This window comes from Ascidiaceihabitans sp. (genome assembly GCF_039986515.1).
Taxonomy (GTDB): domain Bacteria; phylum Pseudomonadota; class Alphaproteobacteria; order Rhodobacterales; family Rhodobacteraceae; genus Ascidiaceihabitans.
In genome coordinates this window covers 57,672-281,436 of record NZ_JBDWQO010000014.1, presented here as the reverse complement: position 1 = coordinate 281,436, position 223,765 = coordinate 57,672, and the positions used below count along the sequence as shown (strand labels likewise).

At 55.3% G+C, this 223,765-nt stretch carries 237 protein-coding genes and 1 tRNA gene (2 of these 238 only partly in view); 137 read left to right on the top strand and 101 right to left on the bottom strand.

Going from position 1 to position 223,765, the window contains the following annotated elements:
• Together ABJL60_RS13785 and ABJL60_RS13780 are read right to left on the bottom strand one after the other, a co-directional pair.
• Positions 1-269 carry the 5' portion of a cysteine hydrolase family protein gene (locus tag ABJL60_RS13785; protein WP_348375956.1) on the bottom strand. Its footprint begins 274 nt before the window's first position, so only the first 269 of its 543 coding nucleotides appear in the window; the start codon lies at positions 267-269; the stop codon falls past the left edge of the window.
• Positions 270-279: 10 nt separating this feature from the next.
• On the bottom strand, positions 280-435 hold the full coding sequence (locus ABJL60_RS13780; RefSeq protein ID WP_348290732.1) for a hypothetical protein: 156 nt from the start codon (positions 433-435) through the stop codon (positions 280-282).
• A 99-nt stretch (positions 436-534) separates the two neighbouring features.
• Between ABJL60_RS13780 and ABJL60_RS13775 the strand changes: the two genes are divergently transcribed.
• The 5 genes from ABJL60_RS13775 to ccoS all read left to right on the top strand — a co-directional run bounded on the left by ABJL60_RS13775 (position 535) and on the right by ccoS (position 5,764).
• The gene (locus ABJL60_RS13775) at positions 535-1,434 is read left to right on the top strand and encodes a LysR family transcriptional regulator (protein ID WP_348290730.1); all 900 of its coding nucleotides are present in this window, start codon (positions 535-537) and stop codon (positions 1,432-1,434) included.
• 128 nt (positions 1,435-1,562) lie between these two features.
• Positions 1,563-2,996: a cytochrome c oxidase accessory protein CcoG gene (gene ccoG, locus ABJL60_RS13770; protein WP_348375955.1), complete on the top strand. Its 1,434-nt coding sequence runs from the start codon at positions 1,563-1,565 to the stop codon at positions 2,994-2,996.
• On the top strand, positions 2,993-3,451 hold the full coding sequence (locus ABJL60_RS13765; RefSeq protein ID WP_348375954.1) for a FixH family protein: 459 nt from the start codon (positions 2,993-2,995) through the stop codon (positions 3,449-3,451). The genes ccoG and ABJL60_RS13765 overlap by 4 nt, the downstream gene beginning before the upstream one ends.
• 4 nt (positions 3,452-3,455) lie before the next feature.
• Positions 3,456-5,609, top strand: a complete 2,154-nt coding sequence (locus tag ABJL60_RS13760) for a heavy metal translocating P-type ATPase (RefSeq protein ID WP_348375953.1) — start codon at positions 3,456-3,458, stop codon at positions 5,607-5,609.
• Positions 5,606-5,764, top strand: coding sequence for a cbb3-type cytochrome oxidase assembly protein CcoS (ccoS, locus tag ABJL60_RS13755; RefSeq protein ID WP_348290722.1), 159 nt, complete (start codon positions 5,606-5,608; stop codon positions 5,762-5,764). The genes ABJL60_RS13760 and ccoS overlap by 4 nt, the downstream gene beginning before the upstream one ends.
• Positions 5,765-5,783: 19 nt before the next feature.
• Here ccoS and ABJL60_RS13750 read toward each other — a convergent pair whose 3' ends face one another.
• Both ABJL60_RS13750 and ABJL60_RS13745 read right to left on the bottom strand, forming a co-directional pair.
• A complete protein-coding gene (locus tag ABJL60_RS13750; RefSeq protein ID WP_348375952.1) occupies positions 5,784-7,142 on the bottom strand; it encodes a D-alanyl-D-alanine carboxypeptidase family protein in 1,359 nt (452 codons plus the stop codon).
• A gap of 341 nt (positions 7,143-7,483) precedes the next feature.
• The gene (locus ABJL60_RS13745; protein ID WP_348290718.1) at positions 7,484-8,194 is read right to left on the bottom strand and encodes an HAD family hydrolase; all 711 of its coding nucleotides are present in this window, start codon (positions 8,192-8,194) and stop codon (positions 7,484-7,486) included.
• 98 nt (positions 8,195-8,292) lie between these two features.
• On the opposite strand from ABJL60_RS13745, the gene clpS reads away from it, so the two are divergent.
• From clpS to hemF, 4 genes are all read left to right on the top strand, one after another.
• A complete protein-coding gene (clpS, locus tag ABJL60_RS13740) occupies positions 8,293-8,634 on the top strand; it encodes an ATP-dependent Clp protease adapter ClpS (protein WP_108827216.1) in 342 nt (113 codons plus the stop codon).
• 4 nt (positions 8,635-8,638) lie between these two features.
• Positions 8,639-9,625, top strand: coding sequence for a methyltransferase (locus ABJL60_RS13735; RefSeq protein WP_348375951.1), 987 nt, complete (start codon positions 8,639-8,641; stop codon positions 9,623-9,625).
• Between the two features lie 36 nt (positions 9,626-9,661).
• Complete coding sequence (locus ABJL60_RS13730) at positions 9,662-10,462, top strand: SDR family oxidoreductase (protein ID WP_348290716.1); 801 nt, start codon at positions 9,662-9,664, stop codon at positions 10,460-10,462.
• Positions 10,463-10,542: 80 nt separating this feature from the next.
• Positions 10,543-11,436, top strand: a complete 894-nt coding sequence (gene hemF, locus ABJL60_RS13725) for an oxygen-dependent coproporphyrinogen oxidase (protein ID WP_348375950.1) — start codon at positions 10,543-10,545, stop codon at positions 11,434-11,436.
• A 65-nt stretch (positions 11,437-11,501) separates the two neighbouring features.
• Here hemF and ABJL60_RS13720 read toward each other — a convergent pair whose 3' ends face one another.
• From ABJL60_RS13720 to hemC, 3 genes are all read right to left on the bottom strand, one after another.
• Positions 11,502-11,942, bottom strand: a complete 441-nt coding sequence (locus ABJL60_RS13720) for a GNAT family N-acetyltransferase (protein WP_348375949.1) — start codon at positions 11,940-11,942, stop codon at positions 11,502-11,504.
• Positions 11,939-12,883, bottom strand: a complete 945-nt coding sequence (locus ABJL60_RS13715; protein ID WP_348290713.1) for a fatty acid desaturase family protein — start codon at positions 12,881-12,883, stop codon at positions 11,939-11,941. The genes ABJL60_RS13720 and ABJL60_RS13715 overlap by 4 nt, the downstream gene beginning before the upstream one ends.
• 83 nt (positions 12,884-12,966) lie before the next feature.
• The gene (gene hemC, locus ABJL60_RS13710) at positions 12,967-13,911 is read right to left on the bottom strand and encodes a hydroxymethylbilane synthase (protein WP_348375948.1); all 945 of its coding nucleotides are present in this window, start codon (positions 13,909-13,911) and stop codon (positions 12,967-12,969) included.
• 105 nt (positions 13,912-14,016) lie between these two features.
• On the opposite strand from hemC, the gene hemE reads away from it, so the two are divergent.
• The gene (hemE, locus tag ABJL60_RS13705; RefSeq protein ID WP_348375947.1) at positions 14,017-15,051 is read left to right on the top strand and encodes a uroporphyrinogen decarboxylase; all 1,035 of its coding nucleotides are present in this window, start codon (positions 14,017-14,019) and stop codon (positions 15,049-15,051) included.
• Positions 15,052-15,103: 52 nt separating this feature from the next.
• A tRNA-Met gene (locus ABJL60_RS13700) sits at positions 15,104-15,180 on the top strand.
• A 247-nt stretch (positions 15,181-15,427) separates the two neighbouring features.
• On the opposite strand, the gene ABJL60_RS13695 is transcribed toward ABJL60_RS13700, so the two are convergent.
• Complete coding sequence (locus tag ABJL60_RS13695) at positions 15,428-16,054, bottom strand: glutathione S-transferase N-terminal domain-containing protein (protein WP_348290707.1); 627 nt, start codon at positions 16,052-16,054, stop codon at positions 15,428-15,430.
• Between the two features lie 69 nt (positions 16,055-16,123).
• On the opposite strand from ABJL60_RS13695, the gene ABJL60_RS13690 reads away from it, so the two are divergent.
• The gene (locus ABJL60_RS13690) at positions 16,124-16,468 is read left to right on the top strand and encodes a RidA family protein (protein ID WP_348375946.1); all 345 of its coding nucleotides are present in this window, start codon (positions 16,124-16,126) and stop codon (positions 16,466-16,468) included.
• A 21-nt stretch (positions 16,469-16,489) separates the two neighbouring features.
• Here ABJL60_RS13690 and ABJL60_RS13685 read toward each other — a convergent pair whose 3' ends face one another.
• Together ABJL60_RS13685 and ABJL60_RS13680 are read right to left on the bottom strand one after the other, a co-directional pair.
• Positions 16,490-17,137, bottom strand: a complete 648-nt coding sequence (locus ABJL60_RS13685) for a hypothetical protein (RefSeq protein ID WP_348375945.1) — start codon at positions 17,135-17,137, stop codon at positions 16,490-16,492.
• Between the two features lie 349 nt (positions 17,138-17,486).
• Positions 17,487-19,973, bottom strand: coding sequence for a CheR family methyltransferase (locus tag ABJL60_RS13680; RefSeq protein WP_348375944.1), 2,487 nt, complete (start codon positions 19,971-19,973; stop codon positions 17,487-17,489).
• Positions 19,974-20,379: 406 nt separating this feature from the next.
• Here ABJL60_RS13680 and ABJL60_RS13675 point away from each other — a divergent pair, with 406 nt between their 5' ends.
• The 13 genes from ABJL60_RS13675 to ABJL60_RS13615 all read left to right on the top strand — a co-directional run bounded on the left by ABJL60_RS13675 (position 20,380) and on the right by ABJL60_RS13615 (position 34,439).
• Complete coding sequence (locus ABJL60_RS13675; protein ID WP_348290697.1) at positions 20,380-21,429, top strand: TRAP transporter substrate-binding protein; 1,050 nt, start codon at positions 20,380-20,382, stop codon at positions 21,427-21,429.
• A 69-nt stretch (positions 21,430-21,498) separates the two neighbouring features.
• Positions 21,499-22,068, top strand: coding sequence for a TRAP transporter small permease (locus tag ABJL60_RS13670; RefSeq protein ID WP_348375943.1), 570 nt, complete (start codon positions 21,499-21,501; stop codon positions 22,066-22,068).
• Between the two features lie 37 nt (positions 22,069-22,105).
• The gene (locus tag ABJL60_RS13665) at positions 22,106-23,422 is read left to right on the top strand and encodes a TRAP transporter large permease (RefSeq protein WP_348290760.1); all 1,317 of its coding nucleotides are present in this window, start codon (positions 22,106-22,108) and stop codon (positions 23,420-23,422) included.
• A gap of 105 nt (positions 23,423-23,527) precedes the next feature.
• Positions 23,528-25,057, top strand: coding sequence for a benzoate-CoA ligase family protein (locus ABJL60_RS13660; protein ID WP_348375942.1), 1,530 nt, complete (start codon positions 23,528-23,530; stop codon positions 25,055-25,057).
• Positions 25,054-25,878 carry an alpha/beta hydrolase gene (locus tag ABJL60_RS13655; protein ID WP_348375941.1) on the top strand — a complete coding sequence of 275 codons (825 nt, stop codon included), beginning with the start codon at positions 25,054-25,056 and terminating at the stop codon, positions 25,876-25,878. The genes ABJL60_RS13660 and ABJL60_RS13655 overlap by 4 nt, the downstream gene beginning before the upstream one ends.
• The gene (locus tag ABJL60_RS13650; protein WP_348375940.1) at positions 25,871-26,293 is read left to right on the top strand and encodes a DUF309 domain-containing protein; all 423 of its coding nucleotides are present in this window, start codon (positions 25,871-25,873) and stop codon (positions 26,291-26,293) included. The genes ABJL60_RS13655 and ABJL60_RS13650 overlap by 8 nt, the downstream gene beginning before the upstream one ends.
• A gap of 107 nt (positions 26,294-26,400) precedes the next feature.
• Positions 26,401-28,059, top strand: a complete 1,659-nt coding sequence (boxC, locus tag ABJL60_RS13645; protein ID WP_348375939.1) for a 2,3-epoxybenzoyl-CoA dihydrolase — start codon at positions 26,401-26,403, stop codon at positions 28,057-28,059.
• Between the two features lie 78 nt (positions 28,060-28,137).
• Positions 28,138-29,589, top strand: coding sequence for a benzoyl-CoA 2,3-epoxidase subunit BoxB (gene boxB, locus ABJL60_RS13640; protein ID WP_348375938.1), 1,452 nt, complete (start codon positions 28,138-28,140; stop codon positions 29,587-29,589).
• Positions 29,586-30,782, top strand: a complete 1,197-nt coding sequence (gene boxA, locus ABJL60_RS13635; protein ID WP_348290685.1) for a benzoyl-CoA 2,3-epoxidase subunit BoxA — start codon at positions 29,586-29,588, stop codon at positions 30,780-30,782. The genes boxB and boxA overlap by 4 nt, the downstream gene beginning before the upstream one ends.
• A 157-nt stretch (positions 30,783-30,939) precedes the next feature.
• Positions 30,940-31,854, top strand: a complete 915-nt coding sequence (locus ABJL60_RS13630; RefSeq protein ID WP_348290683.1) for a helix-turn-helix transcriptional regulator — start codon at positions 30,940-30,942, stop codon at positions 31,852-31,854.
• Positions 31,851-32,342, top strand: coding sequence for a 3-hydroxyacyl-CoA dehydrogenase family protein (locus ABJL60_RS13625; protein ID WP_348375937.1), 492 nt, complete (start codon positions 31,851-31,853; stop codon positions 32,340-32,342). The genes ABJL60_RS13630 and ABJL60_RS13625 overlap by 4 nt, the downstream gene beginning before the upstream one ends.
• A gap of 208 nt (positions 32,343-32,550) precedes the next feature.
• Positions 32,551-34,014, top strand: coding sequence for an ATP-binding protein (locus ABJL60_RS13620; protein WP_348290679.1), 1,464 nt, complete (start codon positions 32,551-32,553; stop codon positions 34,012-34,014).
• The gene (locus ABJL60_RS13615; protein WP_348375936.1) at positions 34,011-34,439 is read left to right on the top strand and encodes a response regulator; all 429 of its coding nucleotides are present in this window, start codon (positions 34,011-34,013) and stop codon (positions 34,437-34,439) included. The genes ABJL60_RS13620 and ABJL60_RS13615 overlap by 4 nt, the downstream gene beginning before the upstream one ends.
• A gap of 84 nt (positions 34,440-34,523) precedes the next feature.
• Here ABJL60_RS13615 and ABJL60_RS13610 read toward each other — a convergent pair whose 3' ends face one another.
• From ABJL60_RS13610 to rplS, 7 genes are all read right to left on the bottom strand, one after another.
• Complete coding sequence (locus ABJL60_RS13610) at positions 34,524-36,182, bottom strand: ABC transporter substrate-binding protein (protein WP_348290675.1); 1,659 nt, start codon at positions 36,180-36,182, stop codon at positions 34,524-34,526.
• Positions 36,183-36,534: 352 nt separating this feature from the next.
• Positions 36,535-37,752 (bottom strand): amidohydrolase family protein, encoded by a 1,218-nt coding sequence (locus ABJL60_RS13605; RefSeq protein WP_348375935.1) that lies wholly within the window; start codon positions 37,750-37,752, stop codon positions 36,535-36,537.
• 35 nt (positions 37,753-37,787) lie between these two features.
• Entirely contained in the window at positions 37,788-38,012 is a 225-nt protein-coding gene (locus tag ABJL60_RS13600) for a hypothetical protein (protein ID WP_348290671.1), read from the bottom strand.
• Between the two features lie 13 nt (positions 38,013-38,025).
• Positions 38,026-38,835, bottom strand: a complete 810-nt coding sequence (locus tag ABJL60_RS13595; RefSeq protein WP_348375934.1) for a division plane positioning ATPase MipZ — start codon at positions 38,833-38,835, stop codon at positions 38,026-38,028.
• A 129-nt stretch (positions 38,836-38,964) separates the two neighbouring features.
• Entirely contained in the window at positions 38,965-40,602 is a 1,638-nt protein-coding gene (locus ABJL60_RS13590; protein ID WP_348375933.1) for a sulfotransferase, read from the bottom strand.
• Positions 40,603-40,771: 169 nt separating this feature from the next.
• Complete coding sequence (gene rpmE / locus ABJL60_RS13585) at positions 40,772-40,993, bottom strand: 50S ribosomal protein L31 (protein WP_108827241.1); 222 nt, start codon at positions 40,991-40,993, stop codon at positions 40,772-40,774.
• An 11-nt stretch (positions 40,994-41,004) separates the two neighbouring features.
• Positions 41,005-41,379, bottom strand: coding sequence for a 50S ribosomal protein L19 (gene rplS, locus ABJL60_RS13580; RefSeq protein ID WP_108827242.1), 375 nt, complete (start codon positions 41,377-41,379; stop codon positions 41,005-41,007).
• Positions 41,380-41,779: 400 nt separating this feature from the next.
• On the opposite strand from rplS, the gene ABJL60_RS13575 reads away from it, so the two are divergent.
• On the top strand, positions 41,780-42,367 hold the full coding sequence (locus tag ABJL60_RS13575) for a LysE family transporter (RefSeq protein ID WP_348290663.1): 588 nt from the start codon (positions 41,780-41,782) through the stop codon (positions 42,365-42,367).
• A 13-nt stretch (positions 42,368-42,380) separates the two neighbouring features.
• Here the strand turns inward: ABJL60_RS13575 and ABJL60_RS13570 are convergent, their stop codons facing one another.
• The 11 genes from ABJL60_RS13570 to ABJL60_RS13520 form a co-directional block, all read right to left on the bottom strand.
• The gene (locus tag ABJL60_RS13570; RefSeq protein ID WP_348375932.1) at positions 42,381-43,925 is read right to left on the bottom strand and encodes a radical SAM protein; all 1,545 of its coding nucleotides are present in this window, start codon (positions 43,923-43,925) and stop codon (positions 42,381-42,383) included.
• A gap of 41 nt (positions 43,926-43,966) precedes the next feature.
• Positions 43,967-44,437 carry a TerB family tellurite resistance protein gene (locus ABJL60_RS13565; RefSeq protein WP_348375931.1) on the bottom strand — a complete coding sequence of 157 codons (471 nt, stop codon included), beginning with the start codon at positions 44,435-44,437 and terminating at the stop codon, positions 43,967-43,969.
• Positions 44,438-44,576: 139 nt separating this feature from the next.
• Positions 44,577-45,371 (bottom strand): tRNA (guanosine(37)-N1)-methyltransferase TrmD, encoded by a 795-nt coding sequence (gene trmD / locus ABJL60_RS13560; RefSeq protein WP_348375930.1) that lies wholly within the window; start codon positions 45,369-45,371, stop codon positions 44,577-44,579.
• 105 nt (positions 45,372-45,476) lie between these two features.
• A complete protein-coding gene (rimM, locus tag ABJL60_RS13555; protein WP_348375929.1) occupies positions 45,477-45,983 on the bottom strand; it encodes a ribosome maturation factor RimM in 507 nt (168 codons plus the stop codon).
• Positions 45,980-46,123 carry a hypothetical protein gene (locus ABJL60_RS13550; RefSeq protein WP_348290652.1) on the bottom strand — a complete coding sequence of 48 codons (144 nt, stop codon included), beginning with the start codon at positions 46,121-46,123 and terminating at the stop codon, positions 45,980-45,982. Before ABJL60_RS13550 ends, rimM begins: the two co-directional genes overlap by 4 nt.
• 3 nt (positions 46,124-46,126) lie before the next feature.
• Positions 46,127-46,756, bottom strand: a complete 630-nt coding sequence (bluB, locus tag ABJL60_RS13545; protein ID WP_348375928.1) for a 5,6-dimethylbenzimidazole synthase — start codon at positions 46,754-46,756, stop codon at positions 46,127-46,129.
• 17 nt (positions 46,757-46,773) lie between these two features.
• Entirely contained in the window at positions 46,774-47,172 is a 399-nt protein-coding gene (gene rpsP / locus ABJL60_RS13540) for a 30S ribosomal protein S16 (protein WP_108827248.1), read from the bottom strand.
• Positions 47,173-47,185: 13 nt separating this feature from the next.
• Positions 47,186-47,488 (bottom strand): chorismate mutase, encoded by a 303-nt coding sequence (locus ABJL60_RS13535; RefSeq protein ID WP_348290756.1) that lies wholly within the window; start codon positions 47,486-47,488, stop codon positions 47,186-47,188.
• Positions 47,481-48,014 (bottom strand): GNAT family N-acetyltransferase, encoded by a 534-nt coding sequence (locus ABJL60_RS13530; protein ID WP_348375927.1) that lies wholly within the window; start codon positions 48,012-48,014, stop codon positions 47,481-47,483. Before ABJL60_RS13530 ends, ABJL60_RS13535 begins: the two co-directional genes overlap by 8 nt.
• Positions 48,015-49,517: a signal recognition particle protein gene (ffh, locus tag ABJL60_RS13525; protein ID WP_348288225.1), complete on the bottom strand. Its 1,503-nt coding sequence runs from the start codon at positions 49,515-49,517 to the stop codon at positions 48,015-48,017.
• 177 nt (positions 49,518-49,694) lie between these two features.
• Positions 49,695-50,165, bottom strand: a complete 471-nt coding sequence (locus ABJL60_RS13520) for a hypothetical protein (RefSeq protein ID WP_348288223.1) — start codon at positions 50,163-50,165, stop codon at positions 49,695-49,697.
• 114 nt (positions 50,166-50,279) lie between these two features.
• Here ABJL60_RS13520 and ABJL60_RS13515 point away from each other — a divergent pair, with 114 nt between their 5' ends.
• Positions 50,280-51,158, top strand: coding sequence for a LysR family transcriptional regulator (locus tag ABJL60_RS13515; RefSeq protein ID WP_348375926.1), 879 nt, complete (start codon positions 50,280-50,282; stop codon positions 51,156-51,158).
• Positions 51,146-52,033 carry a DMT family transporter gene (locus ABJL60_RS13510; RefSeq protein ID WP_348375925.1) on the top strand — a complete coding sequence of 296 codons (888 nt, stop codon included), beginning with the start codon at positions 51,146-51,148 and terminating at the stop codon, positions 52,031-52,033. The genes ABJL60_RS13515 and ABJL60_RS13510 overlap by 13 nt, the downstream gene beginning before the upstream one ends.
• On the opposite strand, the gene ABJL60_RS13505 is transcribed toward ABJL60_RS13510, so the two are convergent.
• Entirely contained in the window at positions 51,987-52,346 is a 360-nt protein-coding gene (locus ABJL60_RS13505) for a metalloregulator ArsR/SmtB family transcription factor (protein ID WP_108827255.1), read from the bottom strand. The genes ABJL60_RS13510 and ABJL60_RS13505 overlap by 47 nt on opposite strands.
• A 352-nt stretch (positions 52,347-52,698) precedes the next feature.
• On the opposite strand from ABJL60_RS13505, the gene ABJL60_RS13500 reads away from it, so the two are divergent.
• From ABJL60_RS13500 to ABJL60_RS13475, 6 genes are all read left to right on the top strand, one after another.
• Positions 52,699-53,604, top strand: coding sequence for a LysR substrate-binding domain-containing protein (locus ABJL60_RS13500; RefSeq protein ID WP_348375924.1), 906 nt, complete (start codon positions 52,699-52,701; stop codon positions 53,602-53,604).
• A gap of 184 nt (positions 53,605-53,788) precedes the next feature.
• Positions 53,789-54,172 carry an AtpZ/AtpI family protein gene (locus tag ABJL60_RS13495; protein ID WP_108827257.1) on the top strand — a complete coding sequence of 128 codons (384 nt, stop codon included), beginning with the start codon at positions 53,789-53,791 and terminating at the stop codon, positions 54,170-54,172.
• A gap of 2 nt (positions 54,173-54,174) precedes the next feature.
• Positions 54,175-54,924, top strand: coding sequence for a F0F1 ATP synthase subunit A (locus ABJL60_RS13490; RefSeq protein ID WP_108827258.1), 750 nt, complete (start codon positions 54,175-54,177; stop codon positions 54,922-54,924).
• A gap of 67 nt (positions 54,925-54,991) precedes the next feature.
• Complete coding sequence (locus tag ABJL60_RS13485; RefSeq protein ID WP_108827259.1) at positions 54,992-55,216, top strand: F0F1 ATP synthase subunit C; 225 nt, start codon at positions 54,992-54,994, stop codon at positions 55,214-55,216.
• 126 nt (positions 55,217-55,342) lie between these two features.
• On the top strand, positions 55,343-55,876 hold the full coding sequence (locus ABJL60_RS13480; RefSeq protein ID WP_108827260.1) for a F0F1 ATP synthase subunit B': 534 nt from the start codon (positions 55,343-55,345) through the stop codon (positions 55,874-55,876).
• A 4-nt stretch (positions 55,877-55,880) separates the two neighbouring features.
• Positions 55,881-56,450: a F0F1 ATP synthase subunit B gene (locus ABJL60_RS13475; RefSeq protein ID WP_348288210.1), complete on the top strand. Its 570-nt coding sequence runs from the start codon at positions 55,881-55,883 to the stop codon at positions 56,448-56,450.
• A 107-nt stretch (positions 56,451-56,557) separates the two neighbouring features.
• Here ABJL60_RS13475 and ABJL60_RS13470 read toward each other — a convergent pair whose 3' ends face one another.
• On the bottom strand, positions 56,558-57,328 hold the full coding sequence (locus ABJL60_RS13470) for an FCD domain-containing protein (protein ID WP_348318695.1): 771 nt from the start codon (positions 57,326-57,328) through the stop codon (positions 56,558-56,560).
• A 155-nt stretch (positions 57,329-57,483) separates the two neighbouring features.
• Here ABJL60_RS13470 and ABJL60_RS13465 point away from each other — a divergent pair, with 155 nt between their 5' ends.
• Together ABJL60_RS13465 and smc are read left to right on the top strand one after the other, a co-directional pair.
• Complete coding sequence (locus ABJL60_RS13465; protein WP_348288206.1) at positions 57,484-57,882, top strand: hypothetical protein; 399 nt, start codon at positions 57,484-57,486, stop codon at positions 57,880-57,882.
• A gap of 136 nt (positions 57,883-58,018) precedes the next feature.
• The gene (smc, locus tag ABJL60_RS13460; RefSeq protein ID WP_348375923.1) at positions 58,019-61,474 is read left to right on the top strand and encodes a chromosome segregation protein SMC; all 3,456 of its coding nucleotides are present in this window, start codon (positions 58,019-58,021) and stop codon (positions 61,472-61,474) included.
• Here the strand turns inward: smc and ABJL60_RS13455 are convergent, their stop codons facing one another.
• The 3 genes from ABJL60_RS13455 to cobD are packed head-to-tail and all read right to left on the bottom strand — an operon-like array spanning position 61,475 to position 64,501.
• Entirely contained in the window at positions 61,475-62,635 is a 1,161-nt protein-coding gene (locus ABJL60_RS13455) for a lytic murein transglycosylase (protein ID WP_348375922.1), read from the bottom strand. It abuts the gene before it with no gap.
• Positions 62,636-62,645: 10 nt separating this feature from the next.
• The gene (gene cbiB, locus ABJL60_RS13450; protein ID WP_348375921.1) at positions 62,646-63,554 is read right to left on the bottom strand and encodes an adenosylcobinamide-phosphate synthase CbiB; all 909 of its coding nucleotides are present in this window, start codon (positions 63,552-63,554) and stop codon (positions 62,646-62,648) included.
• The gene (gene cobD, locus ABJL60_RS13445; protein WP_348375920.1) at positions 63,551-64,501 is read right to left on the bottom strand and encodes a threonine-phosphate decarboxylase CobD; all 951 of its coding nucleotides are present in this window, start codon (positions 64,499-64,501) and stop codon (positions 63,551-63,553) included. Before cobD ends, cbiB begins: the two co-directional genes overlap by 4 nt.
• 199 nt (positions 64,502-64,700) lie before the next feature.
• Here cobD and ABJL60_RS13440 point away from each other — a divergent pair, with 199 nt between their 5' ends.
• The 15 genes from ABJL60_RS13440 to ribD all read left to right on the top strand — a co-directional run bounded on the left by ABJL60_RS13440 (position 64,701) and on the right by ribD (position 78,814).
• A complete protein-coding gene (locus ABJL60_RS13440; protein ID WP_348288196.1) occupies positions 64,701-65,063 on the top strand; it encodes a response regulator in 363 nt (120 codons plus the stop codon).
• Positions 65,064-65,196: 133 nt separating this feature from the next.
• Complete coding sequence (locus ABJL60_RS13435; protein ID WP_348375919.1) at positions 65,197-66,450, top strand: sarcosine oxidase subunit beta family protein; 1,254 nt, start codon at positions 65,197-65,199, stop codon at positions 66,448-66,450.
• Between the two features lie 85 nt (positions 66,451-66,535).
• The gene (locus ABJL60_RS13430) at positions 66,536-66,802 is read left to right on the top strand and encodes a sarcosine oxidase subunit delta (protein ID WP_348375918.1); all 267 of its coding nucleotides are present in this window, start codon (positions 66,536-66,538) and stop codon (positions 66,800-66,802) included.
• Entirely contained in the window at positions 66,799-69,717 is a 2,919-nt protein-coding gene (locus ABJL60_RS13425) for a sarcosine oxidase subunit alpha family protein (protein ID WP_348375917.1), read from the top strand. Before ABJL60_RS13430 ends, ABJL60_RS13425 begins: the two co-directional genes overlap by 4 nt.
• Positions 69,710-70,255 carry a sarcosine oxidase subunit gamma family protein gene (locus ABJL60_RS13420; protein ID WP_348375916.1) on the top strand — a complete coding sequence of 182 codons (546 nt, stop codon included), beginning with the start codon at positions 69,710-69,712 and terminating at the stop codon, positions 70,253-70,255. Before ABJL60_RS13425 ends, ABJL60_RS13420 begins: the two co-directional genes overlap by 8 nt.
• Positions 70,256-70,295: 40 nt before the next feature.
• Complete coding sequence (locus ABJL60_RS13415) at positions 70,296-70,607, top strand: hypothetical protein (RefSeq protein WP_348288186.1); 312 nt, start codon at positions 70,296-70,298, stop codon at positions 70,605-70,607.
• Positions 70,608-70,657: 50 nt separating this feature from the next.
• Positions 70,658-72,664 carry a DNA primase gene (gene dnaG, locus ABJL60_RS13410; protein WP_348375915.1) on the top strand — a complete coding sequence of 669 codons (2,007 nt, stop codon included), beginning with the start codon at positions 70,658-70,660 and terminating at the stop codon, positions 72,662-72,664.
• Positions 72,665-72,802: 138 nt separating this feature from the next.
• Positions 72,803-74,788 carry an RNA polymerase sigma factor RpoD gene (rpoD, locus tag ABJL60_RS13405; protein ID WP_348288182.1) on the top strand — a complete coding sequence of 662 codons (1,986 nt, stop codon included), beginning with the start codon at positions 72,803-72,805 and terminating at the stop codon, positions 74,786-74,788.
• Between the two features lie 60 nt (positions 74,789-74,848).
• Entirely contained in the window at positions 74,849-75,316 is a 468-nt protein-coding gene (locus tag ABJL60_RS13400) for a DCC1-like thiol-disulfide oxidoreductase family protein (protein ID WP_348288180.1), read from the top strand.
• 70 nt (positions 75,317-75,386) lie between these two features.
• Entirely contained in the window at positions 75,387-75,791 is a 405-nt protein-coding gene (locus tag ABJL60_RS13395; RefSeq protein ID WP_348375914.1) for a hypothetical protein, read from the top strand.
• A 20-nt stretch (positions 75,792-75,811) separates the two neighbouring features.
• Positions 75,812-76,207 (top strand): hypothetical protein, encoded by a 396-nt coding sequence (locus tag ABJL60_RS13390; protein ID WP_348288177.1) that lies wholly within the window; start codon positions 75,812-75,814, stop codon positions 76,205-76,207.
• A 68-nt stretch (positions 76,208-76,275) separates the two neighbouring features.
• Positions 76,276-76,674, top strand: a complete 399-nt coding sequence (locus ABJL60_RS13385) for a hypothetical protein (protein WP_348375913.1) — start codon at positions 76,276-76,278, stop codon at positions 76,672-76,674.
• Between the two features lie 44 nt (positions 76,675-76,718).
• Positions 76,719-77,132: a secondary thiamine-phosphate synthase enzyme YjbQ gene (locus ABJL60_RS13380; RefSeq protein WP_348288228.1), complete on the top strand. Its 414-nt coding sequence runs from the start codon at positions 76,719-76,721 to the stop codon at positions 77,130-77,132.
• A 120-nt stretch (positions 77,133-77,252) separates the two neighbouring features.
• Positions 77,253-77,723: a transcriptional regulator NrdR gene (gene nrdR, locus ABJL60_RS13375; protein ID WP_108827280.1), complete on the top strand. Its 471-nt coding sequence runs from the start codon at positions 77,253-77,255 to the stop codon at positions 77,721-77,723.
• Complete coding sequence (gene ribD, locus ABJL60_RS13370; protein ID WP_348375912.1) at positions 77,720-78,814, top strand: bifunctional diaminohydroxyphosphoribosylaminopyrimidine deaminase/5-amino-6-(5-phosphoribosylamino)uracil reductase RibD; 1,095 nt, start codon at positions 77,720-77,722, stop codon at positions 78,812-78,814. The genes nrdR and ribD overlap by 4 nt, the downstream gene beginning before the upstream one ends.
• Before the next feature lie 5 nt (positions 78,815-78,819).
• Here the strand turns inward: ribD and ABJL60_RS13365 are convergent, their stop codons facing one another.
• From ABJL60_RS13365 to ABJL60_RS13355, 3 genes are all read right to left on the bottom strand, one after another.
• Complete coding sequence (locus ABJL60_RS13365; protein ID WP_348375911.1) at positions 78,820-80,844, bottom strand: capsular polysaccharide biosynthesis protein; 2,025 nt, start codon at positions 80,842-80,844, stop codon at positions 78,820-78,822.
• Between the two features lie 6 nt (positions 80,845-80,850).
• A complete protein-coding gene (locus ABJL60_RS13360; RefSeq protein ID WP_348291437.1) occupies positions 80,851-81,945 on the bottom strand; it encodes a polysaccharide biosynthesis/export family protein in 1,095 nt (364 codons plus the stop codon).
• Positions 81,946-82,115: 170 nt separating this feature from the next.
• Entirely contained in the window at positions 82,116-83,408 is a 1,293-nt protein-coding gene (locus tag ABJL60_RS13355; protein ID WP_348375910.1) for a capsular biosynthesis protein, read from the bottom strand.
• A 182-nt stretch (positions 83,409-83,590) separates the two neighbouring features.
• Here ABJL60_RS13355 and ABJL60_RS13350 point away from each other — a divergent pair, with 182 nt between their 5' ends.
• The 6 genes from ABJL60_RS13350 to ABJL60_RS13325 all read left to right on the top strand — a co-directional run bounded on the left by ABJL60_RS13350 (position 83,591) and on the right by ABJL60_RS13325 (position 87,755).
• Positions 83,591-84,178, top strand: coding sequence for a riboflavin synthase (locus tag ABJL60_RS13350; RefSeq protein ID WP_348375909.1), 588 nt, complete (start codon positions 83,591-83,593; stop codon positions 84,176-84,178).
• Positions 84,179-84,334: 156 nt separating this feature from the next.
• Entirely contained in the window at positions 84,335-85,456 is a 1,122-nt protein-coding gene (ribB, locus tag ABJL60_RS13345) for a 3,4-dihydroxy-2-butanone-4-phosphate synthase (RefSeq protein ID WP_348291356.1), read from the top strand.
• Complete coding sequence (locus tag ABJL60_RS13340) at positions 85,456-86,007, top strand: 6,7-dimethyl-8-ribityllumazine synthase (RefSeq protein WP_348291358.1); 552 nt, start codon at positions 85,456-85,458, stop codon at positions 86,005-86,007. Before ribB ends, ABJL60_RS13340 begins: the two co-directional genes overlap by 1 nt.
• A complete protein-coding gene (gene nusB / locus ABJL60_RS13335; protein ID WP_348291360.1) occupies positions 86,004-86,483 on the top strand; it encodes a transcription antitermination factor NusB in 480 nt (159 codons plus the stop codon). Before ABJL60_RS13340 ends, nusB begins: the two co-directional genes overlap by 4 nt.
• Before the next feature lie 31 nt (positions 86,484-86,514).
• Positions 86,515-86,763, top strand: a complete 249-nt coding sequence (locus ABJL60_RS13330) for a hypothetical protein (protein ID WP_348375908.1) — start codon at positions 86,515-86,517, stop codon at positions 86,761-86,763.
• Between the two features lie 23 nt (positions 86,764-86,786).
• Positions 86,787-87,755 (top strand): NADPH:quinone oxidoreductase family protein, encoded by a 969-nt coding sequence (locus ABJL60_RS13325; protein WP_348375907.1) that lies wholly within the window; start codon positions 86,787-86,789, stop codon positions 87,753-87,755.
• A gap of 54 nt (positions 87,756-87,809) precedes the next feature.
• Here the strand turns inward: ABJL60_RS13325 and ABJL60_RS13320 are convergent, their stop codons facing one another.
• On the bottom strand, positions 87,810-88,793 hold the full coding sequence (locus tag ABJL60_RS13320) for a DMT family transporter (protein ID WP_348375906.1): 984 nt from the start codon (positions 88,791-88,793) through the stop codon (positions 87,810-87,812).
• 92 nt (positions 88,794-88,885) lie between these two features.
• Here ABJL60_RS13320 and ABJL60_RS13315 point away from each other — a divergent pair, with 92 nt between their 5' ends.
• From ABJL60_RS13315 to ABJL60_RS13270, 10 genes are all read left to right on the top strand, one after another.
• On the top strand, positions 88,886-89,407 hold the full coding sequence (locus ABJL60_RS13315) for a carbon monoxide dehydrogenase subunit G (protein ID WP_348375905.1): 522 nt from the start codon (positions 88,886-88,888) through the stop codon (positions 89,405-89,407).
• 81 nt (positions 89,408-89,488) lie between these two features.
• On the top strand, positions 89,489-90,418 hold the full coding sequence (locus tag ABJL60_RS13310; protein WP_348375904.1) for an ABC transporter ATP-binding protein: 930 nt from the start codon (positions 89,489-89,491) through the stop codon (positions 90,416-90,418).
• Positions 90,415-91,176, top strand: a complete 762-nt coding sequence (locus tag ABJL60_RS13305) for an ABC transporter permease (protein ID WP_348375903.1) — start codon at positions 90,415-90,417, stop codon at positions 91,174-91,176. The genes ABJL60_RS13310 and ABJL60_RS13305 overlap by 4 nt, the downstream gene beginning before the upstream one ends.
• A gap of 91 nt (positions 91,177-91,267) precedes the next feature.
• Entirely contained in the window at positions 91,268-92,065 is a 798-nt protein-coding gene (locus ABJL60_RS13300; RefSeq protein WP_348291373.1) for a S49 family peptidase, read from the top strand.
• A 180-nt stretch (positions 92,066-92,245) separates the two neighbouring features.
• Positions 92,246-93,199, top strand: a complete 954-nt coding sequence (locus ABJL60_RS13295) for a calcium/sodium antiporter (RefSeq protein ID WP_348291439.1) — start codon at positions 92,246-92,248, stop codon at positions 93,197-93,199.
• Positions 93,200-93,216: 17 nt separating this feature from the next.
• Positions 93,217-94,008, top strand: a complete 792-nt coding sequence (locus ABJL60_RS13290; RefSeq protein ID WP_348375902.1) for an SDR family oxidoreductase — start codon at positions 93,217-93,219, stop codon at positions 94,006-94,008.
• Between the two features lie 290 nt (positions 94,009-94,298).
• Positions 94,299-96,173: an excinuclease ABC subunit UvrC gene (gene uvrC / locus ABJL60_RS13285; protein WP_348291378.1), complete on the top strand. Its 1,875-nt coding sequence runs from the start codon at positions 94,299-94,301 to the stop codon at positions 96,171-96,173.
• A 104-nt stretch (positions 96,174-96,277) separates the two neighbouring features.
• Positions 96,278-96,943, top strand: a complete 666-nt coding sequence (pgsA, locus tag ABJL60_RS13280) for a CDP-diacylglycerol--glycerol-3-phosphate 3-phosphatidyltransferase (RefSeq protein ID WP_348291380.1) — start codon at positions 96,278-96,280, stop codon at positions 96,941-96,943.
• Positions 96,943-97,188, top strand: coding sequence for a molybdopterin converting factor subunit 1 (gene moaD, locus ABJL60_RS13275; RefSeq protein WP_348291382.1), 246 nt, complete (start codon positions 96,943-96,945; stop codon positions 97,186-97,188). Before pgsA ends, moaD begins: the two co-directional genes overlap by 1 nt.
• Before the next feature lie 3 nt (positions 97,189-97,191).
• Positions 97,192-97,635 carry a molybdenum cofactor biosynthesis protein MoaE gene (locus ABJL60_RS13270; RefSeq protein WP_348375901.1) on the top strand — a complete coding sequence of 148 codons (444 nt, stop codon included), beginning with the start codon at positions 97,192-97,194 and terminating at the stop codon, positions 97,633-97,635.
• Between the two features lie 7 nt (positions 97,636-97,642).
• On the opposite strand, the gene ABJL60_RS13265 is transcribed toward ABJL60_RS13270, so the two are convergent.
• The 4 genes from ABJL60_RS13265 to ubiA all read right to left on the bottom strand — a co-directional run bounded on the left by ABJL60_RS13265 (position 97,643) and on the right by ubiA (position 102,388).
• Complete coding sequence (locus ABJL60_RS13265; RefSeq protein ID WP_348375900.1) at positions 97,643-99,070, bottom strand: GSCFA domain-containing protein; 1,428 nt, start codon at positions 99,068-99,070, stop codon at positions 97,643-97,645.
• 62 nt (positions 99,071-99,132) lie between these two features.
• Positions 99,133-99,462 carry a hypothetical protein gene (locus ABJL60_RS13260; protein WP_108827300.1) on the bottom strand — a complete coding sequence of 110 codons (330 nt, stop codon included), beginning with the start codon at positions 99,460-99,462 and terminating at the stop codon, positions 99,133-99,135.
• Entirely contained in the window at positions 99,449-101,350 is a 1,902-nt protein-coding gene (locus ABJL60_RS13255; protein ID WP_348375899.1) for an OmpA family protein, read from the bottom strand. Before ABJL60_RS13255 ends, ABJL60_RS13260 begins: the two co-directional genes overlap by 14 nt.
• A 75-nt stretch (positions 101,351-101,425) precedes the next feature.
• Entirely contained in the window at positions 101,426-102,388 is a 963-nt protein-coding gene (gene ubiA, locus ABJL60_RS13250) for a 4-hydroxybenzoate octaprenyltransferase (protein ID WP_348291390.1), read from the bottom strand.
• Positions 102,389-102,399: 11 nt separating this feature from the next.
• On the opposite strand from ubiA, the gene ABJL60_RS13245 reads away from it, so the two are divergent.
• The 3 genes from ABJL60_RS13245 (at position 102,400) to ABJL60_RS13235 (ending at position 105,234) form a co-directional block, all read left to right on the top strand.
• The gene (locus ABJL60_RS13245; protein ID WP_348375898.1) at positions 102,400-103,122 is read left to right on the top strand and encodes a 16S rRNA (uracil(1498)-N(3))-methyltransferase; all 723 of its coding nucleotides are present in this window, start codon (positions 102,400-102,402) and stop codon (positions 103,120-103,122) included.
• A 140-nt stretch (positions 103,123-103,262) separates the two neighbouring features.
• On the top strand, positions 103,263-103,802 hold the full coding sequence (locus ABJL60_RS13240) for a hypothetical protein (RefSeq protein ID WP_348291394.1): 540 nt from the start codon (positions 103,263-103,265) through the stop codon (positions 103,800-103,802).
• Between the two features lie 61 nt (positions 103,803-103,863).
• Positions 103,864-105,234: a glutamate--cysteine ligase gene (locus ABJL60_RS13235; protein ID WP_348375897.1), complete on the top strand. Its 1,371-nt coding sequence runs from the start codon at positions 103,864-103,866 to the stop codon at positions 105,232-105,234.
• Between the two features lie 20 nt (positions 105,235-105,254).
• Here ABJL60_RS13235 and ABJL60_RS13230 read toward each other — a convergent pair whose 3' ends face one another.
• The 5 genes from ABJL60_RS13230 to ABJL60_RS13210 all read right to left on the bottom strand — a co-directional run bounded on the left by ABJL60_RS13230 (position 105,255) and on the right by ABJL60_RS13210 (position 108,233).
• Positions 105,255-105,836, bottom strand: coding sequence for a DUF805 domain-containing protein (locus ABJL60_RS13230; protein ID WP_348375896.1), 582 nt, complete (start codon positions 105,834-105,836; stop codon positions 105,255-105,257).
• 115 nt (positions 105,837-105,951) lie between these two features.
• Positions 105,952-106,761: a fatty acid desaturase gene (locus ABJL60_RS13225; RefSeq protein WP_348375895.1), complete on the bottom strand. Its 810-nt coding sequence runs from the start codon at positions 106,759-106,761 to the stop codon at positions 105,952-105,954.
• Positions 106,762-106,789: 28 nt separating this feature from the next.
• Complete coding sequence (locus ABJL60_RS13220) at positions 106,790-107,146, bottom strand: hypothetical protein (protein WP_348375894.1); 357 nt, start codon at positions 107,144-107,146, stop codon at positions 106,790-106,792.
• A 15-nt stretch (positions 107,147-107,161) separates the two neighbouring features.
• Complete coding sequence (locus ABJL60_RS13215) at positions 107,162-107,665, bottom strand: hypothetical protein (RefSeq protein ID WP_348291404.1); 504 nt, start codon at positions 107,663-107,665, stop codon at positions 107,162-107,164.
• 31 nt (positions 107,666-107,696) lie between these two features.
• Positions 107,697-108,233: a MarR family transcriptional regulator gene (locus ABJL60_RS13210; RefSeq protein WP_181364400.1), complete on the bottom strand. Its 537-nt coding sequence runs from the start codon at positions 108,231-108,233 to the stop codon at positions 107,697-107,699.
• A 109-nt stretch (positions 108,234-108,342) separates the two neighbouring features.
• On the opposite strand from ABJL60_RS13210, the gene ABJL60_RS13205 reads away from it, so the two are divergent.
• Positions 108,343-108,840, top strand: coding sequence for a hypothetical protein (locus tag ABJL60_RS13205; RefSeq protein WP_348375892.1), 498 nt, complete (start codon positions 108,343-108,345; stop codon positions 108,838-108,840).
• A gap of 36 nt (positions 108,841-108,876) precedes the next feature.
• On the opposite strand, the gene ABJL60_RS13200 is transcribed toward ABJL60_RS13205, so the two are convergent.
• From ABJL60_RS13200 to ABJL60_RS13175, 6 genes are read right to left on the bottom strand one after another with little or no spacing between them, the layout of a single operon-like run.
• The gene (locus tag ABJL60_RS13200; protein ID WP_348375891.1) at positions 108,877-109,503 is read right to left on the bottom strand and encodes a LysE family transporter; all 627 of its coding nucleotides are present in this window, start codon (positions 109,501-109,503) and stop codon (positions 108,877-108,879) included.
• Positions 109,500-110,111: a glycerol-3-phosphate 1-O-acyltransferase PlsY gene (plsY, locus tag ABJL60_RS13195; RefSeq protein WP_348375890.1), complete on the bottom strand. Its 612-nt coding sequence runs from the start codon at positions 110,109-110,111 to the stop codon at positions 109,500-109,502. Before plsY ends, ABJL60_RS13200 begins: the two co-directional genes overlap by 4 nt.
• Positions 110,111-111,394: a dihydroorotase gene (gene pyrC, locus ABJL60_RS13190; protein ID WP_348375889.1), complete on the bottom strand. Its 1,284-nt coding sequence runs from the start codon at positions 111,392-111,394 to the stop codon at positions 110,111-110,113. Before pyrC ends, plsY begins: the two co-directional genes overlap by 1 nt.
• Positions 111,391-111,933 (bottom strand): hypothetical protein, encoded by a 543-nt coding sequence (locus ABJL60_RS13185; RefSeq protein ID WP_348375888.1) that lies wholly within the window; start codon positions 111,931-111,933, stop codon positions 111,391-111,393. Before ABJL60_RS13185 ends, pyrC begins: the two co-directional genes overlap by 4 nt.
• Complete coding sequence (locus tag ABJL60_RS13180; RefSeq protein ID WP_348375887.1) at positions 111,930-112,358, bottom strand: hypothetical protein; 429 nt, start codon at positions 112,356-112,358, stop codon at positions 111,930-111,932. The genes ABJL60_RS13185 and ABJL60_RS13180 overlap by 4 nt, the downstream gene beginning before the upstream one ends.
• The gene (locus ABJL60_RS13175; protein ID WP_348291418.1) at positions 112,355-113,293 is read right to left on the bottom strand and encodes an aspartate carbamoyltransferase catalytic subunit; all 939 of its coding nucleotides are present in this window, start codon (positions 113,291-113,293) and stop codon (positions 112,355-112,357) included. Before ABJL60_RS13175 ends, ABJL60_RS13180 begins: the two co-directional genes overlap by 4 nt.
• Positions 113,294-113,415: 122 nt before the next feature.
• On the opposite strand from ABJL60_RS13175, the gene ABJL60_RS13170 reads away from it, so the two are divergent.
• The 4 genes from ABJL60_RS13170 to ABJL60_RS13155 all read left to right on the top strand — a co-directional run bounded on the left by ABJL60_RS13170 (position 113,416) and on the right by ABJL60_RS13155 (position 119,967).
• Entirely contained in the window at positions 113,416-114,189 is a 774-nt protein-coding gene (locus tag ABJL60_RS13170; protein WP_348375886.1) for a uracil-DNA glycosylase, read from the top strand.
• The gene (gene moaB, locus ABJL60_RS13165) at positions 114,186-114,728 is read left to right on the top strand and encodes a molybdenum cofactor biosynthesis protein B (RefSeq protein WP_348291421.1); all 543 of its coding nucleotides are present in this window, start codon (positions 114,186-114,188) and stop codon (positions 114,726-114,728) included. The genes ABJL60_RS13170 and moaB overlap by 4 nt, the downstream gene beginning before the upstream one ends.
• Positions 114,729-114,823: 95 nt before the next feature.
• Positions 114,824-116,287: an HlyD family efflux transporter periplasmic adaptor subunit gene (locus tag ABJL60_RS13160; RefSeq protein WP_348375885.1), complete on the top strand. Its 1,464-nt coding sequence runs from the start codon at positions 114,824-114,826 to the stop codon at positions 116,285-116,287.
• Between the two features lie 2 nt (positions 116,288-116,289).
• Positions 116,290-119,967, top strand: a complete 3,678-nt coding sequence (locus ABJL60_RS13155) for an efflux RND transporter permease subunit (RefSeq protein ID WP_348375884.1) — start codon at positions 116,290-116,292, stop codon at positions 119,965-119,967.
• A 5-nt stretch (positions 119,968-119,972) separates the two neighbouring features.
• Here the strand turns inward: ABJL60_RS13155 and ABJL60_RS13150 are convergent, their stop codons facing one another.
• The gene (locus ABJL60_RS13150) at positions 119,973-120,788 is read right to left on the bottom strand and encodes a protein-disulfide reductase DsbD domain-containing protein (RefSeq protein ID WP_348375883.1); all 816 of its coding nucleotides are present in this window, start codon (positions 120,786-120,788) and stop codon (positions 119,973-119,975) included.
• Between the two features lie 197 nt (positions 120,789-120,985).
• Here ABJL60_RS13150 and ABJL60_RS13145 point away from each other — a divergent pair, with 197 nt between their 5' ends.
• Entirely contained in the window at positions 120,986-121,537 is a 552-nt protein-coding gene (locus tag ABJL60_RS13145) for a YqgE/AlgH family protein (protein WP_348318692.1), read from the top strand.
• Between the two features lie 85 nt (positions 121,538-121,622).
• Here ABJL60_RS13145 and ABJL60_RS13140 read toward each other — a convergent pair whose 3' ends face one another.
• Positions 121,623-122,558 (bottom strand): L-threonylcarbamoyladenylate synthase, encoded by a 936-nt coding sequence (locus tag ABJL60_RS13140; protein WP_348375882.1) that lies wholly within the window; start codon positions 122,556-122,558, stop codon positions 121,623-121,625.
• A 178-nt stretch (positions 122,559-122,736) separates the two neighbouring features.
• On the opposite strand from ABJL60_RS13140, the gene ABJL60_RS13135 reads away from it, so the two are divergent.
• The 5 genes from ABJL60_RS13135 to ABJL60_RS13115 all read left to right on the top strand — a co-directional run bounded on the left by ABJL60_RS13135 (position 122,737) and on the right by ABJL60_RS13115 (position 126,854).
• A complete protein-coding gene (locus tag ABJL60_RS13135) occupies positions 122,737-124,452 on the top strand; it encodes an acyl-CoA dehydrogenase (protein ID WP_348375881.1) in 1,716 nt (571 codons plus the stop codon).
• Positions 124,452-125,498: an MBL fold metallo-hydrolase gene (locus ABJL60_RS13130; RefSeq protein ID WP_348375880.1), complete on the top strand. Its 1,047-nt coding sequence runs from the start codon at positions 124,452-124,454 to the stop codon at positions 125,496-125,498. Before ABJL60_RS13135 ends, ABJL60_RS13130 begins: the two co-directional genes overlap by 1 nt.
• Before the next feature lie 18 nt (positions 125,499-125,516).
• On the top strand, positions 125,517-125,975 hold the full coding sequence (locus tag ABJL60_RS13125; protein WP_348291433.1) for a DUF6173 family protein: 459 nt from the start codon (positions 125,517-125,519) through the stop codon (positions 125,973-125,975).
• Between the two features lie 108 nt (positions 125,976-126,083).
• The gene (locus tag ABJL60_RS13120) at positions 126,084-126,218 is read left to right on the top strand and encodes an aa3-type cytochrome c oxidase subunit IV (RefSeq protein WP_108827327.1); all 135 of its coding nucleotides are present in this window, start codon (positions 126,084-126,086) and stop codon (positions 126,216-126,218) included.
• Between the two features lie 33 nt (positions 126,219-126,251).
• Positions 126,252-126,854: a hypothetical protein gene (locus ABJL60_RS13115; RefSeq protein ID WP_348291435.1), complete on the top strand. Its 603-nt coding sequence runs from the start codon at positions 126,252-126,254 to the stop codon at positions 126,852-126,854.
• A gap of 91 nt (positions 126,855-126,945) precedes the next feature.
• On the opposite strand, the gene ABJL60_RS13110 is transcribed toward ABJL60_RS13115, so the two are convergent.
• Entirely contained in the window at positions 126,946-127,272 is a 327-nt protein-coding gene (locus tag ABJL60_RS13110) for an AzlD domain-containing protein (protein WP_348375879.1), read from the bottom strand.
• Entirely contained in the window at positions 127,269-127,982 is a 714-nt protein-coding gene (locus ABJL60_RS13105) for an AzlC family ABC transporter permease (RefSeq protein ID WP_348375878.1), read from the bottom strand. The genes ABJL60_RS13110 and ABJL60_RS13105 overlap by 4 nt, the downstream gene beginning before the upstream one ends.
• A gap of 47 nt (positions 127,983-128,029) precedes the next feature.
• On the opposite strand from ABJL60_RS13105, the gene fdhD reads away from it, so the two are divergent.
• Genes fdhD through ABJL60_RS13080 form a run of 5 tightly spaced genes read left to right on the top strand, consistent with a single transcriptional unit; the run spans position 128,030 to position 132,636 of the window.
• On the top strand, positions 128,030-128,917 hold the full coding sequence (fdhD, locus tag ABJL60_RS13100; RefSeq protein WP_348375877.1) for a formate dehydrogenase accessory sulfurtransferase FdhD: 888 nt from the start codon (positions 128,030-128,032) through the stop codon (positions 128,915-128,917).
• On the top strand, positions 128,914-129,441 hold the full coding sequence (locus tag ABJL60_RS13095; protein ID WP_348289304.1) for a hypothetical protein: 528 nt from the start codon (positions 128,914-128,916) through the stop codon (positions 129,439-129,441). Before fdhD ends, ABJL60_RS13095 begins: the two co-directional genes overlap by 4 nt.
• Positions 129,438-130,040 (top strand): molybdenum cofactor guanylyltransferase MobA, encoded by a 603-nt coding sequence (mobA, locus tag ABJL60_RS13090; protein WP_348375876.1) that lies wholly within the window; start codon positions 129,438-129,440, stop codon positions 130,038-130,040. Before ABJL60_RS13095 ends, mobA begins: the two co-directional genes overlap by 4 nt.
• On the top strand, positions 130,037-130,528 hold the full coding sequence (mobB, locus tag ABJL60_RS13085) for a molybdopterin-guanine dinucleotide biosynthesis protein B (protein ID WP_348289301.1): 492 nt from the start codon (positions 130,037-130,039) through the stop codon (positions 130,526-130,528). The genes mobA and mobB overlap by 4 nt, the downstream gene beginning before the upstream one ends.
• Complete coding sequence (locus ABJL60_RS13080) at positions 130,525-132,636, top strand: molybdenum cofactor synthesis domain-containing protein (RefSeq protein ID WP_348375875.1); 2,112 nt, start codon at positions 130,525-130,527, stop codon at positions 132,634-132,636. Before mobB ends, ABJL60_RS13080 begins: the two co-directional genes overlap by 4 nt.
• On the opposite strand, the gene ABJL60_RS13075 is transcribed toward ABJL60_RS13080, so the two are convergent.
• Positions 132,606-133,121 carry an AAA family ATPase gene (locus ABJL60_RS13075; RefSeq protein ID WP_348289298.1) on the bottom strand — a complete coding sequence of 172 codons (516 nt, stop codon included), beginning with the start codon at positions 133,119-133,121 and terminating at the stop codon, positions 132,606-132,608. The genes ABJL60_RS13080 and ABJL60_RS13075 overlap by 31 nt on opposite strands.
• A 133-nt stretch (positions 133,122-133,254) precedes the next feature.
• Between ABJL60_RS13075 and ABJL60_RS13070 the strand changes: the two genes are divergently transcribed.
• The 3 genes from ABJL60_RS13070 to ABJL60_RS13060 all read left to right on the top strand — a co-directional run bounded on the left by ABJL60_RS13070 (position 133,255) and on the right by ABJL60_RS13060 (position 136,015).
• Positions 133,255-134,391 carry a serine/threonine protein kinase gene (locus ABJL60_RS13070; RefSeq protein ID WP_348289296.1) on the top strand — a complete coding sequence of 379 codons (1,137 nt, stop codon included), beginning with the start codon at positions 133,255-133,257 and terminating at the stop codon, positions 134,389-134,391.
• 77 nt (positions 134,392-134,468) lie between these two features.
• Positions 134,469-135,431, top strand: a complete 963-nt coding sequence (locus tag ABJL60_RS13065; RefSeq protein WP_348375874.1) for a cytochrome c family protein — start codon at positions 134,469-134,471, stop codon at positions 135,429-135,431.
• Positions 135,432-135,499: 68 nt separating this feature from the next.
• Positions 135,500-136,015, top strand: coding sequence for an aggregation factor core (locus tag ABJL60_RS13060; protein ID WP_348375873.1), 516 nt, complete (start codon positions 135,500-135,502; stop codon positions 136,013-136,015).
• A 12-nt stretch (positions 136,016-136,027) separates the two neighbouring features.
• Here the strand turns inward: ABJL60_RS13060 and ABJL60_RS13055 are convergent, their stop codons facing one another.
• The 3 genes from ABJL60_RS13055 to ABJL60_RS13045 form a co-directional block, all read right to left on the bottom strand.
• Positions 136,028-137,056: a hypothetical protein gene (locus ABJL60_RS13055; protein ID WP_348375872.1), complete on the bottom strand. Its 1,029-nt coding sequence runs from the start codon at positions 137,054-137,056 to the stop codon at positions 136,028-136,030.
• Positions 137,057-137,079: 23 nt separating this feature from the next.
• Entirely contained in the window at positions 137,080-137,550 is a 471-nt protein-coding gene (greA, locus tag ABJL60_RS13050; protein WP_108829990.1) for a transcription elongation factor GreA, read from the bottom strand.
• 113 nt (positions 137,551-137,663) lie between these two features.
• Positions 137,664-138,044, bottom strand: coding sequence for a VOC family protein (locus tag ABJL60_RS13045; RefSeq protein ID WP_348289291.1), 381 nt, complete (start codon positions 138,042-138,044; stop codon positions 137,664-137,666).
• 85 nt (positions 138,045-138,129) lie between these two features.
• Between ABJL60_RS13045 and soxR the strand changes: the two genes are divergently transcribed.
• The 6 genes from soxR (at position 138,130) to ABJL60_RS13015 (ending at position 146,723) form a co-directional block, all read left to right on the top strand.
• The gene (gene soxR / locus ABJL60_RS13040) at positions 138,130-138,582 is read left to right on the top strand and encodes a redox-sensitive transcriptional activator SoxR (RefSeq protein WP_348375871.1); all 453 of its coding nucleotides are present in this window, start codon (positions 138,130-138,132) and stop codon (positions 138,580-138,582) included.
• Positions 138,583-138,729: 147 nt separating this feature from the next.
• Positions 138,730-140,415, top strand: coding sequence for a hypothetical protein (locus ABJL60_RS13035; protein ID WP_348375870.1), 1,686 nt, complete (start codon positions 138,730-138,732; stop codon positions 140,413-140,415).
• A gap of 178 nt (positions 140,416-140,593) precedes the next feature.
• A complete protein-coding gene (locus ABJL60_RS13030) occupies positions 140,594-142,243 on the top strand; it encodes an electron transfer flavoprotein-ubiquinone oxidoreductase (protein ID WP_348375869.1) in 1,650 nt (549 codons plus the stop codon).
• A gap of 120 nt (positions 142,244-142,363) precedes the next feature.
• A complete protein-coding gene (locus ABJL60_RS13025; protein WP_348375868.1) occupies positions 142,364-144,130 on the top strand; it encodes a carboxyl transferase domain-containing protein in 1,767 nt (588 codons plus the stop codon).
• 93 nt (positions 144,131-144,223) lie between these two features.
• Positions 144,224-145,936: a tetratricopeptide repeat protein gene (locus ABJL60_RS13020; protein WP_348375867.1), complete on the top strand. Its 1,713-nt coding sequence runs from the start codon at positions 144,224-144,226 to the stop codon at positions 145,934-145,936.
• Positions 145,926-146,723: a 4-(cytidine 5'-diphospho)-2-C-methyl-D-erythritol kinase gene (locus ABJL60_RS13015; RefSeq protein WP_348375866.1), complete on the top strand. Its 798-nt coding sequence runs from the start codon at positions 145,926-145,928 to the stop codon at positions 146,721-146,723. The genes ABJL60_RS13020 and ABJL60_RS13015 overlap by 11 nt, the downstream gene beginning before the upstream one ends.
• Here the strand turns inward: ABJL60_RS13015 and ABJL60_RS13010 are convergent.
• Entirely contained in the window at positions 146,716-147,717 is a 1,002-nt protein-coding gene (locus ABJL60_RS13010; protein ID WP_348375865.1) for a polyprenyl synthetase family protein, read from the bottom strand. The genes ABJL60_RS13015 and ABJL60_RS13010 overlap by 8 nt on opposite strands.
• Before the next feature lie 56 nt (positions 147,718-147,773).
• Between ABJL60_RS13010 and ABJL60_RS13005 the strand changes: the two genes are divergently transcribed.
• The 3 genes from ABJL60_RS13005 to ABJL60_RS12995 all read left to right on the top strand — a co-directional run bounded on the left by ABJL60_RS13005 (position 147,774) and on the right by ABJL60_RS12995 (position 148,978).
• The gene (locus tag ABJL60_RS13005) at positions 147,774-147,989 is read left to right on the top strand and encodes a DUF2007 domain-containing protein (protein WP_108827347.1); all 216 of its coding nucleotides are present in this window, start codon (positions 147,774-147,776) and stop codon (positions 147,987-147,989) included.
• Positions 147,967-148,710 carry a methyltransferase gene (locus ABJL60_RS13000; RefSeq protein WP_348288475.1) on the top strand — a complete coding sequence of 248 codons (744 nt, stop codon included), beginning with the start codon at positions 147,967-147,969 and terminating at the stop codon, positions 148,708-148,710. Before ABJL60_RS13005 ends, ABJL60_RS13000 begins: the two co-directional genes overlap by 23 nt.
• A 103-nt stretch (positions 148,711-148,813) precedes the next feature.
• A complete protein-coding gene (locus ABJL60_RS12995) occupies positions 148,814-148,978 on the top strand; it encodes a YdcH family protein (protein ID WP_108827349.1) in 165 nt (54 codons plus the stop codon).
• Between the two features lie 5 nt (positions 148,979-148,983).
• Here ABJL60_RS12995 and ABJL60_RS12990 read toward each other — a convergent pair whose 3' ends face one another.
• The 4 genes from ABJL60_RS12990 to ABJL60_RS12975 form a co-directional block, all read right to left on the bottom strand.
• Positions 148,984-149,928, bottom strand: coding sequence for a transcriptional regulator GcvA (locus ABJL60_RS12990; protein WP_348288473.1), 945 nt, complete (start codon positions 149,926-149,928; stop codon positions 148,984-148,986).
• A gap of 324 nt (positions 149,929-150,252) precedes the next feature.
• Entirely contained in the window at positions 150,253-150,975 is a 723-nt protein-coding gene (gene phbB / locus ABJL60_RS12985) for an acetoacetyl-CoA reductase (protein WP_108827351.1), read from the bottom strand.
• Between the two features lie 158 nt (positions 150,976-151,133).
• The gene (locus ABJL60_RS12980; protein ID WP_348288471.1) at positions 151,134-152,309 is read right to left on the bottom strand and encodes an acetyl-CoA C-acetyltransferase; all 1,176 of its coding nucleotides are present in this window, start codon (positions 152,307-152,309) and stop codon (positions 151,134-151,136) included.
• Between the two features lie 187 nt (positions 152,310-152,496).
• Positions 152,497-153,324 (bottom strand): EAL domain-containing protein, encoded by an 828-nt coding sequence (locus ABJL60_RS12975; RefSeq protein WP_348288469.1) that lies wholly within the window; start codon positions 153,322-153,324, stop codon positions 152,497-152,499.
• A 113-nt stretch (positions 153,325-153,437) separates the two neighbouring features.
• On the opposite strand from ABJL60_RS12975, the gene ABJL60_RS12970 reads away from it, so the two are divergent.
• From ABJL60_RS12970 to ABJL60_RS12960, 3 genes are all read left to right on the top strand, one after another.
• Positions 153,438-154,013: a DNA-3-methyladenine glycosylase I gene (locus ABJL60_RS12970; RefSeq protein ID WP_348288467.1), complete on the top strand. Its 576-nt coding sequence runs from the start codon at positions 153,438-153,440 to the stop codon at positions 154,011-154,013.
• A 142-nt stretch (positions 154,014-154,155) separates the two neighbouring features.
• Positions 154,156-154,776, top strand: a complete 621-nt coding sequence (gene rpsD, locus ABJL60_RS12965; protein WP_108827354.1) for a 30S ribosomal protein S4 — start codon at positions 154,156-154,158, stop codon at positions 154,774-154,776.
• Between the two features lie 184 nt (positions 154,777-154,960).
• A complete protein-coding gene (locus ABJL60_RS12960; RefSeq protein ID WP_348288464.1) occupies positions 154,961-155,281 on the top strand; it encodes a hypothetical protein in 321 nt (106 codons plus the stop codon).
• Positions 155,282-155,373: 92 nt separating this feature from the next.
• Here ABJL60_RS12960 and ABJL60_RS12955 read toward each other — a convergent pair whose 3' ends face one another.
• The 3 genes from ABJL60_RS12955 to ABJL60_RS12945 all read right to left on the bottom strand — a co-directional run bounded on the left by ABJL60_RS12955 (position 155,374) and on the right by ABJL60_RS12945 (position 158,780).
• A complete protein-coding gene (locus ABJL60_RS12955) occupies positions 155,374-155,892 on the bottom strand; it encodes a GNAT family N-acetyltransferase (protein WP_348375864.1) in 519 nt (172 codons plus the stop codon).
• 437 nt (positions 155,893-156,329) lie between these two features.
• Entirely contained in the window at positions 156,330-157,976 is a 1,647-nt protein-coding gene (locus ABJL60_RS12950; RefSeq protein ID WP_348288460.1) for a flotillin domain-containing protein, read from the bottom strand.
• Between the two features lie 84 nt (positions 157,977-158,060).
• Entirely contained in the window at positions 158,061-158,780 is a 720-nt protein-coding gene (locus ABJL60_RS12945) for an OB-fold-containig protein (RefSeq protein WP_348375863.1), read from the bottom strand.
• A gap of 173 nt (positions 158,781-158,953) precedes the next feature.
• On the opposite strand from ABJL60_RS12945, the gene hisC reads away from it, so the two are divergent.
• Genes hisC through ABJL60_RS12930 form a run of 3 tightly spaced genes read left to right on the top strand, consistent with a single transcriptional unit; the run spans position 158,954 to position 161,786 of the window.
• Positions 158,954-160,039, top strand: coding sequence for a histidinol-phosphate transaminase (hisC, locus tag ABJL60_RS12940; RefSeq protein WP_348288456.1), 1,086 nt, complete (start codon positions 158,954-158,956; stop codon positions 160,037-160,039).
• Entirely contained in the window at positions 160,036-160,959 is a 924-nt protein-coding gene (locus ABJL60_RS12935; protein ID WP_348375862.1) for a prephenate/arogenate dehydrogenase family protein, read from the top strand. Before hisC ends, ABJL60_RS12935 begins: the two co-directional genes overlap by 4 nt.
• The gene (locus tag ABJL60_RS12930) at positions 160,956-161,786 is read left to right on the top strand and encodes an extensin family protein (RefSeq protein ID WP_348375861.1); all 831 of its coding nucleotides are present in this window, start codon (positions 160,956-160,958) and stop codon (positions 161,784-161,786) included. Before ABJL60_RS12935 ends, ABJL60_RS12930 begins: the two co-directional genes overlap by 4 nt.
• Here the strand turns inward: ABJL60_RS12930 and ABJL60_RS12925 are convergent, their stop codons facing one another.
• Complete coding sequence (locus tag ABJL60_RS12925) at positions 161,787-162,791, bottom strand: DUF2125 domain-containing protein (RefSeq protein WP_348375860.1); 1,005 nt, start codon at positions 162,789-162,791, stop codon at positions 161,787-161,789.
• A gap of 64 nt (positions 162,792-162,855) precedes the next feature.
• Here ABJL60_RS12925 and ABJL60_RS12920 point away from each other — a divergent pair, with 64 nt between their 5' ends.
• From ABJL60_RS12920 to ABJL60_RS12910, 3 genes are all read left to right on the top strand, one after another.
• Entirely contained in the window at positions 162,856-163,386 is a 531-nt protein-coding gene (locus ABJL60_RS12920; RefSeq protein ID WP_348375859.1) for a gamma-glutamylcyclotransferase, read from the top strand.
• Positions 163,387-163,462: 76 nt separating this feature from the next.
• Entirely contained in the window at positions 163,463-164,659 is a 1,197-nt protein-coding gene (locus ABJL60_RS12915; RefSeq protein WP_348375858.1) for a biopolymer transporter ExbB, read from the top strand.
• A 2-nt stretch (positions 164,660-164,661) separates the two neighbouring features.
• The gene (locus tag ABJL60_RS12910; RefSeq protein ID WP_348375857.1) at positions 164,662-166,629 is read left to right on the top strand and encodes a peptidoglycan -binding protein; all 1,968 of its coding nucleotides are present in this window, start codon (positions 164,662-164,664) and stop codon (positions 166,627-166,629) included.
• A 2-nt stretch (positions 166,630-166,631) separates the two neighbouring features.
• On the opposite strand, the gene ABJL60_RS12905 is transcribed toward ABJL60_RS12910, so the two are convergent.
• The 3 genes from ABJL60_RS12905 to gloB form a co-directional block, all read right to left on the bottom strand.
• Positions 166,632-167,603, bottom strand: coding sequence for a M23 family metallopeptidase (locus tag ABJL60_RS12905; protein ID WP_348375856.1), 972 nt, complete (start codon positions 167,601-167,603; stop codon positions 166,632-166,634).
• On the bottom strand, positions 167,600-169,921 hold the full coding sequence (gene clpA, locus ABJL60_RS12900; RefSeq protein ID WP_348288441.1) for an ATP-dependent Clp protease ATP-binding subunit ClpA: 2,322 nt from the start codon (positions 169,919-169,921) through the stop codon (positions 167,600-167,602). Before clpA ends, ABJL60_RS12905 begins: the two co-directional genes overlap by 4 nt.
• 174 nt (positions 169,922-170,095) lie before the next feature.
• Positions 170,096-170,863: a hydroxyacylglutathione hydrolase gene (gene gloB / locus ABJL60_RS12895; protein WP_348375855.1), complete on the bottom strand. Its 768-nt coding sequence runs from the start codon at positions 170,861-170,863 to the stop codon at positions 170,096-170,098.
• 61 nt (positions 170,864-170,924) lie between these two features.
• On the opposite strand from gloB, the gene ABJL60_RS12890 reads away from it, so the two are divergent.
• From ABJL60_RS12890 to ABJL60_RS12860, 7 genes are all read left to right on the top strand, one after another.
• Positions 170,925-171,677 (top strand): hypothetical protein, encoded by a 753-nt coding sequence (locus tag ABJL60_RS12890; protein ID WP_108827367.1) that lies wholly within the window; start codon positions 170,925-170,927, stop codon positions 171,675-171,677.
• Positions 171,678-172,135: 458 nt separating this feature from the next.
• Positions 172,136-172,696: a F0F1 ATP synthase subunit delta gene (locus ABJL60_RS12885; RefSeq protein WP_348288437.1), complete on the top strand. Its 561-nt coding sequence runs from the start codon at positions 172,136-172,138 to the stop codon at positions 172,694-172,696.
• Positions 172,696-174,234, top strand: coding sequence for a F0F1 ATP synthase subunit alpha (gene atpA, locus ABJL60_RS12880; RefSeq protein ID WP_348375854.1), 1,539 nt, complete (start codon positions 172,696-172,698; stop codon positions 174,232-174,234). The genes ABJL60_RS12885 and atpA overlap by 1 nt, the downstream gene beginning before the upstream one ends.
• Before the next feature lie 13 nt (positions 174,235-174,247).
• Entirely contained in the window at positions 174,248-175,123 is an 876-nt protein-coding gene (locus ABJL60_RS12875; protein ID WP_348375853.1) for a F0F1 ATP synthase subunit gamma, read from the top strand.
• Positions 175,124-175,144: 21 nt separating this feature from the next.
• On the top strand, positions 175,145-176,566 hold the full coding sequence (gene atpD, locus ABJL60_RS12870) for a F0F1 ATP synthase subunit beta (protein ID WP_348288431.1): 1,422 nt from the start codon (positions 175,145-175,147) through the stop codon (positions 176,564-176,566).
• Positions 176,567-176,591: 25 nt separating this feature from the next.
• Positions 176,592-177,017 carry a F0F1 ATP synthase subunit epsilon gene (locus ABJL60_RS12865; protein WP_108827371.1) on the top strand — a complete coding sequence of 142 codons (426 nt, stop codon included), beginning with the start codon at positions 176,592-176,594 and terminating at the stop codon, positions 177,015-177,017.
• Positions 177,018-177,130: 113 nt separating this feature from the next.
• The gene (locus tag ABJL60_RS12860) at positions 177,131-177,481 is read left to right on the top strand and encodes an H-type lectin domain-containing protein (RefSeq protein ID WP_348375852.1); all 351 of its coding nucleotides are present in this window, start codon (positions 177,131-177,133) and stop codon (positions 177,479-177,481) included.
• A gap of 745 nt (positions 177,482-178,226) precedes the next feature.
• On the opposite strand, the gene ABJL60_RS12855 is transcribed toward ABJL60_RS12860, so the two are convergent.
• The gene (locus tag ABJL60_RS12855; RefSeq protein WP_108829995.1) at positions 178,227-179,246 is read right to left on the bottom strand and encodes a ribose-phosphate pyrophosphokinase; all 1,020 of its coding nucleotides are present in this window, start codon (positions 179,244-179,246) and stop codon (positions 178,227-178,229) included.
• Between the two features lie 118 nt (positions 179,247-179,364).
• On the opposite strand from ABJL60_RS12855, the gene ABJL60_RS12850 reads away from it, so the two are divergent.
• Together ABJL60_RS12850 and ABJL60_RS12845 are read left to right on the top strand one after the other, a co-directional pair.
• Entirely contained in the window at positions 179,365-179,961 is a 597-nt protein-coding gene (locus tag ABJL60_RS12850; protein WP_348288427.1) for a 2-hydroxychromene-2-carboxylate isomerase, read from the top strand.
• A gap of 98 nt (positions 179,962-180,059) precedes the next feature.
• Positions 180,060-180,746, top strand: coding sequence for an alpha/beta hydrolase (locus ABJL60_RS12845; protein ID WP_348375851.1), 687 nt, complete (start codon positions 180,060-180,062; stop codon positions 180,744-180,746).
• A 40-nt stretch (positions 180,747-180,786) separates the two neighbouring features.
• On the opposite strand, the gene ABJL60_RS12840 is transcribed toward ABJL60_RS12845, so the two are convergent.
• The 8 genes from ABJL60_RS12840 to ABJL60_RS12805 all read right to left on the bottom strand — a co-directional run bounded on the left by ABJL60_RS12840 (position 180,787) and on the right by ABJL60_RS12805 (position 187,540).
• Positions 180,787-181,632 (bottom strand): MBL fold metallo-hydrolase, encoded by an 846-nt coding sequence (locus tag ABJL60_RS12840; RefSeq protein ID WP_348375850.1) that lies wholly within the window; start codon positions 181,630-181,632, stop codon positions 180,787-180,789.
• Between the two features lie 102 nt (positions 181,633-181,734).
• On the bottom strand, positions 181,735-182,772 hold the full coding sequence (locus ABJL60_RS12835) for a beta-eliminating lyase-related protein (RefSeq protein WP_348375849.1): 1,038 nt from the start codon (positions 182,770-182,772) through the stop codon (positions 181,735-181,737).
• Positions 182,772-183,242, bottom strand: a complete 471-nt coding sequence (locus ABJL60_RS12830) for a YcgN family cysteine cluster protein (protein ID WP_348288419.1) — start codon at positions 183,240-183,242, stop codon at positions 182,772-182,774. Before ABJL60_RS12830 ends, ABJL60_RS12835 begins: the two co-directional genes overlap by 1 nt.
• Positions 183,239-184,171 carry a bifunctional riboflavin kinase/FAD synthetase gene (locus tag ABJL60_RS12825; protein ID WP_348375848.1) on the bottom strand — a complete coding sequence of 311 codons (933 nt, stop codon included), beginning with the start codon at positions 184,169-184,171 and terminating at the stop codon, positions 183,239-183,241. The genes ABJL60_RS12830 and ABJL60_RS12825 overlap by 4 nt, the downstream gene beginning before the upstream one ends.
• A gap of 63 nt (positions 184,172-184,234) precedes the next feature.
• The gene (locus ABJL60_RS12820) at positions 184,235-184,966 is read right to left on the bottom strand and encodes a sterol desaturase family protein (RefSeq protein WP_348375847.1); all 732 of its coding nucleotides are present in this window, start codon (positions 184,964-184,966) and stop codon (positions 184,235-184,237) included.
• An 86-nt stretch (positions 184,967-185,052) separates the two neighbouring features.
• Positions 185,053-185,496 (bottom strand): MaoC family dehydratase, encoded by a 444-nt coding sequence (locus tag ABJL60_RS12815; RefSeq protein ID WP_108827381.1) that lies wholly within the window; start codon positions 185,494-185,496, stop codon positions 185,053-185,055.
• Between the two features lie 88 nt (positions 185,497-185,584).
• Entirely contained in the window at positions 185,585-186,460 is an 876-nt protein-coding gene (locus ABJL60_RS12810; RefSeq protein ID WP_348375846.1) for a TIGR01459 family HAD-type hydrolase, read from the bottom strand.
• Positions 186,461-186,619: 159 nt separating this feature from the next.
• Positions 186,620-187,540: a manganese-dependent inorganic pyrophosphatase gene (locus ABJL60_RS12805; protein ID WP_348375845.1), complete on the bottom strand. Its 921-nt coding sequence runs from the start codon at positions 187,538-187,540 to the stop codon at positions 186,620-186,622.
• Positions 187,541-187,802: 262 nt separating this feature from the next.
• Between ABJL60_RS12805 and ABJL60_RS12800 the strand changes: the two genes are divergently transcribed.
• The gene (locus ABJL60_RS12800) at positions 187,803-188,483 is read left to right on the top strand and encodes a DUF2161 domain-containing phosphodiesterase (RefSeq protein ID WP_348375844.1); all 681 of its coding nucleotides are present in this window, start codon (positions 187,803-187,805) and stop codon (positions 188,481-188,483) included.
• A 19-nt stretch (positions 188,484-188,502) separates the two neighbouring features.
• Here the strand turns inward: ABJL60_RS12800 and ABJL60_RS12795 are convergent, their stop codons facing one another.
• Together ABJL60_RS12795 and ABJL60_RS12790 are read right to left on the bottom strand one after the other, a co-directional pair.
• Positions 188,503-189,492, bottom strand: a complete 990-nt coding sequence (locus ABJL60_RS12795; RefSeq protein ID WP_348375843.1) for a TraB/GumN family protein — start codon at positions 189,490-189,492, stop codon at positions 188,503-188,505.
• 65 nt (positions 189,493-189,557) lie between these two features.
• Positions 189,558-190,055 carry a Hint domain-containing protein gene (locus ABJL60_RS12790; protein WP_348375842.1) on the bottom strand — a complete coding sequence of 166 codons (498 nt, stop codon included), beginning with the start codon at positions 190,053-190,055 and terminating at the stop codon, positions 189,558-189,560.
• 722 nt (positions 190,056-190,777) lie between these two features.
• Here ABJL60_RS12790 and ABJL60_RS12785 point away from each other — a divergent pair.
• The 5 genes from ABJL60_RS12785 (at position 190,778) to ABJL60_RS12765 (ending at position 195,773) form a co-directional block, all read left to right on the top strand.
• The gene (locus ABJL60_RS12785) at positions 190,778-191,065 is read left to right on the top strand and encodes a co-chaperone GroES (RefSeq protein ID WP_108827386.1); all 288 of its coding nucleotides are present in this window, start codon (positions 190,778-190,780) and stop codon (positions 191,063-191,065) included.
• A gap of 78 nt (positions 191,066-191,143) precedes the next feature.
• Complete coding sequence (groL, locus tag ABJL60_RS12780) at positions 191,144-192,784, top strand: chaperonin GroEL (RefSeq protein WP_108827387.1); 1,641 nt, start codon at positions 191,144-191,146, stop codon at positions 192,782-192,784.
• Between the two features lie 296 nt (positions 192,785-193,080).
• Positions 193,081-194,232, top strand: a complete 1,152-nt coding sequence (locus ABJL60_RS12775) for an ADP-ribosylglycohydrolase family protein (RefSeq protein WP_348375841.1) — start codon at positions 193,081-193,083, stop codon at positions 194,230-194,232.
• Positions 194,233-194,300: 68 nt separating this feature from the next.
• Positions 194,301-194,792, top strand: a complete 492-nt coding sequence (locus ABJL60_RS12770; RefSeq protein WP_348375840.1) for an N-acetyltransferase — start codon at positions 194,301-194,303, stop codon at positions 194,790-194,792.
• Positions 194,793-194,924: 132 nt separating this feature from the next.
• On the top strand, positions 194,925-195,773 hold the full coding sequence (locus tag ABJL60_RS12765) for a DMT family transporter (protein WP_348289119.1): 849 nt from the start codon (positions 194,925-194,927) through the stop codon (positions 195,771-195,773).
• Here the strand turns inward: ABJL60_RS12765 and ABJL60_RS12760 are convergent.
• Complete coding sequence (locus tag ABJL60_RS12760) at positions 195,739-196,203, bottom strand: NUDIX hydrolase (RefSeq protein ID WP_348375839.1); 465 nt, start codon at positions 196,201-196,203, stop codon at positions 195,739-195,741. The two genes, ABJL60_RS12765 and ABJL60_RS12760, sit on opposite strands and share 35 nt — an antisense overlap.
• Before the next feature lie 75 nt (positions 196,204-196,278).
• On the opposite strand from ABJL60_RS12760, the gene ABJL60_RS12755 reads away from it, so the two are divergent.
• Both ABJL60_RS12755 and ABJL60_RS12750 read left to right on the top strand, forming a co-directional pair.
• Entirely contained in the window at positions 196,279-197,049 is a 771-nt protein-coding gene (locus ABJL60_RS12755) for an alpha/beta fold hydrolase (protein WP_348289115.1), read from the top strand.
• Positions 197,036-198,181: an alpha-D-ribose 1-methylphosphonate 5-triphosphate diphosphatase gene (locus ABJL60_RS12750; protein WP_348375838.1), complete on the top strand. Its 1,146-nt coding sequence runs from the start codon at positions 197,036-197,038 to the stop codon at positions 198,179-198,181. The genes ABJL60_RS12755 and ABJL60_RS12750 overlap by 14 nt, the downstream gene beginning before the upstream one ends.
• A 33-nt stretch (positions 198,182-198,214) precedes the next feature.
• Here ABJL60_RS12750 and ABJL60_RS12745 read toward each other — a convergent pair whose 3' ends face one another.
• The 3 genes from ABJL60_RS12745 to ABJL60_RS12735 all read right to left on the bottom strand — a co-directional run bounded on the left by ABJL60_RS12745 (position 198,215) and on the right by ABJL60_RS12735 (position 200,136).
• Positions 198,215-199,285: a 5-(carboxyamino)imidazole ribonucleotide synthase gene (locus tag ABJL60_RS12745; RefSeq protein WP_348375837.1), complete on the bottom strand. Its 1,071-nt coding sequence runs from the start codon at positions 199,283-199,285 to the stop codon at positions 198,215-198,217.
• Positions 199,278-199,772, bottom strand: coding sequence for a 5-(carboxyamino)imidazole ribonucleotide mutase (purE, locus tag ABJL60_RS12740; RefSeq protein WP_348289109.1), 495 nt, complete (start codon positions 199,770-199,772; stop codon positions 199,278-199,280). Before purE ends, ABJL60_RS12745 begins: the two co-directional genes overlap by 8 nt.
• A 139-nt stretch (positions 199,773-199,911) precedes the next feature.
• On the bottom strand, positions 199,912-200,136 hold the full coding sequence (locus ABJL60_RS12735; RefSeq protein ID WP_108827396.1) for a DUF465 domain-containing protein: 225 nt from the start codon (positions 200,134-200,136) through the stop codon (positions 199,912-199,914).
• Between the two features lie 159 nt (positions 200,137-200,295).
• On the opposite strand from ABJL60_RS12735, the gene ABJL60_RS12730 reads away from it, so the two are divergent.
• From ABJL60_RS12730 to ABJL60_RS12710, 5 genes are all read left to right on the top strand, one after another.
• Entirely contained in the window at positions 200,296-200,709 is a 414-nt protein-coding gene (locus tag ABJL60_RS12730; RefSeq protein WP_348289107.1) for an Hsp20 family protein, read from the top strand.
• 3 nt (positions 200,710-200,712) lie between these two features.
• Complete coding sequence (locus ABJL60_RS12725; protein WP_108827398.1) at positions 200,713-200,937, top strand: DUF1150 family protein; 225 nt, start codon at positions 200,713-200,715, stop codon at positions 200,935-200,937.
• Between the two features lie 3 nt (positions 200,938-200,940).
• Entirely contained in the window at positions 200,941-201,828 is an 888-nt protein-coding gene (locus ABJL60_RS12720; RefSeq protein WP_348375836.1) for a hypothetical protein, read from the top strand.
• Entirely contained in the window at positions 201,825-202,694 is an 870-nt protein-coding gene (locus tag ABJL60_RS12715) for a PhzF family phenazine biosynthesis protein (protein ID WP_348375835.1), read from the top strand. The genes ABJL60_RS12720 and ABJL60_RS12715 overlap by 4 nt, the downstream gene beginning before the upstream one ends.
• A 72-nt stretch (positions 202,695-202,766) precedes the next feature.
• On the top strand, positions 202,767-203,624 hold the full coding sequence (locus ABJL60_RS12710) for a glycosyltransferase family 10 (protein ID WP_348375834.1): 858 nt from the start codon (positions 202,767-202,769) through the stop codon (positions 203,622-203,624).
• Positions 203,625-203,710: 86 nt separating this feature from the next.
• On the opposite strand, the gene ABJL60_RS12705 is transcribed toward ABJL60_RS12710, so the two are convergent.
• The 3 genes from ABJL60_RS12705 to trxB all read right to left on the bottom strand — a co-directional run bounded on the left by ABJL60_RS12705 (position 203,711) and on the right by trxB (position 208,373).
• A complete protein-coding gene (locus ABJL60_RS12705) occupies positions 203,711-205,429 on the bottom strand; it encodes a bifunctional sulfate adenylyltransferase/adenylylsulfate kinase (protein WP_108827402.1) in 1,719 nt (572 codons plus the stop codon).
• Positions 205,430-205,583: 154 nt separating this feature from the next.
• Positions 205,584-207,269, bottom strand: coding sequence for an adenylate/guanylate cyclase domain-containing protein (locus ABJL60_RS12700; RefSeq protein ID WP_348289103.1), 1,686 nt, complete (start codon positions 207,267-207,269; stop codon positions 205,584-205,586).
• 162 nt (positions 207,270-207,431) lie between these two features.
• Positions 207,432-208,373: a thioredoxin-disulfide reductase gene (gene trxB, locus ABJL60_RS12695; RefSeq protein ID WP_108827404.1), complete on the bottom strand. Its 942-nt coding sequence runs from the start codon at positions 208,371-208,373 to the stop codon at positions 207,432-207,434.
• 200 nt (positions 208,374-208,573) lie between these two features.
• On the opposite strand from trxB, the gene ABJL60_RS12690 reads away from it, so the two are divergent.
• Positions 208,574-209,074: an Lrp/AsnC family transcriptional regulator gene (locus ABJL60_RS12690; RefSeq protein ID WP_108827405.1), complete on the top strand. Its 501-nt coding sequence runs from the start codon at positions 208,574-208,576 to the stop codon at positions 209,072-209,074.
• Positions 209,075-209,091: 17 nt separating this feature from the next.
• Here ABJL60_RS12690 and ABJL60_RS12685 read toward each other — a convergent pair whose 3' ends face one another.
• The 5 genes from ABJL60_RS12685 to lgt all read right to left on the bottom strand — a co-directional run bounded on the left by ABJL60_RS12685 (position 209,092) and on the right by lgt (position 213,270).
• Entirely contained in the window at positions 209,092-209,760 is a 669-nt protein-coding gene (locus tag ABJL60_RS12685) for a Hint domain-containing protein (RefSeq protein WP_348320098.1), read from the bottom strand.
• Between the two features lie 393 nt (positions 209,761-210,153).
• On the bottom strand, positions 210,154-210,294 hold the full coding sequence (locus tag ABJL60_RS12680; RefSeq protein ID WP_348289098.1) for a hypothetical protein: 141 nt from the start codon (positions 210,292-210,294) through the stop codon (positions 210,154-210,156).
• A gap of 281 nt (positions 210,295-210,575) precedes the next feature.
• On the bottom strand, positions 210,576-211,331 hold the full coding sequence (gene pgeF / locus ABJL60_RS12675; protein WP_348289097.1) for a peptidoglycan editing factor PgeF: 756 nt from the start codon (positions 211,329-211,331) through the stop codon (positions 210,576-210,578).
• On the bottom strand, positions 211,328-212,383 hold the full coding sequence (locus tag ABJL60_RS12670; protein WP_348375833.1) for an SAM-dependent methyltransferase: 1,056 nt from the start codon (positions 212,381-212,383) through the stop codon (positions 211,328-211,330). Before ABJL60_RS12670 ends, pgeF begins: the two co-directional genes overlap by 4 nt.
• A complete protein-coding gene (lgt, locus tag ABJL60_RS12665; RefSeq protein ID WP_348375832.1) occupies positions 212,380-213,270 on the bottom strand; it encodes a prolipoprotein diacylglyceryl transferase in 891 nt (296 codons plus the stop codon). Before lgt ends, ABJL60_RS12670 begins: the two co-directional genes overlap by 4 nt.
• Positions 213,271-213,366: 96 nt before the next feature.
• Between lgt and ABJL60_RS12660 the strand changes: the two genes are divergently transcribed.
• The 5 genes from ABJL60_RS12660 to ABJL60_RS12640 all read left to right on the top strand — a co-directional run bounded on the left by ABJL60_RS12660 (position 213,367) and on the right by ABJL60_RS12640 (position 216,567).
• Positions 213,367-213,606 carry an accessory factor UbiK family protein gene (locus tag ABJL60_RS12660; RefSeq protein WP_108827408.1) on the top strand — a complete coding sequence of 80 codons (240 nt, stop codon included), beginning with the start codon at positions 213,367-213,369 and terminating at the stop codon, positions 213,604-213,606.
• A 327-nt stretch (positions 213,607-213,933) separates the two neighbouring features.
• Positions 213,934-214,434, top strand: coding sequence for a YbjN domain-containing protein (locus ABJL60_RS12655; protein WP_108827409.1), 501 nt, complete (start codon positions 213,934-213,936; stop codon positions 214,432-214,434).
• Positions 214,435-214,467: 33 nt separating this feature from the next.
• Positions 214,468-215,283, top strand: a complete 816-nt coding sequence (proC, locus tag ABJL60_RS12650) for a pyrroline-5-carboxylate reductase (RefSeq protein WP_348375831.1) — start codon at positions 214,468-214,470, stop codon at positions 215,281-215,283.
• A complete protein-coding gene (locus tag ABJL60_RS12645; RefSeq protein ID WP_348375830.1) occupies positions 215,276-215,614 on the top strand; it encodes a tRNA-binding protein in 339 nt (112 codons plus the stop codon). The genes proC and ABJL60_RS12645 overlap by 8 nt, the downstream gene beginning before the upstream one ends.
• Positions 215,611-216,567, top strand: a complete 957-nt coding sequence (locus ABJL60_RS12640; RefSeq protein ID WP_348376061.1) for a D-glycerate dehydrogenase — start codon at positions 215,611-215,613, stop codon at positions 216,565-216,567. Before ABJL60_RS12645 ends, ABJL60_RS12640 begins: the two co-directional genes overlap by 4 nt.
• Before the next feature lie 22 nt (positions 216,568-216,589).
• Here the strand turns inward: ABJL60_RS12640 and ABJL60_RS12635 are convergent, their stop codons facing one another.
• A complete protein-coding gene (locus tag ABJL60_RS12635) occupies positions 216,590-217,168 on the bottom strand; it encodes a thymidine kinase (RefSeq protein WP_108827412.1) in 579 nt (192 codons plus the stop codon).
• A 359-nt stretch (positions 217,169-217,527) separates the two neighbouring features.
• On the opposite strand from ABJL60_RS12635, the gene ABJL60_RS12630 reads away from it, so the two are divergent.
• Complete coding sequence (locus ABJL60_RS12630; protein ID WP_108830000.1) at positions 217,528-217,986, top strand: hypothetical protein; 459 nt, start codon at positions 217,528-217,530, stop codon at positions 217,984-217,986.
• The gene (gene arsH, locus ABJL60_RS12625; protein ID WP_348375829.1) at positions 217,973-218,692 is read left to right on the top strand and encodes an arsenical resistance protein ArsH; all 720 of its coding nucleotides are present in this window, start codon (positions 217,973-217,975) and stop codon (positions 218,690-218,692) included. The genes ABJL60_RS12630 and arsH overlap by 14 nt, the downstream gene beginning before the upstream one ends.
• On the opposite strand, the gene ABJL60_RS12620 is transcribed toward arsH, so the two are convergent.
• From ABJL60_RS12620 to carB, 5 genes are all read right to left on the bottom strand, one after another.
• Positions 218,689-219,813, bottom strand: coding sequence for a beta-ketoacyl-ACP synthase III (locus ABJL60_RS12620; RefSeq protein WP_348375828.1), 1,125 nt, complete (start codon positions 219,811-219,813; stop codon positions 218,689-218,691). The two genes, arsH and ABJL60_RS12620, sit on opposite strands and share 4 nt — an antisense overlap.
• Positions 219,814-219,974: 161 nt before the next feature.
• Complete coding sequence (locus ABJL60_RS12615; RefSeq protein ID WP_348289078.1) at positions 219,975-221,486, bottom strand: tripartite tricarboxylate transporter permease; 1,512 nt, start codon at positions 221,484-221,486, stop codon at positions 219,975-219,977.
• A 1-nt stretch (position 221,487) separates the two neighbouring features.
• Positions 221,488-221,970 carry a tripartite tricarboxylate transporter TctB family protein gene (locus ABJL60_RS12610; protein ID WP_348289076.1) on the bottom strand — a complete coding sequence of 161 codons (483 nt, stop codon included), beginning with the start codon at positions 221,968-221,970 and terminating at the stop codon, positions 221,488-221,490.
• Positions 221,971-222,242: 272 nt separating this feature from the next.
• A complete protein-coding gene (locus ABJL60_RS12605; RefSeq protein ID WP_348375827.1) occupies positions 222,243-223,229 on the bottom strand; it encodes a tripartite tricarboxylate transporter substrate-binding protein in 987 nt (328 codons plus the stop codon).
• A 146-nt stretch (positions 223,230-223,375) separates the two neighbouring features.
• Positions 223,376-223,765, bottom strand: partial view of a carbamoyl-phosphate synthase large subunit gene (gene carB / locus ABJL60_RS12600; protein ID WP_348289070.1) — the 3' end only. Its footprint extends 2,958 nt past the window's final position; 390 of the gene's 3,348 nt are visible here — the last part of the coding sequence; its start codon lies beyond the right edge, outside the window; the stop codon is at positions 223,376-223,378.

Genomic DNA, 223,765 nt, shown 5'->3' with positions numbered 1-223,765 from the left:
CTGTTGGGGCGGTGTTTTAGCACGACAGTCTCACCTGAAACAGGTGCCACGCTGTCATGGATTTTTGCGCCTTGTGTGCCGGGGCGAAAAAAGGGCGCATCTGATGCGCCCTCATGGAGAACATGGATCACCTGGCGGCCGGTTTTACGGGCTTTGGCCAAGATGGCAGCAGCAGTGTGGGTCACACGGTCCATCTGATGCAGCGGCCAAAGCCCGCCTTCGAAATAGTCGTTCTGGATGTCTACAAGCAGCAAGGCCGTCCGTGTCATGTGGCAATCCTTACAGCTTGGTGACGTCGATGTCGCGGGTGGGTGATAAGAACCAGTGGCCGCTTGGGAGCCAGCGCTTATGGGCTGTTTCGGGTTTGACATCGCGGACCCGCACAATGTTTGAACGCGTGGCTGTTGTGAAAGATTTCGCTAGGATATTTAGCATCTGTTTTCTCCTGTGAGGTTTATATGTTCTTGCTATATTGGGCAATGCGGCACAGAATGCGATTCAATCGAAATTCAAAAATGTAAGTTTATCTAACATATGAAATGGCGTGACCTTCCCCCTTTGGCTGGAATCCGGGCTTTTGCCGCTTTTGTCCAAACCGGCGGGGTGGCGGAAGCCGGTGCCGCGCTGGGCGTGAGCCATGCAGCGGTTAGCCAACAATTAAAGGCGCTGGAAAAGCACCTTGGGGTGGCGCTTTTGGACAGATCTGGCCGCGCATTGTCTTTGACCGATGAAGGCCGGCATCTGGCTGATGCCGCATTGGAAGGCTTTGCCAAAATGGCCGATGCGACCGCGCACATCACGGGGGCCAACGACGCGCGGCCTTTGCACTTGTCGGTTACACCATCGTTTGCGGCGTCATGGTTGATGCCGCGCTTGCCTGATTTCCGCGCACAGCATCCCGAAATCAATATTCTTGTGGACCCAAGCGCTGACTTGGTCCCGGTGTCACCGGATGGCGTGGATGTGGCGATCCGCTATGGCACAGGGCCGTGGCCGGGACTGTATAACGAGATATGGATGGAATGCCCGATGGTCATTGTGGCTTCGCCTGATTTGATAAAAGGGCACACCATCAGGCAACCCTCTGATTTGAAAGAAGCCCCGTGGTTGGAAGAATTCGGGCGCTCTGAAGGGACAACCTGGTTGAAAAAGCACGGGGTTGCCAGCGGGATCACCGGCAGTTTCATCCAAGTACCGGGCAACTTGATGCTGGATGGTGCGCGTGACGGTCAAGGCGTGATCGTGACCGTCGAATGTTTTGTTGAACGTGATCTGCAAGCGGGGCGTCTTGTGAAGCTGTTTGAAGAGGACCGCGACGGGGCAGGGTATCATATCGTGACCCATTCCGGTGTGCCGCGCCCGCCTTTGAAGGCTTTTGTCCATTGGTTGCGGCGCACGTTGCGCAAAGAAACCGACGCCTTAAGCAAAAGGTGACTGGCACGCGGTATCAACCCTTGTGACGGCATTGCTGTGAACGGATCGCTACGGTTTGACCCATGTCAAAGTCGGAGTGCGCTTGCGATGTCATACACAACACAAACATGCGCATTAGGAGCAAAGCCTTGAGCAGCACGGACCCGGCCCCGAGCCTTTATGTGGCGCGCGAACCGATTTTTCCAAAGCGGGTATCGGGCAAATTCCGCACGCTCAAATGGTACATTATGGGCGTCACTTTGGGCATCTACTACCTGCTGCCGTGGATTCGCTGGGACCGCGGCGCGGATTTGCCCGATCAGGCCGTTTTGCTGGATCTGGCGGGGCGTCGTTTCTACTTTTTCTGGATCCAGATTTGGCCACATGAGTTCTATTTTGTCGCGGGATTGCTGATCATGGCGGGGTTGGGGTTGTTCTTGTTCACCTCTGCCTTAGGGCGCGTTTGGTGTGGATATGCTTGCCCGCAAACCGTCTGGACCGACCTTTTTATCCTGGTCGAAAGATGGGTTGAGGGCGACCGCAACGCACGGCTGCGCCTGCACCGCCAAAAGAAATGGGATTTGCGCAAAGCGCGACTGAACCTGACAAAATGGTTTTTGTGGCTGTTGATTGGATTGGCCACCGGGGGGGCGTGGGTTTTCTATTTTGCCGACGCGCCGACGCTGGCCCGTGATCTTGTGACATTTTCTGCGCATCCCGCCGCCTATTCCACAATTGCTATTTTGACGGCGACGACCTTCGTTTTTGGCGGCTTTGCGCGCGAACAAATTTGCAACTACGCATGCCCGTGGCCGCGCATCCAAGCTGCTATGATGGATCCGGACACGTTGGTTGTGGGCTATCGCAAATGGCGGGGAGAGCCGCGCAAGCACTCAGAGCCTGCAAAGACCGAACCGCAAGGGGACTGCATTGATTGTATGGCTTGCGTGAACGTTTGCCCTGCTGGCATCGACATCCGCGATGGCCAACAGCTTGAATGTATCACATGTGCGCTGTGTATCGATGCCTGCGACGACATCATGGACAAGATCGGCAAACCACGCGGATTGATTGATTACATGGCGTTGACGGACGAAGAGGCAGAACGCAACGGCGCGACACCGCGCTCTGTTATCAAACACGTCTTGCGCCCTCGGGTGTTGATGTATTCCGGCATGTGGGCCGCCGTGGGTTTCGCCCTTGTGTCTGCATTGTTCATTCGGTCCGATGTTGAACTGACCGTTGCCCCTGTACGCAGCCCGACCTTTATCACCTTGTCGGATGGTTCAATCCGCAACACCTACGATGTGCGTTTGCGCAACAAGGATTTGCAGCCTCAGACGTTCCGGATCAGCGTAAAGGGACACCCCAAGTTCCGCGTCCAGATTGAAGGCACACCCTACGAATCTGTGGATGTTCCCGCCGATTCAACCGTACTGAAAAGGGTGTATATCATCGCGCCCAAAGGGTCTGATCCCGTCGCGGCCCGCAGCACGAATGTGCGGATGTGGGTCGAAGCCTTGGGTGGGGGCGAACGGGCGTACAAAGACACCTCATTCACCGGCAAAGGAAATGGATCATGAGCGCACGCAAACTGACAGGATGGCACGTGTTTACCATGTTCGCCGTTGGCTTCGGCATCATCATCACGGTCAATCTGACGTTGGCCTATAATGCAGTCAGCAGTTTTCCGGGGGTTGAGGTTAAAAATTCTTACGTTGCCTCCCAAAGCTTTGACGTGCGCCGCGATGCCCAGGTGTCACTGGGCTGGCAGGTCACAGCACGCGCACAGAACGGTGAAGTGCGATTGATCATTTCCGACGCAGACGGGCAGCCTGTCAAAGCGCAACGCCTGTCCGCGACCCTTGGGCGTGCCACCCATGTTCAAAGTGACATGGTGCCGGATTTTCGATTTGATGGGAAAGGATACACAGCGCAAGCCGATCTTGCGCCGGGCAATTGGAACATTCGAATGGTGGCGCAGGCAGCTGATGGTACGGCCTTTGAACAGCGCGTCATCTTGCATGTGAAAGGGTAAACCGATGGCTGAGGCAGTCAGGCCGATGGCGTGTCCGGGATGCGTGGCGGTGCCTGCGCAGATGCCTGTCGTTCGCTCCAAAGCCGGGGACATCTTGTTGTCCTTGCCTGCGATCCATTGCATGCGCTGTATCCGGTCAGCGGAAAGCGCTTTGAATGCGCATCCCGATGTGGAAATCGCACGTGTGAACCTGACTTTGAAGCGCGCCACGATCACGCCCAAGACGGATGTAGGGGCCTCTGCCTTGGTGGATGCCTTGGACGCCGCAGGGATCGAGGCGCATGAACTGGATCCAGGCGCAGTTGCATCGACTGCAATGGACAAGGCAGGGCGCGAGCTGTTGATGTGTTTGGCCGTGGCAGGATTTGCGGCCATGAACGTCATGTTGTTGTCGGTTGCTGTGTGGTCAGGTGCGTCGGATGCGACACGGGATCTGTTTCACTGGATTTCTGCGGCCATTACCTTGCCTGCGGTGCTGTTCGCGGGACAGCCATTTTACGCAAGCGCTTTCAGGGCGTTGCGGGCGCGGCGCCTGAACATGGATGTGCCTATTTCCTTAGCGATCCTGTTGGCGGTCGGGACATCTTTGTATGAAACGGCTTTGTCGGGGGAACATGCCTATTTCGATGCGGCATTGACGTTGTGTTTTTTCCTGTTGGCCGGTCGTTATCTTGAATTTCGCACCCGTGCGGCAGCACGGTCAGCGGCGCAAGAGTTGACAGCCTTGGAAGTGCCGCGTGCTGTGTTGATGGTGGATGGCACACCGGTAGAAACGGATTTGGTGCAGATCAAGGTGGGCGATCTTGTTCTGGTGCGTCCGGGGGGCAGACTGCCTGTGGACGGTGTTGTGGTCGAAGGGCAATCTGAGCTGGACCGGCACTTGGTCACAGGAGAAACGAACCCGGTTGTCGTGGCCGTTGGGGCCACGGTGCAAGCCGCCGAGATCAATATGACGGGTCCCCTGACGGTTCGGGCGACTGCCGTTGGTCAGGACACATCGCTGCACCAGATGGCAGAGCTTGTGGCCATCGCGGAAAGCGGGCGTTCACGGTATACGGCGTTGGCGGACAAGGCGGCCGGGCTTTATGCACCGGGTGTTCATATCCTGTCGGCATTGGCATTTGCAGGTTGGTGGTTGGGGACAGGGGATTTGCGGCTTGCGCTGAATATTGCAGCGGCGGTTCTGATCATCACCTGCCCATGCGCGTTGGGGTTGGCTGTCCCCGCGGTCACAACCGCAGCGGCTGGGCGCTTGTTTCGTAAAGGGCTTTTGGTGAAAAGCCCAACGGCCATGGAACGCTTGGCGACGGTAGACACAGTTGTTTTCGACAAGACCGGCACATTGACCACAGGCCAACCACGCCTTGTGGGGTGGGACGCGGTGCCGCAAGGCATCCAAGCTGTTGCGTTGCGGTTGGCGGATGTCTCAGCCCACCCATTGTCGAAAGCCATTTCGGCGCAAAGCGGCGCACGGGCGGATGTTACAGATATTGTTGAGCGGTCGGGCGAAGGCATTTCTGGCCGCTGGAATGGGGAAAGCGTTCGGCTGGGGCGCGGTGACGTTTCATCGGACACGGCGCACACGACCGCGATGTTGCAAGCGGGTGGGCTGAATTATCAATTGGCTTTCGAAGATGATTTGCGGGCCGGTGCCAAGGATCTTATTGCAGCTTTGCAGCAATCTGGTCTGGATGTGATTTTGCTGTCCGGGGATGCGCAAGGTCCGGTTGATGATGTGTCTGCGCGTCTTGGTATCACCCAGGCCCACGCGCGCATGCGTCCCGAGCAAAAGTTCGACATGATCCGTGATCTGCAAGGGCAGGGTGCCCGTGTTCTGATGGTGGGGGACGGTTTGAACGACACCGTGGCTTTGACTGCGGCTGATGTGTCCATTTCGCCTGCAAGCGCTTTGGATGCGGCACGGTCCGCGTCGGATTTGGTGTTGTTGGGGCAAAACCTTGCACCTTTGGCCGAGGCCATCACAACGGCAAAAAGCGCAACTAAACGTATCAAAGAAAATTTCCAGATCGCAACGATCTACAACATTTTGGCGGTGCCATTGGCCGCTGCAGGATTTGCCACGCCATTGATTGCGGCGCTGGCGATGTCCAGCTCGTCGATCACGGTGTCCTTGAACGCACTTCGGGTGCGGTCATGACGATCCTGACGTATCTTATCCCGATTTCGCTGATCTTGGGGGGGCTTGGATTGGCAGGGTTTGTTTATACCCTGCGCAGCCGGCAATACGATGATCCGGAAGGTGACAGCCAACGCATTCTGGATGATCAGTGGGATGATCACCCAAAGCCCTGACGCTTAAGTGGTAGAACCGTTAGGACGGTCCAACCATAAAGCAGGTGGTGTTGCGCGATTTGAGACGTCGGCAGGCCAGATCGGCCTGTTCGCGTGACATGCCCAGAAAGTTTGCGTCAAAGCCCTGAGGGCGACGCACGACCTTGCGCAACGTACCGTCCAAGGTCGACATCTCTGCCAGGGCGGTTTTCAGCAGGATTTTTTCGGCTTTGTAGCGGCTTGTGTAGCGACCGACATTGATACCCCAGTGACGTCCCCCCGATGTGGACAGGCGCGTGACGACTTCGGGTTCGGGAACGGCACGTGCCAGCACCAGATTTGCGGGTCGCGCATTGGGGCGCGTTGTGACGATCTTTGCAGCAGGCGCGGATTTGGGCGCGGCGACCGACTGTTGGGCGATTTGCAAAGCGTTTTGAATGTCATCCGGCAAGATCTCTGTGGTCGTGACCGCTGCCGCCAGAAGAACGGGGGCTTCTGCCGCGCCGGGCCGGGATTTGGGCCGTAGGCTTTTCTTCACAGAGCCGCTGACACGGATGGTTTTGCCCGCGCCCTTGGGCTTTTGCCCGTTGTCGGCAATGTAGGCAGGGGCTGCAGGTTTGCGTACCGGGGCGTTTGATGGCGCCCGACGAAAGCCCAGGTCCATCAGCTCTGCAATTTTTGCGTTGCGCGAAGCCGTGGATTTACCACCAAAGACGGTGGCGATGATACGTTCGTTGCCGCGTTGTGCTGAGGATACCAGATTAAAGCCCGCGGCACGTGTGTAGCCGGTTTTGATGCCGTCCGCGCCCCGATAGCTGGACAGGAAACGACGGTTGGTGTGGGTCACAGTGCGCACGCCAGCGTCCGCAGTTTTGCGGGAAAACAGGTTGTAGTATTGTGGGAAGTCATAAAGGACGTGGCGCCCCATGGTGGACATGTCACGTGCTGTCGACAAGTGCCCGCTTTGGGTCAGGCCGTGCGCATTTTTGAAGGTGGTACGTGTCATGCCAAGTTGTTTGGCGGTACGGTTCATACGGCGGGCAAACCGCGCTTCTGATCCGGAAATGGCTTCGCCGATCGCAGTGGCTGCGTCATTGGCGGATTTTACGGCAGCAGCACGGATCAAATACCGCAAAGCAATCCGCTGACCGGGCTTCAGGCCCAATTTCGAGGGCGGCTCTGCTGCGGCATTTTTGGAAATGGTCACTTTGGTATCAAGTGAGATTTCACCACGTTCAATGGCTTGGAATGCGATGTACAGCGTCATCATCTTTGTCAAAGACGCAGGATGCAAGCGCGTGTCCGCGTTTCGGGCGTGCAAGACTTCGCCTGTACGCGCATCCATTACGAATGCCGCATAGGGTGCCGCCATAGCGCTCAGCGGTAGGACCACCAGCATCCAGATTGCAGCGAATAGAAATAGCCCATTACGGGCCGGCGATATGTGCCGAACCTTCACGATGAAACTGCCTTTTTCTGCCTCTGGGTCACCAATTTTTTCGGCGTACCCTTATTTTTATGGAGAAAACGTAGCACAGTTCCCCATTCCGATAAACCCTTAGCAGTGCGCGATTAATCAGTTTTTTGCAGTGCAGAAATCCAACATGTAGCGTTGCATGATCCGCGCACCGCTACACCCGCCATTGTGTCAAGAATGTGGCACACAGGGCCATGCGACCAGCCCCCACTGCGTGCTGCGTCTGCCCCCGGGATTTTTGAGGAAAAAGACATCTTGTTGGGTCACCCTGTTTTGCTGAGGTCAGACAGCAAGTCCGGCAATTGTCCTAGGTCGTCGATTTTGCGAAAGCGCGGGTGGTCGGTTGGTTCTTCTGCATGCTCTATGTCCCAAGACAGATCGTGCGGCACGAAGACACCCCATCCCCCGGCATCGATCATCGGGCGCACATCGGACTTCATGGAATTGCCAATCATCATGCCCCGCGCCGCGCCATCGCCCACAGCGTCAAAAATACGGGTGTATGTTTTTGCCACTTTGTCAGAGACGATTTCGACACCATCAAACAATTCGCCAAGCCCCGATTGTGCTACTTTGCGTTCTTGGTGCAACAAATCCCCTTTGGTGATGATCAACACACGTCCGAACACTTTGGCGATTTCCACCGCCTCGCGGGCATGTGGCAGCAATTCTATGGGGTGCGCCAGCATCTCTTTACCGGTCTCGACCAGATCACGGATAACGTGTTGTGGGACCCGCCCGTCGGTGATGTCCAACGCCGTTTCGATCATCGACAATACAAAACCCTTGATCCCGAAACCATAGTGCAGGATGTTGCGCCGCTCTGCTTCCAGAAGGCGCCCCATCAGATCGGGCCCCTCGACATAGTCAGCCAAAAGCGATGCAAAGTGGTCTTGGGTCAGTTTGAAAAACCGTTCGTTGTGCCACAGGGTGTCGTCTGCGTCGAAGGCAATTGTCGTGATGCTGTGCGTCATGAAATGGTCTGGCCCCTTTTCTCGCGCCTCAAGCACGTTATATAACGCATCCTAGTACACTAAGTAGATTCTCTGACACCAGACAGAACGGGGCGGTCATGCACTTTGATGCGACGATGATGGCAAATTCTTCGGATGATGATGGCGATACATCTGTCATCACCGAGACCAAGCCGAAGACCAAGCGCCCGCCGCTGTATAAGGTGATGTTGTTGAATGACGACTATACGCCGATGGAGTTTGTCGTTCACATTCTGGAACGCTTCTTTGGTCTGAACCATGCCCAAGCTTTTGAAATTATGCTGGTGGTGCATAAAAAGGGGCTGGCTGTTGTAGGTGTGTTCAGCCATGAGATCGCCGAAACCAAGGTCGGTCAGGTCATGGATTTTGCGCGGCGGCATCAGCATCCACTGCAATGCACTATGGAAAAAGAAGAATAATCACATGTTAGGTGCGCGTTTGCCTTTGGCCTTGAACGGGGGCGGTTTGGCCGTGCCTGATGTGGGCCGTATCGCGGTGTTCCATCCCACAGAGGGTGCGGATTTGGGCGCTTTGGATCAGGGCCGTGTGCATATTATCCAACCTTCAAAACCATTGTATGATGCGTTTGATGTCGTGGGATATGATTGCGGTGTCACGTGTCAGGATCGCTATGTGGCAAGCATTGTGTGTTTGCCGCGTGCCAAGGCCGAAGCCTATGCATTGATCGCGCAGGCCGCTGCTGTCACGGATGGGCCAGTGATTGTGGACGGTCAAAAAACTGACGGTGCGGACGCGGTTTTAAAGGCTTTGCGCAAACGCGGTGACGTCAGCGGCCCCATCAACAAGGCGCACGGTAAGCTTTACTGGATGAACACGGCCCCTGATCTGGCCGATTGGGCTGCGGGTCCTGCGTTGACGGAGGGTGGTTTTTGGACCGCGCCGGGGGTGTTTTCCGCAGACGGTGTGGATGTGGCGTCGGCGATGTTGGCGGAAGCCTTGCCGCAGAATCTTGGGAAGACTGTTGTCGATCTTGGCGCCGGCTGGGGGTTTTTGTCGGCCCATATCCTGACACGTGATGCTGTGGATGCCGTGCATCTGGTGGAAGCCAATCACATGGCGCTGGAATGTGCGAAACGCAATGTCACGGATCCGCGTGCCCGCTATCATTGGGCAGATGCGACCACGTGGGCCGCACAGGACCGTGTGGATGCCGTTGTCATGAACCCGCCATTTCACACCGGGCGTGCAGCTGATCCTGCGTTGGGTCGTGCTTTTATTGCAGCGGCTGCGCGGATGCTTGCCCCTTCGGGCAGTCTTTGGATGGTGGCCAACCGGCATCTACCTTATGAAGACAGCCTGTCAGATCATTTTGTGAAAATCGTTGATTTGGGCGGCGATGCACGGTTCAAATTGGTGCACGCGCTGCGCCCCAAGAAAAAACGCAGCTAAACCGCTGTTCATCTGGACCCGATAAAGGACACCTGCATGTCATTTAGCATTCAAGGCAAGACTGTGATCGTGACGGGGGCCGCCAATGGCATTGGCCTGTCGATTGCCCGTGATTTTGCGGACCGCGGGGCCAATGTTGTCTGTGCCGACATGGACGAAGCGCGTTTGAAAGCAGAGTTGGGCGAAGCGCTGGACGAAGGCAATATGCGCTACTTTGCCGGTGATTTGCGGCAACGACTGACCATCGCCAATCTGATTTCCGCCACCATTGATGCCTTTGATCGGGTGGATGTGCTGGTGAATGCGTCACGTCAGGTCATGACGACCGATCCTATGGACGTCGAAGACGATTCCGTGGCTGTGCTGCTGGAGCAAAACATGATGACGGCCCTGCGTTTGACCCAGCAAGTGGCCAAGCGCATGATCAAGCAATCGGACGGGGAAAACGACCGGCCCGCTGGCGCCATCGTCAATCTGTCGTCTATTGCGGCGCATCGGTCCCAGCCTCAGTTGATGGGGTATTCGATTGCCTCTGCTGCAATGGAACAGATGACGCGGTCTATGGCATTGTCGCTGGCCCCGCATCGTATCCGCGTGAATGCGGTAGCCTTTGGATCGGTGATGTCGGCGTCTTTGAAGTCTTCTGTGATGGAGCATCGTGAATGGCGCGAAGATATCGAAGACCACACGCCCCTTGGTCGGATTGCCAGCCCCGGTGAATTGGTGGATGCGGTGCAGTTCTTGTGCTCTGACGGATCGGGCTTCATGACAGGCGAAACCGTCACGGTGGACGGCGGCCGCAGCCTTCTTGATCCTGTGGCAGCACCTGCACACTAAACCTTTTCATCGGCCTGTTTTCTGGTTTAGAAAAGTGTCAACCAAACAAGACACTTTCAAGATATTTTTCGGAGCTTTCCATGACTGACACGTTTGATTCCCAAAAGGTGCGCGCTGCTGACTGGTTTCGCGATTTGCGTAACCAGATTGTTGCCGCGTTTGAAGATCTGGAAGCGTCTCATTCCGAAGGCCCATTGGCAGATGCCGATCCCGGTGCATTTGAAGTGACCGAAACCAAACGGACATCCGACGATGGCAGTGATGCTGGTGGTGGCCTTATGAGCGTCATGCGGGGCGGGCGTGTGTTCGAAAAGGTCGGCGTCAATATCTCGACTGTTTATGGCACTTTGGGTGCACGTGCCCAAAATGCAATGGCGGCCCGAAAGGGCATTCCCGGCATGAAAGACGATCCGCGCTTTTGGGCTTCGGGGATTTCATTGGTCGCCCATATGCAAAACCCCCATGCGCCTGCCGTTCATATGAACACGCGCATGTTCTGGACGCCTTATGCCTGGTGGTTCGGCGGTGGGTCTGATCTGAACCCGTGCATCGAATACGATGAGGATACGGCGCATTTTCATGCGCAACAAAAGGCGCATTTGGACCCACATGGGGGGGATCTTTATCCTCGCCTCAAGGAATGGGCGGACGAGTATTTTTATATTCCCCACCGCCACCGCGCCCGTGGCGTGGGCGGCATCTTTATGGATGATCATTGCACAGGAGATTGGGAGGCTGATTTGGCGTTAACCCAAGACATCGGCCGTGCCTTTTTGCCGGCATACTTGCCTTTGGTTGAAAAACGCCGTGTTCAGGATTGGTCAGAGGCCGACAAAGACGCACAATTGGTGCATCGCGGGCTCTATGCGGAATATAATCTGGTCTATGACCGTGGAACCAAGTTTGGTTTGGAAACAGGCCACGACGCCAATGCTGTGTTGATGAGCTTACCGCCGTTGGCAAAGTGGATTTAAGCCCGGTTGGTCTGGTGATGCGGCGCGCTTGAGCAGCCGCTCAAGACGCCCCGCCCACCATCCCGCTATTTCGACTGTGTCGTGCGCGGCGGCACCTGTCTGATCTGCATCCCGTGCTTCTGGTCTGCTGAATACCCCAGCTTTTCGTAAAACCCTTTGGCCCCGGTATCTCGTCCCGTCATCAGCATGATTTTATAGGCATTGGCCTGCCAGGCTTGCCTGTGCAGATGCGCCATCACGCCCCGCATGTGGCCTTTTCCGCGATGGTCCGGATGCGTCACCACATTTTCGATCACCCCGTATGGACGTCCGCCTTGGGTCATATTTGGCATAAGGTGTAGCGTTGCCATTGCAATCAGGTCACCACCGGCATGCGCCCCTGCAACGAAGGTGCCGGGGTGATCTATCAGCGTTGCAAATGCAGTCGGTGCTGCGATGTCGGGCATAAGATGGGCCAGTAAGGCGCAGGCATTTTCCGCATCCCCAGACGTCAGGAAACGGGTCAAGTGCGTCCCCAGCCTGCCTCTGCGAGGGCCGCCGCATAGCTGGGTGCCGTTTTCATTCGGTGCCCCAAGCCTTTTCCCAGCAAAGCTGTGTGCATCTTTGGCAACTGCCAGCATGGGACGTGCATGATCATGTGGTGTTCCAGATGATAATTCACCCAATAGGGGGCAACCAATGCCCGCTCGATCCAGTTGGCATGGGTTGTTCGCACGTTTTGAAACGGATCATCGGACGTCTCTGTGGCGGCATGTTCTGCGATGTTGCGCACCCGCAAAACGAATTGGAACCACGTCAGATAGGGAAGCACCCAAAAGACCAGCCCGTACCACCACGCGCCTGCAAGGCTCATAAGCAACGCGACGCTTGAAAACATCACCAACGACTTGACGAGGTCCGTTGATTTGAATGCCTGCGCAGCGTCGGTTTTGGCGGCATCCATGGCCTCATCGTCGCCGGCAAGCCGCACATGGGTCATGATCTGTGCCATCAGCAACTTCACACCTGTCTGGCCGGTCAGGTCCCGAATAAACTTGCGTTTGATCGAAGCGTGACTGGCGGGAAATTTGGCAGATAGCGCTAGATCAGGGTCTTTGTCGGTTTGGGTGAACCGATGGTGATTAAGGTGATAGTGACGATAGGCGAACATCTCTGCCATGATCGGGCGTCCGCATATCCATTCGCCCGCAAATTCGTTCCAACGACGGGTTTTGAACAAGGCGACATGGGCCGCTTCGTGCATCAAAATGGCAAGTCCCAACTGGCGTGAGCCAATGATGATAACGGCCAAAATACCAGTCAGCACGTTGGGGAAAACTGCAAAAACCGCAACAGCGCCAAAGATCACGCCCCAACAATGCAGGACCAGCCACAGTCCCATTCCATCGGATCGTGCAGCCAAAGGGCGGATTTCATCGCTGCTTAGATATGCTTTTCCAGGTGTCATACGATCAGCGTTTCAGATGGAACCACGATCCGTCAAGGCAAATGCCAAGTGACGCTGCGCGGGTTCTGCCGACCAATTACCGGTTAATGCCAGTCGAAAAAGCCGTCGCCTGCGCGGTCCAGAAGCTCTTCTGCCAATGCAATTCCCATTTTTTCACCGCTGTCGATGGGGCCGATACGCTCACCGCCGATGGCCTCTGTTCCATCAGGGCGCAGGACTTCGCCGCGCAAACGCAGTTGATCGCCTTCCAGCACCGCAAGGCCTGCAATGGGGGTTTCGCAGGACCCGTCCAGACGTTTCAGAAACGCCCGTTCTGCAGCCAATCGTTGACCCGTTGGCGTATGGTGCAGGGCGGCCAGCATGTGCTCCATTCGTGCATCTTCCAAGCGGCGTTCTATTCCGATGGCGCCCTGAGCGATTGCCGGCAACATATCGTTGGTTTCAACAGGGGTTGCTGGCACCTGGTCCATACTCAGGCGGTTTAGTCCCGCGCAGGCCAGAAAGGTGCATTCCGCCACACCATCCGCCAATTTCTTCAACCGTGTTTGCACGTTGCCGCGAAACTCGACGACATTCAGGTCGGGGCGGCGGTTCAACAGTTGTGCCTTGCGGCGCAGACTGGACGTGCCAACGACAGCGCCTGTGGCCAGTTCGGAAATGCCGCTGAGAGTGGGGGAAATAAAGGCATCGCGCACATCTTCACGCGGCAAGTACGTGTCTAGCAACAGCCCGTCGGGTTGGATGGTTGGCATATCTTTCATGGAATGGACGGCTATATCGATTTTGCCTCCCAACAAATCCTCTTCGATCTCGCGCGTAAACAGACCCTTGCCGCCGATCTCCTTCAAAGCGCGGTCCTGAATCATGTCCCCTGTCACTTTGATGATCACGATTTCGAAAGCCTCCTGCGGCAAATCGAACGCATCCATCAGCCTGCTGCGGGTTTCATAGGCCTGCGCCAATGCCAGCGGAGAGCCGCGTGTGCCAATGTTTAAAGGGGAGGCGGGGGTCGGAAGATGCACAGTCATATGTCGCAGCCTAATTGTGTCAACTTAGATTGACAACTGGTGATGTGTTGACAACAAAGGGTCAAGCGTTATCGACAAGATGCTACGGAAACGAAGGATAAGACAATGGCCCCCACCAAAACTATTTTGCGCGCTCTGGCTGGTGAGACATTGCCGACGCCACCGATCTGGATGATGCGTCAGGCGGGGCGCTATCTGCCCGAGTACAAAGCGACGCGTGCACAGGCCGGGGATTTCTTGTCGCTGTGTTACAATCCAGATCTGGCCGCCGAAGTTACTTTGCAACCTATCCGACGCTATGGGTTCGACGCGGCTATTCTCTTTGCGGACATTTTGTTGATTCCCCAGGCGCTTGGCGCGGATCTATGGTTTGTGACAGGCGAAGGGCCGCGATTGTCGACCATCACCTCCCAAGCAGATTTTGATAAGTTGGGGTCGGTGGACAACATCCATGAAACTCTGAATCCCATTTACGAGACAGTGAAAATATTGTCGCGTGCATTGCCGTCGGACACGACGTTGATCGGCTTTGCAGGTGCGCCTTGGACTGTTGCAACGTACATGATTGCCGGGCGTGGCACACCGGATCAAGGTCCGGCGCATGCGCTGATGCAAAACGATGTCGCTGTCTTCGAGGCATTGCTGGACAAGATCACCGAAGCCACAATTCATTATTTGCTGGCGCAGATTGAAGCCGGCGCTGAAGTTGTGAAAATCTTCGACAGTTGGGCTGGGTCCCTGGCAGGGGATGCGTTCAAGAAGTATTCTCTTGAACCTGCGCGTAAAATCACGTCGGCCCTTAAAGCCAAGCACCCAAACATCCCCGTCATCGGGTTCCCACGCGAAGCGGGTGACGGATACATCGGGTTTGCCAAAGCGACTGGTGTGGACTGTGTGGCGCTGGACAATTCTGTGTCTGCAGACTGGGGGGCCGCGCATGTGCAGGTCGACGGCTGCGTACAAGGCAACCTGGCATCGTCCCATATGGTCACTGGCGGACAAGCGCTGGTGGATGAAACGAAGGCCATTGTTAAGGCGTTTTCGAAGGGGCCACACATCTTCAATCTGGGTCACGGCATCACGCCAGACGCCGATCCAGACAATGTTCAGCGCATGATTGACGCTGTGCGGGAAAATTGAAGTGATTTGAGGGTTGACGACTGCGCCCTTGTCTCATAATTCACGGCCCGAAGGCGCGGTAGCTCAGTTGGTTAGAGCGATCGACTCATAATCGATAGGTCGGGAGTTCAAGTCTCCCCCACGCCACCACTTTTCCTAACTTAGATCTTGGTTTGACTGTGTAGCTGTATGTGGCCCGACTGACGCGCACCGGCTTTGCCGTTACGCTGAGTCCACCACTTTCCTCTTACTGGCTACTTTGTGAAATGATGCCCATTTGAGGGGACGACACGTGCGTTCGGTCTGTATCTCGCACCAAAGTCCAAACTTCTCGTGCCGTTGGTCTTCTTTTCGCTAAAAATATCCCGGGGGTTTGGGGGCAGCGCCCCCATGCAACTTAAACCAAAGGCACATCACCAGCGTCCAAAGGCTGCTTGTAGCCGCGCTGAAACCCGGGCCGGGCGGCCAGTTCCAAGTACCAGCGTTTGACATGCTGGAACGCATTCAGATCTATCTGATGCCACTCAAAACGTGATGCCCATGGCCAAATGGCAAAATCCGCAATGCTAAGGGTGTCAATAATGTAGGGGGATTGCGCAAGGTGACGGTCCAGAACGCCGTACAGGCGTTTGGCCTCTGAATGAAAACGTTGCTCGGCATAGGCAGACGTGCCGGCGTTGTATTTTAGGAAATGATGCGCCTGACCCAGCATCGGGCCAAACCCGCCCATTTGCCACATCAACCACTGCATCATCTTCCAGTATTGCTCACTTCCATAGTCTGGTATGAACTTGCCTGACTTTTGTGCCAGATACATCAATATTGCCCCGCTTTCAAAAAGGGTGACATCACCGTCGACGATGGCAGGGATGCGATTGTTGGGGCTGATTTTCAGAAAGGATGGCGCAAACTGCTCGTCCTTGCCGATGTTCACGGGAAGTGATTCGTAGGAAAGTCCCATTTCTTCCAACGCGATTGATACTTTGCGACCGTTCGGGGTGGTCCAACTGTACAGTTTGATCATGGATTGTGTCTCCCTTTGCGGGCAGGGTGTGATGGTTTACACAAAGGGTCAAGCAACAGGAGCATCACTATGTCGATAACACGCCAGCACACAAATCAGCGCATGAGCCAGATCGTTACGCACAACGGCGTCGTCTACTTGTCAGGGCAGGTCGGTACTCTGGACGACAGCGTTGCGGATCAAACGCAGCAATGTCTGGATAAGGTGGATGCATTGCTGGCCGAAGCGGGCACATCCAAAAGCAACATTTTGCAAACGACGATTTGGCTGGCTGACATGGCGGACTTCGAGGCGATGAACGAGGTCTGGGATGCTTGGGTGCCAAAAGGGCATGCCCCGGCGCGCGCTTGCGGCGAAGCGAAACTGGCGCGACCTGGTTTTTTGGTTGAGATATTGGTGGTCGCCGCGCTGTAGGGCTATGATCCTAAGGGCTAATTACACCGCCGAGTTGATGCGTTGTCTGTGCGGTGTCACGCTGTGCAGCGGCCCATCGGCGCTCTGGATGGCATGACGACGCAAAAGTTCCAGATAAAAGCGGAATTCCTCAGTATCCAGATGTAATTGTTTCAAGCGTGTTTCCAGCGATACTTTTGAACCATCGGGCAGGGCACTTTCAGTTAACGCGCTGATGATGTTCAGGATGGGGCTGGAGATGTCCAGAAACAGGGCTGTCTCCGCCACACGTTTTTGATCTTCTAGTGCAGAATCAAACCCAAAACGTGCAGTGAATGCATTTTGGAAATGGCCAATAAAATGCGCAAACCGAATAATGACATTGCGTATCCCTTCTGATGATTGCGTTACCAGCATACGCAATCTGCCCAGGATAAGTCCCTGTGTCTCAATGATTTTATCTGGATTGGAAAACACTATGTTTTCTTGATTGATACGGGACAAAAGCGTCGTAATTGTTTCAACAAGAACGCTGTTAAACACATCTTCGATACGTTCGTTTTGCTTGAAGGACACCCGGTGGTTGAACTGTTTTGCGTTCACATCGACTGCGCGTACAACGTATTGCTGTGTTGCAATGTCTTCGATGAGAGTGATCGCAAATGAGCTGGTTTGAGCTAAAGCCGTCACGTGTTACATCCCCTTTTCCGTACGTCTTTTTTCCAAATGAATGTTAACAAAGAGTTACCGATTGCACGGGATTGGTGTATTTTTTTAACGCATATCCTCGATTGGCAAACTTTTGTTAAAACCGTACATTTGTGCTGGCATAGATGCGCACAAACCTTTGTATACTTGGAAATATTGGATCGCATGGTGTCGCTGCACTTATGAACAAGATGCGAAAGTTTTGCCTGAGCTTGCTTTGAGAATGGTAAAAGCAACGTGCGCGACGTTTACTTTCGTTAAAACAAACGACAACGGGCCCGCCCCAAATGCATAGGATGCGGGGCAGCCAATCGCAGGGAACCGGCGGTGGCTAGTCCAGCCTGATAATAGACAATGTCATCCCCAGCATTGTGCCCATGCTGTCAGAGAGCGGCGCGTAGTCCATACGCAATTTTTTACCATCTTCTTCGACCGGTACAGTCAAAGGCTCGCGCAGTCTGAATACTTCGCTGGCGCTTTTTGTGATGCTCGGAAAGCCGTCGGGCAAACGACACAATGAAAGGTGCATGCCGGTTTGAGGCAATTCTTCGATCTCGAAGAACTCCAAAGCCTGGGTTGACGCGCGGCGAATGATAAGCGCCTGATCCACCACCAAAACAGGGTAGGGGGTGCTGTTCAGTACAGCAGACAATTCAATCGTCACACTTTGCAATTCGCTTGAATTGATCTGCATTTCTTCGTTAACGGTGATCAGCTCTTCGTTGGTTGATTGCAATTCCTCGTTTGAGGTTTCCAGTTCTTCGTTGGTTGATTGCAATTCTTCATTGGTGGACTGCATTTCTTCGTTTACGGCCTGCAATTCTTCGTTAGAGGTCTGCAACTCCTCCACCGTTTGCTGAAGCGCTTCACGTGTCGACTGCATTTCGTTTTCGATTTGCAGAATGTATTTTGTGCGTTCCTTGTCAGACAAAGACTCCACGATGGTTTCGGTGTCCGTTTCGGTGCGGGTGACCATAGCCATCAAAAAGTGGTTTTCGCCATTGGGGTTGATGATCGGATAGCACACCAAACGGACCTCGTTGAAATCCAGCCCTGCAATTTTGTGCCACCGCCCGCCACGCGCGATTTTCGCTTTGGCCGCCATCGAAATCAGACTGGGTGCTTCGTCGCGCAGCCCGGCACGCAGAATACGGGTGTTCAACGTCAGTGTCGTGTCTTCTGTCAGCTGCATGATCGGGGTGATGTCCCCGAAGACACGCACAATGTTGCTGTTTTGCATGGCGATAAAGCCGTTGGGTGCCACGGATTTTGCCAGTGCGTCAAACATCTGGATTTCGGCCTCCGACACGGCGGCGTTTGTTGCTTTGGTTTGCGAATTGGCTTGCGCGATCGAGCTGCCAAGCCGGCGCTGGTCCATAAAGCCCGCGACCCCGTCACGTCGTGCCAAATTACGCTTGGAATAGATTTTGTCTGCTCCTGCGCGGGCTTCAAACTGGACATCCAGCGCCCCGACAGTTTCTGAAGTGCCCAGAAACAACAACCCGCCAGAGCTGAGGGCGTAATGTATCCGGTTGAGAACCCTTTCCTGCAACAGCGCGTTAAAGTAGATCAGGACGTTGCGCAGTGTGATCAGATCGACATTGATAAAGGGGGGGTCCTGAAAAATGTTATGTTTCGAGAACAACGTGATGGCGCGAATTTCGGGCGACACCACCAGATTGCCGCCCGTGGTTGTGAAATAGCGTTCCAGATACTGGGGTGGAATGTCTTGCGCGGCGGTGATCGGGTACACGCCTTTGCGTGCAACTTCCAAAGCGCGTTCGTCGATGTCTGTGGCAAAAATCTGGACAGAATTTTTTTCCAGCACCTCGGGCCCACCCAGCGCTTCGGATATCAGGATGGCCAGTGAATAGGCTTCTTCGCCGGTCGCACATCCCGCAACCCAGATGCGCAATTGCTGGCGTTGACGATTGCGGGCCAAAGTTCTGACTTCTTCGGCCAACTGTTCAAACTGTCTGGGATCGCGGAAAAAGCGCGTCACAGAAATCAGCAAATCGCGGTGCAATGCGTCAACTTCTTCCAACGAAGTCCGGCAATGCTGCACGTAGCTTTCGTAGTCGTCGATGCCCAAAGCCACCATACGGCGATTGATCCTGCGATTGACGGTGTTGTCTTTGTAATCGCGAAAATCGATGCGCGTGCGGGCCAGTAGGATCTGCAGCAGTTCCGACAACCGGTTCGGTTGGTCGTTGATGTGACGCAACGCATCAAAATCGCGTGGAACCGACAGGATTTTCTCCAGATGCTGGCCCATTTGTGCAGGTGTCAGCGTCAAATCAACGCAGCCTGTTTCAATGGCAGATGCGGGCATGCCGTCATATTTGGCGGAGGCAGTGTCCTGCGCAATCGTGATGCCACCAGATTCGCGGATGGCTTGCACGCCATAGGATCCGTCGGTGCCTGTGCCGGACAATACGATCCCCACGCAACGAACCCCGCAATCTGCTGCGATGCTTTTGAACAAGCGATCCGCCGACGGTTTGGGCGTTGCGGGATGGCCGCTGGGATTGTGTAGGCTGATTTTGCCGTTCTCGACCATCACATCAAGATTTGGCGGTGTGATGTAGATTGTGTTGGGTTCCGGGGTGATTTCATCTTTCAATTCGACCACGGGCAGTTTGGTCTCACGAGAAATCAATGACGTCAGCAAGCTTTTGTGTGTCGGCGACATGTGCTGCGCCATGACATACACTGCATTTGCCGAAATTGGCAGATTTTGCACCAACAATGACGCAGCTTCCAAACCACCAGCAGACGCTCCAATACCTACAAAAATCAAATCATCAGTGTCAGACATTCTGTCCCCACGTACTTTCATATTTCTATGCCGCACCATAGCCTTGCCATGAAATTCATGTTGGCTTTGCACTAAGCTGTCCCGCCCGTATCCGGACCCCATCCTTGCTGAATGTCTTCCATCCTCTGTCGTGACGCAACCACAAGTCGCATCGATGCAGATGCAAACCTGTGTCAGCGGTGTTTGCTTTTGGGTCAATACGTCTAAAATAGACTGTTCAATGCAGTTTCCGAGCGATTTGAGGGCAAGAACCAAGCCGCCCCGTCAAAATGCCTCCGAATGCATTGTGATGCGCCGGATCAAAAGACAGTTGCAAATGCGGGTGACAGTGCCGTCCATCTCACTTAACACTTACAGAATAATGATGCCCAAAGCGGCGCATGAATGAAGAAAAGGGAAATAAAACATGTCACTTACTCGGAAATCGTTTCTGCATTTGGCAGGGGCCGCGGCACTTGCAATGGGGTTCGGTGCCACGTCCGCGGCCGCTCAGGAGGTGACATTGTCACTGCACCATTTCCTGCCAGCGCAAGCCAATGTGCCGAAGCTGGTGTTGGATGTTTGGGCCGACAACGTTGAAGAAGCCTCTGGCGGGCGCATCAAAGTGGACCGTTATCCGTCCATGCAGTTGGGCGGTAAGCCCCCTGAATTGATGGACCAAGCCATCGATGGCGTGGCCGATGTTGTGTGGACAGTTGTCGGGTATTCACCGGGCCGCTACCCGTCCACAGAAGTGTTCGAACTGCCGTTCATGATGACGGAAGCAGGCGCAGGCCCTGTCAGCCGCGCCTATTGGGAAATGTTCGAAACCCACATGAAAGACACCGAATTCAGCGATGTGCATATTCTTGGCACATGGGTGCATGGTCCGGGCATGTTGCACACCAACAAAGAAGTGAAGACACCAGCCGATATGGCGGGTCTGAAAATTCGCGGTGGGTCGCGGTCTGTCAACACGTTCCTGAACAAGCTGGGCGCAACCCCTGTCGGTATGCCTGTACCAGCTGTGCCTGAAGGGCTGTCCAAAGGCGTGATCGATGGCACAACAATCCCATGGGAAGTCACCGCTGCGTTGAAAGTGCCAGAATTGGTTAGCAACCACACAGAATTTTCCGGTGTGTCGCTTTACACTCTGACCTTTGTTTTGGCGATGAACAAAGACCGTTACGAAAGCCTGCCTGCTGATTTGCAAAAGGTGATCGACGACAACTCTGGTCTGGAGTTCTCTGTCTTTGCGGGCACCACCCAGCAAGGTGCAGACGGTCCGGCGCGGGACGCAGCTGTTGCGCGTGGCAACAACATCGTAACCGTTGAGGGCGACGCTGTTCAGGCATGGCGCGATGCCGCGGAACCTATCTATGAAGAGTGGGTCGCGGATATGGACGCCAAAGGCAAAGATGGCCAAGCGTTGATCGACGAGGCCCGTGCCTTGATCGCAAAATACTCAGCCGAGTAAATCAAAGCCAACACCAATAACCGCGGCGCGTGACCTGCGCCGCGGTTTTGCGTAACATCAGGCGACGTCATGCATACTTTCTTCCGATCTCTTGCCCGTATCACCGCCATCATTGGTGGGTTTGTCCTGATTGCAATTATCGTGCTGACGACATTGTCTATTGTCGGGCGATCTCTGAACAAATTCATGCACTCCGATTTTGCAACTTCGATCTTGGGTGGCTTTGCAAATCGCGTGATCGAAATGGGTGTTGGGGAAATAAACGGCAGTTATGAATTGCTTGAATCCGGTGTCGCTTTTGCGATTTTTGCATTTTTTCCGATCTGCCAGCTGTATAACGCCCATGCGACTGTGGATGTGTTTACATCCGCTTTGCCGCCGCGCGCTTTGCGGATGCTGCGCGCGTTTTGGGAAGTTGTGCTAAGCGTCACGATCATCTTCATTTCATGGCGCTTGTATGAAGGCATGCAACGCTACATCGGGAATGGTGAAACGACTTTTTTCCTGCAAATGCCCGTTTGGTGGTCGTATGCCGCCAGCTTCACCGCCGCCTGCGTGGCATGTTTAACAGCCATCTATTGCGCGATTTTACGCGTGGGTGAGGCCACAACAGGTCGCACGTTGCTGCCAGAGAATTGATATGACCGCATTTCTTGATCTTTTGCCGTTCGCGGATATGTCGCGGCTGGAACTTGGGTTCTGGTCCTTTCCTGTGCTTTTGGTGCTGATCTTTCTGCGCGCGCCCATTGGCCTTGCGATGTTCCTATGTGGCATCGGGGGGTGGTATTTCGCGATGAACGGCAATCCAACGCCGCTTCTGTCCAAGCTGAAATCCGAAACCTACACGACTTTTTCCAGCTATTCGCTGTCGATCATTCCATTGTTCTTGTTGATGGGGCAATTCGCGACCCTTTCGGGCATGTCCACATCGCTGTTCAAAGCGGCAGAAAGCTTTCTTGGACACCGCAAGGGCGGTGTTGCTATGGCGGCAGTCGGCGCCTGCGCCGGTTTCGGGGCGATTTGCGGATCATCTTTGGCCACAGCCGCCACCATGGGCAAAGTCGCTTTGCCAGAGCTGCGCCGCTATGGCTATTCCGGTGGGTTTTCCACCGCAACTCTGGCCGCCGGTGGGACGTTGGGCATCCTGATCCCGCCATCCGTGATTTTGGTGATTTACGCAATCATTACGGAACAAAACATTGCCAAACTGTTCCTTGCGGCCTTCGCGCCGGGCGTTTTGGCCGCCGTTGGATATATTCTAACAATCTCGATCTATGTGCGATTGTTCCCCGGATCTGCTGGCACACGCCCGCCTGTGCCCATGGCTGAACGTTGGAAGGCGCTTGGCAACACATGGCCTGTTCTTGCTATTTTTGGACTGGTTGTGGGCGGCATCTATGCGGGCTGGTTCACCCCCACAGAAGGATCGGCCATTGGCGCCGCCGGCACCGGGCTGGTGGCGTGGATGTCTGGCAATTTGAAATGGCATGCGTTTAAAGAATCGTTGTTGGGCACTGGGAAAACCACCGCTATGATCTTTTTCATCGTGCTGGGCGCGGGGTTCTACAACGGGTTTTTGGCGCTGTCTGGCGTGCCTCAGTATCTGGCGGATTACGTGCTGGACCTTGGGCTAAGCCCTTGGGTTGTGTTGGCCATCATCTTGGCATTTTACATGATCTTTGGTTGTGTCATGGACAGCTTGTCGATGATTTTGCTGACAGTGCCGATCTTCTTTCCGGTGATTTCCGCGATGGACTTCGGAATGAGCCCCGAACATGTCGCCATCTGGTTCGGTATTCTTGTTCTGATCGTTGTCGAGGTCGGATTGATCACACCGCCCGTGGGTATGAACCTTTTCATCATCAACGCGATGGACCGTGAAACGCGCATTACCGAAACCTACAAAGCGGTTATGTTCTTTGTAGGGTCTGACATTGTGCGTGTGATTATTTTGGTCGCGTTTCCGGCAATCACGTTGTTCCTGATACCCTAGCAAACACACTGCATTAAAATGCATTATTTGGATTAGTGTTTGCGAGGAAAATATCCTGATTGCAGGATAATGCATGTTATAGCCACGTTGGGGGAGAACGCAGCCATGGCCAATGCCGCAGTGTACTTTGTAGACAGGCACGTCGAAGAAGGGCGTGGCGACAAGGTTGTGTTTCGCGAATACGGAACGGGGCGCAGCCTGACCTATGGCGCACTGGCGGCACAGTCTGACATTGCAGCTGGGGCGTTCAACCGTGCAGGCATCACCCCCGAAGACAGGGCCGCGATGCTGGTGCTGGACACGATCGAATTCCCGCAAATATTTTGGGGGGCCATCAAGCGCGGGGTGATCCCTGTTCCGTTGAACACCTTACTAACCGCCCCGATCTACGATGCGATTCTGCGCGATGCGCGGGCGACGATCTTGTTTGTGTCTGACGTACTTTTTGACACCGTTGCTCCTATACTGGCGGACAATCCCTATTTGCGGCATGTGGTCGTGATTGGAAACGCAGCAAAAGGCACCACAAGCTTTGACACTTTCATGCAAGATGCCCGCCCTGAACGCGCGTTCGACGCCAGCGACGATGAAACTGCGTTCTGGCTGTATTCATCGGGATCTACGGGTGCGCCAAAAGGCGTGCATCACGTCCATTCTGCGTTGAAAGCCACCTGCGACACCTACGGCGCCCAAGTGCTTGGTATCCGCGAAACCGACACGGTATATTCGGCAGCAAAGTTCTTTTTCGCCTATGGTTTGGGCAATGCAATGAGCTTTCCGATGTCTGCCGGTGCCACCACCGTTCTGTTCGCAGGGCGGCCTACGCCTGACGTGGTCGTTGACATTTTGAACACGGAAACTCCGACGATTTTCTTTGGTGTGCCTACGCTGTATGCGGCGATGCTGGCCTACATGGATGCGCACGGCCCGGCCATCGCGCCACTGCGATTATGTGCGTCGGCGGGTGAAGCTTTGCCTGCGGATGTTGGACAGCGATGGACGGCCATGATGAACATCGACATCTTGGATGGGGTCGGATCTACAGAGATGCTGCACATCTTTTTAAGCAACGCACCGGGGAATGTGATCTATGGCACCTCCGGTCTTCCTGTTCCGGGGTATGAGGTGCGGCTTGTCGATGATGCAGGCGTGGATGTCACGACAGGAGAGGTCGGCGAACTCTTGGTGAATGGCGCATCCTCGGCGGGCGGGTATTGGAACCAGCGCGACAAATCCCGCGCCACGTTTGAAGGGGTGTGGACCCACACGGGTGACAAATATGAACGCCGCGAAGACGGGCTGTTTGTGTACTGCGGGCGCACTGACGACATGTTCAAAGTGTCCGGCATTTGGGTGTCACCCTTCGAGGTAGAATCTGCCATAGTGGCCCATGCCGATGTGTTGGAGGCCGCTGTCGTCGCACACAAAGACGCGGACGGGCTGGAAAAGCCCAAGGCCTTTGTTGTGTTGAACAGCGGCGTGTCCGCTGACGGGATCGGCGAAATGTTAAAAACCCACGTCAAAAACAAGATTGGCAAATGGAAATACCCGCGTTGGGTCGAGGTGGTGGACGATTTGCCAAAAACGGCGACCGGTAAAATCCAGCGCTTTAAACTGCGCGAGGATATTCAATGACAGCCCCTTGGACCTCGGCGCCAGACGCACGCCTGCATATCGGTGACGCAGACCTCGAATACGCCTGTTTCGGGCCCACCCCGGATCAGACACCCACACTTGTGATGTTGCACGAAGGTCTGGGCAGTCTGAGCCTTTGGCGCGACCTGCCGGAACGCTTGGCAGCTGCAACAGGCTGGGGCGTTGTGGCATATTCGCGTGCCGGTTACGGGCAGTCATCGACTGTGCCGCTTCCACGGCCAATGGATTATGCGGATCGTGAAGCCAAAGATGTTCTGGGCACCGTGTTGAATGCTTTGGGTGTTGGGTCCTGCGTGTTGATGGGCCACAGCGAAGGCGCTTCGATCTGCGCTATTTACGCGGGCTCTGTGTCTGACATGCGTGTTCGTGGCTTGGTGTTGATTGCGCCGCATTTCTTTGCGGACCCACGCGGCTTGGCGCATATGTCGTCGGTGCGGACGGCGTATGAAACTGGTGGATTGCGCGAGAAAATGGCGCGCCATCACGCTGACCCTGATGTTGCGTTTTTTGGCTGGCATGACCGTTGGACGCACCCCGATCAGGTTCGGTGGAACATTGCGGATTCAATCGACCATTGGCGTATTCCTGTGTTGGCTATTCAAGGATCCGACGATGCCTACGGGTCGTTGGATCAAATCACAGAAATCGAAGATCGCATCTATGCGCCTCTTGAAACGCTGCTTTTGGATGGCATTGGCCACATGCCCCAATTTGAAGCGCCAGATGTCACCCTGTCCGCCATCACCGAATTTTGCACGCGACTGCAGGCGTTTGAGCAAGCGCCGTCGCCCATTGTCTGACACCGTCCCTTGGCCTTCGCATGCGTATGTGCCGGGACAAAATGCACGGCACCCCGAAGGGTGGTTTGATGATATAAAAGCGTCAGTTGTGTCGGACGCTGCCATCCAAGACACACAAGCATGGTCAGTGGGGCTCAAATATCTGCAAGCTGGCTACTTTTGGGAATGCCACGAAGTACTGGAAGCCGTTTGGTTGGCTTTGCCGGATCCATCGCCTGAACGGGATGTGACGCAAGCCATCATCCAGCTTGCCAATGCCCGCTTGAAACACCGTATGGGAAAGCCAAACGCCGTGTTGCGGCTGTGCGATATGGTTGATGCGCTTTTGAAAGGGCACGCAGGCACGATTCTGGGGTTGGATGTGCAAATGATTGCATCTTGGGTTCATCAAACCAGAGTAACGATTAGCAAATAATGCTTTAAAATGCATAAAAGTGGCAGTTTTGGCATCTCCAAGTGCCGTATTGCACTGATCTGTTGTACTATATTTCTCAAAATACAGGTTTGTGCGGAAGGCGGCCCATGACAAAGCGTATCGATTTTCAAACAGATCCAAGCCAATATCGGCATTGGAGGGTCGAATATGACGGCCCGATTGCCAATCTGTTTATGGATGTGGATGAAAACGCAGGTCTGTTTGAGGGCTACCAGCTCAAGCTCAATTCCTACGATCTGGGTGTCGACATCGAATTGGCAGATGTGGTGCAGCGTATGCGGTTTGAACACCCTGAAGTGAAGGTTGTTGTATTGCAATCGGGCAAAGACAAAGTGTTTTGTGCCGGCGCAAATATTCGCATGTTGGGCGGGGCTGCGCACAGCCATAAGGTCAACTTTTGTAAATTCACAAATGAAACGCGCAACACTTACGAAGCGGCCTTGGCTGACAGCGATCAGAACTACATTTGCGCGATAAAGGGGGCCTGTGCGGGTGGCGGATACGAATTGGCGTTGGCATGCAACCACTTGATGCTGACCGATGACAGCGCATCGTCTGTGTCTTTGCCTGAAGTGCCGTTGTTGGCGGTTTTACCGGGTACCGGCGGGCTGACACGGGTCACCGACAAGCGGAAAGTACGGCGTGATCGGGCGGATGTCTTTTGTTCCGTTGAAGAAGGTGTGAAAGGCAAACGCGCCGTAGAGTGGGGCCTTGTGGATGAGGTTTTTGCCAACTCCAAATTTGACGAAGGGGTTGAAATGCGCGCTGCCGAATTGGCGGCGGGCCCGTCCAAGGCCGGAGCCGCAACAGGCATCGCATTGCCGCCACTGCAGCGCGAGATTTCGGAAACAGCTTTGACCTATTCAACGGTTTCTGTTGCCCTTGATCGGGCGGCCCACCGTGCGACGGTCACGATACATGGTCCAACGGATGATGCACCGACCGATATGGGCGCATTCTCTGCTTTGGGTGCACAGGCATGGCTTCTGCGGTGCGCCCGCGAACTTGACGATGCGATTTTACACCTAAGGTTCAATGAGTTGGAGCTGGGTTTGATCGCGTTTCAAACTGTTGGTGATCCGGTCCGTGTCGCCGCACATGAAGCGCTTTTGCTCGACAATGGCGACCACTGGCTGGCCAATGAAGTGCTGCACTATTGGAAGCGGGTTCTAAAGCGCGTCGATGTAACGTCCCGATCTCTGGTGGCGATTGTTGAACACGGCAGTTGCTTTGCTGGTCCCTTGGCCGAACTTTTGTGGTCGGTGGACCGCAGCTACATGATGCTGGAGGAATTTGACGACGACGATCGCTCCGAGGCGACTATCATGCTGACATCGGGCAACTTTGGAACATATCCGATGAGCAACGATTTAACCCGTTTGCAAACGCGGTTTTTGGGCAGCCCGGATGACGTTGACGCCTGTAAGGCGCAGCTGGCTGCGCCATTGTTGGCCCAAGACGCAGAAGCCCTTGGCCTTGTCACCTACGCATACGACGACATCGACTGGGAGGATGAAGTCCGCCTGTTCATGGAAGAACGTGCCAGTTTCAGCCCCGACGCCATGACCGGCATGGAAGCCAATCTGCGTTTTGCTGGTCCCGAAACAATGGAAACCCGCATTTTTGGCCGTCTGACGGCATGGCAGAACTGGATTTTCCAACGTCCCAACGCGGTTGGCGAAGACGGCGCGTTGCAACGATACGGCACAGGTGTGCGTGGCGCATACGACATGAAGCGCGTGTGAAGGATCCGCGCTTTTGCACTGCAATAAAAGTAAAAACCGTAAGGTGCGGCTTGCCGCACCATCCCCTTGAAGGAGATGATGATGGACTTGATGAACGTAAGCTATGACACGCAAATCCCCAACAATGTGGGCCTGTCCCAAGACAAGAAGGTTCTGAAAGCACTGGAGAAATGGCATCCCGGCTACATCAACTGGTGGAACGACCTGATTCCACAAAATTTTCAGGACAGCATGGTCTATTTGCGCACGGCGGTGTCTGTTGATCCCAAAGGCTGGGCCAAATTTGATTACGTGAAGATGCCGGAATACCGCTGGGGTGTTTTGCTGGCCCCCGCTGTCGAAGGCCGCACCATTCCCATGGGCGAGCACTACGGCGAACCTGCGTGGCAGGAGGTGCCGGGCGAATACCGCAACATGCTGAAACGCCTGATCGTTATTCAAGGCGACACAGAGCCGGGGTCTGTCGAACAGCAGCGTTTCCTTGGTCTGACCGCGCCGTCTTTGTACGACATGCGTAACCTTTTTCAGGTCAACGTCGAAGAAGGTCGCCACCTTTGGGCGATGGTCTATTTGCTGCAAAAGTATTTTGGTAAAGATGGCCGCGAAGAAGCCGACGATATGTTGGTGCGTTCTTCTGGCTCTGACGATGCGCCGCGCATGTTGGGTGCCTTCAACGAGGAAACGCCAGATTGGCTATCGTTTTTCATGTTCACCTATTTCACCGACCGCGATGGCAAGATGCAGCTTGAAAGCCTCGCGCAGTCTGGTTTCGACCCGCTGTCGCGCACCTGCCGTTTCATGCTGACCGAAGAAGCGCACCATATGTTTGTGGGCGAAACCGGCGTTGGCCGCACCATTCAAGCGACGCTGGAAGCGATGGCTGCCAATGGCATCACCGATCCCTATGACGTCAACAAAATCCGTGACTTAGGCGTTATCGATCTGCCGACCATCCAGAAAAAGCTGAACTTGCACTACACCCTTAGCCTCGATTTGTTTGGTCAAGAGGTCAGCACCAATGCTGCCAACGCCTACAATTCCGGCATCAAGGGTCGCTACATGGAACAGCGCATTGATGATGACCATAAGCTGCACAATGACACCTATGCCGTGACCTCGATCGTCGATGGCAAGATTCTGACCGAAGATGTGCCCGCCCTGACGGCCATCAACATGCGCTTGCGTGACGACTATGTGCGCGATGCCTCTGGCGGTGTTGGGCGTTGGAATAAACTGATCGCAAAGTCGGGCGTGGAGTTTGCGTTCAAAATGCCACATGAAGGCTTTCACCGCCAGATTGGCGTGTTTTCCTCTGTAGCGGTTGATCCCGACGGCAACATCATGTCGACAGACGAATGGACCAAGCGCCAGCATGAATGGTTGCCCACCAAAGCGGACGGCGATTTCATTACATCGCTGATGAAGCCCTGCTTTGAGCCCGGCAAATACGCGACATGGATCGCACCCCCGAAGGTTGGCATCGACAACAAGCCTGGCGATTTCGAATATGTAAAGTTGCATATGGCATGACCCACCCCACGCCTTTCAAACAACACCTGATCGACCCAGAAATTTGCATCCGCTGTTACACATGTGAAATGACATGCCCGATAGGGGCGATCACCCACAACGATGACAATGTTGTTGTGGATGCGGACAAATGCAATTTTTGCATGGACTGCATCCCGGTTTGTCCAACGGGGTCAATCGACGAATGGCGGGTGGTCGATACACCCTATTCTTTGGACGCACAGTTTGAATGGGAAGAGCTGCCCGATCAAGAAGACATCGCCCCGGCGCAGGGCACGGGCGACGGCGATGGCACGGATGATGTGATTGCACAGCTTTTGGCAGAAGCACACGCAGGTGCCGGTGGTAAAGCCAAAGCACCGGCGACTGCGTCTAAACCAACTATCAATATGTACACATTGGGCAAACCTGCGACCGCTACGGTGCAGGGTAATTACCGTCTGACCGAAGAAGACAGCGACGGGGATGTGCGCCATATAATTCTGGATTTGGGATCGCTGCCGTTCCCTGTGCTGGAAGGGCAAAGCGTGGGTGTCATAGCGCCCGGAACCGACGCGCAAGGCAATCCGCATTTGCCCCGACTGTATTCTGTGTCCAGCCCAAGGGATGGTGAGCGGCCCGGCTACAACAATTTGTCTTTGACGGTGAAGCGCGAAGACAACGGCCTGTGTTCAAATTTCCTATGTGATTTATCCAAAGGCGACACAGTGCAAATCACAGGACCATTCGGGGCGACATTCCTTTTGCCATCCGATCCACAGGCGCAGGTTTTGATGATATGCACAGGAACCGGTTCCGCCCCGTTTCGCGCCATGACAATGCACAGACAGCGTGAAATGCCATCCGTTACAGGGGCTTTGTCACTGGTGTTTGGCGCTCGCAGTCCGCGGGATTTACCCTATTTTGGACCACTGAAAAAGGTGCCTGACAGCTTCTTGCAAAAGTCTTTTGCTTTCAGCCGAATGGGCGATGCCCCGAAAGTATATGTGCAGGACAAACTGCGCGAGAATATGGATGATATCGCAGCTTTGCTGTCCCATCCGAAAGGTCACATCTACATTTGCGGGCTCAAAGCCATGGAAGCCGGTGTTGAGGAAGCGTTAGGTGACATTTCCAGACAAGCCGGATTTGACTGGACTGAAAAACGCGATGAAATGCGTGACAACGGGCGGTATCACGTCGAAACATACTAGGCGGGTGCGCCATACCCTGCCTGCGACAACCCACCGCAGGCAGGGCGCTTTTAAAATTCGACCAGTTTTGTTGCCTTTTATCGGGTTTGCCACAGTTTGATGTCTGCAAGCCAATCTAAACGGTTTGCGCTTTTTGAATACTTTGGTGCCGACACACATGACGCAAAATTTGGAAATCCAGCAGTCTGAGACCGACCGTGAAGTCGACGGTGGTGAGACGTTGATTATGCGCTTGGCGGGCCGCGTGCGTGCTGTGCGCAAAGAGTTGGGTATGCCGCGCCGCGAACTGTCCGAACGGTCCGGTGTTTCCCCGCGCTATCTGGCGCAGCTGGAAAGTGGCGAAGGCAACATCTCGGTTTTGCTGTTGCAGCGTGTTGCAGCCGCGCTGAACACCCGCATCGAAGATTTGCTCAGCGACACCGGCGACACCTCACGAGAGGCGCGACAGATCGCGCAGCTTTACCAAAACGCAGGCTCCGAAACCCAAGGCAAAGTGCGGCGTATGCTTGTTGTGCAAAACCCGCACGCATTACGGGCGCAACGTGTGTGTCTGATCGGTCTGCGCGGTGCCGGCAAATCGACGCTTGGGCAAAAGTCGGCGGCGGCTTTGAACATCCCGTTTGTTGAGCTTAAATCGGAAATCGAAAGACGCGTGGGCATGCCGGCTTCCGAAATCATGGAACTGTACGGCCAAGACGGATACCGCGCGATGGAATCCGAAGCGATAGAGGCTGTGGTTTCTGCGCATGACCGATTGATCATGTCTGTGGGTGGCGGCATCGTCGCGCAAGCAAAGACGTTTTCGCTGTTGAAAACCTATTTCCATACGATTTGGGTGCGTACCAGTCCGGCGGAACATATGGCCCGTGTTCGTGCGCAGGGCGACTTGCGCCCGATGGAGGGCAACCCCGAAGCCATGGAGCAACTGAAGGCGTTGCTTGCCGCGCGAAGCCATTTGTATGAAACGGCCCTGGCGCAGGTGGACACATCCAATAGGCCGCAACAGTCGTCTGTTAACGATGTTTTGACCACCATCGCGAAACATCGCTTTATCGAACAACGTGGACCGTGACATCTGAACTTTCACAAGTTGAAGACGTGCTTTGGGCGGCCTGTGACACACTTTTGTGGTTTCATACGAATCCGTGGGAATTGGATGAAGCCCTTGTCGGGGCGGGCTTTCTGGTGGGGCCGCTGGAAGTGCAGGATCACGTTGGCTTGCTGCATGTACTCACACGCCGCAATGCATATCGTAGCCCTGTGTTGCCACGCATGGTCGCAGAAGGCCGTATCGGCAAGATAGGTGGCGTGGGCTTTTATCGTTACCCAGGTGGCGGCGGGGCGGTGATTGACCCGTTGATGGAAGATCTCATTCTGGAAGAGGCGCATTTTGCCAAGGTGACGCGCACCCCTATGAGCGATGCTGAAATTGTCCATTCTGTTCTAACGCCCGTTTCAGTTTTTCTTCGTGAAAAGGCAACGGATCCAATCGCCGTGGCGCGGCAATTGCAAATCAACGTAGACGATTTGACCGACCTTTTAGCCCAAACCGCTTCTTAAAATGTACTCCCCTTATGGGGGTGAAATCCATTGTTAACGGTTCCTGGTCTAGGTTCGGGGTTTGATGCGTGGTGATGCGCTGCGCCGAACTGCTTTGGGAAGACCGTGTGATATGTGCGGCAAATTTGTTGCTGGAAATTGAACTGGGTTATCGCATGATAATTCCATCTAAAAAGCACGTCTTTTCGGCATTGTTCAGGTCGCCGAGATGACAGGGTTTTTTTCGGTCGGCGGGCGATCTTCAAGTGCGCTTGGGCGTCGCATGGTTATCTATATCTTGCTGGCCAATGCGTTTTTGTCATTGTTTGCTTCCAGCGTTCAACTTTATGCCAGCTACAAACAGGGGCGGGCGCAGGTCACCGCCACTGTGCAGATGATCGAAAACAACTTCAAACACGGCTTTGAAGAGGCATTGTGGCGATATAACTCCCCCTTGATAGAGGCGCTGTTGGAAGGCGTTCTGCACAATGAGGATGTGCAATATCTGAAGCTTCAGTCGGACAATGGACAGATTTGGGAGGCCGGTGAATTCACCGGTGTAGACCGGACGGTCAGCGGCACAGTGGACTTTTTCCACGATGCAGACACCACGCGTGAGGTGCCTTTGGGCAAACTGTTTGTCGGGGTATCATTGCAATCGGTGGAAACACGATTGTGGTCGCAGCTGTTGGTCATGCTGTTTTCAAACTTGGGCAAGACCCTCTGCGCTTCGATGGTGATGCTGCTGTTGTTCGACCGCATTGTCACGCGGCATCTCGAAACGATATCGCAACATGTGTCCCAACGTGGTTGGTTTGACCGTCGAGACCCATTGCGACTGGACCGAGCGCCCCATGAAACACAAGACGATTTGGACAACATCGCGGCCGCCATCAATGAGGCGCACAGGAAAGGGCGGCAGGACTTTGATGCGCTTCAGGCCGAAGTGCATCGCCGCAGAGTTGTGGAAACCCTTTTGCGTCAACGCAGCCAAGCGCTGGAAAACGCCAACGAAGAACAGGCGCAGTTCACTTATGCAATTTCCCACGACATGAAATCACCTGCGAATACGATCCAGATGTTGTTGAAAGAGCTGTTGGAAACCGAAGCCGATAATCTAAGCGAAGACGGCAAGTCCATGATTGCAGACGCCTGCCTAACGGTGCAACGGATGACGCTTCTGGTTGAAGATGTCTTGAATTATGCACGCACCGTTGGGGATGATCTGCAAGTTGAGGATGTCGATTTGAACGTGCTTTTGGCAGAGATTGTGCAAGATCTGACGGGCGATATTGCCCAATCTAATGGGATTGTGGAAATAGGAGATCTTCCAAGGCTGCAAGGCAGCCCTTGGCAATTGCGGTTGCTGTTTCAAAACCTGGTTCAAAATGGCCTGAAATTTGCCAAGCCGGGTGTGACACCCCATGTCACTATCCGCGAAGTCTTGCCCAAAAAGCGGGACCAGATTCGCATCTGTGTGCAAGACAACGGGATAGGTGTTGATCAAATTCACCATGAAAAGATTTTTGCACTGTTTCAGCGCCTGCACACCCACACCGAGCATCCGGGGTCCGGTTTGGGTTTAACCGTATGTAAACGCGTGACCGCTAACCATGGTGGCACGATTTCGATGAAATCGCAGTCAGGCGATGGGTGTGCGATGACGGTTGAATTTCCGGCGGAGGGACGATGACTGAAAAGATCAAAACGGTCATGTTGATTGACGATGAAGAAATCGACCAGCGCAATTACAAACGCATTTTGAACCGTTCCGGATGTGTGGAAAACATAATCTCGTTCAACTACGCCGACGAAGCTTTGATATTTTTAAAGGAAAATCCGGGCCAGAATATCGACGTTATCTTCTTGGACATAAACATGCCCCGGATGAACGGTTTTGAATTCATTGAAGAAGCCACCCAGGAATTGGGGGCTGATTTCGCCCGCATGGTCGTTGTGATGTTGACGACATCCATCAACCCTTCTGATCGACAAAGGGCACAAGCAAACCCCGTTGTGCGTGCATTTCTGGAAAAACCGATGGTGATGGACCATATCGGGTTTGTCGCAGGTCTGTTGAATGATGTGGACGCCGGCAACTACACCCCGACGTCGTGAAAAACGCAGGGTTTTCAGGGTTACGTGACGCACAAAAAAAGGGGCCGCAAAAACTGCAGCCCCTTCTTCAAATTTCTTAGGTGTTTAGGTCCAAGCGATTTCCGCAGGGCGGAATTCGAATGAGATATGGTGACCGCCGCCGACCAAACCTTCTTTGGTGTGGTTGTACAGGGAACGCCAGTAAGGCTGGATCGTAACGCCTTCTTCTTGCACCAATGCTTGACCTTTCATCATCAATGCGCGGCGCGCTTCGACGTCTGGCGTTGCAAGCGCTTCAGTCAGGATCGCGTCGAATTCGTCATTTGCCCAACCAAATTCGTTCCACGCTTCACCGCCGCGGTATGCCAAAGCCCAAACCTGAACGCCCAACGGACGGTGGTTCCAGTTTGTGCAAGAGAACGGATATTTCGCCCAGTCGTTCCAGAACGTAGAGCCTGGCAGAATGGTCCGTTTCACCTTGATGCCCGCGTCACGCAATTGTGCCGCAACCGCATCGGTGGTGTCTTTGCGGTAACCAGCGTCAATCGAAATCAGCTCGTGTTCGAAGTCGGCCATGCCTGCTTCTTCCATCAAAGCTTTCGCGCCTGCTGGATCGACTTTACGCGCTGGCAGTTCTGCATACTCGGGGTGCATCGGGCCAACGTGGTGGTTTTCGGCCTTTTCGCCGCGTCCGGTTACGCCCAGCTCCAACAAGATTTCGTTGTCGACGGCCATGGAAATCGCCTGACGAACACGTTTGTCAGCATAAGGCGTTTTGCCATCAACTTCAGCCAGTTGGTTTGGACGTACAACAACAGTTGCAGCCGTCACCACAGAGTTGTTCACAAAGCCGTCCAACGTATCGAAGATATCGATGAATTCGCCTTCGATGGAATATGTCAGATCGATTTCATCAGCTTCACCGGCGCTGACCCAAGCAGCGGGGTCTGTGCCGTAATCGATGTATTCGATGCGGTCCATGTAAGCGCCGTTGCCTGCGTTCCACCATGTGTGGTCTTCGTTGCGCACCAAGACACCTTTGACGCCGACTTCCAAAGATTCTGGTTTGTAGGGGCCTGTGCCAACCGGATTGGAAAGGGCTGTGTCCGCCGTGTAGGACGCAGGCACGATCGCTGCCGGATAGTCCGCCATACCAGGGATCAATGAAATATCTGGGCTTGGCAGGTTCAGCTTAACGGTGTGGCTGTCCACGACTTCGATGGCGCCGTCCAATGCTTGGTTTGTATCTGCGTCAATCAGTGTCGCAAACCGGCCAGCCATTGAGTTGCCTTCAAGGTCTTTGTCGCACCAGCCAGTGATGTTGCGTGCAACGTCTTCGGCAGTGAAATCGGACCCATCGTTCCATTTTACGCCTTTGCGGACGTTCAATGTGTATGTTTTTGCGTCTTCGGACACTTCCCAGCTTTCCAGAAGCTGTGGTTGGAAGGTGCCGTCATTTTCATATGTGACCAGATATTCCAGCCAACCACGCGAGAAGTTCGCGATTTGTGACCAGTCATAGGTGCGCGGGTCTTTCAGGGCACGTACTTCTGTTTGATAGCGAACTGTGCCGCCCATTTTGTGTCCAGCAGCCATCGCAGGGCGGGCCGTGCCGAGCATTGCATAGGCTGTCGCAGCCGTGGCACCAAAGGCGCTGGCCAAAGCCAAGAATTCGCGGCGGCTTACTTCATCGTTTCCAGCTGTTTTCGCAGCATCCGCAATGGATGAATGCAAAGGTGTGCCAGTCCGTGTCAAAAACGTCATGTTCTTCCTCTCTGTAGTTGGCGTGGCCCTTGGGGCTGGCGCCTGAAACGTGGGTGAGTGACCCACAGGTGCGGCAGTTGACCTGCCTTTGTTGCCACCCTTTTGGCGGATGATGCCCCGGATAGTCGTCACACGGACGCGCGGCGTCAACCCTAACTTGGATCGCTGACATCAGCTTACGTAGCCCGTTATGTACATCTTGGTACAAAAAACGGCATTTGCTTGGTCTGCACCGTCACTTGTGTCGTTCTGGCGTGGCTTGGGGTGTTTTTCCGGACGTAAATTAATATTTTCCAAAGGAAGACTGTTGGGGATTGAAATCTGTAGTGTGCGTGTCCACCGTAAAACAACTTCATTTGGGCGGCTGAACCTCAAAAAACGCGTCTGCAAGTGGCAGCAGGGGGGCTCTACCCGCAACCAGATCCGCGGTCGATTCTGCATCAGAAATCCGCAATTTCGACAGGGGTGCGCTGTCCACATAAAGTGGATCTAACCCCATGGCACGCGATGCGTTTGTTGTAATCAGTGCCAACCAATCTTCGAATGGTGGGTCTAGATGTGCGCTTAATGCTGCAAGGTTCAGAGCAGCCATTGGGTTGTGCTGCCCCAAAGGACAAAACGCATCCCCTACATTGTCGGAGGCCACGCTAATCGCGACACCCGCATCGCGCAATTCTTGTAAACGGGACAGGCCTCTGTCTTCGGGCGTACCAGCAACGCGACCCTGAAGGTACAAGTTTGTTGTGGGCAATGCGCAGATCGTGATCCCGGCCTTTTGCAGTTTGTCCACAATACGAGAAAGGTGGTCTGGAGTTTTGCGGATCAAGCTAACGGCATGTCCACACAATATCGGTCCTTCAAAGTTGCAAGCAATTGCCGCGTCGGCGACCGTTTCAACGCCGTTCAGATCTTCAAGGCTTTCGTCTACATGAAAATCCAAAGGCAGGCCAAAGCGCGTTGCGGCATCAAACATATTGGTCAGTGCCTTTGCGATGTCAGGCTGTCCGTGAATGAACGCGCCCAAGGCACCGTTGCCCTGCGCGACAGCGCGGGCGACGGTGGTGCAATAGGATTTGTCCGCCATTTCGGCAACACCGGTAAGTGCGGCGCAGTGGACGTCCATCGGGGAACGCGCCCCGAGGTCGTTTATAACCGTCCAGGCCAAAGGTGGTTCAGCTGTATCCCCCCAATCGATATGGGTGCGCAGGGCCGCGCAACCGGCATTTTGTGCTTCGGCCAGACCACGCGATGCACGGGCCGCCAAATCGTCAGCTGTCCAATTTGCTTTGTCTTGGCGTTGGCGTTCAATTGCCTCCAACAGATCACCCCCAACATTGTCCATACGGAAAATGGAATGGCATTTGTCCAAGTGGCAATGTGCTTCTGCCAATGCAGGCAAAACCATGCGGGGCGTTGTGGAAAACGCTGATGTCTGCAGGTGAACATGGCCACTGCTGTCGATATGCAAGTCACCTCTCAGGCAGGCCCCTGTATCGGTTCCGCCGAACCGCGCCGGGTGTGCAACCATGGATTTGGGCACCACAACATCACACACAATCCGTGCCACCATCTAGATGCCCTTTCAGCGTTGTTTACTTCGGGTCTTCAGTCGGGCGCGTCGGCATAGATGCCTTTTACCAACTTCCAGGTTGTCCAGATCAAAGTTCCACCAAAAAACAATCCGGCCACGCCTATGGTTTCAAACATGGCGGGCCCCTTTGGCATGCCGCGCACGGCCACCGCGCCGACCAAAAGTCCCAAACCCACGAACGAAAATCCAAGCCGAAACAAAAGCTCTGATCGGGTGGGTCCAAATTTTGGTTTGGTCATGGTCAGCCTTTCTTCAAAAGTCGACGGAAACTCCCGGAAGGTTCAGGGACTTCATCAAGTCGCGCAATTCCTGACGCGCCGCGATGTTTGAGATGTTCAATTGTTTGACGCCGATGTCCTTGAGGTCCAGTAGGGTCAGGCCGCGGGGAAAAAGTTCGCGGAAAATGACGCGTTCGTTAAAGCCCGGCGCGACCCTGAACCCGATACGTTTGGATAGCATCTGGATGGCGCGTTCCATTTTCTCTTTGTTGACCATACGCTGTGCGCCCAATCGGTTGCGCACAACAATCCAGTCAATGGGTTGCAATCCCGCTTGGGCGCGCAGCTGGCGGGCGTTCCAGACCATTTCCGAATAAACAGAAGGGCCTTTGATCTTGTCGCCCGTGGCATCGATACGCGCCAACAGATCGAAGTCGATGAAACTGTCATTCAATGGCGTGACCAGCGTGTCCGCCAGCGAATGGGCAACTTGACTAAGGCGCGTGTGTGACCCGGGGCAGTCGATCAGGATGAAATCACTTTCGGGTTCCAGCGTCGCAACAGCCGCTGATAACCTGTGATCATAGACGTTTTCACCCGGTTTCAGACTGTTGCTGTCAATCTCCGGAAGATCATGCACTTCGGGAGATGGCAAAGACAGGCCAGACTCTTTCATAAACTCGACGCGGTTTTCCACGTATCGTCCGAATGTGCGTTGGCGTAAATCAAGGTCCAACGCACTGACTTTGTGCCCCATGCGCGACAAAGCCGTCGCGACATGCATTGAAACGGTGGATTTACCCGCGCCGCCTTTTTCGTTCCCGACGACAATAATATGCGCCATGATCTGTCCCCTTCGCCGCGGGCCTCTGGGCCGCGCTGTGTACCAAACACAATATCGCGTCATGCTTGAACACACAGTTTCGCGTCATGTTGGGCATACTATATGTGGGGTATTGGTCTTTGGGAAGCGTCACATCGGCAATTGCATCGGCTGTAGATCGGTAAATTCCCGTAAAGCCAGCCGTAAGGGGGCTGCCGTTGTCGCATAGCGGTGCCAATCGCGGTTTGCAGTGTCTTTTGGCAAGTCGCAATGCGCCGACCAATTCAAGCCGCAGCGTTTCAAAACGGCATGAGCCGTGTGACCACCGGGACGACACAACGCATCACCGGACACACCGCATATGTTGGCGTGTTGCGATTCCCAATGGCGCATCAAATTCGCACTGCGCAGTAAGTATGCCGCCAGATGCATCGGTGTGTGACGACAGTCCGGCGCCAGGTCGGGGCCATCGCTGCGGAACGCGGTCCAAGCTGTGTGCACGTGATCACGGGTCATATGCACAACCCGCGCCTCGGGCAGGGCGGCGGCCAGCAATCCTGACCAACGAAAATTCAAGCGCGTGCAATCTATCAGCACGTCGGCCCCATCCGCAGCCTGCCGCAAACCTTCGCGCAGTTGGGATTGCAGCACCAACAGGTCTTCACGTGTCACATCGAGGCGTTTTTCCTGTCTTAGATGACGCATAAAACGCGTCATAATGGTTTCTACGAAGGTCAATTGACGGGCAGACCGGTTCAGTGAACCCTGTTCCAGAACACGTGCCATGGCGGTGACACCTGACCCCGGCAAACCCGTTACAAACAGAGGCAGGATAAAGTTTTTGGTTGCCGGTAACGGTGTGAACCGAAGCCGCATCAGCATGGTAAACAACACGCTGTCTTTGCTGCGTTTGTAGTTTGAAGTTGCTTGTGCGCACGTGTGATACGCGGAAAGGTGTTCCGCTGCACGGGTGGTGTCTTTGCGTTGATCAGATATCCGAAACAGCGCCAAATGAGCGTCCGCTTTTTCGGAAGAAGAGCTGCCTGTCCCTTCTATGCAGGCACTTAACCGTTCTTGCGTCTTTTGCGGGCAGTGTTCGCCTGCCAGTTGCGTTGCGGCCTTTATCAAAGCGATCGGGGTGTCCTTCGCGGCAAGCAGTTCTACGGCCCGCTTTTGAAGGTTTGCGATGTCGTCTGCGGTCTTTGTCACATCACAAAGCCAGTCGAACGCATGAGCGGTGATTGCTTTTCGCGCGTGCGCGACCGCCATAGCTTCCTTGTTACGACCCAACTGCGTCAAAATGCGCGATTTTAGCAAATCCGATGTTTCGGAATGATCTGCCATTACAAAATATGCATCTTGGGGGGCGCCAGCGCTGAGTAGATTTTCTGCCAATGCATGCCAATGTGCTGAATGCGGGGCCGATGCGTGGGCGCGTTCAAAACACAAAGCGGCGCGCGCATTGCGCCCAAGCGCTGCCAAAGCACGCCCTTTGGAGGCCCAAAGATCATCTGTGTCTCGGCTTATCAGGGCCTTGTCAAACAAAGCAATCGCTTCGGTCAGTTTCCCGTCCTTCGTCAGGCAATCACCGCGCAAATGCAGCACCTGTGGGTTGAGAGGGGCCGTTAGGGTCAAGGTGTCTGCGATGACCGATGCCAATTCGACGTGACCGGCTTTTAGGTGCTGCCGTGCCTCCTGGATTTGCGCCGCCAGATCAAGCGTCGGCATGATGGGCGGAAAAATAGTATCAGTGCCGTGACGCGGGCGAGAGAATGGTTTCAAATTCATAAAAAATGGCGGCCCCCTGTGGCGTGTGACTGAGTCTCACTCTTGGGACAAATATTGGTGCATTACTGGTTACCAAATCGTCAAGGATCAACAAAATAAGTGCCAAAAACGCACAAAGCGCCGCTTGTTTCCAAGCGGCGCCCTGTAAAAATATAGCGATGAGAAAGGCTTAGAAGCCCAAACCTGCATATTTGTTTTTGAACTTGGAAACACGACCGCCGGTGTCCAGCAAGCGGCTGCTGCCGCCGTTCCACGCGGGGTGCGCAGAGGGGTCGATGTCCAAAGCCAACTGGTCGCCTTCGGCGCCCCAAGTGGATTTCATTTCGATCACTGTGCCGTCTGTCATTTTGACGTTGATCAGGTGATAATCGGGATGTGTATCTGCTTTCATCTGTCTGACCTTCAGGCTTTAGGGGCTTTGTAGTTTGTATCTTCTGCGATACGTGCGGATTTACCACGACGCGAGCGCAAGTAGTACAGTTTGGCGCGACGCACGCGACCACGGCGGACCACGGTGATGCTGTCGATGTTGGTGGAGAACAGTGGGAACACACGTTCCACGCCTTCACCAAAGGAAATTTTGCGAACTGTGAAGGATCCGGCGATACCTTTGCCGTTGTTGCGCGCGATGCACACACCTTCGTAGTTCTGAACGCGGGTACGTGTACCCTCGGTCACTTTAAAGCCGACGCGCACGGTGTCGCCTGCTTTGAAATCAGGAATTTCTTTTCCCAGGGCGGCAATTTGCTCCGCCTCTAGCTGTGCAATCAGGTTCATCTGATGGCTCCTATAATGCTCAGGGTTTGCCCCCGAAGTGTTTGGTGCGATCCAGAGCTCTTTGTCTTCATCGGGTCCGAAACACATTCGCCCGCAAGAGGATAGGTCAACATTGCTTTGGTACCTTTGGGCTGCAAACAGACCGCGAAGAAGCGGAAACAGGACAAAGGGTCCGGTCACACAGAATGCGAGTCGGAACGCGCTGGGTATAGTTGCAAAAACAGGTTCGGGTCAAGACCGCACAGGCACCAGAGGCGTCCCGAGATCGCTTTGTAATACTGTGTTTTTAGGCGTGCGGGGATCTTATGTGCAAACCGGACGTGCAGGCTGCTGCATTCTTGTTGATCTGAGACGCAAATGTGCATGATAACCAATGCAGCATATAGTCCAGGTGTCGCACATGAATGCATCGATCCTTCTTGTTTTGTTTGTGTTTGCGGGGTTGTTTTCGCCCGGGCCAAATGTCGTCATGTTGACGGCGTCCGGGGCGCGGTTCGGTTTCAGGCGCACCTTGCCGCACCTGTTGGGCGTGCCAATAGGGACCGGGCTGTTGGCAGCCAGCAGCGCATTTGGAGTGAACGCGCTGTTGTTGGCGCTGCCAGCATTGAAATTGGTGTTTCAGATTGCGGCGGCCCTTTGGATTTTGTGGTTGGCGTGGCGCACTGCACAGGCGGGGCGGGCAGGGCGTGCAAAAGATGCAGGACAGCCGTTCACCTTTGTGCAAGCAGTACTGTTTCAGGCGGTAAACCCGAAGATCTGGGCGATTACCTTAGCCGCTTCTGCGGGTTTCGGAATTGGGCTGGACCCACATATCGAAGCGCTGAGGCTGTTTGCGGTTTTTGCCGGAATAAACCTATGTGTCTGCCTGTTTTGGACAACAGTGGGGCACCTTTTGTCCGGTGTCTTGCAGTCAGATGCCATCTGGCGTGGGTTCATGACCGTTATGGCGGCGTTTATGGCCGCCACAGTTGTGCTGATTTTCTTATAAACTGCTTTGCAGCTTACCGTGCGGCATAGGTTCGGTGTCGCGGGTTTTTTGTTTTGAACGCTGACACCCCGCGATCTGCGGCATATTCATTGAGATAGGTGGCAAGGCTTGCCATCAGGTCACCTGAAATTTCGGGGCGCTCGCTTTCAATGTCACGGACGAAATCTATCAAGCGTCGCGCAGGTTTGTCGCGGGCCAGCAAAGACACGAGTTCAAGAAACGGATCATCTGCACTGCGGGTTCGGGTCTTAAGGGGAGGCAAAACCGGCGCAGCCAAAACGCGGGCGAAATGTTCAAACCGTTGTACTGCATTTTCGGGGTCGAGAATTGCAGACTTTAACCAGTCGCGGCCCTCGGCCAGCTCTGCACGTGTCATGTTTCTGGGGATAATATTCGTAAGCGAGGTGCCGCCAACAGACAGGACATCATCGGCTGCTTCCACCAGGCGCCCAGCTGCTTTCATATCGTCATAAAGCGGCGTCGAAACAGGGGCGACCAGAACCGTTACGTTGTATCCAACGATGGGCAGGGCTTGCGCGAAATTAAATTGCCGCTCGAAACACTCGGTTGTATCATGGTCAAAACCAACGATCAGCCCGCTCCGCAAAGCCACGCCACCTTGCAGGATTTTGGTGGTTTCGTCGATCAGGTTGACCTTCAAATTTTGACGCTTGCCGCTGTCTTTCAAAGCCTCTTCGTTGTCGGTTTCAAGGCCGATGAAGGCGCGGCGCAATCCTGCTGCGTTGCACAACTCCAAAACCTCCGGGTCACGTGCAACATCGACGCTAAGTTGGGTATAAAACCCGACGGTTTCGCGTTCGGGTTGACTGTTCCATGTGGCGATGGCTTTTAGAAGTTGCTTGCTGCGGCTGCGGTAGACTGTGAAGTTGTCATCGCTTAACTGGATTTCACGGTAACCGTGGTCGTAAAGCAGCTGAATTTCCGCGATGACCTTGTCGTCTGGTTTATGCCGTTGCACGCGACCAAGATATTGAATGACATCGCAGAAGTTGCATGAAAACGGGCATCCTCTGCTGGTTTGGACGACACCGGACAGGGCGCGGTGGTTTGGGTAGAGATCCCAACGCGGAACTGGTTGTGTGGACAAATCCGCTTTGCCGCCGCTGTAAGAAGGTTTAAGGCCCGCTCCGAACAGATCGTCTATGAAGCTGTTTGCAACAGGTTCAAATTCACCTTTTATCAAGCAATCTGCGCGGCCTTCAAATACCTCAGGCGCAAGCGAGACATGAGGCCCCCCCAAAACAACTGTGCGCCCCTTGGCACGAAAGGCCGCCGCCAATTCCAGGCCCCTTTCCACCTGCGCGACATTGATGCTGATGCCGACCAGATCTGCCGGATCGTCCAGATTGACAGGGTCGATAAGCTCGTCACATAGAACCAAATCAGTTTCTGGCGGAAACCACGCCGCGATAGACGTGATGCTGGCGGCGGCAACCACGACTTTTGGGGACTTAAACCCGATGGTGTTGAGGACACTGTTGTTTTCAGTGTCGCTAGAATTGAAATCAGGTTTTGGGGCAATCAAATAAACGCGCACAGTGTGATCCATTCATGTAAACGGCAGTAATATGTCGTCGGCTAAAATGTTGATAGTTCGTCGGGTTGCGCGTTTTGCATTTCTTCATCGTGCAATTCTTTTGCGCGAAGCGGGGAGATACCTAAAACGGCTTCAACCTGATGCAAAATGTTATCCTCTTCTTCCTGTTCGAACCCGTCAGCAAACACGACGGCCCACAGGGCGCGCAGGGCAGCTTCGGCTTCTTCCGTACCGACCGCTTCTTTCAAAATGCCGGCCAAAGCATCGGTGTCGTGCATGTGTTCTTCCAGCTTTTCACACTGGGCGCGCATTTTAGCGGCTTCGACCGGGTTCAGGTTGTGACGGCGGGCCAACACGCGGTCGATCACTTCGACTTCTTCAAACAGATAGGCACGGTCTGCTTTGGCAGCCTGAACCATCAAGGCGCCAACCACATGTGCTGCGTCCGCTGGCGGCAAAGGTGTTTCATATTTTGTTGGATTTTGGATGAAAGCGAGCAGTCGTTCAAACATGAAAGGGGCCTGTAAATGAGCGTTTTATGCAGGCTAGCGATTGTTGTGAAGCATAGCAAATAAAGTGTTAACAACCTCGCAAAAAGGTTAACGCCGAAAAGGTTAACACAGAAAAGGTTAACGCAGGCGCATCCCGCCGCTATTTTTCAGGCTTCGTGTGTTTTGCCCATAGGTCGGGCCTGCGTGTTTGCGTCAAACTTTCTGACATCTCCTGACGCCATTGTTCTATTTTGGCGTGATTGCCAGACATCAAAACCTGCGGCACATCGCGTCCGTTCCATGTGGCGGGGCGGGTGTATTGTGGATGCTCCAAAAGGCCGTTGGAATGGCTTTCCTCAACGGCGCTGTCGGCGTTTCCCAAAACGCCCGGCAACAGACGTACTGTGGCGTCGATCATGGCTTGCGCTGCGATTTCGCCGCCTGTCATGACAAAATCGCCCAACGAAACTTCCATGACATTGTAATGTTCAAGCACACGTTCATCGACGCCTTCAAAGCGGCCACACAGGATCGTCACGCCATCGCACCGCGCCCATGATTGCGCCATTTTTTGGGTAAACGGCACACCGCGCGGTGACATATAGACCACCGGTATGCGACCCTTGGAATGGGCATTGGCAGCTTCGATTGCGGGCCCTACGACGTCGGCCCGCAACACCATGCCCGCGCCTCCACCTGATGGCGTGTCGTCGACGTTTTTGTGTTTCGTCAGTCCAAAGTCACGCAAGTTATGTGTGTGCAACTGCCATTTGCCGTCTTGCAATGCACGCCCCGTCAGGCTTTCGCCCAAGACCCCGGGAAACGCGTCTGGAAACAATGTGATGACACGGGCTTGCCAAACACCGGCAAGATCGGGAACTTCGTCCATCAGGCTGCTGGGGGTCATTGTGGCGCGTATAGATTTGCGGCCAAATGACTTTGGGGTGTTTGCCACGGTTTCGGGCCTTTCCAGATAGGGTCACGCAACCTGTTGGCCATAGCATCAAGGCTGGGCGGAACTCAAAGCTTTCTTGATTTGGTTCAAAGCCTGTGGGTTAGGTTAAAGAACGCCGTCGGGGGGATCAGCCACAATGCGGCCCGCGTCCAGATCCACAGTTGGAACCGCCGCCAGTGTAAATGGCAACAAAATCGTGGCGCTTGATCCGGGGCGCTGAATTTCTAGCAAGTCTGTCGCACCATGGTTTTGCACGGATTTCACGGTGCCAATCAGCGTGCCACCTGTGTCTGAAACCGTCAGCCCCACAAGATCGGAATGATAGTATTCGTCGTCGGGCAGGCTGGGCAGTTGAGCGCGCCGTGCAAACAACTGAGTGCCTTTCAGCGCATCGCCTTGTTCCTTTGTCTTTACCTCGACCAAACGCGCCACAAAGCCGTTTTTGATGGGGCGGATCAAGGACAGATGGAACACGTCGACGCCGTGTTCGCAGGTCAAAGGGCTATAGGCTTCAATGTCCTCGGGGGTCGCGCAAAAGCTTTTGATGCGCACTTCGCCCTGTACGCCATATGAGCCACTGACAGCGCCCACACAAATCATTTCATCTCTCATTGAAGCGTTCCTTCGCACAGGCCTTCGATCATTTCTCCGCCCTTGGCATCGCAGTCCAGACCATCGTTGTATTGCTCATATAGGACACCCGCAACAAAGGCGACTGCAACAAAGAGTATGGTGCGGATCATGCGAAACATGGGTCACCGTGTCTCGATGTTAAGGGCTGTTTGGCGGGTTTCCCAGCCTTTGGTTTGAAGCTCTGGGGTCGTCGAATTCTCTTCGGGCCATCCGATGCACAAATAGGCAATCAGTGACCAGTCTTCGGGTACACCCAAATCGGCAGATAACTTCGGCGCGTCAAGAATGGACACCCAGCCCATCCCAAGCCCAAGTGAACGGGCCATAAGCCACATCAGATTTACAGCGCCAACAACAGAATAGCGCCGCATTTCAGGCATGGTTGTTGCCCCCAAGCCCGAGCCTTTGGATGTCGCATCATCGCAAAAGACTGCAATATGTTCAGGGGCTTCTTGCATGCCGGACAGCTTCAAACCGGCGTAAAGCTCGGCTTTTTCGCCGGTATAGCCATCTAATGCTTTTGCATTTGCTGTCTGGTAATTTTCAATGGCTTTGGTGCGCATTGTGGCGCTTTGCACGCGGACCACACGCCAAGGTTCTGACAGGCCCACCGAGGGGGCCAATCGAAAGGTGTCGAGGCATTGCATCAGCAACGCCTCGTCCACGGGATCGGTGCGAAAACGCCGCACATCGCGGCGCCACGCCAAAAGGTTTTGAAACTGGTCGCGGAAGTCTTGTGAAAAGGCATCCATGCCAGCTGACCTTCTGATTACTCTGCAGCTTCTTCCGCAGGTGCTTCTTCGGCAGGGGCTGCTGCTGCTTCTGCGGCGGCTTCTGCTTTTGCAGCTTTTTCTTCAGCGCGATCTTGCGCTTTCTTGTGCGGTGTACCCTTCTTGGGGTTGTTACGCTCGACCTTTTCTTTCACGCCAGCTGCTTCCAGCATACGTGCGATACGGTCAGTTGGCTGTGCGCCTTCACCCAACCAGTATTGAACGCGTTCCATGTTCATTTTCACGCGCTCTTCGCTGTCTTTGGGCAGCAATGGGTTGTACGTGCCGAGCTTTTCGATGAAGCGGCCATCGCGTGGCATGCGGCTGTCTGCTGCAACGATACGGTAAAACGGGCGCTTTTTGGAGCCACCGCGGGCGAGGCGAATTTTCATAGCCATGGTATTGATTTCCTTAGGATGTAGATTGGTGTGATTTGTGGTGCTGAATGACTTCAGCGATGATGAAGTTGAGAAACTTCTTGGCAAATTCCGGATCTACGTCGGCCCGGTTTGCCAAATCTTCAAGACGTGCGATCTGGGTGGCCTCGCGGGCCGGATCGGACGGGGGAAGGTCGTGTTCGGCTTTGAGTTTCCCCACAGCCTGTGTGTGTTTGAACCGCTCACCCAACGTGTAGATGAGGATCGCATCAAGGCGATCAATGCTTTCGCGGTGCTCTTTCAGCACGGCGGCAGCGCGGGTTACAGCGTCACTCATTTGAGGCCTCCTTGGGTGCAGGATGTCGCCATATTTCCATGGGTCCAAACCGTTCATGCGTGAAAGTGCCGTCCGGACGCGCACCAAGGCGCTTGGCCACGCGAACAGACGCCTCGTTGCCGTCGGCGATCATGCTGATCAAAGTTGTCCATCCCAAGGTAGAGTAAGCATATGCGCGCACCGCTGCACCGGCTTCGGTGGCGTAGCCTTTGCCTGACGCGCCATCAAACAGGTCCCAACCTAGCTCGTTCTCGGGAAACCCAACGGGGTTCCACAAGCCGACAATACCGACTGTGGCGCCTGTGTCTTTTTCGACAAGACTGAAGCGCCCAAAGCCCTTAAGTTGCCAATGGCCAGCTTCTTGCATCAAGATCCGGTAAGCTTGCTCACGCGGCAAGGGGCCCCCGACAAAGCTGGACCTTTCAGAGGCGTAAAATGCTGCGAACACGTCAAGATCTGCCTCCGTGGGTCCACGTAAGGTCAATCGCTCTGTGTGCAGCGTTGGTATGGAGGCCAAAGGGATCACTTATTTCTTTTTCCCAAAGCCGGACAGGCCAGAAGGCAGGCCCATGCCGCCGCCCATTCCGGGCAACTTGCCGCCCATGCCCATTTGTTTGGCCGCGGCTTCCAGCGCTTTGGGGTCCATTTGGGAGGGGTCCATACCGCCGGGCATGCCGCCTTTGCCCATCATCCCCTTCATGGCCTGCTTCAGCATGCCACCTTTGCCCATTTTGCCCATCTTTTTCATCATGTCTGACATCTGACGCTGCATTTTCAGCAGTTTGTTCAGGTCTGACACTTCCATGCCCGCGCCGCGTGCGATCCGCTTTTTACGGCTGGCTTGCAAGATTTGCGGGTTGGCGCGTTCTTTTTTCGTCATGGACTGGATCAAGGCGATCTGCTGTTTCAGCACTTTGTCGTCAAAACCAGCCTCTTCGACCTGTTTGGCCATTTTGCCCATGCCGGGCATCATGCCCATCATGCCTTGCATGCCGCCCATTTTGATCATCTGCTCAAGCTGCATTTTGAGGTCGTTCATATTGAACATCCCCTTGGCCATGCGCTTCATCATCTTTTCGGCTTGTTCGGCCTCGATGGTTTCCTGAGCCTTTTCCACAAGCGAAACGATGTCGCCCATGCCCAGGATGCGGCCTGCGATCCGTTCTGGCTCAAAGGTTTCCAGCGCGTCCATCTTTTCGCCAAGACCGACGTATTTGATGGGCTTGCCGGTGACGGCACGCATGGACAATGCCGCGCCACCGCGTCCGTCGCCATCCATGCGGGTGAGGACGACACCAGAGATACCAATGCGGTCGTCAAAGTTTTCGGCCGTGTGCACAGCGTCTTGACCCGTTAGACCGTCAACCACCAAAAGCGTTTCGCGGGGGTCGGCCACGTCGCGTACGGCTTTGACCTGTTCCATCAACTCTTCGTCGATAGACAGGCGACCCGCAGTGTCGAGCATGTAGACGTCGTAGCCGCCCATGGCCGCTTGGGTCTTGGCGCGTTTGGCGATTGCGACCGGCGCTTCGCCCTTGACGATGGGCAGGGTGTCGACACCGATTTGATTGCCGAGGATGGCAAGTTGTTCCATCGCGGCAGGTCGGTTCACGTCGAGGGACGCCATCAGAACCTTTTTGCCGTCACGCTCTTTCAAGCGTTTTGCCAGCTTGGCTGTTGTGGTGGTTTTCCCGCCGCCTTGCAGACCGACCATCAGGATCGGGGCAGGGGGATTGTCGATTTTCAACGCACCGGGTTCGCCTTCACCCGTCAGCGTATCGATCAGCGCGTCATGTACGATCTTAACGACTTGTTGGCCGGGCGTGACGGATTTAGTGACGGCTTGGCCGGTGGCTTTTTCCTGAACCGCTTTGACGAAATCACGGGCAACGGGCAGCGAGACGTCAGCCTCAAGCAGGGCCACACGCACTTCGCGCAGGGCTGTTTTCACATCCTCTTCTGACAACGCGCCTTGTTTGGTGAGGCGGTCAAAGACGCCGGAGAGGCGTTCAGATAGGTTCTCAAACATGGGCCACGGCCCCCTTCGGTTCGGTTGCTGGATCACCCCGATGTAGGGACCCAAAGCAGAATACACAAATACCCCTGTGGGCGCGACGCGCTGACAGGGGGCGATCCTTGATATCAAGGACCGGAAGATCAAAGCTTCCGGATGTTGAGGGTCGTTTAGGTGGATGCGTCTACAGAGTCAACCGCCGCGATGCGCATCAAGCCATGTGTTTATAATGTCTGCGATGTCTTGCGCACCGTTCCCGTTTTGGAAGCCTTTGCGCAGCGGCACGTCGCCATCGGGTGTGACCAGAACCGGGCGAAACGTGGTGATGACGTCGCCTTCTTGCCGGAAGCGCTCCACCGATGCGCGTTTGATGGTTTGCGTTGCAACATCGGTCTTGAAGACACGCGCCAAATTCTGGGATTGGATGCTGACGTTTTCGGGCGTGACGACAATCTGTGTGCGTTGCACCACAAGCAGCACGGCAATAGGCAACACCAGCACCGAAACACCAGCGATGAAAGCGCCCAAAAGCCATTGGCGGTGATAGAGCAGCACAAGCACCGTTCCAATTGCGCCCAACGATACGATCGACATCAGGATGCCCAGAACCCAGGGGGTCTGCGACAATACAAGCTGTTCTGCGGTGTTTTCGATGACCTTCATAGGGGGCACCTTATGGTTGGGTGGCGTGCAAAGTCAAAGTGCGCGCCATTGCAAATGCGAACGAAGTGTCGGTAGGTTGGGGTGCGTTGTGAATTTGTGCACATGAGGGCCTGAATGGACAATTGGGATGAGATCAAAACCGCTTATCAAGTGGCCCGCAAAGGCACGGTCAGCGGCGCAGCTGACGTTTTGGGGGTGCATCATGCCACGGTCATTCGTCATATTGACGCATTAGAGGGCCGTTTGGGCGTTAAGCTCTTTCAAAGGCACGCCCGCGGGTACACCGCGACAGAAGCCGGCGAGGATCTGTTTCGTGTGGCACAAGCCACGGATGACCAGTTCAGCCAATTGGTGGGACGCATCAAAGGACGGGGCTCGGATGTGTCGGGTGAGCTGGTGGTGACCTCTTTGGTGTCACTGGCCCCCAGTATGGCGCCGCTGCTGACGGCCTTTCAGCAAGAACATCCTGATGTGATTGTCCGCTACCTGACAGGTGAACGTCTGTTTCGCCTTGAATACGGTGAAGCCCATGTGGCCATCCGTGCGGGGAATGCGCCGGATCAACCCGACAATGTGGTGCAACCTTTTGTCAGCCAGCGCATGGGGCTTTACGCAAGCCGTGGCTATGTTGCGCAACACGGCATGCCGACAGGCATTGAGGACTACGGCCAACATCGGTTTGTGGGCCACGACAACGATGACAGCCGTGCGCCGTTCAACCGCTGGCTGCGCGAAAAAGTGCCTCAGGCGGCACTGACATTCCGCAGCTCGGATGTACGTGCCTTGGAACAAGCGGTGATCGCGGGGGCGGGCATTGGATTTATGGGTGTCAACGAGGCAGAAAGAAATCCTGATCTGCTAGAGGTGTTTCCCCATCAGGAAGACTGGTCTGCCCCTTTGTGGCTGGTCACTCATGTCGATTTGCACCGGACAACAAAAGTGCAGGCGTTTTTGAATTTTCTGAAAGAGCATTCCAAATCATGGGGCAATTGACGCCGTCGCAGCAGGGCCATTTGGCGATGCTGTGTTTTTCGATGTTGGTTGCCGGGTCCTTTTCGCTGGGGGCGATGGCTGCCAATGAAATTGCACCGGGCGCGTTGAATGCTGTGCGTTTTGCGATTGCGGGGCTTGTGATCGGGATTGCGGTTTTGGCAAGTGGTACGCTGACACGCGCAGCGTTTCAGGCCCCTTGGCGCTATGTTGTGTTGGGGGCGCTGTTCGGGACGTATTTCGTGCTGATGTTCGAAGGGCTGAAAACGGCGCCTCCGGTTTCTGCGGCGGCTGTGTTCACTTTGATACCGATTATGTCCGCAGGCTTTGGTTATGTTCTTTTGCGCCAGATCACGACACCGCGTATGGCGCTTGCCTTGGCGATTGGCGGGACGGGCGCCCTTTGGGTGATCTTCAAAGCAGACCTGCGCGCGTTGATGGCCTTTGAAATAGGGCGTGGGGAAATGATCTATTTTGCAGGCTGTGTGGCGCATGCAATTTACACGCCGATGATCCGTAAACTTAATCGTGGGGAACCTGCGGTGGTGTTCAGTTTCGGGGTTCTTGTCGCAGGCTGTGTGCTGTTGACGGTCTACGGGTGGTCCGATTTGCGCCAAACGGACTGGGGGGCGTTGCCGCCGATTGTCTGGATCACAATTCTCTATGTTTCTGTCTGCGCCAGCGCGGCAACTTTTGTTTTGCTGCAATTCGCATCCTTGCGCCTGCCGTCTGCCAAAGTCATGGCCTACACCTATTTGACGCCCTCATGGGTCATTTTATGGGAAATTGCGCTGGGCAATGGTGTGCCGGTGATCTGGGTGTTGGGGGGCGTTATTCTGACGGTGGTGGCGTTGTCGCTGCTTCTTCGGGAAGACTAAGTTCGCCTTCCAAAAACCGTTCAAAGGCATCCAGATGCACGGGTTCGAATTGGCCAAAGCCTTGCATCCAGACCGATGCGCTTTTCATGGCGTCAGGTTCCAGCTTGCACCATTTGACGCGGCCGCGCTTTTCCTGGGCGATCAGGCCGGCGCGGGTCAGGATGGTGAGGTGTTTGGAAATGGCCGCCAAGGACATGTCAAACGGGTCGGCCACGTCTGTCACGGCCATGTCATCTTCCAACAACATAGTCAGGATCATCCGGCGGGTCGGATCAGCAAGAGCTGCAAAAATCGTATCGAGCGTCATGGCCATTTCGCAACCATACCGGCAGGGCGTCGCGGGCGAAAGGTCACAAACTGGGATGGCGCGTTTTGCGCGACGGATACTCAAAGCGCAGTGCCTCGATTTGGGCGGATGTTAATCCGATATCGCGGGCCTGCGCATCTGAGATATGGCGAAGGGGGCATGGGCCAGCAGGTTTTGTAGCGGTCCATAGACGCTTTATCGTCACAAAAAGAGACCGGCTGCGCGAAGGCGCAGTTTGAACGGATTGAGGCATTTGAAACCTATTTTTATGGTGTTTAGGTTAGGAATGCGGGGTTTATTGAAACAGTTCAACGCTCATTCCTTGACATAACTTGTGCTTAAAAGGCACATATATGAAATGTCACGCAACTTACCCCCTTTGAACGCCCTTCGCGCTTTTGAAGCCGCTGGGCGGCACCAAAGCTTTACGCGGGCCGCCGAAGAACTCAGCGTGAACCATTCTGCGATCAGTCGCCATGTGCGCGGACTTGAGCACCGTTTGGGGGTGCACCTGTTTCGGGACTTGCCGCGCGGTGTAGAGCTGAGCGATGAGGGGCGTGCGTATCTGGGGCGGATCACAGCGGCGTTGGATATGGTGGACGACGCCACCGAGGATTTGGCCGAAACCCCCGAGGGGCGTGTCACATTGAACAGTGAACCGCTTTTTGCACAAAAGTTCATTGTGCCGCGCATGGGCGCTTTTCAGGCGGCGTTTCCCAAGATCGAATTGCGTCTGGAGGCATCTCATGATCTGGCAGATGTCGATCGCTATGAGGCGGATCTGGCTGTGCGGTTTGCCCATCGGGGGACGTTGGATCTGCCGTCGGACTTGATAAGCGATGGTCGAATTTTTCCGTTTGCCGCCCCTTCGCTGTTAAAGGGCAAGGTTTGGACAGCCAAAGACATTCTTGCAGCGCCACGGTTTCGGGACCGGCGCGAAGACACATGGCGTAAATGGGCAATTGCTGCGGGCGCACCTGTTCCGCCATCCGAAGAAGGGATGTGGCGGTTGCGTGCAAACCTTGCCGTCGAAGCCGCCTTGGAAGGTCAGGGAATATATCTTGGGTCGCAAGAGTGTGTGGCCCATGAAGTCGCCGCCGGACGGTTGGTTCAGTGTTCTGACGTCAGCCTGATTTCAGGCGCGTTTCATTTGGTCTGTGCCTCGCAGGGCATCCGGCGCCGCGCAGTGCGTCAGGTGCGCACATGGCTTCTGTCCCAAACCTTGCAATTTCGCGATACCGGTGAAGATCAACCAAACGGTTGAATAACCGGAAACCGGATTTTTGACTTAAATCAAAGCCGCGACAGAATAACGCCTCGTTGCGTCTTGTTGGAAATGTATTTCAAATCAATGATTTGAAGGACATTTACGTCGCGATTTGGCGCAGTTGACTCGCATCTGTGCCCGACGTAGCTATGCGCCAAGATTTCCAACTGGGGAAAACCGCGTGCCTGACACCGACCGACAGCAGCGACTTGAGCAGCTAGAGGAAAAACTGGCAGCAGCGCAGCAGGCTCAAGAACCTGCGCCTCGAAAGGAAGAACACTATTCCCAAGCGCAGCACGCGTGGCGGATGGTGGTGGAATTGGTGGCCGGTCTCGGGATCGGTTTCGGCATGGGGTACGGGCTGGACTGGCTCTTTGGGACGCTTCCCATCTTCATGCTGATCTTCACCTGCTTGGGGCTTGTGGCCGGGGTCAAGACGATGATCCGCAGCGCGCAGGAGCTTCAGGACCGACAAATGGCCTATGAGGCCGAACAAGATACGGCGGACGATGTTCGCACGGTTAAAGACACTGCGGGCGATCCCCGCAAGGATGAGGGAGCCTGAGAATGGCAAGCGAAGCGACAGCAGGCGGCGGGTTGGAATTCCACCCAATGGACCAGTTCAACATCGAGGCGCTGTTTGGCGGCCCGATCACTTGGTACACTCCTACAAACGCAGCGATGTGGATGATTTTGGCTATCGTGGCCGTGATCTGCCTGATGGTCCTGACCACATCCAACCGTTCAGTGGTTCCATCGCGCGGCCAATCCATCGCCGAACTGGCATATGGCTTTGTTTACAAGATGGTTGAAGACGTTACAGGCAAGGACGCCATCGGCTACTTCCCCTACATCATGACATTGTTCATGTTCATCGTCTGCGCCAACTTCCTTGGTCTGATCCCTGGGTCCTTCACGCCAACGTCGCACTTCGCTGTGACAGTTGTGCTGGCTATGGCGGTGTTTTTGACAGTCACCATCGTGGGTTTTGTCAAAAACGGTGCGGGTTTCTTGGGCTTGTTCTGGGTTGCTTCGGCGCCTCTGGCTTTGCGACCGATCTTGGCGATCATCGAAATTATTTCTTACTTCGTGCGTCCCGTTAGCCACTCCATTCGTTTGGCAGGCAACGTTATGGCAGGCCACGCCGTTATCAAGGTGTTCGCGGGCTTTGCAGCAATCGCAGTGGTTAGCCCTGTCGCAATCCTTGGCATCACAGCAATGTATGCTTTGGAAATCTTGGTGTCCTTTATCCAAGCTTACGTTTTCACAATTCTGACGTGTGTCTATCTGAAAGACGCGCTTCACCCGTCTCACTAAGCACAACGGGCGGACGTGCTGTCCGCTCTACTCTATCACTCAACATTCCATCGTAAGGAGAATTCTCATGGAAGGTGAACTCGCACACATCGGCGCAGGCCTCGCAGCAATCGGTTCCGGCGCAGCCGCAATCGGTGTTGGTAACGTTGCCGGCAACTTCTTGGCAGGCGCATTGCGCAACCCATCTGCTGCCGCATCCCAAACAGCGACACTGTTCATCGGTATCGCGTTTGCAGAAGCTTTGGGGATCTTTTCGTTCCTCGTCGCTCTGCTGTTGATGTTCGCCGTCTAAGACCGCTTCAAAATACCGGTGTTTGCGCGTCCGCGCTGGCACCAGTTCCTTACGGTCGGGCGGTGCGCACAGGCGCATTGCCCGATGTAATGACAGCCCGTTTGGGCGTTTTGACCGGAGACCGAGATGGCAACCGATACAACTAGCGCAGCTGAAGGTGCCGCCGCAGGGCCAGGCATGCCGCAGCTCGACTTCTCGACATGGGGCAACCAAATCTTCTGGTTGGTAATCACCCTGATCGTGATCTACTTCGTTCTGTCCCGCATTGCGCTGCCGCGTATTGCGTCGGTTCTGGCTGAACGTCAGGGAACGATTACAAATGATTTGGCCGCCGCAGAGGACCTGAAGTCCAAAGCGAAAGCCGCCGAAGCTGCCTACGACAAAGCGCTGGTTGATGCCCGCGCCGAAGCAGGCCGCATCGTGGCAGAAACCAAAGCCGGTATCAAAGCCGACTTGGACGCAGCCATTGCCAAAGCGGACGAACAAATCGCCGCCAAAGCAGCGGAAGGCGAAAAAGCCATCGCAGAAATTCGCGCAGGGGCGTTGGACAGCATCAAAGATGTTGCCAAAGATACTGCAAAAGAAATCGTTGCAGCAATGGGTGGCAAAGCAGACGCCAAATCCATCACAGCCGCTGTGACCGCACGGATGAAAGGGTAATCAGATGCGTACAGTATCCACCGCTCTGACCGCCGCCATTGCTGGTCTTTTGGCCAGCCCGGCATTTGCAGCGTCCGGTCCTTTCTTTTCTTTGAAGAACACTGATTTTGTTGTGACCCTCGGGTTCATCGTTTTCATCGGTGTTTTGTTCTACTTCAAAGTGCCCTCAATGTTGGGTCGTATGTTGGATGCGCGTGCTGATGGCATCAAATCCGAGATCGACGAAGCCCGCAGCCTGCGCGAAGAAGCGCAAACCCTGCTGGCAGACTACGAGCGGAAGCAAAAAGAAGTACAGGCGCAAGCCGACCGTATCGTTGCGTCCGCAAAGGAAGAAGCCAACGTTGCAGCGGAGCAAGCCAAAGAAGATCTGGCCAAGTCAATCGAACGTCGCTTGGCGGCTGCCGAAGACCAGATTGCGTCCGCTGAAGCCTCTGCTGTGAAAGAAGTACGGGATCAATCCATCGTTATCGCGGTCTCCGCGGCGCGCGATGTGATCGCCAAACAGATGACGGCAGCAGACAGCAATGCGCTGATTGATGATGCGATTTCACAAGTTGGGTCTAAACTGCACTGATCGCAGCCCTTTTGACACTACACAAGACCCGGCCATTGTGCCGGGTTTTTTCTTAGGCATGTGTCCCTTTTGGGGGCCAAAGCAAGGACGCCTTCGTGAAGAAGGGCCTAGGATTTGCTTTCCTCGTGATCCAACCGCAGCCGTGCGACGTCTTCGTTTCTGTCTGCCCGTTGCTGATCACGTAAGCTCTTTTCGACAAAATCCATATGGGCATGAACGGCCGCCTTGGCGCCTTCCGCGTCGCGCGTTTGCAACGCATCGTTGATGGCGCGGTGTTGATCCAACAGAACAGATCGAGTGGTCTTTTGGCGGAACATCACTTGGCGGTTGTAGAACACACCGTCGCGCAAAAGCTGGTACATCGACCGCATCATATGCAGCATAACCACGTTGTGGCTGGCTTCGATGATGGCCATGTGAAACTGCGCATCCAGTTGTGCCTCTTCGTCGGAATTGCGTTTTGTGTGGGCGGTTTCCATTTTCGAGAACACCGCTTGCACCACCTTCAAGTCGGTTTGTGATCCAAGACGCGCGGCCCGCTCTGCAGCCAGTCCTTCCAGATCACGCCGGAAAGACAGGTAATCAAAAACGGCTTCATCGTGTCGTGCAAAAAGCTGTGTCAGTGCGGGGGCGAAGGCGGATCCAAGAACGTCCGCCACATACACACCTGCGCCCGGTTTCGCGGCCAATAGGCCGGAGTTTTGAAGCGCTGACAAAGCATCACGCAGGGAAGGACGCGACACGCCCAAGCGTTCAGCCAATTCGCGTTCGGGCGGCAATCGTTCTCCGGGCCGAAGCACACCGCGAAGGATCAGTTCCTCGATCTGCCGTACGACTGCACCGGATAGTTTTTCGGGTTGGACCAGTTGGAAGGGCATATAATTTATCCTTGATTGGTAAAAATATATGACCAACGCGCCAATAGGGCAAATTGATTTGCGACAATAGCACGGTGCAGAGCGTCTTTTATGGGAATCGCGCGATGCGAACGAAAGTTCACTAATCGTTAACCAACATCAGGCCACAGTTTGGCATGGCGAAATATATTCTCTTTACCGTGCTCGTATTCCTTCTGGCAGCCTGTGACACGCCCAGCCCACACTTTGCGGGACTGCCAGCGACACGGGTCACAGTCGACGGATCAACCTTTGATGTGCGTGTCAAAGCGTTGCAGGCCGAAGCCTTGCGTACCAATGCGCAATATGCGCCGCGGCTGGGGCCAATCGGGGACCGTGCCACAGTGGCAATGGAACAGGTCAGCGGTTGTAAGGTGGCACGGATCACCGGAGATGCAGCGCTTGTGCGCGGGTATCTGGATTGCGGGGCAGGTGCCAAGGAAGTTCCCGAAAAGGCGCCAGTGTCTTACGATTGCTATTCCATTGACGGGATCGGCAACGATGGTGATTTCACCGTTCAATGTGACCCATACTAGGGAAACACCCCACTAAAACCGCAATATATTGTGGATAAGTCGCTCAATGCCGCTGATGGTTGTGTCCAAGCGTTGACAGACCCCGCACTGTACCCTCACCCTTTGGACGATATTGGAATCACCCAAAGGACCTTCGTTGCGCTTTTCAAAACTCAGGCTGACAGGCTTTAAAAGCTTTGTTGATCCAACCGACCTGATCATCGCAGATGGTCTAACGGGGGTTGTTGGACCAAATGGCTGTGGCAAGTCGAATTTGCTGGAAGCCCTGCGTTGGGTGATGGGGGAAAACCGTCCCACGGCAATGCGTGGTGGGGGCATGGAGGATGTGATCTTTGCTGGTGCCGCGACACGCCCCGCACGCAACTTTGCCGAAGTCAGTCTGCACATCGACAACTCGGAACGACTTGCTCCGGCGGGGTTCAACGATCAGGACGCCCTTGAGATTGTGCGCCGCATCACCCGCGACGTGGGCAGCGCCTATAAAACCAACAGCAAGGACGTGCGTGCGCGCGATGTTCAGATGTTGTTTGCGGATGCGTCAACCGGCGCTCATTCGCCTGCGCTGGTGCGTCAGGGTCAAATCTCGGAACTGATCAACGCCAAACCAAAAAACCGCCGGCGTATTCTGGAAGAGGCTGCGGGGATTTCCGGATTGTATCAGCGTCGCCACGAAGCGGAATTGAAGCTGAAAGGTGCCGAAACCAATCTGGCGCGTGTTGATGATGTCATTGAACAACTGGCCAATCAGTTGGCGCAGCTTGCGCGTCAAGCACGCCAAGCCGCACGCTATCGCGAAATCGGTGATGAATTGCGCCGGACGGAAGGGGCGCTTTTGTACCGCCGGTGGCGTGAAGCGGATGATGCGCGTGCGGTGGCGGATGAAACGCTGCGCACACGTGTGACGGCGGCCGCGCAAGCCGAGGCGTTGGTGCAGGGCACGCAAAAAGCCCGCGCTGGTGCAGAAGAAGCTTTGCCGCCATTGCGCGAAGAAGAAGCAATTGCAGCAGCGGTGTTGCAAAGGTTGGCGGTGCAACGTGACACGTTAAGCGACCAAGAAGCCCAAGCTGCCCAAACCATACAGACCTTAACCAATCGCATCACACAATTGGCCCGCGACATCGAACGCGAAGGCGGTTTGAACAAAGATGCGGGGGAAACGATTGAGCGTCTCGAATGGGAAGCGCGCGAAATCACCAAAGCCAGCGAAGGCCATGACGACCGTTTGACGCAGGCGGCAGAGGCTGCCAGCGAAGCGGCACATATCCTGCAAGCCCGCGAAGCTGATTTGGGTCAAAAGACCGAAGATGTTGCCCGTTTGGCAGCGCGTCACGGATCTGCGCAGCGTTTGTTGGATGACAGTCGCAAAACAGAAGAAAAATCCGAAGCGGAAGCCGCCAAAGCGCGTGATGCCGTTGCCCAAAGTGACGCAGCCTTGGCAAAAGCGGGTGAAGATTTTGTCGCGGCTCAATCCGCGTCGGAAGCGGCAGAAGTGACTGCAAAACGTGCCGATGACGCTTTGCTTGCAGCGGAAACGGCCCGTGCGGAGACGCAATCGCGCGAAGCGGATGCGCGCGCGGAACGCTCTGAGGCGGAAGGCGAGATGAACGCGCTGCGGGCGGAAACCGGTGCTTTGGCCAAGCTGGTGGAACGCGATACCGCAGAGGGTGGCCAGATTCTGGATCGTTTGCAGGTGGAACAGGGCTTTGAGAAAGCTTTGGGGGCTGCGCTGGCGGATGATTTGCGGGCACCCGAAGTGGCCGAGGATGGACCATCAGGCTGGGCTGTGTTGCCGGCGTATGACCACGACCAGGCGATGCCTGGGGGCGCAACCCCCTTGACGCAACACGTGTCGGTTCCGGATGTTCTGATGCGCCGTATGAGCCAGATTGGCCTGTGTGATGCCGAAGACGCCGCCCGTTTGCAGCCATTGTTGCAACCGGGGCAACGACTGGTGTCTTTGGAAGGCGATCTGTGGCGGTGGGACGGCTTTCGGGCTTGGGCGGAAGACGCCCCAAGTGCAGCGGCATTGCGGTTGCAACAGCTCAACCGACTGGAAGAATTGAAGCAATCGCTGGAACAAGCCAGCCAGCGCGCAGAAGGCGCGCGTGGCGCCCATGAGGCGTTGACCACGCGTTTGGCAGAATTGACAGACGCCGACCGCGCGGCCCGTCTGGCCCGGCGCGAAGCGGATCAGTTGGTGGCCGATGCAGGCCGGGCATTAAGCCGGTCCGAGGCAGACCGCAACTTGGCGCAGGGGCGTTTGGAATCGTTGGGCTTGGCCGTGAAACGCCACGAAGAAGAAGCCATGGGCGCCAGATCGCGGGTTCTGGAAGCCGAACGGGCTTTGGCTGAGCTGGGCGATGTCGACGCTGAACGTGCCAGCGTTGATGATTTGCGCATGACGGTTGAGGCCGCACGGATCACAATGATGTCGCGCCGGTCTGCCCATGATGAGGTGCGGCGCGAAGGGGAAGCCCGCCTGAAACGGTCGCAAGAGATCACCAAAGAAATCAGTGGTTGGCGTCACCGTCTGGAAACCGCCGAAAAGCGCACAGCCGAACTTGTGGAACGCAAGGAAGCTTCCGAGGCTGAATTGAAAACAGCGCAGGCCGCTCCGGCGGAATTGGCAGCGAAGCGTGACGAATTAAGCAAGGCGATGTCGGAAGCGGATGTGCGCAAAGCGGCTGCAAGCGACGCGCTAAGTGTCGCCGAGGGCGTTCTGCGCGATGCGACCCTTGCAGAACGCGAAGCGGAACGGGCCGCATCAGAAGCCCGCGAAGCCCGTGCCCGCGCCGAGGCCCGTGCAGAAGCCGCGCGTGAAACCGTATCTGCTGCCGCCGACCGTATTGCCGAAGATCAACAAAAAACGCCCAACCAGCTTATGACCGCTTTGGATTTAAACCCCGAACAGATGCCGGATGTGGACGTGCTGGATGCCGATGTGAACCGGTTGAAACGGCAACGCGATGCTTTGGGTGCTGTGAACCTGCGTGCGGAAGAAGACGCCAAAGAAGTGCAGGAAGAACACGACACACTTGTGCATGAGAAGGCTGATCTGGAAGAAGCCATCAAAACGCTGCGGTCTGGCATTGCCAGTTTGAACCGCGAGGGGCGTGAACGGCTGTTGACTGCGTTCGAGCAGGTAAACGCCAATTTCTCGCTGCTGTTTACGCATTTGTTTGGAGGCGGCGAAGCCAATCTGGTGATGGTCGAAAGCGATGACCCCCTAGAGGCTGGCCTTGAGATCATGTGCCAACCTCCGGGTAAAAAACTTAGCACGCTGAGCCTGCTGTCAGGCGGGGAACAGACATTGACCGCCATGGCCTTGATCTTTGCGGTGTTCTTGGCCAACCCCGCCCCGATCTGCGTTCTGGACGAAGTGGACGCGCCTTTGGATGACGCAAACGTCACGCGGTTTTGTGACTTGTTGGACGAGATGTGCCGCCAGACAGACACCCGCTTTTTGATCATCACGCACCACGCAGTCACCATGGCGCGTATGGACCGTCTGTTTGGCGTAACGATGGCCGAACAAGGCGTCAGTCAGCTTGTCTCGGTTGACCTGAAAAAAGCGGCGTCAATGGTGGCTTGATTAGAGCTTTTTAAGCAACGCAGGCGTGGGCCACGCATCGGCTGGCAATCCCAGTCTTTGCTGTTCCTTTTGAACCGCGTCGCGGGTGCGTGCGCCTAGAATACCATCGACTTTGCCGACATCGTAGCCGCGCTTTTGCAGCATCTTCTGCAGGCGCTTCATTTGATCCCCTGACAATCCAGTGTCTGGCTTGCCTACATTGTACGCAGGTGCCCCTTGCAAGCGCGTGCCAAAATAGGCGGCTGTCAGCACATAGGTAAAGGATTGGTTCCACTCGAAGTAGACATTGAAGTTGGGATAGGCCAAGAAGGCCGGCCCTTTATGTCCTTGCGGCAAGATCAGCGATGCTGGCAGTTTGGCTAGGCGCCCGTTGCGTGGTTGCACCCCCATGGCTTGCCAGTCGGCTACGGGTTTCACAGTTTTCAAACCACTTTGTGACCAATCCATTGACGCAGGCACTGTGACTTCTTGCAGCCAAGGTTCATTCGCCCGCCATCCCAGATGCCGCAGCATTTTGCCACCAGATGTCAGCGCGTCAGGGGCAGAGGTTTTCAACGATACCCGCCCGTCGCCGTCGCCATCGGTGCCGTTTTCGATGATGTCCAATGGCAGCATTTGCACCATGCCGATTTCGCCGGCCCATGCGCCCGTGGTTGTGGCGGGGTTGAATTGACCGCGTTTGAACAATTCCATTGCAGCAAAAACCTGAGGCCGGAACAGATTTGGACGGCGGCAATCATGGGCCAATGTGACCAGCGCGTTGGCGGTGTTGAAATTGCCCTGAAAAGCGCCGTAGTCGGTTTCAAATGCCCAAAACGCCAAAAGCACGTTGCGATTGACACCATAAGAGGCTTCGACCTGATCGAACACATTGTCGTAGCGCCGCGCATTTTTGCGCCCCGCTTCAATACGGCTGTTTGAGATCAAGCGCCGCGAAAACTCGATGAAGGGTTTTTGAAAAACACCTTGGGCCCGATCTGCGTTCAGCACTTTCTTATCCTGCCGCACGCCTTTCAAAAATGCATCTGCTGTTCCGGCTGGAATACCTTTTGCCACGGCTTCGGATTTTATCCCGGCTTTGAACTGGTTGAAGGACCCGCCACATTGGGCATGGACCATGGCAGGCAAACAAAGGGCGGTGACAAAGGCGATAAGGCGCATGGGCTTCCTTTTAAAACAGGGCAATGATCACGCACAACACAAGCGCCGTGCCCCACGCTTTCCATAGCATTGCGCAGGCGGCGTCAATCTCTGTTGCGCCGATGGTATGGTTTGCCTGACCGTTGACCCATGGGAAATCCCGCATTTCGCCCTCATAGGCCCGTGGACCGGACAGGGCGACATTGATCGCGCGGGCCATGGCGGCCTCGGGCCATCCCGCATTGGGGGACCGGTGTTGCCCGGCCTCTTGGGAAATTGCCTTCCAATCGCGCAAAACACCGCCCGCAAAAGCAATAAGCAGTGCTGTCAGTCGCGCAGGAATAAGGTTCAAAAGATCGTCCAGCTTTGCGGCCCCGTACCCGAAAGCGGCATGGCGTGGTGTCAGGTATCCAATCATGCTGTCTGCGGTGTTGACGATTTTGTAGATCAACAAGCCGGGGAGCCCCGCAACGAGGAACCAAAAGGCAGGGGCAATGACGCCATCGCTCAGGTTTTCTGCACCGCTTTCGATGGCTCCGCGGGCGACGGCGGAGCCATCCATGTCCCGCGTGTCACGCCCGACGATCATTGCGACCTGCCGCCGCCCTTCGGGCAAAGACATCCGCAATCCATTGGCCACCCGCGCCACGTGATCAACCAATGACCGCTGGGCGATCAGGATGGCTACAATTAAAATGCCAACAACACTACCGAAGTAAGACAGCAGTACGCCGCTGCACCCTGCCACGAAAACCAGCGCCGCAATCACCAAGATGCCCGTAGTCCGCGACGGGGCTTGGGTGTTGAACCTTTGGTCACACCATCCGATCACCCTGCCCATCAAAACTGCAGGATGGGGCAGGCGCGACCAAAGCCACTTGGGTTCTCCAGCGATAGCGTCCGAAATCAGGGCAAGACTTAAGGCGATGGCAGTGCTCATAGTGCCGCCTCCAGGCGGTCCCATTGCGTGGGGTGCGGCAGCCCAAGGCGCAGCCAGCGATCCGAATACGGGAAAGTTCGCGACCAGATATGGGCCTGCGCCAGCTTGTCTTGATAGGCGTTTGCATCGCCTACATCATACAAGCGAAACAGCGTGGTGCCGCCCAAAGGTTGAGAGCCTTTTGCCCGCATCAATGCATCAAGGCGTTGGGTGTCTTGATCCAGGCGGGTTCGGGTCCGTGCGGCCCAGTTTTCGTCCCGCAGGGCTGCGGTTCCGATTTGCAATGCGGGGCCGGATACAGGCCAGGGTCCAAGGCGGTCTGAAAGTGCCGCGATAAGATCAGGTTGCCCAATCGCAAAGCCCAAACGCAGGCCTGCCAAACCCCAGAATTTACCAAAGCTTTTAAGAACGATCGTGTTTGGTTCAGTCGTTCGCCGCACGAGGGATGCGTCGGGGGACACGTCGCAAAAACTTTCGTCGATGATCTTGAAAGGTGCTGTAATATCACCCGCGTCCCAAAGCTTTCCGTCGGGGTTGTTGGGATGTACCACAACCTGCGCGTCACAGGTTTCGGCGCGGGTGCCGTCTTGGGAAACTGTTTGGCCTGCGGCAACAAAGGCCGCGGCGTGTTCATTGTAGGTGGGACCATGGATGTGAACGGTTTTGGCAGCTGACAAATAGGGCATGTTGGCGATCAAGCATGACGCACCGGGGGCTGCGATGATGGACGCAGAGTGTGGCACCTGCCAGAACTGACGTGCAGCTTCGATCAGCGCATCCGCCGCAGCGCGGTCAGGCAAAGCTGTCCAGCCGTCGGCCGCAATTTCAGGAATACCATACGGTACCGGATTGATTCCGGTTGAAAGGTCGATCCATGTGCTGCGCCGGCCGCCATAAGACAGAATCGCCGCATCCAAGCCGCCTCCGTGATCACGTTTGTTCACCATTTCTTTGGGCCTTTTGGGTTCATTTTAAGCGGAATACTGCTTAGAAGGGAGGTATATCTAGCGAAAACCAGCCTGATTTTCATTTTATCGCAAGACAGGTTAATGATCGCGGTGTCCAGTTAATAACTTGTTAAGAACTTGGGAAGTTATTGGTGCTGCATTGGGACGCAGTCGATTCACTCTCGGCGCGGAGGAAAATATGAACGTATTAATTGTCGAAAGCCAAGCACATTTGGGTGCTATTTGGAAACAGCATATGGAACGAAATGGTATGATCGTCACATTGGTGACGGGCCATGATGAAGCCATTTCGCATCTTACAGACCATTCACCTGACATTATCATTTTGGATTTGGTGCTGCCAGACGGCAATGCGCTGGCGATTTCGGATTTTGCCAGTTTCCGCCATCCGGACGCGCGGGTCATTTTTGTTACAAACACCAGCTTCTTCTCGGACGGGTCAATCTTTGCGCATGCCAACAACGCATGTGCTTATGTGCAAAGCGCAACGCCCCCGGAAGATTTGACCGCTATGGTAGCCCATTACGCCGTGGCGCACTGAGCGCGGATACCACCGGATACGCAGTTGGTCGCGTGTCGACAAAAACTATGTCGGAAAGTGATTGAGCCTGCAGCCCATCTGTTGCTAGGTCTTTGACCAAGTGCGCGATGTCGCGTGCATGGGGGTACAGTACATGCGTTTTTCCGGCCTGCGGGTTCTGAAAGAGGGATTGACCGGCAACAAGGGGTGGAAACCCCATTGGCGTGATCCTCAGCCGAAATCCGAATATGATGTGATCATCATCGGAGGCGGCGGGCACGGTCTGGCGACGGCCCATTATCTGGCATCCCAGCATGGCATCACCAATGTGGCCGTTTTGGAAAAAGGTTATATCGGCGGCGGGAATGTCGGGCGCAACACAACCATTGTACGCGCCAATTACGGCCTGCCGGGTAATTCGGAATTTTACAGCCATTCGTTGAAGCTATGGGAAGGTCTGGAAGAGGACCTGAACTACAATGTTATGCATTCGCAGCGTGGCATCATTAATCTGTTCAACTCTGACAGCGCGCGGGATGCGGCCGCGCGGCGCGGCAATCAGATGATCAGTCAAGGCGACGACGCGGTGTTGATGGACAATGCCGCTGTGCGCAAAATGATCCCCTATCTAAATTTTGATCAGACACGGTTTCCGATTTACGGCGGTTTGTATCATCCGCGTGGCGGCACCGCGCGTCACGATGCCGTGGCTTGGGGATTTGCGCGCGCAGCAGATCAGCGCGGTGTTGATCTTATTCAGCAGTGTGAAGTCACAGGTATTGATATCGTGGATGGCAAGGTCTGCGGCGTTCAGACCACACGCGGCCCTATCCGTGCCAAAAAAATCGGCATGGCTGCGGCGGGACGGTCTAGCCAGGTGGCTGCTATGGCGGGCATGCGTTTGCCAATCGAAAGCCACGTGCTTCAGGCCTTTGTCACAGAGGGGCTGAAACCCTGCATTGATACTGTCATCACCTACCCAATGGGCCATTTTTATATCAGCCAGTCTGACAAAGGCGGTTTGGTATTTGGGGGGGCTTTGGATTACTATTCCAGCTATGCCGCGCGGGGTAATTTGCCCATGGCAGAACACGTCATTGAAAACGCCATGACCTTGATGCCCATGATCACCAAAGCCCGTGTTCTTAGGTCGTGGGGCGGCATTATGGACATGTCTTTTGATGGCTCACCGATCATCGACAAAACCCACATTGACGGCCTGTATCTGAATTGTGGCTGGTGTTACGGGGGCTTCAAAGCCACGCCCGGATCTGGCCATGTGTTTGCGCATTTGATCGCGACGGATCGTCCCCATGAGGCCGCTGCGGCACATCGTCTGGACCGCTTTCGCACGGGGCGTGGCATCATGGATGAAGAGGCCACGGGGTCTCAGCACAATTTGCATTGAGGATGTTTGCGATGTGGGGAGCCTCCGGCGGGGATGTTTTTAGGAAAATGAATGAAGAGCGCGTGCTCTTTTTAGGAGAGACCTGATGCGGTTGCCTTGTCCATTGTGTGGTACGCGTGATTTGCGCGAATTCTATTGTCAGGGGGCGGCGTTGCCGCGACCGGCACCTGATGCGGATCAGGCGGCTTGGGCGGACTACGTTCATCTGCGTGATAACTTGCCCGGCGAGGTGCAAGAGTTCTGGCATCACACCCAAGGGTGTGGCGCATGGCTTGTGGTGACCCGCAACACTGTGTCCCATGAAATATTGGGTGCAAAGCTGGCGGTGGACCGCAAGGAGACTGCGCAATGAGAATTGCAGGGAAAGGCCGCGTTGACCGCAGTAAGCCCGTTTCATTCACCTTCGATGGCAACAGTTACCGCGGGTTTCAGGGGGATACGTTGGCGTCGGCGTTGCTGGCCAATGATGTCCGTTTGGTCGCCCGATCCTTCAAATACCACCGTCCTCGCGGAATTTTGACAGCTGGCAGTGAAGAACCCAATGCCCTTGTGACGGTGGGCGCTGCGGGCCATACGGATCCGAATGTTCGCGCCACCGTTCAAGAGCTGTACGAAGGTTTGCAGGCCCGATCACAAAACGCGTGGCCATCGCTTGAATTTGATGTGATGGCCATCAACGACATTGCTGCCCCGTTTTTGGGTGCCGGATTTTACTACAAAACCTTCATGTGGCCGCGCGCCTTCTGGGAACGTGTCTATGAGCCAATTATTCGCCGCGCTGCTGGTTTGGGGGCTTTGAGCGGTGAAGACAATGCCGACACCTATGAACGCGCCTTCGCCCATTGTGACGTGTTGGTCATTGGGGCGGGGCCTGCCGGTTTAATGGCGGCTTTGACTGCTGCACAGGCCGGTGCAGATGTTATTTTGGCCGATGAAGATTCTGTAATGGGGGGGCGCCTGAACGCCGAGACCTTGCAGGTTGCAGGTCAGTCGGGCGCCGATTGGGCCGCAAGCATCGTGGCGCAGTTAGCGGCGATGGACAATGTGCGCTTGATGCGCCGCACCACCGTAACGGGTGCCTACGATCAAGGCACCTATGGCGCGTTGGAACGTGTCAATCACCACACGTCCTTGCGCGATGGAAAAGCCCCCATCGAAACATTCTGGCGGATCGCGGCCAAACACGCCATCTTGTGTGCGGGCGCGCTTGAGCGTCCTATAGCGTTCCAAAACAACGACCGTCCGGGCATCATGACGGCTGGTGCGGTGCGGGCCTATCTGAACAGGTGGGGCGTGGCGCCGGGCAAGGCTGTGACTGTATTTACCAACAACGATGATGCGCACCGCACAGCCGTTGATTTGATGAACGCAGGTGTTCATGTGGCCGCTGTTATCGACAGCCGCGCCCAAGCTGAAGCGCGTGGCGATTATCACTTGATACGAGGGGCCCATGTGTCCGGAACAAGCGGGCGTAAGTTGCTGGAAAGCATCACGGTGCGCTCGGCCTCTGGCACGGAAAACATAGCCACGGATTGTTTGGCGATGTCAGGCGGGTGGAACCCGACGGTGCATATGACCTGTCACATGAACGGTCGACCAACGTGGGATGCCGGTATTGCAAGCTTTGTGCCGACGCCAGATGCCGTGCCGGGGCTGGTCGCAGCCGGTGCGTGCAACGGTGACTTTTCCACGGCGGCCTGTCTGGGTAGCGGGGCACGGGCAGCGGCGGATGTTTTGAGCTGTGCAAAAACAGATGTTCCGGACGCCGATGACAGCGCCTACGCATTAGAGCCACTTTGGGCCGTGCCCGGAAAGGGGCGGGCGTGGCTTGATTTTCAGAACGACGTGTCTGTGAAAGATGTAAAGCAAGCGGCTGTCGAAAACTTCCGTTCGGTCGAGCATATGAAGCGGTACACGACTCAAGGCATGGCGACCGATCAGGGTAAAAACTCTAACGTTCAGGCTTTGGCAATTTTGGCGGATGCCACGGGGCGCGGTATTCCCGAAACAGGCACCACGACATTCCGTCCGCCTTATTCCCCTGTGGCTATCGCGGCGTATGGTGCGGGGGCAGAGGGCAAAGGTTTTATGCCTGAACGCTTCACCACCAGCCATGCCGCGACGGTAGATCGCAACGCGCCGATGATTGAGGCGGGTCTTTGGTACCGGCCCAGTTATTTCCCTGTCCCTGGCGAAACCAACTGGCGTCAATCATGTGACCGTGAGGTTGGCTATGTTCGTGAAACTGTTGGCGTGTGTGATGTGTCCACTTTGGGCAAGATCGACATTCAGGGCCCCGATGCGGCGGCGCTGTTGGATTATGTATACACCAACATGTTTTCGACCCTGAAGGTCGGGCGCACGCGCTATGGCTTGATGCTGCGCGAAGACGGTCACGTCATGGATGATGGCACCACAGCGCGATTGGGTGAACATCACTATGTCATGACCACGACCACAGCTGCGGCGGGCGACGTCATGCGTCATCTAGAATTTGTGACTCAAGTGGTGCGCCCCGACTGGGATGTGCGTCTTGCATCCGTGACCGAACAATGGGCGCAGTTTGCCGTTGCGGGTCCACAGGCACGTGCCCTTTTAAACGGCGTTCTGGATGTGCCAATCGACAACGAAAGCTGGCCGTTTATGGCCTGTGGCGCAGTGTCCGTTGGCGGGGTGCAGGGGCGGTTGTTCCGCATATCGTTTTCGGGAGAGCATGCCTACGAGATTGCTGTGCCGTCGCGTTATGGTGATGCGTTGTTCCGCGAATTGGTTGGACGGTCCGAGGCGCTGGGTGGCGGACCCTACGGGATGGAAGCATTGAATGTTTTGCGTATCGAAAAAGGCTTTATCACGCACGCCGAAATCCATGGACGTGTGACGGCCTTTGATATTGGCATGGGGCGGATGGTCAGCGCAAAGAAAGAGTGCCTTGGCAAGGTTATGGCGCACCGCGAGGGGCTACTCGATGAAGATCGCGAACAGATGATGGGCTTTAAGCCTGTCGGAGCCGTCAAACAGCTTACGGCGGGCGCACATCTGTATGAAGAGGACGTAGAGCCCATCGCCCCCAATGGACTTGGGTATCTGACTTCGGTTGCTTTCTCGCCTACTATGGGGCATTACCTTGCGCTTGGTTTTGTGCGTGGAGGTGCTTTGCGTAAAGGCGATCGCTTGAAAATGGTAGATGCGGTGCGCGGCATCGAAACCGTGGTCGAAGTCTGCCATCCGGTGTTTTTTGATCAAGAGGGGGAGCGGGCGCGTGGTTGATTTGAAATCGAAAACACCGCTGGATGGTGTGGTGCCTATCACAATAGGTGCGATGACCTTGCGCGAAGTGTCTGTGGGGTGCCTGACGTCTCTCGCACCTTACAAGGGTCAGACCAAAGCGGTGTCCGAAGCACTGAAAGCGGCGCACGGCATTGCCTTTCCCGCCCCCAACCGTGCAACAGGCAAAGACGGTGCACGCGCGATCTGGTTTGGACGCGACCAAGCGGTGTTGCTGGGACCAGAACCCGACGTAGGGTTGGCGCGCCTTTGCGCCGTCACAGATCAGTCGGATGCTTGGGCGGTTGTCGAGCTATCGGGTGCGGCGGCCCGCGACGTCCTTGCGCGCCTTACGCCGATAGATATGCGCGACAGCCAGTTCAAACGCGGGCACACCGCCCGCACCGATATCATGCATATGGCCGGATCCATTACGCGCATCGGTGTCGACAGCTTTTTGATACTGGTGTTTCGATCCATGGCGCAGACATTACTGCACGATTTGGAAAAGGCCATGGCAGGTGTCGCGTCGCGCGGATAAGTTGGGAAAAACGATTCCCTTCCTGTGACCGGAGACACCCATGCGCGCCTTTATGATTGCCACAGCTTTTGCCCTGACAGCTACCACAGCCACGACTGCGGTTGCCAACCAAAGCAAAGAACAAGATTGCACATATCAAGCCGAAGTGGTCGCGGCCATCCAGCAAGCCCGTATTGATCGCGTCAAAGAGGCCAATGTGGTCGAAGCAATTGCCGCGACGAACCCCGAGTGGCCCGAGAAATACAACAACATTGTGCCTGTGCTGGCCGGTCCCATATATGACGTCAAACGCCGTGATCTAAAAAACACCGATTTGGGTGCGCAATGGAAGACCGCGTGCATCGGCTCTTAAATGCTTGGGCTGGACTCGACTCTGGCGCTGTGCGCCCCAATATATAAGCTATGAGCCTGCCCCCCGGATTCCTTGATGAACTGCGAACACGCCTCAGCCTGACCCAAGTGGTCGGGCGCAAAGTCATGTGGGATCCACGCAAGTCCAACCAAGGCAAAGGCGACATGTGGGCCCCGTGCCCCTTTCATCAGGAAAAAAGCGCTTCGTTTCATGTCGATGATCGAAAGGGGTATTATTACTGTTTCGGCTGTCAGGCCAAAGGGGACGCCATTTCCTTTGTGCGTGAAACTGAAAATGTAGGCTTCATGGAGGCGGTTGAGATTCTGGCAGGCGAAGCCGGAATGCCGATGCCTGCCCGTGATCCTAAGGCACAGGAAAAATCCGATCATCGCACGGAATTGGCTGATGTCATGGAGCAAGCGGTAAAATTCTTCCGCATGTCTTTGAACACAGGTGCCGCAGCCGACGCGCGAAACTATCTGGAGCGGCGCGGTTTGAATGGCGAAGCGCAGGCGCGTTGGGAAATCGGATTTGCAGCTGACGCGTGGCAAGGGCTTTGGGATCACCTGACTGCCAAAGGTGTCTCCCCCGATCTTATTCTGGCCGCTGGTTTGGCCAAGCCCAGCCAGAAAGGCGGCAAGCCCTACGACACTTTTCGTGGGCGCATCATGTTCCCAATCCGTGACGCCCGTGGCCGGTGTACCGCTTTTGGCGGTCGCGCTATGGACCCGAATGACAATGCGAAATACCTGAACTCACCCGAAACAGAGCTATTCGATAAGGGGCGCAGCCTGTACAACCACGGGCCTGCGCGAACTGCTGCTGGCAAAGGTCAACCTTTGATTGTCGCAGAAGGGTACATGGATGTGATTGCCCTGGCTGAATACGGCTTTGGGGCCAGTGTTGCCCCGCTAGGCACGGCCATTACGGAAAGCCAGTTGCAGATGATGTGGCGCATTGCCCCCGAACCGATCATCGCGCTGGATGGCGATACGGCCGGTCTGCGCGCGGCTATGCGGTTGATCGATTTGGCTTTGCCAATGCTAGAAGCGGGGCAGTCTTTGCGGTTTGCCATCATGCCAGACGGTCAGGACCCCGATGATCTGCTTAAGGCCCATGGTGCGCCTGCGCTGCAAAAGCTGTTGGACGAAGCCATGCCGATGGTCAATCTGCTGTGGCAGCGCGAAACCGAAGGCAAAGTCTTTGACAGCCCTGAGCGCAAGGCGGGGTTGGACAAAGCGCTGCGTGAAAAGATCAAACTGATCAAGGACCCGTCCATCCGGGGGCATTACGGGCAAGCGATCAAAGACATGCGTTGGGACTTGTTCAATCCCAAACGCGGCAACAGCGGCGGGGCACCGCGTGGCGGCAAAGGCGGCTTTTCCGGCAAAGGGTTTGGTCGCAAGGGCGCGGGTGCCAACACGTGGGAACAGACTCATAGCTTTATGCCAACGACCAAATCGTCGGCATTGGTTGGCCGCGCACAAGATGACACGATTGATGCGCATTTGCGTGAAGCTGTTATTTTGGCCGCGCTGATCACGACCCCTGCTGTGATCGAGGATTTTGAGACGGGCATCGAGAATATGCTGTGTCGTGACGAGGACCACCGCATCTTGCGGGACGTGATTCTGCGCTGTGCAGGGCGCGATGCAGAGGTGTTGCGTGAAAATATATACGGCGCACTGGGGCCGGATGCCCTTGATAATCTTCTGAATGCCAGCCATGTCGCAATCGTCCCGTGCATCCGAACACCCGGCGATGTTGAAAAGGCCCGACTGACCGTGGCTGAGGAACTCGCGAAACTTGAAGCGGCCCGTGGACTGGATGCAGAGATTGCCGATGCGGCAGAAGATTTAACGGGCGTGGCCGATGAAGGGGTCACATGGCGGCTCAGCCAGGCCGCAAAAGCAGCACAACAAGCCGTGCGCAGCGACACAGAAGACAGTGGAGAATTCGATGTGGGCCAGAACGGCGCCCGCATCAGCCGCGATGAACGCAGCGCCTTTGAAACGCTGATGGATTCGATTCGGTTTTCAAAATCCGGCCCGAGTTAACGATTTTCGTGACATTTGGGTAGGTTTCCTTAGGAAAAAGACGGTAAACGGGTGGCCGAATCACCCGAAGGCGTGAATGATTCTCTAACTGATTCGATCCGCGAATCACTTGGGGCGCCCTTGTTAGGAGCATGACGTATGGCCGCGAAAGACAACGACGACGCAAAACGCGATGGTGAAGACGCTGAAATGTCCCTGGACATGAGCCAAGCCGCCGTCAAAAAGATGATCGGTGAAGCCCGTGAAAAGGGCTACATCACCTATGATCAGCTGAACACCGTCTTGCCCCCTGATCAGGTAAGCTCCGAGCAAATCGAAGATGTTATGTCGATGCTATCCGAGATGGGCATCAACATTATCGAAGATGAAGACGCGGAAGAAGAAGAAGCCAAAGGCGCCACCGATCTGGTCACCACGGAAGGCACGCGCGATCTGACGCTCGGCTCTACGGGTCAGGAAAAGCTGGACCGCACTGACGACCCCGTACGGATGTATCTGCGGGAAATGGGCAGCGTTGAGCTGCTGTCGCGTGAAGGCGAAATCGCAATTGCGAAACGGATCGAGGCCGGCCGCAACACGATGATTGCGGGCCTGTGCGAAAGCCCGTTGACCTTCCAAGCGATCACCATCTGGCGCGACGAACTTTTGTCCGAAGATATTTTGCTGCGTGACGTGATTGATCTGGAAGCGACTTTTGGAAACCAGATGGGCGAGGAAGAAGAAACCACGCCTGTTGTTCCAGTTGCAGGCGCGGCCCCCGCAGCCGAAAGTGAAAAGAAGCAGGAACTGGATGCCGACGGCAACCCGATTGCATCAAATGACGACGATGATGACGATGAAGACGAACAGGCCAACATGTCGCTGGCTGCGATGGAAGCTGCACTGAAGCCGCAGGTTTTAGAAACGCTTGAAGTCATCGCACACGATTATGAACTGTTGTCTGAAATGCAAGACAGCCGGATTTCTGCGACCTTGAACGAAGATGGGTCGTTTTCTGCCAAAGACGAAGGCACCTACCAAAAGCTGCGCTCCGAAATCGTTTTGCTGGTGAACGAATTGCACCTGCACAACAACCGTATCGAAGCTTTGATTGACCAGCTTTACGGCATCAACCGTCGCATCATGCAAATCGACAGCTCCATCGTGAAGTTGGCTGACCAAGCGCGTATCAACCGCCGCGAATTTGTCGATGCTTATCGTGGTCGTGAACTTGACCCCAACTGGCTTGAAGAAATGGGCCAAAAGGCGGGCCGTGGCTGGCAGATGTTTATCGAACGCTCTGCTGAAAAAGTTGAAGAGCTGCGCACAGATATGGCCCAAGTTGGTCAGTACGTTGGTCTTGATATTTCCGAATTCCGCCGCATCGTGCAGCAGGTTCAGAAAGGCGAAAAAGAAGCCCGTCAGGCCAAGAAAGAAATGGTCGAAGCGAACCTGCGTCTGGTTATTTCGATCGCCAAAAAATATACCAACCGCGGTTTGCAATTCCTTGATCTTATTCAGGAAGGGAACATTGGCCTGATGAAGGCCGTGGACAAGTTCGAATATCGCCGTGGTTACAAATTCTCGACCTACGCCACATGGTGGATCCGTCAGGCGATCACGCGTTCTATTGCTGACCAAGCCCGCACCATCCGTATCCCTGTGCATATGATCGAAACGATCAACAAACTTGTGCGTACAGGGCGTCAGATGTTGCACGAAATTGGTCGCGAACCCACACCTGAGGAATTGGCCGAAAAGCTGCAAATGCCTTTGGAAAAAGTCCGCAAGGTGATGAAAATCGCCAAGGAACCGATTTCCTTGGAAACCCCGATTGGCGACGAAGAAGACAGCCAATTGGGCGATTTCATCGAAGACAAAAACGCGGTTCTACCGTTGGATTCTGCCATCCAAGAAAACCTCAAAGAAACCACAACACGGGTTCTGGCATCCCTGACGCCACGCGAAGAACGCGTTTTGCGTATGCGTTTCGGTATTGGCATGAACACGGACCATACTTTGGAAGAAGTGGGGCAGCAGTTCTCTGTGACACGCGAACGTATTCGTCAGATTGAGGCGAAGGCGCTGCGTAAATTGAAGCACCCAAGCCGTTCGCGCAAATTGCGATCCTTCCTGGATCAGTAACTGCACGTATATCTGAAGGTCTGCGACACATTGGCGCCGTCTCTGTAAAGAGGCGGCGCTTTGTCATATATCGGGTGTATGGAAAAACCGCGCTCTACCCTTCCTGATGCTTTGGCTGTGGAACTGGCTGGCAAAGACCTGATCGTCTTTGATGCAGAATGCGTTTTGTGCTCAGGCTTTTTCCGCTTCATGTATCGACGCAATGGCGCATTCAATTTTGTGACAGCACAGTCGCCGTTGGGGCAACGGCTTTATGCGGCGCTTAATCTGGCGCTTACGGATTTTGAAACCAATCTGGTGATTGTAGACGGGCAAATCCATCAAGAGCTGGACGCCTTTTCGATGGCTATGCAGGAATTGAATTGGCCTTGGAAAGCGTTGGGGGCCGCACGTTTTCTACCTGCTTGGATTAAATCCCCCCTGTACAAAACCATACGCCGCAACAGATTTCGGGTGTTCGGACGGTACGACACCTGCATGGTTCCAGATGCTGAACTGCGCGGGCGGTTTTTGAAAAACGGGTTTTGACCCACTGTCTCGTGATTTGGGCGTGAACAAAACCCACCCTATATGTGTCTAAGACGCAAAGGATACAGTCATGCCGTTAAGATACCTAACTGCTACAATACTTGCCCTTGCCCCTCTGAATGCGGGGGCGAACGGGTTTTATTTTGACCCCGGCCTGACAGTGAACCCGGTGTCCGCGACCCAGTTCGAAGTCATTGAAGCCCGCGGAGAGGGGGCGCGTGGCATGTGGTGTGCCGCTGCGCGGTATGCTGTCTATACGTTGGGTCAGGACAAAGGGCGCCTTTATGTGGATATGCCGCGCGGCTCAAGCGTGACCCAAAATTCTGGAAAGGGTGTCGTGTTCACCACGCAGGCGCCAGAAAACCCAATACAAAGCGTGTCTGTGACAGTGCGTCGCGCCGGTGCCAGTTTGCCAGTCATCCACGCGCTGCAGTTTTGCCGCGACTACGATGTTTTTCCGGATAACAATTTTTAAATTTCGAAAGGTCTAAACAAATGAAGACAGTTCTTTCAGCTCTTGTCGCGACAGCGATCCTGACCGTACCCGCACAAGCCCAGACGTTTCGTGCCGAAAACCGCGTGGTGGTGACACCCGCACAAGGCAACAGCTTCAGTATTTCCAATGGCGAAGGCCAAGGGGCGCGCGGGATGTGGTGTGCCGCCTCTGATTACGCACAGGATGTTTTGGGTGCGCGGGGCAGTGAACGCCTTGTCGTGGACCAACCGCGCACATCGAAACGCGGTCCCGTGGTGTTCGCGCTCAAAGGCCGTGACGGGGGCAGTGGGTCGGTTTTGATCGTTGGCAGTTCGTTGCGCAGCGCCGGCAGCAGCCTGTCTGTTAACCACGCCTATCAATTCTGTCACGATGCTCGGATTACCAACTCGCGGTAACAGGTGCGGGAACTGCAGCGTGACTTTTGTGAAGGCTGCCCTACCTCATTGCGCAGGAGGCATTCAGCATGAGACATATTCTGTTGGTACTGGCGATGAGCCCTGCAATGGGGCTTGCCGCGACTGTGGGTGAAGAAAAAAGGTTTCAGATCAATGCGTTGAACGCATCTGACTTTGAGGTCATTCAAGGCCAAAACATGGCTGCCGCAGAGTTTTGGTGTGCTGCTGCCAGCTATATTGAAAACCGTCAGGGCCTGTCGGAAACCACACGCATCTATGTGCGCAGCCCGCGGGGGCCTGCCCGAACAGCGTCAGGTCGCAAAGGCGTTGTGTTTACCACAAACGGCACTTCGGTGCCAAAGGTTGAAAACGGGCTGACGCTGAAGGTGGATGCGGTTGGCCTAAGCCGAACCTCAGCTGTTGCGCGGCGGTATTGCCGGGACGCATTTACGCGGTCTACAAAGTAACAGCGGCCTTGCGCCTGTCAGGCGTCGTGGACACAATGGGCGCTATGCAAACCACCTTTGACGTGCCAACACAGGGCGCTGGCCTATACGAATTTACAACAAACGTGGCGCGTTGGGTGCCCCGCCGTGACGGGCTGCTGACGCTTATGGTGCAACATACGTCTGCGTCGCTGGTTATTCAGGAAAATGCCGATCCCGAAGTGCAGTCCGATCTGCAGGCATTCTTTGCGCGGTTGGTACCGCCGACTACAGATCCCTCCATGGCCTATCTTCAACACACGTACGAGGGGCCAGATGATATGCCTGCCCATATCAAGGCTGCAATGCTGCCTGTGTCGCTTGGCATTCCGGTCCAGAACGGTGTTTTACGATTGGGAACATGGCAAGGCATCTACCTTTTTGAACATCGCACGGCCCCGCATTTGCGCCGCATTGCTGCTTTTTTCGCCAGCAGCTAATCCCTTATTTTGGGGGTGTATTTCCCCCCTACCCAAATCCTAGCGGTTGGCCTATAACTGTGGATAAGTGGGGCGCGAACCCCACAATCAGGCGGGACTTATAGAATAGGGGAACGGCCAATGCGCTGCCCATTTTGTGGAAATATCGATACTCAAGTAAAAGACAGTCGCCCAGCGGAGGATCACGTTTCGATCCGGCGGCGGCGGTTTTGCCCTGCATGTGGCGGGCGTTTCACCACCTATGAACGCGTGCAATTGCGCGATTTGGTTGTGATCAAAACCAATGGAAAACGCGAAGATTTTGATCGCGATAAACTGGAACGCTCCATCCGGATCTCCATGCAGAAGCGGCCAATCGATCCGGAACGGATTGATCAGATGATCTCGGGGATTGTGCGGCGTCTGGAAAGCATGGGCGAAACTGACATCGGTTCAAAGCAGATCGGCGAGATCGTAATGGAAGCGCTGAACCGCATCGACACAGTCGCTTACGTGCGTTTTGCAAGTGTTTACAAGAACTTTCAGGCGGCAGACGATTTCGACAAGTTCGTAGCAGAACTGCGCCCACCTGAAACGTCCGCGGACGAGTGACGCAAGCGTCCGACACACGCTACATGGCGCTGGCCCTGTCTTTGGGGCGGCGCGGACAAGGACGCACATGGCCCAACCCGGCTGTGGGCTGCGTTATTGTGTCTGGCGGGCGGATCGTCGGGCGCGGCTGGACGCAAGAGGGCGGCGTGCCCCATGCGGAACCTATGGCCTTGGCCCAAGCCGGTGATGCCGCGCGCGGCGCAGATGTTTTTGTGACGTTGGAACCCTGTGCACACCACGGCAGAACGCCGCCCTGTGCCCAGGCATTGATTGATGCGGGGGTCGCCCGTGTTGTTATGGCCATTCCTGACAGTGACCCACGTGTTGATGGGTTGGGCGCTCAGATGTTGCGTGACGCAGGGATTGTTGTTGAAACAGGACTTTTGGGGGATCAGGCGTTTGCCGATCACGACGGGTTTTTGCGGCGTACAGTGATGGGCCGCCCTATGGTGACGCTGAAACTGGCATCCAGCGTTGACGGACGTATTGCCACTGCATCAGGCGAAAGTCAGTGGATCACAGGGGCCCAGTCGCGCCGCATGGTGCATGTGATGCGGGCCCGTCATGATGCTGTGATGGTCGGCGGTGGCACTGCACGCCATGACGATCCGTCGTTGACAGTGCGTGATATGGGGGTGGATCACCAGCCCACGCGTGTGGTCATTTCGCGTCGCCTTGACCTGCCCTTGATGGGAACGCTGGCGCGGACTGCCAAGGAAACACCGTTGATCTTGTGCCACGGCAAAGATGCAGACAAGACGCTGCAACGCACGTGGGCGGATTTGGGGGCCACGCTTTTGTCGTGCCGCGCGTCAGGCACACAGCTGGATATGGATGATGCCATGGCACAATTGGGTGGCCATGGGCTGACCCGCGTATTTTGTGAAGGTGGCAGTGCGTTGGCCGCAACGCTGATCGAAAATGATCTGGTGGACCGCCTTATCACCTTCACTGCAGGCATGACGATCGGGGCTGAAGGCCTTCCGAACATGGGGGCTTTGGGGCTGGTGCATCTACAAGAGGCCCGTAGGTTTACCCTAAGCGGTACGCAAATGATTGGTCCGGACACAGTCACGACTTGGGTGCGTTGATCCGGTTACTTTCGCCAAAGATGGGTATAAGATGCAAACGCGCCTTGGGCCTTTGCCAGCAGTCTGTGCGCGATCCCCGGTTTTGGAATACCGCCCGACGCCAGACGATCCAAAGCGACTTCGACGGGGCACGGCAATTCGGTCTTTGGATCATAGTAACGCGGATAATCTATAAGGGTCGCATGAACCAACCCGGTAAGTGACACGTCCTGACGGCGGCGCGGTGGGATGTCACCCAAATCTTCAGTCAGCCCCCAACCTGCGTAAAATGGTGCACCGGTTGTGACGACGTGGACGCCGCGCAAAAGGGCCTCAAAACCGGTCAGCGATGTCATCGTCCAAAGTTCCTGCACCTCGCCCAGTAGCGCTGCGATGTCGCCTTGCGGGACCACAACATCCGCTATGTTTTGGGCATCGCATGCGCCGCTGCGCAGGCCAGCCTCAACATCTGGGTGCGGTTTATAGATCAAGATCGCATCTGGCCGCGCATCACGGGCTTTGCGCAACAATGCGGCGTTGGAGTTGATGGCCCCTGCGCCTGTCTGAATTGACGCATCATCCTCGACTTGGCCCACCACCAGCACGCGGTGGCCTTGGGACAGTTCAGGTACAGTGCCTGCAAGGTTGTATTTGCTGAGTTTGAGCTGCGTGATTTTCCGCAGTATCGCCTCTGCGCGGTCGCGCTGATCGGGGCGCATGTCGCGGCGCGTTTGTATCCATTTTTCCAGACGGCTTGGCTTTGTCGGGTCATAGTAAATACCCAAATCGTCGGTGACCAGTGACAGGGCGGGAACCAATTGGGCACCCAGACCCCGTGACCTTAAAAAACCGTCTTCCACTTTTGTTGCGGCGTCATGGCCGACTTGCGCTTTGCCCGCCCAAACCATCCATGGACGACCGGTTTGCCGGGCTTGGACAGGATCGTCCTGAAAGATCAACCTCTTATGAGATCCGAACACCTTTTGCAGGGGTGCACGTTTCCAAAGCCGCATGCCGCTGGCCACCCAGCCCAAACGATCTGCTTGCCATGAACGGGTTTGGGCCGCCAAGCTTTCACAAGCGGTTTCAGGTGACGCCAATGTGTCTTGGTAAGGGTCGAACCACTTGGGGTAGAGCATCATTGCGCCTGCAAAAAGCTGTGCGCGGGTCAGCTTGCGTTGACGACGTTGTACTGGAAATTCGTCCACCGTCAGCCCCCAGCCTGCATAGAAAGGTTGCCCGAAAACGCGCGGTTTGTGGCCGGCAAAAATAGCTTCAAAGCCCATTTGCGACGATACGGTGTAAACTGCGCGGGCATTGTCGAACAAAGCCCAAGGGCTGATGGGGTCCGTGCACATCTTGACCCGCACGTTGCAGTCTTCGTCGCGAAAGTAGCCTGTGCGCAGCCCCTGCGCTGTCTCGGGGTGGGCTTTGATGATGATTTTTGCGTCAGGGTGTTCGTCTTGAGCGACAAACAGCATTTCCAAAAACCGGTTGCGGTCGGCACCACAGGCGCGCACTGATGCGTCATCATAGGTTTGATCAATCACCAATACATAGCCGGGGGCGGGGGGGGCAATCTCGGGGTCGTACCCGGTGTATTTGGTCAGTCCGGCGTCACGGGACCGCGCAATCAGGCCACGGGCGCGGTTCAACAGTGCTGTGTCATCCAACGGGTGAGAGGCGAGAATGTCTTCCAGATCGGAAGGCTTCGAGGGGTCAAAATGCATCGCTTTGGTATCGATCATCAACCCAAGCGGCGGCTCATTTTGTGCGCGGCCAGGGTGCAATGATCGCCAAAACGCATCCTCGACATACACCAAAGGGGCATCGTGTTTGGCGGCCACGGCCCGCCCGCGATGGGCCGTTGGGCTGTCGCCCCAAACGGCGACAGCGTCACCTTCGCGGGGCAGTCCCAATGCAATTTGATACCCTGACAATGCCAAAATGCGCCGCACACGGGCATTTTTCAAAAAACCGCCATTGTAAACGCAAAGCCGCCGCGGCCTGTCGACCCCGGCGGCTTTTGTATTTTGCGGCGTCAAAGCCACGCGGCGTCAGTTGCCTGCAAGGCCGGTCAGCGCGTTCACGGATGTGGCGGAGCCGGTCAGAGCGGAAATCGCTTTGTTCCATTGCGTGAACGGTGCTTCGGTCACGTACAATGTGTCGCTGTCGCGGATCACAAAGTCACGGGCCATGAACATGCCGTTGGGTTGGGTCAGGTCCAAAACGTAGACCAAACGCTGTGCCCCTTGCAGGTCATCGCGTCCCATTACGGCGTTTGCCACGACGTCGGGTTCGTTACGGAAGATGAAGATGCCTGTGGGATCAGAGGCGTTGGACTGCAGGCCGCCGACTTGTGCAATGGCTTCCAAGGCGGACAGGTTTTGGCTTTCAAACGGGACTTGGGCCTGGCCACCTGTGGCGCCGAGGGCTGTGAACGACCGGCTGTCTTCTTCGACCAGAATGCGATCACCTGCACGCAAGGCAATGTCGAGACGCGGATTGTCGAACAGGTCCTGGAACCAGATGGTGCCACGGTGTTTGCCACGAATAACAGTGACTTGGGCAATTTCAGGTTCAATCGTCAGACCGCCGGCATTTGCCAGCATCGCGGACAAAGTGCGCGTGGGTCGTTCAATCGCAAACACCCCTTGGCCGCCAATTGCGCCTACCAAAGACACGGTTGCACCGTCGCCTGCAAGACGGCGCACTTCGACTTGTGGGTCGGGTGTCTGGTCTTCAAGTTTGGCTGTGATGATGCGGCGGATGGCTTCGGGGGAGTTGCCCGCGGCTTTGATACGTCCGGCGTATGGGATGAAGATGAAGCCGTTGCCGTCTACCTGAACCTCGTCCAGAATTGTGGCGGCCTGACCTTCGACGCCCAGCAGTGGATCATCGACGTTTTCCCAGATGGTTAGCCCCAATGTATCGCCTGCGCGAATGGTGTCTGATCCAAGGGAAGCCGCGTTTTTGAAGGCCTCGGAAAACCCCAATGCTTCGGTGACAGCCGTTGCACGTGTCACACGGTCATTGACTGAAACCACAAAGGCATCGCCGTTATTTTGAACGGAGCCTGCGAAAATCTGGCGCTTGTTGGGGCCCACTTGGGGCAAACCACAAGACGCGACAACGGCCAAAGCCGCAATCATTGTGATGGGACGCGCCCATCCAAAGCCATGAAAAGTCACTGCTACGGTCTCCTCGACCAATTATCTCTGCCTCGATCCGTCCTGTGCTTTTTGAACACTTATATTCGGACGTGATTTGGTTTAACTTAGCGGTATTCCAAACGAAAATCTACCGCTAGGGGTAGTGTCCGCTATGTGACAACACGCAACTGTTGCCTTGGAGCCGCGGTGCCTGATTTAAGCGCGTCATAAGGATCTTCGGGCGACAACATCATGTCCACGACCTGCCGCAACAGTTGTCTGCGGCCCCGCGCCGAATAGAAACCGCCCGGCAATTGTGAGGTTTCCAGCAAATACCGGCGGTAGTCTTTGTAGGCTTTGTTGTCGGGTCGCGTCGCTCCTGCGAAGAATTGTGCAAGCGGTTGATCCGACACAAATTCAGGTTTCGCATAGACAGCACGGCCGAAGACTTTCAAGGGAATGCCACGCCACAGAACCTGTTGCCCTGCTGTCGAATTGACGGTTACAGCGGATCTGGCGTGGTTCAAAAGTTGCGCAAGTTTGCCCCCACGCACGTAGTGAACCCTGTCCGATACCCCGTGTTTGCGGGCGACGTCGCGGATAGTGCGGCGCACAGGCACCCGCCCATCCTCTAGGGGGTGCGCCTTGAAGACAAGGTGATGGTGCTGGGGGGCGCCATTGGCAAAGCCCTCAATCACCACCTTCAAAAAGTCGCCCATGGTGTCAAAAGGCGAATGCATTTGAAAGCTGCTGTCGTGTTCAAGTTGCAAAGGCACCAAGTGATAGGGAAAGCCGCCGTGTTTGATCCGCAAGGTTGCGATGCGGCGTTCCAGCGCCTGGATCGGCATCAGCAGCAGGCGTCGTAAATACAGCTGGAATTCCTTGGTCACGGTCAGGCTGCGATGGGGTCTGAAGTTGCGGTAGTCACCGTTTCTGAACATCACAAACCAGTGGTACAAGGCGCCATAAAAGACGTGTTGGCGCATGTCCCCCCAATGCGCAGGGGGCAAAGGAGCCTCCATGTCGGATTGCGCCAAAGCGGTCTGCATCTGCGGGATGGTCATATTCATCAACCGCGAATTGCCATTGGTGCCGCCCCGTTCGTAAGTCACCCAAAAAGGCCGCATGTAGCCTTCTTCAAACACATGAACGCCCAGCCCGCGGCGACGGGCCTCTGCCACGGCTTGCGCATGGACCGGGCGCGTGTCGCCGTATAGCACGATATCGGTGACGCCTTTGGCATCAAGCAGTTGGGCAAATGTATCGGACCAGTCGTCTGCATTGCCGCGAAAGGGGATATAGCTGGCAGGATGGAACCAGAACGCACGATCACCGGCATTGAACCCCACACGCCACACTTGCGCCCCCGCCTTGCGCAACATGCGGCCAAGGCGGTGAAAGAATGGGCCATGTGGTCCCTGAAGGAACAAGAAAACCCGATTTTGAGGCGGTGAATGCACCATACATTCCAATTTAGTTTCAAATTCTTTACGAACAATGACCAGAAAACCTAGGCAAAACTATGGCAAATGGAAACAATAGTTCCTTTCCCACCAAATATGGCCTGTTTCATCTTCTGTCATCACGGTCTTGTCACACTGCCACTGTCCCGCTACCTCAATGAAACAGCAACGAAAGGCATCACATGTTCACAGGCATTGTCACAGACATCGGCAGCATCACCCAGCTTGAACAGCAAGGTGATTTGCGCGCCCGGATCCAGACCGGATACGACACATCCGGCATCGACATGGGCGCGTCTATTGCGTCGGACGGCGTTTGTCTGACTGTCATCGCGTTGGGCGATGATTGGTATGACGTGCAGATCAGCGCGGAAACTGTCAGCAAAACCAATGTTGCGTCTTGGACCATCGGCAAGCGGGTCAACTTGGAACGCGCCCTGAAAGTGGGCGACGAATTGGGTGGGCACATTGTGTCAGGCCACGTGGACGGTGTGGCCGAGGTTGTGAGCATCGTGGATGAAGGCGATAGCACGCGCGTAGAGTTGCGCGCACCCGCAGCATTGTCCAAATTCATCGCCCCCAAAGGCTCTGTTGCGTTGAACGGCACGTCACTGACCGTGAACGAGGTGCAAGGCGATGTGTTTGGCATCAATTTTATCCCACACACCAAAGATGCTACCACTTGGGGTGATGTTGCTTTGGGTGATGCTGTGAATTTGGAAATTGACACGCTTGCACGTTACGTGGCGCGTTTGGCGGAAGCGGGTTAGGGGGCCAGCCCCCGTCCTGCCGGACTCCCCCGGGATATTTGGGGCGAAAAGAAAGTGGCCTTTAGTTGCGGTTTTTGCCTCTCTGGTCTTGGTGTTGTGGATGGTCTAGACACAGCGTTTTAAGGCGTGCGGCGAGTCGATTGCGAGGCATATCACATGAGTTTTGAAACACCGGGACCGGTTGAAGTGGATTTGGCGGGCGCGATTTCCCCCATTGAGGATATCATTGCCGAGGCCAAAGATGGCCGCATGTTCATTCTTGTGGACCATGAAGACCGTGAGAACGAAGGCGATTTGGTCATTCCGTCCCAATTCGCGGATCCCGTCGCAATCAATTTTATGGCCACGCATGGCCGGGGTCTGATTTGTGTCACCTTACCCGCAGATCGCATCGAAGCTTTGGGCTTGCCCATGATGGCGATGCACAATTCGTCACGCCATGAAACGGCTTTCACTGTGTCTATCGAGGCCCGCGAAGGCGTCAGTACCGGTATTTCCGCAGGGGACCGCGCATTGACCGTGGCCACTGTCATTGACCCGGACAAAACATCTGCCGATATCGCGACACCGGGCCACGTGTTTCCATTGCGCGCCCGTCAAGGTGGCGTTCTGGTCCGTGCTGGACACACGGAAGCCGGATGTGATGTGGCCCGCCTTGCTGGCCATTATCCCAGTTCCGTCATTTGCGAAATCATGAAGCCCGATGGCGAGATGGCGCGTCTGCCGGATCTTGTGGAATATGCCCAAGAACACAGTTTGAAAATCGGCACCATCAGCGATTTGATTGCCTACCGTCGCCGCCATGACAATTTGGTGGTTGAAACGGATGCGCGGACTGTGACGTCGGAATACGGTGGCGATTGGGATTTGCGCATTTTCACAGATCAAACGTACGGTGTTGAGCATGTGGTTATGATCAAAGGCGATATTTCGACCCCAGACCCTGTTCTGGTGCGCACGCACGCATTGGACGCGACGGCTGATATTCTTGGGCTTGGTCCTAAATCTGCAGGGGAATTGCCCCGCGCAATGGAAATTATCGCGGACGAAGGGCGAGGTGTGATCTGCCTGTTTCGCCAGCCGCGCAAAGAATTGTTTGGCACAGAAGAAGACGGCCCCAAGGTCGTCAAAAACACTGGCCTTGGAGCGCAGATGCTGGCGAAGCTTGGATTGCACAAGCTGGTCCTGCTTACAGACAGCCCATTGACCACTTATGTGGGGCTGGACGCCTACGACCTTGAGATCACGGGCAAGCGACCGATCATGGGAGACGACTGATGGCGACCGCAGAGCAACACCATATTCTGGACCGTCCAACGTTTGATAAGCCTGCGAAACTGCTGATTGTGGTGTCACCTTATTACAAGGACATCTCGGACAATCTTGTGGCTGGCGCTAAGGCCGAGATCGAAGCGGCGGGTGCCACTTGGGATTTGGTTGAAATGCCCGGTGCATTGGAAATTCCCACCGCCATCGGTATTTCGGACCGGGCGTCCAACTTTGACGGCTACGTCGCACTTGGGTGTGTGATCCGCGGCGAGACCACGCATTACGAGACAGTGTGCAACGACAGCAGTCGCGCCATTCAACTGTTGGGCCTGCAAGGGCTGTGCATCGGCAACGGTATCCTGACGGTGGAAAACCGTAAGCAGGCGGAAGTGCGTGCTGACGTGAAGGACCAAAACAAAGGTGGTGGGGCGGCGGCTGCGGCCTTGCACCTTATCGCGCTCGCCCGTAAGTGGGGCACCCAATCCAGTGGCATCGGCTTCAAGCCCGCCTCGGACAACATCCTGCTTGCAGGCGATACAAACGGAAACACCACGGCATGAGCGCACATTCCAACCTTTCGGGCAACCAACGGCGCAAAATGCGTTCGGCCTCGCGGCTTTATGCGGTGCAGGCTTTGTTCCAGATGGAGCATTCCGGTCAGACCGTTGAAGTGGTCCGACGGGAATTTCTGGATTTCCGCTTTGGGGAAACCTACGAAGGCCAGGAAATGCTGGACGGCGACATGGATCACTTCCGCACCGTGATGGAAGATGCCGTGAACTATCAGGCGGCCATCGACCAACAAACCGATCGCGCTTTGGTGGCGAAGTGGCCTTTGGGGCGCATCGATCCCACATTGCGGGCTATCTTTCGCGCGGCCGGTGCGGAATTGCGCGACACAACTATCCCGCCCAAAGTGGTGATCACCGAATATGTGGATGTGGCGGTTGCTTTCTTTCCTGAAGGCAAAGAAAGCAAATTCGTGAATGCGGTGTTAGACCACATGGCCAGAGAAGAGCGCCCCGAGGCATTCTAGGACAAAATCGCCACACCCCAAGGGGGCCTAGATGACCGCAAGTTCCAAAGACCCCAATCTGATCCGCCTGTTTGTTTGGCATGCGTTTTGGGGCAGTGTGGCGGCGGCAGTGTTTACGGGCTTATTGCTTTATTTCAACGTGTTGAATTTGTGGCATCTGGTGACACACAGCGACATTGGTGTGTTTGCTGTGTTTTTACTGTGGTGGATGTTGAGCACGGTGTTCGGCGCCGTACAGATTGCTTATGCGGTGATGCACATTGGCTCTGATGAAACATAAACCATCGACAAAAGGGTGATGTGATGCGCGCAATGCAAGTGGTGGAATTGGGGCAGCCTTTGGAACTGCGCGAGGTTGAAAAGCCCACGCCGCTGGCCGGAGACGTACTGGTCAAGGTTCACGCCTGCGGGCTGAACTTCGGGGACACGCTGGTTATCAAAGGTACTTATCAGGAAAAACCGCAATTGCCTGCGACCGTCGGCATGGAGTTGTGCGGCACCATCGAAGCGCTGGGCGATGGGGTCGAGGGGTTGCATGTCGGCCAAAAGGTGGGTGCGTATTCGGGGTTTGGTGGACTGGCGGACTACGCCGCGATACCAGCGGGGATTTGCGTGCCCGTACCCGACGATATGGACAGTCTGGACGCGGCGGCGTTTCTAGTGGCTTACGGCACCAGCCACGTGGCTCTGGATTACAAAGCACAGTTACAGCCAGGTGAACGGTTGCTTGTTCTTGGGGCGTCCGGAGGCGTTGGATTGACCGCGATCGAGGTGGGCAAAATCATGGGAGCAGAGGTTATTGCCTGTGCCCGTGGGGCCGCCAAGCTGGAATTGTGCAAAGCCGCGGGCGCGGACCATCTGATTTGTTCTGAAACCGAGGATATTCGGGATGTCGTCAAGTCCTTGGGGGGGGCGGATGTTGTGTACGACCCAATCGGGGGCGACCAATTCAAAGCGGCCATGCGGGCATGTAACCCCGAAGCGCGATTGTTGCCATTGGGATTTGCATCGGGTGATGTGCCACAAATTCCAGCCAACCATTTGCTTGTGAAAAACCTGACAGTGATCGGTTTTTATTGGGGCGGATACGTGCGTGTGAAGCCGAAGGTTCTAACTGACAGTTTTGCCACTTTGATCGATTGGTACAGTGCAGGGAAAATCAAGCCTCATGTCAGTTCCGTGCACGCTTTGGAGGACGCGAACACAGCCCTTGATTTGCTGCGTACCCGAAAAGCCACGGGCAAAGTGGTTGTTAAAATCAGCGCGGACTAGGCGGCGGATACCTTTTTAGAACGCAACGATTTGCAAGCGACGTGCCATGTCCGGTCAGCGTCCCTTGATGCGGCCCCGGATCGGTTTGGCCGCCCGAGTTTTGTATCTTTCGCGCAAAAACACAAACACGCCCGATGACAGGATCATTGTGATCCCTATCCACACCTCGAACACGGGCAATTCAGCGAAAATAAAGAACCCCCAGAAGACGGCCAAAGGCAGTCCGACGTATTCAAAAGGGGCCACGGTTGCGGCGTCGGCCACCCTGTAGGCCTGGCTTAGGCAATAGCCGATGATGGCCGCATTCAGGCCAAGACCCACAAAGACCCAAAGGTCGTTTTGATCGGGCCAAACCCATGCCCTAAGCAAAAATTGCACCGAAGGGTTGCTGCTGCCAAGGGCGAAACGCCCGTCTCCAGCCACCAAAAAGAAACCGGCAGACACCACGATGAACATGCCCTGAATATAAACCGCCAGCGCAGAGGCTTTGCTTTCGACCCCAAGTTTGCGTGTCAGAAGTTGCGTCAGCGCATAGGTCAATGCGGCCGCAACTGGCAGCAAAAGAACGATACGCGAGGTACCTATGTTGCCCGCGCCTTCCCATGGGCGCTGCATCACAATCACCCCGACAAAGCCGAAGACAACGGCGCCCAACCGCAAGGGGCCGACCTTTTCGCCCAGGATCGGGATCGACAGAAGCGTGATGAACAAAGGTGCGGCAAAGAAAAGCGCCGTGGCGTCGGCAAGTGGCAAAGCGGCCAGTGCTAGAAAAAATGTCATGTTCGAGATCACGATCAAAAGCCCACGCACCACATGGATGCCGGGCCTTCTGGTGTACAAGATCCGCCACCCGCCTTCCAGCTGTACCAGTATCAGAGAAAACAGAATGCCGATGAAAGACCGTGCAAACACAATCTGGTGCAAGGGGTATCCGCCAGACAGCTGTTTGATCAGCATGTCGTTGATAGATATGCAAAAGACACCCACAAGAACGAAGATGATCCCAAGTGTCGCTGTGTTGGTTGGGGCTTGTGACATGGTTCATTCGGTATCATGGATGTCGCTTTCGGCAATAGCCAATCTGCACTGAAACGGATATGCAGTCTTAAGCCCAAAAAAGGACCTGCCTGATGAAAATGACAGACACCCGCCAGATTGCCGCATCCCCTGAAGACGTATTTGCAGCGCTTTTGAATCCGGATGTTTTGAAGGCGTGTGTGCCCGGTGCGACAGAGGTGACAGGATCGCCCGAAGAGGGATTTGAAGCTTCTGTGACCCAAAAAGTGGGCCCTGTGAAAGCGACATTCAAAGGGGCCGTGACACTGTCTGATATGGTTGAAAACCAATCACTGACGATTTCAGGCGAAGGCAAAGGCGGTGCCGCGGGTTTTGCCAAAGGCGGCGCCGAAGTATCTATGAAGCCATCAGAGGGCGGCACCGAACTGAGCTATGATGTTGAAGCCAAGGTTGGCGGAAAACTGGCGCAATTGGGCAGCCGTATTATCGACGGATTTGCCAAGAAAATGGCGGATCAGTTCTTTACGAACCTGCAAACCCATCTTGAGGGCCCCGCTGACCCGGCCATGGACGAAACGGACGCGGAACAGCCCGAGAAAAAGGGATGGTTGGGCCGTTTGACTGGCAAGGATTAATTGCGCATCTCCGAACAGCTTGTGTTCATTGCCGCGCCGAACAATGCGCCCTAGGGTGCGGCAAAAGCCAAGGGGATACGTATGTCGGTGATTTTGGATATTAAAGACCTACGCAAAGCCTACGCTGGTGGCTTTGAGGCACTGAAAGGTGTCACCTTGTCGATTGATGAAGGTGAGATCATCGCTTTGCTTGGCCCCAACGGGGCTGGAAAGACGACACTGATTTCAACGATTTGTGGCATTACGACCGCGACTTCGGGGCATATTTCGGTTGGTGGTCACGACATCGAAACAGACTTTCGTGCCGCGCGCAGCATGATTGGCCTTGTGCCGCAGGAAGTTGCTTTGGAACCATTCGAAAAGGTTCTGAACACGGTCCGGTTCAGCCAGGGGTTGTTTGGCAAAAAACGCGACATGGGCATGATCGAAACCATCCTAAAACGTCTGTCCCTTTGGGATAAACGCAACAATCAGGTCAAGGAATTGTCGGGCGGCATGAAGCGCCGCGTTTTGATTGCCAAGGCCTTGGCCCATTCGCCGCGTGTTCTGTTTCTGGACGAACCAACCGCGGGCGTTGATGTGGAATTGCGCAAGGACATGTGGGACATTGTGGCCGATTTGAAGGCTGATGGCGTCACCATCATCCTGACAACCCACTACATCGAAGAAGCAGAAGCCATTGCTGACCGTGTGGGCGTGATTGCAAATGGCGAATTGCTGTTGGTGGAAGACAAAGACAAGCTGATGGCCCAGATGGGCAAAAAGCAGTTGGAGGTGCAACTGACAGCGCCTTTGGAAGCGGTGCCTGCCGCGCTGGGCGTCCACGGTCTAAGCCTGTCGCCCGATGGTGAGGCATTGATCTACACCTATGACACCCGCAAGGAGCGCACTGGCATTACCCAACTGTTGAATGATGTGGCCAAAGCAGGGTTGACGTTGAAAGACGTTGTGACGCGTCAAAGCAGTTTGGAAGATATCTTTGTGACCCTGTTGCAGGAGGATGCAGCATGAACTGGACAGCAATTCGCGCGATTTATGTGTTTGAAATGACGCGATTTTTCAGAACCTTTGTGCAAAGCTTTATCTCGCCCATCATTTCGACGTCTTTGTATTTCGTGGTGTTCGGGGCCGCCATCGGCAGCCGCATCGACGAGGTGGATGGCGTCAGTTATGGGGCGTTTATCGTACCGGGGTTGATCATGTTGACGGTTATGACCCAGGCCATATCTAACGCATCATTTGGCATTTATTTCCCCAAGTTCATCGGCACGATTTATGAATTGTTGTCAGCGCCGCTTAGCTTTCTCGAGATCGTCGTGGGCTATGTGGGGGCGGCAGCCACCAAGGCGTTTTTCATTGGCACTGTCATCCTTGGCACGTCGTTCTTCTTTGTGGACATCCAGATCGCGCATCCTTTGGCCATGATCGCATTTTTGCTGCTGACATGCTTCAGTTTTGCGCTGTTCGGGTTCATCATCGGCATTTGGGCTGGCAACTTTGAGCAGCTGCAACTGGTGCCTTTGCTGATTGTGACGCCGTTGGTGTTTCTGGGGGGATCGTTCTATTCCATTTCGATGTTGCCCCCGGTTTGGCAAACCATTTCGATGTTCAATCCGGTTGTGTATCTGGTGTCGGGTTTCCGCTGGGCCTTCTTCGGACTTGAGGACGTGCCGGTGCTGACCAGCTTGTTGGCCATCGGTCTGTTTTCAACGATGTGTTTGGCTGCAGTCTACTGGATTTTCAAAAGTGGCTGGCGCATTCGCCAGTGACGCGGCGGAAAGCGTTGCATTGATCCCCCACAGGTCGTTCGATTTGTCGCAGGCCTTGTGCGAGGGTGCCTGTCAATCTACATGGCATTCAATGAAACGCTGGATACCCTTTATCAAATCCGAACCCACCGTATCTGTGATCCGCCTGCAAGGGGTGATCGCGGGCGGGGGACGTGGCGCATTGAATGACGCGGGCCTGACTGCCGTCATCGAGCGGGCTTTTTCCAAAGGAAAGCCTGCAGCCGTCGCCCTTGAAATAAATTCACCCGGTGGCAGCCCTGTGCAATCGTCGCTTATTGCGGCGCGCATTCGACGGCTTGCGGATGAAAAAGACATCCCCGTTTTGGCATTTGTCGAAGATGTTGCGGCATCAGGTGGGTATTGGCTGGCCACAGCCGCAGACGAGATTTACGCCGATGAAAGCTCTATTCTTGGGTCAATCGGGGTGATATCTGCCGGTTTCGGGGCCCATGAATTGCTGGCAAAGCAAGGGGTCGAGCGCCGCGTTTACACAGCCGGAAAATCGAAATCGATGCTGGACCCGTTCCGCCCGGAAAATCCGGAAGATGTGGCGCGACTGAAGGGCTTGCTGGAAGAGCTGCATGGTAATTTCAAGGGCCACGTTACGGCACGTCGCGGTGCAAAGCTGACCCAAGAGATGGATTTGTTCACCGGAGAAGTCTGGCTGGCCCGCAAAGCCACGGAACTGGGTTTGATCGATGGCATTGGCCACTTAAAGCCAATGTTGCAGGATCGCTTTGGTGAGAAAGTCAAAATTAACCGCTATGGTGTTAAGAAGCCGTTTCTGGCGCGTTTCGGGGCACAGCTGATGCAAGACGCAGTCACCAACATCGAAGAACGGGCTGCATATGCCCAGTTTGGGCTGTGACCGCATGATGTCTAAAGTCGTTATTCTGTTTCTGGTTTTCATGGGCGCGCTTGCGATGTTCGGAAAACTGCATTGGATTGGCGGCAAGCGACTGAAATCCACCAAATGCAAAGCGTGCAAGCGTCACAAGATCGGTTCCGGTCCCTGTGCCTGCGGTAAAGGGGACGCATGATGGAAGCGTTGATGCCATGGTTGCTGTCCGGGCTTGGACTGGTCATCTTGCTTTTGGCGGGTGACGCGTTGGTCAAAGGTGCTGTGAACCTGTCGCTGCGTCTTGGCGTACCAGCTTTGATCGTCAGTTTGACGATTGTTGCTTTTGGTACATCCGCGCCTGAATTGTTGATTGCGATATCGGCAATTTTGGACGATGCACCGGGCTTGGCATTGGGGAATGTGGTCGGTTCGAACACCGCCAATGTGTTGTTGGTGCTTGGTGTGCCTGCCTTGATGGCGACGCTACATACTTCGGAATGTGACACGCGCAAAAACTTCAACTTCATGCTGGCGGCGACCTTTTTGTTTCTCGCCCTCGCGTTCCGCGGTGTGTTTGATATGACAGCTGGCCTCGCTTTGTTAGGCGCGCTTGGATACGTTCTGTTTGATGCTTTCCGACAGGCCAAGGCGCACCGGATTGCATGTAAATCCGTCCCCGATGAAGATGAAGAAGTCGAAGGCGCTGACCCCGATATGCCGTGGTGGCGCATCATCACGTTTTTGGTGCTGGGATTGATCGGATTGCCTTTGGGCGCTGATCTATTGGTGGACAATGCCACGGTGATTGCCAAAACCTACGGCGTCAGTGACACCGTGATTGGGCTGACACTGGTGGCGGTGGGCACCTCTTTGCCGGAACTTGCGACAACCGTTATGGCGGCGCTGCGCAGACAAGCCGATGTCGCATTGGGCAACGTCATCGGATCGAACATGTTTAATTTGTTGGCGATCATTGGCATCGCAACGCTTGTGGGCCCAATTCCTGTGGACCCGTCTTTCTTGCGCTTTGACCTGTGGGTCATGTTGGGTGCTTCGGTCTTGCTGATCCCGTTCGTGTATTTGCGCAAAGATATCACCCGCAATTGGGGGATCGCCTTGACCGCGGCGTATGCGGGCTACCTTGCTTTGGTGTTGATCTAACCCAAAGGACGGACCTTATGACGCGCTATTCGCCAAATGCCCTTGTGACCGGTTCAAGCCATCGGTTGGGGCGCGCAATGGCACTGTATTTGGGGCAACGCGGCTACAATGTTGCTGTGCACTATGCATTCTCTGACGATGGCGCATCCGATGTGGTCGATCAGATAAAAGGCATGGGGCGAAATGCCGTTGCTTTGCAGGCTGATCTTTTGATTGAGGCACAAAGCCAAGCGTTGCTTGGGCAGGCGGCTGACGCGCTTGGCGGACCGATCACGTGTTTGGTCAACAACGCGTCCATCTTCGAATACGACGATTTCACAACAGGCACGCGCGACAGCTGGGACAGGCACATCGAAAGCAATCTGCGGGCGCCGTTTGTCTTGACGCAAGCCATGGCAGCACAGGGGTTGCAACCGGGCCGCGACGCCGCACAAGAGCCGCTTGCAAGTGCTTTGATCGTCAACATGATCGACCAGCGCGTGCGCAAACTGACCCCTGAATTTACCAGCTACACAATTGCAAAAATGGGGTTATGGGCTTTGACGCAAACTGCGGCGCAGGGCTTGGCGCCTGTGATCCGGGTCAACGGCATAGGGCCGGGGCCAACACTGCAAGGTGGACGTCAAACAGCGCAAGATTTTGCCACGCAACGGGCAGCTACAACGCTACAACGTGGGGCTAACCCGGACGATATTACTGCTGCTTTGGGGTACTTTCTGGACGCGCCTGCCGTAACGGGGCAGTTGTTGTGTGTCGATGGTGGGCAGCACTTGGCATGGCAAACAGCGGATGTGTTAGACGTTGAATAAATGAGACTAGGGTCGAAAGTTTTGCACTGGGTTAAGTCTCGTTACAAATTTGTTACTAAAAACTTAATGTTTTCAATTATTTGCAATGACAAAAATAAAAAACACATATAAATCAATTGGTTACATATGTGCCTAAAAAACAGGCAAATCCATGAAATCCTTCAAAACTAACGAAAATCTCCCACTGTGAAAAAGTTATCGGCAGAGTTATCCACAGGAACAGTGGGTATGTTAACTGTTGCTACGGTCTGCACTACATTGCAGCCAAACCAGAGAATCGAGCGACTCACATGGCGACTGAAATCGACGCTGCACAACCCCAGATAGCCACAGGCCATGATGTCATTCAGGGGTATCTCAAGACGATCGATGGCTCCCCCGGTGTGTACCGCATGTTGGACAGCGAAAGCCGCGTTCTATACGTTGGAAAAGCCCGTAATCTTCGTGCACGCGTCAGTAACTATGCAAGACCGTCCGGCCATTCGGGCCGCATTGCACGCATGATTTCCCTGACAGCGTCGATGATGTTCTTGACGACGCGCACCGAAACAGAGGCGCTGTTGCTGGAACAGAACCTGATCAAACAGCTCAAGCCGAAGTTCAATGTGCTGCTGCGCGATGACAAAAGCTTTCCCAACATTCTGGTCACTGCGGAACACGATTACCCACAAATCAAAAAACACCGCGGTGCCAAGAAGGAAAAAGGTGCCTATTATGGCCCCTTTGCGTCCGCAGGTGCTGTCAACCGTACGCTTAATCAATTGCAACGGGTGTTTATGCTGCGCGATTGTTCCAATGCGATGTTTGACAGCCGCACGCGTCCGTGTTTGCAGTATCAGATCAAACGCTGTTCTGCGCCGTGTGTTGGCAAAATCACCCCGGATGCATACCGCGAAACGGTCAAAGACGCCGAGAAATTCTTAAGCGGCAAGAATGCGGACATTCAGGCCAAACTGGCCGGCGAAATGGCGCAGGCTTCAGATGATATGGAATTCGAACGCGCCGCTGCGCTGCGTGACCGCATCAAAGCCCTAACCCAAGTGCAAACCGCCCAAGGCGTGAACCCGCGCGGCGTGTCAGAGGCCGACATCATTGCATTGCATCTGGAAGGGGGGCAGGCCTGTGTGCAGGTCTTCTTTATCCGGGCCAACCAGAACTGGGGCAATCACGATTATTACCCGCGTGTTGGCGTAGACGTGGATGCGGCGGAAGCGCTGGAAGCCTTCATTGGCCAGTTTTACGATGTGCGCGAACCGCCGCGTCAACTGATCTTGTCCAATGATCTCGAAAACCCGGATTTGATGGCAGAAGCGCTGGCAATTAAAGCGGGCCGCAAAGTTGAAATTCTGGTGCCACAACGCGGTGAAAAAGCCGAATTGATCGATGGCGCATTGCGCAACGCGCGCGAAAGCCTTGCACGCAAAATGGCGGAAACCGCGACACAGGCCAAATTGTTGAAAGGCGTGGCAGAAGCGTTTGATCTGGACGCGCCGCCCCAACGCATCGAAGCTTATGATAACTCGCATATTCAGGGCACCAATGCGGTGGGAGGGATGATTGTGGCGGGCCCCGATGGGTTCATGAAAAACCAGTATCGTAAATTCAACATCAAAGGCGATGATCTCACACCGGGCGATGACTTCGGTATGATGAAAGAGGTGCTAACGCGCCGCTTCAAAAGGCTTCTGAAAGAGGACCCCGATCGCAGCAAAGGCATGTGGCCGGATCTGCTGCTCATCGACGGTGGGGCGGGGCAGGTCAGCGCTGTCCGTGAAATCATGATTGAATACGGTGTGGGGGATGTCCCGATGGTCGGGGTGGCCAAAGGGATTGACCGCGACGCAGGCAAAGAAGAATTTTACCGCACAGGAAAGCGCCCCTTTGCTTTGCGACATAACGATCCGGTTTTATACTTTATCCAACGGTTGCGCGACGAAGTGCACAGATTCGCAATCGGAACACACCGCGCAAAACGGGCCAAGGCGGTGGGCGCCACACCTTTGGATGATGTGCCCGGTGTTGGCGCGGCACGAAAGCGGGCACTTTTGGCCCATTTCGGGTCTGCCAAGGCCGTAAGCCGCGCAAACCTTGCCGATCTGAAAGCCGTCGAAGGGGTCTCGGCGGCCTTGGCGCAAAAGGTCTATGACTTCTTTCAGGAAGGGTAATCGTATCGCATGTTTCTTTTCGCCAAAAATATCCTGGGGTGAGGCCATAGGCCGAGGGGCAACGCCCCTTTCCCCGCCCATGAACAAAGGTTAACACTAGACACATGAACTGGACCATTCCAAATATCCTGACGCTGATCCGTCTCGGGGCCGCACCTATGGTGGCCGTGATGTTTTTGTACTTCACACGGCCTTACGCGGATTGGTTCGCGTTGATCCTGTTTGTAAGTGCTGCGATTACGGATTGGTTCGACGGGTATTTGGCGCGAAACTGGCAACAGGAAACCAAACTCGGGGCGATGCTGGACCCGATTGCAGACAAAGCCATGGTGGTGATCGCGCTTATGGTGATTATCGGCTTTTCCAGCTGGCAGGCATGGCTTGTGCTGCCGGCGACGGTCATTCTGTTTCGGGAAGTCTTTGTGTCGGGCCTGCGGGAATTTCTGGGGGATACGGCAGGCACTTTGAAAGTGACCCCGCTTGCGAAGTGGAAAACCACATTCCAGATGGTGGCGATTGCAGTGCTGTTTTCACAAGGCGTGTTCGAACATTATTTCGGGATGTCGACGTGGGGCATGGACGATGACATGGTGGTTGCGATCCTGAATGGCGAATTAACCGATGAATTGGGCCTTGGATGGAAGTTCCAAGGCATGCAATGGGCCGGAACGCTCGGCTTGTGGTTGCTGTGGATTGCAGCGGCACTGACTTTGATCACCGGGATTGATTACCTGAAAAAAGCGATACCGCATCTTAAGGATGAAGACTGATGGATATTTTGTACTTCGCCTGGGTGCGCGAACGCATCGGTCGGCCACGCGAAACACTGGAGACCGACGCTGCGACTGTGGCTGAGCTGGTCGAGGAACTGAAAGGCCGTGAAGACAGATACGCCGCTGCATTCGCGGATCTGTCGGCGCTGCGCGTGGCGGTGAATCAGGAACTCACGGATTTTGACGCCTCTTTGGAAGGGGCCCGCGAGGTCGCTTTTTTCCCTCCGATGACGGGGGGATAAATCATGCGTATTTTGGTTCAGGAAGACCCGTTTGATGTGGGAGAGGAAGTGTCACGTTTTTCTGCCGGCCATCAGGATGTGGGGGCTGTCGTCACCTTTACAGGCGTTGTGCGCGATGTGCCGGAGGAGCGCTTGAAGGTCATGGAAATCGAACACTACCCGGGCATGACAGAATCAGCGCTTGCCGAAATGGCCGCTAGGGCCATGGACCGGTGGTCTTTGGCAGATGCTTTGGTGATTCACCGCTATGGGCGGCTTGCACCGGGGGAGATGATTATGATGGTCGGTACAGCGTCCAAACATCGCAAAGACGCTTTTGAGGCCGCCGAATACCTGATGGATTTTTTAAAATCCCGTGCCCCGTTTTGGAAACGCGAAATAACGGCGCGCAGTGCGCAGTGGGTTGCTGCAAAGGATGATGACGAAAACGCGTTAAAGCGTTGGTAAAAACCTTTTAGTGCGCCGCTCCGGTGGCTTTTTTCCAGTATCCCGTCAGCTTTTCGATCTGGGCGGCGGCGCTTGGATGATCGTCGGGTAGTGTTTCTTTTGCCATGTCTATGTTGGATTTTAGCTGGTCATATCGTTGAAGACGGTAGTTGTTGTACGCAAGCTTGATCCAGGCAACGCAATGGGGCCGCAGATCTATCATGCGGGTGAGCACGACGTCTCTGGCAACCCAATCAGACCGCGCGGTGATGGCGGCGTCGATGATCCGCAATGCGCGCAATTCGCCATTGTTGATGTCGCGATTGCGTATGGCTTGTTCCAAAGCGATCTGACCGCATGCTTCGGCGGTTTCAAAATCCTCTGCCTCCAATGCTGCGGTGCCTTCAATTAGATTGCTGTTGAAGATGACTTCAGCATCATGCGCTGACGCGATCTTGGCTTCAAAGTCCTGCCGCTGCGTTGCATCCACTTCAAAGTAGGTTTGAACCAATTGGGCAACCACGCCTTTGACGGCAAAGTCGGACACATGGCGTAGGTCGGGGGTGAAAACATCCCAGCTGCGGGTCAACATAATGCGTTCAAATCCGGGGAAATAACCTGCGCGCGGCTCATTGCGAATGACTTCGGTAATGACTGTGTGCAGCAATGCCTTGGACCGCATCGACGCCAGAATTATGTCGTCTCCGCTAAACGTGGCTTTGGCTGAGACAGGCGAGACAGTGATCAGGATTTTGGCGTCCGGATTCATATCCCAGATCAGATCAAGTGCGCCACGTACAAACCCCAATGAGGTCTCGAAGTCGAGATCTACAAATTCCAGCCGCTCACCCAAGGCACGGCGCAGTGGACCGATAGCGACGAGGGCATTGGACACGTAAAGATCACGTTCCACATCGCGAAACACTTCTGTTAGGCCAAGGGTGATCACGACGCAATCTGTCTGAAACATTGTCTTGAACACATCAAAGATGTGTTGGCGTCGCTCCAACATGCGCTCTTTGCTCAGCGGATAACGCCCGTGGGTCGCCGTGTCGTAATACATGCCGTCTTTTTCGAATGCGATGGCCTCGCAGTCGGCCCAATTTACGATGCCGTCCCTTTTGGCAATGTCGTAACACCATTTGACCTCCTGATAGATCGCGGGCGGGGTGTATTTATTGACGATGTTTGCCGCGCGGCTGTTGATTTTTTCCTCAGGGGGCAATTCAAATCGGAGCATAGGCAAATCATAGCCCAGTTGCCCAAGGTTTTCTTCGATGTTGCGGGCAAAACAGCTGCCTATCGTAAAGACACTGCTGCGTGCTGGGACCTTGAAACGCGGTTGAATAGAGGGGGCGCATTGATCGTAAAGGCGTGGTGACACATCATCCCAATTTGACACTTCCGAAGCACGCATCTGCGCCCAAAGTTGTTCAAGGGTGGGTTTGTCTGTCATCAGTGTTTTTCCCGTATTTGCATCTAAATGACGTGTTTGCGGGGTTCATAAAAAAGGGGCGGTTAGGTTCCCTGTGTCACCCGCTCAATGTAGCCACGCAGTTCTTCGGCCTCATGCCGCGCATCGCGAAGGCCTTCCATCGCGGCACGCAATTCCGCTTCGGTCTGACTGAGCTGGTTTGTCAGTTCCGCTTCGCGCTGTTGAAGGTATGTGATGGCTTGATCGCGGGTCTCTTCGGCCTCATGCAACTCCTGGCTCATACGGTCCAGTTGGGCCACATCGCCTGCCGCCACGCGGGTAAAGCGATGGATCAGCCAGTTGGCAAACCATCCAAGGCAAAACGCCACAAACAGAATGATCGCAGTTGCGATAACAAACTCAGTTCTGCTCATCGGATGTCCCTTCTGTTGCAGGCCCTGTATTGCCCGTTTCGGCAACAGAATCTAGCGTAGATTCAGGCTCGGGTTCCGTTGGATTGGGGCGGATCAGACGAAATTCGATACGACGGTTCGCTTCGCGCCCTTCTTCGGTGTCATTGTCTTGTATCGGGCGCGTTTCGCCGTAACCTTTGGCTGAAAAGGATGATGTCAGGACGCGCCGTGCCCGCAGTTCATTCAGAACGGACTGGGCGCGGCTTTGGCTTAGGGCCAGGTTCATTTCGGCACGGCCTTGGCTGTCTGTATGGCCTTGCACTTCCAAACGCATATCGCCGCAGACTTTCAAGATTTCAGCGATATCGTCCATCGTGCTCAGGGATGCCGCATCAATTGTTGCGCTTCCCGGCTCAAAGCTGATTTGCCCTGTTTGCAGCACGTCCCCGATTTGCGCCTCGCATTGGTCGGGTGTTGGGATATTGGCCACAGGATCAAGTTTTTCCTGATAGGTCACGTCAATCATGAAGTCTTCCGCCTCGCCCAGTTTGGACGACAGCAATGTCGCGATTTTCGCGTTTGCATCTTTGTTGCCGGTATTGCCGCGCACGGAAATAGATGTGGGCGACACGGTGACTGCGCCGTTGCTGAGGCCGGACAGCGCCTCCAATCCGGTCAGAACGCGGGTGGCCCAATCGTTTGGCAGGCCCTCCACGACACGGGTGCCAACGTAAACCCTGTCTGATCCAAACCGCGCTTTTGCATAGCTGTCGGCCACAGTGCGCAGGTTTTCATCGGACAACCGGCCCCGCAGTTGCACCTGGCCTTCCGGACTAAGCGTGGCGATGAATTCCGGCGGCCCCACATTCGGGTCCACGGTTTCAGGCAGTTTTGCGTAAAGGGCAAAGACATCTGGCAAATCGTTTTCAAGTTCGCCCATGACTTTGTCAAAGGTCGCTTGGCTAGCGCCTTCGCGGCCAATCAAGGTGACGTCTGCGTCAGAAAACGTAACAGACCCGCCGCCCACTTCCGCCAAGGCGCTTATCGATTTTTCCACGGCTTCTGACCAACGCGGGCTTGGAACGCCCATGCCGACGGTGCATCGCCCGGACCCGGTGTGGCCCGCCTTGAGGGCGGCTTGCAAAATCTGGGTCCGAGAAGCTTCTGTGTCTGCGGAACACGCATCAAAGCGCACCCCGTTGTCGTCGATCAAAAAGCGCAAAGTGAATGGTGTGATAACGGGGCGGGGGGCCGCAATGTCCAGCGACAGGCCCAAACCGGGGGGCGCTGCGCGGTTGAGGCGTGCCTCAAGCTGTGCTTTGGCGTCGGCGCTTTGTGTGATGGCCGTGATGGACACGCGGCCCGCTTCTACCGACACCTTTGATCGCGGCAATTGTTCCATTGCGGTCAGCGCAAATCCAAGCGCATCGGTCCATCCGTCCGGGGTTGGATAATCTGCCGTCTCGATAAGGTCCGTGACAGAGGCGTCGTCGCTCATGGCTGCAAAGCGTTCGATGATGGCGTCGCGGTCTGTGGCCGTCGGCATCAGGCCGATGATCGACACCCCTGCGTCGTTGCGCAGAATTTCGGCGGAGAACCGCGGAGGGGCAATGGCGGCCATTGCCTCGACTTCCATGGCGTCAATCACGCGGGCAGCATCGACCACTGTGCCCGCGGTGCTCAGGGCGGAAAACCTGCGGGCTTCGTTTGGTGCAATGCCCAACAAAGTGACTTGCAACCCGTCCGCTGCGACTTCGGCCCATGGCATTTTGGCGTCGTCCAAGGCCTGTCGCACACCAATTTCTGATGTTTCTTCAATCAGTTTGACGGAAAAGTTGGCAGCCACCAATGACACAGCAGCGGCCCCGACAAAGGTTGCGGCAACGATGATGAGAGAAGACAGTCGCATGTGCGTTTTTCAGGCTCTTTTGGTCTTGGGATCGCTCTTGTCTTTGGTGATACGCCCTGTGCGTCGGTCTTTCAATCAAACCATGAGCGCTATGAGAAAAAAGACCAGCGGAATTGCGCCTGTGTCGCGGTTGGCGCGAAACAGCTGCATGCACTTTGCTGGATCGCCAATATCGAGACCGCGCAATTGCCACGCCATATGCCACCCCATCGCCCATGGCGCGGCCAGCGCCAACGCCATAGCCAGGGGGGACGCGTTTGGAAGCGCTGCAAAGATTGCGGCAATGCCCATCAGCCCGACGGTGGCGGCCAGAAACCTGCGCAACCAGTCCGGGGTTTTTTCCGCAAACAGACGCGCGGTTGATTTGACGCCGATCAACGCGTCGTCTTCGATGTCCTGATGGGCATAGATGGTGTCATAAAACAACGTCCAAGCGATGCCAGCAAGATACAGCACAACAGCAGGGGCGCCCAGTGATCCCGTGTGTGCAGTCCATGCCAGCAATGCCCCCCAATTGAAGGCCAGCCCCAAAAAGACCTGCGGCCACCATGTGAAGCGCTTGGCGTAGGGGTAAACGGCCACTGGCAGCAACGCCAACACGCCCAAGGCGATGGCCGCTTGATTGAAGGTCAGCAAAATACCCAATGACAACAGGCATTGAATGGCGATCCACACCAAAGCGCTTTTTGTAGACACCCGACCGGACGGAATGGGCCGCGACCGTGTGCGTTCGACTTCTGCGTCGATGTGGCGGTCCGTGAAGTCGTTCCATGTGCAGCCCGCGCCGCGCATCAGCCACGCGCCCAACGCACATCCCAAGGCGATCCATGCATCCATCCAACTGGCGGTTTGCGTATACAGCATGGCCAAGGCCAGCCCCCACCAGCATGGCAGCAAAAGCAACCATGTGCCGATGGGCCTATCAGCCCGGGACAATCGCAAATAGGGCCGCGTCCATTCAGGTGCATATACATCGACCCAATTGTCTTTTACGGCATCGGCCACTTGACCATCTGGCGCGGGCGCTTTGTCTTGCATAAAAGGGATCCATGACTGCAAAAATTCGCCTCTTTCTAGACCCGCCGCTGGCCCAAGGGCAATCGGTTGAATTGTCGCGTGACCATGCGCACTATCTTTTTGGTGTGATGCGCCTTGGTATGGGGGCGCAGGTGCTTGTCTTTGACGGTGTGCATGGCGAATTTTTGGCGCAAGTGACAAAGGCCGGCAAACGTGGTGGTACTTTGGAGGTGTTGCAAAACACCAAACTGCTGAAGATGCCGCCAGATTTGTGGCTCGTCTTTGCCCCGATCAAAAAAGCGCGAACAGATTTTATCGTGGAAAAAGCTGCCGAAATGGGGGCCGCGCGCATTCTGCCCATGCAAACCGAATATACCAATGCGGGACGTATCCAACGCGAACGTTTGCAAGCGCATGCTATTGAGGCCGCTGAGCAATGCGGCGGCACTTTCGTTCCTGAAGTGACAGAAATGCTGCGATTTGACCGTCTTTTGGCCCAATGGGAGAGCCCCCGCCGAATCATGTTCTGTGACGAGGCGACAGCAGATGATCCACCGACGCCGTTTTCGGGTGGGACAGGACCGTGGGCTATATTTATCGGGCCGGAAGGCGGGTTTTCAGCGGCTGAACGCACAAAGCTGCGTGCGATGGAATGTGCCCACGTCGCCCAATTGGGCCCCCGTATTTTACGCGCGGATACAGCTGTGGTTGCGGCGATGACCCTGTGGCAAAGCGCAGTTGGGGATTGGACGTAGACACCTGTTGAAGCTGTTTCAAATGGGTCTGGTGTCTTGAATATTTTGGATCAGAAGACCCCATAAGGGTGCGGCGCCATTGATCTTGCGGCGCATTGGCCCCACTTTGGATGTAACAACATCTACGGGACGCAATCGCTATGAGTTTCATTAGACCAGAAGCCGCCACTGCGCTGCGCCGTTGGCGCGAAGCCTTGGTGGGGGTGGCCGTTTTGGCGCTGGCGGCATTGTGGCTGTTCGGGCGGCCGGGGCTTTTGCAGCTGATGGGCTACCCGTTGTTGATGATCGCTGCCGTTTTGATCTGGGTTGGCGTGCAACGTGCCCGGTTTCGCACAGGGGCGGGTGGTGCGGGCGCTGTGCAGGTTGATGAAGGGCAAATTACCTACTTTGGCCCTTTGACCGGTGGCGCCGCGGCCGTCGCAGACTTGCAGCGGTTGACGCTGGACCGCGCCCTGACCCCTGCCCATTGGCGTTTGGACGCCAGCGACACGCCGGCGTTGCTTATTCCGGTCAATGCCGAAGGGGCCGATGCGTTGTTTGATGCGTTTGCGCGCCTTCCGGGGCTTCAAACCGAACGCATGCTGACAGAGCTGACCAAGGGCGGCACGCGGTCGCCCAATCAAGCCGTTGTGATCTGGGAAAAACAACCCTTGCGTCCACCCCATGCCCGGCTGCATTGACAGTTCTGGAAATTGATACCATCCCTGAACCTCTTGAATAAGCGCGGCAAGGAGCCAGCCCATGTCTATCCCTCAATCCGGTGGCGGTTTGATCGAGCATCACGACCAGCTTGCAGAATACCTGTCTTCGGGGTGCAAGCCCAAGCAAGACTGGCGCATTGGCACAGAGCATGAAAAATTCGGCTACTGCAAAGACACACTGAAGCCGTTGCCCTTTGAAGGCGAACGGTCGATCGTCAAAGTCTTGTCAGGTTTGCGTGACCGCTATGACTGGTCCCCCGTCGAAGAAGGTGGCCACCTGATAGGTCTGGAAAAAGACGGCGCGAATGTGTCGCTGGAACCGGGCGGCGCGTTGGAATTGTCCGGCGCTGCTGTCGAGACGATCCACGCCACCTGCGACGAGGTCAACACCCACCTGCGCGAAGTCAAAGACATCGCGGATGAAGTCGGCGTGGGTTTTATCGGTTTGGGTGCGGCACCGATCTGGACCCACGACGAAATGCCTTTGATGCCCAAGGGCCGCTACCGTTTGATGAACGACTATATGAACAAGGTCGGCACCATGGGCACGACCATGATGCGCCGGACATGTACCGTGCAGGTCAATCTGGACTTCGGGTCTGAGGCGGACATGGTGCAAAAGCTGCGCGTCGCCTTGGCCTTGCAGCCTGTTGCCACAGCTTTGTTTGCCAATTCGCCGTTTTTTGAAGGCAAGGTCAACGGCCATAAGTCATGGCGCAGCCGTGTGTGGCGTGATCTTGATCCGGCCCGCACCGGCATGTTGCCCTTTGTGTTTGAAGACGGCATGGGGTTTGAACGGTACGTGGAATACGCCCTCGATGTGCCGATGTATTTTGTCTATCGCGACGGCAAATATATCGACGCGCTTGGCATGTCTTTCCGTGATTTTCTAAAAGGCGAACTGCCGGCCTTGCCCGGTGAAATGCCGTTGATGTCTGACTGGGCCGACCATCTGACAACGGCCTTCCCCGAGGCCCGCATCAAGAAATATATGGAAATGCGCGGGGCAGATGGCGGCCCGTGGCGTCGTTTGTGCGCTTTGCCCGCTTTCTGGGTGGGTCTGATGTATGATCAAGGTGCGCTGGATGCCGCGTGGGACATTTGCAAAGGTTGGGACGCTGAAACGCGCGAAGCGTTGCGTGTGGCCGCATCCGAAGATGGGCTGCAAGCACAGGTTGGCAACATCAACATGCACGATTTGGCGCGTGAAGCCGTGGCCCTAAGTGACGCGGGCCTGAAAGCCCGTGCACGTGCAGGGGCTGGCGGGATGGTTCCCGATGAGACGCATTTCCTGAACGCTTTGCACGAAAGTATCGAAAGCGGGAAAACCCCCGCAGACGAGCTTTTGGACCACTACAATGGTGATTGGAATGGTGATCTGACGCGCGTGTTCCCAGAATACAGCTACTGATCGGTCGCGTCGCCCGCGCCCTATGTTGGCGCGGGTCTGCCCAAAACGCGTTGTTCATAAAGGGCGCGCACCTCTTCCTTACGGGCGGCGATGACCTCGGGTGTTGGTTTTTCGTTGATCCGGTCCAACACGGCATAGCCTTGCATCGGGTCATGGGCGCGTGCGGTCCCTGATCGGTCAGTGGACATCCGGCGATTGGTGCCGGAGCCTGGCAAATGGGGCGGTGGCCCGTAGATATTGGTGTCTGGTTTGGATGGTAAAAGCATCATGATGAAAACCATCAAACCGCCAATGAATGGCACGAAATACAGCAAAAAGAAGAAACCCGAAAAACCGGCATCGTGAAGCCTACGCACGGTCACGGTTATGGACGGAACAAAGTTGATCAAAAGCCAGTATGTGCTGAAATAGTCAAACGGGTTGTATGACAATTTGCCTACGACGCCAGCAGTGCCCAATGACCAGACATCGAAGCTGACGGCCGCAATCATAACGACAACGTAGAAACCGATATACCACCAATATTCTGCGCGGCTGGCACGTCCCATAATTTTGAAGAATTTCGAAAAGACGGAATTGACCGCCGCAAGTGGTCCCATCATGGCTCATTCCCTACATTGCTTTGAATGTCAGTATGGCGATGTGGATAGGGCGAAAATGGGGCAGGGTGCGTCCATTTTCGCGATAATTTTAGCAATGCTGCAACGTGTTTAGACGTCAGCCTGCGTTATCCCAAAGTGGGACAACGGGTTGGCGCGATTGCGCATACCCTGCCACCTGACTGTCCAAACGGTCGGCCAAAGCCGGTAGGTGACATACAGGCACCCGCGGAAACAAGTGGTGCTCCCGATGATACAGCATCAAGTAAGCGGCCTTCGCCATGATCCCTCTTTGGCTGCGTCCCGCCAGTCCCGACCCATGGGTGCCTTGGTGGGTGATCCAGACCGCAAACAATGCAGTCAGGCATTGCGCAATCGCCATCGCGGCAAGGTGCAACAGCAAAAAGCGGGCACCGACCCCAAGACAAAGCGCAACAAAACTCGCAACGAAAACCCAGTCCAACACCATTTCGCGCCGCCAATAACGTGATCCACTGCGCCATGCAGCCTTGTTCAAGTCCACCGGAAAGCGCGGCCCATATTTCAGCACCTGCCAAAAGGTCATGTGACCGCAGCGCCCCTCAACATCGTCTTCGCCCATGTTGTGTTTGTGGTGTTTCAGGTGGCAAAAGGCGTCGGCATGGTTTGATCCTAGCATTATGGCGCTGAGAACATGCATCACGATGCTGTCGCCGCCACGGCTCAGGCCTAAATTGCCGTGGATGGCTTCGTGGTTGAGACGCAAGGCGCATAGAAAGAACATGAAGCTGGCAAAGGGGCCGATCATCCACAAGGGGCTTGCGTACAAAACAAAAGAGGCACCCAACCACGGCAAACACAATGTCAGTTCCTTTAGGGTGTCCAAGGGGCCGAACTGGGTCAGATCGTGCCAGTGAACGCCTTTGGGGGGTTGCTCTGAATGTGCCATGGGTGGGGTCCTCTTTACTGTTGTTGTTTTATGCAGGTGCAACCTCGGCTTGCATCTTTACTGGTTCCGGGGGCAGGGTCACGGCCCGCAAAGTGGCGACAGCGTGGGTAAATCCAAGACCCAGACTTAGGGCTGCAAAGCCAAGGGCAATCATCAACGCAGCTGCGGGTTCTTGTTGCAGCACTGGGATGGCCGCGCCGATCAGAATAACGCCGCCTGCGCCGATGGCTGCAAATCCGGTTGCAATGGTCAGCGATGCAGTTTTGGCGCGGGCGGCGGTTATCGGGCAATCGCCCATCAAAGTGCCGATCCGTAAAATCATGCTGGCCAAGGCAATAACGCCGCCAAAGGCAATCAGAATATAGCTGAGAATAAGAATGAGCATGGTGTTTCCTTTCGCTCAGAAGTGGGTGGGAAGAGGCTGCGCATACATATCTTTGCGCAGTTTGAAGTAAATCCAGCCAAAACCGCCAGCCCAAAGGGGGGCAAAGATGGCTGCGAAAACGGATAGGCCGGCGATCAGGCCGATGGCGGAAGACCCTGCAAGGATCAGCGATATGATGCCGCCACCGACACACAGGCCCAGCACGGCAAACAGGGACAATTGCATGACGCCTTTGGTATCGCCTGCGTTGTTGCGCAGGTAAATCAGCAACAAGGGGGTGCCGATCACCAGATACACCGGACCGCCCATGATCAAAGCGCCAACAGGAATAAACAACATCCAGAAGGTGGCAGCCGTGATCAAAAGGGGGCCGCCGATAAGTGCTATGACGAAGGCCACCGGATCCACAAGATACCGTGGGGGGCGGTGCCTTGGCATCCAGAAATAGCCTTTTGGACTGGAGGGCACGCTGGTATGCGCGGCTCTGATTGGGTCGTTATTTACGGTCATTTCTGTCATGAGAGAAATTAAACTCCAAAATTTTTAGGCGTTAGCCCTTTGATTTGCCCTTTGGCAAAAAACGGGCGACGCTTGCACCCAGTTTGATGACGGTCAATTGCACGGCGCGGGGCAGGCGCGACACTTCGGTGTACCAGTCGTCAAACATCTGCATCGTGTCCAAGGTCTCTTTGAAGCGCTGCTTGACAGCTGCGGGTGTGGCGTCGTCTTCGGCTTGTTTTTGAACGTCGCGTAGGGCGGCCAAAGTCGGGGCATATTCGCGTTCGCGGCGGGTTTCGATCACGGTATTGACCAGGTCGAACATGTCACGCACCGAATGAAAGTGATCACGACGATCCCCCAGTTTGCGGCTTGATTTCACCATGCGCAGGCTTTGCAGTTCTTTCAGGCCGTTGGATACATTGGACCGGGCCAGATTCAACAACTCGCAAATTTCGTCTGCGCTTAGGGGATCGGGCGAGATATGCAGCAATGCGTGGATTTGTGCGACAGACCTGTTGGTGCCCCATTTTGCACCCATATCCCCCCAATGAAGGATAAAATCTTGCATGGCAGGGGTCAGGTGCATCGCGAATCTCTTTCTAAATTTCTGTAATGACAGAAATAACAGACAAGACTGTCCGCGCAAGTTTTTTCTTTCACTTGATCTTCAGGACTTTAAGCCCAAGGTCACACGCATGATGAAATTTTTATGCACTGCTATTTTTGCCCTTCTACCAATGGCTGCGTCCGCCCAATGGGAAAGCCCCTATATGGACCGCGCACGTAAAGTATTGGCAAAAGGGCTTGGGCAGATCGGCCAGTGGCAAACAACACACACAACAAACCAGACAGTAATGCAATGCACATCCTGCGCGCAGGTGGTGACAGTGGTGCTGCGCCAGATCGACGACTATACAAAGGGGTCTGATTTTACGCGCCCGATGGACTTGTACATGGCGGGACGCAAGGCTTTGTGCCGTGATTTGGCAGCGGATCAATCCGGCCGATGTCTTGATCTGAAAGCGCCCGGGTTCTTTTCATTGGAACAAGACGACATGATCTACGAATTCGTCACGCCGCTAGGGGCCAGTTTGTTGGCAGGGTATGTTGAGGGGCCACAAGACGCCACTGAACTGCCACAGGCGCAAAACATTTTGCGTCAGGCTGTAAAAGCCCTTAGCCCGCTTTGGTAACGCCCCACATGTCTATATGCTGAAGAATCCCGAAACCTACCCAAATCGGGCCGTCAGAATGCTTAAACTGCCGGCGCCAAAAGCCAAAGCAAACACTGTTTCAAAACCCCGTTTCATTCGGGTGTAGGCCGCCGTCATTGGGGCGGAAGAAAAGATCAAAGCATACGCATGAAACATGACAAAGCTTTGGATGCCGATTGCGACAATGACCGTAATCAAGGCTGAAACATCCGTTCCGGGGGGCACACCGATGGAATAGAGTGCGCCAAAGAACAACACCGCCTTGGGGTTGGTCAAATGCAACGCCAATCCTTTGGCATAGGCCCGCGCGGGGGTGGTTCGGGTCAACTCAGGGGCCTGCAATTTTGCGCCGTACCACGCAGACCGCGCCGATTTGAAAGCTAGCCACATCAGATACGCAGCGCCTGCATAGCGAATGGTTTCAAAAGCCCAGGTGTTGGCCAGCATTATAGCGCCCAATCCGAAAGCCGCCGCGATCGACCAGATCAATGATCCCGTCGTGACACCGGACGCCAAAGCCAATCCCGCCCGACGGCCGGACGCCATCGAAGTTCCCGCAATGGTTAATGTGGCAGGGCCGGGTGATGCAGAGGCCAAAAATGCGGCACCCAAAATCAACGGAAGGTTGATACCGTCGATCATGCCTGTTTTTGTCCGATCTTCGGCTCAGTGCCTGCGCGAATACGAGAGATGTTCGCACGGTGCCGCCAGAAAATCAGCAGCGTCAGCACGATACCCATCAAAAGGGCAGTGGGCGCCCCCATGAAGGTCAGCAAAAACGTTGAAGCTGCGGCAGACACAAGGGCACCCATAGAGGAAATCCGCGTCGTTGCGGCCCCGACCAACCACGCGACACAGCACGCAATGCCAACGGGCCACGTCAATGCCAGCATAATGCCGATAAATGTCGCAACACCTTTGCCGCCTGCGAATTTTAACCAAACGGGATAGCAATGCCCGATCATCGCGGCGATGCCTGCGATCTGTGCGGCGTCCTCGCCGACAAAGTGGCGTGCCAGCAATAGCGCCACGGCCCCCTTCGCGGCGTCGAAAACCAGGGTCAAAGCGGCGGCGGTCTTGTTGCCGGTCCGCAGCACGTTTGTCGCACCGATATTGCCAGACCCGATGTCACGCAAATTGCCAAGGTTCATGACACGCGCAATCACCATGCCAAAAGGGATGGACCCCAAAAGATAGCCAATCACGGCCCACAGAGCCAAAAGCGTCAAACTGTTTTCGATGAATGGCATTATGCGGCCTTAAAAATTTCTGTTCCATCAACGTAGGTCGCAAGAACCTTACCCTGCATCCGCGCCCCGTCAAACGGGGTGTTGCGCGATTTTGACCGTAAGGTCGTTCGATCCATCAAAAATGGGGCATGGGCGTCAAACACCACAAGGTCGGCCGGGGCATCTTTCGCCAATCGTCCCGATGCCAATCCCAAACGCTTTGCAGGATTGAGCGACATGGCGCGCCACAACACGGGCAACGCGATTGCGCCGGAATGCACAAGGCGCATGGCGGCGGGTAAAAAGGTTTCCAAAGCCACGGCCCCGCTGGCGGCTTCTTCGAATGGCAGGCGTTTGCTTTCTTCGTCTTGGGGGGTGTGCATCGAACTGATGATGTCGATCAAACCACTGGCCACGGCTTCGCCTATGGCAAACCGGTCGTCCTCATCGCGCAGGGGCGGTTTGAGTTTGAAAAAGGTCCGGTAATCGGCAACATCAAGGGCGTTCAGCGTCAGGTGGTGAATGGACGTACCTGCCGTGATGTCCAACCCGTTGGCTTTGGCGCGTTCCAAAGCAGGCAACGCGCGGGCGGTTGTGATCTGGTCTGCGTGGTACCGCGCACCGGTCATTTCAACCATGGCAATGTCACGGTCCAGCCCCATGCGCTCGGCCATTGGTGATACGGCAGGCAGTCCGCGCAATGACGCAAACTTGCCGGATGTGGCAGCAGCGCCAGCGCTTAAGATCGGTTCTTGGGGGTGGCAAATCACCAATGCCCCCAAAGACCGCGCATAGGTCATGGCCCGCGACAACACCTTGGTGTTCGTGACAACGGCGTCGCAATCGGTAAAGGCGATGGCGCCCGCATCCATCAAGAACCCGATTTCAGTCATTTCGCGCCCCAACCGCCCTTTGGTCAGTGCGGCCATGGGATGCACATGGACAGGCGCCATTTCCCGGGCGCGGCGAATGACAAATTCCAGCGTTTCCGGGTTGTCGATGGCGGGATCGGTATCGGGACGGGTGATCATGGTTGTGACGCCACCCGCAGCGGCCGCCAATCCGGCTGTACGGTAGCTTTCTTTGTGTCGTTCGCCCGGTTCGCATACTTTGACACCCATATCGACAATGCCGGGCGCCAAATACTTGCCCGCGCAATCGACAACCACGTCCGAAGGCACGGAGGGCGCGGGATCATCAAATACAGTGTGGATGTGTCCGTCTTTTATCAAAAGCGCACCGAAGGTTTCGGTTGTGGCCTCTGGATCGATCAATTTGGCGTTTGTGAACAAAGTTGTGGTCATGCGGCGATCCAAATGAAAACGGCGGTGAAAAGGAAGATGAACAGCAGCGCGAAGGTGGCGATGCGGCCGGACATGGCGGCATCCGACGGGCGTTTCTTGGCGGGTGGTCCGGAATACGGCTCGGCGCTGGGGGTGCTTAGGGCCATGCCTTGGCTCCAGTCCGGCCCATGGGTGTTGTAGGTCGCGATCAAAGTCAGGTCTGCGCGTTTGGGCAAGGTGACGGCATGGCCTTGAAACGCAAGTGACAGCACAATCAGAACATGGCCGCGCAACGCGGCAAGCTTGGTGCGGTCAGCGCCCAGAACATCGTCGCCCAGATCGTAGCCTTCGCGCAGGTACCCCATCAACCCAAGCTCTGACAGGTCTTCGATACGCACAAGCTCCATGTATGTCGGGTCAAGATCGTCGACACCCAACATAAGGCCAATCGCCTCCGGTTCGGCGTTGTTTAACTCTGCCATAGCCTTTGCATCAAGATTGACGGCAAACAAACGCAATCGTCCGGTTTCTGCAGCCTGTATGGTCAGATCATTGGTCATGCCATTTTGTCTTTCGTGCTTTGGATCAAATCACGCGTTTGGCGCGGATTTTCGATATAGCGCATGGTCACAGCCTGCCCATCAGACAGGCGCAAAACAACGTCCCACCAAAAGCGGGGCTTCACGGCTGTGATATCCATCAACGACACCTGATGGGTGTCCAGATCATCCATCGGGTTCTGGTACAGCAGGGCATTGGGGGTCAGTGTCCATGTGGCGTTCTTGTGGGTCCGCCATTCAGCGAAGTCATCCAGAACAAACATATAGATTAGCGACAAGCACAGGGCCGCCAGCAGGGCCTGAGGCCCGCCAACAAAGGGCACTCCGGGCAACAACAGCGCGAAGGTGACAGCAAACAAGGCCAGACAGCGCAGGGCAAAGGCGCGTGGGGACGCCGTCCAGATATGCACAGGCGTGCCTGTCATGCAGGTTGCGCTTTGTGATTGCGGGCCAACAAATCCATCGCAGCCATGCGCACGGCCACACCCATTTCCACCTGTTCCTGAATGACAGACCGGTTGATGTCGTCGGCGATGTCACCGTCGATTTCGACACCGCGGTTCATGGGGCCGGGGTGCATAACGATGGCGTCGTCTTTGGCATGTGCCAGTTTTTCGGCGTCCAGCCCGTAGCGGTGATAGTATTCGCGCTCGGACGGAATGAACCCGCCATCCATACGTTCTTTTTGCAAACGCAGCATCATCACCACATCTACATCTTTCAGCCCTTCGTTCATATCGTCGTACACTTCGACGCCGAAGTGTTCGATTTCGGAAGGCATCAGGGTGGGGGGACCGATCAGCTTGATGCGGTTTTCCATTTTGCCCAACAAAATGATGTTGGACCGCGCCACACGGCTGTGGGCGATGTCGCCGCAGATGGCGATGGACAAACGATGCAAGCGCCCTTTCGCGCGGCGGATGGTCAGCGCGTCCAGCAGCGCTTGGGTCGGGTGTTCGTGTCTGCCATCACCTGCATTCAGAACGGCGCAGTTTACCTTTTGTGCAAGCAAATCCACCGCACCGGAATGGGGATGGCGCACCACCAGCAAATCGGGGTGCATGGCATTCAGGGTCAAGGCTGTATCAATCAGCGTCTCGCCCTTTTTGACAGAGGACGCCTGCATGGCCATGTTCATGACATCGGCCCCCAACCGTTTGCCAGCCAGCTCAAAGGATGCTTGCGTGCGCGTTGAATTCTCAAAGAACATGTTGATCTGGGTGAGACCCGCCAACACGTCAGAGTGTTTGTGCCCGCCGCGGTTCAGCGACACATATTCCTCAGCCAGATCCAGCAGGGCCGTGATGTCATCTGGCCGCAATTGTTCGATCCCCAGAAGATGGCGATGGAGAAATGTCATGGGCAACCTCGTGGATATTTCAGGCGTTATAGTGTGGGGCGGGTGCTGCGGCAATTGAGTATTTTTGATTAGAACAAGCTTGGGGCGTTTTGTCTTTGCCTTGTGGGGCGTAGGATGGCGAAATGGAATCACAAGACTTTCATTCGGCGGCGGCTTTGTTGGCGTGGCAGATTGAGCTGGGCGCAGATGAAGCGATCTGTGATGCCCCGGTTGACCGTTATGCTTTGCCGGACCGTCTGGCCAAACCGGAACCTGCTGTAAAACAGAAAACCCCGTCCAAGGGGATACCTGCGCCTGCAGCGACGGTAGATGTATCCGCGGTGGCCCAGATGGTGGCACAGCAGGCTGTCGATTTGCCGGGATTAAAAGCCGCGATGCAAGGGTTCGAACATTGCGATCTGAAACGCGGCGCACGCAACTTGGTTTTTTCGGATGGCGACCCGTCTGCGCGCGTCATGATCATTGGCGAAGCGCCAGGGCGGGACGAAGACCGCGAAGGCAGGCCATTTGTGGGCCGCGCCGGACAGCTTTTGGACCGGATGCTGGATGCGATTGACCTTAGCCGCATCGCCGGATCGGTCTACATCACAAACGTATTACCTTGGCGACCGCCTCAAAACCGTGACCCGAAACCCGATGAAATCGCCATGATGAAACCTTTCCTTGAACGGCACATCGCTTTGGCAGATCCCGATGTTCTGGTCGTTATGGGCAACATCTCGTGTCAGACGTTGCTTGGTAAGAAGGGCATCACCCGATTGCGTGGCGATTGGGCAGAGGCCTGTGGCAAGCCAACTCTGCCGATGTTTCACCCCGCTTACCTGTTGCGCAATCCCATCGCCAAACGCGAGGCTTGGGCGGATCTTTTAAGTTTGAAAGCGAGGCTGCACTCATGAGCCGCATTGATGAAAGCGCGGAGTTTATCGCCGTGCGTATCGCTGTTTTGACGGTCTCTGACACGCGTGGTCTGGATCAGGACAGGTCTGGCGACACGTTGGTGGCGCGTATCGAAAGTGCAGGACATGTCGTTGCCGACCGTTTGGTGTTGCCGGATGAGCGTGACCAGATCGCGGAACAGTTGCGTGCGTGGTGTGACAACCCAACGGTTGACGTTGTGATTTCGACGGGCGGCACAGGGCTGACGGGGCGCGATGTCACAGTTGAGGCGCACCGTGACGTCTATGAAAAAGAGATCGATGCCTTCGGGACCGTCTTCACAATTGTGAGCATGCAAAAGATCGGCACCAGCGCGGTCCAAAGCCGTGCGACAGGCGGCGTACGGGCCGGAACATACCTGTTTGCATTGCCCGGAAGCCCGGGGGCCTGCAAAGATGCATGGGACGAAATTCTTGTGCGACAGTTGGATTACCGCCATCGCCCCTGCAATTTTGTTGAAATTTTACCGCGCTTGGACGAACACCAGCGACGGAAATAACACATACGTGCGTTTCACGTATGTGCCTTGGTATTTCAGCAAGGCAAACTAAGTTATAGGACACACGCGCCACTTTGGTGCGCAAGGAATACAACATGCGGTTTCTAGGGCGAAGTTTGGTAGGCATGCTTCTGGCGTCAATGACGCTGGCGCTGATGGCCTATGCCGTTTTTCTGGTGAATGGTGCAGTTCAGGCCAGAATTGGCGTCGAAAAGCGTGTGCCGCCCGCCCGCGAGCGCGTCTTTGCTGTCAATCTGGTGGATGCGCTGTTGGGCATAGAAACACCCGTTCTTGAAGCGTTTGGGGAAGTGCAAAGCCGACGCACCCTTGAATTGCGCGCGGCCGCCAGTGGGCGGGTGATTGCATTGGCCGAAGCGTTTGAAGACGGCGGCGCTGTGGTCGAGGGACAGGAACTGGTCCGCATTGACCCGGCCGATGCCAAAGCGGCGCTGGACCGTGTCCGTGCAGACATTGCAGATGCACAGGCCGAAGCCCGTGATGCTGCAAAAGCGTTGAATTTGGCCCGCGATGAACAGGCTGCTGCCCAAGAACAGGCCGAATTGCGACAACGCGCGTTTCAACGTCAGCAAGATCTGGTGACACGCGGCGTTGGAACGGCTGCCGCTGTGGAAACCGCTGAACTGGCAGCCTCGTCAGCCCGTCAGGCGGTGTTGGCGCGTAGACAGGTCATGACACAGGCCGAAGCCCGCATTGATCAGGCCGAAACCACTTTGTCACGGGCCAATATCGCACTGGCCGAAGCCACGCGGGGGCTTGAGGACACCACGCTGACGGCCCCGTTTGCTGGCACTTTAAGCGCCACCAACGTGGTTGAAGGGCGTTTGGTCAACAACAACGAAAAGTTGGCGGATCTGGTCGATCCAGACGCGCTTGAGGTATCGTTTCGGGTGTCCACGGCACAGTATTCGCGGCTTTTGGATGCGTCGGGTGCATTGATCCGTGCCGATGTTGTTGCGGTTCTTGATGTTTCTGGCGTGGATTTGACAGCAACCGGCCGGATCAGCCGTGCCAGCGTCACAGCCGGTGAAGGGCAAACTGGCCGTTTGGTTTTCGCACGGCTTGAAAATGCAGTGGGCTTCAAACCGGGCGATTTCACAACTGTGCAAGTGCGTGAACCGGCTGTGGAAAATGTTGTGCGTTTGCCTGCCTCTGCTTTGGATGCATCTGGAACTGTTTTGGTGCTTGGCGATGGTGACCGCCTTGAAGCATTGTCCGTGACGTTGGTGCGCCGCCAGGGCGATGATGTATTGGTGCGCGGTGACGGCCTTGCGGGGCGCGAAGTGGTTGAAGCACGATCACCCTTGTTGGGTGCGGGCATCGCCGTGACGCCCTTGCGCAAAGCAAAAAACGGGGAAGTTGCCCCTACATCCCCCGCGATGGTTGAACTTAGCGATGACCGCCGCGCAAAACTGGTGGCCTTCATCGAAGGCAGCACACGTATGCCAGAGGCGGCAAAAGCACGCGTTTTGGCGCGGTTGTCAGAGCCATTGGTGCCGGAACAGATGATCAAACGCATTGAAAGCCGGATGGGGGGCTAAGCATGGCCCGACCTATCCCCAAAGCGGCTGGTGGATTACTTTCCTATTTTGTGCGGCATCGCACCATAGCCAATCTGTTGCTTCTGGTGATGCTGGTGGCGGGGATGGCTTCTATCCCGAATATGCGCGCCCAGTTCTTTCCCGATGTCATTTTGGACAACGTGAGCGTTACTACGATTTGGGACGGCGCAGGGGCCGAGGATGTGGATGCAGGTATTGTTCAGGTGCTTGAACCCAGCCTTCTGATGGTGGAAGGGGTCGAAAGTTCCGACAGCACATCGCGCGAAGGCACTGGCGTCATTTCGCTGGAATTCGCGCCCGGCTGGGACATGGCCCGGGCCGCTGACGACGTGCAGGCTGCGGTGGATGCGGTCACGACATTGCCTGATGACGCAGAAGACCCCAAGGTTGTGCGCAGCGCGTGGCGCGACAGGGTGACGGATGTTGTCATCACAGGCCCAATTGCCCCCGAGCAACTGGGCCTGTTTGCTGACGAATTTGTCACGCGACTGTTTTCAGTGGGTGTGACCCGCACCACGATCCGCGGCATTGCGGCCCCGCAAGTCATGGTGGAAGTGCCGACCGCGCAACTTATCGCGCGCGATGTCACGATGTCTGAAATCGCCGAGGCCATCGCAGGCGAAGTCAACGCGGATCCCGCAGGCGATGTGACCGGTGCCAATGCGCGGGTGCGAACGGGCACACAAAAACGCACTGCTGAGGAAATCGCTGGCATTGTGCTGCGTTCAAACCCCGATGGCAGCAAACTGTTGATCGGTGATGTGGCAACTGTTTTGCGCCAAGGGGTCGACCGTAATCGCACTTACTTTGTGGATGAAAACTCTGCGGTATCGATCCGTGTGGACCGTTCTAACACTGGCGACGCCATCAAGATGCAAGCCAAGGTGCAAGAAGTCGCCGACGCGATGCAACGTACCTTGCCGCGTGATGTCACGGTTGAATTGATCCGCACCCGCGCCGAAGCGATTTCGTCACGGTTGGAATTGCTTGTGGATAACGCATTGGTCGGTTTGGGGCTTGTCGTGGCATTGCTGTTTTTGTTTCTGAACGCACGGACCGCGTTCTGGGTCGCAGCCGGTATTCCTGTGGCGTTGATGGCGGCGATTTCCTTTATGTGGCTGGGCGGTTTGACCATCAACATGATCAGCTTGTTTGGTCTGATTATCACGCTTGGTATTGTCGTGGATGATGCCATTGTGGTGGGCGAACATGCCGACCACAGGGCGCGACATTACGGCGAAACACCCGTAGAGGCGTCCGAGCGCGCGGCCCAACGGATGGCGATGCCGGTGTTCGCCGCAACCTTGACCACGGTGATTGCGTTCTTTGGCCTTGTGGCCGTGGGCGGACGTTTCGGGGATCTGATACGCGACATTCCTTTCACGGTGATCGCGGTGCTGATCGCATCCCTCATCGAGTGTTTTTTGATCTTGCCCAACCACATGTCACATGCGCTTGCCAAAAGCGGGCAGGGCCCAAGGTTCAGTCGCTTGAAGTTGCTGATTGGACTTGTCGTGTCCATCGCAGTTCTGGTGGCTTTGACGGCAGCTTTGTTTGTGGCGGGCCATGGGCTTTACACATATCTGACGGACGTAGACGCGCTTGAAGGTGGGGCTTTGGCGTTGCTGAAAACCGGCGCGGCGCAAGCCTATTACGTGATTGTGGGCGCTGCAGTTGTGTTTTTGATTATGGGACGGCACCGCAAGGCAAGCGTTGTGGCGTCGATTGGCACACATGGCATCGACACGCCGTCTGTTGTGATCAACCACGGATTTGAATGGGTCCGCAAGCACCTGTTCCGCCCCTTCATGGCGGGCGTTGTACGCGCACGTTACGTTGTGCTGGCGGGGGTTTGCGTCGTGTTGGCGTCGCAGGTTGTGTTGTTCATCAGCGGCGACGTGAAATGGCGCTTTTTCAACGCGCCGGAACGCGGTTCGGTGACAGGCAATTTCGCCATGGCCGAAGGCGCCACACGCGATGATACGCTTGAGATGATGCGTGAGTTCCAAAGGGCCACGGAAAGCCTCGGCGCGGATTATGAACAGCGGCACGGGCGCAATCCTTTGGATTACATCATGGCAGAAATCGGCGGCAATGCGGGGCGCGGGTTGTCCGGTGTCGAAACCAAAGACGCAGATTTGTTGGGTGGCATTTCGATCGAATTGATCGACGCCGACTTGCGCCCCTATTCCAGTTTTGCTTTCGTGGCAGAACTTCAGGACATGGTGGTGCGGCATCCCTTGGTGGAAACGGTCAGTTTCCGGTCGTGGCGGTCCGGGCCGGGGGGCGACAGCCTGAGTGTGCAGTTCTTTGGCGCAGATACGGACGTTTTGAAAGCGGCCTCTCAGGATATGCAAAAGGCGCTGGGGCAATATCCCGAAGTCAGCGCCATGCAGGACAATCTGGCCTATGACAAAGAGGAACTGATCCTTGATTTGACGCCTCAGGGGCAATCTTTGGGCTTTACGATCGACATGCTGGGACGCGCATTGCGTAGCCGATTGAACGGGATCGAGGCCGCGACGTTTCCCGAAGGCCCACGGTCAGCGACCATTCGTGTTGAGCTGCCAAATGGTGAACTGACGGCTGATTTCATGGAACGTATGCAAATGCGCACGCCCACCGGCGCTTATGTGCCATTGGCGGATATTGTCAGCGTTGAGCGGCGCACAGGCTTTAGCACGGTACGCCGCGAGAACGGCGTGCGGTTGATATCGGTGACAGGCGATATTTCGGAAGACGACCCGGCCCGTGCGGCCGAAGTCACCCGCGCTCTACAAGAGGACATCCTGCCCAAAATCGCCTCGGAGCGGCAGGTTGAGTGGCGGATGTCCGGTTTGAGTGAACAGGAAAGCACATTTTTGAGCGACGCTTTGACGGGGCTGATATTGTGTCTTGCGGGCATTTATCTGGTGTTGTCCTGGGTGTTTGGCAGTTGGACGCGGCCTATGGTTGTCATGGCCATCATTCCGTTCGGCTTGGTGGGCACCATTTACGGGCATCATCTGTGGGATGTGCCGCTGAGCATGTTCACCGTTGTGGGCCTTCTTGGAATGACAGGTATTATCATCAACGATTCCATCGTGTTGATCACATCCATTGATGAATATGCCAAAGACCGTGGTTTGGTCCCGTCCATCATCGATGGGGCAGCGGACCGTTTGCGGCCTGTGTTGCTGACAACGCTGACGACGGTTTTGGGTATGGCCCCGCTGTTGTATGAACAAAGCCAGCAAGCGCAGTTTTTGAAGCCGACAATCATCACGCTTGTCTACGGTCTTGGATTTGGCATGGTTCTGGTGCTGCTTGTTGTGCCATCGTTGATCGCCGTTCAGAACGATGTGGGACGATTGATAGCTGCCATGCGTCGGGGCGTTGGATCACGCGCGACGGGATTGGCTTGGACGTTGCGGACGATGTGGGGTGTCATTGCGGTATGGGGTGCGCTGACCATCGGGGTTGTGATGGTCACCGGTGCTTTGCCCCCACAATTTCTAGCGGTGTTTCCCGGTTTGGCCGACGTGGCGCAAATGCCGTTGGCGATGGTCTTGTTTGTGGTTGGCGTCGCGCAGCTGGTGTTGGTTGTTTATCTCATGTTTGCGGCCATCTATCAGCTGATGGCGTTCCAGCAGCGGTCTTTGCGGCAACGCGAAACCTGAATTTTCTAACCTGCGGTGCAGCCTTGAATGTCGACGGCATGACCGCTGCCGATGACTGTGATCCGAATGTTCGCCCGGTTGACTGAAAACGGTCCACCGTTCGGATGCACCATATCTGACACCGCCACAATGTCGCGGCCGTCGCGTTTGGTTTTGGGTTCACTGACCCACACGCCGGGCACCCCCGGTTCAATAACAGTTTCTTCGGGCCCCCCTGCGGACGGCATGGTGACCCGCGTTTCTATGCGCATGCCATCTTGGCTTGGAGTGATGACGCATGTGGCACGTTTCACCCCTGCTTCTGCGGCCGAATAGGGGGCTGTCGCAAGGGATGCGGCAATAGCAGGTGTGGGGGTGCTGTCGGCGTCTTCCAATGTTGCAGAGAAGCGCAACGTGTGTGGCATGCATATGTCGCTACACACACCCAGATCCATACGCCCTTTGATTTGCACAGGTTGGCCTGTGCGTTTGGGGGCGATATGCAGCGGGATCACCACTTGGTTTTTATAGCCGATAGAACGCATGCCATTGTCATGAAACACATATGGCTGGGGCCATGTAATCCGCAGATCGTCCAGATTGCGCGACCCTGACCATGAAAACTGCGGAGGAATGCCAGCATCACCGGGCGCACGCCAGTAGGTTTTCCAACCCGGTTTCAATGTCAGGCGCAAAGCGGCTATTCGGCTGCCGTCGGCACGTTCCCAGCCTTGCAAAACCTCAACCGCGATGGGATCTTCGAACACATTCGCTGATTGCGCAGCCAAGGCCTGAGCCGAACAGAGCAAAGCAGCGAGAGCGGTATGTGTGGCGTATTTCATTCATTCTAAATGACGATATAGCGCTGAAATGCCAAATCACGTTGTGGTTAGCTTTTGTAATGGACGTTCACGCCCCGAGTGCAGGCTTTAGATGTTAACCGGTTGGCCGTGTTCCGCCTTGCGCTCATATGTCTCTTGCCAGCTCTATGCCCCTTGCCGCACAGTGGGGATGCGGTGGCAGGAAGGCTTGGTATCTCGTGGAATTGAATGGAAAACTTTTGATTGCAATGCCGGGTATGGGAGACCCCCGGTTTGAGCATTCCGTGATTTTTCTATGCGCCCACTCTGATGAAGGGGCTATGGGCCTGATCGTCAACAAGCCTTCGAAAGAAGTGGATTTCACAGAGATACTTCAGCAGCTTTCTATCGAAATCACTCCGCGGTCCAAAACGTTGTCCGTCCATTTTGGCGGCCCGGTTGAAATGGCACGCGGATTTGTTCTGCATTCGCTGGATTACATGTCTAGCATTCAGACTTTGAAGGTCGCAGGTTACGGGATGACCGCAACTTTGGATGTCCTTGAAGATATCGCGAAGGGCGAAGGCCCCGAACAATCGGTTCTGGCCTTGGGGTATGCAGGATGGGGTCCTGGTCAGCTTGAGGCCGAGATCGCACAAAACGGATGGTTGACCTGTGATGTGTCGCGCGAGGTTGTGTTTGAGTTGCCTGATGCCGAAAAGTGGACTGCTGCGTTGGCATCTTTGGGTGTTGATCCCTTGTCGTTGTCCGCGACGGCCGGGCGTGCCTGAAGCGGGTTAGGGGGCGCTGCCCCCACGCGTCCCGCGTTCCCCCGGGATATTTTTGGCGAAAAGAAAACCTGCGTTGTGACAAGGATCAGCCGTTTTTGGGCGCGGCGGCGCGTTTGAGACGGTCGTTTATGGCCTGCCCTAGCCCTGTGTTCGGAATGGGTGCAACCGCAATGGGTTGTTGCGTTTCGTCAAGCTTGTGGAGATGGTCAAACAAGTTGGATGCAGCTTCGATCAGGTCGCCTGTTTCTGACAGGTTCAAATCGCCCCCGATTTCACCGAACCCCAGCATCACTTCGTGATCTTCTGCCTGCGCCGCGTTCAACCTGACTTGCGCGGTCGGAGCGTAGTGGGAGGCCAATTGCCCGGGCGCCGTTATGGTATCGGGTTCCGGCGCCTCCACAGGGTGTTTCAAAACAGTCTCAAGATCTTCTTGCGCAACGCCCCCGGGACGCAGCAATGTGGGTGTTTCGATCAGGCCCACAATAGTGCTTTCCACCCCCACCGGACAGGGGCCGTTATCCAGAACAGCTGCGATTTTTCCGTCCAAGCCGTTCAGCACGTGATTTGCGGTGGTCGGGCTGATCCGACCGGACAAGTTGGCCGAAGGGGCAGCGATTGGAATGCCTGCACGCGACAATACTGCCAGTGCGACGGGATGATCGGGCATGCGCACTGCCAGTGTTGTAAGCCCCGCGGTCACAAGGCTTGAGATGCCATGATCGGGTTTCAAGGGCAAAACCAGCGTAAGTGCGCCGGGCCAGAACGCGTCGGCCAGCGTTTGCGCCGTGTCTGACCAAACCACGAAACGGCGCGCCATTTCGATGTCGGAAACGTGCACAATCAACGGATTGAAGCTTGGCCGACCCTTTGCCGCATAGATGTTCGCAACCGCATCCGAATTGCGGGCGTCGGCCCCCAAACCGTAGACCGTTTCGGTTGGCATTGCGACCAATGCCCCCTCGCGCAACAAAGTTGCAGCGCGGTCAATTCCAAAAGTATCTGATGTCAGTCTGTCGGTCATTGGCAGCTCTTGATGTGACGCGGCGTATGGGTTGCGTGTTGGAGTGCGCCAGACCAAAGTGCTGCAACCTGCACTGCAACACTTTGGCAAAAATTGCGCTTTAGGTGATCTTCGGTAACGGGTTGTGCCGCGCTTGCCAAGCGGTCGCAAACCTTCGTCCACAAAGAATGAGGTTGAAATGTCATACCGTGCCCCCGTCGATGATCATGCGTTTTTGTTGGAACATGTTGTGGGTCTTGAGCAAGTCCGCGCCACCGCGATGTTTGAAGACGCGACGCCGGACCTGACCCAAGCCATTTTGTTGGAAGCTGGCAAAATGTGCGAAGAGGTGATCGCGCCGGTGAACCGTGCCGGTGATCTTGATCCCACGCATTTGGAAAATGGCGTGGTGCGCACCGCCGCAGGGTACATAGAAGCATACACAGCCATCGCGGAAGGTGGTTGGGTGGGCATGAATGCGCGTCCAGAAAATGGCGGGATGGGATTGCCCATTGCGCTGACCACGTCTGTCAACGAAATGATGAGCGGGGCCTGCCTTGCGCTGCAATTGGTTCCGATGATGAGCCAGGGCCAGATCGAGGCGTTGGAGCATCATGCGTCTGACGATCTGAAGGCGCGGTTCTTGCCCAAGCTGATTTCCGGTGAATGGAACGGCACGATGAACCTGACAGAGCCACAGGCTGGATCGGATGTTGGGGCTTTGACCACAAAGGCCGAAGACAACGGTGATGGAACTTACGCCATCACGGGCCAAAAGATTTACATCAGTTGGGGCGACAGCGATGTGGTGCAGAATGTGTGCCATTTGGTGCTGGCGCGGATGCCCGGAGCGCCAACCGGCACCAAAGGTATCAGTCTGTTTCTGGTGCCAAAACGTATCCCTGATGACGCCGGAAACCCCGGTGTGGCCAACAGCCTGAATGTGGTCAGTCTGGAACATAAGATGGGGCTTCATGGCTCTCCGACTTGCGTGATGCAGTATTCGGGTGCGACGGGTTGGCTTGTCGGGCCAGAAGGCGGCGGCATGGCTGCCATGTTTACAATGATGAACAATGCGCGATTGGGTGTTGGTGCACAGGGCGTTGGCATTGCGCATGCAGCTTACAACTATGCGCTGGCATATGCAGTGGACCGCAAGCAGGGCCGCGTTGCGCGACAGGGCGGCGGCACTATCGTGGATCACGCCGATGTGCGCCGTATGTTGATGTCGATGAAGGCCGACAGCTACGCGGCACGGGCCATAGCTTTAAGCTGCGCGATAGCGATTGATATGGCCGCGGCCACGGACGATGCCACATGGGCTGCCCGCGCCGCGTTTTTAACGCCCATCGCCAAAGCCTTTGGCACCGAGATCGGCCAATCTGTGGCCAATACGGGCATTCAGGTGCATGGTGGCATGGGCTTTATCGAAGAAACAGGGGCTGCACAGTTTGTGCGCGACGTGCGTGTGACAGCGATTTATGAGGGCACCAATGGCATCCAGGCCATGGACCTTGTGGGCCGTAAATTGATGGACGGGGGCGAAGCTGCTTTTGCTTTGCTTGAGGAAATCGAAAAACAGGCCGAAGCATCGCGCGGACGCTTTCCTAACATGGCTGGCGCTGTGTGGGATGCTGCCGAATCCTTGCGTGAGGCCACCGAATGGATGGTGGGGCAGTCTGATGTTGATGAACGGTTCGCGGGTGCGTTTCCCTATCTTATGGCATGGGGCCGCGTTTTGGGCGGGCACCTTCAATTGACGACGGCCTTGGCCGACACGCCTGGGGGCGCGCGTGAACGCCTTGCGCGGTTCTATATCAAACGATTGCTGCCTGAATATACAGGCCATCTGACCCATGCCACAGAAGGGGCAAAGGGGTTGTTCGACATGAGCATCGAGGAGTTGCAAGCATAATGGCTGACGGGGCGCCCACAGGGCTGAGATATCCATGGGACACACCGCCGGATCATGGCGTTCCTGTTGAGGTGGCTGACGGGGTGTTGTGGTTTCGCCTACCGCTGCCCATGAAGCTGGATCACGTCAACGTTTACGCGTTGGACGACGGGGATGGCTGGACGGTCGTAGACACTGGCTTTGCGTCGAAGAAGACCAAAGCGATCTGGCAAGAGATGATGGACGGCCCGCTTGCAGGCAAGCCGATCACGCGCGTTCTGGTCACGCATCATCACCCCGATCATATTGGTTTGGCGGGATGGCTGCAAAGCGACTTTGGCGCGGAAATGATCACCACCCGCACCGCGTGGTTGATGGCACGCATGTTGACGCTTGATGTGCAGGACGTGCCAAATGCGGAATCTCTGGAATTTTACAAACGCTGCGGCATGAACCCGGAGCTTTTCGACAAACGCGCCAAGGAACGCCCGTTCAATTTCGGGGATATCGTGGCGCCGATGCCTTTGGGGTACACCCGCATCAAACAAGACGATGTGATCACGATCGGCGGGCGCACGTGGGATGTGCATATGGGCAACGGGCATGCGCCTGAACATGCGACGCTGTGGTCGCGCGATGACAATCTGGTGATTGCGGGGGATCAGATTTTGTCCTCTATCAGTCCGAATGTCGGAATTTATGCGACTGAACCGATGGCTGATCCGATTGGCGATTGGTTAGAAGCGTGCGAGCGGCTTGCGACACTGGCACGGGAAGATCATCTGGTGTTGGGGGGGCATAAGCTGCCATTTACGGGGCTGCCGACACGCATGCGCCAATTGATAGAGAATCACCACGGTGCCTTAAAGCGCCTTGAGGCCTACATCGACACACCGAAATCAGCGACGGAGTGCTTCGCGCCTTTGTTCAAAAGATCGATAGGTGAGGGCGAATATGGGCTGGCGATGGTTGAAGCCGCTGCGCATTTGTCGCACCTTTACCAGATGGGTCAAGCGACGCGTTCTTTACGGGACGATGGCGCGTGGGTCTATCAAGCCAAACAATAACGGCCAAAAGGATGATCGATGGGCGAACAGGTAAAAACAGCAGCAGAAGCAGAAGAAGCCGACGCGCTGCCCAAAGTGCACGAGGTGCATGCCGACCCAAAAGCCAAGAACGCGGCGCAAAAGCCTGTGCCCGATGGTGTCAAAAAGACTCCGGTGGGCAAGAAAAGCCCTGCGCAATGGGCTTATGAGCGGCTGATTATCTATCTCAAGAACTTTGAAGAAGATCTGGACAACGAACATGAGATGGCCATGGGCTTTACTGGCGGTGACGCTGGTGTTTTGCGCATTGAAGGCATGGGGTACTACGACCCTGACATCGTCACGTTCTACGGATCGGATCCAAGCGGATCGAAGACACAGCTTGTTCAACACGTCAGTCAGCTGAATGTCATGCTGCGGGCTTTGCCCAAAGCCGTCGAACAGGCCGAGCCCAAGCGGATCGGATTTCGTCTGGCGCAAGACCTTGATGATGCTTAACGCAGATTAACGCCATAAAGTAAGCCCTGCGCCGCTTTGACGTGGTGACAGGGCGTTTGGCTTGGTGTAAGTCCCGACCCAACTTGGCAAGATTGAAGGAATAAGATCATGGCAGATCACAAACACGGCGAAATGGACACCAAAGTGCAACAAAGCACCTTTGACGGGTTCATCAAATTCACAACATGGTCCTGCGTGGCGATTGTTGGAATTCTTGTGTTTATGGCGCTTTTCGCCCGTTAAACCTGTTTTTGGTGGCGCTGGGGGGCGTTTGGTATGATGCGTATTTGTGCGGCTTTGGCCGTTGTTGCAGTCCTTGGTGCCTGTGCTGAAGGCCCAAAGGGGCCACAGGCAAGTGACACCCGTGTTCTGGAAGAAGCCTACCGCCATCCCGGTCCCGCGACGATCACTTTGATCACCATGATCAGCAATACGTCAGGCAGTGGTGCACACACAGCTTTGATGGTGAATGGATCACAACGGGTCATATTTGATCCTGCGGGATCCTTTTACAACGACGCCGTGCCGCAACAAGACGATGTCTTGTTTGGTATTCGTCCCGTTGTTTTCGCCGCTTACAAAAGTGCCCATGCACGGGTGGCGTATCATGTTGTGACCCAAGAGGTCGAAGTGACCCCGCAACAGGCGGAGCTGGCATTGCAACTGATTAAGGCCCGTGGCCCGGTGTCCCAAGCGGCGTGCACCAATTCCACCACCAGCCTTTTGCAGCAAATTCCCGGCTTTGAAGACATCAAGGTCACTTATTTCCCTAAAAAACTGATGCAACAGTTTGAAACACGTCCGGGCGTTGTGACTGATCGTTACTATGAAGACGATGAAGGCACGATTGTTGACGGTGTGGCTAAAGTTCAACTTTAGCCGCCGTGCAGCGCTTTTGAGCAGTTGCTCAAGGCGCCCCGCCCACCGTCCCGTCCGTATTGTGCTGCGGTTGATGCGTGGCGCAAATCTGCTAGCCAAACAAATAAAGACCGCCCGATAGGATGATTGCACCGGTGGCAATCGTCAAAATCGTATTTTTGCCCCAGATGCCAACCACCAAAGTTGCAACTGCCGCCGTCAAACGTATGGGTTCCGGTCCCGTCCCGCTTTCATTGGAAAACACAACCACAGGCGTGACCAGTGCGGGTAAAATTGCAACGGCAGTATACCGCAAGTGCCGCAACAACCATGGCGGCAAGGGCCGGTTACCGACCAGCCCGATAAAGGAGAAACGCAGCAAGAAGCTGCCCACACCCAGCGCGACAATGATAAACCATAAGGCGCCTGACCCGCTCATGTCATGCCGCGCTTTTCAAACCAAAGTTCCGCCTGTGCGCCAGCCGCCATGCCAGCCGCCCCCGCAATAATAAGTCCCAACGAATATGGCACGGACACTGCGGCCAGACTGACCACAATCGCAGTGGCTGCTGCGATCAAATGGGGCACCGTGCGCATCATGGGGGCAGCCATGGACAAAAACGTGATAGGCAGCGCAAAATCCAGCGGGATATTGGCGGGCAAGGCTGTGCCCAAAGCGGCCCCTGCAAAGCTGCATGAAAACCACGCAATCATCACCAGCGTGCATGTTCCGAAGTAATAGGCGTAGCGTTGCGGCGTTGTCATGTCCGGTGCATCATCAAATGTCGCATGCGAAAGCGCATAGCTTTGATCCACCAGCAGATAGGACGCAATGGCGCGTTTCCAGATCGGCGCATGGCCAAGATAGGGCGTCAGCGCCGCCGAATACATTGCCACCCGCAGGTTCACCGCCAGCGCCGAAATCAACACAATAAGCGTGGGGGCGTTTTCTTGCATAAGCTGCAATGCGGTGAATTGCGCGGCCCCTGCAATGACAGCAACCGAAAACATCATCACCTCGAACAGGTTCAACCCGGCTTCTGTCCCAAGCACACCGAACAGCGCGGCGAACGGCGCTGCAACTGCAACAAACGGTGCGCCGTCGAAAAAGCCCTTCCAATAGGCGGATTTGGTGGTGGTGATGGCCATTGCGACGCCTTAGGTTATGGTAAAGGATTAGCTGGCTTCACAGGGGTATGCAATTGGCCAAACGCGACGACACTGACGGCTATTTGATTGCTCCGGATCCGGGCCGTGCCGGTTTGACGCGGGCAGTTTCGGGCACCGATCATCTGGGCAACATCACGCAGATTTCCGTGGTCGAAGAACGCCCTTTGACGATTTTTCTCAACGCTCAGGAAATTGTCACAGCGATGACAATTGGGGACTATCCCGAATACCTGGCGCTGGGCTTTTTGCGCAATCAGGGCATGTTATCGGACACTGATGTGGTCACTGCCGTAGACTTCGATGAAGAGCTTGAGGTTGTAGTGGTGCGCACGGAGGTACAAACCGACCACGAAGAAAAGCTGAAGAAAAAGACACGAACCTCAGGCTGTGCTGTTGGCACGGTCTTTGGCGATATGATGGAAGGGCTTGAGGGTTTGGTGTTGCCCGCGACCCAAGTCAGAACCTCTGATCTTTACGCGCTGGCAGCCAAGATTAACCGCACCCCAAGCCTTTATCTTGAGGCTGGCGCGATCCACGGCACGGTCCTGTGTCATGGCGACCAGCCTTTGGTTTATATGGAAGACGTGGGTCGTCACAATGCTGTCGACAAGATCGCAGGCTGGATGATGCAGACCGGAACCACTGCCGCCGACAAGGTGCTTTACACCACGGGGCGCATGACGTCCGAGATGGTGATCAAAACAGCGATGATGGGCATCCCTGTGCTGGCGTCCCGATCAGGTTTCACAGCGTGGGGCGTCGAAATCGCGCAACAAGTGGGGCTGACACTGATCGGACGTATGCGGGGGCAAAGGTTCATGTGTTTGTCTGGGCAGGAACGGCTTGTCTGGGACGCGGACCCGCAAGCCATCAAGGAAGAGCCGCGCAAAGCGGGGCGGAAAGGCAGTCGATGACCGCGCAGGTTTTGACGTTTGAATACGAGTTATCAGCCCGAGAGATAAAGCGGGGCGGTACAATCTTGTATTGGGCGCTGTTTCCGGGGTGGACAAAATTGCAAGCGATTGTTTCGCAATCAGCGTGGGGTCTGGGCGCCCTTGTCCTTGGGATGTTGTTTCAATTTAAGGTAATTGGCACGGACAACATGGGCACATGGTGGGGCTTGGCGCTATATTTGACTGTGACGCTTGGGATATTTTGGATCGTTATTAAAGGCTTGGCAAAACCGCGGGATGCGTCGTTGGCTCGATTGATCAACAAACCTCATAAGGTCACCTGCACGCCGGTTGGCATGGACTACACCTATGGAGATGTGCAGATGAAAACGCCTTGGACCGAGGTGACCGGCGTGTCGTTCAAAAAAGGTATTCTTGCGTTTTCAATGGGCGGGACTGGGGTGTTGGTTCCGGCGCATGCTTTGGGCGAGAACGCAAAAGATACAGCGCAGCATATCAAAAACATGTGGAGAAGCGGACAATGACGCGGCCCGTTGGCATTATCCTCGCTGGGGGGCAGGCCACGCGCATGGGTGGTGGCGACAAAGGTATGTTGGCGCTTGGTGAAAAGACACTCTTGCAGCATGTCATCGACCGTCTCGGCCCCCAAGTGGATGGGCTGGCGCTTAATGCCAATGGCGCGCCATCGCGTTTTGCGCCTTTCGATTTGCCTGTGATCGCAGACAGTATCGACGGGTTCGCAGGCCCTTTGGCTGGCGTGCTGGCAGGCATGGATTACGCCGCGACCAAAGGGGCAGACACCGTTGTTACCGCCGCCGCTGACACGCCGTTTTTCCCAACGGACTTGGTGACGTGTTTGCAAGCTGCCGCACAGGGCATGGCGCATCCGCTTGCACTTGCCGCGACACCGCACCCGGATCGCAACAAACTGCGCCACCCGACGTTTGGATTATGGCCCGTCGCATTGCGCGACGACCTGCGCGCTGCCCTCAACGCAGGGACCCGCAAGGTGGTGCAATGGACGGATGGCCACAATGGCCGCCTTGCGATGTTCCCGTCTGAGGATGCATTTTTTAACGTAAACACCCCAGATGATCTGGCCAAAGCACAGGCGATGTTATGAAAATCTTTGGCGTTGTAGGCTGGAAGAACGCAGGTAAAACCGGCCTGATGGAACGGCTTGTGACCGAGATCACGGGGCGCGGGTTTTCGGTGTCTACGATTAAACACGCGCACCACACATTTGACGTGGATCACGAAGGCAAAGACAGCCACCGCCACCGCGTGGCCGGCGCGACAGAGGTCTTGCTGGCCTCGCGCAACCGCTTTGCCTTGATGCATGAATTGCGAGACGAAGAAGAGCCAACGCTTGCGACTTTGTTGGGCAAGCTTGCCCCCGTCGATCTGGTGTTGATCGAGGGCTACAAACGCGATGCGCATCCCAAAGTGGAAGCGCACCGTGCCGAAACGGGCAACGCCCTGATTGCGCCGGATGACCCCACGATCAAGGCCGTTGCGGCGGATGTTGAGCTGACGTTGGATCGTCCTGTGTTTGATTTGAACGATACGTCTTCTGTGGCGGATTTCATTTTGGAGCACGTCGGGCTGTGACCGGGTTTGACACCATCGTCATGGTCGATTGGTCCGCGTCCAAAGCGCCATCGCCGAAACGCCCCAGCGCGGACGCGATTTGGATGGCTGTTGTCAAGGATGGCGGAGCTGCGACCTGCACGTACCACCGCACGCGCGCAGATGTCATGATGCAGCTAGAGACGTTGCTGGCCGTAGAACTGGCCGCTGGACGGCGCGTGTTGGCGGGGTTCGATTTTCCTTTCGGCTATCCCGACGGGTTCGCGCAGACCGTGACGGGGCAGGCCGATCCGCTGGCGCTTTGGGCGGATTTCGCGCGGCGCGTGACGGACAGTGACGACAATGCCAACAACCGTTGGGATGTGGCAAAGCAATTGAACCGGTTGTTTCCCGGTGTGGGACCATTCTGGGGATGCCCTGCTGGGCAAGACGGGCCGGATCTGCCCGCAAAAGGTACTTTGCGTCACGGACATGGCATGACGGAACGCCGCGCTGTTGAACAACAGATCAAAGGGGCGCAGCCGTGTTGGAAACTGTTTACAACAGGGTCTGTGGGATCGCAGGCCTTGTTGGGATTGGCCCGTCTTCAGGGGCTGCGGGAGCGCTTTGGCGCGGATGTGTCGGTAAGCCCGTTCCAACCTGCGACAACACCGATTGTGTTGGCGGAAATTTATCCGTCGATGTTGGGCGTCGATGTGGCAAAGCTGCAAGGCCCCGATGAGATCAAGGACCGTGCGCAGGTCCGTGTGATGGCGCAAGCCTTTGCCGCGCTGGACGGGGCCGCGTTGGAGACGATGCTGGGTGAAGGTCATCCGCTAGAAGGCTGGATTCTCGGGCTTGGATTTGAAGACACGTTGCGCAAGGGACTTTATACGGCCCCTAAGCCACCCAAACTGACAAACGATTGTTTTGCGCTGCCTGCCGGAATTCAATGGACACCTGTCGACGACGCGTTGGCTTTGTTGGAGACGCGATTGACCCCTGTGACTGCGTTAGAGGACGTCTTGGGCACATCGTCCGTGGGGCGGGTTTTGGCGCAAGATGTGACTGCTTTGCGGTCCAACCCACCGCTGCCCAACACGGCCGTTGATGGGTACGGCTTCGCGGGTGGTCGTGGTGAAGGCCCACATGTGATGCCACTGGCAGAAGGTCGTGCCGCGGCCGGCCTGCGCCATATGGACGCCGTGCCCGGAGGTCATGCAATGCGGATTTTAACGGGTGCGGCATTGCCTGACGGTGTCGATACGGTTGTGCTGCAAGAAGACGTCACAGTGGGTGCGGGCCAAATTGCGTTCAACGGTCCCATAAAGTGCGGCGCAAACACGCGAAAGGCCGGTGAAGACATAGAGGTCGCGCAAGTGATACTGCCTGCGGGCCGCCGCGTGACGGCTGCAGATGTCGCGCTGATGGCGGCCACGGGCGTGGACCGTGTTGCGGCACGCCAGCCTTTGCGTGTGGCGGTTGTCTCAACTGGGGACGAACTGGTCGAGGCGGGCGCAACCGCACAGCCGGGGCAAATCTATGATGCAAACCGCCCCATGCTGCTTGGGCTGATCGCGCAAATGGGGCATGTGCCTGTTGATATGGGACGGGTCGCTGACAACCGCGATGCTTTGGCGGCCTGTCTGGATCGGGCCACTGCGCAAGCGGATGTCGTGCTGACCAGCGGCGGCGCGTCAGCGGGAGATGAAGACCACGTGTCGGCGCTGCTGACAGATGCAGGTGCCATGCAGATGTGGCGGATTGCCATAAAACCGGGGCGGCCACTGGCTTTGGGATTGTGGCAAGGCACCCCTGTTTTTGGTCTGCCGGGCAATCCGGTGGCGGCACTTGTGTGTGCGCTTGTTTTTGCAGGGCCCGCCTTTGGACTGTTGGCGGGGGCAGGGTGGCGCATACCCCAAGGTTTCGACGTGCCTGCGGCTTTTTCCAAAAGAAAAAAACCGGGACGGCGCGAATACCTACGCGCCCGTATGGTGGAGGAACGCGTCGAGATATTCAAATCCGAGGGATCGGGGCGCATCAGCGGATTAAGCTGGGCGGAAGGGTTGGTGGAATTGCCCGACGGGGCCGCGACCATCACACCGGGTGACACTGTGCGCTACATTCCCTTCAGCAGCTTCCTGTCATAGTCTTTTAGCGCCTTCATGATGCGCATCAGGCAAGCGTCCTGTGTTAGTTTTGCGGTATCAAGGTTCAACTGGGGCCGCGGGTGTGGATCAAACGGGTGTCGTTGCACATCAGGCCAAATGGGTGGGGTGTTGCGGGCGGCAATCCTGTCGCGGTGCATGGCAAAGTCGGAACATGTCAGCGTCACCCAAAACAGGCTTGAGTTGCTGCGCTTGGCACTGTGCGCCCACATGTCATGAAACCGTGCCGTTGGATTGATTGCGTCAATGATCACACTGCGCCGCAATTTCAAATTTGTTTCGGCAACGGCTTGTGCTGCACAGTAGGCGGCGTCTTGATCCACCTCTTGCGATTGCAGGTTCTGTGTAAGGGATGCGTTGATGGATGCCACATCAAGATAGATGGCGCGGGTTTGTTTTGCCAAAGCGACAGCCAAGGATGATTTGCCTGTTCCGGGCAAGCCGGAGAATGAAATCAGCTTTGACATAACGCTCCAGTTAGTGCGAATGCGACGCTGGACGAGGGAAAACTGCAACCGATCCGCGAACGTGTCGTTTTCTGCTGATGTTTTGCGCAAACCGGCGCTTGTTTTGGGGCCATGCAGTGGCTACGACAAAGCCATGACACAAAAGCCTGATACACCCGCCGAACCCACAATCGTCAACAGTTGGAACGAATGGGATCCATTGCGTCATGTCATCGTTGGTCGTGCCGATGATTGTCATATCCCGCCTGAAGAACCTGCCTTGGATGCAAAAGTGCCCGAAGACAGCGATATGCGCGGGCAATGGGGGCGTCGTCCGCAGGAAATGATCGATCGCGGCAATGAGTTGCTGGATAACTTTGCCGATATGCTGGTGAAACGCGGTGTGCGTGTGGATCGGCCCGATTCCATCGACCATTCCTTGCCCGCCACCACCCCCGACTTTCACACCGAAAGCCAGTTTGGATGCATGCCGCCGCGCGATGTGTTGTTGACGGTAGGGTCCGAAATGCTGGAGGCAACGATGTCTTATCGCTGCCGCTGGTTCGAATACTTGAACTATCGCCCGTTGATGCAGCGGTACTTTAATGAAGACCCCAACTTTCGCCACGAATCTGCACCAAAACCCCGTCTGACCGATGCGGATTATCACCCTGATTATCTAAGCGACAAAATCGGCGTCGAAAAACGGCTGCAATGGGCCGAAGAAAAGTTCTTTGTCACCACTGAAGAAGAGCCGTTGTTTGATGCGGCAGATGTTTTGCGTTTCGGGCGCGATTTGGTGGTGCAGCACGGGTTCACGACGAACCTGAAGGGCATCGAATGGTTGCGCCGTCACTTCCCGGATCACCGTGTGCATACGGTGAACTTCCCCGGCGATCCTTATCCGATCCACATTGACGCAACCTTTACACCGTTGCGGCCCGGACTGATCTTGAACAACCCGCAGCGTCGTTTGCCCGAAGAGCAACGCAAGATGTACAATGACAACGGATGGGACATCGTGGATGCCGCGCAGCCCGCACACAATGCACCGCCGCCGCTTTGCTATTCCTCGACGTGGTTGTCGATGAACGTGCTGGTTCTTGATCCAAAAACTGTGTGTGTCGAAAAATCAGAGGTTTACCAAGCCGAGCAGATGGACAAGCTGGGCATGAACGTCGTTGAGGTCGAGTTGCGCGATGCCTATGCCTTTGGCGGCGGATTGCATTGCTGCACGGCGGATGTGTACCGCGAAGGCGATTGTGAAGATTATTTTCCCAAGATGGCCTGAATAAAACCTGCCCTCCCCGTGTTGTTTGGATAGAGCCGCTGTTGCGGTGCTTAAAAATAGCAATCTGGGAGGGCACTATGCTCAATAAAATTATGCGCGCCGCAGTCATCGCGGCTGTTACATTGTCAGGCCACGCGGCAACCGCCGATGGACATACATCCACCAGTTGGACGTTGGATGCCTCTGCGTCAAAGCTGGCCTTTGGATCGGTCAAGAAAGACAGCGTTGGCGAAGTCCACAGCTTTGAAACCATTTCGGGAGGTGTCAGCGCACAAGGCGCTGTGGCCATCGAGATCGATCTGACGTCCGTTCAAACGAACATCGATATACGAAACGAACGCTTTGGTGAGTTCGTGTTCAAAGGCGCACCCAAAGCGATCCTGAACGCGGAAGTCGACATGGCCGAGATGTCCGCAATGGCCGTGGGCGCGTCGGATGTGATCGACGTTGCGGCGGTGTTGTCGTTCCTTGGGGCGGACATCGAAGTCGAGGCAGAAATGTTTGCGCTGCGTGTGTCTGATACCCAAGTTATGATCACCACCAACGACATGATCTTTGTTGGCACCGATGATCTGGGCATCACAGCCGGCGTCGACAAACTGATGGAATTGGCAAAACTGCCGGGCATCACGCGCACCACGCCTGTAACCCTACGCTTGATGTTCACCATGGACGACACAAAAGCTGAGGTCGCGCCCGCGGCCCCGGCCCCTACTCAGGTCGCTGCAGTTGCAGGGGACGTGGATGCTGGCAAAAAGGTCTTTAAAAAATGCAAAGCCTGCCACAAGCTGAAAGCGGGCAAAAATGGTACTGGCCCGACTTTGTACCAGATTGTGGGGGCGCAGGCTGCGGCGGTGGAAGGGTTCAAATATTCCAAAGCTATGGCAGCATCCGGTCTGGTTTGGGATATTGAGACGTTGTCGGCATTCTTGGCAAAGCCCAAGTCCTTGGTCAAAGGGACAAAAATGGCATTCAACGGACTGAAAAAGGAAGATGATATTACGAATGTCATTGCCTACATCGCTGACGTTTCAAAGTAATACGCCCTGATTGATTGCCTTTAGTGCGTGTTGGGCTAGCTTTTTCTATAGCTAAAGGAGGCCCTAACATGCGCCGAATTCTTCCCATCAGTTTTCTTGCCATGGCGGCCCCGATCGCCGCAATGTCCGCGACCTGCGGTGTTCCCTTGGAGGCCCGCTTCGTTGAAGGGGCACCTGTGGATCGTTTTGTGATCACCAACACAGGGGCGTCCGCTTTGGATGTGACCGAAATTTCGTTGGACCTGGCCCCGTCAAAAGGGCGATTAATTTTTGACACTGAGGGCGGCGGCGCGGGTGTTGAAGTGTTTCAACCGTTTCGCAGTGACGCAGGCACTTTGGCCGTGGCGGATGGGGCCGAGATGCTCAGCTTACCACTTGCAGGTCTGCCATCAGGTGCCAAAGTATCGTTTACCATCGACGTTGATGATCGTTTGACGGCTTCGGAACTGGGTCAAATCCGCGTGTCGGGGTCCGAAATGCAAGGGGCACAAATGGCGTTCACAGTCGCTGGCAAAGGGTACACCGCTACGTTCGACACACAAAATGTTGCACGGATCGCCCCCACATGCGGTGACAACGCCTAAAGCTAAAACGCGTTAATCAAAAGTACCGGCAACGCGCCCTAACAACATAAAGGCGCGGGCCGTTCGTGTGTCGGCCAGTGCCGAAATCTCGCTGTCTGTTGCGTCCTGGGCAAACTCCGCAAACTGCTTGTCGAAGCGACGCAGGAAATGGTGTGCAGCGTCGCGGAAAATCGGATCTTGCTTCATGCGGCCTGCGGTCAACGCCAGCGAAGACCGATCGCGGACACCGCCCAAGGCAGCAATCTCGCGGCCCCGTCCACCGGCAGCAAACTGGCGCCAGACTTCGGGGCGGGCTCGGTCGGGGCGCAAATCATCCATGTAAATGCCGTCCTGGCTGAGCAGGGTCAGCACATCTTGCGCGGCTTGCACCAGCTGTGACGCGGTGCGGTCTTTCAATGCCAAACGCAAAGCCGCAAAGCCGGCTTCGTCCTCGGCCGTTTCAGGGAAATTCATCGCGCGGACAAAATCACCGTTGGGCAGGGGCGGTGTGATATCTTCGGCTGTTGTGCCCAAGGCCAATGCAGGTTGATCGTCGGCAGCAATTTTGGGGGTAGGGGCAGGACGTTGTGCTTCCTCGGCTTCGCGGCGGGTCGAAAAGGTGGCCAACGCCGTTTCGGTTTTTCGGGCCGCTGCGGCAATTTCATCAAGCTTGCGCGAAACAGAGGGTTCCGCGCCAAGATCGCGGCCTTGGGATTGCGCAATATACGCTTGACGGATTGCGTCGATTGCGGCCTGCAAGCGCTGGCTTTCTTCGCGCATGACCCGGCTGGCGCGGGCTGCTGTGGCGGCCACCCAGATCATTGCAACGGGCATGAATATAGCCAGCATCGTCATCAAAAACCGCAAGCCACCCGTGTCCGACGTGGCGGCGTCCGATGGCAAAAACACAAAGAAAATCGCAGCGCCCAGCAACCACAAAGCGCTAAGCGCTATGGCAATCACTTCGATACCGGAAATGCCATCCTTTTGTGGACGGTCATAGATGCCAAGCGGCGTGGGTTTGGCTTGGGTTGACTTTGCGCTTGTTGGTTTATCGGCCATGACGTGGGTGTCCCGTCGACAGTTCAGGCATAAATGACGCTGAGCACTTCGTAAGATTTGACGCCGCCCGGTGTCCGCACATCGACGCTGTCACCTTCTTCTTTACCAATCAAAGCCCGCGCAATGGGGGATTTGATGTTCAGCAATCCGGCTTCAATGTTGGCTTCGTATTCACCAACAATCTGATAGGTTTTTTCTTCGTCGGTGTCTTCGTCTACCAATGTGACCTTGGCGCCGAATTTGATAGAGCCCGAAAGCTTGGACGGGTCAATCACATCTGCAAGTGAAATGGCGCCTTCCAATTCCTTGACGCGGCCTTCGATAAAAGACTGTTTTTCCTTGGCGGAATGGTATTCGGCGTTTTCAGACAAATCACCATGTTCGCGCGCTTCTGCGATGGCTTTGATGATGGTCGGACGCTCAACGGTTTTGAGCTGCTTCAGTTCAACTTCCAAAGCGGTATACCCTGCGCGGGTCATTGGGATCTTTTCCATGGCACCTGTCCAACTGTCAAAAGGCGACCACATGGGCCGCCGTTAAGTAATACGCTTGCAATTGAACCAAAGCGGATGGGAATTGCAAGCGCTGAGCATGGTTTAGGCGTGTTTCAGTCGTATTGCACGACTTCATATTCGATCCCGTCATCGTCATGGAAATAAAACCGCTGTCCAGGTTCATAATCGTGATGTTCACCAGGGGTGAACCCTGCAGCCTTTACCCTTTTGCGCATGTCGTGAATGTCGTCGACCACAACAGCGATGTGGTTCAGCCCGCCGACGGTATCATAGGAATTTTCCTGCCGTGGTTTTGCATCTTCACGGGTGTACAGCGCCAGATAGTGGGTGTCCGTGCCGACATGCATCGATTGCCCCGTTAAGGCGCTGTCACCTTGCCAGCGGATATGCCAGCCAAACAGATCCTGCATCCATGCGGCTGTCTTTTCGATGTTGGAAACGGTGTAATTTGCGTGTTCTAACATGGCGGTCATCGTTTTTCCTTTCATTGTATCTTGTCTTACTGTAATTTCTAAACCTAACTTTAGGTCAAGATATTTTTTTCGATAGGAACAGCACATGGCAAAAGATGGAATGACCATAGGTGATCTAGCGCAGCGCACAGGATTGGCCGTGTCTGCGATCCGCTATTATGAGGCGCAAGGATTGATCCAGCCTTGGCGGAACGCCGGGGGCCAGCGACGCTTTGAAAGGGCAGATTTGCGTCGGCTCAGCTTTGTGATGATAGCACAGCAATTTGGGTTTACGTTGCCGCAGATAAAGGTGGAACTTGATAGATTGCCGGGCGGGCGCACCCCGACGAAAGCCGATTGGGCCCGCATCAGCCGTGGCTTTCGTGCAGCTTTGGATACGCGCATTGATGCGATGACGCGTTTGCGTGATAATCTTGACGGGTGCATTGGGTGTGGATGTTTAAGTTTGCCGAACTGCGCACTGTATAATCCCGCGGACGCTGCTGCAGAAATGGGCGTAGGGCCGCGATATGTTATGGGAGACACCCCTGCGGGGTGATATGTTATGGGGGACACCCCTGCGAGGTGATGTGTGATGGGGGACACCCCCGCAGGGTCATGAATTCAACGCCTTGAGTGGAATCATTGCACCCGTTAACCTTTGCCGCATTAGATTAAGTATTTTTGCGTTAAAGGGAGGTCAATTATGGCCGTTTCAGATCATATTCAGTGGTTCAAAGATCAGTTTTTTGCCGAAATGGCACAGGCCACCCAAGACACAGTGTTCGATCCCGATATGCTGTGCGCCCTGGCGTTTCAGGAAACCGGAAGTATCTGGGGTGTATTGCGCAAGAAGGCGGGGCTAAGTCCCGAAGACGTCGTGCGATTGTGTTGCGGTGACACGCTGGATGCGCCCAACAGACGCGCGTTTCCCAAAACCCGCGCCCACCTTGATGCCGCCCCCAAGGGCGCACAAATGTTTCAAATCGCGCGCACAGCTTTGCTGGACATGGCCGCCCATATTGATGGCTACAAATTCGCCTTCAAACGACCCGACAAGTTCTGCCACGGCTTTGGTGTTTTCCAATACGACATCCAGTTTTTCAAAACAAATCCCGACTACTTTTTGAACCGCGAATACGAAGCTTTCTCGGGCACGTTGCACCACGCCATGGTGGAATTGAAATCCTGTTTGAAAAAGCGCGGCCTGCAAGATCGGGCATCGATCACAGACGCTGAATTTCTGACGATTGCCATCACCTACAATACCGGCCGCTATCGTGCCTCAAAAGGGTTGAAGCAAGGTCATCAGTCGGGCGGCAAGTTCTACGGCGAACATATGCGTGACTACCTCGCAATCGCGCGGCGCCTGCCCAATCCGGATCTAAATCAGGCAAAGCCTTTGCCCGCCGGAACGGCCGTTGTCGACAAACCCATGGCGTTGCGGGCGTTCGGTCGGTGGATGCACGTCGAAACGATGACAACGTCGTTGCGTTTGCGCATGAACCCAAAGATCAGCCAGCCTTTGACCAAAAACGTCGTCGCCGAATTGCCCTGCGGTTGGCCCGTGCGCAGTTTCGGGGAAAGTGCCGTAGACGGGTTTGAACATATCGAGGTCGAGATGGGAGGGACCGTGTTTCATGGCTATGCCGCATCGCAGTACCTGAAGGACGGTAAAACGCCTGTGGTTGTCCCCAAAGTTGCGGGTGGCGCAATGTCACCCGTGGAAATGCCGCGCAAGGCGGGCACCGTGACCACGCGGATGCAGAACGCAAATGCACATTCCCTGAACGAGGCCAAAATGCCCGGGCGCACTGGAAGCACACCGGATACGCTGCGTGATGATCTTGCGGGCATCGTGAACTATCTGAATCCGGCTCAGGACACGCATGTCCGATATCAACCCCGTGCCGGCCTGACGTTTTGCAATATTTATGCCCATGATTTTTGCGCATTGGCAGGTGCCTATCTGCCGCGGGTCTGGTGGACGGCAGATGCATTGGCTGCGATGCAGGCGGGGCATTCGGTGGCGCCCCGATACGGAAATACAATCCGCGAAATGCGGGCCAATGATCTGTTTCGCTGGCTTGTGTCTTATGGGCAGGATTTCGGATGGCGACGCGTTTCTACACCCACAGATGTACAACACAGCGCCAATCTGGGTGCTGTTGCATTGATTATTGCGCGGCGGAAAGACGACGGGCGTTCTGGCCATGTGTCGATGGTTGTGCCTGAGGGCGCAGGCGGGCTGGCGCGGCGATTGTCTGACGGATCGGTGTCCGCGCCGCTGCAAAGCCAGGCGGGTAGTACGAATTTCAACTACAGCGCAGGCCGCACCGATTGGTGGAAAGCGACCAAATTTGCCGACAGCGCCTTATGGGTGCACGCCTAGCCCAAAATTCGGGTTAAAATGACGCGTTTCGCCCAATAATGCTGACATATTCTGCTTAAGGTTCTGATTTACGCTATGTCCCGATTGCAATGGCTTTGCACGTGGTTTAGCCAAGCGCGAACGAAAGTTGCGTGCGCAGTTTGATGCGTGGCAGATTTAGAAAAGGGAGCCTCTGACGATGGCCGATATTGAACGCGAAGCGATGGAATATGACGTTGTGATCGTGGGGGCTGGCCCTGCGGGTCTGTCTGCGGCCATTCGACTGAAACAGCTGGACCCCGACTGCAATGTGGTTGTGTTGGAAAAAGGCTCTGAAGTGGGCGCACATATCCTGTCCGGTGCAGTTCTGGACCCCTGCGGCTTGGACGCATTGATCCCTGACTGGAAAGAAAAAGGTGCACCGCTGAACACGCCGGTGAAGGAAGACAACTTCTACATGCTGGGCGAAGCGGGCAAGCTGCGCATCCCCAACTTCCCGATGCCGCCTTTGATGAACAACCACCACAATTACATCGTATCTATGGGCAACGTGTGCCGCTGGATGGCCGAACAAGCCGAAGAAATGGGTGTCGAGATTTTCCCCGGCATGTCTTGTTCCGAACTGGTCTACGGCGACAAAGGCGAAGTCAAAGGCGTGGTCGCTGGCGTGTTTGGGCTGGAAGCGGACGGTAGCATTGGCGAAAACACAGAGCCGGGCATGGAACTGCACGGCAAATATGTGTTCCTGTCTGAAGGTGTGCGCGGCTCGCTTTCGAAAGAGGTGATCGCCAAGTACAACCTTTCTGAGGGCAAAGAACCGCAAAAATTTGGCCTTGGCATGAAAGAAATCTGGGAAATCGACCCTGCCAAGCACAAAGAAGGCACCGTGACCCACACGATGGGCTGGCCTTTGGGCAGCAACGCAGGCGGCGGATCTTTCGTTTATCACCTTGAAAACAATCAGGTCTACGTGGGCTTCGTTGTTCACCTGAACTACAAAAACCCACACCTGTTCCCATATATGGAATTCCAGCGCTTCAAGCATCACCCGATGATGAAAGACCTTTTGGAAGGCGGCAAACGCGTGGCTTACGGCGCGCGCGCCATTTCCGAGGGCGGCTACCAGTCGATGCCCAAAATGGTCGCACCCGGCGTGGCCCTGTTGGGCTGTTCCGTGGGCATGGTCAACGTGCCGCGCATCAAGGGCAACCACAACGCGATGCTGTCAGGCAAAGCGGCCGCAGAAGCTGCAATGGATGCGATCAAAGCTGATCGTTCCGGGGACGAATTGAACGCCTACGAGGACGAAGTGCGCACAGGCGCCATCGGCCAAGACCTCAAAAAAGTGCGCAACGTCAAACCCTTGTGGTCCAAATATGGCCTCACAGCGTCTTTGGCTGTGGGTGGCTTCGACATGTGGTGCAACACGTTGGGCTTCTCACTGCTTGGTACGCTGGGCCACGGCAAGAACGATGCGGACAGCACAGAAGAAGCGTCCAAGCACAAGGCCATCGACTATCCAAAACCTGACGGCAAGCTGTCCTTTGACCGGCTGACCAACGTGGCGTTTTCCTTCACCAACCACGAAGAAAGCCAACCCGCACACCTGCACCTTAAAGACGACGCAGTGCCAGTGGGCGTAAACCTTGCCAAATACGCAGGGCCGTCAGCGCGCTACTGCCCGGCGGGTGTGTATGAATTTGTCGAAGAGGCAGGGAAAGACACGAAGTTCGTGATCAACTTCCAAAACTGCGTGCATTGCAAAACCTGCGACATCAAAGACCCCAGCCAAAACATCAACTGGACAACGCCCCAAGGCGGCGACGGGCCAAATTACCCGAACATGTAAACTGGCTTAAATTGGTTTGAGAAGGGCGGGGATTTCCCTGCCCTTTTTTGTTGTGACGTCCCGAAAACCTTGCGTTGCCGCGAAGGGCCTTCCAGTCTGGTCGTAACAACGGAGGGTGCCATGACAGTTTTGACAGCAGATGGAACCGCAATGGTCGCCGAAGTGCGCGTGGCTGTTGGGGATTTGGTGCCTAAAGGGGGCGTTCTTATTGCCACCGAACTGATGAAAATGCGCCATGAAATTCTGGCACCTGAAAACGTGCGGATCATGGCGGTTCACGTGGCCGTCGGAGATGAGCTGCATGGCGGCATGGCTTTGGTGTCGTTTGAGGCGGCACAGATACAAACCACTGTAGATGCGAAACCCGACGTCCCACGCCCTGAATTCATCGAATTTGAAAATAGAATGGGAATGTTGCACGATAGTGCGCGCCCCGACGCCGTTGCCAAGCGTCATGCAGGCGGCTACCGCACCGCCCGCGAAAACATCGAAGACCTTTTTGATGCCGAAACGTTTAACGAATACGGGGCCTTAGCTGTTGCGGCCCAGCGGACCCGCAAAACGGAAGAAGAACTCCAAGCCAAAGCTCAAGCGGATGGCATCATCTGTGGCACAGGGTTGATCAACGGGCGCCCCGTCGCTGCCATGGCCGTGGATTACATGGTGATGGCAGGCACCCAAGGCTATCAGCACCACCGCAAAATGGACCGTTTGATCGAAGTGGCCGGGCGCGACCGACTGCCCATCGTGCTGTTTGCCGAAGGGGGTGGCGGGCGGCCCAATGACGTGGATGTCGATCCGCTGATCGCAGCGGGGTTGAATGTGCCGTCCTTTCGTAACTTTGCGGCCCACAAAGGCCCCAAGATCGGAATTGTGGCGGGATATTGCTTTGCGGGGAACGCAGCCCTTTTCGGGGTATGTGACCTTCGCATCGCCACCAAAAATTCGTGGGTCGGCATGGGCGGACCTGCGATGATCGAAGGGGGCGGGCTAGGGCGGTTCGCCGCCAAAGATATCGGCCCTTCTGATTTGCAGATGGAAACAGGATTGATCGATCTGCGGGTCGAAGATGAAAGGTCAGCGGTTTTGGCCGCCAAACAGGTTTTGGGGATGTCTGATACTGTGTCGTGGCAAAATCCCGACGCGGATCTGCGCGATATTGTGCCAAGCGACCGGACCCGCGCCTATGACATGCGCCGCGCGATTGCAGGCATTGTGGACGACGATAGTTTTCTGGAGCTGCGTCAGAAATTTGGGGACGGTATCATCACCGGTTTTGCCCGTGTGAAAGGCCGCCCCTTAGGACTGTTGGCAAACAATCCCTTGCATCTTGGTGGCGCCATTGATGCACAGGCGGGCGATAAGGCTGCCCGTTTTTTGCAGCTTTGCGATTCCTGGGGGCTGCCGGTTCTAACGCTTTGTGACACTCCGGGGTTTATGGTCGGCCCCGAGGTCGAAGCAACAGGACAAGTGGCGCATGTGTCGCGTCTTTTTCTGGCGGGGGCGCATTTCAGCCAACCCTTGGTGACGGTGATTTTGCGCAAAGCCTATGGGTTAGGGGCCATGGCCATGGCCGGCGGCGGTTTTGACAGGCCTCAGTTTTGTTGTGCTTGGCCGACAGGTGAATTGGGTGCCATGGGCATCGAAGGGGCCGTTAAGCTTGGCGCACGTGACCATCTGGCAGCGATCGAAGACGACCAAGCACGCGAAGCAGAGCTGCAGCGTCTTATCGATGCACTGTATGCACGTGGCAAAGCGCTGAACGCCGCAAGTGTCTTGGAATTTGACGCGGTGATTGACCCTGCAGATACCCGCCACGCCGTGGACCGCGCCTTTGCGACGGCGGGGGCTGCTGTGCCGGGACACCGTTATGTTGATGCGTGGTGAACTGCCGCACAGCGATCACACCCCCGTGCGCCCCATTGCGCATCTTCGGGAACGTGTTAGCCTGAGGGAAAACCAGCAAGAGGTGCCCTGAGCGTGTTACGTTTTCTTCTGTCGTCTGCCCTTGTGGGCGTTTTGTCTTTCTCTGGCTTGGATGTTGCTCAGGCACAGTCTGCAGCGGGGGCCTATCTGGCGGGGCGTGAGGCCGCTGTAAACAGCGATTTCAAACAGGCGGCTGCGTATTATAGCAAGGCGCTGGCACGAGATGCTCAGAATGCAGAATTCATGGACGGGGCGGTTGTGTCGCTTTTGTCGCTGGGTCAGTTGGACAGGGCATTGCCGATTGCAAAGCTGATGGAAGATGCAGAGATCCGTGCGCAGGCGGCGCATATGGTGGTGATTGCCGATCTGGTCAAACGCGAAGATTTTGCCACTTTGGCAGCCCGTGATGCAGAAACACTTGGAATTGGCCCCCTTGTTGACGGGTTGTTGGCCGCTTGGACCAAGGTCGGTCTTGGGGATATGCAAGGGGCATTGGACAGTTTTGATGCATTGATGGACGAACCCAGCTTTGGCGGGTTTGCACGCTATCAAAAAGCGATGGCGTTGGCGTCGACTGGCGATTTCGCCGCCGCCGAAGCCGTTTACGCGTCGGACGATGCCGGGGCTTTGAATATTATGCGGCGTGGGATTATGGCGCGTGCCGAAATCCTGTCGCAACTGGATCGCAACGAAGATGCACTGCAAAAACTGCGTCTGGCCTTTGGGGCGGCCTCTGATCCGGAACTGGCGCGTTTGATCGAAGGTCTTGAAGCGGGCAAGACGATGCCGTTCACCCATGTGACGTCGGCCCGCGATGGCCATGCCGAAGTGTTCCACACCTTGGCAGACGTGTTGCGCGGTGAAGCCGGGGCAAATTACACGCTGCTTTATGCGCGTCTGGCACAGTATATTCGCCCCGATCATATCGATAGTGCTTTGTTGAATGCTTCGCTTTTGGAGGAATTGGGACAGTTTGATCTGGCAATCGCAGCGTACGAATCTGTCCCTGACGGGCATGCGGCCACCCACGCGGCCCAGTTGGGACGCGCCGCTGCCCTGCGCCGCAGTGGCAAGCCCGATGCCGCAATCGAGGCACTGCAACAAATGTCGCGGCGCTTTCCTGATATGGCGCCTGTGTTTTCGACTTTGGGCGATGTCTACCGGCAACAAGAACGTTATAGCGATGCCGTGGGTGCCTATGACCGGACACTAGAACTGATGGAACCCGACGCGCGGGGGCGCTGGTTTTCGCACTACGCCCGTGCCATCGCCCATGAGCGTTTGGACAATTGGGACTTGGCAGAAGCGGATTTCCGGCAAGCTTTGGCATTGAACCCAGATCAGCCACAGGTGTTGAATTACCTAGGCTACTCGATGGTCGAAAAACAGATCAATCTGGATGAAGCCCTTGGAATGATTGAAAAAGCCGTCGCAAAAGAACCAGACAGCGGCTATATTGTCGACAGTCTAGGATGGGTTTTGTACCGGCTTGGTCGTTACGGCGAAGCGGTGGCACATATGGAACGCGCCGTGGAATTGATGCCTGTTGACCCGGTTGTGAATGACCACTTGGGCGATGTGTATTGGGCTGTTGGCCGCACCCGCGAAGCTGAATTCCAATGGAGCCGGGCTTTGTCTTTCGCTGAATACGGCACGGCCAGTGAAGACGTGAAACCTGACCGCATTCGGCGCAAGCTTGAGGTTGGTTTGGATGTGGTGCTGGAAGAAGAAGGCGCCGATCCCTTGAAGGTCGCCGATGACAACTGAGTGCTTTGCACCCGCTAAAATCAACCTGACACTACATGTCACAGGGCAGCGGGCAGATGGGTATCATCTGCTCGATTCTTTGGTTGTGTTTGCCGATGTGGGTGATGCGATAACCTTCACCCCAGCACCTGAAATGTCCCTGAAGGTGGATGGCCCTTTTTCAAAGGGCGTGCCGTGCGACGGGCGCAACCTGCTTTGGAAAGCCGCGGAATTGGCAGGTGTGACGGGTCATTTGACCTTACAAAAGAACCTTCCGCATGGGGCAGGAATTGGCGGTGGTTCGTCCGACGCGGGGGCTTTGCTGCGTGCGTTGGACTGCGACAATGCAGGGTTGGAGCTGGGCGCTGATGTGCCGGTGTGCTCATATGGCAGGGCGGCGCGGATGCAGGGCATCGGTGACGTGGTGAACCCTGTCGCCAATATGCCACGGCTTTTTGCGGTATTGGTGAATTCGGGGGCCTATGTGCCGACCCCGCAGGTTTTTCAGGCTTTGGCGCAAAAAGACAATTTAGGTCAGGAAGACATGCCACAACATGGCGTGGATTTTACACAGTGGTTGCACCGTCAGCGCAACGATCTTCAAGCCGCTGCTATCACAATAGCCCCTGACATTGGCACAGTTCTTGCGGCGCTAGCGGCCTGCGATGGCCAAAATCTGGTGCGGATGTCGGGGTCCGGGGCCACGTGCTTTGCTTTGTTTGATACAGCGTCCGCAGCCCAAGCTGCAGCCCACAAACTTGCAACGGCATATCCCGATTGGTGGGTAAAGCCTTGCGTGCTTAGTTGACGCGATCCACCACGTAATCCGCCAGATCAATCAGCATTTGCTTTACAGGGTGGTCCGGCAATCCGTCCAAAGCCGCCTTGCCTTTTTCAGCCCAAGCCAAAGCGTCGTCGCGCGTTGCAGCCAGCGTGCCATGCGTGTTCAACAGGGTCAGGGCGTGATCCAGATCACCGTCCTCTTGCACACCTTTTTCGATCGTGCGTTGCCAGAAGGCGCGTTCTTCTGCGTCGGCCAAGGCAATTGCCTTGATAACGGGTAACGTCAATTTGCGTTCGCGAAAGTCGTCGCCGACGTTTTTGCCTGTGGCAGCCGCTTGGCCTTGGTAATCCAGCAAATCATCCACGATCTGGAAGGATACCCCAAGAGCATCTCCGTAGTCATACAAAGCCTGCACCGTCGCGTCGTCGGCCCCGGCAATCACACCCCCAACTTCGGTGGCCGCAGAAAACAAAGCTGCTGTCTTGCCGCGCACAACCTGCAGGTAAATCGCTTCGGTTGTGGCCAGATCCTGCGCGGCGGTCAGTTGCAAGACTTCGCCTTCCGCAATGGTGGCGGATGCGTTGGCCAAAATGTCCAACACACGCAATGATCCGGTTTCGACCATCAACTGGAAGGACCGTGAAAACAGATAATCCCCAACCAAAACAGATGATTTGTTGTCCCAAAGCAGGTTGGCAGTCGGGCGTCCACGGCGTTGGCCGCTTTCATCTACAACATCATCATGCAGCAAAGTTGCGGTGTGAATGAACTCAACCGTCGCAGCCAAGTGCACGTGGAACGGACCGTCGTAGCCACACATATGGGCCGCGGCCAGTGTCATCATGGGGCGCAAACGCTTGCCGCCCGCTTCCACCAGATGGGCGGTGACTTCTGGAATGCGTGGGGCGTGTTCGGATGCCATGCGGTCGCGGATCAAAGCGTTCACAGCGACCATGTCATCGGCTAAAAATGCGGCCAACTGGTCGTGTGGTTTCTGGATTTCCAAGGCACTGTCCATGATGTTTCCCCAAGGTCTCTCGACTGTTGCGTGCCTTAGGCGTAAACCCTTGGCGTATGAAGGAACTTTTGCGCACAACCGACCCGACGATCATTGCATTCGCGACAGCCCTCCTGTCAGGCGAGGATATAGATTGTTTTCAAATGGACGTAAATATGAGCGTGCTCGAAGGTGGCATTGGAATCTTCCCCCGTAGACTGATGGTACGGGACGGGGATCATGATGCTGCGGTGCGGGTGATGCGTGATAATGAAATTGACCTTGGAAAATGACCTAACATATGACGCGTTTCTGGGTGGAAAACTGCATCTGTGGCAGCCACGGCGGGGATATCGGGCGGGTGTAGACCCTGTTTTGCTGGCGGCCAGCGTCGAGGCAAAGACAGGGCAAACAGCTTTGGATCTTGGCTGCGGGGTTGGGGCTGCGGCACTTTGCCTTAAGGCGCGTTTGCCGGATGTGGACGTGTTTGGGGTAGAACGTCAGGCATTTTACGCAGATTTGGCGCAACGCAACGGTTTGAACGTCTTGCAAGCAGACCTTGCCGCGCTGCCTGCTGATGTGCGGCAGCGACAGTTTGATCATGTTCTGGCCAATCCCCCCTACTTTGATCGCTCTGCCAGTGTTGCGGCCAGCGATGTGGGGCGCGAAACAGCAATGGGTGAAGCGACACCTTTGCAAAAGTGGGTTGAGGTTGCGGCTAAGCGATTGAAGCCAAAAGGGTATGTGCATTTCATTCATCGTGCGGAGCGGTTGCCGGACCTTTTGGCAGCGTTGCCATCATCCATGGGGTCCACGCAGGTTTTGCCGATTGCGCCGCGCACCGGACGCCGCGCTGAATTGGTGATTTTGCGCGCACGAAAGGAAGGCCGCGCTGCATTTGAACTATTTTATCCGCGCATTTTGCACTGCGGCGAAAAGCACGAAAAAGATGGTGAAAGCTATACCGCTGAAATCAAAGCAGTTTTGCGTGACGGGGCGGCGCTCAAGTTTTAATCATTCATTAAGAGGTTCTCTGCCTACAATGCGGGTGCGGCGTGACAGATCATGTAATCCATGATTCAATCGTCCTCGCAACTTGATCAATCAGGAGGACTAAATGAGCTTGAATGCACATCTTGAGACACTGAAAAAGAAGCACACTTCCCTCAGCGAAGCTGTCGAACAGGCGCAACGTGCGCCGGGCGCCGATGCGATGGAAGTGGCCGCGATGAAGAAGCAAAAGCTCCGACTTAAAGAACAAATCACGCGACTGTCTGATTAGACAGGCTAGGATTTTCGGTCAGTTACCGGAATAATTTCCAATGATGCTGTGATGTTGGCGGTTTTATCGATTTCTGCCAACATCCATTCCCGCAAGGCTTTAACTTGGGGGCGGTTTTCAGTTCCTTGTGGGCACAAAAACCGGAAACGTGCGCCCGTTCCAAGCGCCGTTGTGAATGGCAGGACAAAACGGCCATCAGCGATGTCCTTGACCACCAACGCCCTTCGACCCAACACGACGCCAACACCAGCCAATGCAGCGTCCACGGCATGGTCGGCTTGTGAAAACTGCGGCCCGTGTAGATCATTGAATGAAACGCCCATCGCATTGAACCACGCGGGCCAATCGCATTTCGGGTTCAAAAAATCGATGCTGTGATCCACGATCAGCGGTGCATCAACCAGGCTTTCGGGGGTTGGGTACTTTTCCGCCAGATCTGGCGTCATGACCGGAGCCACCCATTCTTCTGCCAAAGGCAAGGAAAACAGGCTTTCGTCCGGGCCATATCCGAACCGGATTGCCACATCAATTGCATCTCGCCCAAAATCCATCATGCGCAACGACGCCGAAAAGCGAAGCTCTATTTCGGGGTGGGCTTGGGCAAATTCATACAGACGCGGGGCCAACCATTTTGCCGTGAAGGCTGGCCCGGCTGTCACGGTGAGTGTCTGGGTGTCTTGTAGATGTACAGCGGCCCGCCAGGCTGCGGCCAGTGTTTGGAACCCGTCTTTCGCACCGGGCGCCAAGGCGGTCCCGGCCTCTGTCAACTCGACTGCCCGGTTCAGGCGACGAAACAACGGAGCACCAAGGTGGTCTTCAATAGATTTGATCTGATAGCTTAGTGCGGCCGGGGTCACGTGCAACTCATCTGCAGCTTTTGCAAAGGACATATGGCGTGCGGCGGCATCAAAAGCACGCAAGGCGGTCAGCGGAGGCAGGCGATCAGGCATACTCAGTTCAGTATACTTTAACTGAAGCGTTGAAAAGTCTCGTTTGTCGCAACCACGAAAGTTGCCCATATTAGGAGCAAGTCAAAAATGCGAAAGCGAAGGAAAACCCAATGTTTGAAGTAGCAACAAGCCCCGCTATGCGCCGTGCCATCAAAATCGCCCATGAGGAACGCGCCGAAACGGTTGCCCAAGCTTGGGGCTGGCTGTTTGGTAAAAAATCTTCCCGCTGATCACCGAGCCAATCTGGTTACGATGATCTTACGGGACGACAAAGGGCCGGCTCATTTAAGGTGAACCGGCCCTTTTTCTATTTTTAAAAAACTTTTAGACGAAGAATTGTGCACCATTTGCAGAGATCGTCGATCCGTTGATGAACCCGGAATCGTCTGATGCAAGGAACACAACGCAGCGCGCGATTTCTTCTGGTTCGCCCAAACGCCCGGCCGGGATTTGCGCAATGATGCTGTCGCGCACTTTTTCAGGAACGGCCATGACCATGTCAGTACCGATATAGCCGGGGCAGATGGCGTTGGCAGTGATGCCTGCGCGCGCACCTTCTTGGGCCAGGGATTTCACAATGCCCAAATCGCCCGCTTTCGTGGCGGCATAGTTGACCTGCGCGAATTGCCCCTTCTGGCCGTTGATCGAAGAGATTACGATAACGCGACCAAACTTGCGTTCGCGCATGCCGTTCCAGACGGGATGCACTGTGTTGAACACACCTGTCAGGTTCGTATCGACAACTTGATGCCACTGTTCAGGTGTCATTTTGTGGAACGGAGCGTCGCGGGTGATACCAGCGTTGGCCACAACGACGTCAACAGGCCCAAGGTCGGCTTCGACTTGCGCTATTCCGGCGGTAGATTCGTCGTAGTCAGCAACGTTCCATTTGTAGGTTTTGATGCCGGTTTCTTCTGTGAATTTGGCCGCGGCTTCATCGTTGCCTGCGTAGGTGGCAGCAACGGCGTAACCTGCGTCTTTCAACGCTTGAGAGATAGCGGCTCCGATTCCTCGGGAACCACCAGTGACGAGAGCAACGCGTGACATTTTGGGACACTCCTGATTTTTGTCTTCGAAAGGTTATTACAAATTTTATTTTCGCGGCGCAACAATATTACGCTGCGGATGCGAAATAGTTGAGGTCAGATTTTACAAACTAAGAAGGCGGCACCAACTGGCACCGCCTTTGTTCAGGTTAAGCTGCCTTATGGGCGCTCAAGACACATCGCGACGCCCATGCCGCCACCGATGCACAGTGTTGCCAGACCTTTTTTCGCGCCGCGTCGCTTCATTTCAAACAGCAATGTGTTCAATACGCGTGCACCGGATGCCCCAATCGGGTGACCGATCGCGATGGCGCCGCCATTTACGTTCACGATTGCCGGATCCCAGCCCATGTCCTTGTTCACGGCGCATGCCTGTGCAGCAAACGCTTCGTTTGCTTCAACCAAGTCGAGGTCTTCAGCTTTCCAACCGGCTTTTTCCAAGGCTTTGCGGCTGGCATAGATCGGACCAACCCCCATGATGGACGGGTCAAGGCCTGCGGTTGCGTAAGATGCGATACGCGCCAGTGGCTCAATGCCGCGTTTTTCGGCCTCATCGGCGCTCATCAACAGTGCGCCAGCGGCACCGTCGTTCAGGCCGGATGCGTTTGCAGCGGTGACTGAACCGTCTTTTGCAAAAGCCGGGCGCAGCTTTTGCATGGCTTCTATTGTCGCGCCGTGACGAATGTATTCATCTTGATCGACGACGATGTCGCCTTTGCGAGTTTTTACAGTAAAGGCTGCAATCTCATCTGCGAATTTGCCGGCTTTTTGCGCGGCTTCCGCTTTGTTTTGCGACGCGACGGCGAACTCATCCTGCATGTCGCGGCTGATCTGCCACTGTTCTGCAACGTTTTCAGCAGTTTGACCCATGTGGTAACCGTTGAACGCATCCCAAAGACCGTCACGGATCATTGTGTCGATGTATTTCATGTCGCCCATTTTGTGACCGGCACGCAGATATGCGGCATGTGGGCTGAGGGTCATGTTTTCCTGACCGCCTGCGGCGACAATGTTGGCGTCGCCCAATTGAATGTGCTGTGCTGCCAAGGCAACGGCCCGCAGACCTGATCCGCAAACCTGATTGATTGACCAAGCAGCACTTTCTTGTGCCAGCCCTGCATTTATGTGCGCTTGACGCGCAGGGTTTTGTCCTTGCGCTGCGGTTAAGACCTGACCCAAAATCGTTTCCGATACCTCAGATTTGTCGATACCTGCGCGTGCCACGATCGCCTCGAGCATAGCGGACCCCAAATCGTGGGCAGGGGTGTTGGCAAAAGAGCCGCCGAAGCTGCCCACCGCAGTACGGGCTGCGGATGCGATGACGATGTTGGTCATGGTAGTTGTGTCCTCTTACGAAAATGCCAGAGGTCTAAGGTAGCCATCAGCTTTGCCCCTGTGCGTTCCACATATAGCGGATTCGCCGCACTGCGGCAACGCGACAGAACTGCGCATTCCATCGAAGCTACGCGAGCCACCCGGCTATGACCTTCACAAAGTGAGAATCTTTGAGGTGAGAGATGGGTTAAGCGCGCTTCACTTCGGGCTGCATCCAATCCGGGCGCGTGGTGGGCGCGGAAAACAGGAACCCTTGCAAACAATCGACACCCAAAGCCACCAAAGTGTCCATGTCCGCTTTGGTTTCGACGAATTCTGCCACCGTCAACATATCAAAGTGACGGGCGATATCGATCATTGCGCGGGTCAGCGCCTGATTGTCTGCATCATCAGCGATGCCCTGAATGAACTGACCGTCAATTTTGAGCACATCAAAGTAGAAGTCTTTGAAATAGCGTAAAGCGGTATGGCCCGCCCCAAAATCATCTAAAGCAAAGCTGATACCAAGCGCTTGCAGATCATCCATGAACCGAACGACGATGTCTGGCATGTCCATTGCGGAACTTTCAGTGATTTCCAAAATCAACCGTTCTGCAATGGTTTTGTCTTTTGCCATCCAGCGTTTGAAATTTTGCATCCATCGACCATAGCCAATGGAGCGTGCGGACATGTTGATTGATAACCTCAAGGCCGGGTTTTCATGTAACGCCCGTAGACCCATATTCAGCGACAAGGCATCGATGTGGCGCCCCAGTTCCGTGTCTTCGATCACGTCCATGAAATCTTTTGCAGGTATGATGCGCCCTGTTTCGTCCATCACCCGAATGAGCGCTTCGTAAAAGCCCACGCGTGTCGGGTCGCTGGCCATCATGACCGGTTGATAGGCCAACAGTGTTTGCTTGTGGGTTATCGCCGCCGCGACCATGTCTAACGTCGCGCGATCGCGGCTGTTGACCGCAAAATTCAGCGGATTGTCTTCGCCTGACAGTGGTGCATTACCCTGAAAACGGTTCACTCGTTTGCGTCCCCATTTGTTGTGTTGTCTGACCATGTGCTTTGAACGCATAATAAAGTCTTAATATTCACCCTGTGTACTTCCTCAAAGAAGTATCAAATAGGAACTAAATTATGAGTAATCGGTGCACTTGGGCGGGTCCGGAACAGATATATCTAGATTATCACGACACCGATTGGGGTGTTCCCGAATATAACAGTCGTGCGTTGTGGGAAAAGCTGATCCTTGACGGGTTTCAAGCCGGGCTAAGTTGGCTCACGATCCTTAAAAAGCGAGATAACTTTCGCAGAGCCTTTGCTGGTTTTGATCCCAACATTATTGCCGCGTGGGGCGAAGATGATGTGCAGCGCTTGCTACAAGACAAGGGAATCATTCGCCACCGCGGCAAGATTGAGGCGACCATCACCAATGCCCGTGTCTGGCAAAAGATCGAACAACGGGTCGGCTTTGACACCTATTTATGGAACTATGTCGGGGGCACCCCCCAACTTAACCATTGGAAAGCGCAGGAAGATGTCCCGACGTTCTCGGACCTGTCCACCCAGATTTCAAAGGATCTAAAGAAAGAAGGCTTCAAGTTTTGTGGCCCCACAATTGTCTATGCGTTCATGGAAGCGACGGGGCTTATCAATAACCATTTGGTGACATGTCCAAGACACGCGGACGTGCAGCGCTTAGTGCGCGATTAATGCGTTGACTCCGGTCAGTACCTCTCTATAAGCCGCTCATTCATTGGTGTTGGTGGCCTCCGCAAGGGGATGCCTGTCGGGGTTCGCCCAAAGGACAACGCCCTTCATAGCCTGCAAAGGCACCCTAAGAAGGAGAACAGTCGTGACCAAACGTACGTCTGCCAAGCACAAAATTGACCGCCGCATGGGCGAAAACATCTGGGGCCGTCCAAAATCCCCAGTGAACCGCCGTGAATATGGCCCCGGCCAGCACGGTCAGCGCCGCAAAGGCAAATTGTCCGATTTCGGTATCCAGCTGCGCGCCAAACAGAAGCTGAAAGGCTACTACGGCGACCTGACCGAAAAGCAATTCCGCCGCATCTACGCCGAAGCTGAGCGTGTGGGTGGCGATACAGGTGAAAACTTGGTTGGTCTGCTTGAGCGTCGCCTTGACGCTGTTGTGTACCGCGCGAAGTTCGTAGCGACAGTATTTGCCGCTCGCCAATTCGTGAACCACGGCCATGTGAAAGTGAACGGCAAGAAGGTGAACATCCCGTCTTACCGCGTCAAAGAAGGCGACGTGATCGAAGTGCGTGACCGTTCCAAGCAATTGGCGGTTCTGCTGGAAGCGACACAATTGGCCGAGCGCGACGTTCCGGATTACATGGAAGTCGACCACTCCAAAATGACAGCGACATTCGTGCGCACACCTGCGTTGGGCGATGTGCCTTACCCGGTCATGATGGAACCCAACCTGGTTGTTGAATTCTACGCGAAAAACTAAGGGTTAACGCCCTCGTTTTTCAGAACCCAAGAATTTGGAAAAGCCGCTCTGAAAAGGGCGGCTTTTTTTGTTTTCGGCATGCTGTGTAGGTGAAAAAAATCTTGATAAATGAATTCTTTGCGGAGACTCTGGTAAGCCTTTCGCGTTAAGACCCTTCTACAAATCAATTGGAGATTGAGTAAGAATGAAGAAGATGAGTTTTGCGGCCGTTGCAACGGCCATGGTACTGTCAGCCTGCGTATCGCCGGAAGTTGTGCAGACGACTTCTGTGAACGACGAAAGCCTGACCTGTGAACAGATCAAGGTCCAATTGACACAACTTGAAGAAATCCGCACGGAAGCCGCCAAAGGCAAAACGGCATCAGGCAAAAACGTAGCGGCCGCTATTTTGTTTTGGCCTGCGGTCATCGGCAACTATTCCAACGCGCAACAGGCGCTGGAAGCCGCGAACAAACGCAATGAAGTATTGGTTGCTTTGGCGAATAAAAAACGCTGCAACTTCTGAGCTGTAAACGAGAATTTCGAAGAAAAGGCCGCTCTGGAAAGGGCGGCCCTTTTTGTTGGCAAGCCTGGCGGCCAAGTGGGACAAACCCATCCCTAATCTTCCATTGCGTGAATCCACACTTCAGCCTCAGGTTCATGGGGCGCCCGCGTGCCGTCCGTGACGGCCCCAAGCCTTTTTGCAACAGCCTGCGAACGCGCATTTTCCACATCAATGTAGCTGTATAGTTTATCTCGTCCCAGATCATCGCGGGCCCATTGCTTGACGGCCATCGCAGCTTCTGTGGCAAAGCCTTTTCCCTCTGCACCTTCAAACAGGTGCCATGCCAGTTCAACATCTGGCCAGTCAGAATGCTTGATCAAGCCCACGCGGCCAACCGGTTGCCCGGTCTGCTTTTCTTCAAGAGTAAAAAAGCCAAACCCGTGCCAGTGCCAATGACCAATGCTGATCAGAAACCCAAACCAAGCCTGTTCTGGTGTGATCGTTTCGCCCTGCGCTTTCATTGAAGGTGCGCTGGTCATAAAACGGGTGAACTCCGCCAGATCACTTTGTTTCGGCCCACGCATAACCAACCGTTGCGTTGTGAGCTTCGGAGCAGTCGAAAGATGTTTCATGCGTCGCCTTTGAATTTGCAGATTTGGGGTGTGGTCACGATCACTATACGGATCAATCGCGGATAGCCGAATGTAACACGTTAAGCTGGCCATCGCATTCTTGGATATGGGCGTGGGGTGGTTCGGCGAAATGTGTACCCGAACTGAATGGGGGGAGCGTGACTTTGAAAAGCGGCATTTCGCAAACATGGTTATCCAAAAGTTACGGTCTGAGCACAAACGTTAACAGCATTCAAAACCTAACAATCCGTTAGCCCTGCACCGCCAGACAAATTGTACAAAACTAGACCGCAATTGTACAAAACCCTCAAATTCGCCATTCGGGGCCACCAAAAAGGCAGGCAAATTGTACAATTCACCCGCCTTTTTGTACGTTTTTCTCGAAACAGCCCACCGCACGCTGCGTTAACCCCGCTGCGCGGTGGACGGCCTTTAGTTTAGTTCACAGGTTTTGCATCCTCGGCCGCGTCTTCGTCAGACACTTTTGGTTTCGCTTTTTCCGCCCCCAAAGCTTTGGACGTCAGACCCGCCAAACCGTTCTCCATCGACAGACCCAACTCGTCGCCGAGTTTCTTCAAGGCGGGCATCTGCACGGCCATCCCCATGATGGAATCAAGCGCTTGATTAACGACGGGTTTGTCGCCAGACGCGCCGCCAGCAGTTGCGCCCATGGCGCCACCCATGCCACCGATCTGGTGGATTTTGATGCTGTCGATTTTCTCGGCGGGTTTGACCATCTCTGCGACGATGCCAGGCATCGCTTCGAGGCGGGCCAGATCGACCTTCATCGCGATGAGCTCCTCGGACAGAGTGTTCTCTGCGTTGGTGATCGCCTGACGGCCCTCGGCCTCTGCCAGCAGATCGTCTTTCTTGGCTTTGGCTTTGATCGTGATGGCGTCCGCCTCGGCCTGCGCCTGTTCGCGCACAGCGTCCGCACGGTCTTGGGCCGCGTCCTTCTGGGCGGTCGCAGCAAGACGAATTTTGGTCGCCTCGCGTTCGGCTTCGCGCGCTGCTTCAATCAACGCAATCTGCTTCACACGCTCCGCTTCGGCCACTTCACGCGCTGTCACAACAGCCTCTTGCGCTTTGGTGGATTCAGCCCGTGCAAGGTCCGCTGACGCACGTGCGCGGCTTTCTTCCTCGGACTTCTGGTTGATGATAATTTGGCGTTCTTGTTCCGCCACTTCCAAATCACGGTCTTTGGCAATTTCAGCTGAGCGAATACTTTCCTCGCGTACAATCCGCGCCCGTTCTTTTTCTTGCTCGGCTTGTTCCTGACGCTGGCGGATCTCTGAATCCTGAGCTGCACGCAAGGTTTCAACCTCTTGGATTTGCGCGATTTGTGCTGCTTGTTCGTCACGTTCAATGTTCAGCTTTTGGCGTTCGCCTTCCATGGCAGCGCGGCGCACAGATACTTCCGCATCCGCATCAATCTGGGCGCGTTCCTTTTTGGATGTCGCAATAACTTCGGCCAGTTTGCGCATACCCACGGCGTTAAAGGCGTTGTTTTCGTCCAGATCGTCAAAGGGGGTTTGGTCCAAGGCCGTCAGCGATACAGATTCCAACTCTAGCCCGTTTTTCATCAAATCTTCCGATACCGCGTTCTGCACGTCTTGCACAAATTCGGCGCGGTTTTCGTGCAGCTCGTCCATGGTCATTTGCGCGGCCACAGCCCGCAAACCGTCAACCAGTTTGCCTTCGATCATTTCGCGCAATTGATCGACATAGAAGGTGCGGTCGCCCAGTGTTTGTGCTGCGCGTGAGATACCTTCGATCGACGCATTGACCGATACGTAGAACTCGACACCCACATCGACCCGCATCCGGTCTTTAGTGATCAAAGCGGCTTCTTTGTTGCGCTGAACTTCAAGACGCAGGGTCTTCATGTTCACAGGGCTGATTTCATGCAGCAATGGAATGACGATCGTACCGCCATCCATGATGACTTTCTTGCCGCCCTGACCTGTTTTAACCAGTGACACCTCACGCGTCGCACGGCGATACAGGCGTGCCATAATCAGACCGATAAGGACAAGAAACACCAGAATACTGGCAACGACGACGATGATAAGTTGGAACTGCATAAGCTCTCCCTCTGTTTCAATTGTAAATTTTATTCAGTGCGGCAGGCGCGCCATCAGGTGGCCTGCCGGTTGGTGCCCGTTGTACTACGTTAAGGGCACAAGGCGGTAGCCGTCATCGCGGGATTGGCGCATGACCAGCACTTCGGTGCCTTGCGTGATGGTCGCATCATTACGCAACGGTTCGGCGCGCAGATAGTGTGCGTTGCCATGTCCGTCCATCACGCGCACTTCGGCAGGTTTGCCGCGGGCTGCCGTGCCTTGGCTTACGATGCCACGACGGCGTCCCAGATGGCGGTTTGAGACTGCTGAGCTTTCGCTTTTCGGGATCAGCCGCGCGAAGACTTTTGCAAAGTTCTTGGCAGACCAGATGCCTGCAGCCGCTGCGGGAATGGCAACAGCCCATGGCGTAAGCAAAGTTCCGATAATGCCATCGGCGAAGGTTTGGATGACCAGTCCTGTCAGCCCGAAAGCCAACAAAGCGGCCGCAAACCATATCAGCGTTGGCACTTTGCTGATGCCAAGCCAGTCGGTAGAAGCAGTGGCGTCAGCGCCGCTGTCGTTGGCCGCATCAAGTTCGGCTTCCCAATTGCTGAAGTCGGAGGCGCTGAACTCGGCGTCCAAGTCGATGTCGGGACTTACGTCGAAGTCCACATCCAGATCGATATCCAGATCCGCATCCGTGTCTAACCCCAGCAATGATCCGCCAAACAGTACGGCCATCAACTCAAGCGCCAAAAGCCCGAACAGCAATGTCAAAGCGACTGTAAACGGCAGCAGGGCGGGATCTAGCAGTAATGTGGCCATCTGGGTCCTTTGATGATTTGTATACGACGGTATACTGAATATAGGCCTTCACAGCTTCGTTACAACCCTTGGTATGACATGTTGCGCATTTCATGCAGCTTGACCACAGACTATTCGCGCTTTTCTTGGCGGACGTGTGGCGGTATGTCTGGCGGGCAACAAAGGGGCAGATCATGGCTGTTATCACACCGCAACCGGGTATTATGGACATCAAGCTTTACGAAAGCGGTGCAGCCCATGTGGCGGGTGTGTCCAACGTGGTTAAGCTAAGTTCCAACGAAAACCCGCTGGGGCCTTCCGAGGCTGCGATCGAAGCCTTTCGGCGGGGCAGTTTTACATTGCATCGCTATCCCTCATCCGATCAGGCCGAATTGCGTACTGCGATTGCTGATGTTTGGGAATTGGACGCCGAGCGGGTGATATGCGGTGCGGGGTCTGATGAAATCATTACCTTTTTGTGTCAGGCCTTCGCAGGCCCCGGAGACGAGGTGATCCATACCGAACACGGCTTTGCCATGTACAAAATCAGTGCGTTGGCGGCGGGGGCAACCCCTGTAGAAGTCAAAGAAACAGAACGCGTCACAGATGTATCCGCTATTCTTGCGGCCTGCACAGACCGCACGAAGCTGGTGTTTTTGGCCAATCCAAACAACCCGACAGGAACAATGATCGGTTTGGCGGAACTGGAACGGCTTGCCGATGGTTTGCCGCCCCAAGCGCTTTTGGTGTTGGACGGGGCCTATGCGGAATACGTCGAAGGCTATGACGCAGGTGCATCCCTTGTTGAGGGCTGCGAAAATGTCGTGATGACACGCACGTTTTCCAAAATCTACGGGCTGGGCAGTTTGCGGGTTGGTTGGGGCTATGCGCCAAAGCCCATCATCGACGTGCTGAACCGTGTGCGTGGCCCTTTCAATCTAAGTCAGGCGGCCCAGGATGCGGCCATCGCCGCAGTGCGCGACACTGATTACCTGAACCACTGCCGCACCGAGAACGCCAAATGGCGGACGTGGTTGGCAAACGGATTGGCGGAAGTCGGCGTGCCCTCCGACACCAGCAACGCCAACTTTGTGTTGGCGCGTTTTGCAGATGCCGCCGAAGCCGAAGCTTGTGACGCACATTTGCAGGCTCAAGGGCTGCTTGTGCGCAAGGTTGCGGGCTATAAATTACCAGCGGCGCTGCGCATTACGGTCGGTGACGAAAGTGCGTGCCGCCAGATCGTGCATGCGGTCAAAACCTTCAAGGCAGAAGCGGAATGAGCGTAATGTACAACCGCGTGGCTTTGATCGGTTTGGGACTTATCGCGTCCTCAATGCATTGGGCGATGAAACGCGGTGGTTTGGCAGGCGAGGTCACCGGCTATGCCCGTTCCGAGGAAACACGCGAAACCGCGCGGCGTATCGGATTGTGCGACAGGGTGTGCGACAGCGCGGCAGAGGCCGTTGAAGGCGCGGATCTTGTGGTGCTTTGTGTGCCTGTTGGTGTGATGGGTGCCGTCGCAGCCGAAATTAAAGATGCGTTGGCTGCGGGTGCGACTGTGACTGATGTCGGGTCTGTTAAACGCGATGTTATTGCCGCCGTTGGCCCGCATATTCCCGAAAACGTGCATTTTATTCCCGGGCATCCTATGGCTGGAACGGAATACTCCGGCCCTGAATCTGGCTTTGCCGAGCTGTTTGATGATCGGTGGTGCTTTTTGGTGCCGGTTGAAGACACTTGCCCGGACGCGATCGCCAAGTTGCGCACCTATTGGGAGGGGCTTGGATCGAACGTCGAAGAAATGGATGCGGAGCATCACGATCTTGTCGTTGCAGTCACAAGTCATGCGCCCCACTTGATCGCCTACACGATGGTCGGCGTGGCAGATGATCTGCGACGTGTCACTGACAGTGAAGTCATCAAGTTTTCCGCTGGCGGCTTTCGCGACTTTACGCGTATCGCGGCAAGTGATCCGACGATGTGGCGTGATGTGTTCCTAACGAACAAAGACGCGACGCTGGAGATCCTCGGACGCTTCACTGAGGAATTGTTCGCGCTTCAACGCGCCATTCGCACCGGCGATGGAGACCATTTGTTCGACTATTTCACGCGCACCCGTGCCATTCGTCGCAGTATCATCGATGCAGGCCAAGACACAGACGCCCCGAACTTTGGGCGAACCGGGACACCCAAGTCATGAAGGGTTTGTTTGCGGCCGCTCTTGTTTTGACAGGCAGTGTGGCTGGTGTGTTGGCCAGTGCGCCCGAGGCGTCATTGCGTCCGGTGGGACGCGCTGGCACAGACGCAAGAAACCCCGTGAGCCTTGCGCAAACAGTGGCCTCCGCAGATGCGGCGCAAGCCGGTGTCAGGCAAACAGCATCCAGTCAGGGTGTGGTGATCCTGTCGTCTGCCGAGGCTCCGGGGCTGGGGCAATCCTTGCGACCGGAAGTGCGGTCGCAAGGGATCGTGCAAAAAGCTATGGCCAAGCGAAAGCAGCGCCGCAAAGGGGCTGTGTGCGGTGATCTGGACATTCAAGGTGAAGACGTGGGGCGCGTTCCGGGCAAACTGAATGGATGCGGGGTGAGCAATGCAGTGCGCGTGCGGTCCGTGGCCGGTGTCAGCCTTAGCCAAGGATCAGTGATGGATTGCGGCACAGCCAAAGCTCTGAAGTCATGGATCGTGAACGGGGCACGCCCTGCCATCGGATCCAAAGGGGGCGGATTGGCGCGTCTGAAGGTTGCAGCGCACTATGCGTGCCGTACGCGCAACAACAAGACCGGTGCGAAGATTTCTGAACACGGCAAGGGCCGCGCGATAGACATTTCGGGCTTTACGTTAAACGACGGCAGCACGATCACCGTTCTGAAGGGATGGCGCACACGCGGACAAAGCAAAGCGCTGCGTCAGATGCATCGCGCCGCATGTGGGCCTTTTGGTACAGTGCTTGGACCGGAAGCGGATCGCTACCATCAGGACCATTTCCATTTCGACACGGCGCGCTATCGCAGTGGACCTTATTGCCGCTGATCAACGCAGAATGATGCGTGGGGCAGGGCCGATGGGAATAATGCCCACCGACATGAACCCCGACCGGAAATTCAGTTGGACATCAAGGGCCGTGGGGTCACCTGACATCCGGGCCAACAGCCCCAAGCCTTCTTGGGCCTGAGTACGCAGTTGTGGTGGCAAAAGCCCTGCACCTTCTGCCAGATCCAGCATTGTTTGCCAATTTTCAGCCTGCAAATTCAATGTTCCTGTTGGCACACCCGTGTCGTCGACTTCAAGATCTGCGGCGGCGAACAGACGCAAATCACCCCATGCCGCTTCTGCCAGATCCAGTTTGATGACACGCGGCTGCGGGGCACGATTTTCCAACGCGCGCATGTCCCATGGGCGATCAAATGTGATGCTTGCGCCCAATTCCAATCGGTCAAATGACACAGGCCAATCGTCCGGAACCCGCAGTTCGTTGCGCATCGCCGACCCAAGGGTAAATCGGGGGGCCATAGCGAAAAATGTGTAGGTCTGGGGGGCATCGGGCGATTGCAACATCTGCATCGTTAAACGATCGGCTGCATAAAGTCCGCCGTTTGGCGTGGATATGTCCCATGCACCGGCATTGGCGGTCAGCCCCTCAAGCTCAAGAGACGTGCCGGGGTGCAGGCGTAAATCTGTATGCGCATTGGCGGCCGTTACGCTGGCTTTGGACTGCGGTGTGAAAAATTGCATGGGCGCGTCGGTGAAGGTCACTTTGACATCGCCGGGCCACCAAATTGGCGTGCTGATGGACATATGTGGAATGTTGACAGCCACACCACGTTCGGGATTGGCAATGGCGATGTCCGTTAACGCGCTTTCGATACGCAGCGGAAAGCCAGTGCTGTCGTGTGACAGGCTTTCGGCTTGCCATCCGAATCTTCGACGGTCTTCGAACCACGTCTCAATGGCGGTGCGCAAACCAAATGCGGCGACAGCCCACCAGACACACCACAGGATGAGCAACACAAGAACGGCCCACAGTAATTTGCGCATAAGCGCCCCTTTCGCTTTGTCCAGAATTCAGGTTTACCCAGCCCAAGGAAAAAGGACCAGCGCGATGACAATGTGGGTGTTCGGATACGGAAGCTTGTTGTGGAACCCGGGGTTTGAGGTGGCAGAACAGGTGATTGGGCAACTTGACGGGTATGCACGGTCGTTTTGCATGCGCTCCATTCACCACCGCGGCACCGAAGAGGAGCCGGGTTTGGTCTTGGCATTGGACGAAGCATCAGATGTGTCCTGCCAAGGGGTGGCTTTGGCCGTCGCGTCTGGACAGGAGGCGGAGACGCTGGCCTATTTACGCGAGCGCGAGCTGATTTCATCGGCGTATCTGGAAAAGAACCTGACAGTGCGCTTGGCAGACGGGCGTGATGTGATGGCAGTGACCTATGTTATTGACGAAAGCCACGATCAGTATTGCGGCGGGATGCCCTTGGAAGAGCAGGCGCATATTATTGCAAAAGCTGTCGGTGGACGCGGCCCCAACACCGAATATCTGTATAATACAGCGGATCATTTGACACAAATCGGGCTGCACGACCCGGACCTTGCATGGCTGACGGAACGCGTAAGGGTGCTCAGCGCATAAATCCTTGGCGCATACTGTGTTTTTTCGTTAACCTGAGCACCAAGAGCAGAACAAACAGGTCAGAAACGAGACGCCCATGGCGCAAACAGGCCACCAGGTCCGACCCCAATTTTCGCAACCCGTCCGGCAGATCACTACGATGTTGCTGGTTTTGGGGCTGTGCGGTGTAGGCGCATTCTTTGCTGCCCCTCGCGTATTGCCCGTTTTTCAAGCCAACCCTTACCTGAACGGGTTCATCGTCTTTGTCTTTCTCATCGGGGTTCTTGCGTGTTTTTGGCAAGTTTTGCAGCTGATTGGATCCGTGCGCTGGATTGAGGCATTTGTCAGCGAAGACATGGATGAAGACATCAAGGCGCCACAGCTTTTGGCGCCGTTGGCTACGTTATTGCGTGCGCGGGGCGCGCGTATGCAGGTCAGTTCTGCCTCAACCAGTTCGATCCTGGAATCTGTCGCAACACGCATTGACGAAGCCCGCGAGATCACGCGCTATATCGTTAACCTTCTGATTTTCTTGGGGCTGTTGGGGACGTTCTACGGTTTGGCAACGACGGTACCGGCGCTTGTGGACACCATTCGCAGTCTCGCACCACAGGAAGGCGAAGCCGGGGTCGAGGTTTTCGGGCGCTTGATGAACGGCCTTGAAAGTCAGCTCAGCGGCATGGGCGTGGCATTTGCATCGTCCCTTTTGGGCCTCGCCGGATCGCTTGTTGTGGGGCTCTTGGAATTGTTTGCGGGTCACGGCCAGAACCGGTTTTACCGCGAACTTGAAGAATGGCTCAGCACGATCACGCGGGTCGGCTTTACATCCGGTGAAGAAGCCACCGCAGATCAAGTTGCGATGGCAGGGGTGCTGGATCACATGGCCGAACAGATGGAAGCTTTGCAACAGATGTTCACGCAGTCTGACGTCAGCCGGTCCATGGTGGATGAACGGCTGGGCACGCTGGCGACATCCATTGAGAACATGACCCATCAGATGCAGCACGGTGATGCTGAAAATTCTGCATTAGAGCGCGTGGCCGCAGGCCAAGAGCGATTGATCGCCCACCTCGAAACGCAAGGCACAGGCGACGGGATCGACGCAGAAAGCCGGATGCGACTGCGGTCTATCGATGTTCAGATGCTGCGCATTCTGGAAGAGATTTCCGCGGGTCGGCAAGAAAGCATGGCGGCGCTGCATGCAGACATCAGCGCATTGGCACAAGCATTGTCGCAACCCAAAGGGCAGGCGAGACGCTTGACCAAGGGGTCAAACGCTAAGGGACAAGATTAACGATGGCCCTCTCGCGTCGCACAGGAGCAAGGTTTCAGGCCTCGATCTGGCCGGGCTTTGTGGATGCGATGACGGGTTTGTTGTTGGTTTTGATGTTTGTGTTGACCATTTTCATGGTGGTGCAATTTGTCTTGCGTGAAACCATATCGGGGCAGGAATCCGAACTGAACACACTGGCGGGCGAAGTCGCGGCATTGGCGCAGGCGCTTGGGTTGGAGGAGCAACGCAGCGCCGGTTTGGAAACGCGGCTTTCGGGGCTGAACGACACGCTTTCCGATGCGCAGGTGCAACTTGCGGAACAGTCCAGCATCATCGCAACTTTGACGTCCGAACGCGATGCGCAGTCTGCAGCATTGGCTGCAGCGGAAGCAGAAATAACGGGTTTCGAAGCGCAAGTGGCCGGGTTGCTTGCGCAACGGGACGCGGCACGCGTGAACGTAAGCGAACTTGAAGCCCGTGAGGCAGAGTTGTTGAGCGAACAAGAGGCCCTAAATTTGGCTTTGGCGTCATTGCGAGGAGAGGTCGACAGTCAGAACGAACAGGCCCGCTTGGCTGCGGCGCAAGCTGATGCAATGCAGGCCTTGATTGCTGATTTACAATCTGAGAAATCCGACGCCACCCAACGCATCGAACAGTTAAATTCAGACTTGGCAGCCGCGCAGGATAGCGTGTCAGCACAAGAACAAGCCCGGCTGTTGGAAGCGGCTGCCGCCGAAGCGCTTAGGGCACGCTTGGCCAACGCGGATGCTGAACTGACTGCGATGACCTTGGCATTGGAAGAACAACGCAAGCAGGCCGAAGACACTTTGACATTGTTGGCGGCTGCACGCGCGACCGGTGATGCGCTGGACGCCGAACTGGCAGATGCTTTAAGCCGGATTTCGATCTTGCAAGAGGTGGAAGGCACGTTGTCCGAAACGCAAAAATCTGCGGCCCAATTGGCACAAGACAACGCCGATTTGATGGTTGAACTGGACCAGATGCGCCAAGCACTGTCCGCCGCCGAACAAGCGATCGATGCTGGAAACGAAGATGTCAGCACCTTGCGCACCCGGTTGGCGGCAGCTGAAACACAGTTAGCGTCGGGGCGCGATGAAGCCGTATCTTTGCAAGACCAGTTGGCCCGAGCATTGGCTGAAAAGCAGGCCGCAAACGCGCAAACCGCGAGCACACAAACAGAAATAGATCGCCGCGAAGTCCTGTTGAAAGCGGCGCAAGACGCGCTGACCGTAGAAAAAGAAACAACACGCGCGGCCCAGCAACAGTCCTTGGAGGCACAACGCCAAACCGAGTTGTTGAACCAGCAAGTTGCGGCATTGCGCACCCAATTGGGTGATCTTCAAGCCCTTTTGGACGATGCCGTGGTGCGCGACGCCGCCAAAGACGTGCAAATTCAATCGTTGGCCAGTCAGGTGAACACCGCGTTGGCGCGTGCTTTGGCGCAAGAAACCCGTGCGCGGGCCTTGGAAGAAGAGGACCGCAAACGTCTGGAGGCAGAGGCACAAGATCTCGAAAAATATCGGTCTGAATTTTTTGGACGGCTGCGAGATTTGCTTGGAAATCAAGAAGGCATTCGCATCGAAGGGGACCGATTTGTCTTTTCGTCCGAAGTGCTATTCCCGCCGGGTGGGGCGGATTTGTCAGTTGAAGGTCAGGCAGAGATTGCCAAAGTTGCGAGTATTTTGCGCAGCATTGCAAACGACATTCCCGCCGGGATTGATTGGGTCATTCGCGTTGATGGCCACACTGACAATGTACCGCTTCTTGGCACAGGGGAATTTGCAGACAACTGGGAACTTAGCCAAGCGCGCGCGTTGTCTGTTGTGAAATACATGGTCAATTTCCTTGGCATTCCACCCAGTCGTCTGGCCGCCAACGGGTTTGGCCAACACCAGCCGGTGAATTTGGCTGATACGGCGGCTGCACGGGCACAAAACCGCCGGATCGAGCTGAAATTCACTGAAAAATGAGTTTATTTTAGCGTGACGTAGCCATTTTGCCCGCTGATGACCTGTCCATCCCTGATCAACAGTGCTGTGCCTGTGTATTTACCGCTGGGCCAGCTTTCACCGTTCAATCGTTTGCCTGCTGCTTGAAAATATTGCGCTTTGTTTTTTTCAATTGTCGTTGTGTGGTCCGTGATATTGCCGTTGGGGCCCTTGATCACCAACCTAAGCTGATCGCCTTTTTGCAATCCAAAACCGAAGCCAAACACAACCAAGGCCGGAGCATCTAGTGGCAATACGCCCTTTGCAGCACGGCCCGATTTAACGTCTTTGTAATCAGGCACCCTATCGGCGAAACCCGCATAGATCATGCCCCCAGGCTGGTAGTTTAAAGGTGTTTTCCAAAGTGTTTCCTTGTCCGGAGCGTTGCATTGTACAACTCCGTCGGGATCAAATGGATCAACGACTTTGCCGTTTTTGCGCACCGAAAGATGAACATGGGGAAATTGCGTGCGGCCACTTAGACCGACTTCACCCAAAGCTGCGCCAGCTTGAACCGTCTGCCCTTTGCGTACCACAATCGATCCCTTTTTCAGATGGCAATACTGGGTTTCCCACCCATCTGAATGTTCGATGACCACGCCGTTCCCACATTCCCGACCCGCAACGCTTTCTGCGTTTGCGTCTGTTTTTAACTGATCTTTAATGGAGTTACGCAATCGAACCACCGTGCCGGGTGCGGCAGCAACGACGTTCACTCCGTCGCGCATTTGGCGCAGGGTCCGAAGGGCAAAATCTGTGCCCTTGTGGTTGTTATAGCTGAGCGGTGCGCATCGGTAGTCTTTTGCATTCTTGGTGGGATCATGGTCGACATACTGCTGTATGAAGCAGTCTTCCCCAAGCGTGCAGTCAATGGGTTGTTGTAGTTGAATGGTCTGCGCCGCAGCAGGTGCCGCGGCGCAAAATAGCAAAGCCGATATGATATCCTTAAAGGTCACTCAGCTGTCAGAAGGGGCGGTTTGTCACCGGAAATACGCGGCTTTTCAGGGCCTTCGATCCGCAAATCCAATTCGCCGCTTTTGACGCCAACTTTCACCACGCCGCCTTTGGCCAATTTGCCAAACAGCAGTTCTTCGGCCAGCGGCTTTTTGATGTGTTCCTGAATAACACGACCCAAGGGGCGTGCCCCCATTTTGTCGTCATATCCTTTGTCTCCAAGCCATTCGGCCGCTGCACGGGTCAGTTCAATGGTAACATTGCGGTCCATCAATTGCGCTTCCAGTTGCAGCACGAATTTCTCGACAACTTGCGCGATGATAGATTTACCCAATGGTGCAAAGCTGATCACAGCGTCCAGACGGTTGCGGAATTCCGGCGTAAATGTCCGTTCGATCGCAGCGGTGTCTTCGCCCTGACGACGTTCACGGCCAAATCCGATGGCTTCTTTGGCTTGTTCGGCAGCACCCGCATTGGAGGTCATGATCAGAACAACATTCCGGAAATCAACAGTGCGTCCATTGTGATCTGTCAGTTTGCCGTGATCCATGACTTGCAGCAAAATGTTGTACACATCAGGATGTGCCTTTTCCATCTCGTCCAACAGCAATACGCAATGCGGATGCTGATCAACACCGTCCGTCAGCATGCCGCCTTGATCAAAGCCCACGTATCCAGGGGGCGCACCGATCAAACGCGATACCGCGTGCTTTTCCATGTACTCTGACATATCGAACCGCAAAAGTTCCACACCCAACGTATCAGCCAATTGTTTTGCAACTTCGGTTTTACCAACGCCGGTGGGGCCTGCGAACAGATAGTTGCCGATTGGTTTTTCGGGTTCACGCAGCCCGGCCCGTGCCAGTTTAATAGCAGAGCTGAGCGCCTCGATGGCTTTGTCCTGACCGAACACTACACGTTTCAGAGAAGCTTCGAGATCTTTCAACACAACAGCATCGTCTTTGGTGACGTTTTTGGGCGGAATGCGCGCGATTTTCGCGACGACGGATTCGATTTCCTTCGTTCCGATGGTTTTACGACGTTTCGCGGCCTGAACCAAATGTTGCGCAGCACCGGCTTCATCAATCACGTCAATAGCTGAATCGGGCAATTTGCGGTCGTTGATATAGCGCGATGCAAGTTCTACCGATGTTTTGATCGCATCAGCTGTATATTTGACCGCGTGGTGGTCTTCAAAATAGGGCTTGAGCCCCTTTAGAATTTTGACCGCATCTTCGACTGAAGGCTCGTTCACGTCGATCTTCTGGAAACGACGCGCCAACGCACGGTCTTTTTCAAAATGCTGACGGAATTCTTTGTAAGTTGTGGACCCCATGGTGCGCAATTTGCCACCTGCCAAAGCAGGTTTAAGCAAATTGGACGCGTCCATTGCGCCGCCAGAGGTTGCTCCGGCGCCGATCACAGTGTGGATTTCATCGATAAACAGCACTGCATCGTCGTGATCTTCCAGTTCCGTCACAACGGCCTTCAGGCGTTCTTCGAAATCACCGCGGTACCGCGTACCGGCCAACAAAGCACCCATATCGAGGGAGAAAATCGTCGTTTCAGACAAAACCTCGGGTGTTTCGTTAGCTACGATTTTACGGGCCAACCCTTCTGCAATCGCCGTTTTGCCGACGCCTGGGTCACCGACCAAAAGCGGGTTGTTCTTGCGGCGGCGACATAGAACCTGAATGCACCGCTCGACTTCGCTGTCGCGCCCGATCAGCGGATCGATGTCGCCTTCACGGGATTTGGCGTTCAGATCAACGCAGTATTTTTCAAGAGCGCTGTCTTTCTTTTCGCCCTCGGTCACCCCTTGGGCTTCTTCTTCGACTTCAGGTGCACCGGACACTGGACGTGCTTCGCCAAAGGCAGGGTCTTTGGCCACGCCATGTGCGATAAAGTTAACAGCATCGTAGCGTGTCATGTCCTGTTCTTGCAGGAAGTAAGCCGCGTTGCTTTCGCGTTCGGCAAAGATGGCGACCAACACGTTGGCGCCGGTCACTTCCGTGCGGCCGGACGACTGCACATGGATAGCGGCGCGTTGGATCACGCGTTGGAATGCTGCCGTTGGCACGGCTTCTGATCCGTCGATGTCCGTGACGAGATTGGAAAGATCTTCATCCACGAACTCCGACAAGGTATCGCGCAGTTCTGACACATCGACCGAACAGGCCTGCATCACGCGTTTGGCGTCGGGTTCATCTATTAAGGCCAGCAGCAGATGCTCTAGCGTTGCGAATTCATGGTGACGATCATTGGCCAGCGCGAGGGCGGCATGTATCGCCTTTTCAAGTGTTGTCGAAAATGAAGGCACGGGCGTGCTCCTGTCGATCGAGGTCATCGGAGGCGCGGAACCATATCACGCGTCTTCAACAACCATGGCCTCATAGTATTAGAGTTTGGTTTATCAGCGCCCAGCTTCAAGCTCTAATTTAAACAAAACGGTCACAATTTTCGTTATTGGGCAGAAAAAGCCAATATTTTAACTTCAAAATCTGTCTTTGCGTGCGCGAATTTCTTTAAAAACCTCAGCGGGGCGTGCGCCTGCCATGCCGAGTTGGGTTTGTATTTCGGGATCTGATGCACGCAAAAACGGGTTGGTGTCCAATTCCAGTTGCAAAGTGGACGGGACCGTTGGGCTGCCGTTTGCCCGCATTGCATCAATTTCCCGAACCCGAGACACCAGCGCGGGGTTGGAGGGATCAATCGTCAGCGCAAACTTGGCATTGGACTGTGTGTATTCATGACCGGAATAGACAATGGTGTCCGATGGCAACGTCATCAATTTGCTAAGGCTTTCCCACATTTGCTCTGGTGTGCCTTCAAACAGGCGCCCGCATCCCAATGCCATCAGACTGTCGGCGGTGAAAACGGCATGTGCGGCGGGCAGATGCAGTGCGATGTGCCCGATTGTATGCCCCGACACGTCAATGACGTGAACGTCATGGCCTGCGAAAGAAAAGGTTTCGCCTTCGGTCAATGCCAGATCCAAAGCTGGCAAACGGTGCGCATCATCGGCGGCACCAATAACCTGTGCCGAGTGGTCGGCCAGAAGATCCGCCAACCCGTCAACATGGTCCCAATGGTGGTGGGTCAGCCAGACCTGGGTCAATGTCCAGCCTTTGGCGGACAGTTCCGCCTTCAATGGGGCTGCGTCGGGAACATCAACGATCGCGGTTTCGCCAGTGCTGGCATCGTGCAGAATGAAGGCATAGTTGTCCGCCAGACAGGGGACAGTGATAATTTCGAGACCCATGGTCATTTTCCTTCAGATTGCTAAGTTAGCCCAAGCTTGACCCAACTGAACCGGAGCCGCAATGCACCTTGATGTGCAAGACCTGCGCAATTTCTACTATCGCAGTCCTTTGGGACGCGCGGCGCAGGCATCTTTGCGGGGCCGGATGTTGGAGCTTTGGCCAGAAGCCAAAGGGCAGACAGTTGTGGGGTACGGTTTCGCGGCACCGTTGTTGCGGCCCTATCTCAAGGATGCGCGACGTGTGCTGGCCTTGATGCCGGGGCCGCAGGGTGTGATGCCATGGCCTGCCGGACTGCCCAATGTGTCCGTTTTGACAGAAGAAACGCTTTGGCCAATTGAGACGGGGCATGTTGACAAGCTTGTTGTTTTGCACGGGCTTGAGACGTCCGAGCTGGCGTTTGATTTGCTGGAAGAGTGCTGGCGGGTGCTGGGGCCGGGGGGCAAGGCGTTGTTTATTGTGCCCAACCGCGCTGGCCTTTGGTCGCGCCGTGATCGCACCCCGTTCGGATTTGGGCGGCCCTATTCAGCAAGCCAGTTGGAGACCCAGTTGCGCAAGCACCAATTTCTGCCGGAACGACATATGAGCGCATTGTATCAAATGCCCTCGGCACGCCGCATCTGGATGAAGTCCGGACGCGTGTTCGAAAAATTTGGCCAAACTATGCCGGGTATCATGGCGGGTGGCGCCTTGATGGTTGAAGCGTCAAAGCTGGTCTATCCGCCAAAAGGCAAAGTGACACGCACCCGGCGGCGCATCAGCGTGCTAGAGGGTTTGGGGCAACCTGTTCCAAATCCCGACAGTCTAATGCGGTGAAAATACCCCGGTGTGTTCACAAATGAAGGCATGTGCGGGCATCGGGGACTGGATCGGACGCGCACCGATGCATCCTATACCCGACCAAGTGTCGCATGGTGCACCTATATCGGGAAAATAGCGCGACATCCTTGGGTTTTGATGGCCGAGGGCATGGCGAAGCGGGACAAAAATTTGCGACAGGTTTGCCTGGATGCGACGGATTCGAGGCCATAATTCCCCAAAAAATGAACGCTTGTACCATAAAAATGCAGGCGCACTTGGTCGCACCTTCGCCAAGCCTTTGTAATTGTTAACAAACCCTCAAAAAGGGAGTGTGCACTGCCCTGTTGCGGGGTGAGGATACCTCTGCTACATCCGCCCTGATTTTGTCGTCACGTTATGTTGTGCACGACACCAACCCCCTACGTCGCGCGGCAATAAGCGCAATGTGGGGCCAAGACATCGGAAGGGTGGACGTGTCAGAACCAGTTTCCATTTCCACAGGTATCGCGTTGCGTTACGCAACTGCGGTGTTTGATCTGGCCAAAGAAGGCAAAAAGATCAAAGCCATCGAAACAGACCTCGCGGCGCTAAGCGGTGTAATGGCAGACAGCGGCGACTTTAACGCCCTGATCCATTCTCCGATTTACACACGCGACGAACAGGGGGTGGCGATTACAGCCATCGCCAAGAAAATGAAACTTTCCCCAATCATGGCAAACACGCTGGCTTTGATGGCCACCAAGCGTCGTTTGTTCGTGGTGCCGCAACTGGTCGCATCGCTGCGGGCTTTGATTGCCGACGACAAGGGCGAAGTGACAGCAGACGTGGCCAGCGCCAAGGCTCTGACCAAAGGCCAGGCCGATGCGCTTGCCAAGACGTTGAAAGCCCAAATGGGCAAAGACGTGACGATTAACGCGACCGTGGATGAAAGCCTCATCGGCGGTCTTGTTGTTAAAGTGGGTTCGAAAATGATCGACACGTCGATCCGTTCGAAGCTGAACTCCCTCCAGAATGCAATGAAAGAGGTCGGATAATGGGTATCCAAGCAGCAGAAATTTCTGCGATTCTAAAAGACCAGATCAAGAACTTTGGTCAAGAAGCAGAAGTGGCCGAAGTTGGTCGCGTTTTGTCCGTTGGTGACGGTATCGCCCGTGTTTATGGTCTGGACAATGTCCAAGCCGGTGAGATGGTTGAATTCCCCGGTGGCATTCAGGGCATGGCCTTGAACCTCGAAGCCGACAACGTCGGTGTGGTTATCTTCGGCTCTGACCGCGACATCAAAGAGGGTGACACAGTCAAGCGCACCAACTCTATCGTGGACGTTCCGGTGGGCGACGAATTGCTGGGCCGCGTTGTTGACGGCTTGGGCAACCCAATTGACGGCAAAGGTCCGATCAAAACGACCAAACGCCAAGTGGCTGACGTGAAAGCGCCGGGCATTATCCCACGTAAATCCGTACACGAACCGATGGCGACTGGCCTGAAATCTGTCGACGCGATGATCCCGATTGGCCGTGGCCAGCGCGAATTGATCATTGGTGACCGTCAGACTGGTAAAACAGCTGTGGCTCTGGATGCGATCCTGAACCAGAAATCCTACAATGAGGCCGCACGCGACGACGAGTACAAGAAACTGTACTGTGTTTATGTTGCGATCGGCCAAAAGCGTTCCACAGTGGCGCAGTTGGTGAAAAAGCTCGAAGAAACAGGCGCGATTGAATATTCCATCGTGGTTGCGGCGACAGCGTCCGATCCAGCCCCAATGCAGTTCTTGGCCCCATACGCCGCGACATCCATGGCGGAGCACTTCCGCGACAATGGCCGTCACGCGTTGATCATCTATGATGATTTGTCCAAGCAGGCCGTGTCTTACCGCCAGATGTCCTTGCTTTTGCGTCGCCCACCTGGCCGTGAAGCCTATCCTGGTGACGTTTTCTATCTTCACTCTCGTTTGCTTGAGCGTTCTGCGAAATTGGGCGATGCGTCCGGCAACGGCTCTTTGACGGCTCTGCCGATCATTGAAACCCAAGGCGGCGACGTGTCTGCGTTTATTCCGACAAACGTGATTTCGATCACAGACGGTCAGATCTTCTTGGAAACAGAATTGTTCTACCAAGGCATCCGCCCAGCTGTGAACACAGGTCTGTCCGTTTCCCGTGTTGGATCTTCGGCGCAAACCAAGGCGATGTCGTCTGTCGCGGGTCCGGTGAAACTGTCGCTTGCGCAGTATCGCGAAATGGCGGCCTTCGCGCAGTTCGGGTCTGACTTGGATGCCTCCACGCAAGCCTTGCTGAACCGTGGTGCACGTTTGACTGAGTTGATGAAGCAGCCACAATATGCGCCGCTGACCAACGCGGAAATCGTATGCGTGATCTTTGCAGGCACAAACGGCTACCTCGACAAGATCGACGTGTCCGACGTTGGCCGCTTTGAGGCCGCAATGCTGAAGCACCTGCGCACCAACAACGCGGATTTGCTGGCAGACATCACAGACAACGATCGTAAGGTTAAAGACGACCTTGCGGACGCAATGAAAGCAGCGCTCGACGCATTCGCCGCTGATTTCGCTTAAGGAGCCAAGGTAAATGGCAAACCTTAAGGACCTTAAAAACAGGATCACAAGCGTGAAAAACACGCGGAAGATCACAAAGGCCATGCAAATGGTTGCCGCGGCGAAGCTTCGCCGCGCGCAGGAAGCGGCTGAGCAATCGCGCCCCTACACGACGCGTTTTAACGCGGTGATGGGCGGTTTGGCCGCTTCTGTTGGTGGATCAGACAGTGCACCGAAATTGTTGTCCGGTACGGGCAGCGACCAAGTGCAGTTGCTGGTTGTCATGACGTCTGAACGTGGGCTTTGCGGTGGGTTTAACACCAACATCGTGAAGCTGGCCAAAAAGCATGCAAGTGAATTGCAAGCCGCTGGCAAGACTGTCAAAATTCTGACCGTGGGCAAAAAAGGCCGCGATCAGATGAAACGTGATTTCGGTGATACATTCATCGGCCATGTGGACCTGACAGACGTGAAACGCGTTGGATATGTGGATGCCCAAGGCATCGCCAAGGACGTGTTGGGCCGCTTTGATGCGGGTGAGTTTGACGTTGCCACGATCTTCTATGCGAAGTTCGTGAACGTGGTCAGCCAGATCCCAACGGCGCAGCAGGTTATTCCAGCTTCATTTGAAGCCACGGAAGACGCCGGCGACGCAACGCTTTATGACTACGAGCCCAGCGAAGAGGCCATTTTGGCTGACTTGCTGCCCCGTGGTGTGGCGACTGCCATTTTCAGCGCGTTGCTGGAAAACGGTGCGTCCGAACAGGGTGCGCGGATGTCTGCAATGGACAACGCGACACGCAACGCAGGCGAGATGATCGACAAACTGACCATCCAATACAACCGCTCGCGTCAGGCCGTGATCACCAACGAGCTGATTGAAATCATTTCGGGCGCGGAAGCGCTCTAGAGAGAACCGGAGAAACACGACATGGCTAACGTCGGAAAAATCACCCAAGTCATCGGCGCCGTCGTCGACGTGCAGTTTGAGGATGCTCTGCCAGAGATCCTGAACGCCTTGGAAACAGACAACAACGGCAAGAAACTGATCCTCGAAGTGGCTCAGCACCTTGGCGAAAACACAGTGCGTACCATTGCGATGGACGCCTCTGAAGGTCTTGTGCGCGGTGCGCCCGTGTCCGACACAGGCAAGCCAATTCAGGTGCCAGTGGGCAACGGCACATTGGGCCGCATCCTGAACGTGACAGGCGATCCTGTTGACGAACAGGGCCCTGTTGACGCGCAAGAAACGCGTTCCATCCACGGCGACGCGCCTGCCTTTGACCAGCAGTCCACAGCGACTGAAATCCTGACAACAGGTATTAAGGTTATCGACCTTTTGGCCCCCTACACCAAGGGTGGTAAAATTGGTCTGTTCGGTGGTGCCGGCGTTGGCAAAACCGTTCTGATCATGGAACTGATCAACAACATCGCGAAGGTGCACTCTGGTGTGTCCGTGTTCGCGGGTGTTGGTGAACGTACGCGTGAGGGCAACGACCTTTACCACGAAATGATCGAATCCAACGTTATCGTGCCTGACAACTTGCCAGAGTCGAAAATTGCACTGGTATACGGTCAGATGAACGAACCTCCCGGTGCGCGTATGCGTGTTGCTTTGACCGGTCTGTCCCTCGCGGAACAGTTCCGTGATGACACAGGTTCCGACGTTTTGTTCTTTGTGGACAACATCTTCCGCTTCACACAAGCCGGTTCCGAAGTGTCCGCTTTGTTGGGTCGTATCCCATCTGCGGTTGGCTACCAGCCCACATTGGCGACAGACATGGGCCAGATGCAGGAACGTATTTCCTCCACGAAAAACGGTTCCATTACATCTGTTCAAGCGGTTTACGTGCCTGCGGATGACCTTACTGACCCGGCTCCAGCGACATCCTTTGCGCACCTCGACGCGACAACGGTTCTGGATCGTTCGATCTCTGAAAAAGGCATCTACCCGGCTGTTGACCCACTTGGTTCAACATCGCGTTTGCTTGATCCACTGATCATCGGTGAAGAGCACTACAAGGTTGCAACAGACGTTCAGCAAATCTTGCAGCGTTACAAATCCTTGCAGGACATCATCGCGATTTTGGGCATGGACGAATTGTCAGAAGAAGACAAATTGACCGTGGCCCGTGCGCGTAAGATCGAACGCTTCTTGTCCCAGCCTTTCGACGTTGCAAAAGTATTTACTGGCGCAGACGGCAAACAGGTTCAGCTGGAAGACACGATTTCGTCGTTCAAAGCTGTTGTGGCTGGCGAATATGATCACCTTCCCGAAGGCGCCTTCTACATGGTTGGCGGCATCGACGAAGTGATTGCAAAAGCCGAGAAAATGGCCGCAGACGCAGCCTAAGTCACGCAAGTAGGAGGTCTGACAAATGGCAGACACGATGCAATTTGAACTGGTATCGCCCGAGCGGTTGTTGGCCTCTGTGCAAGCATCCGCTGTGCAAATCCCGGGCGCAGATGGCGACATGACGGCAATGCCCGATCATGCGCCAACCATCACCACGCTGCGCCCTGGTGTGCTGCGTGTTGAAGGTCCAGAGGGCACAACAGAATATGTTGTGACCGGTGGTTTTGCGGAAATCGGTGCGGGTGGCGTTTCGGTTTTGGCGGAACGCGCGGTGCCCAAAGCAGAGATGACGCAAGAAGAAATGGCAAACATGGTTGAAGAAGCAAAAACTGCTTATTCGACGGCCAAGGAATTCTTCGAAAATGAACCGGGCCCTGTAGACGACGCAGCCAAGCTGTTGTCCGATATGGTCGCTATGGGAGAAGACATCGGCTTGAACGCCCGCTAAGGCTGGTTTTTACGCCACAGACTTTGAAAAAGGCCCCGGGTGACCGTGGCCTTTTTTGTTTTTGACAAGAGTGATCGTGTTATGCCCTTTCAAGTATTTAAAGCGAAGACACTATGAAACGATTACGAAGCCATTTGATGGGCGTTGAGCAGGGCGATACCGTTCTGTTTTCCGATTTTGAAACTGACGGAGAAATGTGGACAGGTCGCGGTCAACGTGAACGCCGCCGTCGCATAAAGTTTTCTGAAAATTTCCGTTCCGTACCCACGGTCCAGACCTCGGTCAGCTTGTGGGACATGGCGGCGGATACAATAATTCGCGCTGATGTTGCCGCGGAAGCTGTCACTGAAGACGGCTTCGACCTTGTTTTTCGCACTTGGGGCGACACCCGTGTTGCCCGTGTACGCATCGGGTGGATAGCGATTGGTGAGTTGTCGGATGATGATGATTGGGAATTGTATTGAGGAGACGCTTGGCGGTTGTTTCAGTTGTCTCTCAACTTGAGAATTTCAGGGGCAAAAACTCTGTTAGCCCGAAACAGAAGACCAACCCCAATGCACTGAAAACGACATAGGCAAAGGCCTTGGCCCACTTCTGATGCAATTCAGGAAGAATGTCGCCTGCCCAGAAGCGTCCCATAATCACTATCGAACTGTTTTGATTTGCTAGAGCCCCCCAGGGGGCCAAGCCATCGTTTCCATTGTCGGATAAGCCTTCCACTCCAATAATGACCCTATACCGCCAAAAACAGAAAACTAAGGCCGATATAAAAGCATTGAAGAAAACACCAATACAAAGAAAAAGAACAATTGCCGCCGTATTCGCAATCTTCCACGGTTAGGGGCAATTGTAACTATCAAGAGCTTAGGCTCAGGACCCATTAATCTCATTGCCTCAGCGCGATTATCACGAAATATCAGAGGCTTGGGTCGCGCCGATAAGAGTGGTTCTCTTTTCAAGCGGTCCAGGACACTGAGATGAAGTGAAAATCGGGTCTCCGATTTCCCTGATTTGGCTTGTGAGCATCGTTGCATCTGCTTGAAATAGAACCACTGTTTCTGCGCAGCCGCGCCGCGCCTCGTCACAAACCAAATCAGGGAAACTGAGGGAATAAGATTAATGGGTCCTGAGCCTACAGACCAAGCGGCAGGTCGATCACACCAAGTTTCACGAAGACGACACTAGAGGTCCACCCAAATGGGCTTGTTTTCACTCCGCCGCGTACAGCCCATCATAGATCGGGCTTAAAGTTGTGTCGTCGAACAAGGACGAAACAGATGTGCCGTTCCAGATGTTCAGGATCGCTTGGGCAAAAATCGGGGCTGTTGGCACAACACGAATGTTTGCGGCGTCTTTGATGGGTTGGGTTGGCTCGATTGTATCTGTCAGCACCAGCGACTTCATTACGGAATTCGTAACGCGTTCGACGGCAGGACCAGACATGACGCCGTGGCTGATATAGCTGTGCACCTCTTTGGCGCCATTTTCCATCAACACTTCGGCTGCTTTGCATAGGGTACCAGCCGTATCGCAAATGTCATCAACGATCAGGCACACCTTGCCTTCGACATTGCCGATGACTGTCATTTCAGCAATTTCACCGGGCTTTTCGCGGCGCTTGTCAACGATGGATAAAGGCGCGTTGATCCGTTTTGCCAATTCGCGGGCGCGGGCCACGCCGCCCACGTCGGGGGAAATGACCATCAGTTCGTCCATGCGGTCTTTGAACTGGGCTTTGATGTCCAAAGCAAAGACGGGGGACGCATACAGGTTGTCGACGGGAATATCGAAGAACCCCTGAATCTGGGCTGCGTGCAGATCCATTGTCAGAACGCGTTCAATGCCGGCACCGTGGATCATATTGGCCACCAGCTTGGCGGAAATAGGGGTGCGGGCTTTGGTACGACGGTCTTGGCGGGCGTATCCGAAGTAGGGAATGACAGCGGTGATCCGAGACGCGGAGGACCGGCGCAGCGCATCGCACATCACCAACAGTTCCATCAGGTTGTCATTGGCGGGGTTCGATGTGGACTGGATGATGAACATGTCCTCGCCACGGACATTTTCAAAGACCTCAACGAAGATTTCGCCGTCGTTGAAACGTTCGACACGCGCATCCACAAGGCCCACGTTGACACCTCTGTGCAGCGACATGCGCCGCGCGATTGCTGAGGCCAAAGGCTTGTTTGCGTTCCCGGTGATAAGTTTGGGTTCGACGATGGCTGGCATATGTGGGTCCCCGTGATGCAGCGTCATTAACAACATTTCGAATGTGACAGATTCGTGATGTTGGCTTTCGCTTAACACGCCTATACCGTCCGGCAAAGCATACCTTAGGAGAAAGTTAATGGCCCATATCGACTATTATTTCGCGACGCTGTCCCCCTATGCCTATCTGGCCGGGATGCGCATGGAAGCTGTTGCAAAAAAGCATGGCGCAACCGTAACGTATAAGCCTTTGGACCTTATGACTTTGTTTGGGCGTACAGGCGGAACACCCCCAAAAGATCGTCACATCAGCCGTATCGAATACCGTGCAATTGAACTGGAACGGCAGTCGCAAAAGTTGGGCATGGACTTTAACTTGAAGCCGTCACATTGGCCCACAAATATGGCGCCGTCATCCTACGCGATTATCGCCGCCCAAAAAACAGGCGGTGATGTCGGGGCGCTGACACATGCGTTTTTACGGGCGTGCTGGGCGGAAGAAAAAGACATCGCCCAAGATGACGTCATTCGCGCCTGCCTGGAAAGTGCCGGTTTTGATCCGGCGTTGGCGGACAGCGATTTGATGGGGTCGGCCGATACCTATGCCGCCAATCTGGAAGAGGCATATGCAAATGGCGTCTTCGGCGCGCCATTCTATGTGGTCGACGGGGCGGGCCGTTTTTGGGGGCAAGACAAAATCGACGATCTTGACGCACATTTGGCCAGCCTCGCTTGAGTTTGCATACGCATAGCCGCAGTTTCGGCCAAGGTCCCCGTAAGGCGCTCGGTATTCATTGCACTTTGGCGCATTCTGGTGCCCTGAAGGGGCTTGGCGTGGCACTGGAGGACCAAGCGACATTGCTTGCCTATGATTTGCCCAGCCATGGGCAGTCCGGCGACTGGGATCGCAAGGGCAACCTGCACGACGTGGCCACCGATATGGGGCGGGCTTTGTTGACCGAACCCATGGATCTGATCGGCCATTCGTTCGGCGCGACCGTGGCTATGCGCCTCGCCATCGAGATGCCGGAAATGGTGCGGTCCCTGACGATGTTTGAACCTGTGTACTTTGCCGCCGCAATGGAAGATGCGCCTGCGTTGTGGGAAACCTATGACGCACATAATTCAGCATTTGCTGATGCATATGCGTCGGGTGATATGATGGAAGCCGCCCGCACCTTCAACAGAGGGTGGGGGGATGGCACCAAGTGGGATGCGATTCCGGACACTTTGCGTCAATACATGGCGGACCGTATTCATTTCGTACCTGCCAGTGCCCCGTTTCTGTTTCACGATTCAGCTAATTTGCTGGCGGGCAATCGTTTTGCGCAAGCGACGATGCCCACCCTTTTGATGCGTGGCGACCAAAGTTCCGACACAACCATTGCCATCAATGCGTCGCTGGAAAAGCGTTTGCCTGATGTCCGGTCCGTTGTTGTGGAGCGGGCAGGGCATATGGCCCCGATCACGCATGCAAAGCGCATCGCCGCTGAAATATCAAAGTTCTGGGCGTCGCTTTAAGTGCGTGCCCAGAACAATGGCTGGCCTTAAGGTTAGAACCCTAGTCGTCTGTCCAAAAGAATCCATCGCCCGTCGCACCGATGTGCCCGATGGATGGCAGCTTGAAGTGGCTGCCGATGATGCGGGCATGTGTTTCTGATGCGGTTTCAAGAAGCTGTCGTCTTGAGGTTTCTGCCAAGTCGGCATCCATATCAAATGAAAAGTGCCATTCGGGATGCCAGCATTGCGCGGTGGTATGCAGCGCGTCACCGGTGATGATGGCTTGTGCGGCTCCATGTTTGATCCCGATCGACACATGACCGGGGGTGTGCCCTGGCGTTGGCATCAATGTGATGTAATCGCCCAAAGTGTGCCCGGCTTGCACCAGCTCTGCTTGTCCGGCTTCGATGACTGGTAACACGCTTTCGGTGAAGGTGTCGTTGGCGGCGGCACGAAACACGGCCTCGTCTGCCGAGGGCATTAGATATTTTGCATTTGGAAACGTCGGTACCCAGCGTCCGTCTTGCAATTGCGTGTTCCAGCCGACGTGATCTGTGTGCAGATGGGTGCAAAGCACGAAATCGACTTGTGCGGGTGTCACCCCGGCGGCCGTCAACGCCGCCATAAATCGCCCGTCCTGACGTTTGTTCCATGCGGGCAGAGCGGCTGTTTTGTCGTTGCCAACACAGCCGTCAACCAGAACAACATGGTCAGGGGTTTTCAACAAAAACCCCTGCACCGGTAGGATCATTGCCCCCGTTTCGGCGTCTATTGCACCGGGGACAAGTTTTTCAATTCTGGCGCTGACGTCCGGCCCCGCGTTGGGAAAAAGTTTTAGCGGGTCCAGAAAAGGACCGTTGATCTCTAACAGGCGCCAGATTTCGATATCACCAATTTTACATAACATGGGCTGTTCCTATGCTTCGCGGGGCAGGGTGCCGTTTTGTGTTTGGTCTCGTGTTTGAAGTGGGGCTCTGTCCCCTCGGGATTCTTTGGGAAAAGATAGGCTTTAAATGTGGCTTACAAACGTATCGATGTCATCTGGAGTTATCGACCAATCGCATACGAGGCGCATCGCCAATTGTTCGTCCGGGTCGTCGCCTTCCAGCGATCCTTCCCAGATGTAATATGTAGCCCCAGCATCGTGCAGCCGTTGGTGTGCGCTACGCGGCAATGTAGCGAAGATCATATTCGCTTGAGGCTGATGCAGAAACGAGGCCCCCTTTGCTTGCAATCCTTCAGCCAATCGGGCGCAATTGCGATTTGCCATGGCCGCTGTTTCCATCCACAGACCATCGGCCAGATACCCCGCCATTTGCGCTGACAAGTAGCGGTGTTTGGAAAAAAGATGTGCCCCGCGTTTGCGGCGCAGTTCAAATTCCCATGCTTTTTTCGGGTCAAACAGTACAACGGCTTCGACCCCCATGCAGCCGTTTTTGGTGCCCCCGAAGCTGACTACATCAACGCCGGCTTTCCATGTCATCTCGGCTGGGGTGCATCCCAGTGCCATCATCGCATTGGCAAATCGCGCGCCATCAAGGTGGACGGGCAGGTCGTAGTCTTTGGCAACAGCTGTGAGGGCGCTGAGTTCGTCCAAAGTGTAGACCGATCCGCGTTCTGTCACCTGCGTGATGGACACCGGCCCCCGTTGCGGGCCATGCACGCCGCGGACTTCTTCGCCTTCGATGGATTTCCGCAGGGCTTCGGGTGTCATTTTGTCTGTGCCCGGCACCAGCGTCAGTTTGGCGCCTGCCGAATAGAATTCTGGCGCGTTGCATTCGTCTTCGTGGATATGCGCAACCTGTGTGCAAAAGACGGTGCTGTAGGCCGGGGCGTAGCAGGCCAGTGCCAAGCTGTTAGCAGCGGTGCCTGTGGCCACCAGATAAACGGCAGCCTCCGGCGCCTCAAAGAGGTCGCGTATTGCACCGCGTACCTCGTCCATGATCGGGTCAGCGCCGTATGGCATTGCGTATCCATCATTGGCTTTGTTCAGCCTGTCCATGACTTGCGGATGCACTGGGCCTGCGTTGTCAGAGGCAAAAAACATCAGGTGGGCTCCTCTATGATGTGATCTTCCCAATCTTCCTCGGGGACGCTGAATTCAGACACTGTTCGATGTTGCATGCTGACGCCGGCCTTGTGGACGGAATTCGGGTCGCCAGTGATCAAAGGATGCCAATCGGGCAATTCCTTGCCATCAAACAGCAGGCGGTAGGCACAGGTTTGCGGCATCCAGTAGGCGTGCGTGTCCAGATTGTCTGGGGTCAGACTGATGCAATCAGGCACAAATTGGCGGCGGTCTTCGTAATGCACACATCGGCATGTTGCATCATCCAGCAGGCGACAGGCCACATTTGTTAATGCAACTTCGCCGCTGTCGTCGTCTTCCAGTTTGTTCAGGCAGCACTTGCCGCACCCGTCACATAGCGCTTCCCATTCCGCGTCATTCATTTTTTTCAGCGGTTTACGCTTCCAGAATTCGCGGGCCAGCCCCTTTTGTGCAATTGCACCGGTCATAGAGCGGCCAAAATGGAGCGGGCTTGTAGGCTGTCGGCATCCATCTGCGTGATCAACGCATCAAGGCCGTCAAATTTCTCTTCGCCGCGCAAATGGGCCACCAGACCGATAGATAAATGCGTACCATAAAGATCGCCGGTGAAGTCGAAGATAAAGGTTTCTAGGTTGGGTTTATTTTCGCCAAACATGGGACGCACGCCCATGGATGCGACGCCGTGATACTGGCCTGTATGCGGCCCGTCTAACACGTCGACCAGAACAGCATAAACGCCAAAGGCCGGGGGATGCAGCCCGTCAATGGACATGTTGGCCGTTGGATAGCCCAGTTCGCGGCCGCGCTGTTCGCCACCAATCACAGGGCCTTCGATACGGTGCCAGTGGCCCAGCATTGCAGCGGCATCGGCGGGCCGCGCATCGCTCAACGCTTGCCGGATGGCGGTGGACGAAATCGTTTTTTCAGATTGTGCGATCAGGGGGGCGATGGTGACGCCAAACCCCATTTCGGCCCCGAATTGCTGCAAATCTTGCACAGTGCCTGCACGGTCTTTGCCAAAGCAAAAATCAGCGCCGACAATAACATGCTGTAACCCAAGGCCATCAGCGATCACGATCTTTGCAAAATCATATGGACTAAGACCGGAAAGTGCAGCGTTGAAATTCAATTCATACAGTTTTTCAACACCCAGCTTTTCCAATCGTGACGCGCGGGCTTCACGGCTCATTAGCCGAAAGGCCGGGGCGTGGGGGGCGAAGAACTGGCGAGGGTGGGGTTCAAATGTCAACACGCCCAAAGGCGCGTCGGGCCTTGCGGCGCGGGCCATGTCTATGACGGATTGATGGCCTTGGTGAACCCCGTCAAAGTTGCCGACAGCGACTGTGGCGCCGCGGTCTTGGGGTTCAACGAAGTGGTAGTCTCGGATGATGCGCATGCGACATGCCTAGCCTTGGAGGGCGAAGGGTGCAAGCGGGCATGAGGCACAATCGCCGCGCCTTCACTGCGCTTGCGTTGATCCTTTGCGCGGGCGCGGTGATGCAGGCAAGCCATAGGCCTTGCGTGCCGTAACCAAACGCAAGTCTTCAGGGTCCATGCCCATGCTTAGATTGGTTTCTGCATCGAACCGGTCGCGGGCGGTTTCCCTGTTGTATCCGGTGCCAAACACCCGATCTATCCATCCCATGCCGAAGGACACATGAAAGGTCGCATCATGGTCGTTGAAGTGATGGCGCAGGTGGCTTTGGGTGATTTGAGTGCCAAACCAGCCTTTGGGGACTTTAAGATGCGCTAGGGTATGACAAAATTCGTAAAAGGCAAACGCGCTGACTGATCCGACAAAAATGGCGATGATCGAAAACCAGAGGGCCGTTTGAAATCCTACAATCCATCCCAAAACCCCGACGTGCAGGGCCAAAGACAAAAGCCCGAACCGCACTGGATACCAGTGGTCGTCACCGGTGAAGAATTCCGGCGTGTTTGGAAATTCATGATGGCCGATGTGGCTGCGGTACAATGCGTTGAAGGGGCTTTGATCGGTTGGGGGCGCACGGTGCAACAAGAAACGGTGCATCGCGTATTCAACAAAAAATTGCATGACACCGCCCCAGACCAAAGCGGGCAGGATCCATAAGGAAGGCACCCAGACCATAAGGGCCACCCCAAGCAACCAAAACGGCAAAAGCCGTTGCAATGACCCCATGTGCATCAGCACCCGCAGCGTTTCTTTCATAGCATCCTCCTTTGGATGGATATGATGAAAAGCGTTGTTTGGTCGTGTGTAAAGGTTGACGTGGCGTAGGGTGACGTAAGGCTAGATCAATCGAATTTACGCGACGGCGCCATGACGGTGGCTTCGCCAATGACCACTTTCTTACCATCGACAGAGCAATGGCAGTCCAGTTTCACACGACGTTTGGAGATCTCGATGTCGATGACTTTAACCTCGGCATAGACCATGTCACCGGGGCGCACAGGGGCCAGAAACTTGAGATTTTGCCCCATGTAAATGGTGCCATGACCGGGCAACTGTTCTCCGATGACGGCGGAAATCAACCCTGCAGTTAGCATGCCATGGGCGATGCGGCCCTCAAAAATCGTGTCTTGTGCGTATTCGTCATCCAGATGGACCGGATTGTGGTCGGTCGACACCTCGGCGAACATTTCAATGTCTTTGTCGGTGACTTGTTTGCGCAAGTAGCGGGTCATGCCCATTTCGATGTCTTCAATGCAGATGGTGCCGCGGGGAAGATTGTCCAACATTTCACGCTCCGGTAACTTTCTGACGCCTGCCGCCAGTTTCAAGTAACTTAATTACTTTGCAGGCGCAGAAAATCAAGCGAAAAAAGGGTCAGCGCAAATGTCCTATTGTGAAGGTTGGCGATGACATTTCTTTTTCTAAATAGGCACTTAGAAGATTTGGGTCAGGTTGGGTGATTGTTTTTGTTTCTGACGCGGCCAATCCGCCCGAGATGAATAGGGAATCAATGTCTTCACCAATGGCCCCTTTGATGTCGGTCAGGACCCCGTCGCCGATGGCCAATATACGTGTGTCTGGAATATCCGCACCAAGTTCTGCAAGCCGGCGGCGCGCAAGATCATAGATAGGGGGGTGGGGTTTGCCGAAATACAGGCTTTCGCCGCCCATCTCTGTGTACAATTGGGCCAAAGCGCCCGCACACCATTCACGCACGTCGCCGCGGTCCACAACAATGTCAGGATTTGCACAGAGCAATTTCATGCCTTTTTGCTTGGCATACAGAAAGTCGGCACGATTGACGTCAGGGTCGGCCATCGGATCAAAAGGGCCGCAGCAAACGATGCCCGTGGCCTCCTGCAGGGGCACACGCGAAATGTCCAAAGGGGTGTCCAACAGGCTAAGTGGCTCAAAAAACTGCGCATCACGCCGTTCTTCGCCCATAAAGAACACCTTTTCACCAACGGCACCCCGAAACATCGCGGACCGTGCGGAATCGCCAGATGTGGCGATGGTGTCATAGGCATCAGCGGGAACACCAAAGCCCAACAGCTGGTCTGCGACCCCGGCACGTGGTTTGGGTGAGTTGGTGACCAAGACCACTTTCCCACCAGTTTTGCGGTAGGCTTGCAACGCCTCAACAGCAGGGACATGGGCTGTAACACCGTTGTGGACGCAGCCCCACAAATCGACAAAAAGTGCGTCGTAGCGTTGGGACACTTCGGACAAAGCAGTGATGATCTGGGTCATTAGGAGGCTCCTTTGGCGTGGGTCAAATCACAGTTGCGGTTCATGAACAACGCATCTGGACGGATCCCAACATGTATTCTTTGAAAAACAATAAGGCGCACCAAGGTGCGCCTTACGAGATCACAGGTCAGTAAGGTGCAGTTCACTGCACCACACCGATCATACTTTCAGGTTTGGTATGATCTGCTTTTTACGGCTCATGATGCCTGGCAACACAACAGTGTCGCCCTTGACCGTCGCATCAAAACTTTTCTCCGCGACTGTTTTGACCAGATCATTAGGAACCAGCAACGTCGCTTCTTCGTTCAGAATGTCGATGACAAACAAAAGCACCTGATCCGCACCATCTTCGGTGGCAACACCCGGCATGGACGCCATAAGGCTATCCTTACGGTCAATCAGGATTTGCGGTGCAGTGGTTTCCAGAACGGACACACGGAATTGTTTGCCGTCAACTTCGTATTCCTTGCTGTCCATGCGCAGCAATTCCGCGTCCGAGAAGGCGGACACATCTGATTTGGCTTCGAACATTTCCGCAGCATAGGCGGAAATGTCGACGTCCAAATCTTTGGCCAGATCATAGGCGATGGCTTTGTCTTCTTGTGTCGTTGTGGGGCTGCGGAACTCTAGTGTGTCCGACAAGATGCACGACAACATTGCCCCTTTCACGTCTTTGGGCATTTGCGCCATGTCTTTGCCGATCATTTTCCACATGATCGTGGCCGTGCATGCCAAGGGTTCGATCCGGATGTCGATGGGGCCTTTGGTTTCCAGCCCACCCACCAGTTTGTGGTGATCAATGATAGCAGTGATATCGCAATCGTTGATCCCTGCAGGCAATTCAGCGGGGTTGTTCGTATCGACGATGACCACTGGGGTGTCTGCCGCAACGTCGGACACGATTTCTGGTTTGTCCAAATTCCAGCGTTTCAGCACAAAGGTCGCTTCTGTGTTCGGCTCACCCAAGAGAACTGGTTTGGCGGATTGGCCTTTGATCTCGTTGAGATACCACGCCCAAATAATGGGGCTGCCTGTACTGTCGGTGTCTGGTGATTTGTGGCCAAAAACGAGAGTTGTCATGGGTGTATTCCTGCTCAAAGCGTCTGATTTACGCGCCTTATAGGATTGCTTATCGCGGTTGTCACCTGCGGCATTTTTTGCCGTTTCATTGATGAGGGGCGCTGCCCCTCAAACTCCCCGGGATATTTTTGGCGAAAAGAATCGGCGCAACGTTGTTATGGGTCTTGTGTTGTAGGTCTGGACCATTTTCAGGGTTCTCTCTGGTGTTGCGGATATTGTCACCTCTCTGGGCGCTTGGGCAAAACCCTGCTACGACGCCTGTATGGACGCATTTAAAGAGACCGATTTGTACCCGCCAATCAAAACCTTCTTAGAAGGGCAGGGGTATGTCGTGAAATCCGAAGTTGGTGCTGCTGATGTGGTTGCGGTGCGCGGTGCAGAACCTGCCGTTATCGTCGAGCTTAAGCTGGGATTTTCGCTGACCTTGGTGCACCAATGCGTTGCGCGATTGTCTGTCACCGATGACGTTTACATGGCCGTTGCAGACGGATCGGGCAAACGGTTTTTGAAATCCGTAAAAGACATGACCAAATTGGCCCGTCGTTTGGGTTTGGGTTTGATTACAGTCAGGATTGCTGATGGTCTTGTTCAAGTTCATTGTGATCCCGGGCCCTATGCACCACGTAAATCTGCCAAACGGGAAGCACGTTTGTTGAAAGAGTTTGCAGGACGGGTGGGTGATCCCAATGATGGCGGTCAGACCCGTGTTGGATTGATAACTGCCTATCGACAGGATGCAATCAAGGTCGCGCTATACCTTTTTGAAGTGGGCGCGTGCCGTGGTGCCGATGTGGCCCGTGAAACCCAAGTCGCGCGGGCTACGACAATGATGCGTGACAATCACTATGGTTGGTTTGAAAAGGTTGAAAAAGGCGTTTACGGACTGACGCCCCTTGGGGCTGATGCAGTTTCTGCTTCTGGACAAATTCTAGGCAGCAGTTAGCACCAGAATGGCGAGGCTCTCAGAACGGCTGACGTTCCATTTTATATCCGACGTTTTGCAACATTTGTAAAATTCCGTGCGGCCCTGATAAATGCCCCGCCCCAACAGCAATCACGATACGGGTGTCTTTTTGTGCTGCAATCACATCCATCCACGCCAGATTGCGTGCCACAAGCAAGTTCTCCAGAAGCGCATCAAAGGCCGTATCGAAAGCAACGGGTGCCATATCGACCTGCGCCCTGGTGATCACACGCGATGTGTCCATGACGGCGCCGTGATCTTCATCGAAGTATTGCGCGACCAAAGTGGCAACCGTGTCTTCGGCGGCTTTGATAGGCATTACCGACAATTTTAGCATTTCGATCTGGTCTTCGATCGGATCGTTACCGAAGATTTCAAACAATGTATCCCAAGGCTCTAACGCGGCTGTCGGTACCCCGGCTTTCTTCGCCTCTGCCATGATGCGATGATCCAATCCGCGCCCGCCTTGCGCCATTTGCTGCATCACACAAGGGGGCAGCCCCAACACTAGACTTAAGTACCAAGGCTGAAATTTTGCAGCCATGAAAGAAGGAATTCCACGGGCCTGTGCTGCTTCGGACAATGCGGCCCACTCTTCGGCAGACATCATGTCGATCAGGCTTGGCCCTGTCTGGATAAACATCACGTCCGGCTGCAGCGCCATGGCGTTTTCCAGGGCCTTTTCTTCCGCCTCGGTCGCCTCCACAAGAAGTAGATCTGCGCCTTGTAAAACGGGTTTTAGCTGTTTCACGATGGCGTCATGACGAGGGTCGTCCAGGTGCAAGGTGCCGATGATGTTCAAACGCACATCTTCCTTCGTCGCAACCCAGTGATTGCCGTGCCGGAAAGGTTGATCCCTCAACCGGCTCTGCAGGTCGGATGATTGTGATGCCGATAATTGGTCGCGCAAGTCGACGCCCGTGCAGGCTGCCCAAGCGGATGTGCCGCACAAAAATAGACTAAGACAAAGGGCTGTGATGGCGCGCATTGCGGCTCCTGTTGCTGATTGTGTGCAGGATATGGGCCTGTTGCCTATGCTGCAACACCTATACGCTAGGCTGCTTGCAGGTCATGGCGCGGACAGGTCCAGCTGCGTTGTAAACTTCTTAAAAGCTGAACTTCAAAATGACGCAAACTGGGTCTGATACAAGCCATCGGGCTTTGTAAGAAATCTGTGGCGGATTTGTTGTGATCTGCGCTTGGTTGGGAGTGGGTGCCATCGGTTTGGTCGCTTTCAGTGGCACAGCCTTCGGCGAAGATAATCTCATGGCGGGACAGGACGACATGGTCGTAGGTGATGTGGACCACTGGCATACGATAAACGGTTTTGCCGTCGCATAGTGATTTTGCAGTTGCCAAGACTTCGGCCTGCCCAAACATAACTTCTGCTTGCGTGTCCCTAAGCATCATGCGGTGTGCGGGAGAGACGGTCAACGCGGCTTTGTTGCCAAGCATTCCGGACTGGATCACAATTGGCGCGTGCCTTCCATAACCCGGGGCGGTATTGGACAAAACGGTACACACCCTTTGTGCCCCATGGTCAACGTGCAAACCTTGTGGTGCTGCGTGAGCCGTTCAATGGCAACAGGTGCTTGATCGGTTTCGGATGAGGTGATGGTGTCGTTTCCACTGCCCCCATAGATCGTATCGTCCCCGGTCCCTCCGAAAATGCTGTTGTCACCTCGACCGCCTTCAATGCTATCATTGCCTGCACCGCCGTCGATGGTGTCATCGCCCGAATAACCTAGAATGGCGTCGCTGCCGTCCCCGCCACTGATGGAATCGTCGCCAGTTCAACTATCGACATAATCGTCTCCTTCGCCGGCGTTGACTGTATCATTGCCGCCACCAGAGTAGACGCGATCATTGCCCGCCCGGGACTCAACGAAATCTGCACCGCTGCCAGTGCTAACAGTATCATTGCCAACGTTAGAAGTGACGGTATCATTCCCGCCGCCTCAGTTTATGGAGTCGTTTTCACTTTCGGTGTTGATGTTTTCACTGCCGCTGCCACCATTTACCGTCGCCATTGTCGCACTCCTGAAACTGCTAATCCCGTCAGGTGCGATGGTTAATACAAAGCAAGCTAACAGCAGGTTTCTTGTCACGGCATTTCTGTTTCGCATTTTTGCAAAACTTTTACGGTCCCTTTCCTTGACTCGCCCCATACACATGCCTAGCTATGCGCCGTTATCACTCGAATTGATTGAGTGCTAACGGCCTTGGACGACCAAGGTCAGGGAGAAACTTTGATCCTTTGAGGAGCTACAAAGATGGCATTGAAACCGCTTCATGACCGTGTGCTGGTACGCCGCACCGAAAGCGACGAAAAAACAGCTGGCGGGTTGATCATTCCCGAAAGCGCGAAAGAGAAACCAAGCGAAGGCGAAGTTGTGTCTACAGGCGAAGGCGCCCGTAAAGACAGCGGCGAACTGATCGCAATGGCTGTTAAAGCCGGCGACAAAATCCTGTTCGGCAAATGGTCCGGAACAGAAGTCACCGTTGAAGGCGAAGAGCTTTTGATGATGAAAGAATCCGACATCATGGGCATCATCGAGTAAACCTTTTCGGTTGTCTCGTAAGGTGCATTTCAATGCACCGCCCCTCTCGATATTTGAATACTCTTAAGGAGAAACAACATGGCTGCTAAGGACGTAAAGTTCGGCACAGACGCCCGCAACCGTATGCTGGATGGCGTGAACATTCTTGCAAATGCTGTCAAAGTCACATTGGGCCCAAAGGGTCGTAACGTGGTTCTGGACAAATCTTTCGGCGCACCGCGCATCACCAAAGATGGTGTATCCGTGGCGAAAGAAATCGAACTGGAAGACAAGTTCGAAAACATGGGCGCACAAATGGTTAAGGAAGTTGCTTCCCGTACCAATGACGAAGCTGGCGACGGTACAACAACCGCGACAGTTCTGGCCCAAGCCATCGTCAAAGAAGGCATGAAATCTGTTGCCGCTGGCATGAACCCAATGGACCTCAAGCGCGGCATCGATCTGGCGACAACAACTGTTGTTGAAGCGATCAAATCTGCTGCACGTGAAGTCAACGATTCCGCTGAAGTTGCGCAGGTCGGCACGATCTCTGCAAACGGCGAAGCCGAAATTGGTCAGCAAATCGCAGACGCGATGCAAAAAGTTGGCAACGAAGGCGTCATCACTGTTGAAGAGAACAAAGGTCTGGAAACAGAAACCGATGTTGTTGAAGGCATGCAGTTCGACCGCGGCTACCTGTCCCCTTACTTTGTCACAAACCCTGACAAAATGACGACAGAGCTCGAAGACTGCATCATCTTGTTGCACGAAAAGAAACTGTCTTCTTTGCAGCCAATGGTTCCTTTGCTCGAGCAAGTGATCCAGTCCCAGAAGCCACTCTTGATCATCGCAGAAGATGTTGAAGGCGAAGCGTTGGCGACACTCGTGGTCAACAAACTGCGCGGCGGTCTGAAAATCGCAGCTGTCAAAGCACCTGGTTTCGGCGATCGCCGCAAAGCCATGTTGCAAGACATCGCGATCCTGACAGGCGGCCAAGTGATTTCCGAAGACCTCGGCATGAAGCTTGAATCCGTCACAATGGACATGCTGGGTTCCGCGAAGCGCGTCGCCATCACCAAAGATGAAACAACAATCATCGATGGCAACGGCGACAGCGGCGAAATCGAAGCACGTGTCACACAAATCCGTCAGCAGACAGAAGAAACAACATCTGACTACGACAAAGAGAAGCTGCAAGAGCGCGTTGCCAAATTGGCCGGCGGTGTTGCTGTGATCCGCGTCGGCGGCATGACAGAAGTAGAAGTCAAAGAGCGTAAAGACCGCGTTGACGATGCATTGAACGCGACACGTGCCGCTGTTCAAGAAGGTATCGTTGTAGGTGGTGGTGTTGCTCTGGTTCAGGCGGCCAAGCTGCTTGAAGGCGTGACAGGCGCAAACAACGACCAGAACGTTGGTATCTCCATCGTGCGTAAAGCCATCGAAGCGCCATTGCGTCAGATCGCTGAAAACGCAGGCGTAGACGGCGCCGTTGTTGCGGGCAAAATCCGCGAGAGCGACGACCTGACATTCGGCTTCAACGCACAAACAGAAGAATATGGCGACATGTTCTCCTTCGGCGTCATTGACCCGGCCAAAGTTGTGCGCACAGCGCTTCAGGACGCGGCATCCGTTGCATCCTTGCTGATCACAACAGAAGCTATGGTTGCTGATCGTCCCGCCAAAGACGGCGGCGGCGCACCAGCAATGCCCGACATGGGCGGCATGGGCGGCATGATGTAAGACGACTTTGGTAAAACCAAAGCCTGTCTGCACGACGCAAACAGAAATGCAAAAGGGCCTTCGGGCCCTTTTGTCATGAGAGGGTCTGTCTCCGTAGTGTCCGGTTGTTCACGCTTTCAATGCGCAGAGGGCCCCAGGTGTTATGCTACAAAAGCGCTGGTTCCATAGGGGGGGATTTCTTTTGGGTTTGCGTGATCCCTGGACCTTTCAAAAGGTTTTGTGATCGAAACACTCTGGATAGAACGCAGGCCATATGATCTGGTCAGTTTGAAGTGTCAGATTTTTTGGGAAACGTCATGCTTGTAAAAGAACGCGCAAAAAACCTTGTTCTTGGCGCACTTGTTGCAGACGCCGCGACCATGGGAACACATTGGATCTACGATCAAGATCACATTGCCAAACTTGCCCCGTCTACTCCGGAGTTTCGTGCCCCGAATGCTGCGGATTATCAGGGCGTACCGGGCTATTTCGCCCATGAGGGGCGTAAAGTCGGCGATTTGTCCCAATATGGTGAACAAGCACTGGTCCTGTTGCGTTCGGTTGCCGCAAATGACGGCACCTACGATGCGTCACATTACGCCGCCGCATTTCGCAGCCATTTCGGTTATGGCGGTGCGTTTACCGGATACATTGATCACGCCACCAGAGAGACTTTGAACAATTTCCTGCGTGCTGAAGACGCCGCTTTGGCGCAGGTCAAAGGTATTGCCTTCCATGGAAATCCCAAAGTGACTGTCGCGATGATGACAAAGGCTTTGGCTTTAACGGGACAGTTCTCTGGCCCTGTTTTGCGCACTGAATTCGAACAAGCGGTGCGATTGACGCATGATGATGATGCAACGGTTGACTATGGCTTTCGGGTTCTGGATGAAATTTTGGCAATGAAACCGGTTTTCGGGGCTTGGGACGTGCAATTGCCTGCGATTTCAAAACTGCCGGGATTGGCAGGATGCTTTGCGCGGGATAATGGCGATGGCGTGCTGCAGGATGCATGGTCTGCGGTGCGAACCACCAACGATCATCCCACGGCGCAGGCGCACGGGCGAGTGGTTGCGCGCATGATGCAGCGGGCTGTTCACGGTGACACAGTGCGCCAGCTTGTTGATGCTGGCCGCGCAGAAGCCAGTCCAGAGGTGGACACTTTGTTGGCGAATGCGCTGGGCCGCATGGACGAAGATGCAAATTCTGTCACACGTCATTTCGGATTGGCCTGCGATCTGGACTATGGCGTCCCTGCGGCTGTGCACAATGTGATGACTGCTGGCAGCTTCACTGCCGCTGTGCGCCGCAACATCTATGCAGGGGGCGACAATTGTGGGCGCGCGATATTGGTTGGGGCGTTGTGTGGGGCGGTGTACGGTGTTGGTGGGGACAAAGGCATTCCGCAGACTTGGCTGGAAAAGCTGACGTGCCGTGACGATGTTGAAGAGTTGCGTGTGGATGCCTGAAGGTGACACGAAGGGATGTGTAAGATGGTCCCGTCACCGTTTTGGCCAAAAGATGAAAAGACGAACTCATGATCCAGTTTCCTGACCATATGCGTCCAATGCAACAAGGCGAAGAAGATGCCGTAGACGCTTTGCTGAGCGATGCGTTTGATGACCCGTCCGAAGCACGACTGGTGCAACAGCTGCGCCGCACCAAAGCCATCGCGGGTGAAACGGTTTTGCCTATGGGGGACAGAATTGTCGGCTACTACGCCTTGTCCCGGATGGTTGCGCCAAAGGGGTGGTTGTGTCTGGCGCCGGTGGCCGTGGCACGTGATGTGCAAGGACGGCGGTTTTGCACCCGCATGATGGGAATGTTGACGGAATGGGCGCGGATGTCAGACACCTATGTGGTGGTTCTGGGCAAAGTCTCGCTTTATGAACGCGGTGGTTTTAGCCATGCGAGAACGGCCAATCTGACGTCCCCTTACCCTGGCAGCCATTTGATGTTGGCAGGGCCGGGCAGTGATGCGCCAACACAGACGCTGGTGTACCCGAAACCGTTTCAGGACTTGGACTAGGCATGCGGTGTAAGGCGTGGCCTGCCGCGCCTTCTAAGGGTGCAAAATGCACCAGCCCCAAGAACCAAATTGTGAACGACACTTTGTAAGGTGGTCCTTGGCCCACCACTTTTTCAGGATTAAGATCGCCCCATGCAACTGTTTTTACTTGTTACTCTTACCATGATTGCTTTTGCCGCCAACTCTGTTCTGAACAGGTTGGCAGTTGACGGTGGATACATTGACCCCTCTAGCTTTGCAGTGATCCGGGTTCTGGCCGGCGCTGTCGTGTTGGGCATGGTGCTGAGCGTTAGGGGCGGGCAATTGCCGCTTATGAAACGCGGCCGGATCATCGGGGCACTTAGCCTGTCTGCATATATGATCGGGTTTTCACTGGCCTATGCGACGCTTGATGCGGGGCTTGGTGCGTTGATCTTGTTTGGCGTTGTGCAAATCGTGATGTTTGCATGGGGTGCTGCCACAGACGCGCGACCTACTATGCGCCAATTGGCAGGGGCAGGCATTGCTTTTGTGGGACTGTTGGTTGCGTTGTGGCCAGGGCCGGGTGGCATTGCGGACACGGGCGGGGCCATATTGATGACCATCGCAGGCATCGGATGGGCCGCCTATACGCTTGCAGGTCGCGGCGCACCAAATCCACTGGGCGCGACGGCGGCCAACTTCATTCTGGCATTGCCGATCTTGGCCCTTTTGCTTGTGGGGCAGGGGCTGTCTGCGAATATGACGGGCGTTGGTTTGGCCGCTCTTGCAGGTGGCGTCACCTCGGGGCTGGGATATACGCTTTGGTACGCCGTTTTACCCCGCTTGCCTGCGTCAACTGCGGCCGTGGTACAGCTGAGCGTGCCCATCATTGCCATTATCGGCGGCGCCCTGTTGCTGGGCGAAGCCGTTACTGGCGTCATTCTCATTGCGGCGGGTTTTGTTGTGGGGGGGATTGCGTTGGCCGTTACGACACAATCGCTTCCAAAGGGTCGTAAGTAATGATGGGGTCGGTGTTGTGGTCCGCAAAGGCCACGGCCCCTAAACTGTCAGGCTTGTGATTGATCGATGCCAATTCGTCTTGTGTGACCCAATGGTGTCGACTGACAATGGCTTCTGGATCGACCCAACCTTCAGGCACTTTTGTGGACCCCATCAAGGTGCAGTGAAAGAACACTTCCATCTGGTGATACCCCGACCGCGGATCATGAAATTCGTTCACAAGGGCAGGGGCACCCACCCGCACCCTAAGCCCGGTTTCTTCATAGACTTCACGGGCCAGATTTTGGGGCAAGCTGCTGCCTGGTTCTGCCCCGCCACCGGGGGCACACATCAAATCGTAGCGGGCGTCTTTCCATGCGTTGACCAACAACAAGCGGTCCTCATGCACGATTAATGCACGCACAGCGCAGCGGATGGGGCGTTTGGACATATTTTGCCTTTGAAGACTACCGGAATTCCTGACCCACCATTCCATATAGGGCACAGAAGGTCTATCTGGTGCGTCATGAGATATGCATTGACCCTTTTGACGTTTATGATCTTGCCCCGGCTTGCTGCGGCGGAATGTGTGATTTTGCTACATGGATTGGCGCGCACGGATGTGTCGTTTGCGGTCATGGAATCGGTGCTTGAGGGCGAAGGGTACACAGTTGTGAACCCCGGCTACCCGTCGCGGGATGCAAAAGTGTCGGTGTTGGCGGATCAGACGTTGCCTGATGCCTTTGCCGCATGTGGGACGCAAAAGGCGCATGTCGTCACCCACTCGATGGGGGGGATATTGTTGCGCGACTGGTTAAGCCGCAATGATGCACCGACATTGGACCATGCGGTCATGCTGGCCCCGCCAAATCAGGGCAGTGAAGTTGTTGATGTGTTGGGGGATGTTTACGGCTTTGGATTGTTAAATGGTCCCGCAGGCGGGCAGCTTGGAACAGGGGCCGACAGCCTGCCGCGCCGCTTGCCGCCCGTAGATTTCACGCTTGGGGTCATTGCTGGCGATCAATCGCTGAATGCTTATTTTTCGTCCGTGTTGCCCGGACCCGACGATGGCAAAGTCAGCGTGGCATCCACGCGTGTGCAGGGCATGACAGACCATATCGTGCTGCCTGTCACACATACATTTATGATGAATAACTTGCGTGTGATCACCGAAACACTTGTCTTTTTGAAGGAGGGGCAATTCGACCATGATCTGACATGGGGCGAAGCTGTGTTGTCGCGGTTGGGATGCGAAGGCGAAGATTGCTTGATCGGGGGCGTGCGTGTTGAACGTTGAATTTACCGGCGCAGATGTTCTTGGCGCAGCTGGTTTCGAAGACCGGACCCTCAGCATCACAGATGGCGTAATCTCGGATCAAAACATGCCGCGCCGTGTGGATCTGGCGGGCTTTCGGATTCTCCCGGGGATCATCGACGTACATGGCGACGGCTTTGAGCGGCACTTGGCCCCCAGACGTGGTGCCATGAAACAGATGCATGAAGGCCTGCTGGCCGCCGAGGCAGAGCTTGCAGCCAACGGAATCACAACGGGTGTCATGGCACAATTCGCCAGCTGGGAAGGTGGCTTGCGGTCGATGGATTTTGCCGATCAAGTGCTGTGTGCGATCCGTGACACCCGCGGCGCAATGGTGACTGATATCCGTCCGCAATTGCGGTTCGAAACGCATTTGTTGGATGACTATGACGGGTTGCCCGAAAAAATTGCGGACTGGGGTGTGGAGTACGTTGTGTTTAACGACCACCTGCCACACGACAGGCTGGCCGAGGGGCGCAAACCACCTCGTGTTGTGGGGCAGGCATTGAAAGCAGGGCGCAACCCCGAGGTTCATTTCGCCATGATGCTGGAGATGCATCGCCGTACCAATGAAGTGCCTGCTGCGTTGGATGTGCTTTGTGCCCGACTTCAAACCCAAGGCGTGCAGATGGGCAGCCATGACGACAGCACACAAGTGGGCTGTGCTACGTGGCAGGCACGGGGCGTGCATGTCGCGGAATTCCCCGAGACGCTTGAAGCGGCAGAAGCAACGACGTCAGCGCAGGGCCGCGTCGTGTTGGGGGCGCCCAATGTGGTGCGTGGGGGATCCCACAAGGGCAATGTCAGCGCACTTGATTTGATCATCATGGGACATTGCGATGCCATCGCGTCGGATTATCACTACCCCAGCCCGCGCCGTGCCGCCTTGATGTTGGCCAAAAGCGGCGCAATGGATTTTGCGCAAGCTTGGGGGCTGGTGTCCAAAGGGCCGGCAGAGGTGCTTGGGCTCAAAGATCGGGGGCAGCTGAAAGCAGGCTTGCGGGCCGATCTGGTTGTCTTGGACGCACAAGACAAAGTCGCCGCAACCCTGTCACAGGGCCGCGTGAGTTACATGTCTGGCGATATTGCGGATCGATTTGTAAACGCCCTTTAGGCGTCGACCCGACACTCAATCGCAAGTCTCATTTTACGGATGGATAATCCGGTTGATGTGGCCCATTTTGCGGCCCGGCTTTACCTCAGACTTGCCATACAAATGCAATGCCACATTGGGGGTCGTCGCAAGCTCTGGTACACGGTCCATGTCGTCGCCGATCAGGTTTTCCATCTCGACGTCGGAATGGCGCTTGCCGTCCCCCAGCGCCCACCCGGCAACCGCACGAATGTGTTGTTCAAACTGGTCGACAACACAGCCATTTTGGGTCCAGTGCCCTGAATTGTGCACCCGAGGGGCGATTTCGTTGACGATCAAACCGTTTGGCGTGACAAACAACTCAACACCCAAAACACCAACGTAATCCAATGCATTCAGGATGTTGGCTGCGATCAAAACGGCATCTGTGCGCAATGACGCTGACAGCTTCGCAGGCACAGTTGTGGTGTGTAAAATGCCGTCACGATGCACATTCTGGCCGGGATCGAAACACGCCACGTCCCCGCCTGCACTGCGTGCCGCGATGACCGATATTTCAAAGCTGAAGTCCACAAAGCCTTCCAGAACAGCGGGAGCACCTGCCATAGACGCAAAAGCATCAGAAGCATCCGAGACATCCATGATCCGGGCTTGCCCCTTGCCGTCGTATCCAAACCGGCGTGTTTTCAAGATCGAGGGCGCACCGATGGTCGCCATTGCAGCGTCTAAGGCTGCCATGTCCGGAATGTCAGCATAGGGGGCGACTTTCAGGCCAAGGCTTTCCAAAAAGGATTTCTCTGTCAGACGGTCTTGGGAAATCCGCAAAGCTTCGCGGCCTGGGCGAATGGGTTTGAGCGTTTCCAAAACATCAAGCGCGGACGTCGGGATGTTTTCAAATTCATACGTGATGACGTCAACGGAATTTGCAAATGCCCTTAGGGCGCCTGCGTCGTCGTAAGATGCCGTGGTCACGGAATGTGCAACGTCGCCCGCAGGGGGCTGCGCACCGGGTTCAAAAATGTGGGTCTTTAGCCCCAAGCGGGATGCCGCGACACACAGCATGCGCCCCAGCTGTCCGCCCCCCAGAATGCCAATGGTTGCGCCGGTGGGAAGGGGATCATTCATCTGAAGGCTCATCTGGAATAGAAGCGGAAAGGGCCACGCGCCATGCGTCAAGGCGCTGGGCTAGGGCGGGATCGTTCAGGGCCAGAATACCAGCGGCCATAAGCCCCGCGTTCTTGGCGCCTGCGGCCCCGATGGCCATTGTGGCGACAGGGAAGCCGCGCGGCATTTGCAATATGGAATATAGGCTGTCTACACCCGATAAGGCCTGGGTTTGAACAGGCACGCCAACCACCGGCACACGCGTCTTTGATGCCATCATACCGGGCAAATGTGCGGCCCCGCCTGCACCTGCAATGATAACTTGCAAACCACGGTCCACGGCGGTTTTGCCGTAGTCCCAAAGGCGGTCGGGGGTGCGATGTGCCGACACAATCTTTTTTTCATAAGGGATGCCCAGTTCGTCCAGAACGTCGGCAGCTTCGCGCATGGTGGGCCAATCAGATTGACTGCCCATGATTATGCCAACAGGCGGGGTTTTGTCAGTCATTCGGGCACGGCCTTTTGGTGCGATAAAACCGCACTATACTTGGGAACAAGACTAAGGCAACGGGGTGTGGAATTTTTCGAAAATTCCACGTCGTTTTCTTTCAAAGAAAACGCCTGCACCAAGCCGCCGACGATTGGCTTTAAGCGATAATGTCGGGCGTCAGGCGGTCTTCTATCCGCGCGATGCGGTCTTTCAACGCCAGTTTTTGTTTTTTCAGGCGCCGGATGGTCAATTGGTCGGAGACAGCCTTTTCGGCCAAAGCCGCAATGGCACTGTCCAGATCGCGATGTTCTGAGCGAAACACTTCAAGTTCGACCCGCAACACTTCGTCTGTCTTCATGGCAATGTCTGACTGCGCGTTCATACAAACGAATCCCGATTATGAAATGAAACCTTAATATACTGTGATGCATTAAATGCGCATAGCCCTTGTTCTGTAGGATTTTTCTTACCATATTCTGATTAGGGTTGCCGCAGCCGGGACCTGAATTGACTGTCGCTTGGTATGATAAGGACGTGTCGCATGACAAAAATGACCCTTGCCTCTTATCCCCATATGCTGGGATTCGAGCAGCTGGAACGCCTGGTGGAACGCACCGCCAAGTCCGGCAACGAAGGCTATCCGCCTTTCAATATTGAACAAACCTCTGACTATTCCTACCGCATCACGCTCGCGGTTGCGGGGTTTGCCGAGGAGGATTTGGCCATCACAGTCGAAGATCGCCAATTGGTCATTCGTGGTCGCCAGTCCGACAGCCCGGATGGTCGCATCTTCTTGCACCGTGGCATCGCAGCCCGTCAGTTTCAGCGCAGCTTCGTGTTGGCCGATGGCGTAGAGGTCGGGGAAGCAATCATGGAACACGGGCTTTTGCATGTCGATTTGACCCGCGCAAAGCCCGAAACAGTTGTCCAAACCATCAATATCCGGAAAGGGTAAGACATGAACACACGTTATGAATTGAACGCCGACGCGGATCGTATGGTCTATGTGAAGCCAGTTGTTGTTGATGATCTGCCCCCCGAAGTGCGCAAAAGCGCAGGCGATGCACCGCAATTGTTTGCTGTACACGCCTCTGACGGGCAGCAGCTTGCTTTGGTTGCGGATGAACGTCTGGCTTATGTTCTGGCCCGCCAGAATGACTATGCGCCGCAGCCCTTACACTGACAAATGATATGGCGGGCAGTCGGTCTGGCCTTGTGCCTTTGTGGCACGGTTGTATCGGCTGGCCCACGCCCGCAAATCGAAACGGACGGCGTCGGGGCGCAAGCCAAACAAGCTATATTGCAAGACGCATACCGTCAGGTCGAAACCTACTTTGAAAAACAACATGGTTTGACGCTGGACCAACCTTTCGTTTTGGTGGGCACTGACATGCCCGAGGATATGGGCGCACGGCTTGCGAAGGGGTTGCGTGCTCTGGACCGACGCCCCCTGCGCAGGCCGATCGATACCGAACGTTTGTGTGGTCAGAAACGTATCGGCGCGGCTGCAAATCGCAACTATATTCTGATGTGCTGGCAGCAACCGGATGCCTATGACGCGGCCTGGCGTGCGGCTCTTGGTCCACGTCTGACGCAAATTCTTGCCCATGAATTCACCCATCAAATTCAGTACCAATTGGCACAAGATCGGCCCGCGCGGCGGTCCAAACCGTTGGATGACTGGTTGTTGGGTCCCAATTGGATGGTGGAAGGCACCGCGGAGTTGATCGAGACGGATTTTGTCACGCCGATTGCAGCGTTCACAGGGAAAGATGTGTTTGAATATCAAAATCGAGCGCGTCGTAGTCGTTTGACTTTGTCGGAGATGTCAAAATCCAGCAGCGTCAAAGGGCCTGCTGGCTACGGCGTGTCGCGCTTTGCTTGCTTAATGCTGGCCCGAAAACATGGGATTTCTGCGTTGTTCGACTACTTCGAAGCTTTGGGGAAGCTGAGAGATCGAGACAGGGCCTTTGAAGTCACCTTTGGACAAACATTTGCTGCATTCGAGGCTGAGTTTGAAAAATTGCGCCGCGACTTTGGGGCTGCACGAGACTACGGAAGAGACGGATCATGAGCTTTGAATTTGACTGGGTCGATGCCTTCACCGATCAGGCCTTTGGGGGCAACGGGTGTGCGGTGGCGCATGGTGGGGCTGGTTTGGAGGATGCGCAATGCCTTGCTTATGTGCGCGAAACCTCCCTTGTGGAATGTACGTTTACCGGCCCGTCAGATATCGCCGATATTCGGGTTCGGTACTTTCTGGCCAGCCGTGAAATCCCCTTTGCGGGCCACCCGACCTTGGCCACTGTGGTTGCCATGCGTCACCGGGGGCTGATTGACGACGGGGACTGGGTGTTGGAAACGCAAGCGGGGTTGGTGCCTGTGCGTGTGGATGGCACCCATGTCACTATGACCCAAGTGCCGCCAGTGTTTGGTCAAAAGGTTCCCGCTGATATAGTGGCCGCCGTTGGTGGATTGGACGCGCAGGATATTGTGCATCTTCCGCAAATCGTCTCAACCGGATTGCCCTTTTGCATCACGGTTCTGAAGTCTCGTGCCGATGTAGACCGTGTGCGGTTGAACCTTGACGGGTTGCATCGCTATGCAGATTTTCTGGGCCGGAAGGATGTCGACATTATGGAACCTTTCTGGGTGGCGCAGGATGGGGCAACATCCGATGGAGACACTTATGCGCGGCTGCTGCTGGCCCCGCCAAGCCCACCGGAAGACCCATTCACAGGGTCTGCCACAGGGGCGATGGCGTCCTATTTGTGGGCGCACGGGTTGATTGAAGCGCCTGAGTTTACAGCGCAACAGGGGCACGGTCTGGGCCGGCCAGGGCAAGCAACTGTAAAGGTGCTGGGGCCTCGGGACGCGATAACCGGCGTCGAGGTGTCCGGGTACGGCTATGTGCTGATGTCTGGCAAATTGCACCTGTAAGATATGCGCGTTGCCCTGTGTTGTTGATTTCGGCGCATTTTTATCGCAAAGCCAACCCCTAAGGAGAGGTTTATGCGTGACCCCTATATTGCAGTTTTGCCGTACGGGCATCAAATGGGTGCGCATTTGGATGCGATGCCACTGGATGCGCTGCATTGGCCTTTGGGCACGCCCGAAAGGCTTGAAGGCACGGTCGCGGATCTGGAACCATATGACCATCTGCTGGTCTTTCCCAAGACGTCCATACATTGGAAATTGAATTGGGGAACGCAGGCCAAAGTATCGTTAATGGTTGTGGAGCCACGTCTGATCCATGCACGGCATTTGGCAATGTTGCGCGTGTCTTACCGACGGTTTCATCGTGTCTTCACCCACGATGCCCTGACATTAAAACGCTTACCAAACGCGCGCTTTTTGCCCGCTGCCAGCACTTGGGTGCCGGACTACGCGCAGATTGATCTGACGAAAACGGCGCAGACTGCCTTGATTGCATCAGCGCGCCGCGACACCGCAGGGCATCAGCTGCGTCATGCCGTGGTGGATGCGGTGCGCACCAAAGGGCTGGACGTGGACATTATGGGGCGAGGATACGCGCCGTTTGATCATAAGTCTGAAGGCCATGCGCCCTACCGCTTTTCGGTTGTGATCGAAAACATACAAGCGGGCGGATACTTTACCGAGAAATTGATCGATAGTCTGTTGTGCGAAAGCGTCCCGATTTACTGGGGCGCTCCGGATGTTGCGCATTATTTTGACGATAAGGGTATTATTGTTTGCGACAGCTTGGATGCCTTGGTGGCTGCCGTCGCGGGGGCGGATGCGACAAAATACAACGCTATGCGCGAACCTTTATTGCAGGCCAAAAAACAGGCCATCGCGCTGCGCGACTACCGTATTCTTGCTGCTCAAAATCTGCAGCAGGACGCTTAGGGCCGGAAACCTTCCAAGCCAAATGGCATCCGAAAACGAAAAAGGGCGAGGAACCCCCCGCCCATATTCAATAAAAGTGTTCGCCCTTAGTTTGCGGCGATCAATCCCATGCTTTCCAGCTTCAAAAGCACCTGATGAGCGCAATTGTCGACATCGACATTTTCCGTCTCAACACTGAGTTCCGGACTTGCAGGCACATCGTAAGGATCTGAGATGCCTGTGAATTCTTTGATTTTGCCTTCACGCGCCAGCTTGTACAGCCCCTTGCGGTCGCGGCGTTCACATTCTTCGATGGATGTGGCGACATGTACTTCGACGAAGGCGCCAAAGGCTTCGACATCTTCGCGCACGGCCCGTCGGGTTGTCGCATAAGGCGCGATCGGCGCACAGATTGCGATACCGCCATTTTTGGTGATCTCGGATGCGACATAGCCAATGCGGCGAATGTTCAGATCGCGATGTTCTTTGCTGAACCCAAGTTCTGAAGACAGGTTTTTACGCACGATGTCCCCGTCCAGAAGTGTCACGGGACGTCCACCCATTTCCATCAATTTGACCATCAAAGCGTTTGCAATGGTGGACTTGCCGGAACCGGAAAAGCCGGTGAAGAAGACGGTAAAGCCTTGCTTGGAACGCGGCGGCTTGGTGCGGCGTAGTTCTTTGACGACTTCAGGAAACGAGAACCATTCGGGAATTTCCAGACCTTCCGCCAAACGGCGGCGCAATTCGGTGCCTGAAATGTTCAGGATCGTGACTTTGTCTTTATCTTTGATCTCGTCGATTGCTTCATATTGCGCACGCTCCGCGACCCAAACCATGTGTTTGAAGTCGACCATTTCGATGCCCATCTCGTCTTGATGGGCGCGGAAAAGGTCTTGGGCGTCATAGGGGCCGTAAAAATCTTCGCCTTGGCTGTTGCTTCCGGGACCAGCATGATCGCGGCCCACGATGAAATGCGTGCAGCCGTGGTTCTTGCGGATCAGACCGTGCCAAACGGCTTCGCGGGGGCCTGCCATACGCATGGCGAGGTTCAGCAAGGACATGGATGTGGTCGCTTGCGGATATTTGTCCAGCACAGCCTCGTAGCAACGCACACGGGTAAAGTGATCGACGTCGCCGGGTTTGGTCAGACCGACAACGGGGTGGATCAACAAGTTGGCTTGGGCTTCACGCGCGGCGCGGAACGTCAGTTCCTGGTGCGCACGGTGCAACGGGTTACGGGTTTGGAACGCCACAACTTTGCGCCAGCCCATTTTGCGGAAATAGGCGCGCATCTCATTAGGCGTGTCGCGGCGGGCGCGGAAATCATAATGCACAGGCTGTTGGATGCCAGTGACCGGACCACCCAGATAGATTTTGCCAGCTTGGTTGTGCAGGTAGTTCACAGCCGGATGCGCATCGTCATCGGCCCCAAAAACCTTTTCAGCTTCAAGCGCTTTGTTTGGCTCCCAGCGATCGGTGACAGTCATGGTGCCAAGGATGACGCCTTCTTGGTCGCGCAGGGCGATGTCTTGGCCGATTTCCAGCGACGCCGCAAAGTCCTCGGACACGTCCAAAGTGATCGGCATTGGCCAAAGCTCACCTGTGGACAGGCGCATGTTTTCGACAACACCGTTGTAGTCTTCTTCCGACAAGAACCCTTTCAGCGGGTTGAACCCACCGTTCATCAACAGTTCAAGGTCACAAATCTGGCGCGGGGACAGATCGTGGCTGGTCAGCTCTGCGGCCTCCAGTTTCATCTTTTGGGCGGAATCGTAGGATACAAACAGTTCAGGGATCGGAGCAAGATTACTGATAATCGTCATGGTGTTCTTCTTTTGCCTCGGGTTGGGCCCTTTTGGACCGTTGCGCGGGGCTTAAACCGCGAATGTGGCAAAAGTCTAGCAATTGGCATGGAAATTGGGGCATTATTCGTGCTGCGTTGCAGAAAATCAGCGAGAGACAGGGAAACTGGCGGTGTTACGCCGGTTTCAATGTGCCAAAATCTGACAATTGCGTATCTAGGGTTTCTGCATTTTCGACCTTGAGCGCCCGCAAAACGTCCGCCACGCCGCGCAGGTCCAGTTCGATCATGGCGCTGGCTGGCATGTCAATTCCGGCAGCCTTCAACAAAGGTTGCGATAAAAAGACCTGAGCGCTGTGTTCTTTGGTGATGGCCTCCAGGCGGGATGCAGTGTTGACGGTATCGCCGATCAACGTGCGTGGGGCGTGTCCGGCCGCGCCGATTTCGCCCAAAACTACGTCGCCCAAGTGTACGCCGATGCCAATTGCGACGGGGGGTTGGCCTTCGGCGTTCAGCTGCACGTTGAACGATGCCAGCGCTTTGGCGATGCCCATGGTCGCGCGCAATGCGGCCTGCGCAGAGCTATGGGCGTCGGCCGTTTCAAATACCGCCAAAAAGCCGTCGCCCATGTATTTGTCGATTGTGCCATTGTTGCGCGTGACAGCCGGAACAACCGCATCAAAGAAGCGGTTGAGCAGAAAAACGACGTCGTAGGGCAATTGTCCGGTGGTGCGGGCTGTAAATCCACGCATGTCCAGAAACAGAACTGCCAGTTCTTTTTCTTCGCCCTGCGTGGCATGGGCACGTCTTTTGCGACCGTCTTGGAAAACCCGGAAAACGGTTGTCGGGTCGGTTGGTTTGATTTGGCAAGCTAGTCGTGTCTTGGGACCCGCCCCTACGGCGGCAAGGCTTTTGGCTTCGGCCTCAGAGGGGGGATGCAGTAAATCCAAACCTTCCTCGACCACAACGCGGCATGTGGTGCACCGCCCCTTGCCACCACAAAGGGCGGTGTGCGGCACACCGTTGGCACGCGACATTTCCAACAGGGTAAGCCCTTTGGGGGCGGTGATTGCAGGGCCATCGATGTAGTGCACAGATACGGCACGGCGGCGGGCCAAAGTCTTGCGCAAAAGGTAGTATCCAACGACCAACAAAATGACGGCGCCAAAAACGGTCAAAGCCCATTCGGTGGTTTTAACCAGAAAAGCAAATTCGCTTGGGCCGGGCCAATTGTAGTTGTCCATCATGTCCAGTTGCGTGTCTTCATCGGCAAAAGCGGCCACCAACCGGCGGCCTTCGACCAGGAAACCGGCAAGCGCAAAGGCAGGAACCAGCACGGCGCAGCCAATCAATGCAGGCTGCCACCTGTGCCACCATGGCAGTGGGCGCAACCAAAAGTGCAAGCCCGCACAACCATGAACCCAAACAATCAACAAAAGCAGACTTTGCTTCAGGCCCGACCAAGTGCCGTGGATCAGAACCATAATATAGCCCATTTGGTCATCGACGTTCAGAATTTCATGGGCCGCACGCGTATGAACGATGTGTGTGATCAAAAGGGCAGGGATCATCAACCCCAAGATGATTTGAACGGCCTCCCAAACGGGCATACGCAACGTGCGGCGACCGGCCAGTTTGACGAAGGCCAAGATCGCATGAATACCGAAGGCCGCATACAAAACGACGCTGCCAATGGCGCTGCGGGTGATCCATTGGCGACTGTCCTGAAAGGCGTCCATCCAAGTCGGGGACACCAGTCCCAAGCCAATGTTGATAAAATGGAAAAACGCATAGGCAAACAGGATCAAGCCACTGCCAATGCGTAGACGTGTTGCCAGATTACCTTGCCATAGGCCGTTCATGAAATGCCCCTTGTTCAAATGTAACTTTGTGCAAGGGACGTTCAGCCGTCAAGGACAGAGCCGCTTCATTCTTTTCGCCAAAAATATCCCGGGGGAATCCGCAGGATGGGGGCAGAGCCCCCGCCCGCGCAGCGCGGCCCATAGGACAAGCGGTGCGGCCTATCACTCTTGTTCGGCAATCCAACGCTCTGCTTCCAAGGCGGCCATGCAGCCCATGCCAGCAGATGTAACGGCCTGACGGTACTTGTGATCGGTCAGGTCGCCCGCGGCAAACACGCCCGGAATCGAAGTTTCGGTGCTGTCGGGTTTGGTCACGACGTAGCCGCCCATGTGGGTGTCCAGCACGTCTTTTACCAATTCATTGGCGGGGGCATGCCCGATCGCCACGAAGACACCTTTGGCTGGGATGTCTGATATTTCACCGGTTTGGGTGTTTTTTACCTTTACGCCCTCAACGCCCATTGGGCTGTCTGTGCCGTAGACCTCATGTAGTTCATGGAACCACAACGGTTCGATCTTTGGGTTCTTTTGCAAACGGTCGATCAGAATTTTTTCGGCACGCAATTCGTCACGGCGATGGATCAACGTAACTTTGGACGCGAAATTGGTCAAAAATAGCGCTTCTTCCACAGCGGTGTTGCCGCCGCCGATCACCACGATCTCTTGGCCACGGTAAAAGAAACCGTCGCATGTGGCACAAGCAGAGACGCCGAAGCCTTTGAACTTCTCTTCAGAAGGCAAGCCGAGCCACTTGGCACGGGCACCCGTCGCCAGAATGATTGCATCGGCGACATATTCTGTGCCGCTGTCAGACTGGGCGACAAAGGGGCGATTTTCGAAATCAACGGATGTAATGATGTCGTGGATGATCTCGCATCCCATGGCTGCTGCGTGGTCTTGCATGCGCACCATCAAATCCGGTCCTTGTACTTCGGTATCGCCGGGCCAGTTTTCGACTTCGGTGGTGGTGGTCAATTGCCCACCCGGCTCAATCCCTTGAACCAGAATAGGATTTAACATGGCGCGGCTTGCATAGACGCCGGCGGTATAGCCCGCAGGGCCAGAGCCGATGATCAAAACTTTGGTTTTACGTTGCTCAGCCATGTGGCCCCCCGAAACAATAATGTGCAGCCCAAGTGATATAGCGGGGCCATGCCCACGCTTAAACCCCACAAATGGATTGTCGCAGCAGCAGGCATACACATTTTGCGGAGCATTTATGTCAGGAAATATTCTTGCGAGACTGCGAAACATTGTTGCGCTGAATGGGGCGGTGTTATAACAACCGCGAAATAGGAGATGTTATGGCAAGTACACGTCTTGATCCGATTGACCGCAAGATTCTCGCAGAATTGCAAGCCGATGGCCGAATGACCAATGTAGAGTTGGCCAAACGCGTTGGTATTTCTGCACCCCCCTGTTTGCGGCGGGTGCGCACTTTGGAAGACAGCGGCTACATCAAAGGCTACCACGCCGAAGTTGACGCCAAAGAACTTGGGTTTGAAGTGCAGGTGTTTGCCATGGTGGGATTGGCCAGTCAGGCCGAAACTGATCTGTCAGCATTTGAAGCGCAATGCGATACGTGGCCTCTGGTTCGCGAATGCCACATGCTGAATGGCGAAGTGGACTTTATGCTAAAATGCGTGGCCCCCGACCTGTCCAGTTTCCAAAGCTTTCTGACAGGTCAGCTTTTGACCACGCCTAACGTTGCCAGCGTAAAGACATCGCTTGTTATTCGTGGCGCCAAGGATCAACCGGGTGTCCCGTTTGATGTGTTGGAAGATAGGCTAGCCAAGCAGGCGTAGCCTATCTGCAGATTTTCTTAAATCAACTGATCCACATCGTTGTCTGGTGCGCGCGGGTGCGCCAACGGCCCAAAATCGCTGACATGCGAGATATGTGGAAACATCGACAAGAACAGATCACGCATCGCATGGCTGACGGACCGTACGGCTGCTGATCCCGGATGGAATGTTTCCATTTCCAATCCTCCGACATTGATCGCTGCATGGCGCGACAGGCAAATATGAAATAGGCGCACTTGCGTCGGGGGCGTCACTTCGATGACGTTCATCCCGTCGACAAAGTCCCGTGCCGGCGTGAACATTGCCTTACCATGTGCTTCGCCTCGCAAATGTGCAGGTGTTTGCAAAATACGCGCCGAGGGTCCGACGGTCAGAAAAGACGCAGGGCGGGATTGGCCAAACGTATCTGCCATAATCCGCGTCAACGACGTGCGTCTTCCGACATCCGCAGGCACAAAATTGGCTGATCCGATCCACAATACCTCTGCGGGATCTCCGCTTGAGGTGTGAACCATTTCGCCCGGCTGGAGGTCTTCGATTGCCACATCACCCTGGTTCGTCTGGATCAGCGTGCCGTGCCCGAAGGCTGCAAATGCGCTTTCGAACAAGGGCAATGCGGGCGCTTTGTGTTGCCCGATGTGAAGTGTGCCATCAGCGCGTTTTGAAACAACTTCGTATGTTCGCATAGAAGGCATTGCCGTGCGTGCCGGCGGTGTCTGGCCGTGAAATGGCGCAGAAGAAGTAGGCTGGCAAAGCGCAGCCGCAGGGGTCGTCATGCGAGTAACCTCGTATGGTTGGTCACATCTGCGTCGGCCCCCACCGACAACGACAGACGAACTGGGTTCATGTGTCTCGATGAGGCCAAATTCCTGCAAAACTTAGCGCATTGTCAAAAAGGAGTGAACATTTATGCGCACAACGGCGCCAATTCACTCAAAATATGGGGTTTTGTTTCCGGTAGATTGTCGAAGTTTGCCACAATTAACCAGAAACCCCTGCTCCGAATTGCGAATCGCAAAGCCGAACGAGGGGTTTGAACTGAGGGAACTTGTTACCAAACTGATCCTCAGTCGCTTGGTTTAGGCCGCCTTTTTAAAAGATGCTGCCTGACGTTTTGCGATCATGGCGGCACGACGTGTCCCGCGTGTCCATGGCATCACAACCTGCGTGTCAGTGGCTGTCTGTGTGATGGACTTGATAAAGCGTGTGTTCGTTTTCATGTCTGCGTTCCTGCTCGGGGGTGGGGTACCCCTGTGTTTGGTGTTGAGACGTGTATGACGTTGCACTTGGGCGGGTTTGCGGCGCGTTTAAGAAAAGTTTGTAGAAAGTTGTCACGGAATGGGCGTCAAATGTGGCAGGGGCTTCGGGCTGCATCCCCAATAAAATAGGGGCCATTATGATTTTGTGCGTCACTGGGTCCAAAGGACAGGACACAATTCGCGCGATTGCGATGGAATTGTTGCCATATTTGGGACTGTTCTGATCATTAGAGCGTGGCGCGTTACAGGCGAATGGCCGAAATCAGTCGCCCGTAATCGGCTTCTTTGCGATGCACGCTGCGCCGGTACGAATAGAAACGGTCCGGATCGGAATAGGTACAATGCCGTGTCCATTCCGCATGTCCGATACCCGCGGTGCGCAAACGGTGCACGCCGTACCCAGTCAAATCGAACTGCATCCGATCTCCGGTGCCGGCTGCAAAGAAACGCGCGTTTTGCGAATCTTCCATCATGAAATCGTCCATGAATTCCGGACCTACTTCGTAAGCGCGCTGGCTGATCGAAGGGCCTATGATGGCGGTGATCCGTTGTCTGTCCGCCCCGATTGAGACCATGGCATCGACAGTTGCGTCCAGAACGCCATCCAATGCCCCCCGCGAACCTGCGTGCGCGGCACCGATCACGCCTGCGTTGGTGTCTGCAAAAAGAACCGGCTGACAATCGGCCGTCAAAATAGCCAAAGCAATGCCAGGCGTGCTTGTGACCATTGCGTCCGCCTTGGGGCGTTCAGACGACGCGTGTGTCACGGTCACGACATCGGCAGAATGGATTTGATGCACGCCGACCAATTCTTCTTCGCCCACGTCCATGGCCTGCGCGACACGGGCCCTGTTGATTTTTACAACTTCCGTTTGATCCGAACTGCCAACCCCGCAATTCAGGCCCTCGAATACGCCTGATGACGCACCGCCCCGTCGCGTGAAAAATCCGTGCTTGATCGATTGCAGGGCTTCGCTGGTCAGAATTTCGAGAGTCATGGTTCAAGTCCCGCTGGTGGCGCATGCTGCTTGGGAAAAAGGCCCAGCACTTTGAACAGGTTTCCCATTTCGTCGGGGTGCGTCAAGCGCCGATGTGCATCAATATGCGCATCAAGTGCCGCGTCACGCAAAGACGCAGCCAGCGATTGCGCCCTTTGGGTAATGCCTAACCGTTCTAGAAAAACACCTTGTGGCGTTACTTTGGAATGGGCACAGGGCACAGCGGCGCACAGGGCTTCAAAATCGACGTGGGCGGTTAGGTCAGCGCCTCCGGGACACTGTAAAGGATCTGTTGGGGCATGGTTTTGCAACGCTTGAAGCGTGTCGCCAAGACTGCGCCAATCGCCATAGTCAATGACAATCGCAGCGCCGCCATGCCGTGTGATGCATGTTCCGATGCCGTCGATGATAGGGGCGGCACCGGGGCAGTCTTCGATCATGTCGCCGTCTTTGGTGTCTTCCAGCCGGTGCGATAAGGCCGGTTGGGGAAGGTTGGGACCAAGGCCGAATTGCAATATTTCGCCGTCTATTCCCACTTGCCGTTCCCGCCAGCCTGCACCGTCACGCACGAATTGTCGTATGGGCAAAGCGTCGAAAAATTCATTGGCCACCAGAAACAATGGGAGTTGTGGCAGATCAGCGATGTCTTCCAGATAGGTCAAAGGATGTACAATCGTGTCGCTTTGTATGCGTCGCAACGTGCTTGAGGCTTCGAACAGTGTGACTTGGGCTGCGGTATGAAAACCGGGCACTTTTGCGGTGGCGCGTAAAACGTCAGCCATCATGGTGCCGCGCCCCGGGCCCAGTTCTGCCAATGTGAAACGGTCGGGGGCGCCTTGATCCAACCAGCTTTGGGCCAGGGAAAGGCCGATAAGCTCACCAAACATCTGGCTGATTTCCGGTGCAGTGGTGAAATCCCCGTCTGTGCCAAACGGGTCGCGTGTGCTGTAGTATCCGTGTTCGGGATGCAGCAAACACGTCGCCATATAGTCGGCGACACTGAGCGGACCATCGTGGCGGATGCGCCGGACAATGATGTCTTTAAGGCTCACGCCGCTGCGGTGCGCCGCGCGCGAATGATCAAAACAAGGCCCACGACGATCATGGGCAAAGACAGCAGTTGCCCCATCGTCAATCCGTATCCACCCACCTGCAAAGCCAACCCCAACGGGTTGGTGTCGGTGATGAAATGCGCGTCTGGTTGGCGTACAAATTCAACCAGAAACCGCGCCAGCCCGTAGCCTGCAAAGAATGTGCCAGCCACAAGACCGGGCTTTTTCAGAGCATCGCGGCGCCAGACAAGCCAAAGCAAAACAGCGCCTAGCAAAAGCCCTTCAAGTGCGGCTTCATACAATTGCGACGGGTGGCGGGCGCAAAGCCCCACCACATCGGGGCAGTATTGCGCGGCTTGCGTGGGGAAAGGCACACCCCAAGGCAGATCGGTGGGGCGGCCCCAAAGCTCTGCGTTGATGAAGTTGGCAAAACGGCCAAGCAGCAGCCCCGGAGGGACGCCAAGCACCACGATATCGGCAGCACTTAGTTTTGGGATGCCGTAACGCCGCGTGTACAGCCACCCTGCGATGATGACGCCGATCAAACCACCGTGAAAGGCCATCCCCCCTTGCCACAAAAACAGGATTTGGGTCGGGTTTTGCAGATAGGCTGCAGGTTGGTAGAAAAACACATACCCCAAACGACCGCCAAAAATGACACCCAAAATCACCCATGTCAGCAGATCCTCGATCTGTTGAGGCGTCATGACGGGTTGGTGCTCTGGCCATAGCCGTGGCGCTTTGATCGCCATGACAACCAAACGCCACCCGATCAAAATACCTGCAATATAGGCCAGCGCATACCATCGCAGCGCAAATTCCATACCGAACAGAGTAACGGAAAATATCTCGGGCGAGATATTGGGGAAGGGGATCATGGCTTTCATCTGCGTCTGAATGCCTCTGCTTCATGGGCGAAGTCAACCTTGCGCAACCCACACCGTAGCCCCATATAAGGGATACCCACGAAGGAGAAACGCCCCATGCAAGCCCGCGGTAAGATTTTTGATGATATTTCCCAGTTGATGACCAACGCAATGGGCGTGGCGCAAGGCGCCAAAGATGAAGCCGAAACAGCGATGAAGTCGCTGATGGATCGTTGGCTGGCAGACCGTGATTTCGTGACTCGCGAAGAATTCGACGCGGTGCGCGCCATGGCCCAGAAGGCACGTGAAGAAAACGAAGCGCTAAAAGCACGTCTTGAGGCGCTGGAAGCCAAATAACCGGAGGCGCTGCCGCGCCATTACAATTTACAGCTGGTGGAAAGTGATCGCCCTGCCTTTAGGTGGGGCGCTTTTGTGTTTGCACACAGCATGCCTTCGGCGAGGATATTTATAGCGAAAAGAAGTCCAGCCCGCATTATCTTGATGTCAGGTTGTCTTTGTCCACAAGTTATTGCGGTTATCCCCAACTAAAGGGTTGCCAGATGCTTATGCGCATAGCACCATATGTTGTGAAGGTACGGGGGTGATCCCCGATATCTCATGCAGGCATCTAGTGTTTGGGGCGTTAATGACCCCCTTCGCTAACCCAATAGACTGGTGGTATTCATGGCCCTTTCCGAACAGTTCATTGAAGACGATATTCACCCCATTGATTTGGTCGAGCACATCGCAGTGCATCACGAGTGGGATTTTGACCGCATTGCTGATGACCAGATTGCCATGGCTGTGGAAGGCCAATGGCGCACCTATTCTGTGACCCTTGCCTGGTCGGGATATGATGAGACTTTGCGTATGGTATGCACTTTTGAAATGGAGCCGCCGGAAGAAAAGCTGCCTGCGCTTTACGAATTGTTGAACCTTGTGAATGATCAGTGCTGGGCCGGGTCCTTTACCTATTGGGCGGAACAAAAGCTTATGGTGTACCGTTATGGGCTGGTGCTGGCTGGTGGTCAGGATGCAGGCCCTGATCAGGTCGACACCATGATCAATGCCGCCGTCATGAGCGCCGAGCGATATTACCCTGCATTGCAATTGCTTGTCTGGGGCGATCGGACCCCCAAAGACGCGATGCAAGTTGCCATTGCAGAGGCATACGGCCGCGCGTAACACTTCGCCCCGAAGCAAAATTGGGGGCAATTCATGAAAGACAGTCGTATCGCACAAGGCGGCCTTGTGTTGTTGGGGTGTGGCAAGATGGGGTCTGCAATGCTGGCCGGATGGCTGGACAGCGGTTTGCCTGCAACGTCTGTCTATGTGCTGGACCCGAACCCGTCCGATTGGTTGCGAGCGACCGGAGTTCATATCAACGTCGACGTGCCATCTGCCCCCGCAGTGGTTTTGATTGCGGTCAAGCCGCAGATGATGGGCGAAGCTTTGCCCCGTTTGCAAGCCATGGGTGGCGGTGACACGCTGTTTGTGAGCGTTGCCGCTGGCACCACCATCGCGCATTTTGAAGCCGTTTTAGGCGCTGGCACCCCCATTGTTCGTGCGATGCCAAACACCCCTGCGGCCATTGGCAAAGGCATCACTGCGATCGTCGCCAACCCTCATGTCCCCGCCGGTGGTCTGGATGAAGCCGACGCGCTGTTGCAGGCCGTTGGCCAAGTTGTACGTCTCGACACTGAAGCGCAAATTGATGCAGTCACTGGCGTGAGCGGGTCTGGTCCCGCCTATGTCTTCCACATGATTGAATGTCTGGCGGCTGCGGGCGAGGCCCAAGGTTTGCCTGCGGATATGGCTATGCAACTGGCCAAAGCCACGGTTGCTGGGGCCGGTGCCCTGGCTGAACAATCCGGTGATGCGCCAAGCCAGTTGCGGGTCAATGTCACCAGCCCAAATGGCACGACACAAGCAGGGCTTGAGGTTTTGATGGACACTGCAACTGGTTTGCCGCCGTTGATGCAAAAAACGGTGGCTGCGGCCGCTGACCGATCAAGGGAGTTGGCCAATGGCTGAGATCACTTTCGACGATTTTATGAAAGTCGACATCCGGGTCGGGCGCGTGGTGCGGGCTGAACCTTTTCCCGAAGCACGCAAACCCGCCATCAAGATGTGGATCGATTTCGGACCCGAGATCGGTGAGCGCAAAACGTCTGCGCAGATCACTGCGCATTACACGCCCGAAGCGCTTGTGGGCAAACAGGTCATGGGCGTTGTGAATTTCCCGCCCCGCCAGATCGGTCCCTTTATGTCCGAAGTGCTGGTGCTGGGCTTGCATGATGCGGATGGCGGTGTCGTGTTGATCTCGCCGGATCATGACGTTGCAGCAGGGGAACGGATGTGTTGAAAAAAATCTTGATCGCGCGGCCTTTGCCCGAGGTTGTTTTGGCCCCCGCATATGCGGCATTCGAAGTGGATGTGCGACCCTACACACATCCACTCAGCGGTGACGAAATGCGCAATGCTTTGCGTGATTACGATGGGGTGATGCCCACGTTGGGGGATGTGTTTTCGGCGGAGGTGTTTGCCGATGTGCCAAACCCGCGCTGTTCTATTTTGGCCAATTTTGGTGTGGGATATAACCACATTGATACCGATGCGGCGCATGGCGCGGGGGTGGTTGTTTCCAACACGCCGGGGGCTGTCACGGATGCGACAGCAGACACCGCCATGACCCTGATATTGATGAGCGCGCGCCGCGCTGGCGAAGGTGAGCGCTTGGTGCGCAGCGGGGCATGGGAAGGGTGGCATCCCACGCAAATGCTGGGCCTTCATGTGACAGGGAAAACCGTTGGAATCGTCGGCATGGGCCGTATCGGGCAAGCGATTGCGCGGCGCTGTCATTTCGGGTTTGAGATGCAGGTGGCCTATTTCAGCCGCTCACCCAAAGATCTTGATTTTAAGGCAACACCCTATGACAGTTTGACGGCTTTGGCTGCCGAGGTTGATGTTTTGGTTGTGGCTGTGCCGGGCGGGGCCGCGACACATCATCTGATCGGGGCGGATGTGTTTGCTGCTATGAAACCCACAGCGCATTTGGTCAATATTGCGCGTGGCGATGTGGTGGAAGAAGCCGCGTTGATAACAGCGCTGCAAGAAGATGACATCGCAGGGGCGGGTTTGGATGTGTACGAATTTGAACCACAGGTGCCGCAAGCGCTTCGGGACTTGGAAAATGTGGTGTTGTTGCCGCATTTGGGGACAGCAGCCCTAGAGGTCCGCGTGGACATGGGTTTGATGGCGTTGGACAACCTGGCTGCCCATCTGAATGGGGGGCAAACGCCACCGAACGCAGTTTGAAGACAGCAGTATGGGGCTGTTTCTAACGCCCGACGGCTTCGCGCCAATGGCGGCGGCACAGCGATACATAGGTCTCGTTGCCGCCGATTTGCACTTGATCGCCGCCGGTCAACACGCGGCCGTCGTCGTCTTTGCGGACCACCATGGTGGCTTTCTTGCCGCAGTGGCAGATGGTGCGGACTTCACGCATTTCATCCGCCAAAGCAAGCAGGGTGGCAGAGCCGGGGAAAAGTTCGCCTTGAAAATCAACGCGCAAGCCGTAGCACATGATGGGCAATCCAAGATCGTCAACGGCATCGGCCAATTGCCAAACCTGGTCACGGCTTAGGAACTGCGCCTCGTCTATAAAGACGCAGGCGATGGGGGTGGTCGCAAGCACCCCTTTCAGCTTGGCAAACAAATCTGTTTCGGCGTTGAAGGTGTCGGCGTCCGACCCGATGCCGATACGCGATGCAATGCGACCGTCGCCTGCGCGGTTGTCGAATTGTGCGGTCAGCAAATAGGGGGTCATTCCGCGTTCCACATAGTTGTGGGCCGCTTGCAGCAAAACCGTGGATTTGCCCGCATTCATCGTCGAATAATGGAAGTATAGTTTCGCCATGGTGTCTGAATAAAGGCGCACTCAAGCCGGAGCAAGAGCGCGCCCCAAGTTTTGGGTGGGGTCGTCGCAAGTTGGCGGCTTTTGCCGCTCTATCGTCTGCAACACCGTTAGACCACATACCTTCATGCCTTGCGTGGACTTTCGCCCGAGGGATGGGTGCAAGGCATGCACCGCCTAAACCAACGATCCCGTTTGAGGGCAAATGACCCCACCCAATCTGTGCGACACATGTCGCATACTCTTCACGCCCGATCCGTTCGGGTTGATTAAGCAATGACATTTCAATCCGTTCTTAGTAATGGGAATAGACAATGCGCATTCCCCTGTCAGGGTTTGGCGGCAGACGTGGGGACCGATCTATGGAAGCATTTGGCAGCTATTTGAAGAAACACACCGAGGCTTTGGTGAAGGATGTAGGGATTGAACCTGCATGTGAACTAACGGGAAAGTCGAAGGCGACGCTTGGGCGGTACTATTCCGACCATGCCGAACATGCCGATCGGTTCATGCCGATTGACGCCGTGGTGCATCTGGAACGGGCGTCCAAGTATCCGCATGTGACTGGTGCTTTGGCGGAACTTCAGGGCGGCACGATTGCCTTCGATGAACGCCGGCCCAATCATAAGGTCAAAGGCAGCGTCAATTCTGACGTCATCGCGCTAAGCCAACGTTTTGCGATGCTTATGTCCGAGTACCAGCAATCCATCGAAGACGGCATCATCACAGTGAATGAAGCCAAGCGATTGCTGAAAGAAACCACGCAGTTGCAACAGGTTCTGATCGACATGAAGCTTCATCTGGAAGATGAAAGTGGCTGACGATCTGGAGGCTTTGATCGCAGAGGCTTTGCCATCCATCGACATCGATATGCTGAAGGCGCCTGATGATCCCGGACACAAGCCGCGCATATTGTTGCTGTATGGATCATTGCGGGATGCCAGCTATTCACGTTTTGCCGCGGAGGAATCCGCGCGTGTGCTGCGCCTTTTGGGATGTGATACTAAGATGTTTGCCCCCACGGGGCTTCCCTTGGTCGATGATGCAGACCCGGATCATCCCAAAGTACAGGAATTGCGTGATCTTGTTGTGTGGTCCGAGGGCATGGTGTGGTCCAGCCCCGAGCGGCACGGCGCAATGACGGGGCTTATGAAAACACAGATCGATTGGCTGCCGTTGTCATTGCAAGGCGGCATACGCCCCACGCAGGGCAAAACACTGGCCATCATGCAAGTATCAGGCGGGTCCCAGTCCTTTAACGCCGTCAATCAGATGCGTATTCTGGGCCGTTGGATGCGTATGGTCACAATCCCCAATCAATCCAGCATCCCGAAAGCATGGCTGGAATTCAAAGAGGGGCGGCTGCCCGAAGGCCCGTTTTACCGCCGCATCGTTGATGTGATGGAAGAACTGGTAAAGTTCACATGGATGGTAAGGGGCCGCTCAGATTATCTGGTCGACCGCTATTCGGAACGGGTGGAAACTGTGGAAGAGGTGCACAAGCGAGTGTCTGTGAAAGACATCTAATCGCAGCGTTCCACAATCACAGAGCCCACGGAATATCCCGCTCCAAACGAACAGATCAGACCGATATCGCCATTTTCAAAATCGTCCGAGTATTTGGAAAACGCGATAATCGATCCGGCTGAAGACGTGTTGGCGTAGTCTTGCAAAATGTTGGGCTGTTCGCCCGGCTCAGGATTGCGTCCCAGGACCTTCTTGCCGATGAAATCATTCATCGATTTGTTGGCTTGATGCAACCAAAGGCGTTTCAGGTCAGTGGCCTGCACGTTTTCGTCACCCATGTGTTCTGCGATATGCGCACTGACCAATGGCAGCACCTCCTTGAACACTTTGCGCCCGTTTTGCATAAACTGCATGTCGCGGCGGTCAGCCACGCCATCGGGACGGGAGCGCCGCAAAAAGCCGTTGTTGTTGCGGATATTGTTGGAAAAATCCGTGGCGCAACGGGTCGACTTGATCTTGAAATGGGACCCTGTGGCGTCTCCTTCACGCTCGATGAACGTTGCGGTGGCCACGTCGCCAAAAATGAAATGACAATCGCGGTCGCGCCATTCCAAATGTGCAGAGCAAATTTCAGGGTTCACAACCAAGGCGCTTTTTATGCTGCCCGATTTGACCATGTCAGCGGCGGCTTGAATGCCAAAGGTTGCAGATGAACACGCGACGTTCATATCAAAGGCAAACCCTTGCACCCCAAGCAACTGCTGTATTTCGATCGCAACGGCAGGGTACGCGCGTTCCATATTTGAAGCGGCGCAAATCACAGCGCCCACATCGTCAGCCGATTTTCCTGCCGCTTTCAGGGCTTTCAAAGCGGCGTCCAAGCCCATTTCAGCCATCAAGGACGGTTCATCATCGCCACGTTGACGCAACAAGGGATGCATCACATCCGGGTCTAAGATACCTGATTTGTTAATCACATAACGACTTTCGATGCCGGATGCTTTGAAAATGAAGTCTTCAGAGGAATGCGGCTTTGCGTCCATGTCGCCTGCTTCAATCGCGGCCGCATGTTCGGCATTGAATTTATCAGCATAGGCATTGAAAGCCGTCACCAGCTCGGCGTTGGATATGGTATTGTCCGGCGTGAAGACGCCTGTGCCAGTTATGACCGGTGTATGCATGTTTTAAGCCTTTCACAGTTGACTGATTTGGCCGATTTTGCCGCTAAAGGTCAAGCGATCAACGGGAGGCTTTGCGCCGGTGTGTTTGTGTGGCCTCCGCAAAATGCGGTTCAGGTGCAATCGGTTGGTTCCCATGGCGCCCCCGCATCTTGGTGTTGTTCTTAATCTCCGTCGGCAACACCGGCGGCGCGGCGTTTGGCAATTCTGCCGCGTATGCTTGGCAACAAAACAAGCCCGCCTGCAATCAGCAACAGCCCCAATGTCATTGGCCGTTCCCAAATGAAAGCGATGCCATCGTAAAGCTGCATGGAGCGGGCAAAGTTGTCTTCCATCAACCCACCCAAAATGAAGCCGATCAACAATGGGGCAAGCGGGTAATCCGCAAACTTGAGTGCCGTGGCACATACGCCAAACCCGACCAGCAACAAAAGCTCGGTCGCGTTGTTTTGTCCAATATAGGCGCCCATGAGTGTGAAGAATAAGATGAACGGAATGAGATAATTGCGCGGTACAGACAAGACTTTGGCGATGTAGGGGATCAACGGCAGGTTCAAAATGAGCAACACAAGATTGCCAATGAACATCGACATGATCACAGCCCAGAAAATTTGGGGTTCATCAATCATCAATCTTGGACCGGGGGAGACATTCAAGGCGATAAGCGCACCCAGCAAAATGGCCGTTGTACCCGACCCCGGAATACCAAGCGTCAGCAAGGGGACAAATGACCCTGTGCAGGCGGCATTATTGGCAGTTTCGGGGGCGGCCAACCCTTTGATGGATCCTTTGCCAAATTGGTCTTGTTCCGCCTTTGGTGCAATGTTGCGTTCTACCGCATACCCCAAAAAGCTGGCGATGGTGGCGCCAGCACCGGGCAAAACGCCAATGAAGAACCCTTGCAGTGACTGTCTGCCAATAACGGGCGCGATGGCTTTGGCCTCTGCCCGGGTGATGCGCAGATCCTTGATCTCACCCTCGCCACCTTTGAGGTTCTTGGGTTTAAGGACCAGAAAAATCGCTTCGGGCAGGGCGAACATTGCCATGGCCAAGGTTATGAACCCAAATCCGGATTGCAGGTCCATGATCCCCATGGTGAACCGCGGCAGATTGAACAGCGCCCCTTCGCCAACGGTGGCCATGATCAGTCCCAATATGGTCATAAGCATCGCTTTCGCCACTTGGCCTGTGCCTGCAAATGTTGCGATGGCGGACAATCCAACAACCATAAGCGCAAAGTATTCAGCGGAATGAAACAGCAGTGCAACGGAAGACAGCGCAGGCGCAAAAACCATCAACAAGATTGCCCCGATGGTACCGCCCGCAAAGCTTGCTATGGCTGCAATTGTAAGCGCTTTGCCCGCTTTGCCTTGTTGGGCCATCGGGTAGCCGTCAAAGCTTGAGGCGACAGTCCCCGCTACTCCCGGCGCATTCAACAAGATGGATGATGTCGACCCGCCGAAAATAGCCCCATAGTAGACGCCGGCCAGCAGGATAAGGGCAGCAGAAGGGTCACCAATGGAAATGGCAACGGGGATCATAATCGCGATGATCGACATAGGGCCAAGGCCAGGTAGCATGCCGATAAAGGTGCCAATTAGGCAGCCTCCGATCACCATCAATAAATTTTGGAAGGAAAAGGCCGTTTGCAGCCCGATCAATAAACCCTCAAGCACGTCAACCTCCTATAAAGCCAGGCAATGGCCGCATGTAGATGCCAAGAATTTCCTGAACCAAATACCAAACCACCAAGCTGGCGCCAACAGCAACAGGTACCATAATGTGCCATTTGCGTTCGCCGAGGATAAACGCCCCCAGCATCAGAAAAAGCGTCGTCGATGTCAGAAAACCAATGGGACGAAGACACAGGGCATAGGCGATCATAAGACAAAGGAGCAAAAGGGCTTGGCCCAAGTGATAATCTCCCAGCCGCCGATAATCGATTTCAGCTTCCTTGGGGGGCGACTTTTCCACACCCAACAATATGGTCAACGCAGCTATAACCCCCAAAATCGACAGAACTTTTGGGAACGTACTTGGCCAGATAGGATTTCGCTGCATGAAAGGCGCAAGATTGCCGTCCATCGTGAACCATGCCGCGTATCCATAGGCCAGACAAATTCCAAGTAAGATCAAACCTATCCAGCGATCCAAAGCCATTTTTGGTTTTCCTTGTTATATTAAAAATGGGGCGCTGCCCCCGTCCTTCGGACGCCCCCGAAGTATTTTGTGCGAAAGGAAAGCAATTTTTAACAGAATGCATCCTATCGTCCGACCACGGTACAGGCTGAAGAGCCGATGACCGTGCGGAAGGAAGGTCTTGATCACCTTCAAAAGAGAGAGGAGGCCGCGTTTGCCGTCTCCTCTTTTCCTTTCGCGTCCAAGTACTTTGGGGGGGCCCGTTAGGGCGGGGGCAAAGCCCCAAAGGCGGTTTACAAGAACCCTAGTTTCTTCATGAGGTCCCCGATGGTCTTCTCTTGTGCCTCGAGAAACGCTTTAAAGTCGTCACCCGAGTTGTGGATGTTCACCCATCCATTTCGTGCACGCACTTCTTCCCATTCGGGTGTATCATACATCTTTTCGATCGCGTCCTGATACATTGCCAGTTTGTCCGCTGGAAGGCCCGGTGCTCCGAAGAACCCGCGCCAGTTGACGAAGGTTGTCTCAATGCCCTGTTCTTTCATGGTCATGGCGTCGGGGGCTGCGTCTACGCGTGCGTCTGAAGTGACACCAATGATTTTGACCTCACCGGCATTGGCCAGATCAACTGCCTCTGAGAACCCTGTCGAGAGTGCTGCGATTTCGCCTGACAGTAAGGCTGCCATAGCTTTGCCACCCGCATCGTAAGGAATGTACTTCACGCCCAATGCGTCTTTACCGGCAGCTTCCATAACCATGGCCGCGACCAGATGATCCATGCCGCCCGGAACAGATCCACCGCCGATGGCCGTTCCCGATGCGTCTGCGTCATAGGCCGCCATCAAGTCAGCCATCGAATTGATCGGGCTGTCTTTGCCCACCACCATCGCAGCGTAGTCTCCGATTGTGCCCGAAACCAAAGTCAAATCCCGGAAGTTGTGTGGGAAAACACCTGTCAAAGACCGGATCACGATTGGGGTTGAGTTGACCATCAAAGTGCCGTGGTTGCTGTCGGCGTTTTCGATCAGGTAACCGATGGCTTTCCCGCCGCCGCCACCTGACATATTTTCGTAAGATGCATTGTCCACAAGGCCTGCGGCGGTCAAAGCTTCGCCTGTGCCGCGCGCTGTGCCATCCCATCCGCCTCCCGCGCCGCCGGGAATCAAAAAGTGAATGCTGTCCAGAACTTTGTGTCCATCCGACAAGGCGGGTGCTGCAAAGCCCAATGTTGCAATGGCTGTCGCAATCAAGGCGCGGCGGCCCAGTTTAAATGTCTTCATTGTCGTCCTCCCAATTGGCAGCCGCCCGCACTGTGGGGCAGCTGCGTCTGGAAGACCCTAACAACCTAAAACGGACCTGTCACCAGAACACCTTGGAGTTGAACAATTGATTGCGTTCGGGTCGAAAATGCCCTGCAAAGCAGTTTCTAACCCTGCAGTGACTTGACCACTACGTCGCCTTCGGCCTGTTCTTTGATTGCAAGTGCTGCAGCGTAGCTGGCTGCAGCCGTCGTATAATATGGGATCTTGTCGTACAGCGCGATGGAGCGGATTGATCTGGAATCCTCAACCGCCTGTGCGCCTTCCGTGGTGTTCATAACCAGTTGCACACCGCCGTCTTTCATCATGTCCGTGATGTCGGGGCGCCCTTCATAGACTTTGTTCACCACATCGCAGGCAACGCCGTTTTCAACCAACCATGCTGATGTGCCGCGCGTGCCCACGAAGGTGAACCCAAGATCGGTCAACACACGGGCGCCATCCAGCATATCGGCAGTTTTGTCGGCGTCTTTGATCGAAATGAACACGCAGCCTGA

Bases quoted from the DNA above. Each gene is read 5' to 3' on its own strand.
- ABJL60_RS13780 (WP_348290732.1), bottom strand. From the start codon at position 435: ATGCTAAATATCCTAGCGAAATCTTTCACAACAGCCACGCGTTCAAAC.
- ABJL60_RS13775 (WP_348290730.1), top strand. From the start codon at position 535: ATGAAATGGCGTGACCTTCCCCCTTTGGCTGGAATCCGGGCTTTTGCC.
- ABJL60_RS13765 (WP_348375954.1), top strand. From the start codon at position 2,993: ATGAGCGCACGCAAACTGACAGGATGGCACGTGTTTACCATGTTCGCC.
- ABJL60_RS13760 (WP_348375953.1), top strand. From the start codon at position 3,456: ATGGCTGAGGCAGTCAGGCCGATGGCGTGTCCGGGATGCGTGGCGGTG.
- ccoS (WP_348290722.1), top strand. From the start codon at position 5,606: ATGACGATCCTGACGTATCTTATCCCGATTTCGCTGATCTTGGGGGGG.
- ABJL60_RS13750 (WP_348375952.1), bottom strand. From the start codon at position 7,142: ATGCTGGTGGTCCTACCGCTGAGCGCTATGGCGGCACCCTATGCGGCA.
- ABJL60_RS13745 (WP_348290718.1), bottom strand. From the start codon at position 8,194: ATGACGCACAGCATCACGACAATTGCCTTCGACGCAGACGACACCCTG.
- clpS (WP_108827216.1), top strand. From the start codon at position 8,293: ATGCACTTTGATGCGACGATGATGGCAAATTCTTCGGATGATGATGGC.
- ABJL60_RS13735 (WP_348375951.1), top strand. From the start codon at position 8,639: ATGTTAGGTGCGCGTTTGCCTTTGGCCTTGAACGGGGGCGGTTTGGCC.
- ABJL60_RS13730 (WP_348290716.1), top strand. From the start codon at position 9,662: ATGTCATTTAGCATTCAAGGCAAGACTGTGATCGTGACGGGGGCCGCC.
- hemF (WP_348375950.1), top strand. From the start codon at position 10,543: ATGACTGACACGTTTGATTCCCAAAAGGTGCGCGCTGCTGACTGGTTT.
- ABJL60_RS13715 (WP_348290713.1), bottom strand. From the start codon at position 12,883: ATGACACCTGGAAAAGCATATCTAAGCAGCGATGAAATCCGCCCTTTG.
- hemC (WP_348375948.1), bottom strand. From the start codon at position 13,911: ATGACTGTGCATCTTCCGACCCCCGCCTCCCCTTTAAACATTGGCACA.
- hemE (WP_348375947.1), top strand. From the start codon at position 14,017: ATGGCCCCCACCAAAACTATTTTGCGCGCTCTGGCTGGTGAGACATTG.
- ABJL60_RS13695 (WP_348290707.1), bottom strand. From the start codon at position 16,054: ATGATCAAACTGTACAGTTGGACCACCCCGAACGGTCGCAAAGTATCA.
- ABJL60_RS13690 (WP_348375946.1), top strand. From the start codon at position 16,124: ATGTCGATAACACGCCAGCACACAAATCAGCGCATGAGCCAGATCGTT.
- ABJL60_RS13680 (WP_348375944.1), bottom strand. From the start codon at position 19,973: ATGTCTGACACTGATGATTTGATTTTTGTAGGTATTGGAGCGTCTGCT.
- ABJL60_RS13675 (WP_348290697.1), top strand. From the start codon at position 20,380: ATGTCACTTACTCGGAAATCGTTTCTGCATTTGGCAGGGGCCGCGGCA.
- ABJL60_RS13670 (WP_348375943.1), top strand. From the start codon at position 21,499: ATGCATACTTTCTTCCGATCTCTTGCCCGTATCACCGCCATCATTGGT.
- ABJL60_RS13665 (WP_348290760.1), top strand. From the start codon at position 22,106: ATGTCGCGGCTGGAACTTGGGTTCTGGTCCTTTCCTGTGCTTTTGGTG.
- ABJL60_RS13660 (WP_348375942.1), top strand. From the start codon at position 23,528: ATGGCCAATGCCGCAGTGTACTTTGTAGACAGGCACGTCGAAGAAGGG.
- ABJL60_RS13655 (WP_348375941.1), top strand. From the start codon at position 25,054: ATGACAGCCCCTTGGACCTCGGCGCCAGACGCACGCCTGCATATCGGT.
- boxC (WP_348375939.1), top strand. From the start codon at position 26,401: ATGACAAAGCGTATCGATTTTCAAACAGATCCAAGCCAATATCGGCAT.
- boxB (WP_348375938.1), top strand. From the start codon at position 28,138: ATGATGGACTTGATGAACGTAAGCTATGACACGCAAATCCCCAACAAT.
- boxA (WP_348290685.1), top strand. From the start codon at position 29,586: ATGACCCACCCCACGCCTTTCAAACAACACCTGATCGACCCAGAAATT.
- ABJL60_RS13630 (WP_348290683.1), top strand. From the start codon at position 30,940: ATGACGCAAAATTTGGAAATCCAGCAGTCTGAGACCGACCGTGAAGTC.
- ABJL60_RS13620 (WP_348290679.1), top strand. From the start codon at position 32,551: ATGACAGGGTTTTTTTCGGTCGGCGGGCGATCTTCAAGTGCGCTTGGG.
- ABJL60_RS13615 (WP_348375936.1), top strand. From the start codon at position 34,011: ATGACTGAAAAGATCAAAACGGTCATGTTGATTGACGATGAAGAAATC.
- ABJL60_RS13610 (WP_348290675.1), bottom strand. From the start codon at position 36,182: ATGACGTTTTTGACACGGACTGGCACACCTTTGCATTCATCCATTGCG.
- ABJL60_RS13605 (WP_348375935.1), bottom strand. From the start codon at position 37,752: ATGGTGGCACGGATTGTGTGTGATGTTGTGGTGCCCAAATCCATGGTT.
- ABJL60_RS13600 (WP_348290671.1), bottom strand. From the start codon at position 38,012: ATGACCAAACCAAAATTTGGACCCACCCGATCAGAGCTTTTGTTTCGG.
- ABJL60_RS13595 (WP_348375934.1), bottom strand. From the start codon at position 38,835: ATGGCGCATATTATTGTCGTCGGGAACGAAAAAGGCGGCGCGGGTAAA.
- ABJL60_RS13590 (WP_348375933.1), bottom strand. From the start codon at position 40,602: ATGAATTTGAAACCATTCTCTCGCCCGCGTCACGGCACTGATACTATT.
- rpmE (WP_108827241.1), bottom strand. From the start codon at position 40,993: ATGAAAGCAGATACACATCCCGATTATCACCTGATCAACGTCAAAATG.
- rplS (WP_108827242.1), bottom strand. From the start codon at position 41,379: ATGAACCTGATTGCACAGCTAGAGGCGGAGCAAATTGCCGCCCTGGGA.
- ABJL60_RS13575 (WP_348290663.1), top strand. From the start codon at position 41,780: ATGAATGCATCGATCCTTCTTGTTTTGTTTGTGTTTGCGGGGTTGTTT.
- ABJL60_RS13565 (WP_348375931.1), bottom strand. From the start codon at position 44,437: ATGTTTGAACGACTGCTCGCTTTCATCCAAAATCCAACAAAATATGAA.
- rimM (WP_348375929.1), bottom strand. From the start codon at position 45,983: ATGAGAGATGAAATGATTTGTGTGGGCGCTGTCAGTGGCTCATATGGC.
- ABJL60_RS13550 (WP_348290652.1), bottom strand. From the start codon at position 46,123: ATGTTTCGCATGATCCGCACCATACTCTTTGTTGCAGTCGCCTTTGTT.
- bluB (WP_348375928.1), bottom strand. From the start codon at position 46,756: ATGGATGCCTTTTCACAAGACTTCCGCGACCAGTTTCAAAACCTTTTG.
- rpsP (WP_108827248.1), bottom strand. From the start codon at position 47,172: ATGGCTATGAAAATTCGCCTCGCCCGCGGTGGCTCCAAAAAGCGCCCG.
- ABJL60_RS13535 (WP_348290756.1), bottom strand. From the start codon at position 47,488: ATGAGTGACGCTGTAACCCGCGCTGCCGCCGTGCTGAAAGAGCACCGC.
- ffh (WP_348288225.1), bottom strand. From the start codon at position 49,517: ATGTTTGAGAACCTATCTGAACGCCTCTCCGGCGTCTTTGACCGCCTC.
- ABJL60_RS13520 (WP_348288223.1), bottom strand. From the start codon at position 50,165: ATGAAGGTCATCGAAAACACCGCAGAACAGCTTGTATTGTCGCAGACC.
- ABJL60_RS13515 (WP_348375926.1), top strand. From the start codon at position 50,280: ATGGACAATTGGGATGAGATCAAAACCGCTTATCAAGTGGCCCGCAAA.
- ABJL60_RS13510 (WP_348375925.1), top strand. From the start codon at position 51,146: ATGGGGCAATTGACGCCGTCGCAGCAGGGCCATTTGGCGATGCTGTGT.
- ABJL60_RS13505 (WP_108827255.1), bottom strand. From the start codon at position 52,346: ATGGCCATGACGCTCGATACGATTTTTGCAGCTCTTGCTGATCCGACC.
- ABJL60_RS13500 (WP_348375924.1), top strand. From the start codon at position 52,699: ATGTCACGCAACTTACCCCCTTTGAACGCCCTTCGCGCTTTTGAAGCC.
- ABJL60_RS13490 (WP_108827258.1), top strand. From the start codon at position 54,175: ATGGCAAGCGAAGCGACAGCAGGCGGCGGGTTGGAATTCCACCCAATG.
- ABJL60_RS13485 (WP_108827259.1), top strand. From the start codon at position 54,992: ATGGAAGGTGAACTCGCACACATCGGCGCAGGCCTCGCAGCAATCGGT.
- ABJL60_RS13480 (WP_108827260.1), top strand. From the start codon at position 55,343: ATGGCAACCGATACAACTAGCGCAGCTGAAGGTGCCGCCGCAGGGCCA.
- ABJL60_RS13475 (WP_348288210.1), top strand. From the start codon at position 55,881: ATGCGTACAGTATCCACCGCTCTGACCGCCGCCATTGCTGGTCTTTTG.
- ABJL60_RS13470 (WP_348318695.1), bottom strand. From the start codon at position 57,328: ATGCCCTTCCAACTGGTCCAACCCGAAAAACTATCCGGTGCAGTCGTA.
- ABJL60_RS13465 (WP_348288206.1), top strand. From the start codon at position 57,484: ATGGCGAAATATATTCTCTTTACCGTGCTCGTATTCCTTCTGGCAGCC.
- ABJL60_RS13455 (WP_348375922.1), bottom strand. From the start codon at position 62,635: ATGCGCCTTATCGCCTTTGTCACCGCCCTTTGTTTGCCTGCCATGGTC.
- cbiB (WP_348375921.1), bottom strand. From the start codon at position 63,554: ATGAGCACTGCCATCGCCTTAAGTCTTGCCCTGATTTCGGACGCTATC.
- cobD (WP_348375920.1), bottom strand. From the start codon at position 64,501: ATGGTGAACAAACGTGATCACGGAGGCGGCTTGGATGCGGCGATTCTG.
- ABJL60_RS13440 (WP_348288196.1), top strand. From the start codon at position 64,701: ATGAACGTATTAATTGTCGAAAGCCAAGCACATTTGGGTGCTATTTGG.
- ABJL60_RS13435 (WP_348375919.1), top strand. From the start codon at position 65,197: ATGCGTTTTTCCGGCCTGCGGGTTCTGAAAGAGGGATTGACCGGCAAC.
- ABJL60_RS13430 (WP_348375918.1), top strand. From the start codon at position 66,536: ATGCGGTTGCCTTGTCCATTGTGTGGTACGCGTGATTTGCGCGAATTC.
- ABJL60_RS13425 (WP_348375917.1), top strand. From the start codon at position 66,799: ATGAGAATTGCAGGGAAAGGCCGCGTTGACCGCAGTAAGCCCGTTTCA.
- ABJL60_RS13415 (WP_348288186.1), top strand. From the start codon at position 70,296: ATGCGCGCCTTTATGATTGCCACAGCTTTTGCCCTGACAGCTACCACA.
- dnaG (WP_348375915.1), top strand. From the start codon at position 70,658: ATGAGCCTGCCCCCCGGATTCCTTGATGAACTGCGAACACGCCTCAGC.
- rpoD (WP_348288182.1), top strand. From the start codon at position 72,803: ATGGCCGCGAAAGACAACGACGACGCAAAACGCGATGGTGAAGACGCT.
- ABJL60_RS13395 (WP_348375914.1), top strand. From the start codon at position 75,387: ATGCCGTTAAGATACCTAACTGCTACAATACTTGCCCTTGCCCCTCTG.
- ABJL60_RS13390 (WP_348288177.1), top strand. From the start codon at position 75,812: ATGAAGACAGTTCTTTCAGCTCTTGTCGCGACAGCGATCCTGACCGTA.
- ABJL60_RS13385 (WP_348375913.1), top strand. From the start codon at position 76,276: ATGAGACATATTCTGTTGGTACTGGCGATGAGCCCTGCAATGGGGCTT.
- ABJL60_RS13380 (WP_348288228.1), top strand. From the start codon at position 76,719: ATGCAAACCACCTTTGACGTGCCAACACAGGGCGCTGGCCTATACGAA.
- nrdR (WP_108827280.1), top strand. From the start codon at position 77,253: ATGCGCTGCCCATTTTGTGGAAATATCGATACTCAAGTAAAAGACAGT.
- ABJL60_RS13360 (WP_348291437.1), bottom strand. From the start codon at position 81,945: ATGATTGCGGCTTTGGCCGTTGTCGCGTCTTGTGGTTTGCCCCAAGTG.
- ABJL60_RS13355 (WP_348375910.1), bottom strand. From the start codon at position 83,408: ATGGTGCATTCACCGCCTCAAAATCGGGTTTTCTTGTTCCTTCAGGGA.
- ABJL60_RS13350 (WP_348375909.1), top strand. From the start codon at position 83,591: ATGTTCACAGGCATTGTCACAGACATCGGCAGCATCACCCAGCTTGAA.
- ribB (WP_348291356.1), top strand. From the start codon at position 84,335: ATGAGTTTTGAAACACCGGGACCGGTTGAAGTGGATTTGGCGGGCGCG.
- ABJL60_RS13340 (WP_348291358.1), top strand. From the start codon at position 85,456: ATGGCGACCGCAGAGCAACACCATATTCTGGACCGTCCAACGTTTGAT.
- nusB (WP_348291360.1), top strand. From the start codon at position 86,004: ATGAGCGCACATTCCAACCTTTCGGGCAACCAACGGCGCAAAATGCGT.
- ABJL60_RS13330 (WP_348375908.1), top strand. From the start codon at position 86,515: ATGACCGCAAGTTCCAAAGACCCCAATCTGATCCGCCTGTTTGTTTGG.
- ABJL60_RS13325 (WP_348375907.1), top strand. From the start codon at position 86,787: ATGCGCGCAATGCAAGTGGTGGAATTGGGGCAGCCTTTGGAACTGCGC.
- ABJL60_RS13320 (WP_348375906.1), bottom strand. From the start codon at position 88,793: ATGTCACAAGCCCCAACCAACACAGCGACACTTGGGATCATCTTCGTT.
- ABJL60_RS13315 (WP_348375905.1), top strand. From the start codon at position 88,886: ATGAAAATGACAGACACCCGCCAGATTGCCGCATCCCCTGAAGACGTA.
- ABJL60_RS13310 (WP_348375904.1), top strand. From the start codon at position 89,489: ATGTCGGTGATTTTGGATATTAAAGACCTACGCAAAGCCTACGCTGGT.
- ABJL60_RS13305 (WP_348375903.1), top strand. From the start codon at position 90,415: ATGAACTGGACAGCAATTCGCGCGATTTATGTGTTTGAAATGACGCGA.
- ABJL60_RS13300 (WP_348291373.1), top strand. From the start codon at position 91,268: ATGAAACGCTGGATACCCTTTATCAAATCCGAACCCACCGTATCTGTG.
- ABJL60_RS13290 (WP_348375902.1), top strand. From the start codon at position 93,217: ATGACGCGCTATTCGCCAAATGCCCTTGTGACCGGTTCAAGCCATCGG.
- uvrC (WP_348291378.1), top strand. From the start codon at position 94,299: ATGGCGACTGAAATCGACGCTGCACAACCCCAGATAGCCACAGGCCAT.
- pgsA (WP_348291380.1), top strand. From the start codon at position 96,278: ATGAACTGGACCATTCCAAATATCCTGACGCTGATCCGTCTCGGGGCC.
- moaD (WP_348291382.1), top strand. From the start codon at position 96,943: ATGGATATTTTGTACTTCGCCTGGGTGCGCGAACGCATCGGTCGGCCA.
- ABJL60_RS13270 (WP_348375901.1), top strand. From the start codon at position 97,192: ATGCGTATTTTGGTTCAGGAAGACCCGTTTGATGTGGGAGAGGAAGTG.
- ABJL60_RS13265 (WP_348375900.1), bottom strand. From the start codon at position 99,070: ATGACAGACAAACCCACCCTTGAACAACTTTGGGCGCAGATGCGTGCT.
- ABJL60_RS13260 (WP_108827300.1), bottom strand. From the start codon at position 99,462: ATGAGCAGAACTGAGTTTGTTATCGCAACTGCGATCATTCTGTTTGTG.
- ABJL60_RS13255 (WP_348375899.1), bottom strand. From the start codon at position 101,350: ATGCGACTGTCTTCTCTCATCATCGTTGCCGCAACCTTTGTCGGGGCC.
- ubiA (WP_348291390.1), bottom strand. From the start codon at position 102,388: ATGCAAGACAAAGCGCCCGCGCCAGATGGTCAAGTGGCCGATGCCGTA.
- ABJL60_RS13245 (WP_348375898.1), top strand. From the start codon at position 102,400: ATGACTGCAAAAATTCGCCTCTTTCTAGACCCGCCGCTGGCCCAAGGG.
- ABJL60_RS13240 (WP_348291394.1), top strand. From the start codon at position 103,263: ATGAGTTTCATTAGACCAGAAGCCGCCACTGCGCTGCGCCGTTGGCGC.
- ABJL60_RS13235 (WP_348375897.1), top strand. From the start codon at position 103,864: ATGTCTATCCCTCAATCCGGTGGCGGTTTGATCGAGCATCACGACCAG.
- ABJL60_RS13230 (WP_348375896.1), bottom strand. From the start codon at position 105,836: ATGATGGGACCACTTGCGGCGGTCAATTCCGTCTTTTCGAAATTCTTC.
- ABJL60_RS13225 (WP_348375895.1), bottom strand. From the start codon at position 106,761: ATGGCACATTCAGAGCAACCCCCCAAAGGCGTTCACTGGCACGATCTG.
- ABJL60_RS13220 (WP_348375894.1), bottom strand. From the start codon at position 107,146: ATGCTCATTCTTATTCTCAGCTATATTCTGATTGCCTTTGGCGGCGTT.
- ABJL60_RS13215 (WP_348291404.1), bottom strand. From the start codon at position 107,665: ATGACAGAAATGACCGTAAATAACGACCCAATCAGAGCCGCGCATACC.
- ABJL60_RS13210 (WP_181364400.1), bottom strand. From the start codon at position 108,233: ATGCACCTGACCCCTGCCATGCAAGATTTTATCCTTCATTGGGGGGAT.
- ABJL60_RS13205 (WP_348375892.1), top strand. From the start codon at position 108,343: ATGATGAAATTTTTATGCACTGCTATTTTTGCCCTTCTACCAATGGCT.
- ABJL60_RS13200 (WP_348375891.1), bottom strand. From the start codon at position 109,503: ATGATCGACGGTATCAACCTTCCGTTGATTTTGGGTGCCGCATTTTTG.
- plsY (WP_348375890.1), bottom strand. From the start codon at position 110,111: ATGCCATTCATCGAAAACAGTTTGACGCTTTTGGCTCTGTGGGCCGTG.
- pyrC (WP_348375889.1), bottom strand. From the start codon at position 111,394: ATGACCACAACTTTGTTCACAAACGCCAAATTGATCGATCCAGAGGCC.
- ABJL60_RS13185 (WP_348375888.1), bottom strand. From the start codon at position 111,933: ATGACCAATGATCTGACCATACAGGCTGCAGAAACCGGACGATTGCGT.
- ABJL60_RS13180 (WP_348375887.1), bottom strand. From the start codon at position 112,358: ATGACAGGCACGCCTGTGCATATCTGGACGGCGTCCCCACGCGCCTTT.
- ABJL60_RS13175 (WP_348291418.1), bottom strand. From the start codon at position 113,293: ATGACATTTCTCCATCGCCATCTTCTGGGGATCGAACAATTGCGGCCA.
- ABJL60_RS13170 (WP_348375886.1), top strand. From the start codon at position 113,416: ATGGAATCACAAGACTTTCATTCGGCGGCGGCTTTGTTGGCGTGGCAG.
- moaB (WP_348291421.1), top strand. From the start codon at position 114,186: ATGAGCCGCATTGATGAAAGCGCGGAGTTTATCGCCGTGCGTATCGCT.
- ABJL60_RS13160 (WP_348375885.1), top strand. From the start codon at position 114,824: ATGCGGTTTCTAGGGCGAAGTTTGGTAGGCATGCTTCTGGCGTCAATG.
- ABJL60_RS13155 (WP_348375884.1), top strand. From the start codon at position 116,290: ATGGCCCGACCTATCCCCAAAGCGGCTGGTGGATTACTTTCCTATTTT.
- ABJL60_RS13150 (WP_348375883.1), bottom strand. From the start codon at position 120,788: ATGAAATACGCCACACATACCGCTCTCGCTGCTTTGCTCTGTTCGGCT.
- ABJL60_RS13140 (WP_348375882.1), bottom strand. From the start codon at position 122,558: ATGACCGACAGACTGACATCAGATACTTTTGGAATTGACCGCGCTGCA.
- ABJL60_RS13135 (WP_348375881.1), top strand. From the start codon at position 122,737: ATGTCATACCGTGCCCCCGTCGATGATCATGCGTTTTTGTTGGAACAT.
- ABJL60_RS13130 (WP_348375880.1), top strand. From the start codon at position 124,452: ATGGCTGACGGGGCGCCCACAGGGCTGAGATATCCATGGGACACACCG.
- ABJL60_RS13125 (WP_348291433.1), top strand. From the start codon at position 125,517: ATGGGCGAACAGGTAAAAACAGCAGCAGAAGCAGAAGAAGCCGACGCG.
- ABJL60_RS13120 (WP_108827327.1), top strand. From the start codon at position 126,084: ATGGCAGATCACAAACACGGCGAAATGGACACCAAAGTGCAACAAAGC.
- ABJL60_RS13115 (WP_348291435.1), top strand. From the start codon at position 126,252: ATGATGCGTATTTGTGCGGCTTTGGCCGTTGTTGCAGTCCTTGGTGCC.
- ABJL60_RS13110 (WP_348375879.1), bottom strand. From the start codon at position 127,272: ATGAGCGGGTCAGGCGCCTTATGGTTTATCATTGTCGCGCTGGGTGTG.
- ABJL60_RS13105 (WP_348375878.1), bottom strand. From the start codon at position 127,982: ATGGCCATCACCACCACCAAATCCGCCTATTGGAAGGGCTTTTTCGAC.
- fdhD (WP_348375877.1), top strand. From the start codon at position 128,030: ATGCAATTGGCCAAACGCGACGACACTGACGGCTATTTGATTGCTCCG.
- ABJL60_RS13095 (WP_348289304.1), top strand. From the start codon at position 128,914: ATGACCGCGCAGGTTTTGACGTTTGAATACGAGTTATCAGCCCGAGAG.
- mobA (WP_348375876.1), top strand. From the start codon at position 129,438: ATGACGCGGCCCGTTGGCATTATCCTCGCTGGGGGGCAGGCCACGCGC.
- mobB (WP_348289301.1), top strand. From the start codon at position 130,037: ATGAAAATCTTTGGCGTTGTAGGCTGGAAGAACGCAGGTAAAACCGGC.
- ABJL60_RS13075 (WP_348289298.1), bottom strand. From the start codon at position 133,121: ATGTCAAAGCTGATTTCATTCTCCGGCTTGCCCGGAACAGGCAAATCA.
- ABJL60_RS13070 (WP_348289296.1), top strand. From the start codon at position 133,255: ATGACACAAAAGCCTGATACACCCGCCGAACCCACAATCGTCAACAGT.
- ABJL60_RS13065 (WP_348375874.1), top strand. From the start codon at position 134,469: ATGCTCAATAAAATTATGCGCGCCGCAGTCATCGCGGCTGTTACATTG.
- ABJL60_RS13060 (WP_348375873.1), top strand. From the start codon at position 135,500: ATGCGCCGAATTCTTCCCATCAGTTTTCTTGCCATGGCGGCCCCGATC.
- ABJL60_RS13055 (WP_348375872.1), bottom strand. From the start codon at position 137,056: ATGGCCGATAAACCAACAAGCGCAAAGTCAACCCAAGCCAAACCCACG.
- greA (WP_108829990.1), bottom strand. From the start codon at position 137,550: ATGGAAAAGATCCCAATGACCCGCGCAGGGTATACCGCTTTGGAAGTT.
- ABJL60_RS13045 (WP_348289291.1), bottom strand. From the start codon at position 138,044: ATGACCGCCATGTTAGAACACGCAAATTACACCGTTTCCAACATCGAA.
- soxR (WP_348375871.1), top strand. From the start codon at position 138,130: ATGGCAAAAGATGGAATGACCATAGGTGATCTAGCGCAGCGCACAGGA.
- ABJL60_RS13035 (WP_348375870.1), top strand. From the start codon at position 138,730: ATGGCCGTTTCAGATCATATTCAGTGGTTCAAAGATCAGTTTTTTGCC.
- ABJL60_RS13030 (WP_348375869.1), top strand. From the start codon at position 140,594: ATGGCCGATATTGAACGCGAAGCGATGGAATATGACGTTGTGATCGTG.
- ABJL60_RS13025 (WP_348375868.1), top strand. From the start codon at position 142,364: ATGACAGTTTTGACAGCAGATGGAACCGCAATGGTCGCCGAAGTGCGC.
- ABJL60_RS13015 (WP_348375866.1), top strand. From the start codon at position 145,926: ATGACAACTGAGTGCTTTGCACCCGCTAAAATCAACCTGACACTACAT.
- ABJL60_RS13010 (WP_348375865.1), bottom strand. From the start codon at position 147,717: ATGGACAGTGCCTTGGAAATCCAGAAACCACACGACCAGTTGGCCGCA.
- ABJL60_RS13005 (WP_108827347.1), top strand. From the start codon at position 147,774: ATGAAGGAACTTTTGCGCACAACCGACCCGACGATCATTGCATTCGCG.
- ABJL60_RS13000 (WP_348288475.1), top strand. From the start codon at position 147,967: ATGAAATTGACCTTGGAAAATGACCTAACATATGACGCGTTTCTGGGT.
- ABJL60_RS12995 (WP_108827349.1), top strand. From the start codon at position 148,814: ATGAGCTTGAATGCACATCTTGAGACACTGAAAAAGAAGCACACTTCC.
- ABJL60_RS12990 (WP_348288473.1), bottom strand. From the start codon at position 149,928: ATGCCTGATCGCCTGCCTCCGCTGACCGCCTTGCGTGCTTTTGATGCC.
- phbB (WP_108827351.1), bottom strand. From the start codon at position 150,975: ATGTCACGCGTTGCTCTCGTCACTGGTGGTTCCCGAGGAATCGGAGCC.
- ABJL60_RS12980 (WP_348288471.1), bottom strand. From the start codon at position 152,309: ATGACCAACATCGTCATCGCATCCGCAGCCCGTACTGCGGTGGGCAGC.
- ABJL60_RS12970 (WP_348288467.1), top strand. From the start codon at position 153,438: ATGAGTAATCGGTGCACTTGGGCGGGTCCGGAACAGATATATCTAGAT.
- ABJL60_RS12960 (WP_348288464.1), top strand. From the start codon at position 154,961: ATGAAGAAGATGAGTTTTGCGGCCGTTGCAACGGCCATGGTACTGTCA.
- ABJL60_RS12955 (WP_348375864.1), bottom strand. From the start codon at position 155,892: ATGAAACATCTTTCGACTGCTCCGAAGCTCACAACGCAACGGTTGGTT.
- ABJL60_RS12950 (WP_348288460.1), bottom strand. From the start codon at position 157,976: ATGCAGTTCCAACTTATCATCGTCGTCGTTGCCAGTATTCTGGTGTTT.
- ABJL60_RS12945 (WP_348375863.1), bottom strand. From the start codon at position 158,780: ATGGCCACATTACTGCTAGATCCCGCCCTGCTGCCGTTTACAGTCGCT.
- hisC (WP_348288456.1), top strand. From the start codon at position 158,954: ATGGCTGTTATCACACCGCAACCGGGTATTATGGACATCAAGCTTTAC.
- ABJL60_RS12935 (WP_348375862.1), top strand. From the start codon at position 160,036: ATGAGCGTAATGTACAACCGCGTGGCTTTGATCGGTTTGGGACTTATC.
- ABJL60_RS12930 (WP_348375861.1), top strand. From the start codon at position 160,956: ATGAAGGGTTTGTTTGCGGCCGCTCTTGTTTTGACAGGCAGTGTGGCT.
- ABJL60_RS12925 (WP_348375860.1), bottom strand. From the start codon at position 162,791: ATGCGCAAATTACTGTGGGCCGTTCTTGTGTTGCTCATCCTGTGGTGT.
- ABJL60_RS12920 (WP_348375859.1), top strand. From the start codon at position 162,856: ATGACAATGTGGGTGTTCGGATACGGAAGCTTGTTGTGGAACCCGGGG.
- ABJL60_RS12915 (WP_348375858.1), top strand. From the start codon at position 163,463: ATGGCGCAAACAGGCCACCAGGTCCGACCCCAATTTTCGCAACCCGTC.
- ABJL60_RS12910 (WP_348375857.1), top strand. From the start codon at position 164,662: ATGGCCCTCTCGCGTCGCACAGGAGCAAGGTTTCAGGCCTCGATCTGG.
- gloB (WP_348375855.1), bottom strand. From the start codon at position 170,863: ATGGGTCTCGAAATTATCACTGTCCCCTGTCTGGCGGACAACTATGCC.
- ABJL60_RS12890 (WP_108827367.1), top strand. From the start codon at position 170,925: ATGCACCTTGATGTGCAAGACCTGCGCAATTTCTACTATCGCAGTCCT.
- atpA (WP_348375854.1), top strand. From the start codon at position 172,696: ATGGGTATCCAAGCAGCAGAAATTTCTGCGATTCTAAAAGACCAGATC.
- ABJL60_RS12875 (WP_348375853.1), top strand. From the start codon at position 174,248: ATGGCAAACCTTAAGGACCTTAAAAACAGGATCACAAGCGTGAAAAAC.
- atpD (WP_348288431.1), top strand. From the start codon at position 175,145: ATGGCTAACGTCGGAAAAATCACCCAAGTCATCGGCGCCGTCGTCGAC.
- ABJL60_RS12865 (WP_108827371.1), top strand. From the start codon at position 176,592: ATGGCAGACACGATGCAATTTGAACTGGTATCGCCCGAGCGGTTGTTG.
- ABJL60_RS12860 (WP_348375852.1), top strand. From the start codon at position 177,131: ATGAAACGATTACGAAGCCATTTGATGGGCGTTGAGCAGGGCGATACC.
- ABJL60_RS12855 (WP_108829995.1), bottom strand. From the start codon at position 179,246: ATGCCAGCCATCGTCGAACCCAAACTTATCACCGGGAACGCAAACAAG.
- ABJL60_RS12850 (WP_348288427.1), top strand. From the start codon at position 179,365: ATGGCCCATATCGACTATTATTTCGCGACGCTGTCCCCCTATGCCTAT.
- ABJL60_RS12840 (WP_348375850.1), bottom strand. From the start codon at position 181,632: ATGTTATGTAAAATTGGTGATATCGAAATCTGGCGCCTGTTAGAGATC.
- ABJL60_RS12835 (WP_348375849.1), bottom strand. From the start codon at position 182,772: ATGTTTTTTGCCTCTGACAACGCAGGCCCAGTGCATCCGCAAGTCATG.
- ABJL60_RS12830 (WP_348288419.1), bottom strand. From the start codon at position 183,242: ATGACCGGTGCAATTGCACAAAAGGGGCTGGCCCGCGAATTCTGGAAG.
- ABJL60_RS12825 (WP_348375848.1), bottom strand. From the start codon at position 184,171: ATGCGCATCATCCGAGACTACCACTTCGTTGAACCCCAAGACCGCGGC.
- ABJL60_RS12820 (WP_348375847.1), bottom strand. From the start codon at position 184,966: ATGAAAGAAACGCTGCGGGTGCTGATGCACATGGGGTCATTGCAACGG.
- ABJL60_RS12815 (WP_108827381.1), bottom strand. From the start codon at position 185,496: ATGTTGGACAATCTTCCCCGCGGCACCATCTGCATTGAAGACATCGAA.
- ABJL60_RS12810 (WP_348375846.1), bottom strand. From the start codon at position 186,460: ATGACCCAGATCATCACTGCTTTGTCCGAAGTGTCCCAACGCTACGAC.
- ABJL60_RS12805 (WP_348375845.1), bottom strand. From the start codon at position 187,540: ATGACAACTCTCGTTTTTGGCCACAAATCACCAGACACCGACAGTACA.
- ABJL60_RS12800 (WP_348375844.1), top strand. From the start codon at position 187,803: ATGGACGCATTTAAAGAGACCGATTTGTACCCGCCAATCAAAACCTTC.
- ABJL60_RS12795 (WP_348375843.1), bottom strand. From the start codon at position 189,492: ATGCGCGCCATCACAGCCCTTTGTCTTAGTCTATTTTTGTGCGGCACA.
- ABJL60_RS12785 (WP_108827386.1), top strand. From the start codon at position 190,778: ATGGCATTGAAACCGCTTCATGACCGTGTGCTGGTACGCCGCACCGAA.
- groL (WP_108827387.1), top strand. From the start codon at position 191,144: ATGGCTGCTAAGGACGTAAAGTTCGGCACAGACGCCCGCAACCGTATG.
- ABJL60_RS12775 (WP_348375841.1), top strand. From the start codon at position 193,081: ATGCTTGTAAAAGAACGCGCAAAAAACCTTGTTCTTGGCGCACTTGTT.
- ABJL60_RS12770 (WP_348375840.1), top strand. From the start codon at position 194,301: ATGATCCAGTTTCCTGACCATATGCGTCCAATGCAACAAGGCGAAGAA.
- ABJL60_RS12765 (WP_348289119.1), top strand. From the start codon at position 194,925: ATGCAACTGTTTTTACTTGTTACTCTTACCATGATTGCTTTTGCCGCC.
- ABJL60_RS12760 (WP_348375839.1), bottom strand. From the start codon at position 196,203: ATGTCCAAACGCCCCATCCGCTGCGCTGTGCGTGCATTAATCGTGCAT.
- ABJL60_RS12755 (WP_348289115.1), top strand. From the start codon at position 196,279: ATGAGATATGCATTGACCCTTTTGACGTTTATGATCTTGCCCCGGCTT.
- ABJL60_RS12745 (WP_348375837.1), bottom strand. From the start codon at position 199,285: ATGAATGATCCCCTTCCCACCGGCGCAACCATTGGCATTCTGGGGGGC.
- purE (WP_348289109.1), bottom strand. From the start codon at position 199,772: ATGACTGACAAAACCCCGCCTGTTGGCATAATCATGGGCAGTCAATCT.
- ABJL60_RS12735 (WP_108827396.1), bottom strand. From the start codon at position 200,136: ATGAACGCGCAGTCAGACATTGCCATGAAGACAGACGAAGTGTTGCGG.
- ABJL60_RS12730 (WP_348289107.1), top strand. From the start codon at position 200,296: ATGACAAAAATGACCCTTGCCTCTTATCCCCATATGCTGGGATTCGAG.
- ABJL60_RS12725 (WP_108827398.1), top strand. From the start codon at position 200,713: ATGAACACACGTTATGAATTGAACGCCGACGCGGATCGTATGGTCTAT.
- ABJL60_RS12720 (WP_348375836.1), top strand. From the start codon at position 200,941: ATGATATGGCGGGCAGTCGGTCTGGCCTTGTGCCTTTGTGGCACGGTT.
- ABJL60_RS12715 (WP_348375835.1), top strand. From the start codon at position 201,825: ATGAGCTTTGAATTTGACTGGGTCGATGCCTTCACCGATCAGGCCTTT.
- ABJL60_RS12710 (WP_348375834.1), top strand. From the start codon at position 202,767: ATGCGTGACCCCTATATTGCAGTTTTGCCGTACGGGCATCAAATGGGT.
- ABJL60_RS12705 (WP_108827402.1), bottom strand. From the start codon at position 205,429: ATGACGATTATCAGTAATCTTGCTCCGATCCCTGAACTGTTTGTATCC.
- ABJL60_RS12700 (WP_348289103.1), bottom strand. From the start codon at position 207,269: ATGAACGGCCTATGGCAAGGTAATCTGGCAACACGTCTACGCATTGGC.
- trxB (WP_108827404.1), bottom strand. From the start codon at position 208,373: ATGGCTGAGCAACGTAAAACCAAAGTTTTGATCATCGGCTCTGGCCCT.
- ABJL60_RS12690 (WP_108827405.1), top strand. From the start codon at position 208,574: ATGGCAAGTACACGTCTTGATCCGATTGACCGCAAGATTCTCGCAGAA.
- ABJL60_RS12685 (WP_348320098.1), bottom strand. From the start codon at position 209,760: ATGCGAACATACGAAGTTGTTTCAAAACGCGCTGATGGCACACTTCAC.
- ABJL60_RS12680 (WP_348289098.1), bottom strand. From the start codon at position 210,294: ATGAAAACGAACACACGCTTTATCAAGTCCATCACACAGACAGCCACT.
- pgeF (WP_348289097.1), bottom strand. From the start codon at position 211,331: ATGACTCTCGAAATTCTGACCAGCGAAGCCCTGCAATCGATCAAGCAC.
- lgt (WP_348375832.1), bottom strand. From the start codon at position 213,270: ATGAAAGCCATGATCCCCTTCCCCAATATCTCGCCCGAGATATTTTCC.
- ABJL60_RS12660 (WP_108827408.1), top strand. From the start codon at position 213,367: ATGCAAGCCCGCGGTAAGATTTTTGATGATATTTCCCAGTTGATGACC.
- ABJL60_RS12655 (WP_108827409.1), top strand. From the start codon at position 213,934: ATGGCCCTTTCCGAACAGTTCATTGAAGACGATATTCACCCCATTGAT.
- proC (WP_348375831.1), top strand. From the start codon at position 214,468: ATGAAAGACAGTCGTATCGCACAAGGCGGCCTTGTGTTGTTGGGGTGT.
- ABJL60_RS12645 (WP_348375830.1), top strand. From the start codon at position 215,276: ATGGCTGAGATCACTTTCGACGATTTTATGAAAGTCGACATCCGGGTC.
- ABJL60_RS12635 (WP_108827412.1), bottom strand. From the start codon at position 217,168: ATGGCGAAACTATACTTCCATTATTCGACGATGAATGCGGGCAAATCC.
- ABJL60_RS12630 (WP_108830000.1), top strand. From the start codon at position 217,528: ATGGAAGCATTTGGCAGCTATTTGAAGAAACACACCGAGGCTTTGGTG.
- arsH (WP_348375829.1), top strand. From the start codon at position 217,973: ATGAAAGTGGCTGACGATCTGGAGGCTTTGATCGCAGAGGCTTTGCCA.
- ABJL60_RS12620 (WP_348375828.1), bottom strand. From the start codon at position 219,813: ATGCATACACCGGTCATAACTGGCACAGGCGTCTTCACGCCGGACAAT.
- ABJL60_RS12610 (WP_348289076.1), bottom strand. From the start codon at position 221,970: ATGGCTTTGGATCGCTGGATAGGTTTGATCTTACTTGGAATTTGTCTG.
- ABJL60_RS12605 (WP_348375827.1), bottom strand. From the start codon at position 223,229: ATGAAGACATTTAAACTGGGCCGCCGCGCCTTGATTGCGACAGCCATT.